Source organism: Chitinophaga sp. H8 (assembly GCF_040567655.1).
GTDB lineage: Bacteria > Bacteroidota > Bacteroidia > Chitinophagales > Chitinophagaceae > Chitinophaga > Chitinophaga defluvii.
The window spans coordinates 1,845,487-2,076,172 of the sequence record NZ_JBEXAC010000002.1 but is presented as its reverse complement, the minus strand read 5'-3'; the positions used below and the strand labels follow the sequence as shown (position 1 = coordinate 2,076,172).

The window sequence follows — 230,686 nt, the reverse complement described above, 5'->3', positions numbered from 1 at the left end:
TCGGCTTCCCGGATCGCGAGATAAAACAGCAGCCTTTTATCGTCGTAACGGCGGGCTATTTCATGTGCTTTGGTTACCGCCCATTTGATGGAATCGCGTTTGGTACTGTCATTACGGTAGATAAAATCATAGTTGGCCAATACCTGGCCATAAACAGAGTCCTTTTTCAGGGTAGCCCCCAGCGCCATTGCAGTACGAAAGGCTGTTACGGCCCGGTCGTGCGCCGAATCCTGTTCATAATACACCGCCTGGTTCATCACTACCGGCACCAGGTGGGCAGTATCTCCCATGGCTTCATAAAGTACCCGGGCATCCCGGCAAAAACGGTAGGCAAGATATTTATTGGAAGTGAAAGCATAATAGTTACCGAGTATTTTATACGTAGCCGCCTTGCCCGCTGTATACTGCTGGCGGGTAGCCATCTCCAGGGCGCTGTCTGCATAGCGGTAACAGCTGTCCAGCTGCTTCAGCTGATAACTTATCGCCACCTGGTTCAGGTGATCTACCACCCAGGCACTATCCCTGACCAAACCAAAGGGCGACTGTAACAACCTTACCCGCCCTTCCTGGGCATAGGATAACCTGGCACTACACAATAACCAGCCGCAGATAAATAATAGAAAACTCCACCACTGCTGCTTTTTAAAAAGGGGCCTGCAGCAGGAATAAGCAGGGGCTTTCAGGAAATTCATTGACGCAGTTTTATATGCTACTTGCAATCAACACATTACGCCTTCACAGGAGCTGGTTTAAGGATCTTTTCAATAGGTACTCCACGTATAATGGTATGTCGAAAATAGTTAAAAAAAGGGGTAATCCGTGGTCCATTTCATTCATTTTCTCCCTTAAGCCTGGTTTGAAAGAGGAATGAAGGAGAGATATAGTACCTATATAGTATCCCTTATAGGGGGTACTATATAGGTACTTCAAGGGTACCTTAAGGGTACTTTAAGGGTACTTTAACCTGGGCTTTGGTAAGAAGATGATGTATACTGTAACTAAGAGAAAGCGATGGATTCCAGGTATGAGCGCTTAAAAAAAGGGCCTCACTGTGTATTAGACAGCAAGACCCTGTTATCTTTAATCCAATGTTTCTCTTAATTAAGCACTGGCTTTCTTTTTACTACCATTTACTGCGGGCAATCTATGATCTGCTCTATAGCCCGTCCACATTTCTATCTTATCTAAATCAGCCTCTATTCTTACCAAACGGCCTTCGATAGCATCAAATCTTTTTTCAAATTTGGTCTCCATTACTTCAAACTTGATCTCCAGTGAATCAAATCTTTTCTCCATCACTTCAAATCTGTTGTCCATCACTTCAAACCTTTTCTCCATCACTTCAAACCTGTTGTCCATCACTTCAAATCTTTTCTCCATCACTTCAAACCTTTTTTCAAATTTGGTCTCCATTACTTCGAACTTGATCTCCAGTGAATCAAATCTTTTCTCCATCGCTTCAAACCTATTGTCCACAGCTTCAAATCTGTGCTCAAATTTGGTCTCCATTGATCGTAATGCTGATAAAATTGAGTCAACTTGTTGTTCAGACATGATTGGTTAATTTAGGGGGGTTAACGTTAAAAATTTTGAAATTGCACTAAGGTAATTATCTTTTAGTGATTCGCCAAAAAAACACACCGCTATACTACGATTACTTCACTGCTAAAATTTTGGCACATCCTACGCCTGCTGCTTTTATATAGGCATTACTAACAGGCATGCCCATTTCAATACCGGCAGCTACTACCAACATATGAGCTGACGTAAGTAGTTCGGGATGGGAAAGTTGTAATATAAAATTTTGGGCAGGAAACGGCTGCTGTACATGCTGCCATTCTGTATAGATGGATTGGGTAAAAAAATGTGGGGAATCGGCTACCTCTTTATAATCTATTCCATTAAAAGTACGGTCTGAGATCACGCCCAATGAAAAGATCAGCCGGAAGCAGGGCTGTATCCAGGGTGATAGTAAATTCATGCCGGGTAAAAGATTGGGCACTATTACTGCTGCCATACCGGCACTACGATCGATCGTTATCTCCAGCGGGTGCCTTATGACGCTGTCAAAAGTGTGATGCTGATTTAAATGAAATCCCTCCAGCAGATAAGCATACTGAGAAAGTAAAACACTGCGCTCCCCTCTTTTATTTGCCTTATCCAGCAGTTGTATCTTTTTATTCAGGGCAGTTAAAGTACCAGTAAATCCATAGTCGGCCAAATGCTTGACCGGGAATATGGCCTGCCTGATATTGGCAGTAGCTTTGGCACATCCTCCTAATTCCCTTGCATTCTGCCGGGTCAATTCAAATTCCGGTGCTGTTTTTACTCTTGCCCTGGAAGGCCCGCCTTTTGTGCGTAAGATAATGTCATTGGAGCCTTTTGCTGTATAAGCTATCATGCCATCAATACGTCCTGTAAAACCAGGTCCTCCCTTGAGAATTGCCATAGGATAAAAAATTTATGCAATTAGTAAAACACTTCTATAAACATTTCTAATGTACTAAAAAAATTAGTACGGCAGCATGCGGTTTCATCTATGTTTTTTATCGATAACATTTGATTAACGAAAGGGGTCATTAGGCTCATCCGGGGGCCAAATCCAACAATATTATGATATTGTGGGATTCAAATCCAACAATATTATGATAATTCGGGATTACAATCCAACAATATTATGTAATTTAGGGATTATAATCCAGAAATATGATAAAACGTGCTTTGGAAACTGTTATCCAGCAAAAGCTTTTCAAAGGGAAAGCCATCTTACTGTTTGGTCCCCGGCAATCTGGCAAATCAACATTGATAGAGACGGTTTTAAAGAGGCAGGATAAACCATTTCTGTATATGAACGGTGACGAAGCAGACGTGCGTGAAATACTGACCGAAACAACATCTACCAAGCTAAAAGCGCTAACAGGCAATAAAGAAATTGTCTTTATTGATGAGGCTCAACGAATAGCCAATATAGGCCTTACACTAAAACTGTTTACTGACCAGATTAAAAACGTTCAGGTAATTGCAACAGGTTCTTCTGCCTTTGAGTTGTCCAGCCAGGTGAATGAGCCACTTACTGGACGTAAATATGAATACCAGCTCTATCCACTGAGTTTTTCTGAAATGGTACAATATCACGGATTATTACTGGAAAAGCGATCAATCGAGCACCGGTTGATCTATGGTTATTACCCGGAAATTGTGACAAATAAAGGTGAAGAAAGGGAGTTACTGAAATTGTTGGCAAACAGTTATCTCTACAAGGATTTATTGATGCTGGACCAGATCAAAAAACCGTTGCTGCTGGAAAAATTGCTTAAAGCACTGGCATTGCAGGTAGGTAGTGAAATCAATTATCATGAAATTGCCCAGACTATTGGCAGTGATAGCAAAACAGTAGATAAATATATAGATCTGCTGGAAAAAACTTTTGTAGTGTTTCGCCTTCCGGCCTTTAGCCGCAATGTCCGCAATGAAATCAAAAAAGGGAAAAAAGTCTATTTTTATGATTGTGGTATCCGCAATGCCATTATCAACAATTTTAAGTCTACCAGCACCCGCACAGATATAGGTGCATTATGGGAAAACTTTGTAATTGCGGAACGCATGAAACATTTGCGTTATCACGATATAGATGCTACGCATTATTTCTGGCGCACCACCCAACAACAGGAAATTGATCTGATTGAAGAACAAGGAGATAACCTCTTAGCTTTTGAATTTAAATGGAGCCGGACAGAAAAGGCAAGGTTCCCACAGACATTTACCGCTAACTATCCTCAAGCAGAGACTAAAGTAATTTCCCCTGAAAATGTAGAAGATTTTATTGGAGTATCCTAAAAGGAATCTACGGTATAATAACCAGTTCCCGGCAGTTTAAACAAAAGACAAATTGTAACCTTGACACTTCCAATTGCTTACTGTATGTTTACTATCCCTTAGGCCTTCCAAAAAACAATACATACCCATCCGCATCTGACACTTCAAATCCACGCAGCCCATCGTCATCGTCCTGGATGGATTGGTGGAAGGTGACACCACGTGCCTTGTATTCCTCAAATAGAGCGTCTACATCAGCGGCATGAATAAATGCATCCCAGCGGGCCCATATATGCCGGGTATGATTGGGCACCGGCTTTACGTCATCCGCAATGGCCTTCAACATGATGGAGATATTATCGCGGCCTGCAATAGCAAAAAAAGGTGCATTTTCCGGGCCTATATACCGTACTTCAAATCCGAGTTTATTTACGTAGAACGATACCGAATCCTTTAGACTTACAACAATAAAAAAGGGCGAAATGCTGGTAAGGTTTGACATGGGTTACGTTTTGATGGTGAACGTATTTTCTACAATATACCTTAAAATGCCAACATATGATTTTAATTGCCCAGGTTGGCTAAATGCTGCTTCCAGCTTCAGAATAACCTCTCCTGAAACATCAGCAATCGGATATGATACCGATACATGGGCCTGTTTCAACGCGAGCAATAACAAATCCATTGTATCAACCTTAGCAAACACCCTCTCTAACACAGCTTTCTTATCTTCTGCTAATAATAAAGCCACCATAAACAAAAACAGCGACCTTTTTTGGATCGCTGTTTTCTAATATATATACGATTGTTATTTGGAAAGTTCCTGGTACCAGGCGCCGATTTGTTCATCGGTAGGAAATGTTCCTTTATCCAGTGATGCCACAATTTTTTCAGCTACACCGCTATATTTAGCTGATTTAGGATTTGCTTTCATGGCTTCCCCGCATTGGCTCATCACCTTTTTGGCGGCGGTTTGATCTTTATCCCACAGCCCTGTGGCAACTGTCAGGGCTACTCCAAAGTTGTCGGGTGTTTTAGCCAGCGTTTGCTGGCCGGCTTTCAGTATTTCGGCAGCCGTTTCGGGACCAGGTTTCACATCCGGTACATACCTGTCTATTAACGCCAGTGTACTTACGGACTTATCGTCAACAGTTGCCACCGCGGTACGAATGAGGTCTGCACCGCCCTTATCATCATTTTGGGCTACGAATGCTTTGTACCGGGTTAAAATGGTAGCAACATCACCCGGTTTTTCCTGCAGGTCCGCAGCTGTCAGCTTCAGCAGCAATTTGTAATCTTTTGCCTTGTTCAGCGCGTCGTAATAATATGACTTACCTTCTTTAGGATCTTTTTCATACAGCGATTTGGCATATGCAAGTGCTTCTTCCTGCTTCCCCTGTTTTTGGAGTAGTAAAAGCTGGTAGTAATGTATCTCGCTGTTCTTCGGGTCAATCTGCCTGATGTTCGTGATTTTGGCGGTGGCCTCCTCATACTTGCCGTCCTTGATCAGTTTATCCAGCTCCCTGAACTTCTCCTGCGGGCTGGCCGCCTTGGCCGCTTCAATAGTAAACCTGCCATCTACCAGCATTTGCAAAGCGGCATCGCTCAGGTCAATCGGGTGCGTCATCCAAACTACTTTGTTGTGCTGGATCACGATGGATTCCGGAATACCCCGGATGTTAGCAGGCTTGAGCCATTTTTTTTCGATATCGCTCCCTTCATTGCCGCCAAAAGCTACCCGGTAGCTCATGTCGTCCCCTTTTTCCTTCACGAATTTTTCTACGGCTTCCTTATCATCTTCAAACACGCCCTGCCCAATGACAATCACTTTGCCGTCGAATTTTTTACTTAGTTCGTTCAGGTGCGGAATGGCTGCTTTACAAGGGCCACACCAGGTAGCCCATAGCTCCACAATGTAGATCTTGTCTTTGTCGAATTTGGTGATGGGTTCCCCTTTCACCCAGTCTACCTTTGGATAATCAGATACTTCGGAGCCAACGCCAAAGGCGGGTGCTGCTTGGGGCGGGTTAGCATCTTGTGCCATAACGGCTGCATTGATGAATAGAAGGCCCGATAAGGCCACGATGTGTAGTGCGCTCATTTTTTCTAAGGTTGGTTTACCGAAATATAAGGAAAAAGCGATCATCCCGCCTAACCAGCATGATAAGTGGTTAACAGCATATCTGGCTGGCATTAACATGATATGATGAAGCGGAAAGTTATGCTGTCACTGTATTCCTCTTGTGCCTACTGCCGCTTCGTTGTATTTAACTTTGCATATTCTCTTTTATAACCTAGATTTGGCCTGCATTTTGTTCCTACAAAATCCAAACTGAATATTAACCCGAACATTGTTAAACCTGGTAGTTGTTATGACAGAAACGATCACGCTGGCGGATGCCCTGAAGAGAAACCAACTGGATGAAGCGAGAAAAAAACTGGAGCAGCACGAAAAACTTCCGAAAGACCTTCCCTCTCACGAGCAAAGAAGCATTTATGACCAACTGGTGCAGGCGAAAGCATTTGATATCATTACGCAACTGGTGCAACACCATAGTATAGAGACGGACCTGTATGAATATAAACAGCTGGATGGGTCCATCTTTGAAAGCATTTTCAGATATCTTGGAAAAGCGCAGGCGGATCAGGAGTTCCTGGCTGCCTTCCTGGAAAAAGTAGATAATATCAATGATGCTGTTAATAATAAAACCTTGCTACAGCTCGCATTTAACCGCTCGGTGCCTGTTGAGCTGATCCAGGTACTGGCAGATGCTGGTTGTGATGTGCATTATAAAGACAACTACGAAGAAGGTTATCTTCATAAGATCATACAGGAATATGATATAAAGGAAGCTACTGGTTTAGTGTACTTTGAATACCTGCTGGAACAAGGACTTGATCTCAATGCCGGTAATATCGTGCGCACTACTCCGCTGCACGTGGCGCTGGACAGGAATAAAAGACAGTATGTTGATTTTCTGCTGCAGCAGGGGGCAGATCCTAACTTACCTGGAAAGGACGGGGAAACGGCTTTCTATATGGCTGTTGTACACCAGGTGTGTGATGCCGCCCTGTATGAAAAGCTGGCACAGTATGCGCCTGCAGATTTTAATGTGATCAATAAAAACGGGGAAACACTGCTGGGTGGTGCATTACGGATGCGCAACGCGTCAGAGCGGGATATCCAGCTGATAAAGGCGCTGGTAAGGGATGGTGCAGATGTATACCAGACCTCCGTGTATTACAGCCAGGATAAAGCAGCGATGGACTGGGTAAGCGAAAAAAATGGGGATCTGCTGGAAGCCTTGCTGGAAATGGGGGTGGTAGACCTGGACCACAGGGATAACAGCGGTAATACCCTGCTGCATAAAGTATGTGCGTATAACGTGAACTATGACCAGGAGGCGGCGCGGCAGTTATACCGGAAAGCCAAAATGCTCCTCGCGCAGGGTGCTGATGTGAACGCGCTGAACGACCAGGATCAAAGTCCGATGGACCTAGCAGCGCAGGACAACCTGAAAGCCAAAACAGTGGAGTTACTTTTAAAACATAAAGCATAGCACTATGTCAATGTCGTTCCTGATTGCCTGTGAGAGTGGCAAGCGTAAGATAGCCGAAACATTGCTGGCCAATAACGAAGTGGATGTAAAATATACAGATGAGAAAGGGAGAACCGCCTTACACTATGCAGCCCACCACGGCTACCTCGACCTGGTAAAACTGTTGATAGCTGCCGGCGCTGACCTGGACCACGAAGATCATAACGGGGAAACACCCTTGTATTTTGCCTGTCTGCAAAAACAGAAACAGGTGGCGCACTTTCTCCTGGAGCAAGGTGCCAGGGCAGACATCAATGATCTGCAGGGCAATAGCCTGATACACCTTACCGCCCAAACCGGTCAGCAAGAAGTCATGGAGGCTCTGCTGCAAAAAGGCATACCAGCCAACCAGGAAAACAACCAGGCCGAAACACCGCTGCTGATTGCTGCTGCCTGGCGTAATAAAGACATTGCCCAATTGCTGATAGATAATGGCGCTGATGTAAACACCACTAATAAGTCGGGGGATAGCCCCCTGATAATAGCCGTACGGGCCAAGAATCCTGTTATGGTGACCTGCCTGCTCAGCAATCATGCGGATGTAAACCATACGAACCATGCTGGTGAAACCTCCCTGCTGATTGCCTGTTACGATGCCAACAGGGCACTCACCAACCTGCTGGTAGCACAGGGCGCCGATGTGCTGATCACCTCCCGGGAAGGCTTGTCCCCCATATGGTATGCTTGTGCCTACAACCAGAAAGAAATGGTGGCCATGTTCCTCGACAAAGGAGTGGATGTGAATTTCAGTCAGCCGCTATCCCACAACACCGTGAGCATGAACAGTTACCTGGATTGGGTGGAGAGCGCCAACAGCCTCTCTATTTCAAGTGCATTCAGCTTTAACCACAGTTATAGCTATGGCGGAGAAAGCATGTTGCACGTAGCAGCAAAGAACGGCCATCTCAGCATGGTAAAGCTGCTGCTGGAACGCGGCGCCAATATTAACATACAAGACGAATCCGGTAACACAGTGTTACACTACTCCGCTGCTGCCGGAAAAAAAGATATCGTGAAATACCTGCTGGAACAACAGGCGGATGTATCCGTGGTGAACACGAAAGAACAAAAAGCAATAGATTACGCCACGATAAAAGGATACAACGAGATCACTACCCTGTTGCTGAGTTACAAATCAGAGGCAGCTACCACCGCTCTCCAACCTGCTTCCACCACACCAAAAGAAGGTCAGGATATTTCCGCCAAGAAAAAAGCACTACTGGATCTGAAAGAACTGCTCGATGCCGGGATATTGTCGCAGGAAGAATTTAATGCAGAGAAAGCTAAAGTGTTGAACGCGGGATAAGCGTTATGCTTATGTGTTATCGCAGACAGCGTTGTATGCGGGATAAACGTTATGCCGGCGCAAGGCCTCTCACCCAGCGCCGGCAGGATACACACCACTTAGAAAAAGATCAGTTCAAAAACAATATAGTGTGGAATGCCTAATTTTTCTCCCCATGCCCTGACATCTTCCCCGCTATTGTCCACATTGCAATACGACAGCCAGCCTGGCTTACCGGGCATTGGTATCGGCAAAATATAAGCCATCAGATAGAAAGGTTCTTTCAACACAACCGGCTGTTTACGCTCTTTAGCGATCATTCGCAAACTATACAACTCTGCCTGTGCAGGAATTGTTTTAAATGCCTTGCGAACCATTGCCTCTGGCATATGCAGGTGCAGGCGGATGTTTTTCTGTTCATCGATCTTAGAAATAACCCGCACTTCAAAGGTGCTGTCTTTGATAGGTTTATTCCTGGCAGAGGTTTCCAATACCGCAGAATCCTTCACTTCGCCTTTCCAGATTTCCAGCGCACGGATTGAAAAGCGCTTGCCCTTCAACAACGGTGAACTGAATTTTATTTTTTGATATTCCAGGCCTTCGAAGTTCAGCAGGTCCTTAAATTCACTGATCTCAGACCAACCGGATGTTATCCGGATAGTTGTATCTGCTGTCTGGGCCTTGGAGAGGGCCGGTAATAATGCGGTGCCAATGATAAGCACTAACCATGTAAACTGCTTCATCGTTCTTGTTGTTTTCCGTTTATAATATTTAAAATTCCTTCATTCTCAATGATCATCATTCCCTGACGATCGGAGGTGATGCCTGGTGTGAGCCGGTAGGTGTACCGTGGTCTGGCACCGTCCATGACGGTGGGCAGATAACTGAATACGGTGTTGGCTGTCCGTGCGCTGAGCGCCTCACCTACTTCGATGATATGCGTGGACACGACAAACAAGCATTCGCGATAACCGGCAAACGCCTCCATCACCGCCAGTGTAGCATCATAGGCATCCTGTACGTTGGTGCCCTTAAACAGTTCGTCAAACAATACCAGCAGCCGCTTCCCTGCCTGCACGTCTACGGCCACCTCTTTTACGCGGAGCACCTCTGCATAAAAGTGACTATAGCCTTTGCCGATATTGTCCGGCACATTGATCGACGAGTAGATGCCTTCCATCACCGAAAATTCGAAAGTAGTTGCCGCCACAGGAAAGCCAAGATGGGCCAGGTATAAGTTTACCCCGATGGTCTTCATCCAGGTGGATTTCCCAGCCATGTTTGCGCCTGTCAGGAACAGCAGATTATGTTGTTTATCCAGCGCCAGTGGGTTGCCCACCGCGTTGTTCAGCGCAGGATGCCGCAGGCCTGTTGCCGACAGGCTGGTAGCGGCAGCAGGTATTGCCGTAGCATAGCCCAGGCCCCGCTCGCGGGCTACCGCAGCGATTGCCAGGTTGCAATCCAGCTCATATATCATCTCCAGCAACTCCCGCAAGGGCTGCCGGAACCGGCCCGAAAAAAATGCATGTAAACGAATAAGCCGGCTCATTGGTAGCGAAGCAGTGCCCTGCCCTTCCAGGCAGGAGGCCAGCCCGGGGCTGTCCAGTAAAGCGGTGGCCCGCTCCCATTGCTGCTGGTAGGGGCCCGCTTTCCCATCAAATGCCTGTAAAAAGGCTTTGAAATCACGCAGTACGTTTATCGTTCCCATAATACCCAGCTCCAATGTTTCAAACTGGTTGGACCGGACCAGCACCTGTGCCAGCTTTTTGCGGCATATGCCAATGCAGGCGGCCAATAAACCACCACCGCTATGGATCGAGTATTTTTCGACCCATTGCAGCTCATCCGGATGAAACAAAAACGTCAGGTCCAGCGACTGGAAATAACGAAACAACCGGCTCCGCTCATTGATCTGCTTTTCGCATTGCAAGGGTTTTCCAAACATCGCTTCCAGCAGTTTTCCACCTCCTTCGGTCTTCACCTGGTTAAAGAGGCTGTACACCGAACCTGGCCGGTATTTCCCCAACAGGTTCAGGTCGTCCAGGCTTTGTTTATCCACAATAAAACTCATAGTGTATCTGCAGTTTTGTTTCGGTTTAATAGGTCCAGTATCCCCGCATTCCGTACAATCACCATCCCGTGACGGTCGGCGGTGATACCATTTCGCAACCGGTAAGTATAAACCGGCTTGTTGCCATCCATTTCCGTGGGCAGGTACACAAACTGGATATTATCTACGGTTTGCTGCAGCACTGCTCCTGCCTCCATGATATGGGTAGACACCACGAACATACAGTTGGGTTTTGCAGCAAAGGCAGTAGTAAGCACTACGGTAGCCTCATGGGCATCCTTTACATTGGTGCCGCGAAACAATTCATCCATCATGGTAAAGAGATATTTACCGGCTCCCAGTTCACGGGCTACCTTCTTCACCCGCAACACCTCCGCATAGAAATGGCTGATGCCCCTGCTCAGATTATCCGGCACATTAATGCTGGTATAAATCCCTTCCCTTACGGCAAAGCACATACGTTTTGCCGGTACAGGAAAACCCATCTGGGCCAGGTACATGGTGATACCCAGTGCTTTCATCAAAGTAGATTTCCCGGCCATATTAGCGCCTGTCAGCAATACAATATTTCCTGCAGGATGGATATGGATCGTATTGGCAACAGCGCCTGGTACATGAGGGTGATAAAAATCTTCCATCACCACTTCCCCCTGTTCCTTTGAAAACGCCTGCGGATAGCAGAAACCACGCTCCCGGGCCACCTTCGCTACAGCAAGACAGGCATCCAGCTGGTAGATCACAGTCAATACCTTTTTGATGGCTTCCCGTTTTTTAAAGCGGAATAAACTATCGCGTTCCGCCAATTCGGGTGGGGTGAGATTTTTTTTCACCGGCGCCGCTGCTATCCGTCCCAGTTCAGCATCTGCCAGCAAATGAGTGATAGGAGCTATCATGCTGGTCAGCAGCGGATGCCTGTTATCCAGCAAGCGATTGACAAAAGCCGGCAATGCTGCCAGGAGTTCACCGGTAGCTACCGCACCTGCTGCTACCTGTTTCCATTGCGGATCTGTAGCGATCATTGATTTCAGGCGTTCAGACAGGTTCGTTTCACGTACTGCCAAACGTGTCCGTTCATCCGTTTGCTGCAGATAGGCTTCTATGATGTCAAACCATTCGCGGTGGAATGGAAAATCAGTCAGCACTTCTCCCAGGTACCGGATAAGCGTACACCGGTTGTTAATGGCCTCCGGATCGGCCAGGGGATACCGGAACAGTGCTTCGATGCACCTGGCGCCCCCCTGTGTTTGCGCCTGGTTAAAAAGCTCATATACCGACTGCGTACCTGGTTTGCCGAAAATCATCAGGTCGTCCAGCGTCTGTTGGTCTGTGGAAAAATGCATGTTTTATTTCCGTTTGCGTCTTATCAGTAAAACAGTACCCATCAGCAACCCGATAGCGGGGATTACGCCCAGCATAATCCACCGGAGTGGCGTTATACTCGTTCCTTTGATTGTTACTGCATTATCAACAGGGGCTGGCCAGGTGGGTTCGATCGGGAATTGCCCATAGGTAAACCAACCGAGGAAGCCCTGGTAAAAATTAGCATTGCCGAATTTGGAATAAGATTTTCCCAGTTCCACATTGCTCAGGAAATCCGCATCGCCGGTTACCAGGATACGCTGTTCCCTGCCGTTGATGTTACGCGTCAATGCCAGCGCTGTAGGGATAGCCTGTTTAACATCACCGGCTGCGGGGTTATACACAATATCTGCCGAGTCCAGCGCCAGCTTGCCGGTTTTGTTCCAGGTCAGTTCTGCATTGGTATGGAGTAGCTCCCTTACGTTGAAGTTGCTGGTACCGGTATAAACCAGCCCGGCTACATTCCGGGTATTTACAGGTACTTCCTCTCGATGCAGCTGGGTTACCTTCCGGCCAAATTCGGTGCCCAACGAAGTCACAAAAGACTTCACTTCATCCGGCGAAAATTCGGTATCGCCCTGTACTACAATGCCATCCATGAGCCGTACACCCAACCCCTGGAGGATGGGATTAAGTATGTCCTGCTTACCTGGCTCTCCCGCCAGCAGGAGGTTGCCGCCTTTGTCGATGTAACGTTGGATTTTTTGCAGTACCTCCGGTGCAAATGCTGCCCGGGGATCAGCAATCACGAGTGCGGTGAGTCCTTCAGGGATCTCCTCCTCGCCTTTCAGATACAGGTCTTTGGAGTCAAACCCCTGATTAAGCAAGGAAGTGCGCACATTTACTTCACTTGTGGCCAGCTTATAATGCCGGTCGCCCAGCCGGTCGATCCGGCGTTCTTCTTCCCCCTGCAAAAAAGCGATAACAGGCAGGGGTACTGTCAGCCGGCGCAGTGCAGCCGTCACTTCCGTTTCTGAAGGCCAGAATTGCATATCTTCAAACGTTCGGAGGAAGGTGCTTTTACCTTTAAATTTCAGGTGCATCACCAGCCGGTTTTTCTCCGGGCGGAGATTAACCAGCTGCTGTATCTCTGCCGGTGTCTTAAAGCGGGCCAGGTCTATCTTATGTGATTTTGAAAACTTCCGGGCCATATCATCCAGCGACAGGCCTTTATTGGATTTATATACATATTCCGTGTAGGTACTATCGTAATAGTACACATAGTTCAGTTGTATATTTGGTTTAAAGCGCAGGTATCGTTCCCAGCGCCGTTTATCTGTATTTCTTCCGGCAGGCCGTCCGGCGTAATAGGTAGGGTCCAGCAGATTCACGTAGGTGGTTACCTCCAGCGGTTCCTTCCCGATCGCTTTCAGCGTTTCCTGTGCATTAACGCTCAGGGTATTCATCCTGGTGCGGGTAGTATCCCAATAGCCGATGTTGCCGGGTGCAGCGGCAAAATAACCGATGACCAGCACTACGACCACCACCAGGCAATATTTACCGATCGCTATCCAGCGGCCCACAGACGCCCGCTCGCCTTGTAACCTGAACCACGCAAAACACAGGAAAAGTGCTGTGATAAGCAGGTAATACAGGATATCCCGGGTATTCAGCAAGCCGAAGATCATGTTTTCCGTGCGCCCTGAGATAGAAAGATATCCCGTGAGGTCCCGCAGGAAATCATAGTCCTGCCAAAGGCCGCCCATGAAATTCAGGAGTGCAAACACCGCAAACGTGGCAATGGCGGCTACCACCTGGTAACTGCTCAGGCACGACATAAAAAGGCCGATGGCTGCATATGCACTCAGCAACAGGAAAATACCAAGCAGTCCGGACAATATCATTCCCCAGTCGAACGCCTCTATATGAAACGAAGCAAAGACGGCCACAATGACCAGTGCCGCCATCATGCACAGGTTAAACACCAGCATGGCCAGGTATTTTCCCAGCACGATATGAGAGAGCTTCACCGGTGAGGAATACAGCAATTTGATAGTACCGCTGCTTACTTCCCGGCTGATGAGTCCCATGGTAATCAGCGGAATGTATAGGTACAGGTTGTTAAGCACTCCTGTGATAAAAATCCCGGACATCGCCGGGTCGGCAAAAACTTTAAAAGTGAGGTTTTGAAGTGCTCTTCCCAGTTCCTGCGAGGTCGCTAAGGTTTCTATCTTTTTCAGGTAGGCGACTGCCACCTGGACAAAGAACAAAATCAGTAAAAACCAGGCAATAGGCGAGTAAAACAGGGCACTCAGCTCCACACGGGCTATCCGCAATATCTTTTTCATATCAATCGTTTATCAGATCTTTTAAGTTGGGTTAGTTGGCACGGCTGGATAGTTGTGCAAATACATCATCCAGCGAGCCTTTATCGAGGTAGATTTCGCGCAGGTACCAGTCGTGCTGTACGCTGGCCCGGATAATCCTGTCGGTGATATCCCTGTCGCCGTCAAAAAAGATACGCAGGCTCCGTTCTGTGAGGCGCTCTACTTTGGTAACGCCTTCTATCTGCAGCAGCGTTTCATTTGTGGGGGGATGATCCAGCTCCACGCGCACACTTTGCGGAGAGATGTAGTTGTTGAATGCCTCCATGGTATCTGCAAAAACCAGCTTCCCCTGTTCAATCATGCGGATATCTTTACAAAGCACCTGTACTTCAGACAGGATGTGGGTAGAAAAAATCACGGCACGTTCTTCGGCAATTTCCCGGATCAGTGACCGTACTTCAATGATCTGGTTGGGATCCAGCCCGTTGGTAGGTTCGTCTAGTACCACCAGTTTTGGTTTGTGGATAATGGCCTGGGCAATGCCTACCCGCTGGCGGTATCCACCAGACAGGTTTTTGATCAGGCGCTTGCTGAAATGTCCAAGTCCGCAGCGTTCCTTCGCCTCTGCCATGGCTTTCGGCACAACTTTTTTATCTATCTGCCGCAGGTAGGCGCAGTGGCGCAGGTATTCATCTACCGTAAGGTCCATATACAGGGGCGCCTGTTGCGGCAGAAATCCGATCTCTCTTTTTGCTTTCTCCGGATGTTCCCGCAGGTTTATGCCATCAATCACCACCTTGCCCGCTGTTTGGTTCAATACCCCGCACATGATATTCATGGTAGTAGATTTGCCGGCGCCATTGGAGCCGAGCAGGCCCAGAATGCCTGTTTTGTCGATCTGGAAGCTGATATCCCGGATGGCCCAGGTACTGGCGTACCGGTGCGACAGGTTCTCAACGGAAATAATAGTTGTATGCATCTGTTTTTTGTTTTAGCGTTTATACTGTTCAGTGGGCTTGATGGCCGTGTATGCGTTTACATATGCAGCCGTTTTCGCGCTAGCGTTTATACTGTTCCGCGAGCTGTATAGCCGTATATGCGTTTACGATACCACCTGTTACACAGCGGCCGGTCAGTCCCTGATATTTCACAGCCGACTTCAGGATAATTTCCCGTACCTGTCTGGCCGTTAGTGCAGGATAGTACGACCGGATGGTAGCAGCCAGTCCTGCCACCACCGGCGCTGCCATGCTTGTACCATCGAGACGTTTATAACCTCCGTCTGGCACTGTAGACCGGATACGAACGCCCGGAGCAAACACATCCACCTGGGTAAGACCATAGTTGGAAAATGGTGCTTTCAGCGTTTCATCATCCGTTTGGTCGGATGCCCCTACGGTGATCCAGGCAGCTGCTTTGTCTCCATCTGAATAGAACGGATTCGGGTAATGCGGTTGCTTATCCAGGTCGCAGCCATCGTTTCCGGCGGCATGAATGAGCAGCACATCGTGGGCCATAGCATACCGCACGGCATCATCCACGAGTGACTTATTGGAAGTGTAATATTTCCCGAAGCTCATGTTGATCACCTTAGCCCCGTTATCCACCGCATAGCGGATAGCGCGGGCTACGTCTTCATCGCGTTCATCGCCATTGGGTATACAGCGCACCGGCATCAGGCGAACGTGACCGGCAATACCCTGTATGCCGGCTGCATTGTCGCGGGAAGCCCCAATAATGCCTGCTACATGTGTACCATGCATGGCATCCGGCCCCTTCACATCGGGATTGCCAGTCCACAACGCGGTGCTGTTATCTGTACTGTCAATGGCGCCATGTGGTACAAATTCCAGGTTATAATGATAGGCGAGCTGCTGCTGCAGCTGTTGCAGTCTTTCCAGGATATCTTCCTGGTAAAACTCCGCATACGTTTTGCGTTTCATTTTAGCGTTGGCCAGTGAGCGTACCTGGTTTTCCTGATCATTGTGCGGTAAAAAATCCCTGAAATCCTGTAATGTGGGCGCTGTCTTACCCAGTTGCTGTACCATCTTGTCCAGGCAGGTTTTCAATTGCTGCAGCTGTTCCAGTTGTTCCCGGGCTTTGCGCCGCGCTTTCTCAAAAGCGGTCAGCTGCACCTGGTAGGCGTCAAATGATGCGCGGTCCCGGATGGGCACTGTTTGTGCGGTAAGCTGTCCGAACCGTTTTTTACCTTGCCTTACCAGGCGTGTCAACGCGGTGTTGTCGAATTTCAGTGAGCTATCCGGTACACCTACAAAGTTCCACCCGTACCTGTCATCGATGTATCCGTTGCCATCATCATCCAGGCCATTGCCGGGTATTTCTTTTTCGTTTATCCATCGTACGGCCATCAGGTCATCATGTCCGGTATCAGTTCCGCCGTCAAGTACCGCCACAATTACCGCTGTGGGCTGCCTGTTCTTCAAAAGTTCATGGTATGTTCGCGTTGTACTGATGCCTAATACCCCATCCTTTTGCGGGTCAAGGTGCTGCCAGTCCGGGTTTTCCGGTGCCTGGCAGCCGCCGTGCAGGAGCAGGGCTACCAGATAAAATAAAATGATGTTTTGCCGTTTCAATTGCTGAATTTTAGCGTAAACATTCCCGTTCCGGGGAGGAGCGTCTATGCAACAGATGCTCCTCCCCGGTGGTCAGGGAAAACAGAAATTTGAGATAGTGTCCGGGATATGGAAATATTAATTATTTATATCCCGCATTTTGTTTCAGAAAGGGATTCAGCAAAATTTCTGATTGAGGAATAGGGAAATACCGGTCAGTAGGCTGCCAGTCTTTGTAAGACAGTGACGAAAAATAAGCATCAGCGCGGCCGGTACGGTTTAAGTCAAACCAACGGTGGCCCAGTTCAAAACAAAGTTCACGTTGGCGTTCTTCCATGACCAGGTCCAGCAGGTGTGCTTTGGTTTTCGTAATATTCATATTTTTAAGCAAGGGGATGCCTGCCCGCTTACGGATAATATCCAGCTGAGTAATGGCCTCCTCCAATTGTTCCTGTTGTGCCAGCGCCTCTGCGAGGATCAGGTGCAGCTCTCCCAGGCGTAAGATCGTGAGGTGTTCAATTTTCTTTTCATTAGGTATGCCATAACGTATCTTATATTTATTGGCCATGTAATATACATCACCGTTAGTCGTTATTTGCTCATGTATCCATGACTTGTTACGGGCATCCTCCTCCTGAAATGCTTTCACTAATAATGAATCCACCGCGTAATATGGTTTCTTCGAGGAAGGTGACACTTCCAGCAACATGCTTGCATCGTAATTATTGGTGCCGCCGGTAATATTTTGGGCCAACTGGAATATCGCCTCCGCATTGCTGTTCAATCCCACTTCATCTACAGACACCAGAGTATAGGCACCGCTGGCGATCACTTCCTGTGCATATTTTCCGGCCTTGCTCCAGTTTCCCTGGTAAAGGTATGTTCTTGCCAGCAAGGCTGCTGCCGCCCATTTATTGGCCCGGATACGCTCAGATGTCAGGTAATCTGGTGTCAGCAGCGCATAAGCATCCTCTAAATCCGCCAACATAAATGTATACACCTCCTCTGGCGTGCGCTGTCCTAAACTTCCGTTTATATGATAATCAGCAGAGGTAATCAGGGGAATATTCCCGTAGGTGTTAACGAGATAAAAATAAAGTAATGCACGGATAAACTTCCCTTCTCCTATCAGCTGGTTCCGTAAAGGCGTTGAAACTGCTTCCGACCGGCTGATCTTTTCTAAAAAGAGATTGACATGGTATACCACTTCGTAAGAAGTGGCCCAGATATTACTCACTCCTCCATTATCGGGCTGTAGGCGGTTTTCCCGGAACTGCAACGCTTGCTCATTGCTGGAGGAAGTGCTATAGATTTCATCCGAAATCATTCCCAGGTCGGATGTATATAATCCGGTAAACGCACCGTAGGCATACTTCACTAATGAGCCATACATCCCCAATCCGGCAGCTCTTGCCGTTTCATCGTTACTAAATACATATGCAGATACCTGCCTGTCTATCGGGCGTTCTACTTCCAGCAATTTTTCGCAGGCCGTTGCACTTCACAACATCAGCATTAGCAAACCCCATTTTATTGATTGTTTCATTGTTCGTTGCCTTAAAAGGTTAATTGAAAACCACCGGTGATGGTACACAGTGATGGTGTGGACAAGTAGCTTTGAATTTCGGGATCACCTACTTTGTATTTTGTGATGGTCCACAAATTCTGGCCTAATATATACACCCGTAAAGTTGAAATGCCTGCCTTACCTGTGATGCGCTCCGGCAGGGTATAAGAGAGTGATGCGTTATTGAGGCGGATGTAAGATGCATTTGAGTAGATGGCATTGGAATACCTTCTGAAATTCTGCACCTCAGTGGTATTAACCGCCAATAGTTTAGGCCGGCTGACGATGTCGCCCGGTTTTTCCCATACCTTATCATCAACAACGGGCCAGTTTACATAATCTCCCTGACCACTTGGCGCAAATCTCAGGTAATTTCCACCCATGGTGTTCCGGAATAAGAAGAAGAAATCCAGCCGGAAGTTTTTATAGGTAAATGTATTCTGGATCCCGCCATAAAATTTGGGGTCCAGGGTTCCGGTAGGCACATAGTCGTCCGTATTCAACAACCCATCTTTGTTAACATCCAGGAACATGGGATCGCCGGTTTCGGGATTGACACCCAAAAAGTCCAGCAGGTATATCACGTTGAGCGGCTTGCCCACCACATAGGTGGTGTAGTAGGATGAATTTTCAATATCCGGAAAGGCTTTTAACTTATTCCGTGGCACGCTGAAATTGACATCCGTATGCCATGAAAAATCTTTGCGTTTAATGTTGTCGCTGCTCAGGGTAAATTCAAAGCCGTCATTGACTACTGTTGCAGGTAAGTTGGCCACCACTTCATTGAAGCCGGTCATCTTTGGCAATTTGTAGTTGACCAGTTGATTAGAGCTGATGTTCCGGAAATACACCGGCGAGAACAATACCCGGTCGTTAAATAGTCCGAATTCCAGCGCCAATTCCGTTTTCCGGGTAGATTCCCAATGGTATGACGGGTTATACAATTTATCTGGGTAGAGAAATTGGTCATTCAGTGAAGGGTACCTGAAATAATTATTTACCGCCCAGGTATCGAGGTATTGATAATCCGGAATCTTATCATTGCCGGTGATCCCCAGACTTCCTCTCAGCTTTCCGAAGCTCAGCCAAGGCAATTTGTCTTTAAGATCAAACTGGTTGGTAAAGATCCATGCCAGTCCTGCTGCACCAAAATTGGAAAATCGTTTGCCCGCCCCGAAGCGGCTGGAGCCATCCCGCCGTGCAGTGAAGTTGGCGATATAGGTATTGTGAAAATTATAATTGACCCGCCCAAAAGCAGCAATATACTTGTATTGGGAAGCCGTTTCATAAACGCTATACGATAATGCATTATTCAACAAGCGCAGTGCTTCGTCGCTGGGAAAATTCTGCGCATCGATGCGGGTGCCTGAAGTGTTGGTAGATTGATAGGTGCCACCAAACAGTATGTTCAGGTCGCCCCCGAATAATTGCCGTCCATAATCCAGCTGCGGTTCAATTGACAAATTCTGGTTTCTGCTGTTACTCAGCACCCGTGATGATTTGAGGGTAGGGCCGGGCTTTAAAGAAGTGAGCGGCACAATAGCATCCTGGTCATTAATGGACAGGTTATAACCGATATTGGCAGAAATTTTCAGGTGTTCATTGAACCGGTAAGAGGGCTGTATATTGCCGTATAGTGTTTTCGATGTGAAGTTGTTCTTTTTCAGCAGCTCGGCAAAGGGATTAAAGACGGTGTAATTATATTCCTCCCAAAGCGGTTTGCCCTGGTCATCCAGCATGCGCATGTTGGGCGCCATGATACGGAAACGGGACATATCCTGGTTGATCATCTCCGTAACACTATTTCCAAAACTGCCGGAAAATAATACATTCAGCTTTTCATTGGTACTCTTCTGATTCAGGGAAAAGGACACATTGATCCGCTCGCTTTTATGGTCGGGATCCATGATGGTGTTTTCACGGTTATAGCCACCGCGCAGGGAGAACTGCGTTAACCGGTTTCCTCCTGTCAATGACAGCTGGGAGCTGTGGGTATTGGCAATATTGTCGGTAAACATCTTCGCATAGTTATAGTTCCTGGTGGTATCCCAAACCAGGATATCCGGTGCATTGGCGGTGGTCATTGCAATACCGCTGTTCTTGAAGGCTTGTTTACGGGCAGCTATATATTGCCGGGTATCCATCATCTTTACATTATCCGGCACAAAGCTGATCCCCTGGTAGGAGTTGATACTGAAGGAAGCTTTACCTGCTTTCCCGCGTTTAGTGCTGATCAGGATAACGCCATTGGCACCACGCGAACCATAGATCGCTGTAGCATCTGCATCTTTCAACACTTCAATACTTTCAATATCCTGTGGGTTGATCCCCTGGAAGGGGCTGATTCCGCCCTTTACCATGCTTTGTATTTGCAGACTTGGTGTGCTTGCTGACCAGTTTCCCATTTCCAGGCTCTTGTTGCCGTTGCTGTAGGGCACACCATCGATCACGAACAGGGGTTGGTCGCTGGTGATGCTTTTATCGATAGCGGTACGGCCACGGATTTCGATATTCACCGCAGCGCCGGGTATTCCGGATGTTTGTGTTACCAGCATGCCGGGCACCCTGCCCTGCAATGCCGCCAGCGGGTTGGCAACGGGTTGTGTCTCGATATCGGCCGCAGAGATCCGGGCAATGTTTCCGGTATTAAAGCGGCGGGTGGTAGTACCATATGCCTGTACTACGGCTTCGTCCAGGGTGCTTGTTGCCTGCTTCAGCACAAACACTACCGGATCTGGAAGGCTGTTTGCCCGCACAGCATAAGGCTTGTATCCCAGGGAAGTGATTTCGATCATCGCATCGGCCGGTACTTTGTACAGAACAAAATATCCCGACTGATCCGTTTTGGTGGCGATTTCAGCGCCTTTCACGCGAATGGTTACACTGGGTAACCCTTTGCCCAGGCTATCCACTACACGTCCGCGGATCTCATCATAAGCTATTGCCGGACTGGTATTATCATCCGGGTTATCAGATAACCGGGGGGTTTTACCCCATACCGTTACCGCCCCATCAGCGATCTCATATGCCAATGGCTGGCCTGCAAATACTTGTCTGAGCGCCTCATTTAACGGTGTTTCATGGATATCCACGGTAACCGGATGCGCATACTTCAGTGAGCTGGCTGCAAAAATAAAATCAACCCCACTTTGGCGGTGTATTTCTTTAAGCACTTCCATCAAAGGCATTTTCTCTCCGGATAAGGAAATGAGCTGCGCATTTGTTTTTGCGCTCAGTTGCAGCAAGCAAAGCAACATAAGAAAAGCGGTAATTCGCATGACCCGCATGAATTGTTGGGAATACCCGCGGAGCACGTCCGTGAGTTTCGTGAAATTTTTATACATTTACTACTGTTTGGTATTATGCAGGGTGCTTTGTTTTCCAGACACCGGCACCTGCAGGTTCAAAAATTCTGTTTTAGGCCATTCCAAACGCCAGCCAGTTTTCGACGCCAATCGGAATCTGGCTTTTTGATTTTAGTTGATTCCTGTTGATTTAAGTTGATTCCTGTTGTAGTGTATTAACGTTTATAGATGTGTATGGTATTTCCTTTTATCATAAACTGCACCGTTTTAGTCTTTTCCAACATTTTCAGTACCTGGCTCAGTTTCTTTTCCCTTGCGATGATTCCATAAAATTTCTCTCCGGCAATGGCATCCTCAAAGACCACGGTTACATCATACCAAGTTGAAATTTTGCGCATGACAGTTTCCAGTGGTTCATTATCAAAAAAGAAGTTGCCATTTTTCCAGGCGGTCACCTGCTCCAGGTTGGCGGTGTGTTTTGATACGTTGTTATCCTGGACAAGCGCCTGCTCTCCCGGTATAATACGGGCAGGTTTTCCTGCATCCGTAGCCGTTACTTCCACCACGCCTTCCACTACGGTGGTTGCTTCAGTAGTTTCTTCTGTATATGCCGTTACATTGAATTGCGTACCCAGCACGCGCACAGTCTGGTGAGCAGTTTTTACCAGGAATGGAATACGTTCATTAGCCGTATTCAGGACCTTTTGCACTTCGAAAAATGCTTCTCCGGTAAGTTCCACTTCGCGGTGATCCGCAGCAAACCGGCTGGGATACCTGAGCGACGATGCTGCATTCAGCCATACCCTGGTACCATCCGGAAGTGTTACCCGGTACCCACCTCCTTTAGGCGTACTCATGGTAATGAGAGCAGACGTTTCCGCTGTTCCTGCTGCACCAGCCACCGGTGTTCCGTCTAAATACGAAACGCCCAGCGAATCTACCGCTATACCACCTTGCTGCTCATTCAGATCAATACGGCGGCCATTGGCCAGTGTCAGAAATGCGCGGCGTTCGCCTGGCGCAACATCTTGTCCTGCGGCCAGCTGTTCCACTGTAATGCCACGATCATGATTAGCCTGGTACATATATGCTCCGATAGCCACCGCAACAAGCACCGCAGCAGCGGCTGCCCAACGCAGCCAACTCCTGCGGGCGGTGCGCTGGATATGTGGCGCCGCGGATTGCCGGATCTCTTCCAGCTGTGCGGGTGACAGCGGAGGCAGGTCCTTTGCCTCATAAGTTAAATACCACATTTCTAAAGTGGCCCGCTCTTCGGCGGAACAATTTCCGGAAAGGTATTTGTCCAGCAATGCCTGAAACGCTTGTTTTTGCATCCTCTTATAGTTCATTCCTATAACAAGACAGCCAAGTGAGGGTCATGGGCTACTGCCCGCAAAAATTTTTAATAAAAAAACAGGTACACCAGTGTATCTAACCGGTTGCGCAATACTTTCAGCGCTTTTTTGATGTGGTTCCTGGAGGTTTGTTCGGAGATGGAAAGTCTTTCAGCGATTTCTTTGTGGCTCAGGTTGCCCTGTCTGCTCAGGAGAAATACTTCGCGCATTTTTTCCGGCAATGCACTGATCTCCCGTTCGATCTGGGCCGCCAGCTCAACGGCCCGCACACTTTCATCGGTGGTGCAGGTCAATTCGCTGTTATATTGTTGATAAGACGTTGCATATTGGGATTTTACGTCATTGTGCGCAAAGATGTTGAATATCCGGTTTCGTATACCACTGTAGAGGTAACCGGCAAAATTACTGGTTTCGGGCAACGCAAGGCGCTTGTCCCATAATGCGGTAAACAGCTCCTGCACGACATCTTTTGCATCTTCAAAGTCGCCCAGTTTCTTATACGCGTGTACATGCAGTATGCCCTTATACCGTTCATAAAGTTCCTGAAAGGCAGTTTCATTGTCCTTTTTCAATAAGACAATCAGATCCTGGTCACTAAGGCTGCTGTAAATCGACATACACGAATTTCGGATGACGAATATAAAAAAAAGTACGAAACAATAGTAATTGTTGAGTGGAGCGTACTATGAGCCACCAGGACAATCTCCTTCCCAAAAATCTATATGACTTCCTGTTGAACCAGCCACGTTAAATAAGCAGGCAGTTGTGTACCCAAATAGTAAGGAAGATTCATTAATAAATAAGACGTTTTATTGGGTGTGATTGCTTTTTCAATAGAGAAGGCTCCCCCGTAAATTCTGATAGCATAGGGATGATCAGCAGCATCTATAAATTGATGAAGTGATCGAAGAGAACCGGTACTACCTGATTTTATTTCTACAGGAATTAAAAATTCACGATGCACCAGCACCAGATCAACTTCCGCATTTGATTGTGATTTCTCTCTTACCCAAAAATTTGGATTATTAGGGGATATTGTTTGTAGTGATATGAGTTCCTGTGTAATCAAATGAGGTATTACAGCGCCCTTATAAGCACTACTTAAATCATTCATACCTAACATCTGCGCCTGAATGGACAACGTATAATTAACAAGCCCCGTATCCAGGATCTGAAATCGCGGCGATTTTTTAAGATCTGCTCTGGGAGGTGGTTGCATATCTGTTGTAGGGTAAATTAAACGAATAATTTTTGCGTCTTCCAGCGTTCTGAATGCCTCGCTTACTTCTCTTGACCGGTAGGAGGAATTACCAAATCCCTGGAATTTAACCCGCTCGTCCAAATAAAGTGGAGCAGTATCCATAATATGTTTAATGATCTTTCTTTCATTGTCACTGGTTGTATATTTCTCTACATCATTTTTATACGTTCCCCATATGCTTTCATATATTCTTGTAAGATCTGCCAGATTGTTTTTATCGATATCTGTTTTAATTATTTCAGGCATTCCGCCAATAATAGCATACCGGTGAAATTGATCCATTAAAACTTGATGAGCAGCTGGTTTTACAGGAACCATTTTTAATTGTTCAATGATAGCCTCCCTTCCTATTGCCTCCAGATACTCCTCGAAATTCATTGGATGGAGATATAAAAATTCCACCCTTCCAACAGGAAAATTTTTTACCCTTTGAATAGCAAATTCTAATAGTGATCCAGCGCTGATAATGTGTAAAGCAGGCATTTCTTCATAAAAGAAACGCAGCAACTGAATAGCTTTCGGACTTTCCTGGATTTCATCAATAAACAACAAAGTGTTGTGTATTTCCAATAAAGGAATATTATAGGTTAAAAACAGCGCTTCACAGATTGTTTTTACATCATCAAAATCCTCAAAATATCTCCTGTCAGTTGCTTTTTCCAGATTAAGCATGATAAAATGAGCATAAGACCTGGCAAAATCCTTTACCAAAGTCGTTTTCCCAACTTGTCTGGCGCCTCTGATAATCAGTGGTTTACGGGAAGGATTAATTTTCCAGTCATGGAGATATGTTTCGACACTTCTTTTAAAAGCCATGATGAAATTGTCTTAAAACAAGGGCAAATATAGGCTAATATTGTAACAAAACAAGCCCATTTTAGTTACTACTCTGTAACAAAACAAGCCCATTTTATAACCATTTGCTTTTAATCTGCTTTCTATGCTTCAACCCAAATTCAATTAAAGCATGAATGACAGGCAGGGTTTCAGTAGCATGGTCAGTAAGTGTATAGGTTACTGTAATAGGTTTTGTGTTGTTCACTGTTCTGGTAAGCAGCAGATTTTCTTCTAATTGCTGCAATTCCTTTGACAACACTTTGGGTGTTATTCCCTTCGCCGTCTCTTGCAGGTCTTTGAACCGCATGGCTCCATTAAGGTATAAACACCGCAGAATAACAATTTTCCATTTGCCACTTAGCAACTCAATGGCATCCATTAAGGCTAGTTGCCTGTCAATAGCAGGTGTTGATTCACATGTAAGTTTCGCCATAGAAGTCACTTTCCTGAAGGTAACGAATAGTAAAAGTTTAGTATTCGTACAATAGTTTTGTCCGATTAAAATTATGAAATAATCAGTGGCATGAAAAATAACAGCATAAGCAGTTTATCAGGTAAAAAAATCATCTTGCTGGGTGGCACATCAGGCATTGGTTTAGAGACAGCAATAGCAGCAGCAGATGAAGGTGCGTCGGTAGTGGTGGTGTCGAGCAGCCAGCAAAAGGTGGAGGAGGCTTTAACTGTTTTACCAGAAAGCAGTAAAGGTTTCACCGCAGATCTTGGGGATGAAAAGCAGGTAGCGCAGCTTTTTAAAAAGACAGGCGAATTTGACCACCTCATTTTTACGGCAGGCGATAGCTTGAAGTTTAGTGAATTGCCTGAATTGGATATTGATGACGCAAAACAAGCTATTCACCTGCGATTTTGGGGGGCAATTATGGCGGCAAAACATGGGGCACCACAGATCAGAGAGGGTGGCTCCATTACGCTCACGACCGGCGCACTTGGGAGAAGGCCAAGGAAAGGGGCACTTGTGATTGCAGGCATGGCGGGCGCTATTGAAGGGCTTACCCGTGCACTTGCTATTGAACTTGCCCCTATAAGAGTGAATGCGGTTTGTGCAGGAACGGTGAGGACCAACCTCCTGGCAGATATGCCGGAAGCAGCGCGGGAAGCTTTTTTCAACAGGGTAGGCAGCAAATTATTAACCGGCAGGGTCGGTAATCCGAAAGAGCTTGCCGAAGCTTACCTCTACCTGATGCGCGGTAGTTTTACCACAGGTCAGATAATCGTGGTTGATGGTGGCAGCTTATTGGTGTAATTGCAATAGCCACATAACTCAAAACAGCTATACAACAACCAATCTATTGCTCAAATACCTGAACAGTTTTCTTTATCTGAAAACGAGGTAAACAATACACCATAACAGTATAATTATCAATATTTTATATAGAAAATTGATTCTAAAACCGAAATTGGATTTGCGCATAAATTTCAGTACATTTACGTGGGAATACCTCAACTTATTCACACCTTTACGCATGACAGATTTAGAATATGAAATAGCGGCACAGGATAAAAAATTTGCAGCCACAATTGATCGATTAAGAAAAAGAAATTTTGGCAATAATCTTCCCTTTTTGATTCTATCAGATCAATTACCCGAAGGACAAGGATTTTATGAATTTGCAGATGGTCGCATTGAGATTCAGGAAGTTTATACAATTGGTGCTGAAATTGAAACCAAGTTTATACGTCGCTTAACTGATAGAGAGGCTAATGTTGTCAGGGAAAAGTTCATGAAAGAGAATGGATTACTCTAAACCCACCCTGCTTGTTATTTCTGGCCCCAATGGAGCAGGCAAGTCTACTCATATTGAATCAATGCTACCCACTCTTTTTGAAGGTGTTCTCCCTTTCGATAGGGATTTAACACGCAGCGGTTTCGAGCGGGAGCTTAAGAATGAAAATCTATCTGTTGAGCAATTAAATATCCGTTCTGCCGAAATGATGGAGAATTTCCTTTTATCCAAAATGGATGAGGCTATTAACTCTAATCAGCACTTCGTTCTGGAAACACCTCTATCTCACCCCGATTACTGGAAATATATAGACCGCTTTGAAAATAGAGGATACCAAATTCAGCTCAATTATTTATGCCTGGACAACGTGAAACACTGTAAGATGCGGGTTAAACAACGAGTGAAAGAAGGCGGACATCCGGTTGATGCCAGGACAATTGAAGGCGTTTATGAAAAAAACTTAGAACATATCAACAATTATAGAAGCACTTTCAAGACGATATGCCTATATGACGGTGAGAAAAGACCTACCATCCTGGTAATGCTGGAAGACAATCAAATAGTAATGGCTACTGATTTAGCGTTAAAAAAAAGGTGGCTTAAAAAAGGGTTGCCTACTATTGCTAAAATGGTTGCTGATTATTTGCTTGTCAAAAAAAACTCCTTTAATAGCAAGCGCGGATGAAACCGTGAAAGAAAACAATAGATAGCCCGATACAGTCCGGATACCGGGTTGATTCCAGTTCATATCAAAGGCTGACCAAAAAGCAATGGTCAGCCCTAATTTATTCGGGTATCTGATGATCGTTTAAGCGACTCCCGAAGCCTTTATTTTACTTTTTGGCCAGCCCTCTCTTATCACAATCCTGACAATCGTACTTTCAGTGGTGCCAGTGCAGGCAATCCGTTTTCCGGTTTGTCCAGGTAGAAGTAGGCGGTAGCCGAATAATCATCCACTCTGTAAAAGTTCACCCATCCGTTTGGGAATGTATTGCTCTCCAAGGAAGGTGGTGCTGGCATCTCCAGCAGTTTTACGATTTCTTTTTCCGTAGATACTGATACGGGCTTCAGCCGGGCACCCGCTTTCAGCAACTGCCTCACCTGGTCGGTAGTACCGCCGCCCATGGGTTGTATGATAACATGGCAATCGGATTGGAAATATACCGGGTCGGGAATATGATAACGGTAAAAGGCATACTGTCTTTTCTCCTTATCGGCGATAGGGCACCCCTGGTACATGTGCGCAAAAACTCCCTGTCCCCAGGCAGTACCGATATAATCCTCCGTGCCGGTGCCTGCCAGCGTGGGAAACTGTGTATCACCGTCCAGGTACATCTTCACCTCTCCTTCTCCAAACCAGGTATCACTGTAAGACTTATCCGTTGTTATGCCAAAGTTGGCGCCCAGGTAACGGCCTTTACCACTCACCTTGGGCAGTACGCTAAAATCCTGTCCCAGCGCAGCGCCCGCATTACTGCTCCAGTACGCGTGGAAGTAAAGAATTTCCTTCGTATGCCGCTTTACGGTGGTAAGGTTCACATCATAAAACAACGCTTGTTTTTCTGTGCCCTCATTGATCAGCACAATCCTGGCCCGCTTATTAAACGGCATGGGAATATTGCAGTTGAAAGAACGCCCCTCCGGATCAGAAAAGAATACATTCTGGAAGGGGAGCCTGCGGCCAAGCCCTACGCCAAAGAAATCGCCCAGCGGCACAGCCACGGCTGGTTTTGTGGCACCGTCCCAGTACATTTCAATACGAATGGAACGTAATGCCGCCGGGCTTCTGTTAGATATCGTAATCCATATCCTGTTGATGATACCTGCTCCCTGTATGTCTGCCAGTATTTTGCTGCCACCGGCATGCAGGGTATCACAGGGATGTCCTTTACCTCCTTTGTTTTCCATCGCCCCCCGTCCTTTGGCCCCGGTGGGGTTTTCAAAAGAGATCCAGCGGGTAGCGGCGCCCTCCGGAATATCGTATAATTCCTGTGCCCTGGACATCAAAGGCAGCAACAGCATTATCAACAATACTTTTTTCATGGTATAAGTTTGTTTAAGTACTTGCAGCAACCTGAACTGACAGTACCGGCTGCCCGATTAGTTATCTTTACAATGTACATAAACTTTAGCGCTTAAGTTCACCGGATTTCAGCTAATCAGCCTACCCTTTTATCCAATAATCTCCCAGCTGCGCCTTTGTTAACAACCACCCCTTAATTCCGTAAAAGGCTCCCTCAACCTCTTTTCACACTCACCTTTCTGGGTTTTAATGGTGCGGGAGGTAAAGGCTGTGGATTAAGTTTGGGCGAGGGCTTTACTTGCGCAGGAGCAGGGGGCAATGGTTGAGGATTAAGTGCGCCTGACGGTTTTTTCACCAGCTTATCTGTAACTTTTTCATCTCCACCGATGACAGGCAACACAGGGTTATGTGCATCGGTAGCAGACAGCGTTGTTTTTGCACTGCGTGCTAAAGTTCCTGCATAACTGTGCGGATGTTTTGCAATAATATTTCCCTGGCGTATATCGGCCATTACGGTTAGTTTTTCATCCCCATCCAGTTTTAACTCATCTAAAAAAGGTTTGCTTTTAAGTACCTGTCCAATAGCCATCAATATAGTAGTATTAAGTACGGCAGCGATATTTACAGATGCCTGATTTAAATCAGGAAAAAAGCCTTCTCCCGCAGTAAAGGAGTTGGAAACATTATCTGCCAGTCCCAGAAATTTATCCATCAACCTCGGTTTATGTATAGCTGTATTGGCGGTTTCTGATCTTGGATTTTTGGGATAAAATGTTGTCACACTATTGATATCTGTAAAAGCAATCACCAACGCCTGATCCCATGTCAGCACAAATTTGGGATCAAAATCCCGGCCCAGGCCACCAAACGGATTGGTAAGGGTAGCATTGGGCGTGGTAACTTTAAATGTTGCACGGCAGCCTTTCAGCCATACTTTTAATGCAAAACCACCAGGTTCGTTTACCGCTTCCAGGGTTACCACATCGGGCAAAGTGATATTTAGTTCCCGAACGTTTTGGTCAACAGCTTGTTTTACATTGGCCACAATATGCTCCTCCACCAAAGCGATCAGCCTGGGCTTGTAATTACTATAAAAACGGCCGGTTGCTTCGGGAATGATGCGGTAGTTTGCCGCCACCACTTTTTGTCCGCTTACCAATTGTATGCCTCCGCTGAAATTTTGCGCAGAGATGCCGGCAATACTACCCGCCAGCAAAGAGATGATCAGGAAAATACTTTTCATAACAAAATAATTTATGGGGTTATTCACATTGGTATTTAAAGGTTCGTATGGTTTCAATAGTACCGCCTTGTATCCGGTCTACCTGCACCACACGCCCCTTTGTATCAAACTTATAGGTATAGTTATTAGTGGTGGTGCCGTCCGTTTCGCTCAGTAGTAATCCCGCACTGCGTTTTGCATATTTATAAGGTCTGTAATCGGTATCGGGTATATTATTGGGGCGGGCAGCATCGTATGTATATCTGAACGATGAGGTGGTCAGGTTTGCAGGCAGCCCGGCTCTGTACAGTTTCTTCCATGCATTTGCCTGTATCAGGTTGCCGTTCTGTACCGTATTGGTATAAACAATGTCCTGAAAAACAGTATAGTTTGACAAATCAGCGGTATTATAAGTATAGGTTTTGGATTTCGTCATAAACCCATTGTTATCATATTCGAAAGTGCCTTTATTGACCTGGTTGTTTTGCGGAGGATATTCCCAATAAATAACCTGGTTATTGTTATTGATTAAATAAATACTTCCGTACGCATCAACGATTTTCTTGCCTTCCTTCTCATAGCGGTAAGTATTTGTACCGGAATTTATCAGTCTTCCTTCGGCATCGTAAGCCAATAGCGTCTTTTCGGGAAAGTCCTCTCTCATCACCGATTGTATTTTCCCGATGGCATTGTATTCATAGCGGAGGTTTTTATTTTCCTTCCATTCTGCGATTACCCGGTCACAGTGCTGTGGAGGCTCGCTCGCATTTTTTTTGCATCCTGCCAATGCAACAGATAATATCATGAAATATTTTACAACGTCTGGATGAAGCATGGTATTAATTTTTAGGGTTAAAAACTCATCTCATTTTCAGGAATAAATTTCCAGCGGTATTCTCCGGTTCTCAGTTGCGCCCCCATTGCCACACGGGTATACGCTGCGGATTGATATTTCTTCACGCATACATAGTTCCCCAACTGAGCGGTAAATGATAAAAGCCATTCATTATTTCCGGCATGAATAATTTTATAAGCCATATCCCTGTTTTCGTTACTCAGGATCATCTGGTCATATCCACCACCGCAGTAACAAACGAGTTGCAGGTGATGCGCCCCAGCCATGGAGATCCGGTATTTGCCCTGCTGTTGCCGGACAGCAAAAACCTGCCGTGCATTTCCTTTTTCCAATTGCTTCAGTCCCATATCCGACTTATCAGACACCGAGCCTTCCAGTGCCAGACCGCTTTTTACATTGACGATATAATAATTACCATTGGGCAGTTGTCCATTCAGTGGGGCGATAAATATTTCGTTGTCTTTTACCGGTCTGGTATTAGGGCCGTTATTGTCCTGGTATACTACCGGGCGGCTACGCGGCACAGTTGTACCTGCATCTGTGGTAACTGGCTGCCAGGACTTGCAGGCAGCAAATAAAAAGAAGATAAAGGCTACATAAATCGGTTTCATAACAATTTGAGATTTGGGGATGTTGAATATTTATTATCCCCCCGAAACTATCGCCATTACCTGCTCAGAAAAACGCTGATTGTATGAATGACTGGTTTTGGTGTATGAGCAGCAGCAAAACGGGGGGCCGGGTTACCGGACAGACCTTATTAAAACAGGGCTTACTCCCATTTATACACCCATTCCTGCAATTGGTACAATGTGGGCTATGATTGCGTTCCGATATTGATTAACTTCAGTAAAGAAAAATCCAAACCCCATGTTCCCCAGATGTTTACTTATCGTATTGTTAGTATGCTGGTCGCAAGCAGCCACAGGGCAAAAGCAGATCGACAGCCTGTTGCATGAGCTTGCAGCCACCCGGTCGGACAGCAGCAAAGTGAAAATATTTATGTCATTGAGCAAATGGAGTAATGAAGCCGGGAAATATGAGGAAGGGATGGGGTATGCCCGTTCAGCCCTTTTGCTGGCAACGCAAATGCAGTGGCAGGAAGAAATTGCCTGGACCTTGTTTGATATAGCCGGTCAGTTTGATGCGCGGGCATTGGCTGATTCTGCCATTATATTCAATAACCGGGCACTGGAGATCTTTAAACAGCGGCATAACAAAAAAGGGATCGCCGCCTGCCTGGGCAACCTGGCCATCATTTATCAGCAGCAGGGCAAGTATCAGCAGGCGCTGGATTACCAGCTGCAATCACTGAAACAATATGAAGCTGATGGAGCGCAGAGAAATATTGGTATTGCGCTGTTTCATATCAGCATCAATTATCAAAGTATGAGTAATTATGCCAAAGCGCAGGAATACAACTTCAAAACATTAAGGCAGTTCGAGAAAATACAGGATAAATACGGCATGGCTGCTGCCCTGAATAATGTGGCCAACACTTATTTTGCACAGGAAGGATCCGCCAATAATGATATGGCGCTGGAATACTATTTAAAAAGTCTCGCCATTGCCAAAGAGATTGATAACCTGGAATTAATTGCCCTTAATAATGGGAATATCGCCAATATCCTTTTTGACAAGAAACGTTATCCGGAGGCCCTGAGCAGCTATCAGCAAGCGCTGGCTATCTACCAGGAGATGGACGACAAAACAGGGGTGGCACGAAATACTGGTAATATAGGGAATGTGTACAAAATGCAGGGCAACTATACCGCTGCTTTAGAATGGTATAACAGGGGATTGGAACAAAGCAAGGCAGCAGGGCAGGTTACATTGGAAGTAGATAATCTCCAGAACATAGGCTGGGTCTATCTTGACAATGCCAAAAATGACAGTATCCGGCCTTCGGCCGGTAATCCGGTTGTAAAAAGCAAAGCAGCGTATCTGAAGCTGGCCATCAGCAACTTTTCCCGGTCTTTGGCACTATCCAGGGAGATCCATCAACCGGAAAGTATCAAAGACAACCTCAGGTTACTGTCGGAAGCATTGGCATTATCGGGAGATTACAGTACCGCCCTGTTAAGATACCAGGAGTATGTATTGGTACGGGACAGTATCCAGAATGACCAGACGAAGCAGGAGCTGATGCGGCAGGCTATGCAGTATGGTTACGACAAAAAAGCGGATTCTTTAAAATACATCAACCAACTTGGCAAGGCCAAACTGCAACAGCAATGGCTATACAGTCTTGCCGGCTTATTGCTGCTGGCAGGTATCGGCGGCTTTTTCTTTTACAGGAACAAAGTGCAGCAAGCCAGGCTGAAAGCAGAACTGGCAAAGGAAAAGGCAGAACAGGAGCGTACCGCTGCTGCATTTCAAAGTAAGATGAGCGATGCCGCATTAAGTTCGTTACGTTCACAAATGAACCCACACTTCATTTTTAATTGCCTTAATTCCATACGCCTGTATGCCGCCAAAAACGATAGTGCTTCCGCCACTGAATACCTCTCCAAATTCTCCCGGCTGATGCGCCTGGTGCTGGAAAACTCCAAAAGTGAGCGCATCACTTTGCAACAGGAGCTGGAATCGTTAGGACTGTATATGGATATGGAAGCCATGCGCTTTAAAGATAAGCTGCGCTATGAAATTGTAGTAGATAACAGCATTGATATCGATTATATCGAGCTGCCCCCTATGCTGATCCAGCCTTATATTGAAAACGCCATATGGCATGGGTTAATGCACAAGGAAGAAGGCGGGAAGATAGAAATACACCTTTCGGAAAAGGAGGAGGTATTGATTGCATCGATCAAAGATAACGGTGTGGGGCGTATTAAAGCTGCTGAGCTCAAGAGCAAATCGGCGGTGATCCATAAATCCTTTGGCATGAACATCACCAACGAACGCCTGGAACTTATCAACCAGAAATATAACATTACTACATCCGTCACCATTATCGACCTGTATCATAATGGCACCCCGGCTGGCACGGAGGTTATCATTAAAATACCTGTATAAAAACAACACCATGAATACCATTCGCACCGTGCTGATAGATGATGAAACAGACAGCATAGAAAGCATGAAATTAATGCTACAAGCATATGACCAGGTAGTAGTGGTGGGCACCTTTACCAGTCCGGTCAAGGCATTAGCAGAGATCGCACAGCTTCAGCCCGACTTATTATTTCTTGACATTGAAATGCCCCGGATGAATGGGTTTGAATTACTGGAAAAAATACCGCATCCCGATTTCCAGGTAGTATTTGCCACGGCATATAATCAATTTGCAATCAAGGCATTCCGTTTTAGTGCATTGGATTACCTGGTAAAGCCGGTAAACAAAGAGGAGCTGGACGCTGTAATTGTGCGGGCAGCAAAACAACATCGCCTGCAAAGTGGCCAATTGCAAAACCTTAAGCAGCAGCTTCGCCAGGGTCATATTACCAAGATCGCCATACCAGGCCAATACAACGTCACCTTTATTGATATCAAGGATATTGTGTTTGCAGAAGCATCCGGTAATTACTCCAACCTGGTATTGCATGACGGCAGCAAAATGCTGATCACCCGTAAACTGAAAGATATCCAGGAGGTATTGGAAGAACAATATTTCCTGCGCATCCACCGGCAATATATCATCAACCTCAATCTGGTCAGGTCCTTTAACCGGAACGAAAATATGCTGACCATGATCACCGGCGACCAGATGCCTGTATCGCGCAGTCAAAAAGACCGGCTGATTGAAAAATATGGCTGGTTATAAGTATACTCAACTATTTCTATTTCTTTTGTCCCTAAATGCCTGATTCGTTTGTCATGTAGGCAAACCATCATTTTTAACAGATAATTGTAGGCTATGAAAGAATTTTTAATGCTGATCCGGGAAAATGCGGATTATGGCACCATGACACCTCAGGAAATGCAGGAAGACATTGAAAGACATATTCAATGGGTAGAAGCACTGGTCAACAGCGGTCATTTCAGCAGCAGTAATCCGTTGATGCAGGAAGGTACGGTGATCAAAGGAAAGGATAAGATCGTTACAGACGGGCCTTTTGTGGAGAGCAAGGAATGCATCAGTGGGTATTACTTTTTACGGGCCACATCGCTGGCAGCAGCTACGGAGATTGCCAAAGGCTGCCCGGCTTTGATGGCGGGCGCTACTTTGGAGATCAGGGAAATAATGCCGGTAGATGATGCACCCGGGCAATAACGATCCTGACCAGCACCTTCACCAGCTCACGGCCCATCTTTTCCGGGAAAACTCGGGAAAGATGGCCGCCGTGCTGTCGCGCATGTTTGGCTTGCACCAGATAGACCTGGTGCTGGACGTGATACAGGATACCTTTGAAACAGCACTTATCAGATGGCGTTTTGCCGGTATTCCGGACAACCCTTCCGGATGGCTGATGCAGGTAGCCAAAAATAAAGCCATCAACACTTTTAAAAGAGCGCATAAAACGCAGGGATTACCACCGGGGTATGAAGCCACGGCGGATGAGCATATAGAGGATCCTGATCTGTCGGACCACGCCATTCAGGACAGCCAGTTCAAGCTGCTGGTAGCCTGCTGCCAGCCGGGCTTTTCTGTCCGGAACAACATCCTCCTCACCCTGCATATCCTCTGCGGATTTGGGGTGCCGGAGCTGGCCAATGCCCTGTTGATGAAGGCCGAAGCTGTAAAAAAAGCGCTGACCCGCTGCAAGCTCTCCCTGAAGGGCCTGGGTCATGTTTTGCAGGAGCCAGGCAGTTATCAGTCGGCCAAACAGCTCAGCACCCTACATACCATCCTTTACCTCACCTTTAACGAAGGTTATAAAACTACGCGGGGCAAAGCGGGGATCAATAACGACCTGTGTTATGAAGCCATCCGGCTGGCCAAGCTGCTACTGCATGCAAACAATACTACGCCACACGAAACACATGCCCTGCTGGCCCTCCTGTTTTTTAACCTCTCCCGGTTTCCGGCACGCCTGAGCCAGGACGGCGAGTGGCTTACGCTGGAAGAACAGGACCGCAGCCAGTGGCATCAGGTGTTTATCGCAGAAGGGTTTTATTATCTCAGTAATGCTACGGCATCGGATACACTCAGCCGTTTTCACCTGGAAGCGATGATCTCCTCCCTGCATTGCACCGCCGCTACTTTTGCGGCTACCGACTGGAAAAAAATCGTGTTCCTGTACCAGCAGCTGGAAGTGCTGGAGCCTGATTCTCCCTATATCGCGCTGAACCGTATCATTGCGGAAAGCTACCTTCAAAATACGACGGCGGGCATCAAAAAAATTGAGTTACTGGAAAAAAGGGCGGCATTGGAAAAAGCGTTTCTTTTCCCCGCTGCCAAGGGGGATCTGTATAGAAGAATGGGGCTGTTTGACAAAGCGAGGAGTGCCTATCAGCTTGCACTGGAGCTGGCCGTAGCACCGCTCGATAAAAAGTTCCTGCAAAAAATGGTAACCCGGTGTGGGGCCTCCTGAACGGGGGTTATTCCTGACTTGTCAGCGGATGATTTTGGGCGCAAAGTTACCCGGTATGAGGCCTGCTGCACTCAGGTATGCATCCGGGTGATCGCAATAATCGCCCCTACAGGGTCCTGGATAAGCGCATAAGCGGTGATCCCGTCTTCATTCTTTGATTCTTTCAATACTTTTCCACCCAGTTGCTGGCATTTTTCTATGCTCTGCAATACATCGGCTACATTTACATACACGATCCACTGCGGCGGCAGATCGCTGTTGCCCCCTCTGGCATGGCATACCCCACCTACCCAGTTGCCCGCCGTGTCTTTCATAATAAAATCGGCATAGTCGCCCGTTTCATCTTTCATGGGCATGTTTTCTGTTTGCCACCCGATCACCTGGGTATAAAAATCTTTCAGGGCACCGGCATCCGGCACCGTAATATCCGCAGATACGATGGAGCCGGGGAAGAATTGTTTTTCCATATAATTGATTTTAAATAATCGTATAACAGGCCGGGCGCGGCTTCATTTTCCCTTTTCACCAATGCAGTTGTCTTTACGCCGGGTATCGATGATATACTGCACTTTCCAGCCCGTGTCTAACCTTACCAGCTGAAAGGAGTTGACCCCACAATGAGAAAATTTCCCTCTATAATAAAAAAGGTAAGGTGTCCATACAGTAGCCAGGGGCACATCTATTTTTATCATATCATACTGGATCCGCTCATCTCCCGCCCCTTTGGGCAGATTACCCACCATAGACACAAAAGACGCCACACCAACGGAATGTACATTCAGGTTGCCTTCCTTATCCTTCACGATCGTCTGTAAGATCGCATCGGGTGTAAAACACGCCATCAATGCGGCACTATCGGAGGCACGCACCGCGGCAAACAGGTTGTCGATCGTCATTTTAATAGAGTCCCCAGCGGTTTGTGCGCGCATCGTCAAACAGGAAAAGGCCAGCACAAGGCCACAAAATAAGGTTCGCATGCAGTATTTTTTATACCATACAATTTAACACTTATACCGCTATTATTCCAACCGTCCAAAAATTTGCAGTTTCCTTCGATATTTTATTATTTTCCTCACCAGGTTCAATAATATAAGGATATGATCAACTTAAATCTCAACGCAAAAGACGCGAACACGTTTGATGCCATCGTTATCGGCTCAGGTATCAGTGGTGGATGGGCAGCGAAAGAGCTGTGCGAAAAAGGACTGAAAGTATTGATGCTGGACCGGGGCCGGCAGCTGGAACATATTAAGGACTACGAGCATGCCACCAAAGCTCCCTGGGAAGTACCACACCGTGGCGCCACTACGCCCGAACAGAAAAAAGAACATCCTTTCGTATTACGTACAGGGGTATACTCCGAGTTTAATGAAAGCTACTGGATGAAAGATACCGACAGTCCTTATACAGAAGTCAAACGGTTTGACTGGGCACGGCCGGATATTGTAGGTGGGCGTTCCATCATGTGGGGCCGGGGCTCCCTGCGCTGGAGCGATCTTGACTTTGAAGCCAATCTCAAAGATGGCAAAGGCATAGACTGGCCCATCCGGTACAAAGACCTGGCTCCCTGGTACTCGCACGTGGAGGCTTTTGCAGGCATCAGCGGACAGGCAGAGGGCATCCCTCACCTCCCCGATGGCGTATTCCAGCCACCGATGGAAATGAACTGCTTTGAAAAAGCGGTGAAAGGCAGGATAGAAACCACTTTCCCCGGCAGGAAGATGACCATTTTCCGTACGGCCAATCTTACGCAACCTATCGGCGACCGGGGCAAATGCCAGAACCGGGACCGCTGCAGCCGTGGCTGCCCGTTTGGCGCCTACTTCAGCACCCAGTCGTCTACCCTTCCCGCTGCTGTAAAAACAGGTAATCTCTCCCTCCGCCCGGATTCTATTGTCAACTCCATCATTTATGATGAAAGTAAAGGCAAGGCCACCGGCGTAAGGGTGATAGATAAGCATACCAAAGAAATGGTGGAATATTATGCCCGCATCATATTCGTTAACGCCTCTGCCCTGTGGAGCACATTTGTACTGATGAACTCTACGTCCAACCGCTTTCCGCAAGGCCTGGGCAATGACCATGGTATCCTGGGACACTACCTGATGGACCACCATTTCCATGCAGGCGCCAGCGGTACTTCCGACGAATTCGCGGATAAATACTACTATGGACAACGACCCGCCGGGTTCTATATTCCGCGCTTCAGAAATGTTCACGGAGATAAACGGCCCTACCTGCGTGGCTTTGGCTACACCGGCTACAGCAACCGTTCCGGATGGGCAAGAGGTATTGCCGAGCTGGGCATAGGACAGGCTTATAAAGATTACCTGACAGAACCCGGCCCGTGGCAGATGGGACTGATGGGCTTCGGAGAATGCCTGCCCTACTTTGAAAACCAGGTAACACTGGACAACAGCGTAAAAGATGCCTGGGGACAACCCGTGCTGAAAATAGACTGTGAGTTCAAGGAAAATGAACGCCTCATGCGAAAAGACATGAACGAAGATGCAGCCAATATGCTGGAAGCAGCCGGGCTGAAAAATGTTCGTCCCTTCAACCGCGAGATCTATCCTGGTGCTGCGATCCACGAAATGGGTACGGCACGTATGGGCCGCGATCCGCGTACCTCCATGCTCAATGAATGGAACCAGGTACACAACGTGAAAAATGTATTCGTTACCGATGGTGCCTGTATGACTTCCTCTGCCTGCCAGAACCCATCGCTCACCTACATGGCGCTTACTGCCCGTGCAGCCGACTACGCTGTAAAAGCTCTGAAACGCCAGGACCTGTAGTTACTGCAATGCTAAAACATCATAGCAACGTCCCTGATCATTGATATGGTCAGGGACGTTGCCGTTAAAGGGTTACTTTATCAAATAAGGTATTTTTTATTATTATTTAAAATGGTCTTATTTTTATTCTATAAGTGGCTAAAAGAGGCTTAGCTGATGTTTGTAACCTCATTTCTCTCTCTAAAATTCCTGGATGAGAAATAGAAAACCCCGTTTTATGTATTTTGATTTGTTGTCAGTGTTATTCCTTATTCTCCACAACTTTGAATCACCTCATGTGGTATAAGAGAAGTATTTGATAGTCAACAGATAAGGGACTTTTACAAACTATCAGAACAGTTATTCTGATCAAAAATCACTTATAAGTGAATTTATTGCTGTAACTTTGTAAACGTTCTCATAGATGAAATCTAAATTGGTTTATTTGACGAAATTATCCGGAGATAAGGCTTCCATTTATAGCATAGTTACCGCAGCAAGTAAAGCGCCATTTTTGGATCATTTTATTCAAGAACACCAGGAAGCTTTCACGCAGGACTTGCTCAGCATAATAGGCAGGCTTCGGAGCATGAGTAACACTGTAGGCGCTTTAGAAATTTATTTTAAGCTGGATGAAGGATTAGAATGGAATGATCTGGTTTGTGCGCTATACGATATTCCGGATAAACATCTAAGACTTTATTGTATCCGGCTGAGCGAACAAATTGTAGTGGTCGGAAATGGAGGACCTAAAAACGTGCGGGCCTGGCAAGAAGATCCCAAGCTAAGCCGGGAAGTGTCGGAAATGATGCACTATTCCAGGATCATCCGGAAAAAGTTGGAAGATAATTCTTTAAGAGTATCAAAAGATGGTTTAAAGTTTGAAGGTGATTTAATACTTACACGTTAAACTTATTATGATGACAAACATTGATGCGATAAATACAAATTATTCCAGTGATCTGATAGATCAGATGTTGGATAATATTAAGCCTGAGGAGCAGGAACAAACAGATTACAAAATGAAGCTGGCCGCAAAAATCTATGCAGGACTTAAATCCAAAGGTTGGAAAAGCCTCGATCTGGCTAAGGCATTAAATTTAAAAAGCCCTTCACTTGTTTCCAAATGGTTAAGCGGGACCCATAATTTTACCATCGATACACTGGTTGACATTCAACGTGCGCTGAATATAAGGTTACTGGATGTTGAATTATTACCGGCCCCACCAACGCTAAACATGAATTTCACTGTTGCTGTAGCACCTGCTTCATTGCGTGAAGATATTTACGAGCCCCTGCAAAAAGTAATTGATGAGGCAGGGGGCTTACAATCAACAAAGGTTGCTGTCGTTTATTGAGTAAATTGGCAAACATGGACGAAATCAGACAGGAAAAAGCATTTAAAATACAGGGGATTGAATTAGTATCTTTTTCCATTCAGCCTCAACAAGCTACAGCATTTCATAAAGATGCACTTGAGTTCAATATACAGCAGGAGCAAAAAACCAATGCAGAGAAACGCTTGTTAATTGTTTTTACAACTGTCACTATAAAAGAGGCGGGGAAAAATTCATTTCTTGCCAACCTGCAAGTAGCCTGCGGTTTCGGGGTACCATCCTTCGAAAGTCTTATCAAAAGTGATAAGAAAGGGAATTTTATACTTCCTCACGACCTGAATATTGCTATCAGCGGCATTGCAATAGCTACGACCAGAGGAATTTTATATGCTCAACTACGGGGTTCATATTTGCAAAACTTAATACTTCCTCTATTGCCTATTGAATAGTAGTGATAACCATTTCAAATAATTGTTGGGTTATCAGATAATCCTATTTATCTGTTTTATGAGTGCTTCTTTATAACTTCTTCCAATCGGTATATGATGGTCATTTATAATGATCTTGTTTTTTTCAATATGCTTTACTTTGTTTTTCGAAACAATAAAAGACTTATGTACCCGTATAAATAAATGCGCAGGAAACAGTTCTTCCATAAATTTAATGGAACCCTTTGTTACAATTTTCCCCGACGCTGCATGTATAATCGCATAATCTTTTAGTCCCTGAATATGGGTCACCTCGGCAAAAAAAAGCTTTATCTTTTTTACGCCACTCTTTACAAAAATGAACTCCGGTCTCTGGTTACTTAATTCAAGCGCAGCATTCGCTGCTTTCAGCGACAGAAAATCTTTTATTTTTTCGACCGACACCTGGAAACGTGCTTTTGATATGGGTTTTAATAAAAAGTCAATCACACCCAGCTCAAAACCTTCAAAAGCATAATCCCGGAATGCCGTAGTAAACACCGTGATGGGCGGCTGTTCCAATGATTTTAAAAAATCAATCCCGTTCATCTCCGGCATCTGGATATCCAGCAATAGTATATCTGCTGTATGATGCTGCAGATATTCGAGGGCATCAAAAGCGTTATTGAAACTTGCCAGGAGCTGTAACTCATCCAGTGTGGCTATGTAACCAGCCAATACCTCGCGGGCAAGTGGTTCATCATCGATAATTAAACAACTTAACATAAGCGGTCTATTTTCAGGATGACTTCATGTTGAATGGCACCATTCATAATATCCAATGTATGTGCGGCAGGATATAAAAGGTCCAGTCTTTTTTTCAGATTTGCCAGGCCAATCCCGCCACTCTCCTCCGCTTGTTGAACATTAAGTTTATTGTTAAGCACCTTTACGGTAAGCACCTCCGTTATCTCAATCGTAATATGAAGGTAAGCGTGATGTACTATTTTACTGATGCCATGTTTAAATGCATTTTCCACAATTGGCAATATCAGAAAAGGAGGGATGCGGCAATCCTCCGTATTTCCGTTCACCGTGAGCCGGATGTCGGCGCCATTGCCCTGCCGGATTTTTTCCAGCTCCAGGTAATTGTGTAAATAATTGATCTCTTTTTCCAGCGGCACCTCATCAGCATTGCTTTCATAAAGCATGTATTCCATCAGCTCAGACAGCTTTAACACCATGTCCGGCGCCTGGTCCGATTTTTTGATAGTGAGTGCATACAGGTTATTCAGGGCATTGAAAAGAAAGTGCGGGTTTACCTGCGACCTCAGGAAATTTACTTCCGTTTGCAGTTGCGCCATTTTTATTTCCTGCAACAGTTTCTTTTGTTCATACCAGTCTATACTGAATTTCAGTGCCACCGTCAATAACAAATAAAGCGAAGTATGTGTGAAGTTATATAGCAGTGATGCGGATAACAGCCCGCCTCTGTTGGGGCCAATGATAAAGCCGTACAAATAATAATCGTATACACTCTGGATAACCAGATACCCTGCAATAAGCAGCAATACCCATACAAAATAAAGGATGTACCGCTTCCGGAAAAGATAACGCGGAATCAGGATATTTAAATTAATCCAGGCAAGTCCGATAAGTAGTGCTATGCGAACAGCAGCGCAAATAAGAAAAAACGGCAAACCGGCTTTTGTAATAAGATACCTGGTATCATAAAGAAAAATGACTGTCACCAAAACCCAAAAAACCGTATAAATCCATTTGCTGCTGTTCAATTTTCCAGGTATCATCGCTTTTGAATTTTCATACACTGGCAATTAAAACAAACAAACTATGATGTACCAAATCTTGTAGAGCAACTACCTCAAAAGTAGAGGAAATTAACGAATGAGGTATTAACCATGTCCCCCCTGGTGTATATAGCGCCAATTCATTTAATCCAATTCCCGCCACGTACATTTCTGTACAACCCTTGTATTAAAACCGGACATTTTACACATTTCAACATATATAAACATCTGAATAAATTCACTTTCTACATCTGGCACTATTGTAGGGTGAGTGATTTATCCTTAAAAACAATTGCTGTGTTCAAAAACTATTTCAAAACTGCCTGGAGAAATCTGCTGAAGAACAAAGGTTATTCAGTTATTAATATTGCAGGCCTGGCGATGGGGATAGCAGTAGCCCTGCTGATTGGGTTGTGGATATGGGATGAATTATCATACGATACTTTTCATCAGCATTACCACCGGACCGCGCAGGTATTGCAGCAGCAAACCTTTAACGGGAAAGCGGAAACAAGGAACGGGATTCCTATTCCACTGGCCAATGAACTCCGCACGAATTATGGCAGCGACTTCAAATATGTAGCGTTATCCACTTATACTAAAAATCATATTTTATCCTCCGGTGATAAACAACTGATACAATCCGGCAACTTTATGGAGCCGGATGCCCCTGACATGTTCAGCCTGAAAATGCTGAAGGGCACGCGGAACGGATTGAAAGACCCTGCATCTATTTTATTGTCTGAAAAGGTGGCGGTTTCTTTATTTGGCAACATTGATCCGGTGGGTACACTGATCCGGTTGGATGATAGCGTAAACGTGAAGGTAGCAGGAGTTTATGAAAATCTACCTTATAACAGTACACTCCGGGAAGTTACTTTTATAGCCCCCTGGAGTCTGTATGCTTCTTTAGAGGAAAGTGTCAGGAACTCCGAAAACAGATGGAATAATAATGGGTGGCAACTGTATGTACAACTGGCAGATCATGCAGATATGGAGCAGGTATCTGCTAAGATTCAGTCCGTGAAACTGCAACGGACAGATGCCTCAGACGCCGCTTTTAAACCCGCCCTTTCTCTTCATCCGATGTCGAAGTGGCATCTGTATGCGTTTGCCAGGAATAGCAGGGATGTCACCGGCAAGGTCCAGTATCTGTGGATGTTTGGCAGTATAGGGGTATTTGTGTTGCTGCTGGCCTGTATCAACTTTATGAATCTGAGCACGGCACAGAGTGAAAAAAGAGCAAAAGAAGTAGGAGTAAGAAAAGCAGTGGGGTCGTTGCGCGGACAACTTATCTGGCAGTTTCTTATTGAATCTGTATTAATTTCAGTAATAGCACTGCTGGTATCGCTCGTGCTGGTACTGGTAGCACTACCGGTATTTAATACGCTGGCCGGCAAACAGATAATCCTGCCCTGGGACAACATCTATTGCTGGCCGCTCCTGCTGGGCATTACGGTATTTACAGGACTGATGGCGGGTAGTTATCCAGCCCTTTATCTCTCGGGTTTCGGAGTGGTGAAAGTACTGAAGGGCACCTATAAAGCGGGCCGCCCGGCCACACTCCCACGTAAGGTATTGGTAGTATTGCAGTTCTCCATTGCCGTGATCCTATTCATCGGCACGATTACTGTTTTCCGGCAGATCCATCATACAAAAGACCGTCCGGTAGGCTATAGCCGCGAGGGCCTCATCACTGTAGAAACTATTACGCCCGCTATACATAGCCACTTTGCCGCGGTGCGGAATGACCTGTTGAATACCGGTATGGTAGCAGAAGCCGCTACTTCTTACAGCCCGGCAACAGAATTGCGGAATGAACAATCCAATTTTGACTGGAAAGGTAAAACACCCGGAGGCACTTACGTTTTTGGCACCATGGGCGTATCCCAGGAATATGGAAAAACGGTAGGCTGGCAAATAGCAGATGGCCGGGATTTTTCCCGTTCCTTCACCACAGACGCTATGGGGTTTGTGATCAACGAATCAGCTAAAAAATATATGGGGCTGAAAAATCCTATAGGCGAAACCGTGCATTGGATGGGTTATCAGTTTACCATCATCGGTGTGGTAAAAGATATGGTGATCCAATCTCCTTATGAGGCTGTAAAACCAATGATCTTTTATATTGCTCCCTGGCAGCTGAATGTGATCAACATCCGTATCAAGCCGGGAGCAAGCCCCCATGCCGCAGTGGAAAAAATAGCCGGTGTATTCAAAAAATATAATCCCGAAGAACCCTTTAACTACAAGTTTGTAGATGAAACATATGCGGTAAAATTCTCCGATGAAGAGCGTATAGGCCGGCTCACTACCATTTTTACGATACTGGCGATGCTTATCTCCTGCATGGGCTTATTTGGCCTTGCCTCCTATATTACCCAACAGCGGACTAAAGAAATCGGTGTACGGAAAATCCTCGGCGCCTCTGTATTCAACCTGTGGCGCTTGCTGGCAAAAGACTTTATTGTACTGGTGCTGATTGCGCTGCTGATTGCTTTCCCGGTTGCTTACTATTGTATGCAGGCCTGGCTGCAACATTATACCTATCATGCCACTGTACCCTGGTGGGTATTTCCCTTGGTAGGGATCAGCGTATTGTTTATCACCCTGCTTACCGTAAGTTATCAGGGCATCAAAACTGCGTTGGTAAATCCGGTAAAAAGTTTGAAAATGGAATAAGCGAAAAAATGGCTTAAATAGCCCCTGAGAATTACACAAACAGCCCCCTTCTTTCATAAACTGATAGTCTACCTTTGAGTGGTATAAAAAGAAAAGCTATTACTCATAAAAACACACGTTTATGAACACAAAAAAGATCTGGGCCAATTTCGGGGTTCAGGATTTAGCACGAACCACTAAATTCTATAAAGACCTCGGATTTAAACCTAACGGCGCATCGGAGCAGCTGACCAGCTTCTTCTTTGGCGATGACAACTTTATTATTCATTTCTTCCTGAGAGATATACTGACCCCCGCGATGAAGGGCCCTATTGCTGATGTCAAAGCCGGGAATGAAATTATTTTCACGCTTGCTGCCGGTAGTAAGGAAGAAGTAAATAACTGGGAGAAAGAGATCCGGCAAGCCGGCGGCACAATAATTTCCAGGCCGGAAGCGTTTGGAGAGGGATATTACGGTTTTGTATTTGCTGATCCTGACGGGCATAAGTTCAATGTATTTCATATGTAGTATCACGATAGTCCTTCCGCCATTCTTATCCAACAAAAAAGGCTCGCATTACTGCGAACCTTTTTTTGTTTTATTGCTCATGTTCCGGCACATAAGGTTGTACCGGAAGAGGATGTTACTTACTTCACTGCGATAAAATCGGCCATCAGCGGTAAATGATCTGAGGCATATTTTTCTTCTATGGTCCGGTAGTTTTCCACTTTAAAACGTTTGGCAGCTACCTTATTGGTGAGCAGATAGTCGATCGTCATCCGGGGGTTTGTTTCCGGGAAAGTGAGCGGGCAATCGGTGCAGTTCATAAAGTATTTGCTTTTGATCACCTCCATCACTTTATTGCTGGCCTCCATGTTGAGGTCGGCTCCCAGGATGATGGGCAGCTTTTTATATTTCTCCGAGATCTCCAGCACCTTTTGTGCCTGAAAGCGCCGGTCATCATCCGACTTATGATCCAGGTGCGTACAAAGGAATCCTACTTTCTGTTTATTACCAAAAGGTTTTACCACGATAAAAGCAAGTCCGCGTACTTCCCCCTCAGAGCCTGGCACCGGAGGGAGGCGGTAAGCATGGCTTTCTTCTATCGGATAACGGGATAATACCGCTACCCCATAATCTCCGCCGGAGCGGTCTACTGCTTTGGCAAAGAAATAATGCATGCCGGTCATCTCCCCCAATTCTTTAGCCTGATCAGATGATTTGCCGGAACGTTCAGTAAAAGCATCCACCTCCTGTAATGCTACCAGGTCGGGTTTATTAGCGTTGATCACTTTAGCGATAGCTGCCAGATCAGTACCACCCCAATTGGTAGACGGAGGGCTGGCTATACGAATATTATAGCTCATCACCCGGATCGTCTTTTGCTGTTGTTGCGCTCCTGCTGCCTGTTGTGCATTACACCACCTCACACTGGTAAACAGGCAGAGGGCTGATAGTATCATCGTTTTCATCCCGTAATAATAGCAATTAAAATTATTTCCTCATACCGTTATGTGGTTGTGTATCGTATTCCAGTATATCATTGGTCACGATATCATAACCTTCTGTTGGGTTCAGGATCCTGATTTCCACTTCATGCTTTCCTTTAGGCAGCTGGTATCTCCAGAACAGGTCGGCACGGCTTAAGGAGTAATCTGTAGGTAAGTTCACTTTTTCTATTTCCTTACCATCGATATACATGGCAGCCTGAATCACATGATGTGGGGTATTTTCGCTCTTTCTGCGTGCATATCCGCGCAATACAAAACCGATGCCATCAAAGGTGAAGGAGGTTTTATCTGTGATCACTACACCCAACGGCTTACGTCCTTTCGGAAAATGACCGCTGAAGTTTTCTTCAAACTTCACTGTTTTAGTAGCTGTATAAGGGATCTCTACATAGTCGCCATCTACTTTACCGTTATACTTACTGATGTTTTCCACGGCATGTTTAAAGCCGGTAGCGTATACCTTTTCCAGTGAGTAGTCGGTATAGCTGAAATTGCGTTGTTCTGCTTTTTGCAATGGTCCCATCCAGTATGCAGGGATTTTGCTATAGCCCATGATGGTGCCCAGGATACCACCTGCAGAAGCAGGGTTACAGTCGGAGTCCTGTCCTACGCGGGTAGCGATTTCCATTGTTTTGGTGAAGTCGCCGCCACCATACAGCAGTCCCATCGCTACATATGCAGAGTTGAGTTTAGCATCGATATTCAACGGATGGAACACCATGCTGGGACATCCGATATCTTCCGCCCATTTAGACTGTAATTCAAACCAGGTTTGTTTCCAGTTGTTCGGATATTTTGCATGCCATTTGATTACATCAGACACACACTGATAGAATTTACTTTGGGTGGGGATGGTTTTCAGTGCTTCCCGAACGATGAAAGGAATATCATCGCTTACAAAAGCCAGCGCATACATGTTGGCGATGAATACCCCGCCATACCAGCCGTCGCCGGAGTTCATGATACGTCCTACGCGGTCGCAGATCTCTGTAGCTGCATTCGGCATACCCGGACTCATCAGGCCGGCAAAATCCGCTTCGATCTGAAAATCGATATCATCCGCATGCGGGTTATTGAGCCAGTGGCCGGATTGTGTAGCAGGAATGCCCTGTTGCAGGTTATAACGGCCCGCCAGGTTGGCATGCCATAACATATATTTAGCCCCGGCAAATGCATTACCAAAATCGGCAGGAGTAGCATTCATTCCTTTCTTTTCGAATACATCCACAAAGGTGAGATCTACATATACATCATCATACAATCCCGGGAAAGTGGTCATGGCCTCATTCACATAATCTTCTCTCCAGGGGATTGTTTCATAATCCTGGATGAAAGTTCCCTGGTATTGGAACTCTGTAGGCCAGCCAAAAGTAACCCCGATGGTTTGTCCTGCCCATCCACCTTTTACCTTGTCTTTCAACTGCTCTTTAGACATCCTGATCTTCGCAGGCAATTTCTTACCTGCCTGTGTGGAGCTCTTTACCTGCGCTATAGCAGTACCGCAGCATAGCAGCATTCCTAATCCCAAGGAATAAATAGTCTTTTTCATAATGGAACTATTGTTTATAATTCGTGATGTGTTTTAAATTGACCGTACGTGTATCCCAAAAATATCCTTTACCGCATTGCTATTCTTGCCCTTTTATTGTTGTAGTATGAATCATAAAACATCCATTTTTCAATTAAAAAACATACAAGATATTGAATTACAATTAATTATTCAACATAAAGAGGCAGGTAATCTCGGAATCTAAAGCGAAACTGAGGGGGGAGAGGGAAGGGATAGCTCTATGGCACGATTTACATAACTGCCAGATCACGACCATCGCTCCGCTTATTCCCCCATCCCCAGCCCAGCTTTTGGAGATCCGCAGAATATAGTTTTATTTACAGTTGTTTAATTACAAGATCATGGAATTAGGTATCAGTACATTTGGAGAAGTGCAGCCGGAAGGTGTATCCGGTGAAGCCAGGCAGTCATATTTGCGGATGCAGGAGCTGATAGCAGAAGCGAAGCAGGCAGATGAAGTAGGGCTGGATGTATTTGCATTGGGAGAGCATCATCGTCCGGACTTTATTATTTCCGCGCCCGAGGTAGCACTGGCAGCAGTAGCAGCAGTGACTAAACGTATCCGGTTATCCAGTGCGGTAACGGTGCTCAGCTCTGCTGACCCGGTACGGGTATTCCAAAATTTTGCTACGCTGGACCTGATTTCCGGCGGACGGGCAGAGATCATGGCGGGCAGGGGTTCTTTTACCGAATCATTTCCTTTGTTTGGCTATAGTTTGAATGACTACAATGAACTGTTTATAGAGAAGCTGGAATTACTAACGTTATTGAATACACAGGAAGTGGTATCCTGGAAGGGAAAGCACCGTGCACCATTTATCCAGCGGGGTATTTACCCAAGGCCGTATCAGCCGGCTATCCCTATCTGGCTGGCCGTAGGCGGCACACCGGCATCTGCCGTAAGAGCAGGTAAGATGAATATGCCCATGACGCTGGCTATCCTGGGTGGAAGGCCCAGCCAGTATGTCCCTTTTATCAACCTGTACCGGCAGTCGGCACAGGAAGCAGGGCACGATCCGGCATCCCTGCAACTGGGCATTAACGCCCACTGCTACATTGCTGATGATCCTGATCAGGCGGCAGATGAGTTCTTCCCGTCTTATGAAAAGCTGATGAACCGGGTAGGGAAAGAAAGGGGCTGGTCGCCCATTACACGGGAACAGTTTGATTACATGTGTATGCCCGAAGGACCATTGCTGGTGGGTAGCCCGCAACAGGTAGCCGACAAGATCATCTATCAGCACGGGCTGTTTAAGCATACCCGCTTTCTCGCACAATTAGTAAAAGGATATATTGATCACGAAAAAGTGATGAAAGCGATCACGCTGTTTGGCACCAAAGTAGCGCCGATCGTGAAAGAGGCGTTGGGATAATACTTACGGCAACTTTGCCACTTCAATGCTTTCCACCCATTTAACATGGCGGGGGCCGGTAATCTTATCATTCGTACATACCATCACAAACTGCCCGTCCTTTTGTACAGGCTGGTCATTCACGGAGAAAACGAGGAATACATGATCGCCGGTGGGATTATTGTAGATATCATTCCAGCTGTATAGCACGGTATATCCATCGCTGGCTTTGATGGTGATATAATACTTGCCTTTTTCTTTAGGGTTGGGCATATCCACGCCAGCACTGTCCAGTATATTTTTAAGACTTACCCCTTTAAAGGAACGGAACACCTTTTTGATTTCACCTTTGGCCCCTACAATGTTTAGGTTAGTATGTGTTTCCGGTTTGAGGAGATGTACATTTTTCAGGGTGCAGGCAAATGGATGTTTCACCAATCCTTTTACCTGTACCTGGGTGGTGATAGGTGCGCTAGTATCTGCAGAAGAGGCATATGCCGTCATTATCAACAGGCAGGTGCAGGCCATCAGGAAAAATCTTAAACGCATAGCAGGGGTATTTAGCTTACGATCAAATATACATTATTCCGGGAGAGGGTTACGGGACTGGTATTTATCGAACAACTCCTTCGCCACCATTTGCCAGGCCGTTACTTTAAATGGCGGGATAGCATTACCATCCAGTATGATGGCCAGAAAATCCAGGTATCCATGCCATCCTACCATCACTTCGCGCAGGAAAGCCGGTAAAGGATGTTGTTCTGTAAAGCTGGACGTGAAGGTAAGATTACAGCTCTGGTAGCCGGTTTTTTCCAGTTCCCAGCGGATGAGGCTGCCCCCTTCAAAAGATATTTCCAGCAGCTGACCTTTTTGCAGGGCAGAGATATGTCCGGGGATCAGGGCCATCATAAATTGCAGCTGTACTGCTCCACCAGGGCGAAGATCGATCGCAGTTGTTTTTTCGGGATGATTGGGGCTGAGCCATTCGGCAATCCTGTCTGGTTCAGTAATAGCCGCCCATACCTTTTCCACTGTATGTCCCAGTATCCGCTTAAAGATAAGCAGGCAGGTATCTCCTTCCCATTGGATACTGCCATATTGATCTGAAAAGCTAATTCTATCTGTCATGGTATCACTATTAAGATCAGGAGGATACCCGCCAAATTAATAAAAATGAAAGAGTTATAATAATACTTCCTGCCGGAAAGGTAATTTCGGGGAATATTGTGGTAAAAATAGTACTGATCTGCCTGCCATATTGTATTTTTGCCTCTATTCAGGTTATACGTAGTACGCCACCTTATATACCCGTCACGATAACCCTATACCAAAATTGTTCGTCATGTCAGATCCACTGAATTTTGCTATTCAGCATTGTTTGAGCCTTGTTTCGTGCAGCCGCGTGCCTCGTAGCTTGTTTTTCCTGGTCTGTTTATTGTTTACGGGCATCACTACCCATGGACAAATGCGGGAAATATACCGGGACAGCGATGAAGAGACTGCTGTGACAAAAATATGTTTCTACACTCCTACAGAAGGCTATGTAGCTTTTAACAGATGGATTGGTTATACTACAGATGGAGGCAAGACCTTCACCAAAAAGATGATTACCTTAAGTAATGTTGATTTCGGTGGATATGAAGTAAATATTACTTTTGGATTTGGTGTTCAAGGCATCAAAGCTTTCAATAAAAACCAGCTTGTAGTATACGGAAATTATGGGCTTGTGCCGGCAATTCTTTATTCCAGTAATGGGGGGAATAATTTCAAGCTGGTTTTCCATTCACAATACCGGGCAGACGAGATTCGTACGGGGATTACCGATATGTTATTTCCTGAGAATAACGAAATAGGTTATGCTATTGATGCAGACCGTATTCTTAAAACTATGGACAAAGGCGCCAGCTGGTTTGTAGCTGCGGAATATCATAACGCGTATTTTTCCAATCTGACAGGGAGTAATAATACTCATGTATTTGCCAATAATAAATCGGCTACTTCACCAAAGCTGGTGAAGACCACAGATGGCCATACTTTTCAGCTTGTACCGCTACCAGAGGAGATACAGATAACCGATGCATTTTTTCTTACTGATAGTAAAGGCTGGATCCTTAGCAGGGAATATGGCGGGAACCGGTTGTATTACACTTCTAATGGAGGAGCCAGCTGGCGTCAGAAAAATGATCCGTCGGCTGGTACCCTGCAATACTTCAAAGTAAAATTCCTCAATGATAATATTGGCTATGCATTAGGTGAAAGTTTTACGATGGGAAAAACGACTGATGGAGGGAGTACCTGGGAGCGGGTACAAAGGGATAAAAACTTTACCTATCTGGGCTACACCCATACTGATCTGCAATTAATGGGTGAGCAGCAATTATGGGCCGGAGGGCATTATGGATTGCTGGAAGCCAGCAATAATGCCGGAGGGCCGACTATTCCTGCTGCTGCTTTTAAAGTAGACAAAAGCCAGTTACTCCAAACACATGAAGTGCAACTGATCAATCTGGGAAAACCAGCCTACAGCTATACCTGGTATAAAAATGGTACTGTTATCAGCACTGCCTTTCATACCTCTTATCAGCATGAGGTGTCAAAGTTGCGGGATACAATCAAACTGGTGGTCACTAATGGTGGGGTTACCAATACTGTGGAGCAGTACATTGACTTTCCCGCGCCGGTCATCCTTTCTGCTTTTACACCTGCAACAGCAGGCATGTATGATACCGTGACCATAACAGGAACAGATCTTTCCAACATAACAGCTGTGAGCTTCGGAGGGGTACCTGCCCTTTCATTTAAACAGGTATCTGGCACTACCCTCCAGGCAGTAGTAGGCAATGGTGCCTCCGGAGATATAACCGTTATCATCAATGACAGATATGGGCTTTTACCCGGTTTTTCTTTTATGCCTCCACCGGCCATCACCAGCTATAGTCCTGACAGAGGCAGGCCTGGAGATGTGATCACCATCACTGGTAATAATTTCAACGGAGTAAAAGACGTTAGTTTCGGAGGTATGCCAGCAGCTTCTTTTACGGTAGTATCCCCTACGTTGATCACGGCAGTATTAGGTACAGGGAATACCGGTAACATTCAGGTAACCGCAGCAGGAGGAAAAGCTACCAGCACTGGCTTCCAGGTAATCCCTGAAGTCAAGTCTTACTTCCCTTCCAGCGGAACTTATGGCACCAGGCTCACCATCAAAGGCAGCGGTTTTACCGGTACCCATGCCGTAAGAATAGGCGAAGTTCCTGTCCTGTCTTTCACCGTTCATTCCAGCGAACTGATCACTGCCATTGTAGGCAAAGGTGCTACTGGAGAAGTAAAAATCGGCAATGGTAATTTTAATAGTTATCTGCCGGGGTTTACTTATTACAATGCACCTGTTATCAATTATGTGAAACTCCGTAATACCCCTGTTGGGGATAGTGTTTTAATCGGAGGCGTATATTTTAACACAGACCCCGCCGCCAATACCGTATATTTTGGTGCTGTAAAAGGGACTGTCACTGCTTCCACGGGCACTAAACTAACAGTGACCGTACCCGTGGGCGCAACTTTTAGTCCTGTTTCGGTTACCAGCAACCATCTTACGGCTTATTCCGATTACATGTTTTCTGCCGCCTTTTCCGGAGGAGGCACTATCAACCAACAGTCACTAACAGGCAGCACGTCTTTTCTGGAAGGTACTGCGTTACAAAATCCACGGCAAACGGTGCTGGCAGATTTGGATGGAGATGGCAAAGCAGAGATGATCACTACCGGTCAGCACGGCTTCCTCGTTGCTTATAATACCAGCATACCCGGACAACCATCCTTCGGGAAGAATTTCAGCTACAAGTTAGGTGTTAACGGAGCAGATAAAATAATAGCACACGACCTGGATGGAGATGGCAAACTGGACCTCATTGTCAACAACAGCGATAAGCAAATGATTTCCATCTTCAGGAATACTACGGCTGGAAACAATATCTCCTTTGCAGCACAGATAGATGTAGCAGGAGCGCTGTTGGGGATAGGAGATCTTAACAATGATGGCAAACCCGATATCGTTGTGTTCAAGGGTACTGAATTCAACAACGAGCTTATCCTGCTGAAAAGCTTTAGCGAACCAGCCATGCTTGTATTTGAAGCGGTTGAAAAGATCCTTCTTCCTGATATCAAAAGGATCAATGGCGGCATGGTTCAGGACGTTATCAGTTCCGGAAAGCCAGATCTGATATTTTATGATACCGAGGGCAATACGATAGGTATTCTGCGCAATATCAGCACTATTGATAAGTTCATTTTTGATAACCTGAGAAAAGTATCTACCTCCTCGCCTGTTAGTGTAGCGGTGGGCAACCTGGATGAAGGTGGCCTCGCTGATATGGTGGTCGCAAATGCTGAAGCCAAAACTATTACTGTATTTAAAAATGTAAGTAATGGGCAGGATTACTTTGCACCAACGCAAACACTCAGGCTGGGGGATGTTTCACATGTAGCGTTAAGTGATATAGATGGAGATGGGAAACCCGATATCGTTGCTGCTTCCGGCAATTATCAGGGAGCAACTGTCTTCAAAAACATCAGCATTTTAGATGAGAATAACATGGGCATTATCAAGATTGGGGCCGCTGTTAAATTTAATGGAGTGGGGCCCTTTTCCGGTATAACGCCCGGAGACATAGACAATGATGGAAAACCTGATCTCGTTGCCCCGAATGCCTCCAGACACGCTGTATCCATCTTGCGGAATACCGTTACCGCACAACCTTATATCATTTCCTTTTCCCCTACCATATGCGAAACCGGTACCACGGTGACGCTAAAAGGTGCTTTGTTTACCGGCACCACTGCCGTGTCTTTTGGTGGGGTGCCTGCAACATCCTTTACCGTTGAGGGAGATAGTACGATTACTGCTGTAGTGGGCGCAGGTGCATCAGGAGATGTAAAGGTGACCAATGCTTATGGCTCCACTGCACTCGATGGTTTTTCATTTGGATTACCACCGGTGATCACCGCTATTTCACCTTTAAGCGGACCTGTTGGCACCACGGTAACTATTAAGGGGAAACGTTTTAGTCCGGTAGCAACAGAAAACATTGTTTCTTTTGGTGGTGTGCAAGCCAAAGTAAATGCTGCTACTGCCAATAGTCTGACCGTCACCGTACCGGTAGGATCCCAGTATAAACCGCTTACGGTCACTACGCATCAACTCACTACCAGTTCATCCGACATCTTTGTCACCACCTATCCCAATAGGGATAAAAAATTGACTGCCGGAGCGTTTGCAGATAAAAAAGAAATACCAGGTTCCAATAGCGGAGATATTGCCGACATTGATGGTGATGGAAAGCTGGACCTGATCACGCCACTCGCCAATGAACTCGGTGTCTATAGAAATACCAGTGTTCCGGGTAAAGTTACTTTTGCAGAAGTTATAAAAATACCTGTGAATGCTGCATCAGGACCAGCGCTGGGTGACCTTAACGGAGATGGCAAGCCAGACCTGGTAGTACTGGAAGTCAGTAACAGCAGCATTTCTATACTAAAAAACATCAGCAGCCAGGGCAACATCGCATTTACACTACAAGCTACTTACACGGCTATCCGAAGATCAGACGTACCTTCCAGAATACTGATCATGGACCTTGATGGCGACGGAAAACCCGACCTGATAACAGGGAATCACAGGTCACCTTATCTTGTATTGTTCAGAAATAACAGTACCGCTGGTAAGATTTCCTTTGAGGAGGGTGTTTTTCTGAATAATCCACCTGACATACTGAGCATTACGTGCGGTGATTATAACCAGGACGGGAAACCAGACCTTGCCCTTTCGCAGGAAACAATGCCTGTTCCTATTATCTTACAGAATAACAGCACTCCTGGCCAGCTTTCCTTCAACACACTGGCTCCTGCCGTTACTCCTGAAAGTTTATGGGGACCTATTGCAACCGGAGATCTGGATGGAGATGGAAAACCGGATATTGTAAAAGGTACTCACAGTAGCCTTTCCTTATTCCGTAATACCAGCATGGCAGACAGTATTATCTTCAGCGCCCCAAAAGAACCTACACACAGTAATCCATCCATTGATGCAGTGCTGGGGGATCTGAACGGGGATGGTAAACCGGATATTTTCACTATAGATCAGGTGGAAGCGAAAGCACATCTGTTTCTAAACAACAGCAGCCCGGGTACTATTTCGGTACAACATGATATCCAATGTCCCATTCCGTATCCGAGTAAGATGGGAAATATTGCCGATATGGATGGTGATGGAAAACCTGACCTTATCAGCTATGCTGAGAAGTATCCAACAGTGATACATAGAAACATGACGGGTGAGTTCAAAGCAGTAAGTGTTTGTTCCGAGACAGACACCAGTTTTACAACGAGTGTAAAGGGTAACAAGTATCAATGGCAAAAGTATACCGGCAGTGTATTTGAAGATCTCAGTGACGATCAATTTATCACCGGCACCGCCAGTGCCAAGCTGATGTTCGGGAAGGTTCCCATTCAGTTCAATGGTATTTTATACCGTTGTATGGTAGATAATGTCCCCAGTGATAGTATATCGTTAGAAGTAATTCCTGTTACCAGTCCATATTTAACTGTCAGTGCTGATGCTGATAACATATGCCCTTCTTCCCCTGTCAACTTTACCGCTTCCATTCAGGATGGTGGTACGCTACTTTCCTATCAATGGTTCATAGATGATCAGCCTGTTGGTACCAACAGCCCTACTTATAGTATCGACACTGCCACACAAAGCCATCGGATAAAATTGCTTGTTACCAGTAATCTGGCTTGCAGCAATCCTGGTACAGGTAGTGTCATGTTGAATGTACTGGAAAGCCCTCCTCCAAGTGTAAACATTACCTCATCGGCTACGGTTATCTGTGATGGTTATACGGTTACATTTACCGCTGAGCCCCAAAATATCAATAGCTCCTATTCTTTCAGGTGGGAGGTAAATGGAGCAGAAGTGGCCAACAACAATGTCAGCACTTTTACACGGGCTTTTAATCCAGATGACAAGATACGTGTTAAAATGTATACCGCTGCAAGCGCTTGCTGGCCAGCAGGAATGCATACCAGTGAATACATTACCTTACAACAAGGTACTACTGCCACCATACAGGCAACAATCACGGCTCCAGCCAGTGTGTGTTATGAAGGTTATTACGAACTTACCTTTAATAGCAACAATGCTCCGGAGGGTGCCAGTGTAACGTTATGGGAAAGTGAAACCAATAATCCTGGCACATTCTCAATGGTGGGAACAAAACAATGGTTAGGTGCGCCAATGCAATTTGGGCTAATAGTACCACGTGGTGCCAGTACAAGAAAACATTATTTCACTGTCAGACCATCCGAAGGAAATACCTGTATGCTGGAAGGCCGCAGTGAAACGGTTACCATAAGTATGGAAGGAGCAGTTCCTCCAATCATTGCACTTCAGAGCAATAAGCTGGTGATCACCAACCCTAATAATTCACAAGGCTATAGCTGGCAAGTGGAACAACCCAACGGCGAATACGGATATGTAGTTCCGGCAGCTAACGGTACCAGCTATGCTCCGGGCGCTCCGGGTTATTACAGGGTAAAAAGTGTGCAAGGCAGTTGCGTTAGCTATTCACCTCCCATCGCATTTGTAATTACCGGCATCAATTCCCCTGATCCCAATATTCCGAAAATACAAACCTATCCCAATCCCGTACGTGATGTATTGACTCTGGAAGGCCTTCGGATTAGTGACAAGTGGGAAACACTGGACATCACGGGAATGGATGGTAGCTTGCAGCGCACTATAAATATTAAAGGCAAAACAAAAGTAACTATTGCCACGGGGCATTTACCACAAGGCATGTATATGGGAGTATTACGCAGGAATAATGCTGCACCGGCGCTCATACGGTTTGTGAAACAATAGTGCCGGTAGCACTTATTTTTTCTGCAGCCATTTTACGATCAAGGGTAAGGTTAATCCCTGCCCTATCAGGGTAAACAGCACCACTACCACCGAGATGAATATGATCGCGTCCCGCATGGGAAAAGGGCTGCCATCTTTTAAAGTTAGTGGCAGGCCAATAGCAATAGCCAGGGAAACGATTCCCCGCATGCCGGACCAGCTGATGATGAGGCTGGTTTTAAAATCCAGCAGGGCATGTTCCGTGACCCGATGTCTTTTACTTTGGAAGGCCCTGTCCAGATTCACCTGTTGCAAAAACACCCTGGCCATGCGCAGTACCAGCGTGACGATGGTGATCAGGAAAGCATATCCGATGTAGGGCCAGAGTTGGTTATCCGGAATATTTTTGGTCACGTAGGGCAATTGTAAACCGATGAGGATAAAGATCAGTCCGTTGAGTAAAAAGATGATCACTTCCCAGATGGAGCGGGATTGTTGTTTTAAATCATCCCGGAAGATGCGGTTGCTGAAGCGGGCAATGCCGAGCCCGAGTATTACTACGGCTATCACGCCGGATACATGTAGTTCTTCTGCCAGCAGGTAGGTTACAAAAGGCATGAGCAGCATAAAGCTGATGGTAACCATGGCATTCTTGCGTACCCGGAAGAGGACCAGCCCTAGTATTTTGCTCATCACAAATCCGATCAGGAATCCGCCGGCCATCAGCAGGACAAACTCCAGGGAAGCCTTCCAGAATACAAAGGCAGTACCTGTTACCGCAGCCACGGCAAAGCGATAAGCTACCAGTGCAGAAGCGTCATTTACCAGACTTTCGCCCTCCAGGATGGTTACTGTTTTGTGCGACAGCCCCAGGCCTTTGGTGATGCTCATCGCCGCCACGGCATCCGTAGCAGAGAGGATAGCCCCCAGTACAAAAGCCAGTGGCCAGGTAATTCCCGGCATCAGCAGCCAGGCAGTAACCGCAATACCTGAAGCAGTGATAAATACCAGCGATATCGCCAGTGTATTGATCGTATTCAGGTGGGTCCTGAACTCCTGGAAGGAAATATTAAAAGCCGCATCATAAAGTAACGGCGGCAAAAATATCAGGAACACGATATCATGATTAAGTACTACCGCAGGCATGGCCGGGATAAATCCCAATCCGATACCGGCTACAATCAGCAAAACAGGATAAGGTAATTTTACTTTATCGGCCATTGCAGAAAGGCCGATCATAATGGCCATAATAAAGATGATGATGGTATAATTCTCCATGTACCTGTTTTGCGTGCTTTTATTTTGATAAAGGACCGTTGCTCACCAGCTGTCCTGCTTTATATACGGCGATGATTTTCCGGGTATTTTTGATATCCTGTTCGGGATTGGCCGAGAGAATGATCAGGTCGGCAGTTTTACCTTTGGCCAGCGTGCCTGACTTAGCACTGATCTGCAGGGCCCGTGCTGCATTTTTAGTAGCGGCGGTGATCGCCTGCAAAGGGGTAAGCCCCGCCTGTACCAGCAGTTCCAGCTCCAGGTGTTCCGAAAAGCCCTGCGTACGTACCGGAGAAGCACCGGAATCAGTACCCAATGCGATAATAATACCCGCATCGTGGATCTTTTTCACATTGCGTAATGCCGTTTCAAAAGCCGCCACATTTTTGTCGTACGCCGGAGCATTCTTCAGCTTTTGCTGATAGTCGGTGGACGTCACCATTTCATATACCCCGGGTTCCAGGGAAGCCTTGAAAAAGTCGTCATTGATCCAGTCGGGCTGACGGGCATAAATGTAGGCAAACTCGTCGAGCGAGAGTGTAGGAATATAGATCACGCCTTTTTTCTTCATCTCGCTGAGGAGGCTTTGATCCACTTCTTTATCGCGTATGCTGTGGGCGATGATATCCAGTCCACCGGCCACCAGTTTATGTGCATCTTCGAGATAATACAGATGTGCCGCTGCGCGGAGGTGATGCCGGTGTGCCTGATCGATGATTGCCTTGCATATAGCGGGGTCCATTTTTTTTGCGCTGCCACCAAAGTCATCCACCCACATTTTGACTACTGCCGGATGTACTTTTGCCAGCGCATCCATTTGCGGCCCTACCGCCGCCGCAGTAGCCGGGCGATAAAGGAGATCCATCCAGAAGTCGGGCGGCATGCTGGCCATCGGTGTATTAAAGCCATAACCACTTGCATGATATCGCGCACCGGGCAGCAGTCCGGCGAGGGAAGAGTCCCGGATACCCGTTTCAAATATCAGCGGGCGATCGGTACCCATTGTGAGCACATGGCTTACTCCATAGTCTTCATATTTACGGAGCTGGCGGATAATATTTTCGCGGGTATAATTGCTCGCAGCAGTGCCCGTACCTTTGAGCACCCCTACGTGCACATGTGCGCTGATCAGTGCAGGCATGACCGTTTTACCACTGAGGTCGGTCACCACAGCACCGGGGTGCTGTAATCCTTTTCCTATGGCAGCGATGGTATCTGCCAGTATCAGGATGTCGGTGTGCTGCTGTGGGGTTTTTCCATTACCATCAATCACCGTAGCATTTTTCAATAAGACAGCTTGTGCAAATACCGGTAAAGCAGCCAAACAAGATGCTATGATCAGGGTGATGAGCTTTGTTTTTATCATAACTGCAGTTTTAACGGGTGATGTACTACAAATTACATAAACACCCGTTAAAATGGTGCCATTATCTGTATTTATCCATTTGCACCTGCCGTATAGGGGCCAAAAACACCTTTTACCTGCTGGCCCCGCCGGAAGGAGTCCAGCACGATGATGTGATATGTTTTGCCATCGGGGTCTACCCGCACGACAATATGCCCGGAGCTGCTTTTAAAAGCATTTTCCAGTGCGGGACCTATCACCAGCTTGTTGGCCTCCAGCATATTGGTAGCAAAGAGATCATGGGGAAAAGGGTTGGTGGCAGGAGCAGTAAGGCGGATCAGTGTTTCATGACCGGGGTGATCACTGGACCATACCTGTTGTATCCATACGCGGGGGCGCAAGGTCTGGATATAATTGATGTTGAGTGCATTCCTGTTGCCATGATGACTGGTAGTAGCTACATCCACAGGCCCTACCACTGGTGCTACAGCACTTTCCATGTCATCTGCAGCGGGATCGCCATAATTCACAATTCCCTGGATATCTGCGCCAAAGAACATGCGGAAGCTACCATACTGTACCCGTATGCCACAGCCCGCATTGTTTTCATCGGGCAGCAGGCCACCTGTATTGGCGAAGTGGTTGAACGTTTCTTCTCCTTTCCCATTCCAGATAAAACCATTGGACATGATATTGCGGATATGAAATGCGGGATAGGCCGCCAGATCTTTACGCATCACAAACTGGTCTTTGCTGCCGGTTTTGAAGCGGGCGGCGATCATGCCGCTATGCGCAGTATGATAGTTGATAAACGCAATATAATTCTTCAGCTGCATCAGCTCCCCATCATTTGCAGCTGCCGGTTCCTCCATCTTTTGCAGGAGGTTTACCGGATAATTGTACGTTGGATATCCCCGGTCTACCAACATATGAATAGGGATCCTGTCGCCCACCCCGGTGATGCCAGTCAAACAGTATTTTCCTGCCTGCGAGCGTATAGCCGTTTTATACATACCTCCGAAATGGTCATCATGAAAATGGGTTACCAGCGCATAGTCGATCCCCGGAGTGGGACTCACCGCTTTCACGTAATCAGCTATCCACGCATAGGCCGGTTGGGTAGTATCGGGTTGCAAGGGGGCTGTTCTGGGAGAAAGCGTACGGGCATCGGTAGGGTTCAGCTCACCCGCATCGATCATCATCGTGGTACCATCCGGCATGATCATAAAAGCACATTCTCCCCGGCCGGTGTTAATAAAATGAATGTCGAGGTATCCTTTTTTCCAGGGTTGCAGCGATTGTGCGCTTGCATGCTGTACGGTAAAAACGAAACATATCAGAGATAACAGTCTGGACAAGTAGCTCATGGCGCGTGTGGTATTTGTGCGCTCAAAACTACACTGCTCCATGGTTCGGGGAGATTATGAAATCATTATCATTTGAGGAGGGATTGTGTGTACCTTTGCCGACCAATGCCTTATATAAAAAGGCCAAAATTACGCATAAGTAATGGACCCTTTAAATGACGAACTGATTGGGTTCTGGAAACTCAGAGAAGAAGATAATAGCAGACATAGTCAATAATTATACTTCAGAGCTGGTGACCCCGAATTTCTGTTTAAAGGAATAATAAAAATGCGACAGATTTTCAAAACCTAAATCCAGATAAATTTCAGCAGCTTTTTCCTTTTTGTGTTTGATCAGATAATAAGCCTCTTCGAGGCGTTTATCCCGCAACCATTGTTTGGGGGTAGTATTGAAGATCCTGGTAAAATCCCTTTTAAACGCAGAGAGGCTACGTCCTGTCAGTTTTGCAAAAGAAGTAACGGGTACATTAAACATATAGTTTTGCCGCATAAATTCTTCCAGATCAATTTTGTACGGTGCATTGAAATCAAACAGCAGGTTTTTGAAATCAGGGTTCCATTGCAGCAGCAATTCTATGGCTTCCCTGATTTTCAGGTCTGCCAGTCTGGGAGTAGCTTCTTTGGTTTTATCAATATATGGTATCAGTGAAACGAAATACTTTTTCAGAAAATCATCCGGCTCAAAAAAGAGCTTTTGATCATCGGCATATCGTGCTTCTACCACTATTTTATTTTCCAGTGCATATTGTTGCAATGTATCCTGATCAAGAATGATAGACAGGAATTGGTATTTGCCTTCTTTAGAGGGGTATTTGACTGTTCTGATCAGTTGATTTCTCCTGACCAGCAAAACATTATTTTCTGAAATGACCGTATTTCCCTGGGAATGGAAAGCATGTGTTTCCCCGGCGATCTGGAATCCTATAAAGTGCTCCGGAATAAATTGTTCCAGGCCTCTGTATTTTTCAAAAGCGCAGGAATATACCAGTTTATCAAACAATATTTCGGTAGTTGCTTCCATAGATCAAATATCCTAAATTTAGCAAAGCGTAGTAGCACCCGCAAAAGCAATCTCCTTATCCTGTTCCGGTGTTCCACCAGAGGAGGCTATTGCGCCAATGACTTTCCCGTTTTTATTTTTTATCACCACCCCTCCGGCAATAGTCAGCAAGCCTTCATTGGCATTTAGCATGCCATATCCGTGCATATCTGCGCCTGCAATAATAGCCCCCATTACATCGCTGTCTACACCAAACATGACTGCCGTTCTTGCTTTTTTCACTGCAAAATCAATCACCCCAAAAACGCTGTCCACTCTTGCAAAAGACATCAGATGCCCACCGGTATCTACCACGACGATGCTTACGGGGATATTTAACTCATTGGATTTTGCTATAGCTGCATTTAAAGCCTGTACGGCTTCTTTATAGGAAATGCTCATCTTATTCAGATTTGAATGATAGAAAAAGGAATGCACAAATTATTCATTCATGCATTCGCAAGGTTAACATCAGCTTTTTACAGCCCAGGCTTCTACTTGTAATTGTTTCACAAAATCTTCTGTTTCTTTAGGATGGAGATTTCTAAAGTTGGAGTTATCGTCCAACGCTACCTTTACGATTACCTCCGCCATGGATTGAGGGTCTAATTGATGCGCCAGTGATTCAGCAACACCATCAAAAGCTGAAGATGGAGTAAAATTAATAGCAGGATCATACCAGCGGGAGATCGTATCTACACCACGGTCATTAAACCCTGTTCCAAATACACCCGGATTGCAGGTGGCGATTTTAATATTGAAAGGAGCCAATTCTGTTTTGAGGCCTTCCGCCAGCGATTCCAAGGCATGCTTAGAGGCACAGTAAGCTGCCACATAAGGCACCGTCCATAAACCGCCCATAGAAGAGGTAAACACGATCTTCCCTGCTTTTTTCGCCACAAATTTTTGGATAAAATGCTGGGCTAATGCCAAGGCCCCAAACACATTCACTTCAAACATAGACCGGATCAACTCCAAAGGTTGCTCTGCAACAGGGCCACCTTCCATAATACCGGCATTGCTGATCAGTATATCAATGTCATACTTCTTGGATGCGTAAGCAATATCACGCGGGTTGGTTACATCGAGTTTGTCAACAATCAACTCAACTCCTTTTTCTTTCGCCTCCCTCAGTAAGTCGCTCATTTGTGGATATACCTGTGTAGTAGCTATTACTTTATATCCTCTTGTTGCCAGTTCAAATGCTGCTATTTTACCAAAACCGCTCGCAGCACCGGTAATTAAGATAGTCTTGCTCATTTTTACGCTTTTTAAAATGTTAAACTATGCAGCAAAAATGAGCTAAACCATCATAGTTTTTGTTGTTGGAAAGTTCAAAGGTGTGTTGTTGGGTGGTTCAGGCGGAGTAGTTGCTAATGCGCTTAACAGAAAAAGCACCTGAAAATATCGTTTCATGCATCAATTCCTATTACTTCCCATTTGTATAAAGGAGTAAATAAAATCAGGAGAATTTTTGCTGGGTCTGATTAGTTAGTCTAAAATCAATGTTCTTCTGACGCCATACTTCAAAAATAGCACGTAGAAAAAGTACATCACCATCTTGTAACAAAAACATGAACTCCTTTTTTGCACCTTCATATTCAAATTTAAAAAAGTTATACATTCCTTGCTTTGTTGTAACTGCTTTTCCTCCATTAAATTCTCCTGCAATTTCAAGCAAATAAACTTTCAAATGTTTTATAGTATCAAGCCCAAAAGTGAATTTCTCATTTAATGTTTCCACCATAATTTCATCGGGGGTAAGACTAATATGACCAATAACTTCATAGTTCTTGATAATATAGGTTATACCTGACATCACGACTCCTGTAATCAATAAAATAACCGTTACTGCTCCAGACCATCGGGATAAGCTAAATATGGTAAGGCAAAAAACCACAATAGCACCCCATACCAAGAACCGTAATAGAAGTGATTGTCTTACTGTAACCAATGGCATAGTATGCTTAATCGAACTCACGTATTATATTTCATTTGTGCGAAATCGCTTGTAAGTTAAATTGCTTATCGCAAATTCAATACCGTTCTTCTTCCACTCCTCAAAAACAGCAAGTAACAAGTCAACCTGCGGTTCCTCCAGGAGGAATTGGAACACTTTCTCTTCTTCGTGATAATTGAACCTGATATAGTTATTAGATCCCTGCTTAAAAGCAATTGTCCTTATTGGATAAGCTTCACCTTTTACGCCTGCGAGAAAAATTTTAATGTCCTTTAGGTCCAAGATATTGTATAATTGCAGGTTTTCTCCCGCTTTCACTGATATCTTATTCAAATTCAGATGGATGATCCCCTCCGTATTATAATCCTTGAACAAGGTACCAATCCATAAAAATATTATCCCCCCAAAAAAGAAAATCATTCTTATGTAATGTACCTCCCAAAAAAAACTCATTAGAAACATTCCTAAAAGTAATAGCCCTCCCAGCATAAATAATTTTATCTTCAAAGAGCGCTTGGTTGTTATTAAAGGAAGCTTTATACTATAGGTATCCATCTGAATATAAGCTAAGATTACATCTGTGTGAAAGAGTAAATAAAATCAGGAAAATTCCTGCTGGGTCTGATTAGTTAGTCTAAAATCAATGTTCTTCTGACGCCATGCTTCAAAAATAGTACGTAGAAAAGGGACATCTGCATCTTGTAATAAAAGCATGAATTCTTTTTTTGTACCCTGATATTCAAATCTAATATAATTATACATTCCTTGCTTGATTGTAATTGCTTTTGGCCCATAAAATTCGCCCGAAATTCCACGTAATAGAATCTCCAGATGCTTTATGTCACTAAGACCAAAAAAGAATTCCCCATCTGTTATTTCCACTATAATCTCATCACTGGTCAACTTAATACGGCCAATAATTTCATAATTTCTGATAATATTTACCATACCAGACATCACTACTCCTATAATCAAGAAAGTACCTGTTGTTGGCCCAGACCACTTAAACAAACTAAAAATAGTAAGACCAAAAAACACAATAGCTCCCCATCGTAAAAATTGCAATAAAAATAGCTTTCTTTCAGTAACCAATGGCATTGTATGCTTAATCAAACTCATTTTTATAAATTAAATATTTTGCTATTGAAGTATGTCTGTTAAGCAGATGCTTATATGCCTTAATCAATTGCAGAGGTATGGTAATTAACACTACCCATGTCAAAACGCTGAATATGGGGTGTCTTTTTAAACCTTATCAAAGGAACTGTAAGCATTATCTGAAAGTCCATCCTATTTTATTTCTTATACCTGTAAAGATATTTTTTTATTCCTCATTCGCCGACTGACTTTTGATTCCGTCCAGTGCACCAGCATCGTTTTAAAAACCAACGCTGGTAGCAACCTCCAAATCCGGATTATTCCTCCTTGTCGCATTTCCCCCTATGATTGTCGCATACACACTGCAAGCTATATTTCATTGTTCCCGAAATTTGTATCATAACAAAAACAGCATGCTATATGAACAGGTATATGCTTTCTCTTATCAGTGTTATGATGGCAATAGTATCCTGCCAACAGGGGCCTAAAGAAGGGCAGCACACTACGGCTACACCGAAGGACACGACCGCTGGTCAACAGTTAAAGCCCGCAGAAAGCGGTTATGCAGATGTAAACGGATTAAAAATGTATTATGAGGTGTATGGAAACGGAAAGCCCATTGTGCTGATACATGGCTCATATATGAATATCCCGTTGAACTGGTCACATATCATTCCGATGCTGGCCAAGGACCGGAAAGTGATCGTAGCAGAAATGCAGGGACATGGCCGCACCAAAGATATTCCCCGCGAATTTAGTTATGAAGGGATGGCAGATGATGTATCCGGCCTGCTTAAGCATCTCAAAACAGATAGTGCCGACATATTGGGTTATAGTATGGGCGGTGGCGTAGCTTTTCAGATGGCTATACGTCATCCGGAGCAGGTGCGCAGGTTGGTGGTATTATCCGGTGCTTATAAGCATGACGGCTGGTGGCCCGATGTAGAAGCGATGTATAGCACGATCAACGCGGATATGTTCAAAGGCTCTCCTATACAGAAACAGTATGATAGTCTGGGCAATGATCCCGCCCATTTTGACGAATACGTAAAGAAAGTGATCAGCATAGACCTGAAGCCTTATGATTGGACCAAAGCAGTAAAGAACATACCGGCCCCGATATTCATGGCTATTGGTGATGCCGATGGCATACGATATGAACACGCACTGGAATTGTTCCGTGCCAAAGGGGGTGGTAAGATGGGAGATATACATGGGTTGCCAAAATCGCGGCTGGCCATTCTGCCCGGCACAACCCATATCGGTATGATGATGCGGGCAGATTGGTGGATACCGATGGTCACTGATTTTCTGGATGCCGACCTGAATGCGCCGCCACCTACGTTTTAACAGCTCATCACTAAAACAGCAGAGATCCGGTAAGTAGCCGCTGGATCTCTGCTGTTTTTATACCGCCGGTTACTGGTCCAGCCCCAGCCAATTGGCCACAGCCTGATAGTTATTCAGATCTACATTCGCACTTCGTGCACCTGCGAGGATCTGCCCGGATACCACGATGATTTTCACTTTTGTATCCGGTAGCGGGAAAGTAGCAAGTGTGGGAGTGGTAGCGGCAGCACCTATCTTACCAAAAAAGAAATGCAGGGTTACTTTCCCGATGGCGGTAGCATATGCATAATTGTAAGTGAATGTTCCATTATTGTTATCAAGAAAACTGAAAGGCATGGGACTCCATACAATAGGATCATAGCTGCTGGCCGAAGTAAAATAAACCAGTACCATTCCTTTAGTAAGGATATCTGCATTTACGCTGGGAATATTACGTGCATAATAGCGGGTAACATATCCCTGCGAAGTGGATCCACCTGTCGAGAACCAGTAAATAGAGCTATAAAGCCATTGGGCACTTCTAACCGTAAAAGTGTCCACTTTCACATTGGCATTCCCCATCGGGCCTTGCGGACCGGTTGGGCCGGTGGGACCTTTCGGACCAGCAGGCCCCTGAGGGCCGGTAGCGCCATTCGTGCCATTGGTACCGTTAGTCCCTGCAGTACCCGCAGTTCCCTGCGGACCGGCGGGGCCTTCTTTGGTACAGGCCGCAACAGCCAGTATGCATGCGCATAACAGTACAGTGAGGTTAAATCGAAAATGTTTCATGGAGTTTGATAGTTTTAGTTGATATATAGATAGCTTACAGTCAATTAACAGGGCGGGTAACAAAACCTGGTTGCTGCTGTAAAAATAACGGCTGCCGCACGTCTTTGGGAAGCCAACTAGCCAATGGCGTAAACCATTTATCGGGAGGTCGAATTCCGCCCTTTTCCGGAACAGGGGTTTGTCGTAAATCACCCTTTAATTTGTCGCTAATACACCGCAAAAAAATCTGCAAAGCAGGTGATCTTTGTGGCATATCACAAAACCCGATTTTCTATTTTAAAATCCAGTATTATGAAAAAGCTCACTTTCCACATTACCATTGATGCCCCCCGTGAAAAAGTATGGAATACCCTTTGGGATGATACTACTTACCGTATATGGACAGTACCTTTCAACCCTTCTTCCAGAGCGGAAACAGATTGGCAAAAAGGCAGCAAAGTGTTATTTCTGGGCGACACTGATGAAGGCATGCTCTCTACTATCGCAGACAATATCCCCAACCAATTCATGTCTATCAAACATCTTGGCGTTGTCAATAAAGGGGGCATAGAAGATATGACCAGTGCACATGCACAGCAATGGCACGGCGCTATGGAAAATTACACGCTTAAAACGGTGGATGGCAAAACGACCCTCGATGTTGAAACAGATACCACCGAGGAGTTTTATGATTACTTTCAGGAAACCTGGCCCAAGGCTATGGATAAAATAAAAGAGTTGTCAGAACAACAAAACTAAACACTACCTGGTTTTTGCTTATTCATAAGTGAACATGCCGTGTATTAAAAGCGGACAAACAAACGCTACAAGACAGCTCCAACTATCTGATTTTCAATATCAGGTAAATATGGCATTGCTTTAGCGGGAGATCGAAAAACGAGTCATGATCCGCAACTACCTCAAAACCGCTTTCAGGAGCTTATGGCGTAATAAAGGCTATACATTTATCAATGTTGCCGGACTGACAACAGGCATCACTGTGTGCCTGATCATTTTTATTGTGATCCGTTTTGAACTAAGCTTTGATGCCTTTCATCCAAAGAAAGACCGGATATACCGGGTGATGCTTAAAAATGGAAAGGGGGAAACTGCTTCCAGCATCCCCGCTCCCATGCCTGCCGCATTGAAAAGCGATGTCCCTTCCCTCGAAGTAGCCCCGCTTTTTGCCCTGTCAGACATTCAGATAGCTGTACCCGGTACAAACGGAGAGGTCAGTAAAAGATTCAAAGAAGATAAAGGGGTGGTATATACTTCGCCTTCCTTCTTCGAGATGTTTAACTTTCCCTGGCTGGCTGGCAATCCGGCTACAGCCCTGAAAGAGCCGAATAGTACCGTCATTACCCAGGCAATAGCAGAGAAGTATTTCGGCAACTGGAAAAATGCCATGGGCAAATCCCTGAATATTGAAAATGGGTTGATCGTAACGGTAACAGGCATACTTGCCAATATCCCAACTAACACCGACTTTCAGTTCAGGATGGTACTGCCCTATCATCGTACAGGCTTATCTGCATCAAAAGACTGGATCAGTATCAATAGCGCGCATACCTGTTATGTGATGTTGCCAGGCAATACAACCGCCGCTGCCATAGATAAACAGCTGGATGTTTTTGCTAAAAAATACCGTCCTGCGGATAATCTCTATAGCTATGCGCTCCAATCACTGGGGGATGTACACTTTGACAGTACCACGCTCAATTTCAGTGAGCGAAGCATTTCGCATGAACGGATCCGCACATTATGGTTGATTGCCGCTTTTATCCTGGGTATTGCATGTGTAAATTTCATTAACCTGTCTACCGCACAGGCAGTCAACAGATCCAAGGAAATAGGTGTAAGAAAAGTATTAGGTTCCAACAAGGGACAGATACACCTGCAATTCCTGATGGAAACTTTTATGCTGGTACTGATAGCGGTAGTAATGGCAGTAGGCATTGCTGGTATGGTGCTAAAACCAGTGGGTAATATGCTGGGGATCACCTTATCCCTTCATTTGCTGTTCACCCCTGTCATCCTGCTCTTCCTCCTGATAACTACCCTGATCGTTACTTTTTTAGCCGGATTTTATCCTGCATTAGTGCTCTCCGGATTCAATCCGTTGGCTGCCTTAAAAAGCAGGTTTGCTGCCAAAAACACCACAGGAATTTCTCTTCGCAGAGGATTAGTAATATTTCAGTTTATCATTGCACAGGTGCTCATTATTGGTACCCTTCTGCTGATCAAACAGCTGGACTATTTCACTAAAACGCCTATGGGATTTAATAGTACAGCCGTGGTAAATGTACCTTTCCGCAATGATAGCGCTAATATCAGCAAGCTGAACTATCTGCGCAATCAGCTACTACAGGTAAAAGAAGTAAGCCAGGTGAGTTTTAATTCCGCGCCTCCTGCCAGTATTGGCAACTGGTGGACCGGAATCCGCTTCAACCATGCCGTTAAAGAAACTGATTTTTCTATCATCAGTAAATGGGTGGATACAGATTATCTCAGCATCTACCAGATCCAATTACTGGCAGGCAGAAATATTACCACGACAGATTCCATCAAAGAATTTCTGATCAACGAAACCCTGGTAAAAAAACTGGGATATCATGATCCCGGGGAAGTACTGCACAAGGAAATCGATCTCTGGGATGGCTTTATAAAAGGTACGGTTGTGGGAGTTGTAAAAGATTTCCATTCTGAATCACTTAAAGAAGCAATTGCACCATTATTCATTGCCAGCAGGAAAGAAGTATATAACCAGGCGGCTATCAGGATTTCTACGGCTCAGCTGCCCGCTGCTATCAAAAACATTGAAAAACTTTGGGCTGCCACTTTTCCCAATCTTATTTTTGAATATCAGTTTACGGATGATCAGATTGCCAACTTTTACCAGGAAGAAAACCAATTATCACAACTCTATAAAACATTTTCCCTCATCGCGATATTTCTGAGCTGCCTGGGATTATACGGACTGGTTTCCTTTATGACCACACAACGTATTAAGGAAGTGGGAATCCGCAAAGTACTGGGCGCCAGCGCCGGCAGCATTGTTTACCTGTTTTCAAAAGAATTTGTTATACTCATTATTATTGCCTTCTTTATGGCTGCTCCTATTGCCTGGTACATTATGCATCAGTGGCTCCAGCATTTTGTGTACCATATTGATATCAGCTGGTGGATATTTGTGGCAGGCGGAGCAGGGTCTGTCATCATCGCCCTCACCACGATTAGCTTTAAAGCACTGAAAGCAGCATTTACCAATCCGGTAGATAGCTTACGGTCGGAGTAATCTGGAAGAAAATCCTTATTTTTAGCGCACGTCAGCGTGAGATGCAATAAGGGAGCTTCCATCGTACAGGCCAAACAGTGAATTACCGATGCACCAGCCCGTATATTACAGGCATACAACCACCGTTATCAGTACGGTTATTTTAATAGGGATGATTTGTCTTGCCAGTTGCCGGTCAGCTCCGGCGCCTGCGCAGCAAGGGAAAGTATTTATAAAAAAGACCGATAACAAGTATACCCTCTACCGGAATGGGGCGCCTTATATCATCAAAGGCGCCGCAGGATCTGAACACCTGCAGCAGTTGCAGGAAGCGGGAGGTAATACGATCCGCACCTGGGACACTTTAAACCTGGGGCATATCCTGGACGATGCACAGGCGCATGGTATTGCGGTGATAGCAGGGTTTCCGATGCCGGTGAGCAATATTGAAGCCTATTATGAAGATGAGACCAAGGTAGCGGCACAATATGCGGCCTTTCAACAAATCGTGCTCAAATACAAATCCCACCCGGCATTGTTAATGTGGTGTCTGGGTAATGAGCTGGACTTTCCCTACAAGCTCCGTTTTAATGCGTTTTACACGGTATACAACCGGTTGCTGAAGATGATCCATACAGCAGATCCCGACCATCCGGTAACGACAGCGCTGACTAATTTCGAGCGAAGATCTATTTATAATATCCGCCTGAAAGTACGGGGACTGGACCTCATTTCCTTTAATACATTTGGCATGCTGCGTACGTTGCAGGCCGACCTTGATAAATTTTCCTGGTTCTGGGATGGTCCTTTCCTGCTTACCGAATGGGGCATCAACGGTCCCTGGGAAGCAACGTACACGGCATGGGGCGCACCTGTTGAGAACACCAGCACCAAAAACGCTTCCCATTACATGCAGCTTTACCAGGAAAATATGCCGGTCAATAATCCCCGGTTTCTGGGCGCCTGTATCTTTTACTGGGGACAGAAACAGGAAGGCACCCCTACCTGGTTCAGCTTGTTTGACAGGAATGGTGCCGCTTCGGAAACAGTAAATGTGATGCAGTATCTGTGGACCGGGCAATGGCCTTTACACAAACCTCCGTCCCTAAAGTACATGCTGGTAGATGGTAAGGGCGGACAGGACAATGTGATGCTGCTCCCCAACCAGGAGCAAAGTGCCACACTGGTATTCCAGGATAGTGCCCGCAGTACCTACCGGGTACATTGGGAAATACAGGAAGAAGACTGGTATACCCAGCACAGGTATGAAGTAACAGGACAACCACCGGCGGTATTCGACAGTTTGCTGATCAACTGTAATACATATGGGGCCACTTTCCGTACACCGGCAAAGGAAGGCCCTTACCGGATATTTGCAACAGTATTCGATAAAAACGGATATTTTGCTTCAACGAATACACCTTTTTACGTAGTGGGCCAATGATGAAGCCATTAGATCCGGTATCTCCCCCCTCGCGGTGGGAACTGCTTACCCTGCGATTGATGATCCTGCTGGGCGTGTGCAGTATGGGTTATTTACTATATTGTCTGTTCCTGCGGACACAGATCGGCTATGCCCCCTTTTACTGGGTGCTGATGTTTGCCATCACCTTCAACTGCCTCCGCATACTGCATGAATGGTATCACTACTTTTCCATTTCCATTCCCAAAGCTCCTCCCGAACAACACCCTTTCACCGTAGACATCCTGACTACTTTTTGCCCCGGGGAGCCTTATGAAATGATTGTAAATACCCTGACGGCCATACAGCGGATCAGGTATCCACATACTACTTACCTCTGTGATGAAGCCAATGACCCTTACCTGATAAGTGTGTGCGAGCAGCTGGGCGTGCGTCATGTAACCCGCAACAACCGCAAAGATGCCAAAGCCGGTAATATCAATAATGCGCTGCAATATGCCACCGGGGAGCTATGTGTGGTGCTGGATCCCGATCATGTACCTGCACCTGATTTTCTGGACCCCATAGTGGCTTATTTCAACAACCCGAAAGTAGGGTTTGTACAGATCGTGCAGGCTTACAGTAATCTGGGAGACGGGCTGATCGCCAAGGGTGCCGCCCAGCAAACCTTCCAGTTTTACGGGCCTATCATGATGACGATGAACAGCTATGGTACCGTGCTGGCCATCGGTGCCAACTGCACCTTCCGGAGGGCGGCGCTGGATAGTATCGGTGGTCATGCTGCCGGACTATCAGAAGATATGCACACCGCCATGCAGCTGCACGCCAAAGGATGGACCTCTGTATATGTGCCTGCCGTAATGGCCAGAGGACTGGTGCCTTCCACCATGTCGGCTTATTACTCCCAGCAGCTGAAATGGGCCCGTGGTACTTTTGAACTACTGGTTACCACCTACCCCAAGTTATTTAAACATTTTACCTGGCGGCAACGATTGCATTACGGAACGATCCCCTTCCATTACTTTTCCGGGGTGATCTTCCTGATCAACTTCCTCATCCCCATCCTTTCCCTTTCACTGGGATTGATCCCCTTCCGGGTAGACCTGGTCAACTTTGCCCTGCTGGGATTGCCCATGCTGACGGCTACAGTGCTGATCCGCCATTTTGTACAACGATGGGTAATGGAAGAAGAAGAAAGGGGATTTCATGTGGTGGGTGGCCTGCTATTGATCGGCACCTGGTGGATCTATATCCTGGGATTGGTATACACGATCATCCGTAAGAAAGTACCTTATATCCCAACACCTAAAGATGATAATACCCCCGACAGCTGGACGCTGGGCCTTCCCAATATCATCATGGTGATGGCTACCATCGGTGCCATCATCTATGGTTTATGGTACGACTGGAACCCGTATGCCTGGGTGATGGCCGGGATAGCGGGTGTTAACTGCTTTATCCTGTTGTTCAATATTGTGGTGAGCTACCGGAAGAGCCTCCGGCGCATACAGGAACGCTCCGGCATCGTACAGGCATTACTTAAATATCCGTTGATACTGAAAAGGCAGTTCTGGGTTTTCAGGCACCTGCATATCTATGCCGGCATTCGCAAGCTGGGGCTTCCCCTCCTGCTCATGATGGTGTTTATCACCTGGTATTTCCTGGGCACCAATGCTGAAATGCCTACTGTATTTACACAAAAACCCGTGAAAGGAGAACAGGTGTTTTATACCGGAATTTACAGTCCCGGTACCACAGACGGCATTCCTTCCATGGAAGAGATAAAAAGTTATCAGCAGCAACATCACACCCATTTCAATATTATCTCCCTGTATATTCCCTGGGGAGATGAACAGAGATGCCAGGTACCGGATTCACTGGTGCAGGACATCTACCGGAACGGATCATTCCCTATGATCACCTGGGAGCCATGGGCGGCGCTGTTTAAAAATACGGCAGGCAATAAAGCACTGGAACAGGAACAAAAGATCTTTGCACATATCAGTGCCGGTTTTTTTGATCATTACCTGCAACAGTTTTCCGACCAGGTAAAAGCGCTACGCCGGCCGGTATACCTCCGTTTTGCCCATGAAGCTGATAATCCAGCCTATCCCTGGTCGGCCACAGGGCATAATACCCCGGAAGAATTTAAGGCGGCCTGGCAATATGTATACAATTATTTCCTGCGCAATGGTGTGAGCAACGTTATCTGGGTATGGAACCCGTGGAGTGCGGAAGCCGTGGCCAGCTATTTCCCCGGCAAAAGTTATGTGGACTGGATAGGTATTACCGGCCTTAATTACGGCCCACAAAGGGCAGACAGCCAATGGCGCGCTTTCAGTACCTTGTATGCTCCTTTCCGGAAACAGCCAGCATTACGTTCAGGGATTCCTGTGATGATCGCAGAAATGGGATCACTGACCATGGCAGGGCGGCAGGAACAATGGCTGGAAGATGCTCTCCGGGATATCAATGGCTACAAGGAAATACATGCTTTTGTATTGTTCAACAGCGACCAGGACCAGAACATCCTCCGGCCGGTGGCCAACAATGTGCTGGACTGGAAAGTGCAGTCACCACAGGCGTTATTTGATGCGCAACAAAAATATACCCGCATCCGTAACGGTGGCAGTACAGCACCACCTCCCTATCCTGCTGTCCTTACTACCGCAGCCAGACATACCCCCGCACTTCCCCTCGCCTTACCTGGCGATACGTTAAGGGGGCTCAACTATCATAAAGCAGAAGACTGGTACCGGAACCTCCACTCCCTGACCCGCCTGGAAATCACAGATGATTTTAAAGGCATGAAAAAATTAGGCGTGAATACCATACGCCGTTTCGGGCCTGGGGTATACGACCGTAACATCCTCACCGTAGCCAAAGAACAGGATATGCGGATCAACTATGGTTTCTGGGTACCGGAAATAAAAGATATGCAGGCGGATAAAAAAATGCTGGCCAAACTGGAAAATACCATCCTGCACCGGGTGTCGGCATTAAAAGATCAGCGGCAGATAACCGCCTGGAATATCGGGAATACCAACTGGCAGCAACTGGGCAACAAATACTTTAAACCGGCCCTGTTCTATCAGCAACAGGCCTACCTGAGCTGGCTGGAACAGCTGCTCACCAAAATGAAGGCGATAGATTCCTCCCGCCCCATCACCGTTGAAGTATACCTGACAGATAATATCGCACCTACCCTGCAATGGCTGCACACCGCAGTGCCGCAGGCAGATGCCTTTGGCATTATAACAGGTACAGACTCTACGGGATTATCACAGCTAGACAGTATCCGGGTGCCTTACTATATCAGTCAGATCCCGGTAGAACATTATATCACCCGGCTCCCTCCCCACCTGCCTGTATTCATCACTACCTGGCAGGACCTGCAAACCAGGGATTTTGTCACCTTTGACGGCCTGTCTGATCAGTGGGACCGGTTCAAACCTGCTTACTTCCAGCTGGGCAGTTATTGGCATACCCTCCCTCCGCAGCCACTGCTGCCGGAGATCCGGATATTACGCCCGGCCAAACCTACTTTTGCCCACAGCCAGCTTACCTACCATGCCCTTATTTACCAGCAACAGGGCTGGCAACTGGCAGACTCTGTTGCCCATCAGCTAAAGTTTGAATGGCATCTGATCAAAACGGACAACTATGGTAATGACATGTTCCTGAAAAGCATTGGCACAGGTCCTTCCATTACAATAGACATTCCCGAAAATGCCAATCAATACCGGCTGTACCTGGAGGCGGTAAACGGCAACCAGGTAAGAGGTACACAAACCCCTTTGAACACGCCCTTGTTTCATTCACTTACGAAAGAGAAAACCACTATTCCATAACCATAATTTTAACCCACTATGCAAAATTTATCAGATGCATCATACGTGAATATACTTTCCTTTGGTGCAGTAGGAGATGATAGTACAGACTGCACAACCGCCATCGCTACGGCACTGGATACAATCGGCCAATCAGATGGAGGCGTGATTTATTTCCCTCCCGGAATCTATATCGTCAGTGAAAGTATCAAGATACTGTTTGACAACATCAAATTAGTGGGGGATGACAAACACACCACCATCATAAAATATACCTATCAACAGGTGATAAGAGATGCCAACTATGTAAGTGAAAAAAACAATAGCTTGTTTGTAACAGCTGACAATGGGTATATTAATAATTTCAGCATCGTCAATATATCCCTACAATATGCCGGTGACTATGACATTAAAAATCCGGATGCTTATTATTCACACGGATACGGGGCTATTTGCGGCATCTTTATCAAACGGGTCAATAATTTATTGTTAGATAACATTCAGGTATCCGGTTTTAACAGATCGGGACTGCTATTTGATGAAATAAATATGCCTCCCAACTATGGTGATTCTACAAATGTTAAAATCACCGGTTCAATATTCAGAGATTGTCATTATGCCAATGTTGAAGTCAGGAACGTAGATGGCTTTCTGTTCAACAACAACTTTGTATATAACGCGGGCAGCAACTTACCGGAAAACATGCTGGGAGTAACCGGCTACGGTTTAACTTTTGAAACATATAATCTTAACTACTCCAGGAATATTGTTATTACGAATAACAAGTTTTACCGGAATTCGAGAAAAGGAGTGGACAGCCACGGGGCCGATAATATCATTGTGGATGCAAATATTTTCAGTGAGAACGGATCTGTAGACATTGGCTTGTATATCAAAACAGGCAGCGTTGTTATTTCAAATAACATCCTGGAAAAACATGGCATTATCCCCATTATTTCCGGCAAGCCCACTACTTTATTTGCAGCAATTGAATTATCCCACAATTCAGATACTGTTACAGACAGCAGCGTTAGTTATAACATCAAGGTTGCGAATAACATCATTAAAGATATTGACGTAAAATCAGGTCTTCCCTTTAACGCGATCGTTTGTTTTGCTGATGTCAAAAAACTGCACCTTAATCTGACCAATAATACTATTGCTGCAAAGAACCTGGATAGGGTTGTCCAGATAAAGAAAAGCACCCCAGACACCGGAGATAATTATGAAAACACATTATTAATCGATGGTAATATCATTACGGTAGAAGAATACTGCAGAATAGCCGGTTTTGAAATACAGGGGATAGAAAAGGCCACCATACTGAATAATGCCGTCCACATCAACAAGCAGGGCGTCCGGTTGGACGGGCAGACATCTCCCGGCAATAATCCGTTTCTGTTCCTTGATATCAACTCCAATGGGGTCAAACAGCTGATCTTTAATGCCAACAATGTAAAAGGGAATAGCTGGAATGGCCAACCATTTGCGACCGTTCCTGATGCTGTTTTTGTTCCTGTCACTGATTTATCCAATGGCACAACGCTGGTCAAGGATCAAAAAATGATCATAGATACGAACTGGTTAAATACGGATAAAAGAGCTGTCATCACCAGTACCGAATCTTATGGCCTCACAGGAAATGCTTATCAGAATAATGTATTCCGGGTATTAAATCCGCCTACAGGAACCATCAGGTATACCGCAGCAGCTGTTCCGGGAGCAATTGCTATAAGGCTACCTAATCCTATCCTGAATGCAGGATTAACGGATGATAAGTTTATACAAATACAGTTTAGTGTATTTAATAATTCCGGAGATGCCAATTATGCCAATAATGGAATGACCGTTAAAGTTTCCGGAAGGCTGTTCAAAAATACGGGAACAGACCCTGATTGGCGTTCTCCGCAAGTTGCGATTGTAGACCAATCAAGAGATTTTATAAAAAGAACCATACGGTTTGCATATGATACAAACGGATATCCATATATACTTTTAGGCAATGATACAGACTCATGGAATGCCCCATTTATTTCGATTGACAGTGTATCGCTAACATTAGGCACCGAGCAGGCCGCTATTTATAAAACCGGGTATGTAGTTACTATCCTGAGTAACACGACAGCGCTTCTCATAAAGAGAACGGTAGAAGTGATGCCTAATCAAAAAGTGCTGTCAGGAACAACTGCACAAAGACCTTCGGCAGGTGCACTCCTTCCGGGAGTAATATACTTTGATACCGATTTGGGCAAATCTATTGTTTGGAATGGCGCCACCTGGAATATTCCGGAAAGTAGTCCTCAGCAGATTATTAACAACAATGCAATCCCTGACGTATCAACGCTTACCAGCTCGTATTTAAATACCAGCTATCCGGATGCGGTTATTCAAAGCAGTGTGTTGTTTACAAATATTACCGGCACGCCTGGCAGCGTTGCGGTATGTACCAAGTTTAATACAACCACCTGGTATCTGTCTTTCTGCAACAAAATATAAAATACGCCGCTATTGGCTCAAAAAAAAGGGCTGGCCATCAGGCCAGCCCTTTCAGGGGCTATTTTTTTACCGGCACCAGCCGCACATTTCTGAGATTCATCACACCCAGACCAGGTTTTGTTAAAGCATTTATCTGTATTGACTGTGGCCCTTTGGCAGGTAAATTGACCACACCTATTTCCCAATCTTTAAAAGCGCCCCAGCTGTCGTCCGTGCTTTTTACGGTTCCTTTCAACGTAGTCTTACCAGCTACTACCTGGATCGCTGATCCGGCAGATTCATTGGTACAGGCATATTGCAGGATCACTTTGTATTTGCCGGGTTGTTTTACATTCATATTCCATTGCACGGCGCTCTCCTGTTTCATCCAGCTATGGAGGTAGGCTTTAGGACCTGCAGAGAGGGCAATACCATCTTTCAGGTTAGCATCCCCTGCTGCAAGGGTAAAGGTACCATCATCCTCCTGGAAGGTGCCCAGTGATGATAATGATTTGCCGGTAGTTTCCAGTACGATCACTGTGCTATGATCATCCTTAAACTGTTGATTGCGCACATCAATATAAATACCCCGTTCGTTTATTTCCACGGGCAGCAATGTACGGCCAGTATCTGCCAGGAACCAGGCACGGGGCTTTGATCCCGCCTCCGGTGCAAAAGGTACCAGCAGGCGGTTATTTTCCGGCCAGTCAAAAATATGCAGGAAGAACTGATCCGGTTTGGTAGTGATCCGTCCCCAGGCTACTTTTCCGATCGCATTAGCGCGGGAGCCATAGATAGATGCTCCGTTTATGCGCATCCAGTTGCCCACGCTATGCATCAGCTCCACACTCTTTTCAGGGATGGTACCGTCGAACATAGGTCCTACGTTCAGCAGGTAGTTGCCCCCCTTGGACACAATATCCACCATGTTGCGCACCAGTTCCTGCGACGTATGCCAGTTGTGGTTATTACGGCTGTAGCCCCAGGTACCATTGAGGGTCATACAGGACTCCCAGTCCATTCCTTTGAAGCCCGTTTCCGGGATAAACTGTTCCGGCGTTACCAGGTCGCCATGCGCCCGGGTGTACTCGGTGTTATGTTCAAAAGCGTAGAGGCGGTTGTTCATGATAATATTGGGGTGATGTTTTTTCACCATCGCCACCAGGTCGCGGGCACCCCATTTCTCCCCCTGTATTTCGGTAGAGCTGTAATCCCACCATACGATATCGATAGGGCCGTAGTTGGAGAACATTTCTTCCGCCTGATCATGCATGTACTTTACGTATTTTGCATTATCACGACCTGCATTTTTTACGCCAGCCGGAGCAGGCATACCATGTTCCACATAAGCATCCGGATGGTGCCAGTCGATCATAGAAAAGTACACCCCTACCCGTAGTCCCTGTTCATGCAGTGCTGTTACAATTTCCTTAAACAGGTCCCTGCCGGTAAAATCCATGCCATCAAAGGTGGTGGTTTTACTATCATGCAAAGCAAAACCTTCGTGGTGCCTGCTGGTAAAGATTACATAGCGGCAGCCAGCATCCTTAGCGGTTTTAGCCCATTCTCTGGCAAAACCCTTTTTGGGTTTGAACAATGGTTTCAGGCGGGCTTCATATACATCAGCCGGCACGTTGGCCATATTCTGTATCCATTCTACGCAGCCATCATAATTTTTTCCATCCCAAACTCCTTCTGCCGCACTATATAACCCCCAGTGTACGAACATCCCAAAGTGGGCATCGCGGAACCATTCCATACGGGCATCCCGCAGCGCTTCCGGCTCCTGTGCATTAGTAATAAGTCCACCCGCTTCCTGTGCACTGATTTTTCCTGCCGCAGCAGACAGTAACAAGGTCAGCGCCCATCTGTTCATTATATGCTTATACTTCATGATCTGATCTTTTCTACAATTATTCAATAATTACTTTTCTGATCCGGCGGTTGTTTCTGTCGGTTACATAGAGGTTTCCTACTTTATCCAGGGCTAGTTGCGCGGGGTAGTTAAACCTTGCATTGATATCTTCCCCGTCTTGATAGCCGGATTCACTGCTGCCTGCCAGTGTGCTCACTTCGTTGGTAGCAGCATCAATAAAGCGGATACAATGATTACTTCTGTCGGCGATATAAACATTGTCGTTGCGGTCTATAACAATACCGGTAGCACCGTTGAACTCAGCACTCCCCCCAGCACCATTTACCAACCCATATTTACCACGTGTACCTGCCAGCGTCGTTTTTTGCCAGGTACCCGCGGTGATCTTTTCAATCGTAGAAGCGCCATAATCCACCACGAGCAGGTTACCATGACTATCCACTGCCACGTCCACAGGTGTATCAAACGTAACGGGTATTTGCAGCAGGGAGCCATCCGGTTTTATCTGGTACAGGTTTTTATATCCCGGGCAGGCTGCATAAATATTCCCTGTTTTTTTGTCTACCCCCACTCCCGTAGGGTCACCTATTGCAGCCAGTGTAGATACGGTACCATCCGGTGCAATTTTACGGATGGCGGAGTTCCAGCGGTCAGCTACGTACATGTTGCCCGCCTCATCGCGGTCAATATCTGTAGGCAGGTTAAAGCGTACTTCGGCCCCTTTGCCGTTTACGTATCCGCCACTGCTTTTAGTACCGGAAGAGGTAGTAGTGACGCCCTGTGCACTCACCTTGCGGATAATATGATTCCCATCATCCGTAACGAAGAGATTACCGTCTGCATCTACCGTTAATCCCGGCTGATCATAAAAGTAAAATTTCGATGCCAGCGAGTCGGGGCTGTCCTGGTAGCCCAGGTCGCCGGAGCCCGCCAGCGTGATCACCCTTTTAGAAGAGATATATCTGAAGGAAGCCTCACTGGCTACCTTCTTATCGCTAATCGTTACAGCTATTGGCCCGGAGCCTGCTTTCGCCGGTATTTTGATAAGGATACTGGTGGCATTGGCGCCTACTACTTCACAGGCCACGCCATTCAGTGTAACCGTAATCGTTGTTTTGTCTTCGCTGAAGTTGGTACCGGAAATCAGCACATCCGTACCCTTGCCGCCTGTTTCCGGTAATATCCGGGTAATGGTAATGGGAGCACCGGCATTGTGCTGGAAGGCGTTGTCCTTTTTACAGGCGGTTACAGCGCACAAAAGTATAAAGCATGCCAGGATAACCCGGCTATAAAAGTGAGTGATCATGAATTACGTTTTAGTGGTTTTAAATACCGGTGACTTACCAGCCTGGATTTTGTACCATGTTGGGATTGGATGTCATTTCCAACAATGGGATAGGCCACAGGTAGTCCCTTTCAGGATTAAATCTTCTTACCTCCACCACGATGGGTTTGCCGGTAATCGGAGATACGGCGCCTTCTGCAGGGCCATTCATCACCTTTTCTGCAATTTTCCAGCGGCGGATATCGAAGAGGCGTTGTCCTTCAAAAGACAGTTCCACCAGCCTTTCCCGGCGTACCAGCTCCCGCAGTTTTTCTTTGGAATTATAGACAGCGGTATTTACATCCGGCATGCCTGCACGGGCACGGATTTCGTTCAGGTAGTGTACTACATCAGCATTCTGCCAGCGGTCTGTTTCTATCAGGCTTTCTACATAGTCGAGCAGTATCTCTGCATAACGGATAATGATAAAGTTCATCCCACCACCGTCCGTGTTGCCCTGATCGAGGGGGTCTACATATTTCTTGATCCAGAAGCCGGTGTGGGTAGACTGTCCTTTTCCGATGGCATCCGGGCCATCCTCTTTCCAGGGCTCCAGTTTCATGCCGATAAAAGTTTCGCCAGGAATGGCGATAGATGCTTTAAGGCGGGGATCACGGTTATTTTTATAAACCGGGTCGGCCGCATAAATAGCCATACTATCCTTGCCCAGTTCCTGAATCGTTTTGCCTTGCAGGGTTTCGTAGGCATTGACCATCGCAGCGGTAGGACTGTTGCACGACTGCCCATTGAGGCTTTTAGGTGCGCTGCGGAAAAAGCCCCCTCTTTGTCCCTGGCCTCTGAAAAGGATCACTTCATTAGATCCAACGCCATTGTAGGAAAACAGCTGCGCATAATTATTCGCCGCGGGATCACTGCTATGATGGAGGGTATATACCTGCAGGTCGATCACTTTCTTAGCTGCAATAGCAGCATTGGCATAATCGCCTGCATTGATATAGAGGCTTGCCTGTATGGCATAACAGGCGCCTTTGGTAATACGGAACTGGTCGCCCTGTGAGTATTTATCCGGTAGTCCTGCCGCCGCCAGCTCCAGTTCATCCGCAATAAATTTGATGACTTCTGCTGCGGTATTTCTTTTTACAAATTGTTCATTAACATCTATTGTTTTAGACACAATAGGAATGGGACCGTACAGCTGGAACAGCTCCAGGTGATACCAGGCGCGCAAAGCGCGGGCTTCGCTGGCAAACCGTTCTTTCTTTTCCAGATTGGCCACATAGGCCTTTTTATAATGTTCAAGAAAACGGCAGGCATTGCGGATATAAAGGAATTTCCGCTGGTAGATCTCCTGAGCACTACCTTGCTGTACCGTAGCGGTACCGGCGCCGTAATCCTGCCAATCGCCGAAGTTGGCACGGAATACACTTTCGTCTGTAGCACCGGAAGTATGCATGCGGGCATTGGTCCAGAAACCATAATCCCCCAGGGTACCACAAGGCAGGCCGCTATACAGGTCGCCCAGCGCAGTGTTCAGATCACTTTCCAGGTTCCACCATTTTTCGTCAGTAGTAGCGGTAGGATTATCGCGGACAAGAAAATCTTTATTACACCCTGCCATCCCCAGTAGGGTAAGCAGTAAAAAAGGATATATTTTCAGTTGCATGATATGATCGTTTTGTAATTAGAAAGTAACATTTACACCACCGATATAGGTACGCATGATGGGGTAAGTGGTTTCATTGCCTTTGCTTTCCGGGTCCAGCGCTTTCATCCTGGAGAAGGTAAAGGGATTTTGTGCATTCACATACACCCTTAACTTTTTAATGATCCCACCAGGAGCAAGTGGGATATTGTAACCGGCAGAGATATACCTGATCCGGAGGAAGGCCGCATTTTCCGACCAGAAGCTGGAGGTGTACACATTATGCTCGGGCGTAGGCCGCAGGCGGGGAAAACGGGCGCCGGTATTTTGCGGTGTCCAGTAATCCATATGCATCAGTTGCGGTGTTCCTCCTTCTACCCCATTATTGAAAGGGATAGCAATACGACCGGAATAGATGCCGGTAACAGTACCTACACCGGTTACCAATGCTTCGATATCAAAATTCCACAGATATAAAGAGAGGTTACTGAAATAGGTGAGACGAGGATCGGTATTACCCAGCACGGTTTTATCGGCATCCGTGATGAAGCCATCTTTATTCATATCCACGTATCCGATATCGCCTGGTTTTTGCCCTTGCAGCAAAGGCACCTTATTATCAATATCCTTTTGCTGTAATAACCCGTTGCTCTTATAACCATAGAACTCACCCATTTCTCCTCCTTCGCGATAGATGTAATCGCCTTCAATCATAGTACCCTTGGCCAGTTTGAGGATCCTGGATTTATTGTAAGACATACCCACATTAGCGGTAAATGCAATCCTTGGTGCGATGGTACCATTGTATCCCACCAATACTTCCCAGCCTTTATTGACCATACTGCCAATATTTACCGGTCCGGATTTCAGTCCTGAAACCAGGGAGGGTTGGGGATTCAGGATCATATCCGTTGTTTTCCGGTTGTACCAGTCGATGGTGATATCCAGTTTACTTTTAAACAGGCTGATATTGGCCCCCAGGTCGGTGATCCCCATTGTTTCCCAGCTGATGTTGGGATTACCGTTGGAAATTTCCGCGCCATTGCCTGACTGTATGGTAGACTGATACAGGTAGGGCGCAATATTATTATTACCCAGCGTACCATAGGAAGCCCTTAATTTCAGCTGGTTGAGGAAAGCGAACTGTTTCATGAATTTTTCTTCCGCCAGGTTCCAGCCTACTGCCACAGAGGGGAAGTTGCCCCATTTATGACCATCCCCGAAGAGGGAAGAACCATCGCGACGTATGCTGGCTTCGAGCAGGTATTTATTATCATAGCTATAGTATGCTTTAACAAAACCGGAGCGGAGGGCAATTTCTTTAAAAGCATCCGCATTGTTCAGTTCCTGGGAATATCCTGCCAGCGCGTTCAGGCGGTGTTTACCAAACGTTTTGGTATAGTCGAAGTTACCGCCCAGGTAATAATAGCTGCTGCGGTTTGCTGCGCTGGCGCTTTTATCATCACTAAAGTTGCGGCCTATCTGGTAGTCGGTAAAATAATCATAGAACACATAGGCATCGCGGTTACGTTTATCCACCCCCGTAGATACGCGGTAGCTGAACTGTCCTTTAAAATCCAGTCCGGGGATAACCGTCCATTTGGGGCGGAGGTTCAGCAGCGCTTCATCCCGCAGGCTTTGGCGGTATCCGCCTTTGTCCAGGTTGGCCACGGGGTTCCAGGTTTCCCCGATATCACCATAGTAGGTATATCCGGGGCGACCTTCTTTCTGCGGGAATCTGGCCACCACATTCGGCGCAGCCGTATATACCCAGCTAAAAATCTGGTTATTGCCGGAATAAGGTTCTTTTTGCTGGTTACGGTTAATGAACATATCTGCGAACACCACGATGTTTTTACGCAGGTCCACACTGGTATTAGCGCGGAGGGAGGCCCTGCTGAAGCTGGTATTTTGCAGCATGCCTTCCTGTGAGAGATAGTTGCCCGTAATGGCAAAACGGGCGGTGCTGTTACCACCGGCTACAGACAGGAAATGCTGGTGGATAGAAGATACGTTGCGGATAGAAAGATCTGCCCAGCGGGTATCCGGATAGTTGACCGGATCAAGCCCGGACCTCGTGATCTCGATCCTGCTTTGGCTGAAAGGCATTGCCTTGTTTTCGTTGAAACTAGCTTCGTTCACCATGCGCATATAGGTAGCCGCATCCACAAATTCGGGCATATAGGTAGGCACCTGTGCACCTGCATACGCATTATATTGTACTACCGGCTTACCGGCCACCCCTCTTTTAGTAGTGATGAGGATTACGCCATTACCCGCCCTGGCACCATAGATAGAAGCAGCAGCAGCATCTTTCAGAACAGAAATACTTTCTACGGTATTAGGGTCCAGCAGGTTCATATCAAAAGGCACCCCATCCACCAGTACCAGCGGATCGGACCCCATAAAGGAGCCTACCCCTCTGATCTTGATAGCTGCCGCATCGCCACCAGGCAATCCAGAGCGCTGATTTACGAATACGCCCGTAGCACCCCCTTGCAGGGCTTGCGACAACTGGGTAACGGGTTTGTTATTCACATTGTTCATGTTGACCGTGCTGATAGAACTGGCCAGGTGTTTCACCTTTTGCTGGGAGAACCCCGTTACAACTACCTCATTCAGCGCACTTACATCCTCCGCCAGGGAAATGGTGAGGTTACGCTGTTCATTGCTTACACTGTATTCCTGAGGTTTGTATCCTATAAAACTGAATACCAGCACATCATTGCGGTGGGCTATTATTTCAAAGAAACCATCTGCATCGGTAGTAAGACCATTCGTAGTACCTTTCACCGCCACCGTTACACCTGGCAATGGCACGGGAGGTTCCGTGCGGTTGAGCACGCGGCCGCGTACACGGATCGTATCTGCGAAGCGGGTATTATAGATAATGATATTTTTCCCTTTTTCTTTCCAGGCATAGTGCTTGGCGAGCAGCAGCTGGTTCAGTGCATCGTCTAATGGAAAATCGTTAAAGTCCACACTTACCGGCAGGTCGCCGTTTACCTGAGCTGCGTTGTATACAAAGCGGAAAGTGGTAGCCCCTTCAATTTTACGTAATACGCGGATCAGCGCCTCGTCCTTCGCCTGTAAGGACAGTTTCATCTCTTTCACTTTCTGGCCCGATGCATGATCTGCTTTTAAAGCAGAAGCGGTGGTGACCATCATAGCTAATAACAACGACGAGATTCTCATAATTGGAATTGCGTTTTGGTTGACGGCGCGCCATATGGCCCTGTGCAGGGCATAGTATGCCCGCGCCTTTTCATTTACATGAAATTGCATAGATTTGTGTGGGTTTTAGATTACTCAATTAGAAACTCAACATTGACCGTCTTGTCTGATACACAGGACGGTTTTTTATTTCATATTATTTACTGGAATTTTTACAGTTTATTGGTTGCATCCGGTCCCATCTATCCACACTTCTTTACTAACACTATCTATCCGGCAATTCATATTGTTCACATCGCATAAAAGATTCACCTGCTCTGCCAGTGGTGCAGTGCGGTCCAGTGTTCCGGTGTATATACATTGTTCCAGTTCCGCGTGGTGAAATACAAAAGTATAGCCATGCCATTTGCCCAGGATGGTGGTAATTTCTTTCAGTGTTTGTTTTTCAAATTCCAGCTGGCCGCTGTCCCACGCGTGGGTGGCGAGGCTGTCTACCTCATCCCTGGCTGCGTTGCCGGTAGTGGTCTGGAATAATAAACGTTCTCTTTTGGTAAGTGTAGCCATAGTAACCGCCTCATCATTCACCTGCACTTTGCCTTGCAGCACGGTTACCATGATGGTATCCATGTTCTTATAAGCCTTTACGCTGAAAGCGGTGCCCAGCACGCGGGTGATTAGTTTTCCGGAGCGTACCAGGAAAGGTTGTTTTTCATTTTCCACCACATCGAAGTAAGCTTCTCCTTCCAGCAGTACCGCCCTTTCCCTGCCGCTGAAACCTTTGGCATATTCCAGTTTGCTGCCGGTATTTAACCATACGGTAGACCCATCCGGCAATGCGATATACCGGGGTTTACCTACTGCTGTGATGACCATATTGCCTGCCCCGGCAGATAACCACCAGTAAAGCAGCGTGGTAGTAACCAGCAATAATATCGCTGCAGCCACCCCTGATATGATGCGGATACGGCGCCGGCGCAGCTGGAATACCTGTTGGTTGACCGCATCGAGCTGCCGGATGCCGCCCAGTTTTTCTTTCAGCGTACTTTTCAGCTGTTCCCGCGTTTCTGCTGCCGCCGCCGATCCTTCAGGCAGCCATTCGTCTTCCTGTTCAAAGGTATGATACCAGTTTTCCACCCATCGCTGTTCCGCCGGAGTAGCTTCTCCATCCAGGTATTCTTCAATAAGGATCAGTAACTGGTCTTTATTCATGTACTTGCTTTATATACTTAACGGATCAGCAAGCCGTTACCGCCATCCCCTTTTAAAAAAAACAAGATCGCGTCATATTGGGTGAATTTAGTACGCACCACTTCTCCCGAAACCCACTATATTTGGCCGTATAAAATCCGCGTTACATCATCAAAACGAACCAATACACTTCCGAAGAACTGTTCCAGTTACTCTTACAAGGCAAGGAATGGGCTTTTGACGCCATCTACGATACGTATGCGATACCGTTGTTAAATGCAGCCCACAAGCGGTTAAAATCCCAGGAAGCAGCGAAGGAAGTAGTACAGGAAGTGTTTATCACCCTCTTTCTCAAAAAGGCGGAAATAAAACATACGGAAAATATTGCGGGCTATCTTTTTACGACCCTGCGTCATAAGATCCTGGATATTATCCGGGCCGACCTGCTGCATGCTACCCATCATGATAACATAGGACGGCAGCAGGAGCGTTTTGATTCTATCGACAATATGCTGGAAGGCAAAGAGCTGGAGGCGGTGCTATACCGCTCTATCCAGGCACTGCCAGACAAATGCCGGGAAGCATTTATCCTGAGCCGGTATGAGCAGCTTCCATATAAAACCATTGCAGCCAGGCTGAATATCTCCGTAAATACGGTAGAGAAACATATCGGCAAAGCGCTGCGCCTGCTGCGCATACAGCTGGGAGAAAAAGACCTCCTGCTCATTTTACTGGTATTGGCGCTGAGTTAATGCTACCTTATTTTTTTGCTTTCGTAAAAGAAAGTCCCTTCTCCTGGAAAGCCGCTTTGATCAGTACAATCGCCGTTGGCCCTACGCCATGTAACCTCGCCACTTCACTTTCACTTACTTTACTTAAACTGGCAAGCGTAGTATAACCCGCGAGATGCAATGCCCGGATAGCCGGCTGTGATAATTTAGGAGGCAGATCATTTCCTGCCGGAATCTTTTTCATGGTGATGATATCATTTATCCATTACAAAAATGAGAAAGATAACCGAATCCGGCACTGGTGAAATACGACAAATAAAATGGTGAAATGCGACAAAACTGAATGCTCACGGCCCTGGGCTGGGATAAAACTAAAACATATTTACTAATTTAGCCTCATATGTCGCAGGAGGAAGATAACAGGGTTTATTGGGAACAAATCAGACAAGATGATAAGCAGGCTTTGTTTGCCCTGTATAACAACACCTATTTTCATCTGATCAGGTTTGGCTTAAAAATATGCGGCGATGACGAACTCGTAAAAGATGGGGTAAACCAGCTTTTTTTACAACTGTGGGAAAAACGGGCGCAGCTGCAACCGGTAACCCAGGTACGCGCATATTTGTTTACTGCACTGCGCAACCACATACAAGACCAATTCAACTACCGCTCCAGGATAGATACCGCAGTGCATCATATGGCACATGAAGGCGACCTCAGTGAACTATCCTATGAAGAGATCATCATTCGGGTGCAGCATAATGAAGAACTAAAAACCAAACTACGCCTGGCCATGCAGCAGCTAACACCCCGGCAAACGGAGCTGATCCGGCTCAAGTTTTTTGAAGGACTTACCTATGAGCAGATCGCTGCACAAACCTCCCAAACGGTAAAAACCGCTTATAATACTGTTTACGATGCGATTAAAGTGTTACGTAAAATGTTGAAATGATGGCGGTGCCCCCTCACCCCCGCTGCAACAATCTTTTAAGGGAGTACTTAAACTGGTGAAACATGCCCATCATGATCCTTCTGCCTCTTTTAAAGCAGGTGAAATACACCACCGCAAAAATCCCCCAGACAGAATAAATGAAAGACATAATAGTGGAGCCCCAGGAAGGGAGCCGTAGATCAAAGGCAGATACTAACAACAACGGAATCAACATCAGGTAAAAGAACATACCAAAACCCATAAAGGTGCTGTCAAACAGCTCCTGTGGCGTATTCACGTATTCCTTTATCTTCACTTCTGCAATCTTTCCCCGCATTTTAATATGGATCCCTCCTTTAGGGAAGTAATGCTCGTCTATTTCGGCAATAATTTTAAATTCCAGCTCATCTCCATCATCAATGAAATCAAAATCAACCGTTATGATATTATCGCCTGTTTTGGTAATAGTGCCCCATCCATTGCCTGCCGGCGTCATTTTGAACGTTACAATCCTTACCATGTTCAACAATTCTATCGTTACTTTCTCCTTTACGTAAGACTTTTCAATACGGCTACCGCTGTTATTATGCAGTTTCATCCGGAACAGGCAGGCTTTATGCAGCACCTCATTTTCTACTGTGATAGGGGTAGAGCCGCTATCAGCCGGATCATCAAAAATGATAACGGAATCCACCAGTTCCCGGTAATGTAATATCTTCTTTTTTCTGCTGATCACGTAAGACACATATACGCTGATAGCAGTCACCACCAGCGCTGCCAGGAAGGTGAACAAGGGATCCTGGAACCACCATTTGATCCTTTCCCACCACTTCCCATCCGGGTTATAGGGAAATGTTTCAACCCGTATGTTATATTTATACTGTGCATTTTCATACTTGGTTTTTTCATCCCGGTATACTTTGATTCCTATCTTAGCGATGCTATCCTTTTTGCTCACCAGCAAGGTGGAAGTATATTCATCTTTCAATCCTTTGTCCCTGATGATGATCTGATCCTTCCCGTTCAACCCTACAATAACAGGTACAAAATCGGCAGATACCCGGATCCTTACATAGTTATTATGATCGCTTAAGCTGGAAATATCAAACATGGCATATTTCATGCCTTCATAGCTAACCGCCTTTTCATCATACAGGTATAAATCCCGGGTGGTTTCTTCTGTTATTTTTGTTGGCTGAAGATAATTGACCCTTCCCGGTTCATTTTCGCAAAAAGAAACATCCGCTTTGACGTGAGATCGGTTTTTTTCTTCTTTAAACAACACGAGGTAATAGTCCTTGCTGTCCTCCATCTCAGCCGTCAACCGGCTTAAATATTCCCGCTTTTCTCCATATTCCGGGATCATCATGGTATCTGCAGCAACCACTAAAAAATTGACCGGCACACTGTCGCACAAAACATTAATAGCATAAGTGGCCTTTTTGGTGATGTCCAGTTTGAAGATGGAATAGTTCTTGGTCAGCCCCATCAGGAAGAAGGCATTATTAATCACAAACGGATACCTTTGATCACTGATCTCTAATGGCATAGGGTCGCAGTTGGGATGTAGTATCCCCTTGTAATTAAGGTTCCTTCTTAAATCCGGAATTTGCCCCGACACTTTGCCTGCATACATCCAAACCACCAGTATCATTAAAAGGGGGTAACATTTTCTAGCCATAGAGATCTGCATTTATTCAGTTTTCATAACGCTATTGTCATCACTTGCACACCCGGGCCGCCCGGTAATGTGCTTATACTTTAAAAAACATTTTGGTATTGCATCCGCCGGTCTCTGGGCCAACAGCCATCAGAGGACAGATTTGCAGGTATTTTTGGGATATGGTTGATGATATTATTACTTAAACCAGCTGCATCTGGTGCACTTAAAAATAAGCATTCTCCTATTAAATGACAAATAATTCAATATGAGAAAACACCTGTGCAAACAGGTATATATCCCTCCCCGAAAAAAAGTTTTCCGTTTTCTTAGGAAATCCTGCTGTTTTCGCCGTCTGTATATAAAAGCACCTGTAATATGGATTTCCGCGATTACGGCACAGCAGAATTGGTATGTGATGAAACCTTCCAGCGTTATTGCCTGGGAGATCATCCGGCAGACGTATTGTTCTGGGAGAACTGGCTGTTGCAGCATCCGGAAAAGGCCGCTATTGCAGAAGAGGCCAGGCAATTATTTTTCATACTCAATGCCAACCAGGGCAACCGGCTGAAGCAGTTACAACAATTACGGGAAGGCATGCATGGCGCTGCCTTTCTACGTCAACATCTTCCCTCAGCGAGTACTCCCGCGGCAGCTCATTCCCGTTCACTATCCGTTTCTGATTCCCTTGTTAATGCCGATAGCGGGCCACAGGCGCCTGCTATCCCGCCACGCCGCCTGGTGGCTCCTGTGCTTAAATATGCTGCCGGTATAGCCGCTGCTGTGCTTGTGGCTGTAACAGCCTACCTGGGTGTATACCGCTTCCGGCAGCCGGCAGCGCAAAACAGTGCTGCCGTTACTGGCAATACCATTTACCAGGCAGGCAACCATGCCCGCAAAACACTGGTACTTGCAGACGGGTCGGTGATCACCTTACGGGAAAACAGTGCACTGACCGTTCCGCCCAACTTTAATACCACTACACGGGAAGTAACCCTCAGCGGAGAAGCTTTCTTTGATGTAAAACACCAGCAACAACAACCTTTTATCGTACATACCCCCGCCATAGACATTACCGTACTGGGCACCGTATTTAATGTCAGCGCCTATAAAAATAACCCGCAAACAGAAACCGCACTGTTTCGCGGAAAAGTAGAAGTAGCACTGAAAGACCAGCCCACACAGAAGATCACCCTATACCCCAACCAAAAGATTGTGATCAGCAATATATCACCTGACCAGCAGCCGGCTCTCCCTTTTAAGGTGATCCCGCTGGCACAGGATCCGGTGAACCATAAGGCCAAAGAAATTGCCTGGGTACGCAACCGCCTGGAGATAGAGAACGAATCCCTGGAACAGATCGCGGTAAAACTGGAAAAGTGGTATGGCATCCCGGTAACTTTTACAGGGGAAGAAGTGAGGAAATACCGGTATTCCGGCACTTTTGAGAGTGAAACCATCGTAAAAGCGCTGGAAGCATTGCAGCTATCCTATCCTTTTAATTTCAGGGTAGATCAGGACGTTATTATTATCAGTAAATAAACAGCTTTCTTCTCACGAAGGAAGCTATCAACCAAAAGAAAGGGGAAGTGCTGAGAACACCTCCCCCCGATTCAGGTTAGTCATGAGTGCTTATTATTCATTCCTAAACCCAGCCAAAATTATGCGAAAAAATGCGTTTTTAGGCCGAGAGGTTCGTTCCCTCGTGGCCCGTCAACTACTACGTACCATGAAATTAACGACGCTATTGCTATTTGTAGCCTGTATGCAGGTGTTTGCCACCGGGCATGCCCAGGAAAAAATCAGCCTGCAATTACGGGAAACCAGTATAAAGCAGCTGCTGAAGGTAGTGGAAAAACAAACGGATTTCCGTTTTGTATACCATACCGGCACCTTACCCGAAGATAAAAAGGTAACGGTGATGGCTACTGCTGCGCCCCTGAATGAGGTGCTGAACCAGGCATTGGCGGGTACAGGACTGGCATGGTCGCTCAAGGAAAACGGACTGGTAGTGATCTATGCTGCTACTCCCGGTGAACAACCCGTGGCGGCAGTAGTGAAGGGCCGTGTTATCGGGGCCGACAACCTCCCCTTGCCAGGGGTTACGGTGAGAGCTACCGGCACTACCGCAGGGACCCTCACTGATGCTAATGGCAACTACTCCTTCCAGGTGCCTGATGGGGCTACTACGCTGGACTTCACCCTGGTAGGGTATACCAAACAGCAGATAGCAATCGGCAACAGGTCCGTGATCAATATCACCATGGAACTGGATGTGAAAACACTGAACAGCGTGACCGTAACCGGCTATACGAACTATTCCCGGAATAAATCTACCAGCGCCACCACCGTAGTGGGTGCTGATAAAATCAACCAGGTGCCGATGGCTACCTTCGACCAGGTGCTGCAGGGCCGCGTGCCCGGACTGGTAGTGTCCAGCGGCTCCGGACAACCAGGTACCAGCGCCCGTGTTACGCTTCGCGGTACTGGTACCATCAACGGCAACTCCGAACTGCTGTACATCGTAGACGGGGTACCGGTAGAACCTAATTACCTGCAGGCCATCAACCCTTCCGATATTGAATCCGTAACCGTATTGAAAGACGCTTCCTCCAAAGCCTTGTATGGCTCCCGGGGCGCTAATGGCGTACTGGTAGTGACCACCAAAAAAGGAAAAGCAGGTAAACTCAGCGTGGAGTATAAGTCGCAATACGGTTTCTCCAATATGACCACGCCCAGATTCAACATGATGAACACCGCAGAACGCCTGCGCTTTGAAGAAGAATATGGGCTGGCTACCGGCTCCAGCATAGGACCCGGCTGGGACCTCTCCAAAAAGAACCCGGAATATGCAACCAAAACGCCGGCAGAACAACAGCAGGCCGACCATTGGCTGGACAGCCTCCGGGGCGTAAATACCAACTGGCGCAAAATATTGCTGCAGCAAGGGAAATTCATGGAGCAACAGGTGAGTGCCAGCGGTGGTAATGAAGCCGTACGCTTCTACAGCTCCATCAACTACTATAAACAGGATGGGATCGTACGGCGGTCCGGCCTGGAACGCTACACCCTGAAAAATAACCTGGACTTCACCGCCGGTAAATTAACGGCCAACATAAACATGGGACTGGGCTACGCTTCCTCTTCCTTTATTGAAAGAGAAGGCTCCAGCCGGGCTACCAACCCGGTGGCGGCTACCTTCTATGCACTGCCGTATGAATATCCGTATGCGCCCGATGGTACCCTGGTATCTTCCGGCAACGAAGACGACTACCCGGTATTTGATCAGCGCGAAGGCAGCAATGCCCTGGAAGCACTGCTAAATACCACCAAAAAATCCAGCCAGGTAAAAGGCATCATCAGTGCTTCCTTAAACTATGCCATTGCGAATGGACTGGTAGCGAGAACAAGGCTCGGCATCGATTACCGCGACGTAACAGACGAACGTTATATAAATCCCGACTCCTATTCCGGTACCAAGGTAGATGGGGAAAAAGGCAGCTTCGGAGAAGGTACCAGCAGGAATACCACCATCATCAGCACTTCGGGATTAACGTACAATAAACTGATCGCACAACGCCATGATATTGAAGTATCAGGTTACTTCGAGTTCACCAAAAGCAACTACCGCGCTTTCAACTATGAAGGTTATGGTATCAACGACCGCTTGCCCGAAACGCCTGCCGGTATTACACCTGGTGCATCAGACAACCCTTTCATTGCAGTGCTGGGCGGCTCCCGCGAAAAACGTGCGCTCGCTTCCTATATCGGCGTAGGCCGTTATACCCTGGATGAAAAGTATACCGTAAATGCCAGCTTCCGTTATGATGGTTCCTCTACCGTGCCTCCTAAAAACCGCTGGCATGGATTCTATTCTGTAGGGCTGGGCTGGGAAGCTAAAAAAGAACACTTCCTCGAAAATGTGGACCTGATCAACACCCTGCGTTTCCGCGCCAGCTACGGTACTACCGCCAGTCCGTTTTCACAGGCATTTGGTTATGCCGCCACTTTCGGACCGGCTTCCTATGGAGGTATAGGCGGTATTGCTCCTGGCAAACCAGGGTATGCCGACTATGACTGGGAATATGCCAAAGAGTCCAACTTCGGTTTTGACCTGGCATTATGGAATAGCCGTATCCGTTTGGTAACAGATATTTACAACAAAGAAACATTTAACCTGTTCCTGCAACAGCCCTTGTCCATGACCTCCGGGTTTTCCTCCCTGCTGCTCAATACCGGTACTATGCGCAACCGGGGTATAGAAATGGATGTACAGGTGGATGTAGTGAAATCAAAAACGCTTACCTGGACTGTAGGGACCAACTTTTCCTATAATAAAAACACGATTACCAGCCTGGGCGGATCGGATGAATTTGAACAGAATACCACCGAAATTGTACGGGTAGGATTACCATATGGCTCTCACTATGCGCCAAAGTTTGCCGGTGTGGACCCCGACAATGGTAAACCACTTTATTACAAGCGGGATGGCACTACCACCAGCACCTACAACTTCAGTACGCTGAGTGTAGCTGATTTTGGCACCTACATTGCCCCTTTTACCGGCGGTATCAATACCAGTGTAAACTGGAAAGGGTTTTATGCCAACGTGTTATTCACCTTTGCCGATAAAACCTACCGTTATAACAACGAAGACTATTACAATGAGAACACCAGCTTCCTGAGCAGCAATCAGTCTACCCGTATGCTGTACGATACCTGGAAGAAGAAGAACGACAGGGCCTTGTTGCCCGGCCTGGAAGAACAGCGCAACTTCTCTTCCCTGGACATCCAGGATGCTTCTTTTCTCCGTTTGAGAAATGTGAATATTGGTTACAATGTGCCTAAACAGCTGATCGAAAGAATAAAATGTGTGAAAGGCATCCATGTATTTGTACAGGCGCAGAACCTGTATACCTGGACAAAATGGAAAGGACTGGACCCGGAGGATGACAACGGCGAAGGCATGTTTGATTATCCCAGCACGCGGACGTATACCCTGGGCTTGAATGTTAACTTTTAATCGCTGCAATTATGACTGTACAATATCTGAAAAAGAGGCTTACTTATCTCGTACTATCACTGCCGTTATTGATGGCAGCTTGTAATAAATCGCTCGACCTGCACCCTTCCGATAATATTGACGCCAGCAAGGCTTACCGCAAGGTATCTGATCTGAATGAAGGGTTGATAGGCGCTTATGGTAGCCTGGGTTATTCCAGCATCCATAACGTATCGCTGGAATCTGATGAATGCACCTTGCCCAATGATAATACGGTGGGCCGGAATGTATCTACCTACCGCTGGCAGCTGGACCCCAGCAATACAACCATTACCACCCCCTGGCAGGATAATTACATCACAATTGACCGGGTAAACAGGGTACTGGCTGCAGTAGATGTAGTAGCTTCCAAGCCTTCAGAGAGCACACTGAAAGCACAGTATAAAGGAGAACTGCTGGCATTACGCGCCTATGCACATATGGAACTGCTGCGCAACTTTGCCGAGAAATATGAGCCTGCTGCAATGGGCATTCCTTACATGGAAGAATCGAAGATCAGCAGTCCTGCCCGCGACCAGGTAAGTGTAGTAATGGATAAGATCAATGCCGACCTGGAAGCTGCAAAAAAATTGCTGCCCGATGATTTTACCGACAAAACCCGTGTAACCAAACCTGCCATAAGCGCTATGCAGGCACGGGTAGCCTTATATGAAAAAAACTGGGCGCAGGCCGCCAGTTTTGCCAAAGAAGCGATTGATGCAATACCACTGGCCAGCAGAACAGAATTTGCCAATATCTGGACAGATGCGGGAGATGCAGAAGTATTCTGGAAGCTGAAGAAAACAGCGGCAGAAGGCATCCTGGTGGGTGATATCTATTATGACACCCGCAAAATACTGCTCTATACGCCTTCCTATGAGCTGGTTAACCAATTTGATAAGGTAAAGGATGTACGTTTTGCTGCTTACATATTGAAAGTAGATAATCCCAATACTGGCAACTCACCCTGGCGGGTAAACAAATACCTGAGCAAAGATGGCTATATCAACCTGGCAGATATCAAATTATTCCGCACCGGAGAAATGTACCTGATTCTGGCAGAGGCATTGGCAGAAAGCAATAACCTGCCTGATGCGGCAGATGCGCTCAACGACTTACGGGCTGCACGTATTGATGGATATGTACGGCAGAACTTTGCCGGCAAACAGGCCCTCATAGATGCCATCTATGCAGAACGGTTTAAAGAGCTGGCTTTTGAAGGACATCGCTTTTTTGACCTGCGCAGAAGGGACTTGCCCGTAACCCGTGAACCGGCAGATGCCATCAATGCCATTGGGGCGGTATTATTAAAACCTACCGACCGCCAATATGTATTTCCTATCCCGGATGCAGAGATCCGGGCCAACAAAAACATGAAACAGAATCCAAATTATTAATCGTTTCCCAGGTGCTGGTGCATCGCACTTCCGGCAAATGCACCGGCACCCTCCCGCAATATTTAGTTACACGGAAACCATCTTATCTTTTTTTATGCGTATGAAACGTTCTACTTTCCTTTTATTCGCCGCTGGCATATTCACCACTTCGCACCTCTATGCGCAAAAGATAGCAGGACGCCCTGCTTCTATTGGCATTATCGGCGATACGGCGGATGTAAAAACACCTGTAAAAGCAGGTGTTGCCCTGATTGGCGGCACCGATATAGATGCTGCCTTTAAATGGCTGCTGAAAAGAAGTGGCGGCGGTGATGTGGTGGTGCTGCGGGCTACCGGTACCGATGCCTATAATGAATACATCGATAAATTAGGCACGTCCAACTCCGTAGAAACATTGCTGATCGACAGTCGTGCGGTAGCCAACAACGACAGTGTAGCCCGTATTATCCGGAATGCAGAGCTGTTATTTATTGCCGGCGGAGATCAGTCCAACTACATGCGTTACTGGCGCAATACCAAAACAAATGATGCCATCAACTACCTGCTGCGCACCAAAAAAGTACCGGTAGGCGGTACCAGTGCCGGCTGCGCCATACTTGGCAGTATGTATTACAGTGGTGAAGGCGGCAGCGTTACTGCCGAACAGGCTTTGGCCAATCCTTATGATGCCCTGATCAAGGTATACACCAACGATTTCCTGCAGGCGCCATACCTGGACAATGTGATCACCGACCAGCATTACCTGGCACGGCACCGGGAAGGGCGCCATGTAGCATTTATGGCACGTATCATCCAGGATAAAAAGCTGTATCCCAAAGGCATCGCCCCGGATGAAAGCACCGCTGTATGTATTGATGAAAAAGGTAACGCTACCGTAGTAGGCAACAGCAAAGCCTATTTCATTGCTACCGACAAAAAGAAAGGACCGGAACAGGTAGTATTTGGTAGCCCGCTGCAATGGATGGCAGGCCAGCAGGCATTAAAGGTATATGAGATCCAGGGTACGGAAGAGGGCAACGGTAGCTTTAATGTCGCTAACTTTACCTCACCACAGGCCCAGGGAGGCACCTGGTACTGGTGGTGGGTAGAAAATGGTATACTCAATAAAAAACAAGCACTATGATACGGAAGATAAGTTATTGGCTAAGTGTGTGGATAGTATTCCTTTCGCTGCAGGCAGCGGCACAATCCGCCAAAAGTTATGTAATGGTGATACACGGGGGTGCAGGCACTATCCTCAAAAAGACGATGACACCGGAAAAAGAAGCAGCTTACCGGGCAGCCTTACAACAGGCGCTGGAAGCGGGATATAAGGCTTTACATTCCGGCAGGAGCAGCCTGGACGCTGTAGAGGCTGCTATTCATGTGATGGAAGACAGCCCTTTATTTAATGCAGGCAAAGGTGCGGTATTTACCCATGACGGACGCAATGAACTGGATGCTTCCATTATGAACGGAAAAACACTGGAAGCAGGCGCCGTAGGTGGTGTAACCACTATCCGTAACCCGATCAGCGCTGCCAGAGCAGTGATGGAAAAATCGGAGCATGTGATGCTGGTAGGCCCTGGTGCTGAGAAATTTGCACAGGAAGCCGGGCTGGAAATAGTAGATCCCTCCTATTTCTACACGCAGGACCGCTGGGAAGGACTACAGAGAGCGCTGAAAGAAGATTCAGCTAAAAGCAAGCTGGACCATAGCTACAACAAATCCGGCCGACTGGGAATAGAAAATATTGATAATAAATTCGGTACCGTTGGGGCAGTGGCGTTAGACAAACAGGGCAACCTGGCAGCAGGTACCTCTACCGGTGGGATGACCAACAAAAAGTATGGCCGCGTAGGCGATTCTCCTATCATCGGTGCAGGTACCTATGCCAATAATAAAACCGCTGCTATCTCCTGCACAGGATGGGGGGAGTTTTATATCCGCAATGTAGTGGCACATGACCTCTCTGCATTGATGGAATACAAAGGGCTTTCTGTAAAGGAAGCCGGCAAAACCGTAATTGACAAAGTAGGTGCCATGGGTGGTGATGGTGGTTTGATTGCCCTGGATAAAAAAGGGAACATCGCCATGCCTTTTAATACAGCAGGGATGTACAGAGGGGCGGTTACCAAAGACGGAAAAATTGAAATCCATATCTATAAAGATTAACCCTGCTTGCCTACACCAGTTACTCACACGGCGGCTAACCTGATGGTTGGCCGCTGTTTATCCCACCTACCACAATTGGTTATTGCGATTCCTTTGGTGGCGGAAGCGTTAGCTTTGGTATCTGGCTTTCGTCCGGACAAACAAAGTTTATCACTGGGTTGTCAATAACCTGAATAGCTGTCCGGCTCCTTTTTGGTGTGAGTTTTTCAACAGTTCCGTTCTTTATATACAGCGCTTTCCGGAAAACTTTAATCTGATCCTGGTTGAGTTGCTCCAATTGTGTTCCCAGTATTTGTGCAAGAAGTCCGGGGCTTGTTGCTTGTTTTTCAAGTTCGATATTACCAACCATATAGTGCCCGTTCTTATATTCGATGCTCAGATTCCGGCCATCAGGAAAGGCATTGCTATTTACAACGGCATATATTTCATCATACTTTTCGGGGATAGCGTAGGTATATACAAAAGCAGTGGTATCCTTATGTTGTCCGGGTAGTTTTACGGCGATCGCTATTTCGCTGCATTCCTTTCTGTTAACATTGATATAGGTATAATATTCGTAGGGGCATTGGGGTTCCTCTCTGTATACCGGGCGGAATGCTGCGCCTGCATGATCACTTTTCCCAATACGCACAAACGCTTTCCGGTCGCCAAAACCCCGGAAACATATCTGATCCGGATGTTTGTTTCCGCTGGATACAAAAAGATCTACCAGGTCCATTGTCCCGGATACAAAGTTGACTTTATTTTTGTTAACCGCTTTCCATTCCCCATTCAGGTATCTGCCTTCGTTGAAAATATGGAAGCGGCCGTTTTCTTCCAGAATGAAGTGTACCTTTTCTTCATTGCCTTCAATAGGTCCGGCAATATAATAGCCCGCAAACTGCGCGGAAGAAGATAGGTTTAAAAGCAAAAGAATAAATAATACAAGCCGGTTTTTCATACAAACAAAATAATTAAAAAAAAATACATGCCCTATTTTCTGTTTTTATCCATTACCTTTGCCCCATCATGAAGTAATTATCTCTCCATACAAACACGGTATTCTACCGTAACACGGCCTCACAGGTACGTGTATTTCAACAATCACTTTATTACATCGCAAATCCGGCTATCCCGGTCATTATTAACCTGTTAATACGTCCATCACCATGTAAAATAGCTGTTAGCCGTTAGCCATTATGATATGTTATAATAATAGTGAAAATAGCATTGCTTGCTCCTGCTCCCCCGGCCCCTTAAAGGGCGTTTAACCTACAGTTGATGCATAGTTCAGCTATAGTTGAAGCATAGTTAAAGCATAGTTAAAGCATAGATAGAGTATAAAAAGGCTATAAAAGGCTGTAAAAAAGGGTATTCTAAAAAGGCATTCTGGTACAATATTAACACACAGGAGTCAAATCAAATTACAATGATTATATAAACCATCCGCTGCATTAGGTTAAAAGCTAATAGCTAAGCTAATAGCTATTTACAAATCGCTGCATTAAGCTAATAGCTAATGGCTAATAGCTAACAGCTAACACTCAAAATCCATGCTTATTATCGCACAAAATATCAGTTATACCCTTCCTTCCCGCCAGGTATTATTCCAGCATATCCATTTCACCCTGAACAAGGGCGACAAGGCCGCTATTGTGGGCAATAATGGTACCGGCAAATCTACGCTGCTGAAAATACTGGCAGGGCAGTTATCTGCAACCACGGGTACTATCAGCAAGAGCAATACGCTGTATTATGTACCGCAGCATTTTGGGCAATACAATGCGCTAACGGTAGCGCAGGCATTAGGCGTAGACCATAAAATGGCTGCTTTAACGGCTATCCTCAGCGGAGATACCAGTGAACATTATTTCGGGATCCTGGAAGATGACTGGGACATTGCCGAACGGTGTGAACAGGCGTTACAGCAATGGGAATTAGCGCATATTTCCCTGGAGCAGCCCTTTGCCCGGCTAAGTGGCGGGGAAAAGACCAAGTTATTCCTGGCAGGCATCAGCATATTCCAGCCGGCGGTTATCCTGCTGGATGAGCCTACCAACCACCTGGACGCCTATACCCGGCGGCGGCTGTATGAATGGGTAGCCACGACCAACAGTACGCTGTTGGTGGTAAGCCATGACCGGCAGTTGCTGCAACTATGTGAGCCTATATGGGAACTGACACCAGCGGGTATTCATGCATACGGTGGCAATTATGCCTTTTATGAGCAGCAGAAAGCCCAGGAAGCCGTGGCCCTGCAACAGCGCATTACACACGATGAAAAGGCGTTGAAAGAAGCACGTAAAAAACAGCAACAGGTAATGGAACGGAAGCAGCGGGAGCAATCGCAGGCACAAAAGCGTAGTGCCAATGGGGGCATCCCCAAAATCCTGCTGAATGGCCGCAAGAACCAGTCGGCCAATACCATGGCTAAATTGAAAGACGTGCATATGGAAAAGGTAAGCGATCTGAAAAGCCAGCTGGACCAATCCAGCGCGGCGGAACAGGTAAGCCGGCTGATGAAGGGGCATTTTGAAGATGCCGCCCTGCACAATGGGAAAATCCTCGTCAAAGCTACCGGGGTCAACTTCGCCTATCCAGGTGCCACCCCTATGTGGCCGGAGCCGCTCAATTTTGTGATTAACAGTGGCAGCAGACTGGCTATCACCGGTAGCAATGGCAGCGGGAAATCCACGTTGATCAAACTGATCATGGGCAAGCTCACTCCTACCAAAGGGGAGCTTTATACCGCTCCCGCCCACCGGCTACTGCTGGACCAGGACTATTCCCTGGTAGACCGCCACAAAACCGTGCTGGAACAAGTGAGCGCTTTTAACGAGGCATTAATGGAAGATCATCAGCTTAAAACAGCCCTGGTACGCTTTCTTTTTGATAAAGACAGCTGGGATAAACCATGCGCCGCATTAAGTGGCGGGGAAACCCTCCGGCTGGCCCTGTGCTGTCTGACTCTCCAGAACAAAGCCCCGGATATGATCATCCTGGACGAGCCTGCCAACAACCTGGACCTGGCCAATATTAAAATGCTCACACAGATCTTTTCCGATTATAGAGGTACCCTGATCGTGGTGTCGCATGACACGGATTTCCTTCAGGAAGTAAGGGTAAATGACTTCCTCCTGCTAAGCTGAGAAAGCGGAAAAATCAATGCAAAGTGCTCCTATCATACGCCGAAAGGGGAGAAAGGGTTTTCATACTTTGAACACCCTTTCTTTCCATTCATTTTAATAAAATATTTCTATTTATGTAGTCAACTACGTATTTTTGCACATAAATACCAAAACCATGACAAAGGCGTTTATTATTGACAGCGTGCGGAATACAGACAGTGCCCAGGTGATTAACCTCATCCTGCCTATCCAGCAAATAGAAAATAATGTGCCGGTGAAGCTGGAAGACCAGCCCGACCTCCTGGATATAGAAGGGGTATATCAGGCAAGTGGGGGTGGATTCTGGGCAGCCCGCCATGACGGGGAAATAATAGGTACCATCGCATTAATTGCCATCGATAATCATGGTGGCACCATCCGGAAAATGTTTGTCAAAAAGGAATTCCGGGGGAAAGAATATGCTATTGCCCAGCAGTTGCTGGAAAAGCTGATAGACTATTCCAGGTCCGTTGGGATCACTGACCTCTACCTGGGCACTTTTCATACTTTAAAAGCCGCGATCCGCTTTTATGAGCGGAATGGCTTTGAACAGGTAGCGAAGAAAGATTTACCCCCTTCTTTTCCTGTTATGCAGGTAGATGATGTATTTTGTCATCTTGACCTCACCCGTTAAACCACCTCTTATGACAAATGTAATTGATCAGTCGGGCATCCTGGCAATTTCCACCAGGCTACAAAGGTTAAGCGATGAGATCCGTAAAGACGGACTGCGGATCTATCAGGCCTACGGAATAGATTTTGAACCCAAGTGGTTTCCGGTGATCTATACCCTGCACCATAAATCACTACTCAGCGTGGTAGAGATCGCCACAGAAATAGGTTACTCCCACCCTTCTACCATCAGCCTGCTGAAAGAACTGGAAAAACTCAAAATCATCCAGTCTAAAAAAGATAAACAGGATGAACGTAAAAGATTGATCCGCCTCACCGAAAAAGGTAAGGAACTGGTGGCCCACATCTCTCCCATATGGGAAGTGATGGTAACAGCATTAACCGCTCTGACAGATACCACCAACAACCTGCTGAAAGCTATTGATGAAGTGGAAAACAATATGAAACAACAGGGGTTCTACAACAGGGCAGAGCAGCTCCGGCAAAATCAGTAGCCACCTGCTAATTATATAAACCATTTCCTGAATTGTATAATCCCCCTTTCCCGCTGGCTGCCTACTTTAGCAGTAAATTCGGAGGTCATGGATAAACATAACAAACTGTTTATAAAAGGGATGGTGTGCAACCGCTGTATTTCATTGCTCAACAAAGAATTATCCCGCCTGGGATTACAGGTACAAAGCATCACTTTAGGAGAAGTAACGCTGGCAGAAAATCAACCTGCTATTAATGATACGCTGCTCAAAACCATGCTACAGGAAAATGGTTTTGACCTGTTGCGCGATAAAAATGAACTGCTCACCCTACAGATCAAACAACTGGTAGAGGAAGGGATCAAAACACAAGCCGAAACAGGGACTCCCGTGAAGTTCTCCAAACTGATCAGTCAGGGACTCAATAAAAGCTACGATTCCCTGAGTACCTTTTTCTCCTATTCGGCCGGCGTAACCCTGGAAAAATATATCATCCTGCGGAGAATAGATAAGGTAAAAGAACTGCTGGTATATACCGATAAAACCCTCACCGATATTGCGTATGAACTAGGATACAGTAGCATCGCCCATCTTTCCCGCCAACTGAAAGAAGTAAGCGGATTCAATGCAACACATTACAAGAAGATCAGGAAAGAGAAACTGGCAGCTGCGGCTAATAATGGAGATATTGCTCTCTGAATAGCATACTCCTAATATGCTCTAACACTTTCCAATTCATCCTTAACAACATTGATGCTTTCCATTCCAGTACTTCACCCTGGTATCCATATGCCTTCCATTCTCCATCAGGAATCCCATTTTTAAAATGACCTGGTCCACAGTTTATTATACATTCTCTCGATTTTGGCCGAAGTATGAAAAAAAGCATACCGCAGTTAACAATGGTATTATAATAGTATAAATATAAATCACTTTTCTTCCTGGTCTTTTTTATTGTCAGTTACTTTTGTTTTTGCGCAAAACAAACAGACCACTTTATTTATTTTACGGTAAGCCAGCCATTGCTGCTCATCCAATGGATACAACGGCCAAACCATTCTTCAAAAGCAGGCTCTTTCAGAAAGCCATGTTCTCCCCGCTGATAAATATGCATAGCAGCAGGTATCTTATGCCTTTTTAATGCGGTGAAGAAGCTGAGGGTATTTTCCACCGGTACTACGGTATCATCTTCCGCATGTACCAGGAAAGTAGTAGGCGTGCTGTCATCTACCTGCAACTCATTGGAGAACAACTCCGTCTGGGCATGATCGGGAGAGGCGCCCAGGAGATTATTACGGGAGCCGATATGTCCGATACTATCCGTAAAGCTGATCACAGGATTTACCAGGACCATAAAATCGGGCCGTACACTGATACCTGCCGGAACAGCTATCAGCGGCTGTTTAAAATGGGTGCCTGCTGTAGAAGCCAGGTGACCGCCTGCCGAAAAGCCCATAATCCCGATCCTTTCCGGTGATATCTTCCATATGGCAGCCCGCTGCCTCACTACACTGATGGCCTGCTGAGCATCCTGCAAAGGGCCGATAGCAGGGTTTACGAGGAACTGTTTATTAGGCAGCCGGTATTTCAGTACAAAGGCAGTAACGCCCTGTTTATTAAACGCCCTGGCTACATCATTTCCTTCGCGGTTAATGAGCAGCGTACCATATCCGCCACCTGGGCAAATGATCACCGCAGTACCGTTGGATTTCCCTGCCGGGGGCAGAAATACCGTTAAGGTAGGGCGCGATACATTGCCTGCCAATAACCCTACTACATCATCCGTCCGCCTGGTTTCCGCATCCGGTGCTGCCACTGCATTGGGAATAGCACCAGGGTAGAGCGGAATTTCCTTTTGTGCCACACAAGTAAAAGTGCTGCCAGCCAGCAAGCATAATAAAACAATTCTTTTCATCATCCTGTTTTTTGCCGGGCTGCTCAGAGCCGGTATATGTTAACTGCGTTATCGTAAAAGATCTTTTGCAAATCCGATGCGGTGCATCCTGCCAGCCCCTCTTCCAAGGCGGCCAGCCATTGCGCCCAGGTGCCTGACAGCAATACCACGGGCCAGTCGCCACCAAATAATAGCCGGTCTGTCCCAAAACAGGCCACCGCATGTTGAATATATGGTACCAGTTCGGCAGGTGTCCAGTTATGCCAGTTGGCTTCTGTGATCAACCCAGACAACTTGGCCACCACATTCGGGAACTTTGCCATGGCTGCTATCTGTGCTTTATATACTTCCAGTCCGCCGCCTTTAATATCCGGCTTGCCCAGGTGGTCCAGGATAAACAGGGTATCGGGTACTGCTGCCATCATCCGGATCGTATCTGGAATAGCAGCAGGTTTTACGCTGATATCAAAAGAGAATCCATATTCACCCAACAAATGTACACCTTCCAGAAATGCAGGACTGCAACATAATGCCGGATTATCATCATACATCCTGCGCACGCCTTTTACAAGTGGATAGTCTTTTAATATATCCAGTACCGTTACCAGCTGTTTTCCCGTTTCTACCGGCGCATAAGCTACGATTCCCCGGATGCGTGTATCTTTTGCGGCCTGTGCGGTTACAAAACGTACTTCTTCTAGGTATTGCTCCGGCAGGCATTCCGCCTGTACAAACACCATCTGCGCTACCTGGTAGTCCTGCACCGCCTGCTGATAGTCAGGCAGCAGAAAAGACCGGTGGATAGCCGGTACACTTTCCAGCCACGGATAGTGCAGCAGGCTGGTATCCCACAAATGTAAATGGGTATCTATAATGGGTATATTACGTAATGCTGTTGACATGAAATATTGCGTTTACACAGGGATCAATGTACCCCCGTTATCGCTGGAAGCATAAGCGGCTTCTACTACCTGCATGGTCCGGTGAGCACTGTCTACATGATTGATCAATACATCCGTGGAACCTTCTGCATAACACATCAGGTTAGCCATTGATCCGATAAAGGCATCCGGAAACCAGGTACCTTCCAATGGCACGGTGATCCACTCCGGAGGTTTATTGTCTTCCAGCACCACATACTCAAACGTATCCGGTACGCCGCTGGGATAGTCCAGGTTCATCCCCAGGGTAGTTCTGATAGCCCCTTTGGTGCCTTCAAATTTAATAAATGAGTCCTGGTATTTCAGGCCAAATTCATGTCCGTGGTTGGTATTCACAAAAGCCCGGATAATATCATCATACTCCATGAGAATGACGGACCGGGTAGATGCCAGCTGCATCATCTTGGGATGTTTCAGTGTTTTGGCATAGATCTTCTTCGGCTCGCCAAAAAAGTACCGGATCATATCCATGTAGTGGATGCTGTGGTACAGCATTTCCATCCGGGGGATCCCGAACAGGAACTGCCACAGGTGCCAGGGATGGTAGATGTTCATGCGGATTTCCATGTCATGCAGTTCCCCTATTACACCACGGTCTATCAGGTCTTTCGCGATCTGTACCGCCGGGATGAGGCGCATCTGGAAATTCATAGCAGCAGTAAATTCTTTTTCCCGACAGATACGCAGGATCTCATCTGCCGCCTGTATATGTTCTCCCATAGGCTTTTGCATGAGCACTACCGCTTTTTGCGGCAACTGCAATAATACGTCCGCCAGCGCGGAAGCCGGTACTGCGATATCAAAAACAGCATTTTCCAGTACACCCGCTACCAATTGCGGAATATCATCATATACTTTTGCAATATTAAATTTTGTGGCCAGTGCCACTGCCCGCTCCCGTGCCGGGTCGCAGATGCCTGCTACCTCCCATCCGGCCTTTTCATAAGCCGGCAAATGTGCATCATGCACAATACCTCCGGCGCCGATAATAGCAATGGGACGGGGATGTAATGGCATTTGTACTTTATAACTAATCGCTGGTGATGCACTCATATGCTAATCTTTTTTTGGTCGATTTAATTCAAATTTATCCAGTAATCCTACTGTTAACCCACACTTTGCTAAACTTTACCTATACTATTTTGATCTTTTAATACATCTTACCCGGATAATCTTGTATATTAGTGTTACGTCAACCATCATGCGCTATTTAATATTAAAATAAGCGCCGTTTAATATAACCAATTCCGCGTTGTGAACATGAAAGCAATTCTACAAAAAGTACCTGTATTTACGGATGCCTCTTTTGCAGTGCAGGAGTTTAGTTCGGCCTACTTTGATACTCCCTGGCACTTTCATCCGGAACTGGAGCTTGTATTGATCGTACAAGGTACCGGCAAAAGATTTGTGGGCGATCATATCAGTGATTTCGGTCCGGGCGACCTGGTACTGCTGGGTCCCAGCCTTCCGCACTGGTACAGAAATGATGCGGCCTACTACGAACATCATCCCAACCTGAAAGCAGCATCCATTGTGGTACAGTTTACCAAAGGATTCCTGGGAGATGCTTTTTTTAATGTTCCCGAAACTTCCGGTATCCGGAAAATACTGGACAAGTCGGCTATGGGCATTGAAATTGGTGGCAGCGCCAGAAAAAAGATCACCCAGATGATGCACGATATACGTCATCTTACAGGCATGGAAAGATTGATGCAATTGCTGGCGATACTGAACACCATTGCCAACACCGGCAATTATGAAATCTTATCCAACCAGGGTGCTACGGGCATTAATATCAAAGATTCCGAAAGGCTCAACAAGATCTTTGAATATATCATGCGCAATTTCACCAATCCTATTTACCTGCATGAAATAGCCAGTATCGTAAACATGTGCCCCTCTACTTTTTGCCGGTATTTCAGGAACAGGACACGTAAGAACTTTACCTTTTTCCTGAATGAAATAAGAATAGGACATGCCTGCAAAATGCTGATAGAAGAAGATCTCAGCATTACAGAAATATGTTTCATGAGCGGCTATGATAATGTGGCCTACTTTAACCGGCAATTCAAAGCGATTAAACAAAAAACACCAAAGGAATTTAAGCAGGAATATCACAACAGGCGCTAACACCGTTTGATAGTGATCTAACTACCAGTTAAAAGCTGTCCCTAAAACTGTTCACATAAAAATGCCCCCAAAAAGCAACTGACTTTTTGGGGGCATTTCCATTAACGGCACATCCGTTTTATTTTTGGCACCTGCCGCTCTTATTGCTTATATACAGCTGCAAAGTCATAATTCCCCGAGCCGGTTTCAATCACAGCATAGCCGTTTTCCTGCCGGAGCAACTTAATATCTTTTACATCTTCCACACGTTTTCCACCTTCTTTTATGCTGCCGCCTGTAGTTACAGGGAGCCATATCTCCGCACGGGTGTTAGCAGGAATCGTTACTTTCAAATGGAATTGTCCATCCCGGATGGCCCAGTCGCTCCCAATTTTACCATGCACAGAATTATAGCTGCCTTTTGCATAGGTGAGGTCGCCGGCAGGCTGTGGTTTGATAATGATCTTTTTAAATCCTGGTGCCCCTGCATTGATCCCCAGCAGGGAACGGTAAAACCATTCGCTCACAGAGCCAAACATCGGATGATTCTTGGAATAGGTATTATCGGATTCCTTCCAGGTTTCCCACAAGGTAGTAGCGCCCTTTTCAATCATATGGCCCCACCCCGGGAAGGAACGCTGGTTGGCAATACGGTAAGCCATTTCATTCTGCTCTCTTTCCCGCAGTACATCAAACAGCATTTTTGTAGCAAAGATACCGGTAGACAGGTGCCAGTCGCGCTGTTCAAACGCAGCTACCAGCGCATCAAATACTTTGGCATCATCCCCCGCTTTGATCAGCCTGGCCCATAAGGCATACAGCTGTGCAGATTGTGTACCTTTCTCAAACTTACCGGTGCTTTTATCCTCAAACTTGTTCACGATAGCCTGCCGGATCTTACCTGCAAGAGCAGTGTAGGTGGTTTGGTCCGCAGTACGGTCCAGTACACCTGCCAGCTCCGACATCACTTCCGCATGCAGCATATAAAATACAGAGGCCGCCAGGGGAATGGCTTTTTCATCCAGCGATTCATGATCTCCCAGGTCTTTATCAAACAGATAATCTTTCGTGCTGGCCGACAGGAAATTCATTTGTTTGGTAAGTGCGGCATAGTTTTCTTCAATCACCCTTTTATCTCCGTAAAATTCATACATCCTTTTCACCATATAAGGAAATACCGCCTGGAACCCCAAAGGACCAGACTTATCACCAGGGCCTGCATCTGCAATCCCTACAAAGGGAGCTGTTTCTGTAATCCCCCCTAATGGCCGCTGATCATTCGCATGGTCCCGAATGGTCTTCGCATAAAATCCCGGCATGTGATAATGATACATAAAGGCTTCTGTGGTGCAGAAGATATCCCCGCCGTAGGCAAGTTTTTCGCGCGCCGGGCAATCAGATTGCACACTGAATGCATTGCTGAGGAAAGTCCATTGCGTGTTTTTATCCAGTTGGTTGAACATGCCATTAGAGCTGGAGAAGGTACCATCTGTTTGCAGGTCTGCATTCATACGCAGGCCTTCTATGTCTGCCAGTGTGGGCTTACCAGGCCATCCGGTTACTTCCACAAAGCGGAAACCATGGAATACAAAACGGGGTGCCCACATTTCTACGCCTGTTCCTTTCAGGGTATAGCTATCTTCCTGCCAGGCTATCTGTGGGGCGCCCGGACCACCATTCCCGCCTTTTATCTGTCCGGCTACACCGGTCATTACATTCAGGCTCCCATCAGGATATTTATCTTCTCCATAACGCATGGTAACCCGTGTACCTGCCGGGCCTTTCACCCGCATTCTGGCCACGCCGGCAAAGTTTTGCCCCATATCAAACAGGTATACTCCCGGCTTGATTTCATGCACACTGATGGGCTTAACGGTTTTGGTTACACGTATAGGTGGCTGCATTTGCGGTGTCAGTATTCCTGCCGGGCCTGTTACGGACACAGCAGGTTTCCAGCCGGTAGTGGCAGCGGCTGTGCTCCACCCGGCTACTTCCAGACGGGCATCATAATGTTCGCCCAGGTAAATATTATTCCGTACAACCGGGCCGGGCGCTGTTTGCCAGCTTTCATCTGTAGCGATCACTTCCGAAGTACCATTATCATATACTACCCGTATCATGGCTTTTACACAAGGGCGGCCAGTAGTCAAAGCATTCCTCATATTAATACTTCCCCAGAAACGTAAAGGGAAAGCATTATACCAGCCATTGCCCAGCATAATACCTGCCGCATTTACCCCACTGCGGATATCGCGGGTGATATCATATACGGTGTACAATACCTGTTGCTGATAGGCAGTCCATCCCGGATCCAGCATATGATCGCCTACTTTCTTCCCGTTGAGATAAGCTTCATAGTATCCCAATCCGCTGATATATAACCTTGCAGTGGCGATCTTTCTTTTAGGAGTGAATGTTTTACGGAACAGAGGCATGCGGTCGTCCTTGTAGAAGTCCTCGTCGCGCTCCGGCAATGTGCTGCCATCCCCAATCCATTTTGCCTGCCAGTCGGATGCAGCGAGTGCGGCCGTTTCAAACCACTGTGGGGCACTCCATCCGGAAGCGATGCCTTTATCGTTATACACTCTTACCCGCCAGTAATACCTGGTAAAAGGTTGCAAGGGTTGTCCTTCATACGTAATGTGCAGGCTCTGGTCAGACATCACCTTACCGGTGGTCCACATATTACCTTTCCCGCTTTTGATAGCGGCTTCATGATCACTTACGAGCAGTTCATAAGCGGTTTGTTGCTGATTACGCCCGTCCCCTGCCAGGGTCCAGCTAAGGCGGGGATGCGTAATATCTATACCCAATGGGTTCACGATATATTCACAGGTGAGTGTTCCCGGTTTTAATACGGGAGCAGCCACACTAAACTGCAGCATACCTAATAATGCAATAAAAACAACAACAATTTTCTTTAATGATCCCATCATCGGTACTGTTATAAATAATCTAATCAGGTTTATTTTAATATAGTCAGTTGGCCTTGCTCATCTTTCACTTCATATATTTTCAGGCGTTCCTGCGGCGTGTTATTCGGCGCATGGTAAGAGATCCGCAGCTTACCTGCAAGATCATAGAACAACATGGCATGACCACCGTTATCATCATTGAGGGTGGCAGCATCATGTATCCAGGGACCGGTGATGTCGCCACTTTCAGAGCGGACTACGCCGATGGCGTATTGCCCGTTCTTATCAAAGCTGGACCACAGCATCAGCAGCTGCCCGTTTTTAGTACGGTAAGGAAAGGGAGCATCAGTAACGTAACCGGTTACACCCTGCCCGCTGATTGCTTTCACCCAGGGTGCCTGGGCAGCTGTAAACAATTCTACCGGTGCACCGATAGTTGTTTTAAGATCGGCCGACAGCCGTTGAGCCAGCACCCTGCCATCCTTAGCTTCCAGCCATTCATGAGCATAGATGATCCAGGGCTTTTTATGTTTGTCTATATACAGGGTGCCATCCAGACACATCATATCAGCCGGTGTAACCGGGCCATTGACCAAAGGCAGGAAAGGCCCGGCAGGACTATCTCCCACAAGGATAGAAGTCCCCCGCTTTTTACCCGGTGCACTGAAAGTGGCCAGCATATAATATTTCCCTTTATAAGCATATACATCCGGCGCCCAGAAATCAGATTTACCCCAGAAGTCATTGGCAGCGGTAAAACATGATCCTCCATCCTGCCAGTTCTTGAGGTCTTTGCTTTTATATACCTTAAAATGCGGGTTTTGATTAGCATGTGTATAATAACATTTATTGCGGCGGTCTACCACAATAAAAGGGTCCCTGATCCGGATATTGTCTACCGGCAGGTTATAAGCAGTATTGGCTTGTGCCATAGCTGCATACCCTGTTATACAAAGTAATACAGCGCCCGCTATGGAGCGCTGATAAAAAGTATTTAATAATCTTCCGTACATCATCCTGTTTTTCGTTGTATTACATAGACCGGAACACGATAAACGGCAAGCTCACCGTAGTCAGGTACACTGGTCCGCGGGTATAACCCGATGGGTGAAAACATTCATACGGTCCGCTAAAACTGCTGCCTTTACGGAAATCATGTTCTCTCAGTTCAGTGACATATTCTTTCACCAGCTTTCTGGCGGCTGTCGGGTTCACCTTGGCGATGGCATAACCTACCCATCCCGTAGGTGTGCCCCAGTAAGCACCATTCTGATAGGTATCTTTAGGTACAATAGCCGTTTCCCATGCTGTTTGTTCGCTAAAATCCGTTCCTTTCACTACATGCCGTATACTGCCACGGTAAGCCAGGTTGCCCTGTTCGTAGGCGGTAGCCAGGTATCTGCAGGCTTTTTCCTGCTGATCACCTTCCAGTAATCCCAGGTAGATCGCCAAAGCAGTACCCCATACATCTGCCTGACTGCTTCTGGCGGTAGATGCTTTCAGCATCCCGTTTTCATCCAGGAATACACCAGGTAATGCTGTTTTGATCTGCCTGGCAATAGCCTTATAGGCAGCTGCCTTATCCGGACGTTTCAGCCGGGTAAACAGGGAAGCCATTTGTTCTGCAGCTACATATTTCAGGATAGAAGTAAAACTCAGATCGCCTGTGATCGCAATGGCATCACGGAATCCAAAGTCTACTCCGCGGAAGGTATCATTCGTATATACGATCCCATTATCCAGCCGGGAAGGCGGCACTTTAAAAGCGATCTCCAGCCGGTCTATCAGCCGGGTGCCATTGATTTCTTTAGACAGCAGACTGATGTCACCACCGGTTTTTATGTAATAGTCCGCCATGTGGATAAAGTAAAACTGGTCGCAGTAAGCGGGTGTCATCCCAAACTCTTTGGCGCCTTGCGCTTCATAATCATAGGTACCCGGATAATAAATCGGTTTGTTATCATCTACCCGGATATGATCTGCGATGGAACCATAGGGCACCATAGTGCCTGCTTTGGTGATCCACGTCTGATCACATTGGGTAGCAGCGGTAAGCAACAACATGTGTTTTTGCTCTGCTTTGGTAACAAAGCCGCTCTCTAATGACATCGCGTAATCGCGGATCCAGAAGGAAGGATAGGTTTCCCTTCCGCCTGGTCGGATCAGGGTGCCTTTGGTATTATTCTTTCCAAATGGTGCCACCAGTGCCTGTCCGGGCAGGATACGCGAACTGTCCATTACAGCTTTGGTCATTCCTTCCAGGAATACCAGATCGGTCATATCAATGATCCGCTGTTGTGCAAACACAACAGCGGAAAATGACAGGTTACAAAATAGTAAAAAAAAGTACCGCTTCATATCGATAGCATTACTGAAAAATAGGTTTACTTAAAATCGGCTGTTACCACAGGTGGTACGGGGTTTGCCGGTGCCCGTAATATTTTAAACTCATCTGTTACACACCCTTCGGAAGCAGAGCTTACAGTAAGGCTGTATTTGTACAAGATACCCTTTTTATACCGGGGTTCCGGCATTTGCCAGGCGGCTGTTCTCCGCTGGATCTCTTCTTCATCCAGGTGCGCTTCAATGGTATTATTCACGGCATCGATAGTGATCAGGTCACCATTTTGGAGCATCGCAATCAGTCCGCCATCAAAGGCTTCCGGCGTAATATGTCCTATTACAAATCCATGTGTGCCTCCGGAGAAACGGCCATCGGTGATCACCGCTACAGAGTTGCCCAGTCCCGCGCCCATAATAGCTGCGGTGAGTTTCAGCATTTCTGGCATACCTGGTCCTCCTTTAGGCCCTTCATACCGGATCACGATCACATCACCCGCTACAATTTCATGGTGCTGGATAGCGTGTATCGCCGCAAACTCGTTGTCATATACTTTTGCCGGACCTTCAAACCGTTCTCCTTCCTTACCGGTGATCTTGGCTACAGCACCACCCGAGGCAAGGTTGCCGTACAGGATCTGTAAATGCCCGGTTGCTTTTAACGGGTTATCCAGTGGGCGCAGGATCTTATATTCTTCTTTTAAATCAGGTACGTCTGCCAGGTTCTCTGCCAGCGTTTTACCTGTTACGGTCATACAACTGCCATCCAGATAACCCGCTTCCAGCAATAGTTTCATAATAGCCGGGGTGCCACCAGCCTCATGCACATTATACATCATGAATTTGCCGCTGGGTTTCAGATCAGCGAGCAGGGGTACCCGGTCGCTGATGCGCTGGAAATCGTCCAGGCCCAGCTCAATATCTATGGCTTTGGCAATGGCAATCAGATGTAATACGGCATTGGTAGATCCTCCCAGTGCCATCGTCAGCACGATCGCATTCTCGAAAGATTTTTTTGTCAGGATATCTTTTGGTTTCAGGTCCTTTACCAACAGCTGATGGATGTATTTTCCCACCTGCAAACATTCTTCTTCTTTCTCTTTACTCACGGCAGGATTGGAAGAGCTATACGGCAAACTCAGCCCCAATGCTTCTATTGCCGCCGCCATCGTATTGGCGGTATACATGCCACCGCAGGCGCCTGCACCCGGACAGGCATTGTGAATGATCCCTTTAAAATCTTCTTCTGATAATTTTCCTGCCAGCTTTTCGCCATAGGCTTCGAGGGTAGACAGGATATTGATCTCTTTTCCTTTGTAATGGCCGGAATGGATAGTACCCCCATATACCATCAGGGAAGGACGGTTCAACCGGCACATGGCCATCACGGCGCCGGGCATATTTTTATCACACCCCATCACCGGTATCACGGCATCATACCATTGTGCGCTCACCACCGTTTCTATAGAATCGGCAATAATATCCCGCGAGGGCAGCGAGTAACGCATCCCCGTAGTACCCATCGACAAGGCATCACTGACTCCTATGGTATTAAAAATCAATCCCATCATACCACTTGCTGCTATCCCCTGCTTGATCAGCAGGGCCAGACTGTTCAGGTGCATATTGCACGGGTTCCCTTCAAAGCCGGAACTGGCTATGCCCACCTGGGCCTTCTCTAAATCGGCATCTGTAAATCCTACCCCATGTAACATGGCTTGTGAAGATGGTTGGCTTTCCTCTGCTGTAATTACGCGACTGTACTTGTTTATGCTGCTCATGTGTCTATGGATTCAGCGCCCTGGTTTCCTTACTATCGGGTGCTGTTATGAAACAATAAATGAATTCTGAAGGAACAATGTCTGTATGATCAGTGCGGTTACTTATTCCAATAAAAACAGCTTTCCCTCTCCTGGTAAAAAAGAAGCGGAGAAACTACCTTTCTTTCGTTTGTAATCCGTGGGTTGCATTTTACCGGTAACAGCCACCTGTAAAATCTTCTTAGCAGGTTTTGATATCCGGAAGTTTACTGCTGCGGTTTTGGTAAATGACTTATTTACCACCATCACATAGTCTTTGCCGTTATCCCTGTTTACCATGTGCGACACAATCAGGTCCTGTGTGGTATCCTGGGGTTGCAGGAAAAAGTTTTCCGGCAGCCTTAAAATGCCGGTGCCTTCCTGTGAACCGCTATGGTACACCTCTGTAGCATCCAGCTTGATCAGCGTTACGCCCAGTTGTTTGAGATCTTTATTGAGCTGTTGGAATGGTTCGTAGAGATCTGTTTTAAGACCGGTACTGTCAATGATGGCACTGGTGAATTTTTCTACCGGCTGATTCACCGGTGTGCAATAGGTAAACCATACTGCATTTTTAATACCATATGACAACGCAGAATAAGCGCTGTATCGCAGTTCCGCCACCGTAGGGCGACGGTATGCACCCAGGATCCCCATAGACTGGAGGTAGCAGGAGGTTTTTACGCCATACTTTAATCCTGCCCGCCGGATGATCTCCAGATTGTTAAAATAAGTACCCCCGAAAGAACCATCTGCACGAAGCGGATAGTTATCAAACGACAGGTATTGTAAGTTTTCAGGCCCTGCTTTTTCCACCCATTTCTCCACATATCCTTTTTCATAATTGGGCACTGCCCAGTCGGGCAACAGATTTACATAAGGTACTTTGCCGGGAGCAAGGGCCAGGATCTTTTTATAAGTATCCGCCGGCCAGTCGAGCGCTTCGGGACCTGGTTCATCCTGGATCACAAAACCTGCTGTAGCGGGATGGTCCTTATAGTCGTTCACCATAGCCACCACTTCTGCTGCAGTACCTCTTACCCGCTTATCCGATGGATAATAATACAAGCCTGCCCGGTGAGATAAATCCAGGATCTCCCTGTTCCTTTGAATGCCTTCCTGTCCCGGGCGGTCGGCATCGCCTATATACTGGATATAGTCAACGTGTGCCGCTTTAATATCGCGGAACTGTGCCTCCGTCGTGATGCTTTTCAAAGGACCGTAAAAGATCCCGATCAGTAATTCATTCGGATTCAGGCTGTCTATGGCCACCCTGTCTGTCACGGTATTGGCGCTTACCGGATTACTTCCTGCAGTGAGCAGCTGCATTAAACACCATGCGCCAATTACCTTACCTGCAAATCTGTTGTTTATCATCATCTTTTAAACTTTTATACAACGGGATCATCCTGCTTTATAACGCGCCGGGGCGCTCTCTGGTAGTTATTGCAAAGAGCCCCAGAATGTCATTTCCATCATATGTGTGCTGAGTGAACCGGACCACTTTTCCAGGATCTTCACCCTGATATAACGTACTGGTATCGTACCTCCTTCAAATTTAAACAGCTCCCCTGCGGCCGCATAGTCTATATCCTGCTGGGTGTTGGTACCCACGGGACTACCGGAAGGTTTCACACAGATACATTCTTTCAGCTTCACCCAGCCGGTATAACTTCCATCTGCCGCAGGATTGTTACTGCCCCAGATCTCAAATTTGCTGGGATTACCAGCGGTATAAAGGGTGGTAGGATCCTGCCGCTGCCACCATTTCATTTCGCTTAAACTAGCCGTTACGCCCAGATCAAAATTAAAGTGGTGCGGTACTGGCAGTTCGGGGGTATGATAACCACGCCCTTCTGCAATGCTGCCATCCCAGAGGTAGTTCAGCTGCCAGCCCCAGGCAGAACCTGCATCACCAGGTAATGGATATTCGCGGAACAGAGATTTATCCAGCAGCGCTGCTGGTGCAAGAACGGTGATAGCAGCACTCTGAAAAGTATCGATAGCACCTTTTACGGGCATAAATAAAGTAACATAAGAGAAATCCGTACCGGACTTATAATCCATTACCTTGCTGGTATCTTTACCAGCGGGAAAGATTACGGTACGTAAATGATTGCTATTGTCTGTATACGTCAATTTCACGCCTACTTCCGTGCTATCTCCCGGCGCCCACATCAGCTCTGCATATTCCTTCCCTGCAACAACTACCACTTGCTTCAAACCTCTGCCCAGTAGAGTGCTTTCATAGTTCCCGCCATATACAGCATCTTCTACGGTTGTTTTAACTGATCTGTTGCCATCACTGTCATAGCTATAGATATTGAAGATATAATTCGCTTCATCAAGCGGGTGAATAATCACCTTCATGCTATCGGCATCATTACCGGCACCATTCCTGACCACAGGTACTTCCAGAGAATCACTGCCACCGTTCCAGAATATCCGGTACTTTTTGATGCGTCCGTCTGTAGTTACCCAGGCCAGCTGCAGCCGGTTCTTACCAGGGGAGGAGATTACAGAATCTGCCTTGGCAGGATATAGGATCTCTCCGTTTTTTGAATATTTTTTATAGTCATCCGATTTTGTACAGGCAGAAAGTATAAATCCCAATACTGCCACACAGATATACCATTTATGCTGACTTTTCATAACTGTTTAGTATAAGTCGTGATTGTTATCATTGCTACCGCAACGGTTTATTCTTCTGCTCCCCAGAAGGCTACCTGCATAATAAAGAAAGCATCATCGCCACTCCATGTTTCCAGAACTTTGATACGGATAAATTTAACCGCAGGCGTACCAGGAGGGAATACAAATTCTTCTCCGGCACCAATGAGGGCGAGATCTTCGGCGGTATTCGTACCCATCGGCAACCCGGAAGGTTTTACCGATTCCCCTTCCAGCAATTTGGTCCAGCTGTCCCAGCTGCCATCCGGGTTAGGATTATTACTTCCGTATATTTCAAACTTCTTCACATTCCTGTCGCTAAATGACACCCAGGATCCCCGCTGCCAGTAACGGAACCGGCTCAACTTAGCCTTAACGCCTATACTGAACGAAAACCATTGTGGCCATTTGCCATTAGCTGTATGAAATCCTGGCTTATCTACATTGGTATTATTCACGATGATACCATCCCACAAATAGGGCATCCACCAATTCCAGGCAGCTTTTTCATCAGTAGGTAGCGGATATTCATAAAACTTCAGCCGGTCCAGCTGCTTTTCGTACACAGGCACCAGTTCTTTTTCCAGGGTATCCGACCGGTTATCCCAGCGGTCTTTTATATATACTGCAAACTTGCGGGCAACAGTATCATATCCTCTTACCGAGAAATAGCCACTGCGTTTTTTGGTATAGGCCACATCAGACGTTACCCAATCGCCATTACTATCCGTAGTCAGCATAACGATATTTATATCAGCTTCTGATGGATTATCGAACTTAACGGTGGCTCCTCCAAAATCCCGGTCCAGCTGCAGCGATGCAAAAGTTTCCTGTACCGGAGGCCATAAAGGTCTTACCTTAATCAATACTGGTTCAGAAGTTCTTTCGGCGGCATTCACAGAATATACTTTCAACACTTTTTCCGTAGTATCGCCAAATCCTTTTAGTTCCAGGTAATTCTGGTAGAGGGAAGATTTAGCCTCCCTGATTTGTCCGTTTATTTCGCAGGTGACCTTTACGTATTGCAGGTTTTTATCATCGGGCAACCGGTATTTCAGTTTTACACCTCCCGCCAACCGCTCTACAGTAATATTTGTAACCTGTGCCGGAGCTGGTGCGCCGTTATCTACAGGCGCTATAGGCTTCTCTTTACAACCACCTATCAGCAGATAACTGATCAGCAGCGCTGGTATATAATATTTTGATAAGTTCATTGTCATCATTTTTAAAGGTGGAGATTACCATCCCAGGTTTTGCACCAGGTTTTTGTTTACAATGAGATTGTACTCCTTAATAGGCCAGAAATATTCTTTGCTGCCGAACTTCTTGGGAAAGAGTGTTTTTACCCGGTAATACAGCTTGGCATCATCCTGTTGGATATCCCATCCCTGGATATTGGTATTAAAGATTTCCCTCCCTTTTTTCCAGCGCCGCACATCCCAGTAACGCTGTCCTTCAAATGCCAGCTCTATCATCCGCTCCTGCTGGATAATACTTCTAAATCCTTCTTTAGTGGTGTATTTGGTACTTAACCTGGAATAGGTGGACCAGGAGGCTTCTACTGATTGCAGTCCGGCTCTGGCTCTTACTTCGTTGATCCAATGGTAAGCATCCCCGGAAGGGCCGTTATATTCATTCAGCGCTTCTGCGTATAACAGGTACAGGTTAGCCAGTCGCATTACCGGCCAGGGGTATTGTACAACAGTATACGGACCACCATCACCGGCCTCTATTACATTTTGAAAATGTACCAGCTTTTTAGGCCAGTAACCGGTGACAGAATACAGGGATAATCCTGACTTACCCGCATGTTGTTTGGTTTTTGCTTTTACAGTCCAGGTATTCTTATCATCAAATTTCCCCTGTCCGTACCATACGCCGCCGTCAAAAGCGAGGTCTGCATAAAACCGGTTCTCTCTGTCAAAATGCAGGCCTGCGGTTTCGTAGTTCTCTATCAGGTTAAATTTGTCATCGGCAGTGGTGGTTTTAACGTTGTATCTGCCAGCATAGTCCCAGTTCACATCCTCTTCAATAGGCACCCCATTTTTGGTATAGAACAGCTCTGCCATTTTTAAGGTAGGTGCCAGTAATGACCTTACACCAAGGTTATTGGGACGGGAGGGATCAATCCTCGCTTGTGACAACCTTTGTATTTCATCCGCGATGCTGTTGGTATTGGCCCATATCACTTCACTGTTCCACTTTTCTGTAATACTGTTGCGGATGCCCATTTGCAATATGGTGCGGGAAGATAATTCGTTTGTTATCACTTTAGGTTCATACTTGTACAATTTCAGCCCGGCTGCATGACAAGCCTCTACTGCAGCCTTACAGGCAGCTACGGCCTTACCCCATTTTTCTTTATCTGCCGTCTGGTTAAAAAGCTGTTCTCCATCCTTATTCCGCAATGCAGCCATATCTGTATTGCCGTTAAATAACGGGCTGGCTGCTTCCACCAGGATATTAGCTTTTATAGCCAGCATACCACTCCGGGTAATTCTTCCGGCTTCATTGTTTTCATTCTGAATCATCGCCGGCAGGTCTTCCCCTGTTTCATCCAGCAGCTGTATGATATAATTAAAACAGGAGTCAACCGGAGAACGTTTTACCTGCACCGCTTCTACGCCGGCAGAAACGTCCATATTCGTTTTAATAAGTGGTATAGGCCCATACATCCTTACCAGCCAGTAGTGATAATAAGCCTTCAGGAATTTCACCTCTGCTACCCATCTTCTCCTTTCCACCTCCTGGATGCCAGGCACACTGGGAATATTTTCCAAAAAAATGTTACAATCCCGTAATGCCTGGAACAATGATTTTATTTTAACCTGTGGATCTGCATCACCATCCCAGTAATTAAGTGTTGGATTGATAACACTCTGGTTCCCCATCGCTATATTCTCAAATACCATATTGGAATAAAACTGTGGTATCTGCGGGTAGGGTAGCCAGAATTCATCCCCAGCCAGAAATCCTGATGTTTTGGGATTGGCATGAGAAGGCATATAGGAATAGCAGGTAAAAAGGAATTTCTCCGCTGTAGTCCTGCTGGTAAATGCATTTTCAATAGTGGCCACATTATCCGGAATAACATCCAGGAACTTCCCACAGGATCCTATTGTACCGGTAAAAAATATTATTATAAATATCCTGATCAGCTTCATGATATATTGGAATTAGAGTGTGATAAAAAGCCCTGCATTCACTACGCGTTGCACCGGATAGCCGAGCCCGTATCCGCCCATTTCCACATCCCAGAGTTTGAACTTGCTTAAAGAGAACAGATTGATACCACTCAGGTAAACCCTGGCATTGGAAAGCCATACCATGCTTTTTGTTCTTTTAGGCAAGGTGTATCCTATCTCTAATGTCTTCATCCTTAAAAAATCACCATCACGCATGAACCAACTACTTTGTTGTATGTTATTGTTATTCTCCGTGGAACTCAACCGGGGCCATAATGCATAACTGTTCCGGTTATCCTCCGACCAATAACTATCGGCATAAGCTTTCAGCAATTGTGTTTCATTAATAAACGGCGCGGTATTTTTAGCATCAATCCAGAAAGAGGAACGGGCCGATCCCTGGAAAAATACAGACAGGTCAAAGTTTTTATACCCCATTGAAAACCCAAAGCCGTAAATAATTTCAGGATCGGTAGGATATCCCAGCGGCACTTTATCCAGGTCTGTAATCTGACCATCTCCGTTTACATCCCGGTACTTCAGATCTCCTCCTGCATATACACCAAAATTCTGCCGGGGAGAATTGAGTACTTCTGCATCATCGAGAAACATACGTTCTGCGATATATCCCCATTGCTGTGATAAAGAATGGCCTACATGCAGTTTGTAACCTTCTGCATACTGTGGTTCTTCATATACTTTGAAAGCGCTGGTGGCAAAAGTAAAATTGGCCCTTGCTTTAATCCAGAAGTTCTTTCCAAAAAAGTCTGAATACACAATGGATCCGTCAACTCCTTTTGATACCGCTTCTCCTACATTGGCCCTTACTGGGGCAGAAAGCCCCATGGTAGTAGGAATAGAAGCCCGGTCCATCAGGATATTGGTACGGTTTTCATGAAAATAATCTGCTTCAATAGTCAGCTTATCCTTCAAAGTTGCTTCAAAACCAATATTGGTTTTACGCGATTTTTCCCAGGTAATATCTGTATTGGAATATCTGGAAACAGTAACACCACTCCTTCCATAACCGTTGTTGGTGCCAAAATAGGCGCCCTTGTTCCAGTCATCCATATTTACGTTCGATAAATAGAAAAACCGGTCATTATCTCTTCCTATCGCATCATTCCCTACAAGCCCATAAGTGGCTCTGAATTTCAGATTTGAAACAACAGGATGTATGGGTTTCCAGAAATCTTCATTAGAGATATTCCAGGCAATACCGGCAGAAGGGAAAAACCCAAAACGTTCTGTTTTATAGAAACGTTCAGAGCCATTGTATCCGAAATTAAATTCTGCATAATACCTGCTGCGGTAAGAATAGGTAGCTCTTCCTGAAATTCCCGCATTTCTGAATGGCAGGGAGCTTTGCAGATCACCGGCATTTCCGATAATACTGTTACGCATGATGGATACCAGCGTACCGCTCAGGTCATGAACCTGGTTGATCGTGGTTTGATAATTGATACTTGCTTCCAGATAAGTGGTTGAACGCACATCTTTGGCCCCCTGATCAAAGTCGAGATATTCTTTCCCGGTAGTTTCATTCAGTGGCATTAACTGATAAACATCCGTTTTACGATCGTACGAACCTATCGCATAATAAAACGGGGTATAATAACGGCTCACATCATAAAAAGTATACCGCGAAGTATTGAACAACACCCGTGCGGTAAGCCCTTTAGTCCAGAAGGAAAGATCTTGTTTCAGCTCAAACTGTGCGTCCATTTTGGAGCTGGCATACTCTTTATATCCTTTTACCAGATTGGCATATGGGTTCAGATAGGTACCTGTGCCATAGTTACCGAACAGGATATGTTTTACATGAGCGTTTGCTTCATCAGGCTCAAAGTAGGCAGGAAACAATACCGGGTTACTATGCATCCCCTGGTTGTATATAGCAGACCCTCCGTCAATCGGACCTTTATAATCATCGAAAGTACCCGACAAACGCGCGATTACCTCTGTAGTGGGGGTCATGTTAATATTAATATTAGACCGCAGGGAGTATGTTTTCAGGTTTACATTACTGTTAAAATTATTTCTGCCATCTACGCGCAGTACCCCATTGTCCTGATTAAAAGTACCGGCAAGATAGTAGCGGGCTACTTTTCCACCACCACTTCCGTTCAGGTTCACCCGCTGGTTCATCGTATACCTTTTAAACAGTGCTTTCTGCCAGTCGGTGGTAGGGTATACTGCCGGATTTCCACCCGCGATCGTGTTATCTATTTTGCTTTGTGCATATGGAGGTATGCCCAGTGGATTCCTGGTCAATACTGCTTCATTCCCCAATTTCATATAGGTGATAGGGTCAGCAAGTTCTACATTCCTCGTAGGTGCAGAAAGGGAATTCTCCACTCTTATAGAAACGCTCAGCTTTCCTTCCTTACCTTCTTTGGTGGTAATCAGGATTACTCCGTTTGCGCCGCGGGCACCGTATAAAGAGGTAGCGGTAGCATCTTTCAGAATGGAAAAGCTGGCCACGTCATCAGGTTGTAAACGTGCCAGGTCTTTGCTACTCACTTCAATACCATCTATCAGGATCAGCGGGTCTTTTTTATATCCGAAAGTGGTGACCCCCCGGATGAAAAAGTCGGCGTTATCAGCGCCTGGCTCACCACTCCGCTGATAAGCGATCATACCGGCTATCTGCCCGGCAAGTGCAGTGGTAAGATTGCTGGAAGGCGTTTTCAGATCGGCAACATTCACAGAAGTCACTGCACCAATCATATCCTGCTTCTTTTGCTTTCCAAAAGCTACCACCACTACTTCACCCAATGCGGCGGCATCAGATTTCAACACGATGTCAATTTGTTTCCTGCCAGCTACCGGTACTTCCTGTGGTACGTATCCCATCATTTTAAGGGTCAGTACCCCCACCTTGTTAGGGATTACCAATAAATACTTTCCATTCGGGTCTACTACGGTACCCACTTTAGGGTTACCTTTCAACATAATAGTAACACCAGGTATTGGATTACCCAATGTATCTGTTACCATACCCCGTATTTCAATACCAGTGGTATCGGCGGCATTATTGCCAGCCTGCGGGATACGCGTTCCTGCCATTGCTTTCCCGTTACCAGCATAAATCATACAGTACAGGCAAAGGGGCATGGAGAAAAAAAGCAACTTCCAGGCGGGAATTTTAAGTAATCTTTTTCTCATAATGTTGTCATTAAAAACTTTTAGCGTTAAAAAACGGCAAGCCATACCGTATCATATCCCATGGCGGGATACGCGGCTTGAATTAAAATAAACGTAAGGTGCTGTCAGCGGTAATACCGGCTGTTGTTACCGCCCGTGTTGTTCACATCCGTTAATTTGCATCCGTGGAATTTTTTACTACGATGTTGGTTGATATTGTTCCTGTCAGGTGACTACACTATTGATCACTAGCATAGCACGTACCATAATTTATCCAAAAGTATAGCAATTCATCACGGAGAGCCTACACTTATTTGGAGGATACCAACACAATTTTGACCTATCTTAAAATCCTCCGGCTCCCCGGGATTTGCTAAATTCGTATCATCATAAAACAGTATCACTTTGGGAAAACCCGGTACACACCAAGGCTATAGCAGCAAAAGCATCCCTGTTCCCCCAGGTTGGGAAGCGGCATTTTCCCCTTTTTATTATGCGGCCAACCGGCAGCAAAAAACTGTCATTAAAAGACTATTGCCCACTTTTCAAACCATCCTCGTATTCAGCTTCGGGCATACCACCTACATCCATCCTGCCGGGGCACAGCTACTGACAATTGAAAATAGTATGGTCATAGGCCCCCTGAAAAAAACACTGGAATACCACCTGCCGCCAGGCAGTGAAATACTGGTGGCTAACTTCAAGGCGGATGCTTTTTACCGTTTCTTTGGTAAAGCGTTAAAGCCTTACCGAGAACTGCTGCTCCATCCGGATGAACTAACGCCGGCACATTGTTTTGCTACACTATGGCAGGAACTTAAAACACTACCTGTTGTTGAACAACGGGTGGCAAAATTACTGGACTTTGCCGGCACTTATCTGCGGGAACGGGAAATAGCTGCGGAATATATTATCAATAGCAAAGTGCCGGAAAGCCTGAACCCGGTGAAACTGATTGCACACCAAAACCAACAAAGTGCAAGAACCATTCAGCTGCAATATCAAAAATACCTGGGCTACAGTGCTAAGGAAATAAACCGGCACCAAAGGTTCGAAAAGGCTGTTACGCTTATCCAACAGCAGATAACGACCAATACAATCGACTGGTTTGAGGTGATACACCAATGCGGCTATTATGATCAAAGTCACCTGATACACGACTTCAATTTTTATATGGGCATTTCACCGGTACAATTCCTCAAACTGCAGGAAGATATCTGCATAGCCGCCGGGTAATACCCCTTTTCGTTTTCTTACAATACCACGCTGACCACCTGTTTTAAGTTTGCATGATAAAAATGTAATGCTATGAACCATTTAATTATCTATGCACATCCCAACACAGCAAGTATCAATTACCAGCTGAAAGAAACCGTTATCAGCGTTACGGAAAATGCCGGTCATATAGTAAGGGTACGCGACTTATATGCCCTGGATTTTAACCCGGTACTGTCATTAAAAGATCTGCAGGACCAGCGGGCAGGCCAACCCGATGCAATGATTACCGAAGAACAACGCCACATACAATGGGCAGATATGATCACCTTCATATATCCCGTATGGTGGACCGGTATGCCTGCCATTATGAAAGGATATATAGACCGCGTAATGACCTACGGATTTGCTTATCGTTATACCAACGGCATACAACAGGGATTATTAAAAGGTAAAACAGCTTTTGTAATCAATACACAGGGCAAATCGCACCGGGAATACCAGGCGATCGGCATGGATCGGGCACTAAAGCTCACCTCTGATACCGGTGTATATACTTACTGCGGATTTGAGGTAAAACAACACCTCTTTCTGGAGCAGGCCGACCGTGCCACGGGCGATGTGATCAGCAACTGGCTGCAACAGGTGACCAGCGCTTATGAAGCAATCGCATAAATTACGTATTTCCCGCAGTAACATTTTATATTTATCAGCCGTTTAGCAGGGAGTTAAAAACACCCCAAAAACAATAAATATGAAAAGTTATCTGTTCCTGATTGCCAGCTGCTTGCTACTGCAGTCCTGCTTTAATGATCCACCTCCCGAACCGGTGAATTATACCTATAAATCATTGCGGGATACTACCTCCTCTTATCTGCATCCCTTTGAGCTGCATATGTTTGCCGATACTTCGGCCGACTTCTACTTTACAGTGGGGCTTACGCATGATACACGTGGTACACATGCCAATTTCTTTATGCTTCCGCTGAAATCAAACCGGGTACAGGTAAAAGGGGAAGGGGATATTCCGGTATTTGCAAATGGTGATGCTATATCAGGTACACTGGCTACTCCTTACCGGTGGGATAAAATAACGGGCAAATTCTGCGAGCTGATCGTTAAAGATCCTCCCCCTATTGATTCTACCTGGGAAGGTGCCTGGAGCGGTGCTGTTAAAAAATATATTCCGGTACAGTTACATGACCATAACAAAGTGTATAATGGCTGGATCTCCATGAGTATTGATACCGTAGCACGTAAGATGATACTGCATGAATTTGGCTGGAACAAAATAGCAGGAGAAAACGCCGTGGCAGGCAGGCGTTAATCCTGCTCCCAATATACCACGGCCTGCTAAACACACACCGGATTTTAGCCATTTGCACTACTGATCTTTCCGTAAATTGCGGTCTTTAACGAACTTTTTTGCTATGAGATTCAGTGTAAAGTATGGCCGCATCCTCGCGGCACTGGGAGTTGTGCTGGCAAGTTATCCGGTTACAGCGCAGGACAAACAACCTGCTACAATTCAAAACAAAACAGCAGCTACACCGCTCGCTTATGTAGATCCCTACATTGGCTCCGGTGGACATGGTCACGTATTTGTTGGCGCCAGTGTTCCGTTTGGTGCCGTACAGGCCGGACCTACCAATATTGTAAAGGGATGGGACTGGTGTTCTGGTTATCACTATTCCGATAGTGTGATGATAGGCTTTACCCAAACCCACCTCAGCGGTACCGGTATCGGCGATCTGGGGGATGTACTGATCATGCCCTACACCGGTAAAGTGAAAACCAACCGGGGCACGCAGGAAGATCCAACCTCCGGCTATGCTTCCCGCTATTCACATGCGCATGAAACCGCTAAACCCGGTTACTATGCCGTATTGCTGGAAGATTATGATGTAAAAGCAGAACTGACCGCCTCTGAGAGAGTGGCTTTTCATAAATATACTTTTCCTGCCAATCAACCTGCACATATCATCATCGACCTGAAAGAAGGTATCGGATGGGATGGGGCTACCGACACCTACCTCCGCCAGCTGGATGATCATACCCTGGTAGGATACCGCTTTTCAAAAGGATGGGCGGAAGATCAACGCCTTTGGTTTGCGATCACCAGCTCCGTACCTGTTCAGCAACTGGCACTGTATGATGATAATACCCCCAGGGAAGGCAAGGAGTTAAAAGCAAAATATACAAAAGGTGTTATCTCTTTTGCACAAACACCTGCCGCTCCTGTGATGCTGAAAGTGGGCATCTCCCCGGTAAGCAGCGAAAATGCCCTGGCTAATATCCAGGCAGAAATCCCGGGATGGGATTTTACCAAAGTGGTACACACTGCGCAGGAAAAATGGAATAAAGAGCTGTCAAAAATAAAGGTGGAAACAACAGATGAAGTACAAAAACGGGTATTTTATACCGCTATGTATCATACGATGATCGCGCCTGCGCTCTTCAATGATCACAATGGTGATTATCGCGGTACCGATAAAAAAGTATATACCCATCCCGGATTTGATAACTACTCCATCTTTTCCCTGTGGGATATCTACCGCTCTGCTGCTCCGTTAAATACCATCCTGCATCCGGATAAAATAAACAGCTTCGTGAATTCTATGCTGGCTATTCACCGGCAACAAGGCAAATTGCCGATATGGCCCCTCATGGGTAGCGAAACGAATTGCATGGTAGGCTATCATGCCGTACCGCTGATCGTGGATGCCTACCTGAAAGGATATAAAGGGTTTAATGCTACCGAGGCTTTTGAAGCCATGAAAGCCTCCTCTACCCGGGATGATTTTGGCATGAAGTACATCAAGGAAAAAGGATATATCCCGGCAGATAAGGAATATGAATCTGTATCCAAAGCATTGGAATATGCAATTGATGACTGGTGTATTGCTGCTATGGCAAAGAAAATGGGTAAAAAAGCAGATTACGAATGGTATACCAAACGTGCGGCTTACTATAAAAACTACTTTGACAGCAACATCAAATTTGTTCGTCCTAAAATGGATGATGGCAGCTGGAAAACACCTTACGATCCTTTCTTCTCCAAACATGAAAAAGGCGACTTCACAGAAGGCAATGGCTGGCAATATACCTGGCTGGTGCCACAGGATGTTTATGGCCTGATTAACCTGATAGGTGGTGATGCCGCATTTACCCACAAACTGGACAGCCTCTTCACGGCTTCCGGTGATATGGGTGCAGAAGCGTCCAGTGATATCTCCGGTCTCATCGGCATGTATGCGCATGGTAATGAACCCAGTCATCATGTCACCTACATGTATGCTTTTGCAGGTGAGCAATGGAAAACTGCAGAGAAAGTAAGACAGGTGATGAAGGATTTCTATACAGATCAGCCGGAAGGCCTGGCAGGGAACGAAGATTGCGGGGCCATGTCTTCCTGGTATATCTTATCTTCTCTGGGATTTTACCCGGTAAATCCTGCCAATGGCGTGTATGTACTGGGCAGCCCATTGTTCAACAAAGCAAGTATCCAGGTGCCCAACGGGAAAACATTTACCATAGAAACGGTGAATAACAGCGCAGAGAATATCTATATCCAAAGTATCACTTTAAATGGTAAACCATATACGCATAGTTACCTTAAACATGCAGACATTGTAAAGGGCGGAATAATAAAATTTACGATGGGGAATAAACCAAACCATAATTTTGGTAACTTGCAGTCAAGCAGGCCGCCGGCTATGCTTAATTAATCAGATACTTACTAACCCATTATTAAAAGTGGCGTCTCATCAATAGTTGAGGCGCCCTTTTTTTTGTGCTACATACTATGCATGCAAAAGCTCTATCAGCGCAGGTTACAGATTATTTTCCGTCGCAAATTTTATCAGCTCCGCAGTAGATTTTAATCCCAGTTTATGAATAATATTTTTCCGGTGAGTATTGACGGTGTATTCTGCAATAAATAATTGCTGGGCAATGCGGGGGGTGGTTTGTCCATCCCGGATCAGTTTGGCTACTTCTTTTTCTCTGGGCGAAAGGGTGGAAAGTTTAATAAAGGCATCATCCGTCAGCTCCGCTGCATGCCCACGCTTTTCCTGTTCAAAAGCAGTGCCGCCGGCATGTATTTCCCGCACAGCAGCTATCAGCAAAGCTGTTTCTGCGCCTTTATACAAAAAGCCCTGCGCGCCTGCTTTTTGTACACGCCGGATAATCTCTGCAGAGGTATACATACTTAGCACCAGTACTTTTATATCCGGGAAGCCAGATACGATCATGGGTAATGCCGTCAGCCCATCCAGTTCGGGCATATTGATATCCAGGATCACCACATCGACGGCTGCGGCATGTTCGCGCAAACTGGCCATCAATGTTTTTCCGTTGGAACAAACTGCTGTAACAGCCATGTCTGTTTCTTCAGCAATTAATAATGCCAGCCCGTTAGCCAACATACAGTGATCATCAGCAATCACAATATTTATTTCAGCTGCCATATTTATTAGGGATATTAATAATGATCGTAGTGCCGGTGCCTGCTACATTGGTATCTATATACATGGTGCCGGAAAGATATTCCACCCTTGATTTTGTATTCTTTAAACCTATTCCGGGTGGCCGCAGCGTCCCGGAATTGAACCCGTTCCCATTATCTTCCGCAATCAGCTGTATGTTTTTTTCATCTATCAATGCCTGTATCATGGCTTCCGTAGCACCCGAATGCCGGATGATATTATTGACCAGTTCGGTCAGGATACGGAACAGGATCAGTTGTACTTCCAATGGCAGCTGGTCCAGCGGTGCTTCTATATAAGTACGTACCACTACGCCAGGAGAAAGATTGATATTGGTGGCCAGTTCTTCTACGGATTCTTTTAACCGCTTCTCTGCAAAATCCGGGGGCATCAGCTCATGACTGATATTGCGCAACTCCTCAGCTACTCCTTTCAATCCATTTTCCAGCTCGGCTCCCAGTGTTTTTAATTCCTCATTTTCCTGCAGCAATGTCCGGGCGCTCTTACGTTGCAATAACAAACGAATAGCCGTTAGCTTAGCGCCGATACCATCATGCAGGTCGGCCGCCAGCCGTTTTCTTTCTTCATCCTGCGCCAGGATCAACTGTGTGGACAATGCTGCCTGTGCCTTAAATTCCTGTAATTGCAAACTGCTGATCTTCTCCAGGGTATACCTGAACCTTCCGGTAAGTAATGCAGACAGGGTAAGCAGCTCAAAGAAAAGACCCCATGCGAGTGCATTGGGTTTCATCAGGTTAAAGTTGGTAATCCCGGTATGATTCAACAGAAAAAGCGCACAGCCTGCCAGGAAGAAAAAGAAAGTAATGCTATAATACCGGCACTGCAGGCTTCCTTTTATCACGCCCTTCACCAATGAATACAACACAAAACAAAGGGTCACTACAATCAGGGCATCACCGGTTTTTTGCAACCCGTGTATCAGCTCATAATGATCCGGTTTTGAAAACCAGGCTATCAGGGATACCTGTACGATTACAAACAGGGTATTGAAAATTATCAGGTAATTCCCCAGCCTGTTCAGCTGCGGATTAAACCGGCGTTGTGAAATGAACAGCTGCATGATCTTAATCCCGGTACTGCAGCTCAGCAACATCATATTATACTGCCCTGTTATCCAGCAGGCGCTATACAGCCACTGCGGAAACACCATGGCATCGATGCCATCTTCCATCAGGAGAAATACCGCATTCAGCAGCACATACAAACAATACCACAAATATATCCGGTCTCTGAGGAAGGCAAAGAGGATGAGGCTGAACAACATGCTAAAAGCATAAAAACCAATCAGCCAGGCCCAGTTTTGCTGGAACAGAAATGTTTGCTCCCATTGCAAAAAATCTTCTGTGGTGGTAATATCAGTAGGGAAATAGATATTGCCTGTCAGATTACCAATGCACAGATACAATACCGCATGCTCTCCTGGCTGCAACCAGAATGGCATACTCATTGCACGGGCAGGAAACAGGCGTTTGCCGGCAATATGCCAGGAAGAACCTTCACTTACCTTTTCCGGTTTCCCGTTTATCTCCCGGTACAACACCACCGTATCTGCAAAATTATAAATGCTCCATAACAGCCGGACAGGATAAACAGTAGCGCCTTTTACTTCCACCCTTAACCATACAAATTTGGTAGCATACCCCAGGCTCAGGGTTTTATTAAGATGCCAATGGCGGAAAGCACCTGCCTGGTAAGCATTGTTTGCTGACACTATATCGGGTACGGTACGGGAAGGTTGCAACCAGTAGGTATAATATGCCGACAGATGATCGTCATTCTGTTCATGAATGGTGAGTACCGGCTGGTAAGATTGTGCCACTGTTTTTGCAGCGGACAATATTCCGGTAAGCATCAGCATGAACAACCCGGTATAAAGCAGGTATGGGGGAGAATGCTTCATGTATTCACAAAATGCACATTGCAGTACAGAATAAAAATACCTAGATCTTGGTATAATGTCCGGGAATAAAGGTAATTATATTTGCGGCATAATATCATGTGACAGCCACCGGCTACTGCCGGCGGTTATAACCATCCTCCCATAATCATCATATGCTATGAAACAGTTCAGATTTATCTCCATCCTGGCATTATTGTGCCTTATCAGTTTCTATTGTAAAAAAAGCAGTTCCGGCGGCGATACCCAGCCTGCCACCCAGGGCTCCCTCCAGGTTATCAGCAATGCTTCGCTGGCCAATAAAACGAATGCCCTGCAGGCTGTTTATACCAGTGAAGACCTGAAGCTAAAAACACATTGTTATGGTACTTTTGATGCAACAGGCAATCCCGACAAGATCACTGAAATGGTGATCAACGACGCTGCCAATGCAGACACTGCCATCAACCTTATTTTTGATAACCAGATGCGGGTTACCACACTTTTCCGCACCAAAGGCGGCAAGAAGGTAAATGGGATGCTCACCTTTGATTATGACACCATAGGCAAAACGATCGTGAATGTGCTCTACTACGACTTTTCCACGGATAGCTCCAAACTGCTGGAGCGGTATGTGGTAGACAACAAACCTGAGTTTAAGGTATCCGACCGCACCAGTTATGCTGCAATGGGAGCAGGGGTAGGACACCTGCTGTCCTTGTTGTTTATCCAGTCTACCGCTTCCAATGTGGATGCCTATACGGTAAAATTTGTAGCTGCCGTAGCCGGGCTGGTGGGTGTGAATGGGGCCATATTTGCGGTGACTACCGCCGCTGGCTGCCTGCTGGGTGCTACCACCCTCAACCCTGCCGGGGTAGCCATGGGATGTAAAATAGGCGCTACGGTAGGTGCGATGATGGCCTTATCAAATACCAACGCACATGCGGCAGATGTATCTGCGCCACCTGCAGGCAGTCCTTTAAGCCCCTCAGAACAACTGGAAGGCAGCCCGCTCAAAAAAACAGCTCATTACCTGGGTACCAGGGGCACCTCCGGCGTGATCGCATTTGGTGGCAAACCCTATTGCAACTACACCGTTACCTATACTTATTATGCACTTGAGGTAACACTGGACAAACAGACACAAACCATCACGGCGGCCAACCTTGGGGCAACCATGACAGAAACCATAGAAAAAGGCTGTCTGCCAGGCGATCCTGTTGCGGCTAAACAACGGCACCTTTATTTTTTAAAGAATGCTACCGTAAATGGCCCCACGATTACCATCAACTTCACACAGGATGCTGCTGGCTTCCCCAGGAACAACGCTGTTTTTGTAGGAGGTATTAACGGCAACAATATCAGCGGTACCCTGACTTTTACCAGAACACCGCTATCGCTGCCCTGTGTGGTATCCGTTTCGATGAATGCCAAACTGATCTATTAACCCATAATGATTAAGCCTGAAATATATGCACCCGAAAAAACACCTGTACCTGTTCTGCTGTCTGGCACTTGGATATACTGCCTGTAAGAAAAGCGATTCCAGCCCCCCGGAAAAGCCCATGGCTGGTTTTACGTATAATATTCAACAGGCAGGATTCCTGCCTGCCAAAGTAATATTCACCAGTAATTCAAAAAACGCCAGCTCCCTGCAATGGTATTTTGGTGATGGGCAAACTACTGCAGGCATTGCCGTTGAACACACTTTTACCAAAGCAGGTACCTACCAGGTAAAATTAGTAGTCAGCAATGCGGGTGGAAAAGACAGCACTACCCAGGCAGTGACAATCGTCCAGAATAAACCTAAAGCAGGATTTGATTTTACCCTCGTGAATGAAGGCCAATTCCCCTGCCAGGTAAATTTTACTAATACCTCCGAAGGGGCGGATACTTATCAATGGTTCCTGGAAAACGGACAAACAGCCACCACCCTTCATACACAATACAGCTATCCATTGAATAAAATCTACCAGGTAAAACTGGTCGTTTCCAATGATGCGGGAAAAGACAGTATCACCAAACCGGTGATGATCAGCCCGATTGACAAATCCGTAGTGGTGTACCTGATTACACCCAGGGACCAGCCGTATAATCCGAAATATTATAATATCCTCAAAGCCTGTGTGCAAAACCTGCATACCTGGTACAAAACACAGCTGGGCAATAAAACGTTTACCTTAAATCCATTGATAGTAGATACCCTGAGAGGACAACATGATAAAGTCTGGTACAATAGCCACAACGGAGATTTTAGTGGATCAGATCCCCGGTTTTATGGCTATTCCAATACGCTTTATGAAATGCAGGCTTTATTGGGTAATGCGTTCAATACTACCAGGTACACCTACTTTGTTTATGTAGCCGCGCCGGGCGGCGGGGCCGGTGCAACAGGCTTTTGTGCCATGGGCGATCAGGACCTGGATGGATTGCTGGGGATCAACCCGGAAAACCTGGATCCTAATCGCTGGATTGGTGGGGGTGGTCATGAGCTGGGTCATGCATTTGGCCTACCTCATCCGGATAATCAGAATCCACAGGCCATCATGTGGACAGGCTATACAATTTACCCTAACTGTATCCTGCAACAAGAAGATAAAAATATCCTACAGGCAAGCCCTTTTTTCAAGTAAAATGAAAAGAGGGCACCTCTTTTTTGAGATGCCCTCTTTTCTTATCCCGCCTTTACTGGCTAATTCATCCGGGTCCATTTTTCGATGCGGCCCAATAGGGAAACCCCGATATAACCTCTTAGTTTCAGTGTATTTTTCCCATCCAGCGATATATTGCAACTGTACGTTTTACCGCTTTCCGGATCGTAAATAGTGCCATCTTTCCAGGCATCATCTCCGTTAAACTTTGCATCTTTCAGGATCACCATACCGATTACTTTCCGGCTTCTGGCAGCTATATCCGGGTTCTTTTCGTCAGTTGCCTCCTTCCCATCTTTCTGCGGATCCTGTAACCAGATGATTTTTCCAAAGTACTTATCTCCCTGCTTATATACCTGTACCCGGGCAGGGTTTTTACTCTTGGTGAGCCAGGTACCGGTGAGTGCATCAGCTTGCTGGGCAAAAGCGCCAAGGGATAACAGGAGTGGCATAGCGGCTGTAAAAAAAAGCTTGTTCATGATAAAAGATTTATAAATGATGATTTATAAACGATAACTTGGTAATGCTTCTCTTTACAACAATCCCTACTCCTCCTCACCGGCTTCCATCCGCTCCCATTTGTCGCCGGCAAACCTGCGGACCGCAATTTCTCCCATGGGCAGATTAAACAACTCATTCAAAGTAGGATCCAGCTGCACCATTTCTTCCAGAGATACCATCATAATATCTTCCTCTGCCACGGCTGTACCAGGCAAAAACTGCCAGGCGCCGTCCTCCTCATCATGATATACGTATAATACCGGCTGTTTGTCTTTCACTATCTGGCGGGAAGTAAAGGTGGCCACATGACGGGGCTCAAAAAACTTAAAGTCCAGCTTTTGATCCAGCAAAGGCTGGCTGAAGGCAATGGCCTCATCACAGGCTTTATCCCAGGGATAATGCTGCGCACCATCTGTCCAGAAAAGCTGTACGGCCGGAAATGATTTGCCATTATAATACCGTTGGGCATATCCCATATAGTCTTCCACATTATCTGCATACACAGTACGGAACCTTACCGGCAGTTCTTCCAGAATATCATAATCATCCTGGTCCAACACCAGGGGATGCCCCTCTTTTACTTTGGCAGCCGCTGCATTTAAAATTTCCTGAATCACCTCTACCGGCAGGCCAAATGTAATGATCTCCGGGTGTTTATATTTTTCCCATAGTCCGATGGTATAACCAAAAGACGGCGTAGCGGTATCCGCATCAAAAAAACCTACGAACCAGCCATACTTGTTAACAATGTCCCGGATCTCAGCCATCTCCTGCTTATCCTGCTCTTTCTGTGTCATGTAACGAATTTGAGATACAAAGATACGGTAGTACCCGCGTTTAAACGCTATGCCTCATGCAATAGTAATAAGGGTACATTGGTTTGATACGCCAGCTTTTTGGTAGTACTGCTGCGGAATAACCCCTCAAAAAAACCATAGTTCTTAGGAATGGTAATGATCAGGGAAGCATCTTCCTGCCGGGCAAATTCCATGATCCCGGTAGCTGCATCAGCATTGTCGGTATAGTTAAATTCCGCGCCGTAACCTTCCAGCGCTTCATATAGCTCTTTCAGCTCAATGGCGGTTTCCGGACGGAAATTCTTTTCCTTATGGTCTACATTTAATACCAGCACCTTGGCATGAAAAGCATCCAATACCTTTTTAAGACGGGGTATAGCAGTTGTCCCGGCAATCTTTTTCAGGTCGCAGGCAAATACGATACGCTGTACATTTTCCAACGCGGCGGAGGGTGGTACAATGATTACCGGGAAATTACTTTCCTTCGCTACGTGAATGGCATTACTCCCTATCAGCTGCTGCTCGATCTTGCTTTTGCCGGTAATCCCCATTACAATAAGATCAACACCCAGCCGCTCTGCCATGGCATTAAAAGAAAGTGGTACTCCGGCTTCTTCTGCCAGGTAAGAGATCTCAGTCTGAGAATCTGCCAGCGGCTTTAGTAAATGATACAGCTTCAACAGCTCCGCTTCACTGTTCTGACGCAATTCATCTCCATTCAGTGGAATCGCTCCCGGTACATCTGCAATACTTACCAGCGTCTGGTACGCATGAAACAAAATCAACCGTTTGGCACCAAACTGACGCGTAAGCATACAGGCATATTCTGCAGCATGATATGCCGTATCCGAAAAATCTGTAGGTAATAAGATCGTTTTCATAAAAAAAATGATTTACTGGATGTAACAACTAAAATACGGGAATGCAGTTTCACAAAACATGACATTTATCCTGTTCATCAATATTTAATCCAGATTTATCATTCAGCCATTGAAAACGATAATCGTACCTTTATGCCGGCTTTCAGCAGCCACATAAAAAAACAATATGGTAACAATAGGCACATATAATAGCTTAAGGGTAAAGAAAGAAATGGATTTTGGTGTATACCTTGCCGGGGATGGTGATCAGGAAATACTGCTGCCATCGCGGTTTGTGCCCAAAGGAACCAAAATAGGCGATGAACTGAACGTGTTCCTTTACCATGACTCCGAAAACCGTATCATCGCTACCACACAACGGCCTGCCGGTATCGTGGGGGATATCGTGAACCTTAAAGTGGTGAGTGTGACCCCACAGGGCGCGTTTATGGACTGGGGCCTGATGAAAGACCTCTTTGTACCACTGTCCCAGCAACAGATGAAAATGCGCCCGGGACAGGACTATCTGGTGAAGATCTATATTGATGAACAAACCGGCCGTATCGCTGCTACAGAAAAACTGGACAGGTTCCTCAGCAATGAAACCCTTACCGTAAAAGAAATGGACCTGGTAAACCTTATCATCTACCGTCGTTCAGACATTGGGTTTATTGTGATCATCAATCAGCAACATACCGGCGTATTACACTATGGAGAAATATTTCGTACCATAGATATTGGGGATACCATGAAAGGGTTTATTAAAAAGATCCGGGAGGATAATAAAATAGATGTGGTATTAGGACAGCCAGGCTATAAGAAAGTGGAAGATGAAAGTGAAAAAATCATCCGCCTCCTCCAGGAAAATAATGGTTACTTACCCTACCATGATAAATCAGCCCCAGAAGAAATTGCAGACTTTTTTGGGATGAGCAAAAAAACATTCAAAATGACAACCGGTACTTTATACAAGCAAAAAAAGATCGTTTTCACACAAACCGGCATCAAGCTGGTGGAAGAAGACGCCTGATATAACTTACCTGCTGGCAGCAACTTCCCTTCACACCGGAAATTTTCCTGCCAGCACTTTTCTACCTCACTTATTATCAATCACTTACCCAGCCTCGTATTTTATTTTATTTTACGTGAAAATATAGCACAAAAGTGTTATCTTTAGTACTTACTATCCGATGATATTTAACTATACTATCATGAGAAAAGCCGCTATTTTCACCGCTTTAGCTGGTGTATTGCTTGCACTGGTTACCTATATCGCTAGTGAGATAGGGTTAATGGATGTCAGAACCTTTTTCAAACTAGGCTTTATCGGGCTGGCGATGATGATTTTGGCTGCTGCTTACTTCCTTTTCTCCTCCCTGAGAGAGATGACCCGGGAAACAGATTTTTTCAGACGTATCCTCTAAATAAATACCTCCTCCCACTCCTTACAATCTGAGTAATTTATTCTACAAAATGCCCACAGGTAAACGCTTTTTCGTGTTTGCACTTATTGTGATACATCAAAAGTAATGGTAAACACGGTACCGTTTCCTACCACACTTTCTACTTCTATGCTCCCTTTATGGTTGAGGATAATATTCTGGGTGGAGGTTAATCCCAGACCGGTGCCTTTTGTTTTATTAGTAAAAAAAGGCTCAAAGAGCTTGCTCTTATTCTCTTCAGAAATACCACTACCGTTATCGCCTATGTGAATAACCGCCTTATTATCCTGCAGGAAGGTGCGGATGGTTAATACCCCCTTGTCCGGCTGCATGGCTTCTATACCATTAATGATAATATTCAGCAGGGCAATGATCATTTTTTCTTCATCTGCCTGCAGCATTACATCTGGTTCCATATAAGACGCTTCCAGCCGCATATTATTTAACTGTAGCCGGTCGGCTGCCAGTGTCATCGCTTTCTTTACCAGTTCGTTCACCCCATGCGCACTGATATGCAATTCCATCATACGGGTAGACTCCAGCAATTGGGTAACCAGCTGATTGATACGATGGCAGTTGCGTTCCATAATATCCAGGTACAATTCACTGTCGGGGATGTCATCCAGTTTTTCTTCCTTCAGCTGGCTGATAGACAACAGGATGTTGGTCAGCGGATTCCTCACCTCATGCGCTATTAACCGCGCAATACGCCCGGTGATCACAAACTTCTCCTGCTGTTGTTTTTCTTTTGCCTTTTTCTTCTGCTCAGTAATATCCTGTACGATACAGAGAAAGATCTGTTTCTTTTCATCCAGGAGCGTGGCATTGACCACTACATCCAGTTTTTGGCCCGCCTTATTCCGGAAAACATATTCCTGCTGCACTACACCGGATTCGTCACATAGCTGGCTGAGAAAGTCTTTAATCTGCTCATCCAGCGCAAAGAGATACATCAGGTCATGCTCATAAAGCGACTCCGCATCATGTTGCAATACCCTTAATGCGGCAGGATTGGCTGCAATGATTTTTTTGTCACAATTTGCCAGCAGGATAATATCATTTGATTTCTCGAAGATGCTGAAATAACGGCGTTCACTGTTTGCAATGGCGGTGAGATGGGAAAATTTATCCAGGGTATAACGGATCGCTCTTTCCAGCATGGCTGCGGTAATTTCCCCTTTTACCAGGTAATCTGATGCCCCCGCCTCCATGGCTTCCTTATCGATCTTGTAATCCCCCTTTCCGGTCAGTAAGATCACCGGGTCATTATATCCCTGCTGCTGGAAATAATGCAGCATATCAATACCGGTATATTGCCCCAGACGATAGTCTACCAGATACAGGTCGTGCGACCTGGACTCAATAGCCAATACCCCCTTCTCGTAAGTAGAGGCCCATTGTATAATGTACTGCTCCGGGGAGATGTCGTCCAGTAAACTACTGACAAGGAAAAAATCATCCTCATCATCATCAATCATCAAAATCCGGATCTTGTCTGTTACCATCGTCATAATACCTTCAATTCAACAATAATAAATCAATAATTATGCAAATTTCATTTTCCCCCTCTTTTTTACGCGGGAAAGGTCATTGCCATTCTGTGGAACGGTGTATGTGTGACGGGTCTGGTATGCGGGAAAATAATTACCATCCTATGAAACAGTGTATGTATGGCTGGTCAGGTATGTACATGGGTAGTATCTGCGGTAGGTACTTCATTTTTCCGGGGCATAAAAAATGCCGGTATCAGGGTAACCAGTAGGATAAAAAGAGAAATACGGAAGCCTGTTTGCAGGGAAATATGATGCGCAATGGGTGCACTCACCCCATGTTCCAGTTGGGTATTCAGGGTAGATTGACTGATAATGGCCAGGATAGCGATCCCTAAAGCGCCGCCTACCTGCTGCATCAGGCTGCTGATAGAAGAGGCCATCGTTACCTGCGAAGGACGTACCGCACTGATCGTTGCGGCATTCAGTGGGGCTATCAGCAAGCCCATCCCAAATCCACGTATGGCCATGGTAGTAATGATCAGCCATACCGGACTGCCTACGTCCAGTATCGAAAAGAAATACATGGATACTGCCAGTAAAAAAAGCCCCATCATCGAAATATTCCGGGAACCATGCTTGTCAGACCATTTCCCAGCAAACGGCATCATCGCGGCCATCATGATCGAGTTAGGCAAGATCAGCAACCCCGACATCGACTCTGAATACCCCATCAGCCCCTGCAATAAAAACGGTAGCAGGAAAAGCCCTCCGAATAAAGCTGCCGCCCGCGAAATAGTAACCAGGATACAACTTACAAATGCATAGTTGTTAAACAACGTGAGATCTATCAATGGATTTTTGTTCCGCCGCTCCAATACAATAAATACCACCAGCGCTACGATGGCAACACCTAACGTGATCGCTATCTGCGGAGATAATAAACCTATCCGCTCCGCTTTTGCAATCCCGTATTGTAACGTAACGAGGAAAATAGTTAAGGTCACAAAACCCGCCAGGTCAAAGGGTATTTTTACAAAGGTTTGCTTGCGCAATACTCCCAGGTATTTAAAGGCCAGGGCTATCGTGATCAGCCCGATAGGAAGGTTGATATAAAAGATAGAAGGCCAGCCGTACAACTGTGTTAAAAAGCCGCCCAGGGTAGGTCCTATGGCAGGCCCCATAATATTGCCCAGCCCCCACCATCCCAGTACGGTGCCCCGCACCCTGGCAGGGAATACATAAGACACAATAGCCATAGAAGTGGGTGCCAGCGCTCCTCCTCCCAGGGCCTGAATAATACGCGCTACCAATAGGGAGGAGAGGTCGGTCGATAAGGCACACATCAAAGATCCCAGGGTAAAAACGCTGATGGCAGCAATATATAAATTGAAGAAGCCCAGTTTGCTTTTCAGCCAGTTGGTCAACGGCATCAGAATAGAAAAGCTGAGCATGTATACAGTGATCACCCACTCAATATCATCCAGGCTGCATTGAAACTGCCGGCTCATCACAGGAAGGGATATATTTACAATACTGGAGTCAATACCGGCCATGGTAGTGCCCAGTACCATTACAAACAAAATCCCGCCCCTGTTTTGATCTCTCATGCCTGGCTATTTTTCCATTTGAGCCAACTGCTCAAACAGGGCCTTTTCTTTATCAGAAAGCTGTGTGGGAATATGCACGATGGCTTTCAGGTAAAGATCGCCATGTTCGGATGGCTTACTATGATGTGGCATTCCTTTTCCTTTTAAACGGAATACCTTACCACTATCGGTACCTGCGGGCACTTTCATGCTGAGTGATCCTCCCGGTGTCTGTACCGTTACTTTACCTCCTAATATTGCCGTGTATAAAGGCAGGGACAAATCGGTGTAAATATCCTGTCCTTTCAGTTCAAATTGCGGGTGGGCAGACAACCGGATGCTGATCAGTAAATCTCCGGGTTCCCCACCTTTTCTGCCCGGCCCTCCTTTTCCTTTCAGGCGGATCACCTGTCCTTCGTACAGGCCGGCTTTCAGTTTTATATTCAGGCGGGCACCATTTACCTCAACCTGTTTGGTACCACCGGTATACGCATCTTCCAGCGACACTTCCATGGAGGCCTGGATATCCCGCCCCCTGGCCGACCGCTGTTGTTGCTGTCCCCGGCCAAAACCACTGCCAAATAATTGCTCAAAGAAGTCGGAGAAATCACCGGAGCCGCCAAACATATCTTCTGCACTACTGCCACCATAACTCCGCGACTGTCCGCCACGGCGGCCACCACCAAACTGTGACCAGTCAAAATCTTCTGCCCGGCCCCCATGCTGCTCGTAATGCTTCCAGTTTTCACCAAACTGATCGTATTTCTTCCGCTTGGCCTCATCTCCCAGCACTTCATAGGCTTCATTGATTTCCTTGAACTTATCTTCCGCCACTTTATCTCCGGGATTTTTATCCGGATGATATTTTACGGCCAGTTTGCGGTATGCTTTTTTCACCTGGTCGGCAGTAGCGGATTTATCTATACCAAGTATCTTGTAGTAATCTTTTACATCCATGGGTGTTGAACATAATACGGTTAAACATGCTGCTGTGTATTGTAAATAAAAACAATAAACATACCACAAAGATAACGGTTAACCGGCGAAAAGGCGCTGCCAGTATAAGGGGTATAACAGCGGGAAGAAGTATAAAGTTCAGGGAGTATTACAATTTATCCCCGTTCACCGGGGGCACGGTAGCCTCCAGGATCTGATAGGCTTCCAACAAGGCACTGGCCTCCAGCAGCATCCGGGTAAGGCGGTTTATTTCAACGGCGGTAAGTACCAGCATTACATTTTCATCCGGCAATGGCAGGCTCATCACTTTCTCATGGGCATCACACGGATCAGCTTCCTGATAACCGCTATGCAGCAACATGCGCACAAAACAATGGAACTCATTCAGGGAAAAACTGATGGCAGTAGTGCCAAAGGCTACCTGCATGCGCTGGCAGCTTAAACAACGGATCACGTAACCGCTGCCGCTATGATAAAGTGTTTGATAAGTACACATGGGCCGGATTGTGCCTCTGGCGGCTGCAGGATACAGCCGCCATAAGGTCTTTTTTTATCATCACTCAAAAGTATCTTGCTATTTCATCACCGTATTACCGTTGTTATAGCATACTGGTAGCGAAATTAGGGAACAACCGGGGCTTGCATTGCTCACATCAGGAAATCAGTTTACGAAAAAGGGAAAAAGTTATGGGTCTACTTTAAATGCTACCCAGCGGGTATTAATGCCTGCTACTACGCCATGTCCGTTTTCCACATTGGAATATACAAATACAGGTTCCGTAATAATGCTGCCGCCATCCTGCTGTTGCAGGGTAAGTGTTTTCAGGTATTTAAATGCCGTAACGCTGAGCGCACTGATTTCTACTACCAGATAGGGGGTGGTGATGGCCTGCTGTGCTTCCAGCACAAATACCAGTTCACGGCCATTAAAACGTTCATCTTCCAGCACCAGGGTATTATAATAAGAGTCTACCGCCCTGTCTAAAAAATTATTGCTGAACACGGGGTCCAGCCGGTAAGGTATAATGGCTTGCGGTACCGCTTCTTTTCCGGCAGGGGGTTCACTGGCCGAGTACACCCGTATGCGGTAATAGTTTTTAATACTGCCAGGATCTTTCAGGGTAAAACGTATCTTTTTAATGCCTTGCTGCGCATGCCCCCGGTAAGCTAGCGGCTGCCGGGGTAAACTATCAGTGGCTTCCACACTTTTAAACCCTGTCATAGCTGCCTGTACCGTATATTGGCGGTCTGCCCTGACAGGAGCAGCAGAAACAAAATAACCACGTCCGTTGATCACCTTCCAGGTAAACGGTGCCATAGGTACGTTATCTTCCAGCAAACGTACCTGTGCCTGTGGCAGCTCGGGAAAGTTAAACGAATCACTCACACCGATCTGCACACTTTTAGTAACCCGCAGATACATCAGTGAATCCGGCTGCATAAAGCTGGTCAGCACTATTTTATCTCCTTCATATGGGAAGGCTATTTCCTCTTTACTTTCACAGCCTGTACTCATTACGAATAACAGTATAGCGCCTACGAAATAATTTTTCATATCCGTTCATTTAAAACTTGATAGCATACGAAACACTGGGAATAATAGGAATACTGATACGCGACAGATAGCGGGTTTGTGTATCCGCACTCTTTCTCATATAATAATAAAATGGATTCTTCTGATTATAGGCATTGTAAAAGCTGAAGTTCCAGCTTTTGGTCCACCATTTCTTTTGTTTGGTATAAGTAAAGCTGAGATCCAGCCGGTGCGAGTTGCCTGCCCGGAAACCATTCCGCTCACCGATATGATCCACCCTGTTGTAATAATCCGGCCCCGGGAAAAACGGGGATACTTCCGTATTACCTTCATAACTGGAAGTAGCCAGCGTTAAAGCATTGCCGGTATTAAACTCCCAGCTGGCAGACACTTCCCAATGCTTGCCCAGTTGCTGTATCACTACCAGCTCTATATCATGACGGCGATCGTACTTATACGGGAAGGCCCGGCCGCCATTTACTTCGGGAAACTGACGGGTAGACCATGCCAGTGTATAGCCCAGCCATCCCCGGGTAGTTCCTTTCTTTTTTTCCAGCAAAAATTCCATACCATAACTCCAGCCTTTCCCGATCGCTACTTTGGTATCCCACCGTGTAGTAGCCGAATTGATAAAAGAAGCATTTTCTTTATACTCGATGATGTTATCCATGGTTTTATGATAGGCTTCCAGGGAGATCTCATACTTCCGGTTGTTGCTCGTTTTAGCGATACCAGCAGTGGCCTGTCTGGAAAGCATCGGTGGTACCAGCTGTGTGGAAGGTACCCACAGGTCTGTAGGCAAAGCTGTTCCATTATTGGTGAGCAGGTGAATATACTGGTTCATGTAGGTATAGGCCCCTTTCACCGCCCAGTTGTAAGGCAGCATCCAGCGAACCCCCAAACGGGGTTGCAGGGATACATATGCCCGCCTTTCCACCAGGAAAGCAGCAGCGCGCATGCCCAGATTAATATGAAGGGATTTAAGTACTTCCCAGTCATCTTCTCCATACAGCGCAAACTCCCATCCAGGTATGCTGGTTTTGTTGGTCACCGTATCCATGGGTACTGCATCGCTGCTTTTATCTTCATACACGGAAATACCCGGCTTAAAAATATGTTCGGTCACTTCTCCGCCAAACTTCACGGCATGTTTGGGATTGGGCCGGTAATCAAAGTCCATCTTCAAACTCCCGTTCTGCATCCGGGAATAATACTTGCCGTATTGGCTGCGCTGTTCATCCGTACCAGGTACCTCGTATTTATACCGGTAGTCAGTAAAGAAATAATATTGGGAGTAGTTCAGCGTAAGATTGGAAAACAGCTGAGGCGTATAAATATGGTTCCAGCGCAGGGAGCCTATCCCATTGCCCCATCCAATCTGGAAACGGGAATTTTCTATATAGGGCGTTTGTCCGCTGGTGTTATTGGTATTATCCCGTCCTGCTTTTATCAGAAAATTATCCTGTCCGAAGTAACCGCTTGCATAAATCCGGTCTTTAGGGGAAAAGATATGGTTCACCTTTACATTCACATCATAAAACAAAGGGGAGAAATAAGCTGTTTGCCCTTTACCATCTGTCAGGTTGGCCCCATTGGTGAGCACATCCAGGTAAGACCTGCGGGCAGATACTACAAAAGAGGTTTTATCTTTTACAATAGGTCCTTCTACTTTAAATTTAGCTGCCAGCAAACCGATCGCTACATCTCCATGTACCTTACGCATGTCGCCGTCTTTCAGGGAAATATCGATCACAGACGACAGGCGCCCGCCAAACCTGGCCGGGAAAGCACCTTTATAGAGGTCGGCTGTTTTCATCACATCCGGATTAAAGATGGAGAACAATCCCAGGAGGTGGGAGGAGCTGAATACCGGCGTACCATCTACCAGAATCAGGTTCTGGTCCGGGCTGCCTCCTCTTACATGCAATCCGCTGGCGCCTTCCATGCCGCCAGATACGCCTGGCAGGGCCTGTAGTGCGCGTATCAGGTCGGCCTCTCCCAATAGTTTGGGCATCGCCTTTACTTCAGCGGCATTTACATTGATCCGGCTCATCTGGGTTTGTTCCTGCAATTTTTGCTGGGTAGATTCTGTGATCACTACTTCCGGCAGATTGCTCAATGGCTGCAGACCTACGATCAGCTGGGGGGAACCTGTTGCCGGCAATGGCTGGCGCAAAGGAGTATATCCCACGTAAGATACTACCAGGCTGCCGGTATCTTTGGGGATAGTTAAACTGAAAAAGCCATATTGATTGGTAACCGTACCTGCCTGCCGGGATGGAGAAAAAACAGTGGCGCCAATAAGTCTTTCCTTTGTCACCCCGTCTTCTATATAACCGCTGATAGTGCGGGTCATACTTTTTTTGATGGTCAGCACCACCTGGTCACCGATGCGGGTAAATTCAATATCATAGGGCGTAAACAATTCATCCAGCACTTTTTTCAGTGGCCGGTTTTGTGCATGAATAGAAACGGGGGCAGAGAGGTCAACAATATCACGGCTATATGAAAAATGAATACCATAATTCTTTTCCAGCAGCTCACAGGCAGCACGCAATGGCTGCTTGTTTAGTATGACAGTTACTTTTGTGTTCCAGTCCCATGCTATCGCCCTAAAAGGGAATAACAACAAGAGCATCCCTACCAGTAATACCCTGGTCAATGACATCATATAGATTTATTAAACGACGCAACAGGCCGCCAGCAATAGTTCTTTAAGAACTTACTGCTGGCGGCCCCTCGCTCCGGTAGCTACCTTACTTTACAATATATTGCTGCGCTCCTGTTTTCTCCCACTTTGAATTGGTCATAAAAGACAGGGAGGCTAATACATTATCTATAGGCTCATTTGTGAAAGTAGCAGTAACGGGTGTTTTCAGTAAGGTCACATCCGCCACAGATACCTTTACGTTATATACAGTACATACCGTCAATAGTACTTCTTCTAACGGAGCATCATGGAAAACCAATGCTTTTTTATTGATATCAGCTACATGCGTAGCCACTTTAAATATCTCCTGTTCCTTGGCCCTTTTCAACAGCATACCATCCGTCAGCACCACACTATCCCCCTTTACATGATCTATCACCATTACCTTACCTGTGCTCACGTGCACCATTAATCCGGCTTGTTCCGGCTGATAGTCGATGGTGAACCGGGTACCCAGCACCCGCACTTCTGTGCTGCCTGCTGTAACTATAAACGGACGTTGCTCATCTTTAGTTACATCAAACATGGCTTTTCCATGCAAGGATACTTTCCGGTCTTTTTTGCCAAAGTTTTTACTCAGGCTTACGGTGCCCAGGGTATCTACCTGTACACTGCTGCCATCTTCCAGCATAGCCGCTACCGGTCCGGTATACCGTTGCTGCCCGGCAGTATTGCCACCTAACCACCACCAGCCGGCACCCAACAAGATAACCAGTACTGCTGCTACCTTCCACCAGCCAAAGCTGCGGCGCTCCGGCATAGGATATACTTTCGGTTCCGGTACTGCCGGCACCGCTTCCTGTGCGGCTATTTTGCCCGACAACTGCGCCCAGGAGGTATTCGTTTGCTCCTGATGCACCACCACCAGCGGCGAAGTAGCTGTCCCTATGATCTTGCCCAGGGAAGTCAGCAAGGCTGCATTACCGCTACTATCTGCTTTCCACGCTTCCACCCAGGCACGCTCCTCCGCATCTGCTTCCTCCAGCAGATACTTACATAGTAAGGTATACAGTGCTTCATCCTGGTAAGATGTACTCATTGAACAGTTGTATGCTTTTATAACTGACGCATGTGGAAACCACTTTCCCCCATGGCATAAATATTTTTCTTCTACCTGATAGGATGCTCAGCAATACTACTGATAACCAATCATTTAATTATAACAAAAATCCGGTCAGCAAAGGCAGGTATTCCTTCAGCTCCTCATGCAGGATCTTCAGCGCCTTCCCCATCTGGTTCTCCACCGTTTTTACAGAAATATTCATCGTTTCCGCAATTTCCGCATATTTCAGGTTTTGCTGACGGCTCAGGACAAATACTTCCCGGCACCGTTCCGGCAAGCTCAATAAAGCCTGCTGATACAATGCTTCCAGCTCCCGCACCTCACTATGCACCGGGGTAGCCGTATCCTGAGTAGTACTGAAAAAGGTTTCTTTTTCCGAGCGCACCGATTTTTTACGCCACTGGCTGATCGCCGTATTCCGGATCGCAGAAAACAAATAGGCCCTCACCTGGCCGGTAATCACAATGGTATCCCGCTTTTCCCACAATTTCAGGAATACCTGCTGCACGATCTCCTCACCTTCATGGGCATCTCCCGTGTAGTGCGTTGCAAAAGCCAGGCAATGTGCATGGTTTTCCTTAAATATTTCTTCAAATGCTTGGAGTTCCAATATATTGCTATTGCGGCAAAATTAATGGCTTCCCTGCACAGAACAAAGAGCCGGAAAATAATTAAAAGTTACTTGATGGGTTTTTAAGTATTTATTAACAGATCAGGGGATACAAAAGAAAAACCCCGCCTGGATGGGTAGGGCTTAACATATAAAATAACTTAAACAGGCTACAGCGTCTTTAATGAAGCCATCAAAGCATCTGCCTGCTCTTTTGTTTTAATGATTTGATGTAAGGATGACCTGCGGCGTGCAGAAGACTTAATTTTAACAGTTTTTCCAGTTACACGGGCTTTATCAATTAATCCCAATACCCTTTCTTCAACTTTTTTGTCTTTTTCCATTATAGTGTAATTGACAATTGAACCCTGCCACCAAGTCCTACTTCTACAATTTCCTTCAAAGTTGAAATTCTAACTTCCTTAATATCATTCTCAATCTTTGATATGTAGGATTTTGTTTTCCCTACTTTATAAGCAAGTTCTTCCTGTGTCAACCCTTTTGCTAATCTGGCTTCGTGCAATAATGCACCAATCTTAAAATTTTGATACCCTTCTTCCAGCTCTTCACGCTTTGTAGTTCCGCGCTTACCAAAGTGTTTATCTTTAAACTGGTCAAGTGTTGTAATATTATTTTTTATCTTTTTCATATGTATGCTTAATTTTCAACGCTTTCTCAATTTCATGCTTAGGTGTTTTCTGGGTTTTCTTTTGAAAACCGTTCATTAACACTACTAACTGGCCTTCATCAAAGAAGCAAAAGATGCGAAAAATATCATTGCCTAACTGAATGCGAATCTCATAAAGTGCATCTGTGTTCTCAAGATGCTTTAGATAAGTTTCAGGAATTTTTTCTATCTCCTCAATTAAGTTTAAAGTCCAAACCACTTTTCTCTTCACTTTGTCTTGCTGCTTCTCAAAAAATTCTTCAAAATAATTCTTATAAAAAACAACTGTTCTATGCTTCATTTTTATGCTGATATAAAGATACGAAAAGTTTCACTAAAGGACAACAAATTATTAAAGTTATAACACATGAACTTAGCCTCACACACTAACACATTGTATTTCATTCATTCGAAAAGCTTCCAGCAAACAAACCTCATATACATTACAAACCATACAAACACAATTAGAGGATACTGAAATGATGGATTAATGATGCACTTGATCATTTTAATCTTTACCGCTATTGCCATTGGAATTTGGGGGTTAACATATTTTGGGAATTAACTACTATATCCTCTAATTTACGTTTTTCCAATCACCTTGACTAAAAATCCCCGCTATACCAGCAACTATTTTTCAACTCATCTCATCTACGCCAGAGAACTCTTCGGCTGAACCATTATCTTTGCACCGATGTATACGCTTATTAAAAAACTGCTCTTTAGTTTTCCGCCGGAGAACATTCACCACAGCGTTATGCGTGGATTAAAAGTGATTTATAGTTTGCCGCTGGGCAAAACAATCTTAAACGCATGTTGCGGGGTAAAAACCAACAGACTGGAACGTGAGTTATGGGGACTGCGGTTTAAAAACCCTGTAGGACTGGCCGCTGGCTTTGATAAAGATGCAAAATACATCGATGAACTGGCCTGCCTGGGGTTTGGCTTTGTGGAGATCGGTACGGTTACCCCGCTGCCACAGCCTGGTAATGACCAGCCCCGCTTATTCCGCTTACCGGCAGATAAAGCGCTGATCAACCGGATGGGCTTCAACAACGAAGGTGCCGTGGCTGCTGCCAGAAGATTACAGCAACGCCGGTCCAATATTATCATTGGTGGCAATATTGGTAAAAACAAAGCGACGCCTAATGAAGAAGCGGTGAATGACTATGAAAAATGCTTTCATGCATTGTACAGCTATGTGGATTACTTTGTGGTAAATGTAAGCTCTCCCAATACGCCCAACCTGCGGGCCCTGCAGGAAAAAGAACCGTTGAAACAATTACTGCATCACCTGCAGGTATTGAATATGCAGCAAACGAAAGCCAAACCTGTTTTGCTAAAGATCGCGCCCGATCTGACCAACGAACAACTGGATGATATCATCGAAATTGTACAGGACACTAAGCTGGCAGGGATTGTAGCTACCAATACGACCATTGATCGTTCCGGTCTGCAAACACCGGCAGCAGATGTGAACGCTATAGGAGCTGGCGGATTGAGTGGGCTGCCGGTAAAACAGCGCGCTACAGAAGTGATCCGCTACATTCACAAAAATAGTAACGGACAAATTCCTATCATCGCAGTAGGTGGTATTTTTACCGCAGCAGATGCACAGGAAAAACTGGATGCAGGCGCTTCCCTGGTACAGGTATATACCGGCTTCATCTATGAAGGACCCACCATTGTTAAAAAGATCTGCGCCGGACTGAAATAATAAGGAGTACGATATTTAAACAGGGCTGACCAAAAACAATGGTCAGTCCTGATTTATTCCGCTAATTGATAAACAAGTCAGCATTCAAGCATGGCGCTGGTCGGCTTACTTCCTGCTACTATCCCGCCACGTTTGCACATTTGCACATGGTAGCAGCTACCATGCCCGCTGTTTCTGTACGCAGCCGGGTATCTCCCAATGATACTGCCTGAAATCCCTGCTCCAGCGCCAGGGCTATTTCTGCGGGCGTAAAATCGCCTTCCGGTCCTATTAACACTAAAGTATCTTTTCCTGGCTGCATGGCCTGCCACAGATGCGTTTTACTTTCCGGCAAACAGTGGGCAATAAACCGTTGGCTGTCTTTACTTTGCTTTACCACTTTATCAAAAGCTACGGGGGCTTCCAGCACCGGCAAATAATATTGCTGGGATTGCATCATCGCAGATACCAGGATGTTCTGCAACCGCTCTGCCTTAAACTTCTCTGTTTCCGAACGATGGCTCAGCACCGGAATGATCTCCTGTATGCCTATCTCTGTGGCCTTTTCCAGAAACCATTCTATGCGGGAAGCATTCTTCGTAAAACAGATGGCTATACGAATAGCCGGCGTTGGTGCCGGTACATTTTCACAGGCAGTTACCTGCAACACACATTTCTTCCGGTTATCATCTGCTATCACCGCAGTAAACTTATTACCCCGTCCGTCGGCCAGCAGCACCTGCTCGCCTTTTTGTTTGCGCAGCACCATGATACAATGTTTGGACGTAGGCTCATCCATTGTATAAGTTGCCGTACCAGGCGCTATATCCTTTGCGTAAAAAAGTGGTAAATCCATGATGCGCAAAATTAGTAAAAAGAAAACCTATATATTTTTAAATGCCCCTGCTTCCAGCTGTTTGGTTTTATAATGAAAACGTACAAACAACAATACGGAGGCGGTCAACAAACCTATCAACAGGCCATACCAGATACCTTCCACGCCCCAGCCCAGGTGTATCCCAAACCAGTACGCGATAGGCATCCCCATCCCCCAATACGCCAGCATGGTGATGATAGTAGGCAGTCTTACATCTCCCAGGCCGCGGAGGATCCCCAACCCTACTACCTGTGTGCCGTCAAATAACTGGAAGAACGCAGCAATGATCAGCAGATGCGCAGCGATAGCAATAACGGTAGGATCCTGTATATACATCCTGGGCAATAGCTGATTACCAAACATAAACAACAACGCCGCAGCGCCCATCAGCATCAGCACCATATGATAGCTGGCTATAGCAGACATCCGCAATTCCTTGAAATCCTTCCGCCCCATGTTATTGCCGCTTTTGATACCTGCTGCTGCAGATACACCGCTGGCCATCATATAAGTCATCGCCGCCAGACTGAGGGCAATCTGATGCGCCGCCAGCTCGCCGGCGCCTATCCAGCCTACCATGATCGCAGCGCCACTGAAAGCGCTTACTTCAAACAGGTATTGCAGGGCTACCGGCGTACCGATGCCCAACACCTTTTTAATGGTAGCCCAGCTGATATGCTGAAAACCGAACGACTGCAGGTACACCTTAAATCTGGGGGCCCGCAATACATACCAGGCCATAGTAATGGCCATTACCAGCCGGTCGGTGAAAGTGGCGATCCCCACCCCTATTACCCCCATCCGTGGCAAGCCAAAGAATCCATACACCAGCGTTACGCCAATTACAATATTCAGTGCATTGCCAATAATACTGATGTTCATGGCCTGACGGGTAAAACCCAGTCCTTCCGCAAATTGTTTAAAGGTTAAAAACACCATCAGGGGCAAAAAAGAAAATCCCAGGAAACGCAGGAAGGGCCTGGCCTGTGCCAGCACATCCGCTTCCTGTCCGAGGTAGCCCATATAGTTACTCCCGAAAAATATAACTGCAAAGAGCAGGATCCCTACGGCTACATTGATGATAAGACTGTGACTGAGCAGATGTCCGATGCTTCGCCGGTTGCCCCGTCCGTTTTCCTGCGCAATCAATGGGGTAAGTCCGTAAGACATCCCTATACCGGCTACCATAAAAATGGTAAACAGGCTATTCCCCAATGATACCGCCGCCAAAGGCACCTTACCGGTATGACCAATGATCAGACTATCAGAAAATCCCACGAGGGTATGCCCCAGCTGGGATATAATAACGGGAAAGGCTAAACTGAAATTATCTTTGTAATGGAACTTGTATTTTTTATATAGCTGTTTCATGAAAAACCAGACATTGTAAAGGTGTAAACGTGCAAAACAAAAAAGGGTTACAACAGCGGTCTGCTTTTCTGTCTGCACAGTATTTAAAAGCGTAACAAAAAAAGCCAGCATCCGGTAAGATGCTGGCTTTAAAACAAAATTTATTGTCTAAAATGGAGCATCTTCCATATCATCAAATTCCATATCATTCATCTTGGAGCCTTTTTGGATATACAGCTTGGCTTCATCACTGCCACCACCACCAGGGCGCATCCCTGCAAACGCATTACCACCGCCGGAAGGTACCGGATTTTCGATACTGCCATCATCTTCAAAACGCTGGTATTCCAGTACTGCACGAAGTTTGATGGTATCCAACTGACCATTACGGTGTTTGGCGATACGCACGTGGGTTTCTCCTTTATTGGATTCGCCCATTTCATTGGCGGTGATCTCGTAGTATTCAGGACGGTACAGGAACATTACCATATCCGCATCCTGTTCGATAGCACCCGATTCACGCAAGTCACTCAGCTGCGGCATCTTGTTGCCGTCTTTACGTTTTTCCACATCACGACTCAACTGCGACAGGGCGATAACCGGCACCTGCAACTCTTTTGCCAACCCTTTCAGGTCACGGGAGATCTTACTGATTTCCTGCTCACGGCTGCTGTTGCGGCCATCAGCATTACCACTCATCAGCTGCAGGTAGTCGATGATGATAACGCCTACACCATTGTTATGTACCAGCCTGCGGCACTTGGCACGCAGCTCGAAGATATTCAATGCCGGGGTATCATCGATGAAAATAGGTGCTTTGGCCAACCGCTCTATACCGTGCGTCATCAGCTTCTTCATCTCATATTCTTCCAGCTTACCACGGGATATTTTCTCCAGCTTGATCTCTGCTTCTGCCGACAAGATCCTTTGTACGATCTGGCCGGACGACATTTCCAGGGAGAATATCGCCGCGCCTTTAGGGAATCTGGGATGTAAAGCCGCATTCCGCGCCAGGTTCAGCGCAAAGGCTGTTTTACCCACGGAAGGACGGGCAGCGATAATGATCAGATCGGTCGACTGCCAGCCATATGTTACCCTGTCGAGCGACGGGAAGCCGGAAGGTACCCCGGTAATATCGTCCCCTTTATTCCGAAGGTCCTCAATCCGCTTCATGGTATTCACCAATACACGGTCTATCGAATCGTAGTTCTTACGTAAGTGGTTATTGGTAATTTCAAACAGCTTTGATTCCGCACTGTCCAACAAGTCAAATACATCGGCCGTATCTTCATAAGATTCGCTGAGTATTTCGCCGGAGATACGGATCAGTTCCCGCTGTATGAATTTTTGCAGGATGATACGGGCATGTGCCTCTATATTAGCAGAAGACACCACCGCATTGGTTAGCTTGGTAACAAAAAATGGTCCGCCTACTTGTTCCAGCTCTCCCATTGACCGCAGTTCTTCTACTACGGTGAGGATATCCACCGGCATAGATTTGGCCGCCAGTTTAGTCATGGAAGAAAAAATCTTCTGGTGTGCTTCTACATAAAAACACTCCTTTTTCAATATTTCTACAACGGAATCAAAAGCGCCTTTTTCCAGCATGATGGCTCCCAACACAGCCTCTTCCAACTCTTTTGCCTGTGGTGGTATCTTGCCATACACCAAGGTAGACACATCAATGGACGGTTTTCTGCGCACATTGCTGCGGTCTTTCTTAAGATTGAGATCCATTTATTGTCAGTGTATTAAAAAATGTTATGAAAATGGTTACTGTAACCGGTCTCTTAGTTTCCTCTGTACAATTTTTTCTCTGCCACTATGTTAACGGTACTTTAACAAATTGTAAATTTTTTGGGAGCCGTAAAAACTAAGGTAAAGGCATTTTTCCATTTATTCCCTTACCCCAAGTCATTAAATTTATTAAGCTCCACGCACATGTTATACACTAGCAAAATGTCAGTTATCCACTGACTACACCCCAGTTATCCACCAAAACTCATAAAAACCGATAAGCAAAGGTCTGATTATTCACACAACTTTGTGCAAAAAGATTTTCCACATCTTCTTTGAATTTTCAATTTAAAGGGTTTGGACGCTGTTTCGTAATTTAACAAAAGCCGCAAGCAGCAATAAAGCTGTTAGCTGTTAGCAGTTAGCCTTTAGCTCTCCTGCATTATTTGATAAACCAGGGCTGTAATAAAGCTGTTAGCTGTTATTTAAACAGTAATAGCACTTCTAACGTCCAATAGCTACCTCCGTGGCTCGTGGCTCGTGGCTCGCAGCTCAAAGCTCGCAGCTCCTACTAAATAGCGCTGCACGCCCCGCTAACAGCTAATAGCCAACAGCTAAAAGCTAACTTCAAAGTTTTTCTCTTAACTTTACGCGTTGCCAGAAGAGGGGTACTAACGCCTTCAAAGACACACAAGCAATTCATTTACAAACAATTATATACCTCTTTATTTCAAGGTAGAGGCAAATTCAAGCTGACAAATGACGATTTCGTACAACTGGTTATGTGATTATTTACCGGTAAAGCCCACTCCGGAAGAACTGTCTGTTATTTTAACACGTATAGGCCTGGAGGTAGAAAGCCTGGAAAAATTTGAAGCGGTAAAGGGCAGTCTGGCTGGATTAGTAGTAGGAGAAGTACTGACCGCGGAAAAGCATCCTAATGCAGATAAATTAAAACTGACGACCGTTAACATAGGTAATGGCGAACCCCTGCATATTGTATGCGGTGCTCCCAATGTTGCCGTAGGACAAAAAGTGGTGGTAGCCCCCGTAGGTACTACCATTTATCCATCCAGCGGAGAACCGCTGACCATGAAACGGGCTAAAATACGCGGAGAGGAAAGCCTGGGCATGATCTGTGCAGAAGATGAAATAGGACTGGGCAGCAGCCATGAGGGTATCCTGGTTCTGGATGCAGCATTACAACCCGGTACCCTGGCCAGTGAGCTGTTTAAACCTGCGCAGGACTGGATATACGAAATAGGACTCACCCCTAACCGTATGGATGCGATGAGCCATATCGGCGTGGCCCGCGATGTTTGTGCTTACCTGAATAATGCTGAAAACACCCAGCAATACCGGGTACAACTGCCAGAAATAAAGGCGCTGCCTAAGGCAGACACCCCGCTGGCCATCAGCGTAACAATCGAAAATACAGATGCCTGTCCGCGTTATGCCGGCATCAGCATTACCGGCGTACAAACAGCACCTTCCCCGGCCTGGTTAAAAGACCGGCTTACCGCCATCGGTGTTCGCCCTATCAATAATATTGTAGATATCACCAATTATATATTACATGAAACGGGGCAGCCCCTGCATGCTTTTGATGCCAATGCTATCAAAGGCAATGCGGTAGTGGTAAGAAACCTGCCCCAGGATACGGTGTTTACCACCCTGGATGAAAAAGAAAGAAAACTGGATGCGGCCGACCTCATGATCTGCAATGGTGCGGGCGAAGGCATGTGCATAGCCGGGGTATTCGGGGGCTTACACTCCGGTGTTACCGACGCTACCCACAGCATCTTCCTGGAAAGCGCATTTTTCAGCGCCGGCAGTGTACGCGCTACCTCTTTCCGCCATGGCCTGCGCACGGATGCGGCTACCCGCTTTGAAAAAGGTGTCGATATCTCCAATACCGTATTCGTACTGCAAAGGGCAGCTTCCCTGATCTGCGAACTGGCTGGAGGCAAGGCTGCCAGCGAGGTGATTGATGTATATCCGCAACCGTTGCCTAAAACCAAGGTAGACGTTTCCTATGCTTATATACACAAGCTGAGCGGCAAACAATACGAACCGGCCAAAATAAAGAATATCCTGACCAGCCTCGGCTTTGAAGTAATCAAAGAGGCGCCGGAAGGGATACAGGTAACCGTACCTTACAGCAAACCGGACATTTCCCTGCCCTGCGATATCGTAGAGGAAGTAATGCGGGTAGACGGGCTCGATAATATTGAGATCCCCACCCATATTGTCATGGCGCCTGCGATTACTGCGCAGCCCGATAAGGAAAGGGTACGCGAAAAAGTGTCCAACTACCTGGCGGCAAATGGCTTCCATGAAATTTTTACCAACTCTATCACCAACAGCAAATACTTTACACCGGAGGTACTGGAGCATACCGTAAAAATGATCAACAGCCTCAGCGCCGACCTCGACGCGATGCGCCCTTCCATGCTGGAAAGCGGGCTGGAATCTATCGCACATAACTTAAACCGTAAAAATGAAAATCTCCTGTTCTTCGAATTTGGCAAAACCTATAAAGTGGCTGCCAAAGGATATCAGGAAGATGATCATATCTGTTTATACCTCACCGGACAACAGACTGCCGAAACATGGATCCACAAATCCAGCCCGGTAGATTTCTACTTCCTGAAAGGGTTTGTTATTAATGTACTGGCACAGCTCGGCTTCTCCCAACTGCAATGGGCAGAAAGCGAGTCTGCCAGCCTGCAGCCTGCGTGGGAAATCAAAGTAAAAAACCAGCCGGTAGTAACACTGGGCGGAGTGGCAGCACAAAAGCTGAAACAGTTTGATATCAAACAGGCCGTATGGTTTGCCGATTTCAACTGGAATAATATCCTGGCATTACTGCAAAAAAATGATAACTTTTACAAGGAAATTCCAAAATTCCCGGCAGTACGCAGGGACCTGGCCCTGGTGCTGGACAAACAAGTGAAGTTTGCAGCAGTGGAAGCCGCTACCCGCGCAGTGAAATCGCCTCTGTTACAACATATTAACTTATTCGACGTTTTTGAAAGTGAGAAACTGGGTGTCAATAAAAAATCCTACGCGGTGAGCTTTACCTTCCAGGATCCGCAAAAGACCCTCACCGACAAGGAAATTGATGGTGTAATGGATAAGCTGATCAAAACATTTGAGACCCAGCTGCAGGCAGGGATCAGAAAATAATATGGTACTTGACCAATACATACAACGGATTGAAGACAAACTGCACCTGTTGCTCAAAAAAATGCAACTGGTGCAGTCTGAAAATGTATTGCTGAAAGAGGAAGTAAATACCCAACGCAAAGAAATTGCTACGCAGCAACAGGCGCTGGCTTCCCTGGAAGACCGCCTCCGGCTGATGAAAATTGCCGATGCCGCCCAGGGTGCTCCTGCTTCCATATCAGAAGACGATGCTTTTAAAAAAGAGATCCGCGGCAAAATCAATGACTACATCAAAGAGATTGACCGCTGCATTGCCATGCTGAACGGATAACAACAGTACATATTTTACACCTTCATCATAATGGCGCACTTATTTGCCATTATTAATTGACCATTTTATGGATAATCTCATTCCTGTCAACATTGTGGTTGCCGACCGTTCTTACCGGATCAAGATCAAACCGGAAGAAGAGGAAGAAGTACGCCGTATCATGAAAGAGGTGAACGATAAGATCGTTGAATTTAAAACCGCCTATGCCGGCAAGGACCTCCAGGACTATATCGCTATGGCCCTGATCATGTATGCCACCCATCCAGTAACCAGCGGTGGCAAAGCCCAGGCAGGTAATGCTCCCTTTCTCCAGGAAAAACTGCAACGCCTGGAAGAACTACTGAACGAAAATCTGAAATAAAGGGAAGGCGCCATGCACGGCACTGCGCTGCGTTTGGGAGAACAAACATAAAAGGTTATATTTGCTAAAAGTATTATTTATGGAAGAGTTGATTTTTATGGTGGAAGAAAGCCCGGAAGGTGGTTATATCGCTAAAGGATTAGGGATATCTATTTTCACTCAGGCAGAAACAATCGAAGCCTTGAAAGTAGCCGTAATTGATGCTGTTCATTGTCATTTTGATGATGGTATAAAAAGAATTATCCGATTACATATTGTACGGGAGGAAGTAATAGCCGCATGAGAATCCCCCGCGATATTACCGGACATGATCTGATTAAATACCTAAAGCCCTACGGATATACTATAACCAGGCAAACCGGCAGTCATATCAGGCTGACCACCGATTCTCCCGGACAGCACCATATCACCGTTCCCAATCATGACCCTTTAAAAATTGGAACTTTATCCGCCATCCTCACTGATGTAGCTTCCCATCTTGATAAAACCAAGGATGAATTAATGCAGGAACTTTTTGGATGACTCCCCCAATCCCCCTCCCACAGTACTGCCACTAGTGATTACCCCTTCATAATCAGCCCTTAATATGCTTTACTTTCACTAAATTATTCATTATCATAACTCCCCTGCTGCTTTGCAGCTATTTTTTTGTATTTTCGCGGGTCTATTCTCCCCCCAACCTACAACCTACAACCAAGGAATGGGTCTGCGGAACAGGGAATGCAACATAAATAAAGTTTAAAATTTTTGTATGGATGTCTCTCTTATTACGACAATAGCCGCGGTGGTGGCATTGATCATAGGTATTGTGTTAGGTAAGGTGATTTTTGCCAAAAATACACAGCAAAAGATACAGGAAGCCGAGTTACAAGCGCAGAAACTTATTGCAGATGCACAGATTAGTGCCGAGAACCTGAAAAAGGACAAGTTGCTGGAAGCCAAAGAAAAATATCTGCAGATGAAGAGTGAGCATGATAAAGAAGTGCTGCAACGCAATCAGAAGCTGGTAGACTCAGAAAACCGTATCAAGCAAAAAGAACAAGCCCTTAACCAAAAAAATGAACAGGTACAGAAACAGGTGAATGAGAATGATGCCATTAAGGAAACCCTCAATCGCCAGATGGAATTAGTCACCATCAAACGTACCGAACTGGAAAAACATCAGGAAGAGCATATCCGCCGCCTGGAAAAAGTAGCCGCCCTTACCGCCGAGGAAGCAAGGCACCAGTTAATTGAAAGTCTGAAAGAAGAAGCCCGCTCTCAGGCGCTTTCCCACATTCAGGAGATTATTGAAGATGCAAAGGCCAAAGCTAATAAAGAGGCCAAAAAGATCATTATCCAATCTATTCAGCGTACTGCTGCTGAACAAACGATCGAAAATACCATTACTGTATTTACCCTGGAAAGTGATGAGATCAAAGGTCAGATCATTGGCCGTGAAGGTCGTAATATCCGCGCTATTGAGGCGGCTACCGGTGTAGACCTGATTGTAGATGATACCCCTGAAGCAATCGTATTATCTTCTTTTGACCCGTTACGCCGTGAAGTTGCCCGCCTGTCTTTACAGCGCCTGGTACAGGATGGCCGTATCCACCCTGCCCGTATTGAGGAAGTAGTGGAGAAAACCAAGAAACAACTGGAAGAACAGGTAATGGATATCGGGGAAAGAACCGTTATCGAGCTGGGTATACATGGTTTACATAAAGAACTGGTACGCCTGGTAGGTAAAATGCGTTTCCGTTCTTCTTATGGACAAAACCTGCTGATGCACTCCAAAGAAACCGCCAACCTCTGTGCGGTAATGGCGGCAGAACTGGGCTTAAACCCCAAACTGGCCAAACGTGCAGGCTTACTGCATGACATTGGTAAAGTACCGGATGAAGAAACTGAACTGAGCCACGCCCTGCTGGGTGCCAAACTGGCCGAAAAATATGGTGAGCATGCTGCTGTAGTGAACGCGATCGGCGCCCACCATGATGAAATGGAAATGCAATATGTGATTTCCCCTATCGTGCAGGCTTGTGATGCCATCAGCGGTGCCCGTCCCGGCGCCCGCCGCGAAATCATGCAAAGCTACCTGCAAAGGATTAAAGACCTGGAAAACCTCGCTTTGGCACATGAAGGGGTGGAAAAAGCCTATGCTATCCAGGCAGGTCGTGAACTGCGCGTAATTGTGGAAAGTGATAAAGTAACTGATGAGGATGCAGACCGCCTGTCATTTGAAATCGCTACCAAGATCCAAACAGAGATGCAATATCCCGGTCAGATCAAAGTAACAGTCATCCGTGAAAAGAGAGCTGTGAACATCGCCAGATAATCTTACAGAAAAATACCGAAGGGGCTAACCAAAGCAACATGCTTTCCGGTTAGCCCCTTTTTAATAGCATAATCCCCCTATTCCCCAGGCAACTGCTGACTCCTGCTGAACAAACAAGTTAAAATATTGCTAAAACAGTACCCCACCAGCTATAAAAAAAGAAAATATCTTTCTATCTTTCTCCACTCCAAAGCAAACAACTGAAATAATCAACTATATGAAAAAATTGACTTTAAAGGCATGGATACTAGGAGCTGGACTGTTACTCGCCAGCACAGCTACTTTTGCGCAAAAAGCACAGTCCATGTTCAATGGTAAGAACCTGGATGGCTGGAAAATTCACGGTACTGAAAAATGGTATGTGGAAAAAGGTTTACTGATCTGCGAAAGCGGCCCGGACAAAGAATACGGCTACCTGGCTTCCGACAAGCAGTATAAAGATTTTGAACTGACCCTGGAATTTAAACAGGAAGCAGATGGTAATAGTGGGGTATTTTTCCACTCTTCCCTCGATGGTACCAAAATAGCAGGCTGGCAGGCAGAAGTAGCTCCTCCAGGCAACAATACCGGTGGTATCTACGAGTCTTATGGCCGTGGCTGGTTGATCCAACCAGATAAAGAAAAAGACAAGTTCCTGAAAATGGGCCAGTGGAATACCATGAAGATCCGGGTAGTAGGTAATGAAGTAACGACCTGGTTAAATGGTCAGGAAATGATTAAGCTGGACGATGAAAAAATCGGTGCTATCAGCGGACAAATCGCTTTACAGATCCATTCCGGTGGTGGTATTAAAGTATTATGGAGAAACATTAACATCCGTTCATTAAAATCATAAAACCCGCAGGAGTAACCTGTTTTGCAAGTACCTTTATGCTTGTCAACAGCTTGTCCTGCAGCAAGCCTCTAAAAATGGCTGATGGATTTTAATAATAAAGTTATACTTATCACAGGCGCCAGTTCCGGCATAGGCAGGGAACTGGCGCTGTCGTTTGCTGCCTGCCAGGCCAGGCTTATCCTGGCGGGGCGTAATATCACTGCCCTGGAGGCAGTACAGCAGCTTTGCCTGGCGCACACCCCACATTGCCAGGTATTGCCCATGGATATGACCAATACGCCACAGGTAATTACGCAGGCTGCTACCGCCCGCTCCTTTTACAACCGGATAGATATCCTCATCAATAATGCAGGCGTCACCCAGCGCTCAAAAATCATCGATACGCCCCTGGCTATCGATCGCCTGATCATGGAAACCAATTTCTTTGGCCCGGTAGCACTCACCAAAGCATTATTACCCCAGTTTCAATTACAGCAAAGCGGACATATTGTGGTGATCAGCAGTATGGCAGGATTATACGGTTATCCCCAGCGATCGGCCTATGCTGCCTCCAAGCATGCCCTGCAAGGTTTCTTTGAAACCCTGCAAACAGAACAACCTATACCGCATTTATACACCACGCTGATTTGTCCGGGTAGAATACATACACCTTTATCCCTTGCGGCCATCACCGCTACCGGTGCGCCGCACGGACAAATGGATAAAGGCCAGCTCAACGGTATCCCGGTAGCTACCTGCGCCCGGAAAATCATACGGGCTATCCGGCGCCGGAAAAAAAGCGTATTGATTGCGGGAGAAGAAAAGTGGTTACTGTGGATCAAACGCATCCTTCCTCCTTTGTTCTATCGCATTGCCCGTAAAGGAAATTAACCCTTTCCGTCATGCATCCTGCATGGTTTAGTTTTATCTTGCGGCAAAATTATCACCCGCATGGATATATTATTACAACAAATAGCCGAAGCCCGTACGTACCTCGAACAGTTCAATTTTCATCATGCCAGGGTAGGCATTGTGCTGGGCACTGGTCTCGGACAGCTGGTACAGCATATTCAGGTTGAAAAAAGTATTGCTTACCAGGACATTCCCCATTTTCCGGAAGCTACTGTAGAATCCCATAAAGGTCATCTTATTTTTGGACGGGTCAACAACGTACCGGTAATTGCCATGCAGGGGCGTTTTCATTATTACGAAGGTTATAGCATGCAGCAGATCACCTTCCCTATCCGGGTGATGAAAGCACTGGGTATACAGCAACTGCTGCTCAGCAATGCTGCCGGTGGTATGCATCCCGACTTTAAAAAAGGCGATCTCATCCTGCTGGACGATCATATCAACCTGCAACCGGAAAACCCGCTGAGAGGGCTTCATTCGCCAGCTTTTGGCCCCCGTTTCCCGGATATGAGCTGTCCGTACGATAAAACATTGGGCAGCCTGTTACAGCAAGCGGCGCTTCAACACGGGGTGTCTCTCAAAAAAGGAACCTACGCTGCTGTTATGGGACCCAACCTGGAAACCAGGGCAGAATACCGCTTTTTACGCACCATAGGTGCCGACCTGGTGGGGATGAGCACCGTACCGGAAGTAATTGTAGCCAACCAGATACAGCTTCCCTGTGCTACCGTTTCTGTCATCACCGATGAGTGTGACCCGGATCATCTTCAGCCCGTTTCTATCGAAGAAATTATTGCCGTTGCCGGCAAAGCAGACAAAAAGCTGAGTGCCATTTTCGCAGCGGTGATCGGGGGACTGTAAATCGTACGCCACCTGGTAAAATACCATCAGTATATTCCAGGTGAAGGCTATTTTACCATAGGGCAAAGCCTACCTTTCGCCCAGGTTAAAGTACCCTTAAAGTATCCTTAAAGCACCCTTGAAGTACCCATATAGTACCCCTTATAAGGGATACTATATGGATACTTCATAGATGGGGTATTCCTTTTTTAACCTGGGGACTAAGGAGAGGTTAAGCTGTGTTTGAGTAAAATGACTAAGGGAGTAGTTGTAAAGTCCCCCCACCCATATTCACTTTCTTAAAACAATCGCTGCAATATCTTTTCCATCAGCATATTCCCACTTTTTGTCATGGAGCTGGCCTGGAGGATGGTTTGTTTGTCCTGGATGAAAGGCCCGCTTTGTAATTCATGCTCACAATGTGTTACCAGGTCTGCAAGCCCTTGCGGGGTCATTTCGGGGTGAAACTGCAGACCTAATACCTGTTCATTGAAAATAAACGCCTGATGGCTGTTGGCCGCAGAGGAGAGCAGGTCATATGCCCCGTATGGGATATCAAATTTATCGCCATGCCAGTGGAATACCACCGGGTTTTCCCGGAACAGTTCATTAAACCAGGGCACATGGCAGCATTCCGCTGTGGGGCTCACCGGGAACCAGCCTATTTCTTTATTCAGTGCGGTAGGCACAAAAGCCCCCAGGCAAACTGCAATGAGTTGTGCGCCCAGGCATATGCCCAATACCTTTTTGCCTGCCTGGATCGTATCTTCAATAAATGCTTTTTCTTTTATCAGCCAGGGGTATATATGTTCGTCATACACGCTCATCGGCCCACCCATGATAACAAGTGCATCTATGTTATCCAGCGCAGGCAGTACATACCCTGCTTCATAAAAACGGGTATAGCTGATGGGATGTCCATTTGCTGCCGCCCATTGTGCGATATATCCCGGCCCTTCAAAAGGTACATGTTGAAAAATATGAATATGCATGCTGTCAGGCCGTTTGTTCATTCCAGTAATAACTATCAGGGTAGCTACGTTTTCCAAAAATAGCGGTTCCCACCCGTACGATGGTGGCCCCTTCTGCAATAGCCGTTTCCAGATCACCACTCATTCCCATGGACAGTTCCCGGCATTGTGCTGCCGGCAATAAGCCATTGTTCACTATCTCATCGCGGAGCGTACGAAGCAGCCTGAACGAAGGACGTACTTTTTCAGGATCTGCATCAAACAGGCCGATGGTCATCAGGCCGGTGATGTGTAGCAGTGGGAATTGCTTCATTGCTTCTACAAAGTGCAGTACCTGATCCGGGTGGAGGCCAAATTTACTTTCTTCAAAAGAGGTATTGACCTGAATCATGATGTCCAGCTGCCGGGATTCCAGCTCCAGCCGCTTTTGTAATGCTTCCGCAATAGCCAGGCGGTCGACCGACTGTATACAGCTTGCATATCTTAATACATCCTTTACTTTATTGGACTGCAGATGGCCGATAAAATGCCTTTCCAGCTTTAATCCTGCCAATGCCGCATCTTTTTCTTTCAGTTCCTGGATCTTGTTTTCTCCTATTAACGTTTCACCGTTTGCGATAGCGATCTTTATCTTTTCGGGCGGAACGGTTTTGGTGGCCAGCAGCAATTTTACAGCAGTGATCTCCCGTTCGCTGGCAGCGCAGGCGGCTGCTATCCGCCGGTGAATAAATGCCAGATTCTCCCGGATCAACTGTTCACTATTGTCGTTGTCAGACTGCATAAAACTCCTGTTTCGTTTTCAAACTGTTTTGACACTGCAAAATTTAACTATTTCCGGGTAACATCACTCCTCCAGTTTTAAATAAAACTACTGGTCCAGATAGGCATTGGGATTATAAGTAAAGGGGATACAACAAGCATCTAACGGTCAGGCATAAAAAAAACTGGCCGAAGCCAGTTTCAATATTCACTAACAGATAGCAGCCAACAGCAGCACCTGTTATTTATCCGCTTTTTAACGGTCTTCTTTTTCTTTATCATCATCTTCCTCTTCGTCGTCTTCCTCCTCCTCATCATCATCTTCTTCTTCATCCTCCTCTTCGTCTTCATCGTCTTCGCCATCGTCTTCTCCATCGTCTTCTCCATCGTCTTCTCCATCATCTTCCTCTTCATCATCTTCATCATCGTCCTCATCGTCCTCATCTTCATCCTCTTCATCATCTTCTTCATCGTCGTCCTCCTCGTACTCTTCTTCCTGCTCACCTTCTGGCGCAGCTTCGGTCATGGTCTTTTCTTTTGTTTCCCCATTTCCTTCCGGTATTTCTTCTGCCTCTTCTTCCTCCATAGCCTCTTCCAGTCTTCTTTCGTTAATATCATCCACCTCTTCTTCTTCATGGGAGACCGGATGTACTTCTTCAAGAGTTGCTTCCTCATCGGCCCTTGCAGTATCCTCATCTACGCGTCCTCCGATTTCTTCCGCAGCAACAGTAGTTTCCATCAGCGGCGCGGTATCACCGGGTTCGTCCGGTTGATGTTCTTCCGGATGCACCGGGGGAATTTCCAGATTTTCATCTGCTTCCAGGCTATCCTCATCCTGTTCAATCAGTTCGCCGTCTTCAGATATAACCATCGCGCCATTGATCCTGTCTGCTGTTGCCATATCGTCGCGGCCTATAGTAGCCGTATCCTCATTGATCAGGGTGGGCTGGATCGCTTCTTCATCAAACAGTTCCTTCAGTTTGGGCAAATCGGCGGTGGAGTTGAGGCCAAAGTAGTCCATAAACACCTTGGAAGTAGCATACAGCAGTGGTTTGCCCGGCAAGTCTTCGCTACGTCCGGAGATCACGATCAGTTCTTTTTCCAGCAGCTTTTGAATGGAGTAATCTGTACTTACCCCGCGAATATGTTCTATTTCCCCTTTGGAGATGGGCTGTCGGTAGGCAATGATAGCCAGTGTTTCCAAAGCGGCAGTAGACAGGCGTTTGAGGAATTTATCCCCATTCAGCTGGGCTACCGTCTGATAATAATCCTTTTTGGTGAGGAACTGGTATCCGCCACCACTGGCTCTTACTTCAAAAGCGTAGAATTCCGAACCATATTTTTCCTGGATGGCTTCCATGGCTGCTTCTACCTGGTCAAGTGTAGCACGGTCTTCCAGGAAGGCCAGTGCATTATTCAGCAAATCCACTATTTCCAGCATGGGCAGGGGCCGGTCGGCAGCAAAAATCAATGCTTCAACATGTGGAATGATCTGTGATATTTCCATAATTCAATGACAGGTTTGCGATGGCAGCCATAGCAGCGGTTGCATAGGCCATAACCAGCGATCATAAAAAAAGGTCAAAGACCGAAAATACAGTCTTTGACCCTATTGATAAAATCTAAATATTTGTCTGTTGATTTCATGTGAATAAGTTGAATAGCAGCTATTCCAATCATACACATGCTGGTTATTTATCAACCATTTAATGCAGCCGCACCGCTCACGATTTCGGTCAGCTCTGTGGTAATAGCAGCCTGACGGGCACGGTTGTAAGAGATCTTCAGGGTACGCAGCAGTTCGCTGGCGTTTTCAGAAGCCTTATCCATTGCCGTCATACGTGCACCGTGCTCAGATGCGTGTGCATCCAGCATCGCCTTGAAGAACTGGGTATTCAGGATTTTAGGCATCAGCTCCGCTATCAGCACTTCTTTTTCCGGCTCAAATATAAAGTCGGCCTTGATCCCTTTATTTTCTGTATTTTCTACTTTGGCAATAGGTAAAAACTGCTCTGATACGAAGATCTGGGTAGCAGCGTTCCGGAACTCACTGTATACAATTTCCACAGCATCATAGGTACCTTTCACAAAACCTTCCATCGCGATAGCAGCCGCTGCTTTCACATTTTCAAAAGTCAGGTGCTGGAATAACTGCCAGTACTTATCATTTACTTTATAACCATTGATCGTGAAGTTCTCATAACCTTTTTTACCAATTGGCATGATCTCCACCTGTCCTTTAGCAAACTGCTCCACGTATTTTTCACGGATGATCTGCTTGGCCAGCTTGATAATATTGGAATTATATGCGCCACACAAGCCTCTGTCGGAAGTAATGACCACCATCAATACCTTTTCTACCGGCCGCTCTGCTGCCAGGGACATATCAATACCACCTTCGGTATTGGATACGATGTTCTGCAACATTTCCTGCAACTTTACTGCATAAGGACGCATGAGCAAAATAGCATCCTGCGCACGCCTTAACTTGGCAGCACTCACCATTTTCATGGCTTTAGTGATCTGCTGGCTGGATTGTATCGACTTAATACGGTTACGAACTTCTTTCAGCTGTCCGGACATATACTTAATTAGTAATTATCAATGATGAATGCAACCGGGAACCCCCGTTTAATTTCGGCTGCAAAGGTAAAAAAATAATCGTTAAGAATGAATAATTGTTAAGAGAGCTATTAGCTGTTAGCCTTTAGCTGATGGAAGCGGAGCTCGCGGAAGCAGTGCATTATTGACCGGTAGCTTAGTTATTAGCTTCCTGGAGGGTGGCCTGTGGCTCCAAATACGCTCCCGGCTGAAGAAAGGACAGCGGCAATCCTCTTCCGGCAGCTATTTCCTTTAACCTGGGTACCACATTGGGATATTCTTCATAAACACCTGGCAGATTAAATCCGTAATGGATGGGAATCAATACTTTAGCTCCTAATATCACCGCCGCTCCAATCGCTTGTTCAGGGGTTAAAGTGGCAGGTCCCCCGCTTTCAGGCTTCTTAAAATGCATCAGCACCCCATTGACCGGCAAAAATACCGCGTCAAATCCCTGGTACTGCGCGCCTATCTTCCAGAATTGATTATGCCAGATAGTATCCCCGCCATGTAAAATACGGTGGGTACTGTCTTCTATTACCCAGGACACCTGCTGATCGCCAAAGCCATCCATCGCAAATACAGGGGTAAATTGTACCGCTCCGGCATCAAATACCTCCTCCCATGAAAGCACCACCAGGTTATCAAACCCATCAGCCCGCAGCTGGTCGGAAAATAATGAGGAACAGACCAGTTTACCTTCCGGTTTCAGACATTTACGGATCAGCCCTGCATCATAATGATCTGTATGCAAGTGGGTGATGACGGCATAATCTGCCTGGGTATCATCGCTGAACGTGTAGTCAGCATCTTTTGTATCAATCACAAAGAACCTGCTTGCTGCATAGTGCTCTACCGCATCTACCAGGATGGTGAGGCCACCGGTTTCAATTTTAATGCCGGCCCAGCCTAATCTTTGAATTTTCATATCGGATGTTTTTTATGACCACAATATTAGGCCAGGGTTCATTATGATAAAAATGATTTAATTTTACCGTAATAATGAATTTTACTCATGATTACAATTCAGCATCTTCAGATCATAGACAAGGTGATCAGCGAAGGGTCGGTAACGAAAGCTGCGGCGCGACTTCACCTCACACAATCTGCCCTCAGCCACCAGATCAAAGACCTGGAAACGGCACTGGGGCTGAAGCTGTTTCTTCGTAGCGGTAAAAAAATGATTCTCACCGAGGCTGGCCGGAAAGTAGTGGAGAGCGCCCAGGTGATCCTGCCCCGCCTGCAATACCTGCAGGAAGAATTAGGTCACCTGAAAGCGGGCAAATCTCGCCAATTGCGGATCAGCACGGAATGTTATACCTGCTATAACTGGCTGCCAGCTGCCCTGCAACAAATTCAGCAGCAGCATGCACAGGTAAATGTGGAGATCATCGTGGAAGCCACCCAAAAACCTTTGCAATACCTGGAACAAGGCAAGCTGGACCTGGCCATCGTGAGCAAACGCCTCCCCGACAGCCCGCTGCAATACAAACACCTCTTTGATGATAACCTGGTAGTAGTGGCCCCCGCAGCGCACCGCCTGGCTAAACTGAAAAAGCCACTGCAGCCCTCCCAGCTGGAAGGAGAAACCCTGTTGTTATATCAATTCAGTAAAGACGGCCTCTCCTACGCCTTTCTCGAAGGAGTACACTTTAAACAGCTGATTAAAATGCCCCTCACCGAAACCATCCTGGAAATGGTAAAAGCAGGCATGGGCATTACTATCATGGCCAACTGGGCAGCTAAAAGCTACGCCACCAATCATGCCCTGGCACTAATTCCGCTGGACCATACACTTTCCAGCCGCAGCTGGTACGCCTGTTTTCATAAAGATGCAGATGACGCGGTGAGAGGAATGGCGGAAGAAATAACAAACGCGGTGAGCAACGAAAAAAATGTTCCGAAATTAGCATCTTAAAAAACACCGGATATTACCCAACCTATAGCAGAAGATAAAGTATGAAGGACAACAAGGATTTGACACAACGGAAAGGAGCTGTTAAGGCCGCGCATATCCCTCCCACAGTAATGGATGCACTGAATCGTGGCAGCATTCCCTCCGTCAATTTAACAGAATGGCTGGCGGTAGATCACCGTCAGTTATTGATGCATGTATTTGCTGATAAGCCACTTTACCTGAAACCGCTCCAGGATAATATGGCCTCCCTGCATCAAAAAAGTGTGAGAAGTACGATCATGGCGATCGGGGAATTTTTATTGCAGGAAAGTAAAAACAGCAGCGATCAGCAACTACTTCCTTTTTTGTCGGCCCATGTTTCAGACAGTGTGCGATGCTGGGCTTGTTATATGATAGGGACCGACCCGGAACTGAGCATCCTGCAAAAGCTGCATGCTATCCAACCTTTTGCTGCTGACGCACATTTTGGTGTCAGGGAAATTGCCTGGATGGCGGTCAGGAATGAAGTAAGCCTTCATTTGAATGAAAGTATTACCCTCCTTTCAAAATGGGTATCTCACCCGGATGAAAACATCCGCCGGTTTGCCGTAGAAGTAACACGCCCCTGCGGTGTTTGGTGCAAGCATATTGACCAGCTCAAAACCACGCCTGCCATAGCCTTGCCTATACTGGAACCGCTAAAGGCAGATACGGCAGTGTATGTTCAAAACTCCGTAGGCAACTGGCTGAATGATGCAGGGAAAAGTCAGCCGCAATGGGTAAAACAATTGTGTGAACAATGGGCTGTTGCTGCCAACAGCGCCACGACGAAGATCATTAAACGGGCAAGCAGGAATATCTGAAGAAGCTGTTAGCTGTTGGCTATTAGCTGTTAGCCAAGGTGGCACAAACTATCCGATAAAAACAAACCGCTATAAAACAGCGGACTGTATTATAGCGGTCAGGTGATGATACAAATGCTAACAGCTAAAGGCTAAAAGCTAATAGCTCTAAACTACAATTCAATCTTCGTGCCCAGTACTTGCAGGAATGCAGCGATCCATTGCGGATGTGCAGGCCATGCAGGTGCGGTCACCAGCTTACCGTCTACCACTGCTTCGTATACATTTACGGCAACATATTTTCCACCGGCAATTGTTACTTCGGGCCCTACCGCAGGATAGGCGGTGAGTTTTCTGCCGCGTACCAGGTCGGCTGCTGTCAGGATCTGGATACCATGACAAATAGCTGCTACCGGTTTGTCGGCCATGAAGAAATGTTTGACGAGTTCAATAACATTTTTGTTAAGACGCAGGTATTCAGGGGCACGTCCACCGGCAATAACAAGCGCATCATAATCCGCTGCTACTACATCCGCAAAGGTGGCATTCAATACAAAGTAGTGTCCCCGTTTTTCGCTGTAGGTCTGTTCTCCTTCAAAGTCATGAATAGCAGTAATCACCTTATCGCCCGCCGCTTTGTCGGGGCATACTGCATGTACTTCATGTCCCACCATCTGCAACATCTGGAAAGGGACCATTGTTTCATAATCTTCTGCGTAGTCGCCTGTTAAAAACAGTATTTTTTTCTGTGCCATTGGTTAAATATTTTTTAGGGTGATGACGCGATGAAGCCGCCCTATGAAGATAACCAAAATGCGGCTTATTCTGATCTTAACGCGCGCACCGGATTCATCAGTGCGGCCTTTAATGCCTGGCCTCCTACGGTGAGCAATGCGATCATGACGGCCACCATACCGGCAAATGCAAATACCCACCATTGTATATCGATATGATAAGCAAAATCATTTAACCATTTGTTCATCCCCCACCAGGCTACCGGGGTAGCTATCAGGATGGCCAGCAATACCAGTTTTACAAACTCGGTGGATAAGAGGGTGGTGATATTGGTTACGGAAGCACCCAATACTTTCCGTATCCCGATTTCCTTTACCCGCTGCTCCGTAGCGTAAGTAGCCAGGCCAAATAATCCCAGGCAGGCAATGAAGATGGTGAGCCCGGCAAACAGGCCGAAGATCTTGCCAAAGCGCTGGTCCTGCTGGTATTGCAGCTGAAAGGACTCATCCAGGAAGCTATACAGGAAGGGGTGATGCGGCACCAGTGCTGCCCATGATTTTTCCACTGCTGCTATCGTTTGCGCCACATGATCGGGTTTGATATGCAGGGATATTTTGTTGAACCCATCCGGGTAAGCGATACGCAGCACCAGCGGTTCTACTTTCTTATGGAGGGATTGATAGTTAAAATCTTTCAGTACGCCTACTACATTCCCTTTACGCCCCCATTGCTCAAAACGCTTGCCGACGATATCTTCCGGATTAGCATAACCATATAGCTTTGCTGTCGCTTCATTAACCATAAGGGATTGTTCTGCATCAGCAGGGAAATCCCGGGAGTAAGCGCGACCAGCTGCTAGTTTGAGATCATACACCGGGATAAAGTCAAAGTCAATTTCGTATATCGTAGGTGCATACGACTGCATAGCGCCGTTATTCATTTCAATATTCGTCCCTGCATTAGGAATAAAATCTCCTGGTACAGAACGGGAAGCCGAAACGGATAATACACCAGGATCTCTTGCAAGTGCCGTCTTAATCACTTCCATCTGCTTGTTGACCACGTTATCCCCACCATAGTCGATCACCAGCATCTGATCTTGTTTAAAGCCTTTCTTGTAAGTCCGGAGGTGCTCCAGCTGGAAAAATACGATCAGGGTACTTGCAATCAGAGCAATAGACAGGCTGAACTGCAACACCACCAATCCTTTTCTCAGCATTACTGCATTGCCGGAAGACCTGAACTTTCCTTTCAGCACTTCTGCCGGACGGAAGCGGGATAATACCCAGGCCGGATAACTACCCGCCAGGATACCTACTACAAAAGGGATCAGTATAAACAGCGCGATGATAGTACGGGATTGGAAAGCAGCCACCGGAAATGGCTTACCGGATATTTCCCGTAGCAGGGGTAATGATATGAAAGAGAGTACAATCGCCAACACTACGGCGATCAGCGATATGACCACCGACTCCGTTAAAAACTGGTAGATCAGTCCATCCTGGAAAGCGCCTACCGCTTTACGTACGCCTACTTCCTTTGCCCTTTCCAGGGAGCGGGCGGTAGACAGGTTCATGAAATTGATACAGGCAATCAGCAGGATAAATACGGCGATCACGGAAAAGATATATACATTGGATAGGCTACCTATTGCACCCGGCTGGCGGCCAGCCACCGAATGGAGGTAAGCAGCCGTTAACGGCTCCAGTGCAATAGCATAACCGTTATCCATATTCTCCGGTTGATGACGGTCGATAAAGCTGGCCAGCTTGCCCTCCATGTTTTTAACATTGGTGTGGTTGGCTAGCAGGAGATAGGTATAAAAATCCACATATCCCCAACTTTGAAAGATCCCGGGCTCAATCCGCTGAAATGTACTCATAGAGATCAGCCCGCTGAAGGTGAAATGAGAATTGGCAGGCACATCTTCCATAACGCCAGTCACCGTCAATGCATCTTTTTCCCCTACCTGGATGATCTGTCCCACAGGATTACTGTTACCAAAATACTTCTGTGCCATCGTTTCCGTAAGCACAATGCTGTTAGTTGCTTTCAATGCACTACCTGGATTACCTGCCAGCATTTTCCAGCTAAATACATCAAATACCGTAGAATCCATGAATAACAGGTCGTTCTCCTGAAAACTCTTTTCCTGGTACTTCAGCAACAAGTGAACCGGGCTGGTGAATTGTACCACCTTTTTTATTTCGGGAAAATCGGCTGCCAGCGCTGGCCCTACCGGCGCATTGCCCCATACCTGGAACTCGGTAGCACTGGGTGTGGGTAGTTTCTCCCCTGCTTTCGTATGGCGGTAAGCATGCAGTACCCGGTATATGTGGTCCACATTTTTATGGTAACGGTCGTACGACAGCTCTCCTTTCACATAGATGGTGATCAGTACACAGCAGGCAATGCCTACTGCCAGTCCGGCAATGTTGATGATGGAGTAAGTTTTATTTTTCAGCAGGCTGCGCCATGCGATCTTAAAATAATTCTTTAGCATAAAAAGATATTATAAGGGCATCAGGGAAAATACAAACAGGGGTGCACAAAATAACGGCCATTTATGCAAAGTGCCGGGTAGCAAGGATTTCATTTTTTTATCCTGTGTTCAGATGTTCGGATACGGACGTTGGGCCCCTAAAAACGGACGGTTTCCGGATTTGGAATAATAACTGCTCTTTCGGTAGCTGGGCATCATTGCCACCCAAATGCAATCGGTTGTAATTTTAGACCCCACCTGGCTTACCATTGGTGTATTATTTTTTGCAATCGGTTGTAAAAAAGATTTTCATTGCTTAATTTGGACGTTATATTTGTTATTTTGGAGTCCCATCAAGGAAAGGTTATGAAAAAGACAATACTACTCTGCGGCAGCTTACTTTGCATGTACGGCGCCGTGTTTGCACAATCTGCCAAATCCGGCAAGTGGCAGTCACTTTTTAACGGAAAAGACCTGAAAGGCTGGAAACAGCTGGGCGGCGTTGCTCATTATAATGCGCAGAACGGAGAAATAGTTGGTACTACGGTATTAAAAACGCCTAACTCTTTTCTTGCTACTGAAAAGGAATATGGAGATTTCATCCTGGAGCTGGAATATAAGCTGGATGCACCGTTTAATTCCGGGATCCAGTTTCGCAGCCAGAGCCGTCCGGATTATGAAAACGGGCGGGTATTTGGTTATCAGATGGAGATAGATCCTTCTGAAAGAGCCTGGAGTGGTGGTATATATGAAGAAGGCCGCAGGGGCTGGCAATATCCGCTGGACCTGAACCCGGTAGCGCAAAAAGCCTTTAAGCACGATGGCTGGAATAAGTACCGCATTGAATGCCGGGGACCGGAAATGCGTACCTGGATCAATGGCGTACCCGCTGCCCATCTCGTAGATACTGCCTTGCCAAAGGGTTTTATCGCCTTGCAAGTGCATGGTATTGGCGGCAAAACAGCAGATGAAGGCAAAAACATCCGCTGGCGTAATATCCGTATCATAGAAAATCCCGCTGCTTCGCAATATTCAAAATATGATCAGGTATATGTGGTCAATAATATTGACAACAACATTTCCGGCCAGGAGAAACAAAATGGTTATACGTTGTTATGGGATGGCGTAAGCTCCAAGGGATGGAGAGGCGTAAATAAGGATAAATTCCCGGACAAAGGATGGGTGATCAACAATGGTATACTCACCATACAGCATTCCACCGGTGATGAAGAAGGCAGTGGCGGGGATATTATTACTGACAAAGAATACGGTGCCTTTGAAATGGACTTTGAATTTAAGCTGACAGAAGGGGCCAACAGCGGGGTTAAGTACTTTGTAAAGGAATCTTATGACACCAAAGGTAAATCAGCTATAGGACTGGAATACCAGGTACTGGACGATGCGAAGCATCCGGATGCCAAGCTGGGTAATGGTCATAACAGAACACTGGCATCCCTGTATGATCTGATAGCCCGTAAGGATGTGAAATCAGCTTTACGTCCTATTGGAGAGTGGAATAAGGGCCGCATCATCGTATTCCCGAATAATCATGTAGAGCACTGGCTCAACGGATTTAAAGTAATTGAATATGAAAGAGGCTCACAGGCATTCAAAGACCTGGTAGCTATCAGCAAGTATAAAAACTGGAAGAACTTCGGATTATGGCCGGAAGGGCATCTGCTGCTACAAGACCATGGCAACGAAGTGTCTTTTAAAAGCATTAAGATCAAACAGTTGAAATAAGGTGATATATCATCAGTTATTATAAGCGTTTTCATTGTTCACTGTTCTAGATAAAACATTCCGATTCTTCGGAATGTTTTTTTTTGCCATATGATTTGGTCTTCCGCTATTGAAAATCAGCTATGATACCGGGCCTGTCCTCCCTGTTGGGGACCATGCGCAGGTGCCACTAGATTAGTTTTTACCATATATTTTAATAGCTTTATGGCCTGAAAGGTGAATCATTACCTCCGTTTTTCATGTCATGTTAAAGGGAAATACAACAGAAAACAGTGATGAGGATTTATGGGAACACTTGTTACAGAGCGATCAGGATGCTTTATACCAACTTTACACACGATTTTACCAACCGTTGCTTTCTTTTGGATTAAAGTATAATACAGACGCCGATTTTGTAAAAGATGCCATCAACCAGCTTTTTCTTTATTTATGGGAAAAGCGGGATGGTTTACAGGCGGCCCGCAATGTCAGGAACTACCTCTATACTTCTTTACGCAGGCAACTGGCCAGGCAGGCATTACAACACAGTTATGTGTCGACCGACCTGCTGGATGATGCCGGCCAACCTTTTGTGCCTTCCCGGGAAGATAGCTGGATAGCCGAGCAGGAAGTAGCCGAGCGCTCCCAGCTGATGGCCACTGCGATCAACAAACTACCTGCCCGCCAGCGGCAATTACTGTTTATGAAATATTATGAAATGCTCAGCTATGAAGAAATGGCGGACAAAACCGGTTTAACCGTACGGAGCATTTATAATAAAGTACATGAAGCCATTGTGAGGTTAAGGCAAGACCTGGAGCCTTCCAGCCCTGCCTCCGGAAAACCACTCCTATACAGCATCCTGCTATTACTCCCCTGGCTATTTTAAATTTTTGTTAAAATATTTTCAAAACGGCAGGTAAATAATGCCGGGCTACCGCTCTATCATAAAAAAACCTGGATGGAGCCTGTTAATTCTATAGCGGATTTGCTGTCAAATGAGTCATTTCTAAACTTTTGCCAGCAGCGGAACAAAGCTGATATAGCCTATTGGGAAGCCTATATACAGCAACATCCGGAACAGGCGCCTATGATCAGGCAGGCACAACAGGAGTGGAAATACCTGGTGCAGGGTATCCGGCAGGCAGATATGCAGGCGCAGCTGAAAGTGCTGCAACAGCAGGTAGCGCAGACAACGGCAGCACCCATGCAGGTAGCCGCAGTCAATAAAAAGCACTGGCTGACACCCATGAGAAAATATGCGGCCGCAGCTGTGATCGCCGCAGGGGTACTGGGTACCCTGATATGGGCTTTACAGCCTTCCCAACAGCAGCTGCCCCAGGTAACGCTCAGTTATCCGGACAGCTATAACAATAAAGCCGGAGAGCGCCAGCATATGCAGTTGCCCGATGGCTCGGAGGTAGTACTGAATGCTGCCAGCAAACTGACGCTGGGAGCGGAGTTTAAGGATGGTAAACGGGATGTATACCTGGAAGGAGAAGCCTACTTTGATGTGATACATGATGCCAACCGTCCTTTCACAGTATACATGAAGGAGGCCACCATCAAGGTATTGGGCACTTCGTTCAATGCACGGGCTTATAACGGAGAGGATTATACTGAAACCACCCTTATCAAAGGTTCGGTAGAGGTTACTTTAAAAAGAGAAAACCGGGTGATCCGCCTGCTGCCCCGGGAGAAGCTGCATTACAGGGCCGTTCCTCCGGACAGTATTGCCAGTAAGGCCGTATTATCCGGCAAAACATATCTGACGGTTTCGCCTGTCAGGATGGATCCTGTTGACAGTTTGACTACAGAAACTGCCTGGACAGAAAACAAGCTGGTATTCTTTAATGAACCGCTGGAAGAGCTGGTAAAAAGACTGGAAAGATGGTATGGGATCCATATTACCATAGCCGATGAAGAGATGAAACAGTTAAGGTTCAGTGGAGACTTTAAGCAGGAAGATCTCCCGAGGGTACTTGAAATATTGCAATTAACAATGCCTTTCCGCTACCGGCAAGCATCGGACAGCAGTATTGTAATATATAAATAAAAATAGGGGGAATGCGGCAACATCCCCCCTGTTAAAGCTCAGAAACAGCCAACGGATTAGGTTACCGCTGTTTCAATTATTAAACTTTAAACTAAAGTAAAGGTATGCAAAAAAACCAACCACCGAGGGGGCGGCGACTACGTCCCCTATCAGCCAAATTATTATTGTTTATGAAACTGACAACCGTTTTATTAGTGGTGGGATTTTTACAGGTATCGGCCACTGGCTTATCGCAGGACACCAAGGTATCCCTGCGCATGAAAAATGCCAGCATTGCAGAGGTACTACAGGAGATAGGAAAGAAAACGTCCTATCGTTTTGCCTTCAATAATAATACATTGCCAGCGGGTAAGGAAATTAACCTGAATGTGAAACAGCAACCGGTGTCAGCGGTGCTGGATGAGGTATTGGCCAACACTGGTTTACATTATCAGCTGCTCGATGAGCAGCTCATTGTTGTTTCCGCTTATTCAAAGAATCAGCAAACACGTATCAGCGGAAAAGTAACTGATCAGACCGGCACCCCGCTGTTAGGCGTAAGTATCCGGGTAAAGCATACCAATACAGGTACTGTTACCAATGAATATGGCCGTTTCTCTTTGGTAGTGCCCAACAACGCTGTATTAATAGTAAGTTATGTAGGCTTTCAGCAGCAGGAAGTTAATCTGAATGGCCGCCGGGAAATAAACATTGTGCTGGATGGTATCCGGGAGCTGGAAAGCGTGGTAGTAGTAGGTTATGGTGTACAGCAGAAATCAACGCTTACCGGTTCGGTAGGTGTGGTAGGCAGCAAAGTACTTACACAATCTCCTGCCATCAATGCTTCAGATGCATTGATAGGACGTGTACCCGGGCTGATGGCTATAAAGGGCAGTGGTGGCCCTGGTTCCAGTTCCAAACTATATGTAAGGGGGATCAGTGGATTGGGATCGGAAATAGGCGGCACAACAAGTGGCCGTACTTTGGACAACCTGGATCCCCTGACCGTAATAGATGGTATTCCCGGCCGTAAGCTGGATGACCTGGATCCGAATGAAATAGAAAGCATTTCTGTATTAAAAGACGCATCTGCCGTAGCTGTATATGGTGCCCGTGGCGCCAATGGGGTTATCCTGGTCACCACTAAAAAAGGGAGTAAAGGTAAGACCACGCTCAACTTCACCTCCAATACCACTATGCAGCGGCCTACCCGTTTGTACAAGGTGCTGGACTCCTACAATTACGCGATGCTACAGAATGAAGCCTATAAAAATGAAGGCAACTATAATCCTGCTGCCGGCAGAGGTTATACAGATGCAGAGCTGACAAAGTTTAAAGATGGCTCTGATCCTGACCGTTATGCCAATACAGACTGGTATAATGAAATGCTTTCTGCATATGCCATGCAAACACAGTACAACCTTTCTGCCAGCGGTGGTAATGATAAAACTACATTCTTCGTTTCCGCAGGATATGCCTCCGAAGGCGGCTTGTTTGATGTGGTAAAATACAGCCGTTATAATGCCAGGGTGAACGTGGAATCCCAGCTCACCAAAAGGCTAACGCTCAATGTGCAAACTGCCGCCAACCTTTCCAAGAAGCGGGATATTGCTACGTTTGATGCAGACTATGTGATTAAATATGCGTTGCAAAGTCCGCGTATATTACCCAACCAGTTCAGTAATGGTTTGTACAACCAGATCCCGTCCGCCAGAGGTAATATGTACCTGGTATCCCGTGGTGCCAATGGTACTTACAACAATACCGGTAATATGTTTAATGGCAATATGTCTTTACAGTATGAAGTACCCTATATTAAAGGGTTATTTGTAAAAGGCATGGTAGGATATGATAAAACTTCTGCTATAGGTAAAACTTTCAGCACCCCATATGAAACCTATATCCTGGATGCCAATGGTAACTATACAAAATCTACTACCGCCAATACCAAAGCAAGGCTTTCGCAAACCTACAATGATATGCAGCTGCTGACAGCAGAAATGTCTGCTTCCTATAAGCGGAACTGGAACAAACACCATGTCAACGGGTTGCTGCTGTATAATATGACAGATATGCGTACCGATGCAATGGGCGCAGTTCGTAGTAACTTCCAGTCAGCTTCCCTTCCGGAATTAAGCCTGGGAGATCCTACACAGGCCTCCAATAGCGGTACGGAAACACAAAGAGGCCGGATGGCCCTGGTGGGTCGCTTTGGGTATGACTTTGACAGCCGTTATATGTTTGAATTCAACTTCCGTTATGATGGGTCCAACATATTTCCGAAAGGCAAACAGTTTGGATTTTTCCCTTCTGTAGCTTTGGGCTGGAGAATTTCAGAAGAACAATTCTTCCGGGATAATATCAAACTCATCAACAACCTGAAAGTAAGAGGCTCTTATGGCCTGGCAGGTAATGACGGGGTAAATCCTTATCAGTTCCTGTCTACTTATGATGTATTACAAGGTGCTGATGGCGGTTATTCTTTTGGTGGTGCAAATCCACAATACATTCCCGGTTTAAAGGAAAGTGTGCTGAGCAATCCCAGCTTTACCTGGGAAAAAGCCCGTATGCTGAACCTGGGATTAGAAATGGGCATTCTGAAAAACCGGTTGACCCTGGAAGCGGATTATTTCCGGAAAAACACAACAGATATCCTGATGCCACGGACAGCAATAGTAGGCGCCCCATTAGGTATTCCGCTGCCCAGTGAAAATATGGCTCAGACATTAAGCTATGGTGTGGAAGTACAGCTGGGCTATAACGGGCAGGCCGGCAAGGTCAATTATTTTGTACGGCCCAACCTTACCTGGATGAAAAATAAAATAGTACGGTATGACCAGGCCTCTTCTGTACCGGCATGGCAACGGCTGGAAGGAAAACGTATCAGCCTGGGCCGTCCTACCATAGGATATGTGGCAGACGGGCTGTATCAATCTGAAGAAGAAATTAAAAATGGTCCTAAACCGCTGTACGATAATGTAAAGCCTGGTGACATCCGGTATGTGGATATTGACGGAGATGGTAAAATCACCCCTAATGATATGCAGCTCATTAACAAAGGCAGCTATCCTGATGTGATTTACGGACTGTATACCGGCGCAGGCTACAAAGGCATTGAATTAAACATCCTGGTACAAGGAGCCGCGGATGTACAAACCCTTTTCACCGGTACTACTGCCTTTCCTTTTGCAGCAGATGGCGTACCGGTAGCTCATCATCTGGATCGCTGGACACCGGAAAATCCGAATGCAGCTTTTCCCAGAATGTGGATCAACAATCAGAACAATAGTCAGACATCTACCTATTGGTTAAGGAATACAGCTTACGTGCGGGTGAAGAATGTGGAACTATCGTATACGCTTCCCCGTAACTGGATGAAAGCTGCTGGCATGAGCAATGTAAAAGTATATGTAAGCGGTATGAACCTGCTTACTTTCTCTGCCTATAAATATGCTGACCCGGAAGCTTCAGGAGCAGTAGCTTATCCGCTGATGCGCTTTTATAATGCAGGTATCAACGTGCAATTTTAGGCTGGAATGTGTAACCAAAAAAACAACTACATGAAAAAAATAGCGATATATATAAGTGTTCTCCTGGTGCTGGGGGCATGTAACAAGAACATCCTTGACCGGGGGCCGCTGGATAAGTACAGTGATCAGAATGTGTGGAAGGACATGGCATTGATCAATATGTTTGTAGCAAACATTTATGCCAATATGAAAACCACCTATGATGAGGCGAAAGGGGGCAGCTGGATGATGGCCAACATTACAGATGAAGCTATTTCTTCCCGTACTTTCCATAGTGCGCGGCAGATAAATACCTTGCAGTATAATGAATCGGACGACCTTTATGCAGATGTGTGGACAAATGGGTTCCGTAATATCCGTAAATGCAACCTGCTGCTTTCCAAAATACCGGAGATCAGCGCTACTGCCGAGGTAAAAAGGCAGCTGAAAGGAGAAGGGCATTTTCTACGTGCCTTTACTTACCTGGATATTTATATGCACTTCGGGCGTTTTCCGATTACAGATAAAGTACTGACGCTGGAAGATGAAACGGCGATCCCCCGTGGCACGGAAGCTGACTGTATCAAATTTATACTGGCAGACCTGGACAGTGCGGGCGTATTGCTGCCGGAAAAATATGGTCCTACGGATATAGGCCGTGCTACCAGCTGGGCTGCATTGGCCATCAAAAGCCGTTTTTTGCTGAACCTGGAAAGATACCAGGAAGCAGCGGATTCCTCCCTGGCGGTCATCAATTCAAAAAAGTATGCGTTGTTCCCGGATTATCAAACCCTGTTTAACCCGGAGAATGATAACAATAGTGAAATCATTTTTGACAAACAATATGGCAGTGCTATCAGTAAGCAGATCCATGATGTGGATACTTACGAAAGCTCTACTTTCTTTACCGGTTTTTCCAGTGCCATTACCTGCCCTACGCAGAACCTGGTAGATGCTTTTGAGATGAAAGACGGAAAGCCCTGGGATAAATCTGCAGATTACAATCCCGAAAAACCTTACGAGAACCGGGATCCCCGTTTTTATGCTACGGTGATGTATGACGGGATAAGCTGGATGGGAGAAAAGGTGGATATGAAAAAAGGAAGCAAGTTTAACCGCGCTACCGGTTCCGGTTCCTCTCCAACCGGTTATTTCCTGCGTAAGTTCCTGAATCCTAAATATGATCATAAGAATACCAACAGTATTCCCAACTATCAGAACTGCGCTATTATCCGCCTGGCAGAAGTATACCTGATTTATGCAGAAGCGCAGTTTAAGCTGGGTCATGCGGAAGAAGCCAGGAAGTATGTGAACCTGGTGCGGCAGCGGGTAAATATGCCGGATATCGAGATGACCAATTTTTCATTCAACAGCATCATGCATGAGCGGCAGGTAGAGCTGGCTATGGAAGGACAGCGCTGGTATGATATCCGCCGTTGGAAGAAAGGACAGGAGCTGATCGGTGCAAAAATCTACGGCGTAGATATACAAGACGATGCCAATGGCCGCAATTATGTGCGGATGGAAGTAGAGCAACGCAAGTTTGAGGACAAGATGTACTGGTTCCCGGTACCTTTGTCTGAACGGCAGAAATACCCTGCCAGCAATCCGCTGGAACAAAACCAGGGTTGGTAATCATTGATCATTAAAACCAAACCATGCATCATATGAAATATAATGTAAGCACTTTATTGTTGCTGTTGGCCGGCACTGCCGCCACGGCACAGGATAAGGTTACTTTTAACGGCATTGCCGATACAGCCTATAACGGGTATAAAGTATACCTCTATAATAATGTTACCAAAGAGAATGATTCGGCCACTATAGAAAACGGGCATTTCCAGATCGTGCGTCCGTTTACCGGAGCCACCCGGCATATGTTCAGCAGCGGATATGAAGCCAAACAGCATGGTGGATACGCCCCTTTTGGCATCCTGGTAGACAGGCCCGGCGAGATCACCATCGAAGCCAATATGGACCGGTTTTATCAGTCCACTATCAAGGGAGCACCGGCACATGCTATTTATGATGCTTTCCAGCAAAAAATGGAAAGCTACGGCAAAGTATCCGAGCAAAAACTGGCGGCACAATTTGGTGCAGAAAAAGTGGCTAATCCCCGGAAATACAAGGATGATCCGTCCTTTGAAGCGATGATGGAAGCGATGGAAAAAGCCAATGAAGAAGATGGTGTAAAGGCTGCCAGAGAAATAGCAGCTAAATATCCCAACTCTGTGGCATCACCGTTTATCCTGGACCGTTATGGCCGGAAGATGCCGGTAAAAATGAAGGAACAGCTGTATGCTAAAATGACGAAGGCCGTAAAGGAATCTTACTTTGGAAAACGTTTGGCCACCGATATTGAAGGTAGCAAAAGTTCTACCCTGGGCAGCACGGTAAAAGACTTTACCCTGAAAGGTGCGGATGGTAAACCCTTCCGTTTCAGCTCCCTGAAAGGCAAGTATGTACTGATCGATTTCTGGGCCAGCTGGTGCGGTCCGTGCCGGGAAGAGTTCAAGCACATGCGTCCGTTGTATGAAAAATACAAAGGCGGGCAGTTTGAGATACTGGGCATCTCTACGGATGCTACAGCAAAAGCCTGGGAAACAGCCATGGAGCAGGAAAAATTGCCATGGGTACAAGTCCATGACCTGAAAGGCGATCAAAGTGTATCTGAAAAACAGTTTGCCGTAAAGGTACTGCCTACCATGTACCTCATTGATCCTAACGGAAAAATAATAGCGAAAGATCTGCGCGGAGAAGCTTTGGAAAAAAAGCTGGCAGAGCTGTTCCCTAAATAGGTATTTGTTTTTATAAAAAGCGATGCGGCAGGACTTCCCCGGAAGGTCTGCCGCATCGCTTTTTATATTTATAACCGTGATAATAAGGTGGTTTATTATTAGCTTTAATAGTATCAGATGCAGGGGAAGCCACCTGTTTACAAGATAAAATGCTTTTTAACATGACTGAATTCTGGGAATCAAGCTTTATTGAAAAACAAACCATGTGGGGGTTTGAGCCTGCCGATGCGGCCATTGTAACCAAAGACCTGTTCCTTGAAAAAGGCATACAGGACATTTTAATTCCGGGGATCGGATACGGGAGGAATGCAAAAGTATTTCTGGACCATGGGATTGCTGTAACGGGCATAGAGATCTCCCAAACAGCGATTGAACTGGCCAGGACACATTACGGGAATAGTATCCCCATCTACCACGGTTCTGTAACAGACATGCCGTTTGACCATAAACTTTACGACGGCATCTTTTGTTTTGCCCTCATTCATTTATTATCTCTCAGGGAAAGAAGGCAACTCATCAAAGACTGTTACCAACAGCTACAACCAGGTGGATATATGACTTTTTCGGTGATCTCAAAAAAAGCCCCCACTTTCGGACAGGGCCAGCCAATCAGCAAAGACCGTTTTAAAACAATGCATGGTGTCAACCTGTTCTTTTACGATGAAACATCCATCAAACAGGAATTCGGGAAATACGGGCTGACCACCATCACCGCTATTGATGAACCTGTGAAAAACTTTAAAGATAAGGCCCCCATCCCCTTTTGGCTGATCACCTGCCGGAAGGAAGGGTAATCCAACAGGATGTCCTCTAAAAACTGTATTTTCATTATCGCTAAACCTGCTTCACTATGATTACCATTTCATCGGTAGCCACGCCATTTTTCAGAGTGCTCAGGAATACCGGCTTATGCGGTGTTCTTTTTATAGCCGCCTGTAAGCCGGGGGGAGGAACAGCTGACAATAAAGCCATGCAGGATTCCCTGCAACATACAGTAGCCAGCTATTATGATGGCCGTATGGAGCTGTTCCCGCTGGATGCCACGATGAATGGAGAATCGCAGTATAATAACCTGTTGCCCGTAGATATCAGCGTAGGTTACCGCCAGCGGCTGGATAGTTTTTTTACCCATTACCAGCAGATATTGCAAACGATAGATACCGGTGCACTTAACAGCAATGACCGCATCAGCTATGATGTATTGCAAAGAGAGCTGGAAATAGGAAAAACCGGGTTACAGTTTCACGATTACCTGATGCCGGTACAGCAGTTTACGGCATTAACCCTTACGTTACCGCAATTTGGTTCCGGTAATGGGCCACAGCCGTTTAAAACGGCCGCAGACTATGACAACTTCATACAGCGCATGCAATCATTTGCTATGTGGGCAGATACCGCCATTGCCAATATGCGCCAGGGAATGGCCACCGGCTATGTATTACCCAAAGCCCTGGTCATAAAAACCATTCCCCAGCTGGCCGACTTGTCTAAAAATGATACCGGCAATGTGTTTTACAGCCCGCTGAAAAGCCTGCCAGCGGATCTGGACAGCACAGCCCGCACGCATTTAACAGACACCTACAAAACAGCTATTACCACCTATCTCCTCCCCGCTTATGCCAGGCTGCATCAGTTTATGCAAACGGAATACCTGCCTAAAGCACGTAGCAGCAGCGGGATAGCTGCACTGCCGGATGGAAAAGCCTACTATAACTACCTGATCCGCTACTGGACCACCACTGATAAAACACCGGAGGAGATCTATGCCATAGGAGAAAAAGAAGTAGCCCGCATACGTGGTGAGATGGAAGCTGTAAAAACGGCTACCGGCTTTAAAGGAGATCTGCCTGCTTTTTTCAATTTTGTACGTAATGATGCGCAATTCCATATTTTCAGCACACCTGCCGCCATACTGGATTCTTTCCGGGCCATTGAAGCGAAGATTATGCCTCAGGTAAAAAAGATGTACGGACACTTACCCAAGACAGGTTTCCAGATAAAACAAACGGAGGCTTTCCGGGCAGCCTCTGCCAGCGCAGAGTATGTGCAGGGCAGTGCCGATGGCAGCAGGCCCGGCACGTTTTACGTACCTATTCTTGACGCCAGGAAATTCAGTTATACCGGTATGGAATGCCTGTTTTTGCATGAAGCGATTCCCGGTCATCATTTTCAGATATCGATCCAACAGGAAAATGAATCCCTGCCTAAGTTCCGGCGTTTCAGCTGGGTGGGCGCCTATGGAGAAGGCTATGCGTTGTATTGCGAAAGCCTGGGAAAAGAGCTGGGGGTATATACCAATCCCTACATGTATTTTGGGCGGCTTTCTGATGAAATACACCGGGCTATCCGTTTAGTAGTGGATGTAGGTCTGCACACCAAAGGATGGACCCGTGAGCAGGCCATCAAATACATGATGGATAATGAGCCGGTATCTGATCAGGAAGCAACAGCAGAGATAGAGCGGTATATGGCTATTCCCGCGCAGGCATTATCTTATAAAATCGGGGAATTAAAGATCCGGGAGTTGCGGGAGCAGTATACCCGTCAGCTGGGAGATAAATTCAGTTTGTCCGCCTTTCATGATGAGCTGCTGAAAGATGGTTGTCTGCCCCTGTCTGTATTAGCACAGAAGATGAACCGGTGGGCAGCAGGCTTTTAATTTTAATTAACAATTTTATTAAATGCCGTAGTAAAAAGATGCGTAAATTTATAGTACTGGAAACTACTATTGAGAGAGTATGCAAATTGACCATTCCCAAAGGGTTGCTTGCGTTTTGAAGGTACTTTATTTTTCACCTGTTAAAGCGATGGTATATGTTTGACCTTACGCTTAATTACTGCCTTTCATTTCCCGCTGTTGTAGCGGAGGAAAAACGGGATCATGAAATCCGCTTTTCTGTAGGGGATAAGCTGTTTTGTATGTTGTCCAGCCGTGCCCCGCACACTATTGCCTTTAAATGTACAATGGACCAGTTCCATTCCCTGATTTGCCGGGCGGGTATTGTCCCTGCGCCATCTTTATCCCGGTATCACTGGGTACAGGTGCGTAATCTGGATACCCTTCCGCTCAGTGAGTTGCAGGCGTTGATACAGGCATCTTACGAAATGATTGTAAGCACCTTACCACCGGAACCGCAGCAAGGTGCAAATATGGCGGCAAAAAAATAAGTGCGGTTTAGGTTTTGTTTTAATGGCCCAAAGCGGTAAAAATAATATCGTATAGTCCAAACAGGATCAATGTACCTGCAAACAGCTTTTCGAGCAAGGGAGATTTCATTTTTATCGCTGTTTTAGCCCCCAGGTAAGAAGAGGGTAAAGCAGTGATTGACAGAAGGAGTGCGATATTCCAGTCGATATGCCCCAGCCACCAATGGGCCAGCGCTCCCGGTATAGATAAGATCGCAGACAATACAATAGAGCAAGCCAGCGCCTTTTTAATAGGCATCCCCAATCTTTTTATAAAAAAGGAACTGAATAGTACCCCGCCTGCGTTGGCCAGCAAACCAGACAGGAACCCGATTCCCAGTGCTGCAATCGTAATTTTCCGGTCTATTCCTTCCGCGGAAGGTTCCGGTAGTTCTTCCAGGTCATTTTTCTTTTTCAGAAAGGCATACATGAGGGAAAATCCCAGGGTTACAATGAATACAGCGGTCATCATCATCAGGGCTTTGCCAGGCAGGAAGCGACTGATCCAGGCCCCTGCAATCGTAGCAGGCACCCCAAATATGCCGCCCAGCAGGATCACTCTTTTATCAAACAGCTTTTCCTTCCGGTATACACTGCTGGCGGAGATAGTACTGGTGATAGCAGCAGGTAATGGCGAAGCCAGGGCAAAAAACGGGTTTACACCGGCAAAGATCTGTAAAGCAGGTGTGCTTACTGCACTGCCTCCCTTACCTAACAAACCAGATAGATAACCGACAACTAAGCCTATCAGCAATACTGACAGATACTGGGTTTGGTGTAATAATTCCATAACTAAAAGTGGCCTACAGGCTATTACGTATACTGTGTACGGGCGTACACAATAACGATGGTTGGTTTATAAATACCGGTCATGATTACAGGGCCATGCCGTAGCAGCGCTTCAATTTAATATTAATGGATTGGTTTACAGGAATTGCTGCTAAAGCAAAAGTAAACAGATGCGCCTCCGCCAGCAAAAAAAGGGGGTTAAATGATCCTTAAAATGCATAACAATAAGTTATGGTTCATAACTTATTGTTATGCGAACCAATCGGGATCCCGTACGGCTTTTATGCCCAGCTTAACAAAGCGGCGCTGCCAGTGGAGATTTGCCCGTGTTATTCCAGGAGTTAAAACGTGTACTGCAACGACATGTTGCCGGGAGCCAGCGACACCTGTAACCCGTTAAACCGGTTAAACAGCGCTTTACCATGTTTGTGGTGGAGGGAGATATTGACCACATCATAGAGGAGTAAAAAGCCTCCCTGGAAGATAATGGAGCTGCCGTAACCTTTCCAGCGATCCTGTTCCTTGCCAGGCGATTGATTTTTACCATATTCGCGTGCATAGAGCCCTCCCAGGATATAAGCCAAGTCCAGCGCACCATTTACCAGGTAGATCTTTTCTATTTTGTTTTGTTCTTTGATACTGGCAGGCCAGTTATAGGAAGCAGGATTCAGTTTACGATTGCCCAGGTAGCCCATGGTGGCAATACCCAGATTGACCACATTCCAGATAGCGTTCATCTGGTGGAAGTATCTGGCCTCTCCTGTTGTTTGCCCCATGGCGATCAGTCCGGTAGCAATATTGGCCACCGCCCATCCTCCCAGCACCACCATCGCTTTTTGGGTAGTCTGTATACGTTGCTGATCAAAAGATGTCAGGAAAGCGGTATCCTGTGCCGGCACAAGGTGGCAGCACAACAAAATGACCAATAGCAGCAAGGAACGTTTCATACGCGGATATTATACCGGCAGGCACCTGTTATTCACCGTTCAGGGTCTGCCATATCTTAGTATAAACGTCTGTTGCCAGCAATTGTTCTTTCCCGGAAGGTTTGTTGGAAATAAGAACAGGATGAAAATCGCGGTTTTGTTCTATCCTGCCGTGAGAACCTTTAATAAGCGTAGCATCCAGCGGGATAACGTTCATGAGATAACGGAATCCTAATTTCTTCTTGAGTAGTTTTGCGGCCGCTTTAAGTTTGATCAGCGGATCAGCAGGGTTCATAAACATTTCTACCGGATCGTACCCTGGTTTACGGTGGATATCCACGATACGTGCAAAGTCGGGAGCTTTCTGATCATCCAGCCAGTAGTAGTAGGTAAACCAGCTATTGGCATCTGCTACCGCGATCAGGTCGCCACTGCGGGCATGATGCATATGATGGGCGCGTTTGCCTTCCCTGTCCAGCAGCAGTTCCACCCCTGGTACTTTTTCCAGCAGGGTACGCACCTGTTTGTAGCAGGAAGGATCATTGATATAGATATGTGCCAGCTGATGATCTGCCACCGCAAATGCGTGGGAAGCTCCAGGGTCCAGCAGTTCCAGTCCTCTTTCCACCCTGATACCGAGCAGTCCGGCTTCGCGCAGCACGCGGTTGATATGCACAGGGTGGTTCACGTTAGTGATGCCATATTCTGACAACAGGATTACCTCGCAACCTTCTTTTTCGTAGTAGGTAACCAGTTGTTTACAAACGCCATCTATTTCGTTCAGTTCTTTACTGATGGTATCTGCATGTTGTCCGCGTTTCTGCAGGCAATAATCCAGGTGAGGCAGGTAGATAAAAGTCAGGGTGGGGTGATACAATCCATCCGTTACGATAGACGCATCCGCGATCCACTGCGAAGATTTGATGCTGGCAGTAGGTCCCCAGTAATTAAACAGCGGGAACTGCCCCAGTTCTTTCTGCAGGTGATCGCGCAGATCAGCGGGATGCGTATAACAATCCGGTATTTTACGGCCATCCGACAGGTAGTTGGGCCTGGGCGTAAGCGAATAGTCTACATCTGCATACATGTTATACCACCAGCACATCTGGGAGCAGGTAAATTCCGGGTTAAGGCGGCGGGCTTTGTCCCAGATCTTGGGCGCATCCACCAGTTTGTTGGATTGTTTCCAGAATTTGATTTCACAATCTTCACGATCATACCAGCCATTGCCTACAATACCATGTTCGCTGGGCCATTCGCCGGTGAGGTAGGTACTCTGTACCGCAGTAGTTACACCGGGTAACATAGGCATTACCGTTTCCAGGTGATGCTGTTGCACATAAGCCTGCAAAAAAGGTGTATGCTTGCCTATCAAAGAGGCGGAAAGCCCCACCACATCAATTACTACTGTTTTTCTCATGTATGGTCGCCGTTACAAATCCGGTTCAAAGCTATAACCCTATTATGATAATTCCAACTGTTGCAGGATCCATCCCAGTTCTCTGGATATAGATTGTGCAATATCCTGCTTTAAAGCAGGGGGTAATACATCCCAGGTATACGTTTCTACTTCCAGGTGAGCAGTAAAGGGCTGGCTCTTTTGCCGGGTCAGCGCCTGTACGATATCTTCCCTGGTGGAGGTAAGTACGCCAAAATCAGCTATAAATACGGGCACATGAAAATGGGAGCGCCATTCTGCCACCTGTGGGTTATCAGCATCTGCCAATGCTTCCGGTAAGTCGGGATAATGTTCAAAGCTGCCGTTTTCCTTGCGGGCTATTACCTGGTGCAGGTATATAGGTTCATTAAAAGTGCGGAAGGCGGCTATCACTTTTTCACGGGCCGGCCCTACAGGCGGCATCAATGCTTTTAAGGCAGCGCTGATCTGCAGGCGGCCTACTTTCAGCCCATAATGCTGCAGGCGCTCCAGCACCCGTTGCGGCGTTTCATATACCAGTGCAAAGTGGCATACATCATAACACAGCTGTACGTGTGTTTTGATCAGGGCAGCCGCTTCGGTTTCCGTTACGTCAAATTTTTCCATTATAAAAGGCACGCCAGCCGCCAGGAGGTATTGAAAATACCAATCGATATATTCCTTGGTATTTTCCAGCATGCCATCCGGCTCCGGTTCTACATCGAGGTGCAGTAACGGACCGCCACTACGGTGTATCCGTATCAGTTGTTCCACTACCAGCAGCATATTAAAAGTAGCCCCTTCCATGATGGAGCCTCTTTCTTCTTCGCAGCGCGTATGCCAGTATTTATAAGACAGTGGCGGTGTGGATACGCCGCCTTCCATACCTTCCGGCAGCAGGGCTGCCATGAGGCGGAACAGGCGTATGGTATAAGCTACCCTGTCGGCGGTAGTCCAGTCGGGAGTATGTACCTGATCTTTTACCACGACCCCATGAAACCCGCCGTAGGGAAATCCATTCATGGTAAATACATAACAGTCCTGTGCTTTCAGCCAGGCCTTAAATTCCAGCAGGGCCTCTTCCTTACTCAGTTCCAGGCTGGCCAGGTTAGCCAGCCGGAGCCCTATTCCAAAAGGTTTGTGAGGAGATACCTGTGCTTTGATGGCTGGTATATGTTTCTTTAGCTCTGCAAAATGATCCCCCCAGCTTTCACCGGAGTGGATATTGGTGCAATAGGTAAGATGTCCATAAGCTGTTTGCATAGTATATATTTTCGGGAAATGTAAGACAGTACCGGTCGGGGACCAGCATTGACATTGGTGTTGTCCGTTCTTTTACATGTCCTTTATTATGAAGCTGTTGTATTCCATTGCGCACAGGTTGCTACTGCCTGTTGTAATAAATCCAGGTCCATTTCGTGCACTTCCTCTCCTTTTCCGATGGCACGTAACAGGGAGATGGTTAACCGTCCGCCCAGGTGCTCCCGGAATTCTTCCAGCCCGGCGATAACAGGAGAAATTTTTCCATCCTGCATTTCCAGGAGGGGGTGATAGATGGGCAGCTGCAATTGCACTAATAATGTAACAATGCGTGTCATCGCCGCTTCATCGATCCAGCCCAACAGATAAGAGTATACGCTGTCTACCGCAATACCGATGCTCACAGCTTCGCCATGGCGCAGGGAGAAATGGGTAAGTTGTTCCAGCTTATGTGCGCTCCAGTGTCCAAAATCCAGCGGGCGGGAGGAGCCGCTTTCAAAGGGGTCTCCGGCACCGCCTATATGTGCCATGTGCAGGGCTGCACAACGGTATATCAGTTCCTGCATAACGGGCATATTCCCTGCCACCAATGCAGCCGCGTTGGTTTCCAGCCAGCTAAAAAAGGAAGCATCTTTGATCAGTGCCACCTTTACTGCTTCGGATATGCCTGCACGCCAATCCCGCGGGTCCAGCGTAGTCAGCAATTCCGCATCATTAAACACTGCCACCGGTGGGGCAAATGTGCCGAGGAAATTCTTTTTGCCTTTATAGTTGATACCATTTTTCACACCTACCCCTGAATCATTCTGGGATAGTACGGTAGTGGGTATACGAATGTGTTTGATACCCCGGTGAGATACTGCTGCTACGTATCCTACCAGATCCAGCACGGAGCCGCCGCCTATACCGATTACAAAGGAGTGGCGGTCAATACCATGATGATCAATAGCATCCACCAGTTTGTAAAACAGTGGTTCGTCATTTTTCACGGCTTCCCCTCCGGCAATAACAATGATTTCCGGTATCAGCTGAAAACCTTTTACCGCCTGAAAATAGGTAGTAATCTGTTGTTCCAGCTGCGGGTGATGTTTCAGCACACCACCATCCAGTATGATCAGTAATTTCTTGGTAATATCCTTATCTGCCCTGGAATCCAGGAAAGCAGCAATCGTAAGATTGGACGGGTCAAATATGTGATTTGTAAAAAAGACCTTATACGCAAACTTTACCTCAAATGATTGTTCGATATACTCCATGACTTTATCCAGCTAACGCCTTTCTTCTTAAAATAAATTAAAAATATAGCCTTTAAAAGTACAAAAATTACAAATAATCAAGGTAAAGATATTACCACCGGCAGGGATAAAAATAAGGCTTGCAGATGCAAGCCTTCTGTTTGACCTTCATGTTTGGCCTTCTATCTATATGCAGTTCTTAAGTCATATCAGGGCAGGCAGGTGCCTGTGGAGACGTTCAGGGATAGTAGCGGGTTATTAACCCGCTATTTTACCTGGACATACAATTTAATTTTCTCCAACATGTATTAATTTTGCTAATACAATGATTTTTTGGGGCTAAACAAACAATATTCAAAGCAGTGCGCTGAATATCTTTGTTTAGGAAGATTATAGTGCAAATTAATGCTGCTTTTTCGACCAGTTTTACGGTAGATTTCACCATTTATCAAATTACGTACTTATACGTAAGCGGGAGCTTTCACTTTAAAACCCAATACAGCAGGGCATCTCCCTTCAACAACCCGTTAAAAAGCCGCTTTTGAGCCCATTAATTCTTCCTGCGGATTATTGCGTTTTTTAACAGAAATGCAGACCTTTGCCATAGAATGCATCCTGCCCATACAGCAGGCCCCGCTTATCGGGAGATTTATCCGGCATATGCAGGGATCATGTTTGGCAAGCATTGTTTGTCTCCTGGGTCTGATGATGCAACCACCAGATTTTTTGTTAACCCTGTAACGAAAAAGTTGTTTAATACACCCTTTTGTTGCACTTCCTGAGCTAAATCGTGGGCACTAAATACGTTGTTGGCGGTATGCCACTGACAGTTACATAGCAGGTAGCATGCCCGCTATGGAGGAAATTTCCTGCTGTTGGTTGCAACTACACAACAACACGGAACTGATCACATGTACTGCTGGTTCAACCCTGGCAGGACGCTATGAAATATTTAAAAACATGGCAGCTTCACACCTGCCTGGTGCAATGATTGATGATATGTATAAAGGGATTTTAACTACGTTATGCCTCCTCGTGGGCTGTTGCTTTCTGGCAGCAGGTAAAACGGCTGCTGATAAGGACAGTCTGTACCGGGTAATACAACAAACCCCGGCAGATACCGGTACCGTGGAAGCTATGCTGCTTTATGGAGAAACCCTTTTCCATGAAAATCCTGATGCTGCCGCAAAGCTGTACAATGAAGCCCTGACGCTCTCTAAAAAGCTACGTTATCACAGGGGAGTAGCTCTTTTTACCATTTACTTCATTGATATCCTCAACAGAAGAGGGCAGTATGCCGAGGCACTGGCTATGCTGGAACAGGCAGATATCATTTTCCGGCAGCTCAAAGACACTTCCAGTATTGTTTGTATTTACAATAATATCGGCAACGAGCACCAGTATCTGGGCAATTATAGCGCTGCGGCCACTGCCTACCTCACAGGGCTGACCCTGGCGGAAAAAAGCGGGATAAAAAAGTATGAGGTGAAGATGTACAATAACCTCGCGGCGGTATTTATTTCCCTGGAAGATTATCCCAAAGTTATTAAATATGCCACGAAGGGATACAAACTGGCCACACAGCGTCAGGAGGTCTCCGGTATGGCCTCTACCCTGGTAAACCTGGCCGCCGCTTTAAGTAAAACGGGCCGGTATGATGATGCCATTGACTATTACCAACAAGTGATAACACTGGGCAGGCAGCTGGGCGACAGCTCCTATGTGCTGGATGGTACCATTAACTCCGGCAGCCTTTATTTTGAGCAACAAAAAAATGATAAAGCCATGCAGGCTTTTTCGCAAGCCCTGGCTATCGCCAGCGCCTATCACTATCCGGAATACCTGCAATATATTTATATGGGCTTTGCGGAAGGATTGTATAAAAACAAACAATATCAGCTGGCAGATGAATATATTACCAAGGCTATTCAGGTGAGTGAAAGCCTGCAGGCAAAAGATGAGCAACGCCAGTCTTATCTGAATGCCGCCAATATCAAGGAAGCACTTTTGCAACCTGCTATGGCACTGCAATACCGCAAAAAATATGAGGCACTGAACGATTCCCTGCTGAGCGATAATACCCGTAAACATGTACAGCAACTGGAAATACAGTTCCAGACCGAAAAGAAAGACAAAGAACTCACGGAAAAGAAACTGCTGCTCACTCAAAAAGACCTGCTGCTACAGCAAAAGAACAGCTGGCTCATTGCCTTCTTACTTGGTATTACCCTCCTGGTGATCACCGTATTTATCATCTGGATGAAGTTCCAGCACCGGCAGCGGCTGCACGAACAAAAACTGCAGGTACTTGAAAAAGAAAAGACCGTACACCTGCTGGAAGCTATCATGCATGGAGAAGAGAAAGAAAGAACCCGGTTGTCCAAAGACCTGCATGATGGAGTAGGCGGCCTGCTATCGGCGGTAAAAATGCATTTCAGTGCGCTCAAACATGATCATCCCTCCCTGCAGGAAAGCCAGCCCTTTACACATGCGCTGGCACTCCTGGACGACGCCATCGGGGATGTGCGTAAAACAGCGCACAACCTGATGCCGGAAATGCTGTCCCGGCTGGGATTAAAAGAAGCGCTGCAGCTGTATTGCCGGAACATCAGCCATTCCCGCGAATTACAAATTACCTTTCATACTTCCGGGACACTCCACCGCTATAAATCAAATTTTGAACTGTCCGTTTATCGTATTATACAGGAGCTGGTCAACAATATTGTGAAACACGCCCACGCTACAGAAGCATTGGTGCAGCTAAGCCAGCATAACCATTTACTGGCCATTACCGTAGAAGATAACGGGATAGGATTTAATCAACAGGCAATGCAGCAAAACGGCATGGGACTTAAAAGCCTTCAATCCAGGATCAAAGCACTTAATGGCAATATAGAAATTGACGCCGCATCCGGGCAGGGCACTACTGCGTATATTGAGTTTGATGTAAGTGTGCTGAAACAGGAAACACAGCTGGCAGCTGTTTAATCATTTATTTTTTCATTGCAGATACTGATCATTTTTAATTATTACCTATATGCAAATTAAACTGGCAATAACAGATGATCACCTGATGGTGATTAATGGTTTAAAAACCATGCTGGCGCCTTACCCCCACATTTCAGTAGTGTATGATACTACTTGTGCAGGCAATCTTTTGCAGGCATTATCCCAGGTACAACCCGATGTGCTCCTGCTGGATATCCAGATGCCGGATATGGATGGTATGGAACTGTGCAAGCAGGTAAGAAAATCCTACCCTGCCATACGCATCATCGCACTTACCAATTTCATGGAATCACATTACATCAAACAAATGCTGCGCAACGGAGCGATGGGCTACCTCCTTAAAAATACAGACCAGGCCACCCTGCTGACCGCTATCGAAAAAGTATATGCCGGCGAACAATACCTGGATGCCACGCTGCAACGCAACATGCTGACGGAAATGATCACAGGACAAAAACGTACGGCATATGATATCCCGCTTACCAGACGGGAAAAGGAAATCCTGAAACTGATTGCGGAAGAACATTCCAACCAGGAAATTGCGGATATGCTTTATATCAGCCTCCGCACGGTAGAAACACACCGGCTGAACCTTACCCAGAAACTGGCGGTGAAAAATACCGCCGGGTTGGTAAAAGAAGCAATTAAAAGAGGGCTGGCAGATTAATACCAGGCAATATGATACCACAAGCAGGCGCCTATTGCCTGCTCACGTTACGGCAAACATTCTGGAGATCAGTATGGAGATCGGTAGTAAAAGTAATACCAGCAATGCATAAGGCAGGCTGGCAAAAGCTGCAGCCCAGGCAGCATTCATGGCGATCAGGGCAATTATCCCACCTTTTACTGCTTTACCGATATTAGGCCCACTGGGGTCTTTCATGGCCCTCAGCAGGGGGCGGTTAATCATAAAAGCAAACAGGACGATAAAGGGCAGCGCGATCCAGATATGGTGCTGTAAAAAGGCCAGTACGCCCATGGTAATATATACTCCCGCATAACAAACAGCGGTGATACGCAGTCGTTTAACACTTCCACCGTGCACTTCATCCCGGCTGATATTGGTAACCGCAGCAATATAGATAATGGGAATAAAAGCCATCCACCAGTAATCCATCAGTGCAGGAACAACAATACTGATCCCCAGGAGCAGGTTTAATCCCCGGCAAAGGCCCATATTAAACGGCCCTAAAAAGGCGTGGTGTTTCCCCCATTTATCGTATACCAGTGCAGTGATCGTAATACCCACCGCCAGCCAGCCGGAGATACGGCCTACTGTAAAAGCCGCCAGGATGCCTACTACCAGCAGGTAGCCTCCCAGCACAATGGCCTGTGTTCTGGATATTACACCGCTGGGGATAGGTCTTTCCGGCCGTTCCTCTTTATCCAGGTCTGCATCCATCACGTCATTAAACACCACTCCTCCCCCATATAATCCCATGGTAGCCAGGCATAAACATGCGATCGGCAGTATATCCAGACTATCTATATATACTTCCGTCAAAAAGCCTGAAATAGCCACTCCTGCCAATATATCTGCAATAGCAGTAATAATATTGGCAGGCCTCATCAGGCGTAAATATCCTATCAGTTTACTGGTTATGTAACTCACCGTATAATTTGGTTTTCACAGGGTTTAACCCTTACTGCCTGCAGCTTACAGGCTACGGACTTTAACGGATGATGGTATTGTTTTTATCTGTGCGTGGCTGCTGTCCTCCACGCAAAACGGTGCTGCCATTGTATTTTAAACTTTGGTCCACTGTTTGTGTTGCTTCAAAATCAGCTTCATTGATCTGACCACTTTGTGCAAAAGCTTTTATTGCATTGGCGTAAGTTACCAAATGAATACTATTCAAGTCAATACCACTTTCGTGCATGAGGGCTGCTGTTTTGGGTACTGCCAGCGGATCGCTGATCCCCCAGTCGGCAGCTGAGTTGATCATAATACGCTCACTACCATATTGTTTTACCACTTCTACCATCCTTTCATTCCCCATTTTGGTAAAAGGATAGATGGTAAATGCCGCCCAGAATCCGCGGTCCAGCACTTCTTTTACGGTTTCTTCATTATTATGGTCAATGATCACCATGCCTGGTTCCAGTCCATGTTCCAGTGCAATATCCATACTGCGTTGTGTACCTTTTTTCTTATCCCGGTGAGGGGTATGTACCTGTACCGGTAAATTGGCTTCCTTGGCCAGTTCCAGTTGTGCACGATAATACTTTTCTTCTGCCGGTGTCTGATCATCAAAGCCTATTTCGCCCACCCCTACTACTCCTTCTTTATACAGGAACAGGGGCAGGATTTCCATCACTGCTTCCGCCAGCTTTTCATTATTTGCCTCTTTGGAGTTGAGGCCGATGGTGCAATAATGTTTGATTCCAAACTGGGAAGAGCGGAACCGTTCCCATCCTATCAGGCTGTTAAAATAATCCCGGAAGGTATCCACACCGGTACGTGGCTGTCCGAGCCAGAAAGCAGGCTCTATAATTGCTACCACACCGGCATCCGCCATGGCCTGATAATCATCTGTAGTACGGGAAGTCATATGTACATGCGGGTCAAAAAAACGCATGCCTTTTATTTTTTCCAGGTAGTTGGGGCTATATGATATAGGTAATAAATCTTTTTCTTTTAACTGATGGCTGCAACACATAAGATCAACAATTTTAATAGTAATACTATAGTTATAAAATGAATAACGGCGCGGGTAGCGGGTTATTTAGCTAACCGGCACAGCCGCCGCCATTCTACCGGCGATGGTATCCCAGCTGAGCTTTCCGGCGGCAATTTCGTCGCGTAATACGGTAGCCTGCTGCAATAATGCCTGGGCAGGCGGATAATTGCTTTTAGCACATACCAGGGCGGCCGCTTCTTTTTCAATATTATTTTCCGAATGCCACAAACGTTCTATATCCGGAAAATTATCTGCATTGATAAAGGGAGCTATCAGGCGCCACTGCATTGGATTTACCGGTCGTCCGGCGGCCTGGCGTTCGTGTGCGAAGTCAAAAAGTATATTCGCCAGCGTAACGTTGGCGCGGGCATCTAATCCGATGATAAACTGTACCGGCTTGTCTGTAAAGAATGCTTTCATAATCAGCTGATTCCATGCAGGTTCTTCCAGGTATTTGGCCGGGTAAGGGTTATGCAGCATGATGGCACTCAATACTATCCCGATGTTGGAACGGATCCCTTCCGCCGTACGGAGTTGCCACATTTCCGGCCAGGCCAGTAATGGCAGTGCATTATACAATGCTACCAGCTCATTCATTTCGGCCGCATTGAATAATCCTTCAATCGCCTGTTCGTACGCCTGCTGGCTGGTTACAGGCAATTGCAATAACCACCAGGCCCTGGTCAGCGCATCTAACGTCCAGCCGTAAACGGTAAATCCTGGTATCGCCGCTTCCAGTATAGCCAGCTCTTCTTCCGTAACACGAATGATATTTTTGCCTGTAAAACGTGGAATAGCCGTAAAAGTCAGATTAAACTGTTGCAGTGCTCCTGTTTCCTGTGTTACCTGCAGGCGCTGGGTTATCCAATCGTTGGCCTTGCTGGTACTGTTTTCCTTAATGATGGCATATAGTAAAGCGCTCACGCTGCCGTAATCATATGCATATCCCATTGCGCATATTTTATTATAAAAAACAATTATATAGCGGCTAAAGTTAAACGAATATGTCTTAAAGAAGTATTAAAATTGATGGGAGGGGGGTAAAATAAAAGAGAGGCATTTGACTGCCTCTCCTTCCGCCATTCTAAAACCTGATTAAGTTTTAACCAGGATTATTTAAAACACCTGTTACAGGCAGGTGAAATGAGCTTACTTTACTTCCGTTTGCAATATAAGCATAATAACTATTTTCTTCAAATAAAAGCGGGGGTTTTACACCCGCCCCCTGGATAGGTTTACCGCCCTTTATTCCGTTTATTTTCCAGTATCAGCAAGGGCTGCGCATAATTCCAGTCTTTTTCCAAGTTATCCTGATTTATAAACCCCAGGGAGTAGTTACCCAGTACAATATCCGGGTCTCCATCGTGGTCAAAATCATTGACATCCATACAGATCCACCGACCTTCTTTTTGTATGGGAATAGCATACGGTATAAAGTGCAGCATACTATCCTGTTGGAAATAAAGGAACTTTTCTGAGGGATGGTCTTTCAGATCCGCAAAAAAAGCGATGGCAGCAATATCCAGTTTCCCATCTCCATTAAAATCTGCGGCCATTGCCTTCGTGCATCCATTTACGGGATAGTGCCAGGCTGCTTTATACTTAAAATCACCCTGATTGATAAATACATATACCCCGTGATAAGGTTTCAGTATCTTGGAATAATCTGCATTATCTCCGCAGGTATAAAGGATATCCGGTTGCCCATCCTGGTTAAAATCAACAAGTTGAAAGCTGGTAGATCCATATACGGGAGGAAAACGTAAAAGGTTGCTTGCTTTAAAACCTCCCTGATGGTCATTCAGAAAAAGCCAGATCCCTTCATCATCATAAGCAAAGAGGGCCATTACATCTATCCATCCATCATGGTTAAAATCACCCGTTACCGCATGAATAGCGCCAGGTACTTCCCTGATCACATGCTGTTCGTACTTATGATCAGGGGTTTGCTGCATATAGTACAATCCCCCTTTATAATGCCCAAAACTGCATACGACCCAATCAGTGAGTCCATCATTATTAAGATCTGCTTCCAGCGCCTGTACCGGCCTTTTCAGGAAAGCAGCCTGTACTTTTGGCGTTGCTTTGGGTTGTTCCAGGTGGAGGTTTAGTAATAATCCTTTAGGTTCATCCACTGCCTGCATAAAACCGATGCAGGTAACCCAGGCATTTTTGCCACTGTCTGTCAGCTGCAGGTCTACCGGTGCGGAGGGAAAAGACCAGCTGTTGCTTGTTTTACCGTTTTTATCCCACTCGTATAATAACCGTTTGCCTGCATCTCCGGAAAAGATCCGGCCACGAAAAGTGTCTATTGCTACCATGGTGGTAGTAGCGATGGTACCGGTGTCTTGTCCTGCGGGCTTTATTATTTCAAAAACGGCCCAGTCGTCCCGGGGTGTTTCAGGGGCTTTTACGGGCTGTAATGCTTCCGGTGCCATTGCCTTGTAAAATGCCACCAGGTCCATCCATTCCGGATAGGAGATGATAGAGGGGTGGCGTTTACTCTGGGAGGGATAGTACTGGTCCTCCCCCCATACCTGTATTCCCAGCTTGGGTGCCATAGCAGGCAGCACATGCTTTAGCCAGGTTGTTTTATCCAGCAGTGTCGGGTCGGGATAAAGATGGCAGCTGGCACAATATTTTTCAGAAAGTTGTTTCCCTTTTGCCGTTTGTTTTGCCGCTTCCGTTTGCGGATTGGTCTGACAACCACCTGCTAAAATAATACTGCATACCATCGCCAGTAGTACAGGACGTATATAGCTGTTTAAGTACAAAGTAGCTGAAAACATAACCTCCGCTTGCTGATGGTGATTGTTGATAACACTGCTATGATGCAAAAAGAGGTAGTGCAAACACTACCTCTTCTTACTTAAATATACGGATTTTAATAACCCTGATTTTGTTCCAGGGTGGGTGTTCCGCCTTTCAGGCTCAAATCAATCTGGCGTTGCGGAATAGGATAATATTCATTCCTGCCTTTTTTGAAGCTGGCCCCGCCGAGGTCGGAGGTGAGCTTGGATTCATAGGCAAAGAATGCATTGATTACCTGATCTGCTATTCCCCAGCGTACCAGGTCGAAATAGCGTTGGCCTTCCATAGCCAGTTCCAATTTACGTTCAAAGTAAATGGCTTTTAATGCAAAGTCTTTTCCTTTGGCAGCAAACGTACCGGCAGGGTAAGGCGCTACATTATATTTTGCAGCAGGTGTGTTGGTAAATCCACCCATTGGCGCAGACGGATTTACGTAAGTATATACCGCTGTTTGTGGTTTTCCGGCTCTTTCGCGTACCAGCTTCACATAGCCTTCGGCTTTGGCCAGGCTACCATTATTGGCTTCTGCTTCGGCAGCCTGCAACAATACATCGGAAAAGCGGATCAGTACCACATTGATAGCAGAACCCGGCGCCCAGGAGTTGGCATCTTTGTATTTATCCTGGTTGTACTGCCAGTATACATTTTTCTTGGGTGCATAAGGGCCGCCATAAGACTGCAGCCTTACCCATGCAGCACCGGGATGGTTACCCCAGTCCAGGTAGGGAATACCACGGCGGCCTACGGTCCAGTCCAACCGGGGATCCAGATTACCGGCATCTGGGGTAAAGGCAGCAGCAGGGCTTACACCTAGATCACTCTTTACTGCATTAGCAGGTAAATTATACACATCCATCATAGGTAATCCGGCAGCATCTGTACGATAAGAGTTCACCAGTTCCTGGGTAGGCTGATAGAATCCGCAGCACCCGAAAGGACTGTTATAGGGGAAGTTCAGCATTTCACCCTGATTAGAACTGGAGATCTGGTTGGTACCATTATTGGCTGTCATCTGGATCGCAAACACAGATTCTTTATTGTTTTTGGTAACCGGGTCAAAATTATCTTCAAAACGATCTGTCAGGCCATATTTTAATCCATTGGAAGTAACCCCGCTGGTGATCACATCAGTGTAAATAGGAATAGCTTCCCCAAACTTTTTCTGATAGAGGTAGGCTTTAGCCAGGTAGGCTGCAGCAGCCCATTTATTGGCCCGGCCCACTTCGGTTTGTGTAGGAGGCAGATTGTCCATCGCAAACTTAAAATCGGCTGTTATATTGGGCCATACATCTGTTGTATTGACCGCTTTAGGGTCGGTGGTAGTTTCATCTATCCAGGGTATTTTGTCGAACATTTTCTTCAGTTCAAAATAATAATGCCCTCTCAGAAAACGTGCCTGTCCTTCTATGTCTTTCTTTTCTGCGTCAGACAGTTCCTTCACATTTTTCAGCACACTTAATACAGCATTTGTACGTGCTACCCCATCGTACAGTGCTTTCCATTTGGTATTAAAGAAACCATTGCTTGGATCCAGCTTACCGGTAGCGATCAGGCTGATTGGCGGCTGATCCACCGCATCACTACCCTTGTGGGCATCTCCTGCAGCAACACTACCATAGATCCAGTTAGTAGGAGCAGCTTCCCATGGGCCACCACCACCCAGTGCAGCTACATCCTGCTGTTGTCCATCCAGCGCCCCATAAGCAGCTACCAGCAATCCATTTACCCCATCGCGTGTAGCCATTAGCTCCGGCGTTAAAATACCGATGGGATCTCTCTCTAAAAAACTTTTACTACAGGAGTCCAATAGTAAGCCCCCGGCTACTATGGAAAGCGTAATGATATATTTATACTTTTTCATTTTCTGCTTTTTTAAATTAAGAAACGGTTCATCAGAACGATACATTCACCCCTATCAGATACTGGCGTACATTAGGATAGGCCCCTTCATCTACCCCAAAAGCGGTAGAGCTGTAACCGGTAGCACTAGAGTTGGTTACTTCCGGATCAAGACCGGAATATTTGGTAATGGTGAACAAGTTGGATGCCTGTATGTACACTCGGAATTTTTCAATACCTATCCTTGACAGGGTTTCTTTGGGCAGGGTATATCCCAGCACCATCGTTTTTGCACGCAGATAGGAGCCATTTTCCACGAAGTAAGAATTAGGTACGGAGTTGCTGCTGAAGTTACCTTCGTTTTCCTGAATAGGTGCAACTGCGTTATGGTTATCTTTTGTCCAGGAATTATACAGGGCGGTTTTGCTTTTTGCCCCTGCAAATGAGGAATAGAAATCTGTCCACCATTTCACGTTATTCCAGATCTTGTTACCCTGTGTACCATAAAAGAAGGCACTGAAATCAAAGTTTTTGTATTTCAGTTCCAGGTTCAGGCCATAAGTAAATTTAGGATTGGCACTACCCAGGAAAGTTCTGTCGTTGGCAGTGATCTGTCCGTTGCCATCTGTATCTGCATAACGGAAACGGCCTTCTCCTGCCTGTGCCTGGTATTCTGCAGTAGGGTCGCCGGTAGCCGTCTGTGCGCCTTTATTAGCAGCATCTATTTCGGCCTGGCTGTTCCAGAAGCCTACAATCTGGTATCCGTAGAAAGAAGAAATGGAATGTCCTACGGCATTACGGATCAGTGTACTACCATTAAAACGGCGTCCTTCCTGATCAAAATAAGGCGCATCATCAGATACTTTTACAATTTCATTTTTATAAGTCGTGAGTGTACCGGTAGCTATCAGTGTCAGATCTTTACCCAGGTTTACATTACCTACCACGAGCAGATCCAGCCCGCTGTTTTTCATTTGCGCGATATTTACATCCGGCGCAGTAGCACGGCCTAAGGTAGCTACTACTTCAGGTTTATAGATCAGGTCCGTGATATCTTTCCGGTAGTAATCCGCAGATATTTCCAGTTTACCTTTAAACAGGGTTGCATCCAGACCTATATTCGTATTGATATTGTTTTCCCATTTTGCGTCCGGGTTGCCGATATAACTTTGGGTGTATCCTGTGAGCAGTGTATTGGAAGTACCGCGAAGGTCGTAGAAAGAAGACCCCCTGTTAGGGCCGAAAGCGGTAAACTGATTAGCAGCGCCCACATTCAGCTGACTACCCATAATACCATAACCACCACGGATTTTCAAATCGGTGATCCAGTTGGATCCTTTCAGGAAACCTTCTTCAGATAAGCGCCATCCAGCACTTACTGCCGGGAACCAGCCGTACCGGTTATTTGCACCGAACTTGGAAGAACCATCCCGGCGTATTACCGCGCCTATCAGGTATTTATCCATCAGTGAATAGTCCACCCGGCCAATCAGGGAAAACAGTCCATCAGAATACCTGGCACTTCCGTTAGTAGGTGTTCCTGTACCGGTAGTCAGCGTGGTAAAGTTGGGATCAAAAGTAAAATACCCCTGGGTAGTACCCTGCAGATTACGGCCTTTATTATCATAAGCCTCTGTACCTACCAATACTTTCAGGTTATGGATGCTGTTAAAGATCTGCTGAAAAGTAAGGGTGTTGGTCCATGTCCAGTTATACCCATAGGCGGATGTTTCCGTATAGGCATTTACTTTATTATTTTCTGAATTTTCATATTCCGGATAAGCAAATGAGTGGGTGCTGGCAGAAAATATTTCACCACCAAAGCTGGTACGTACTGTAAAGTGTTTCAGAAAATCTACTTCTGCAAATACATTACCTAACAGGCGGTTACCATTCCCTCTGTTGTTGCGGGTACGGTCCATGATAGCCACGGGATTACGGGCGTTCCCCAATTGGGCCTCATTGGTACTGAATGACCCTGCAAAATTGCCCATGATATCACGCACGGGAATAATAGGTTGCTCACGGAATGACATCCCGATTGCACTACCTTCTGTAAGCGGATCGATACGTGGGTTATCTATAATAGAGTACTCCAGGTTCTGCCCCAGGCGGATGTGTTCACCTGCATTAAACTGGGTATTGACACGCAATGTATACCTTTTCATATAGGTATTCATCAGGGTACCTTGCTGGTTAAAATAGTTGAATGACATGTAGTAATTCGCCTGATCGGTGCTACCACCCACAGAAATATTCTGGCTGGTGATAGGAGCAGCCCCAAATATTTCATGGAACCAGTCGGTACCCTGTTTATTGGCTTTGGTGATCCTGTAAAAACCATCCAGTTCTGCGGCATTGGTATAGTTAGGATTCACTTTATACAGCGAAGGATTTACCAGCGGATCGCCTTCTTTCAATCCACCCGGCGCGATATAGTCCGGCAGTACAGGTGTAGCACCAGAACCATACAGCCCATCTTTATACACTACATTGGGATTGGTATTTTTCAGCGCCATCCACTTCAGGTCGGCCATTTCCTGTGAGTTCAGGAGATCAAATACATTACCGCCTTTCACCCGTTGTGTACCATAATACGCATCATAGTTCACCTTTACCTTACCCTTCCCTTTTTTGGTGGTAATGATGATCACGCCATTGGCTGCACGCGCACCATAGATGGAAGCCGCACCAGCATCTTTCAATACCTGCATAGATTCCACATCATTAGGGTTTACGGTGAGAATGTTCTGCGTAGGCACCCCATCAATTACGTATAGCGGATCATTATTACCAAATGAGTTAATACCGCGTACACGTACCTGTGGTTCTTGTCCTGGCTGTCCGGAGCCCAGTACCGTTACCCCCGATACCCGGCCCTGCAGCTGGTTACTGATCTGTGCAGTAGGCTGTGTGGTAAGCTGTTGAATATTTACCACCGCCACTGCACCGGTAAGGTCTTTCTTACGTTGGCTGGCATAACCCGTTACTACTACTTCTTCCAGTGATCCCACTTTTTCTTTCATTACGGCATTGATCTCACTGGCATCTCCCACCTGGATTTCCAATGTAGCATATCCTACGAAAGAAAAAACCAGGATGCTTCCTTTGGGAGCCTGTAAGGAATAATTGCCCGATGGATCCGCAGCTGTGCCTTTTGCGGTTCCCTTAATGGCTATCGTTGCGCCGGGAATAGGATTGCCCGAAGCTTCGTCGGTCACTTTCCCGGAAATCTTACTCTGTGCCAGTGCTTGGCTGAACGGAATCAGCAATAGCAAGGCACAACAGCACATCAAATGTGCGAGGTACATTTTTGTTTTCATAACGAGGATTTAATGAAGAAATAAATGTGTTTTCTTAAATGCCTATCTGCTCATTTAAAAAGTGAATAATGAATAACAAGTGCTTTACATCGAATAACAAGCATTCGAAAAAAGAATAACAAGTGAATCTGAAAATCGAATAACAACTGGTTTTAAAAGGTGAAAGAATAACAAGTGAATTTGAAACTGAAATAACAAGCATCACAATCAACTATATCTCAAAAAGAATTAGTTCAGATTTTGGTCATCTTCTCCAGATTTTGGTCTATCATATCTTCCACAGGGCATCAGGATAAATAGCGTTGTTCAAATTTTGGTTGTTTATATTTTTCAGCACCTGCGTGCTAGTAATTTTCATTCTGTTTAAGTCCGGCGATCTTCACATCTTCATCCGGGATGGGCAGCACTTCGTGCGTTCCTTTTCTGAATCCCAGCGGGCCCAGTTCCTGTTCCGCACGTCCCCATCTGACCAGATCGAGAAAACGGTATCCTTCATACGCCAGTTCCAGTTGCCGTTCTTTCACAATAGCTTCAAACAGTGCATTACCGGATGCGGATACCGGCGATAATCCCGCCCGTATTCTGACCTTTTTCAGTTCCGCTCTTGCACGGTCTTCATCATTACTGCGATAGTATGCTTCTGCAGCCATCAGCAATACATCTGAATAGCGGAGCAGGCGCCAGTTGGTGCCGTAGTTCAGCTCTGCAATAGCGCCTGTTTCTGTAGTGGTTTCGCTTACAAAGGAACCATACTTACGCTGAAAAAAACCTTCATATTCGTAGCTGCTGCCACCTGTCCATTCACCACCGGCTGCTGTCAGCTCGGCTTCTGTCATGATCGTATATTTCCGTCGCTTTACATCACCCGCCTGTACAAAAGCATTGTACATTTTTTTGGTCGGTGTATTAAAGCCCCATCCTCCCAGCAAAGAATCCGAAGGGGCTTTTTTATAATAATCGGATCTTGGTCCCATCAGCTGGATATTGATATTACTTTCCAGCTTGCGGCCATTATTCCAGGGAAAATTATTCCAGTCGTACTTTCCTTTGTCGGAGTAGTTCACTTCCATCAGTGATTCCATTCCAAACTTTCCAACCCTGGCAAAAGCAGTTCCAAAGTCGGGTTCCAGTTCATACTGCCCTGACTTAATTACCGCATCCAGCTGCGTGGCGGCATCTGCCCACTTTTCCTGGTACAAGTAAGCCCTTCCCAGCAAGGCTTGTGCAGTACCTTTAGCTACCCTGAACCGGTCGCCACCGGTGTATGCTTTTTTTACCGGCAGATCAGGGATGGCTTCGTTCAGATCTTTTGCTATCTGTGCATATACTTCCGCCTTGGGTGTGCGGGACATTTTGTTATACACTTCCTTAGGCACATCTCCCAATACCAGCGGCACATCTCCCCACAGGGATACCAGGTCCAGGTAAGCATAGGCACGTAACACTTTACATTCTGCAATCAGCCGTTTACGTAATGCCGTTTCCGGTTTTACATAAGTGATCACTTTATTGGCGCGGTAGATACCATAGTAGCACATTCTCCATGCACCCAATACTGCCGCGTTCTGTGAATCAAAATTGTATTTGTCCAGCCCCTGATAGGCGGGCTGGTCACCCGCCCCGCTACCCCCTGCATTACTTTCATCAGACAGCAATATTTTCACCAGCAGTATGCTGGACCATCCCCAGTTGTAATGCGCCTGCAACAGATCATAGGCCGCCGTAGTAGCCAGTGTGGCATCTGCATCTGTTTTATAAAAATCTTCCTGGGATGCTTTACCAGGTATCTCCTGGTCCAGAAAACTTTTGGAACATCCCCCTGCTAAAAAAAGTATAGTTACGCCAATACTAATATGTTTAAAGATGAAACACTTCATAATCACGCACTTTTAGATTTAAAAGCTGAATGACAGTCCCCCCAGTACTTTCCGGGGGATAGGGTATACCCCTCTGTCTATTCCCAGGCTGTTGTTATTGATACTGCCAGCTTCCGGGTCCATGCCCGGATATCTGGTGAAGGTAAAAAAGTCGTCCAGCGACACATATACCCTGGCATTTTTTATCTTCAGTTTTTTGATTAACTCATCCGGCAAAGTATATCCCAGTTGTAACTGACGTATACGGGCATACGAACCATTAAACAACATCATATCGCTATTATAGATAAACGGGCTGTTGGTATTAGGTGCAAACCATTTGTTGGTACTGCCTGGCCCGGTCCATTGTTTATCGTAGAAGAAAGCCGGTTTATTTCCCGTAGCCCTGTCTACCCGGTTAAGCCCCATTAAAATATCATTTCCACTTTGGCCCTGAATAAATACAATCAAATCAAATCCTTTATAGGCAAGGTTTATGCGGCCACCATATATCAGTTTAGGGTATGGGCTTCCGATGTAGGTCTGGTCGTCCGGAGAAATTTTACCGTCCTTATTTACATCTACCACAATAGGTTCTCCTGGCTTGGGCGTATATCCGGTGATACCGCCTTTGCCGATATACTCCTCAATCTGCGCCTGGTCCTGGAAGATACCGGCTGTTTTATATCCCCGGAAATACCAGATGGGCTGGTCTTTTTCAAAAAAGGTAGCCGTCCATCCGGTACCTACCATCGCACCGCTGATGCGGTTGATATTAGGCGTCAGGAAAGTCACCTTATTTTTCACAGTGGCCAGGTTGCCGGTGATTTCGTATTTAAAGGCACGTTCATCATTTCTATACGATAGTTCTACTTCTATGCCACGGTTTTCTACATTACCCCCATTCACAAAACGGAGCGGGTTGCCCACCGGATTAGGCGCAGTACCAGGCGTGATCAGGTCCCTGGTAGTTTTACGGTAATAATCCAGTGTGAGGTTCAGTTTATTTTCCAATAGCGCCAGGTCCAGACCTACGTCTATTTGTTCGCTGCTTTCCCATTTCAGGTCTGGATTAGCGATCCCATCCGGTTCTGCAGCTACCAGGAAATTACCGTTGGCATCGGGATAACGCAGCCCTTGTGTGGTCACCAGTGAAGCCCATTGTCCGATAGCCAGGTTAGATAAACTTCCGTTGAGTCCCCAGCTGGCTCTTAGCTTCAGATAATCCAGCGGCATATCATAGAAGAAGGATTCATTGGAGATCACCCAACCGGCAGACACGGAGGGGAATGTAGCCCATTGGTTGTGCGGTGGCAGGATGGATGCCCCGTCACGCCTTACCGTAATATTCAGTAGGTATCTGTCCTGATAGGCATAAGCTAATCTCCCATAGTAAGATACCAGTGTAGTAGCATTTTGTATCCCGCCGATCAGGTCGTTTTCGTCCTGGGTAAAATCGCTGAAGCCGAATTTATCTTCTTCTTTCAGCATTCCGGAAGACGTACCATTTAAGCGGTTGTACATATGTTTGATGGAGGACATGCCTATCAATGCAGTGAGATCATGTGTACCAATGTTTCTGTGATAGGTAGCAAAGTTTTCCCATTGCCAGTTCATGAAATTTTCGTTCAGATCAAATACACCTGCAACAGTATTCAGTCTTTCGCTGGAGAACCAGAAGGAAGGGTTCCAGCCGTGGTTGCGCTGAAAGGCAGCATCAATCCCAAAGCGGGTAGTTACTTTAACATCCGGTACCGGTTCTATTTCTGCATATATATTTCCTACTACTTTATTCTGGGTAGTGTTGTTGTGTGTAATTGCCATTTGCGCCAACGGGTTGCCTATTTCTCCAAATACATATTTGGAGATCCCGTAGTATTGTCCAGCGCTGTTGCGTACCAGCGGATGACCTTTTTCCAGTGCATCGGTAACATGCTTGGGTAGTGTACCGGTATAAACGGGCGGGGTGAGCGGATCAAACAGGATGGCATTGCTGATAACGCCACCAAATTCGGAATCTTCCGTCACCCCTTTCCGCGCAAAATGCGCATAGGATAAGCGGTTGCCAATTGTGAGCCAGGACCTCATTTTGTGATCGGTATTGATCCGGACGGTATATCTGTCAAAGCGGGCTTTATCGCCACCAATTATCCCATTCTGGGAAAAAAGCGTACCCCCAATCAGGTAAGAAGATTTTTCTGTACCTCCGGTAAAGGTCAATGCATGCCTTTGCATGGGAGCCGTTTGCAGGATTTGTTCCATCCAGTTGGTACCGCTGCCTGCCGCTGCGATCTCTTCATCCGTAGGCCGATTGTCAGTATTGGCAGCTTTCAGATAACTGCCGTATTGCTGTACATTCATCAGCGGCATTGGATTTTTAATGGATTGCCGGCCCATCTGCATACTGTAGGTGATTTCCGAACTACCATCCCTGCGTCCTGTTTTGGTTGTCACCATCACTACGCCATTTGCACCTTCTGCACCATAAATAGCCGCGGAAGCTGCATCCTTGAGCACCTCTATTGCAGCAATTTCAGAAGGATCTAAGTATTCAATACCACCAGCCCGCATACCATCCACGATATATAAAGGCTCCGCAGCGCCATTGGAGCCGGTACCTCTTATTCTCACCCGCATGGCACTTCCCGGCGATCCGGAAGCAGGCAATACGTTTACGCCGGCGGTACGTCCCTGCAAAGCCTGTTCTATCCTGCCGGAAGAAACGGAGGCAATTTCGGCAGCCTTCACGGAAGAGATGGCCGTGGTAACCTGACTCTTGCGCTGTGTGCCATATCCTACTACTACTATTTCGCTCAGGGCTTTATTGCTGGCAGTGAGCACTACATCCTGGAGCCAGTCTGCAGTAACCCGTATTTCTTTTGTATCATATCCTATCAGGGATATCACCAATGTTTTGCCCATGCTGGTTTCCAGAGAAAAGGAGCCGTCACCCGCAGCATAAGTACCTTTGTTTTCTCCTTTAATCAGGATATTGGTACCGGGGAGTCCCTCATTTGTTTCATCCACTATACGTCCGCGTATCTTCATCACCCGCATGGAATCGCCATATCCTGAAAACGTTATGTTGCCCGCTTTGGATAATGCCATCAGCTGGGCGGCTGTTTTATGTTCTTCTTCTTTTCCGGCTTCATGTCTATTGTTTCTTGCGGACTTATCCTCTATGGGTACAATTGCCCAGGTATTAGGCTGCACACTTTGTGCATCCAGACCCAGAGGAGCCAGCAATGCTTTGAGCATTTCATCTATCTTCCTGTATTGTGCCGGATTAAAATTCACTTTAACGTTAGGTAGTTTTTTGGCCTCATACAAGAGGTCTATTTTATAGGTCTTATGTATTTCTTTAAGCAGCTGCAGGAGTGTTTTTTCCTTGCCCTTATCGCTCCCCTGCCGGTCCTGCGTTTGGGGAACGTCCTGCCACACGCCGGCCCATGTGTATTGGCTTACACACAGCAAAATAACAAGCATCCATCTTCGTCGACATCGTAGAAGTCGTTCTCTCATACTGTGGAATTTGAAGCGTTAACGAACGGTCTATTTCTTCGATCTGAAAATCAGCTGCTGGCCTTTCTTCTCTATCTGAAGCTTCATCGTAATAGAAAGCGCTTTCGTAAACTGGTCAATATCACCGGCATATAAATCTCCGGTAATACTTCTGCTGTTGAGGGAAGTATCACTAATGACAACTTCGTATCCGTACTTATTGCGAATCAGCTCCGTGATTTCAGCAAGGGAAGTACCTTCAAAATGGTAACGGTTATTACGCCAGCCGGCTATCAGATCTACGTTAGTACATGCTTTTACAAAAGATGTTTTCCTGCCGATCTGTGCTTCATCACCAGGGTTCAATGTGATGACCTGCTGTCCTTCCGGCACGTCTTCTTTTGCAGTTAACTGTACCTTGCCTTCTTTCAGCGATACCGTTGTTTTATTGGTTGAAATATTTACATTAAACTTTGTGCCGAGTACCACCACATCCAGTTGATCGGTGTGTACGATAAACTGATTTTGCGGACGTCCTGGTTGTTTGCTGATCTCAAAATAGGCTTCTCCTTCCAGCCACACTTTCCTCGCGCCATCCGCTGTCCATTGCTCCGGCATCCGCAGTACAGAATTAGCATTCATATATACTACCGAACTATCGGGCAATTGCACTTCCCGGATTTCTCCGTAAGTGGTCCTGATCTCCACCATTTTTTCAGACAGTCCCATCAGCCATACCATCCATCCTCCTGCTATCAGTACGGTAAAAACGGTAAGCGCTACCAACCATTTCCGCTCCCGTCCAGGCCTGCCCGGCGTATGTTGCTGCATACCAGTAGTTATCTGGCGCCAGCTTGCTGCCGTCTGCTCCTTTGATACGGATTTAGGCCTGAACCGGAAAGGTAAGCCGTCTTCCTGCCGCGATGATAAATGGTCCGTCATGCGCTTTTTTTATGTAAGACACCAGCATATTACTTTATATACTCGTTTTAGAAAAACTTTTTTTGGAGGGGAAAAAGATGTAGCCTTTTTAAGGCTAATTATCAATAAAAATATTTACATTGCATATGTACCGATTAACCCTGTTGCACAATAATTATTGTTGAAATACCATTGTTATTAAACCATTGTACAATGCCCCCTGAAAAGCTGAAAGCCCTTATTAAGCAAGGAGAAGGTTACCATCCCGAAAGTACGATTGTCAGTGAAAGCATCCCATCCCAGAACCATACACCACTTAAACATATATTATATGAACAGCTTTATTATTTCTTCTAATTGGCAAAAGAGCGGCATTAAAGATCCTGATAAGATGATTTCAAAAGTTTTCACGCATTACCCCCTATCATCCTACAGGATGTTTATCAGAGACGTAGTACAATATGTTTTATCCTTCCAAAAGATTGATTATCACAAAAAGGATTTATTACATCTGTTTAAAATGCAGGAAGCTGCTATCATTGCTGCATCATTGATAAACATGGAAGCGCGGAAAAATCCGGTTATTATTAAAGCTGTGCATTTGACTCAGCTGGATCATTTTACTATTCAGGAAGAAGAACAGGCACAATGGGACGATATACCCCGCACACTTTCATCAGATGAAGTACTTAACCCTTACATCACCTTGAAATATTTTTTCAAACACCATAATTTAAAAACCTGGCAGATGATATTGAAAAAACTGTTTCATTATTCCAAAACCAAAAAATTTGCTTTCCAAGATTCTTTACTTATCAATCCTATTGCTACCTGCGATTATTTACTAAAACTAACAGAAGCATTACACCTGATCTACGTAAGGGAAATATTCCCTGCAGCAAACATCCGACCCCAGTGCCGGGCTATCCTCAAAACCGAACAGCCGCCTGTAACGAAACCGGACACATTTATATAAAAAACATATATAAGCTACTATTTAGACAACCAATAGAAAAATGGCATTCTGTTAGTGTTATTCCTCTCACACAGTGTATTTTTACAAACATTGATTATGTTCAAAAGCTACTTTAAGATTGCCTTTCGTAACCTGTGGAAGAATAAAGCATTCTCCGCCATTAATATATTTGGCTTGTCCATCGGGATCGGTACCTGTCTGATCATTCTGTTATTTGTACAGCATGAACTTAGCTATGACCGTTTTAATAAAAAGGCCGACCGTATTGTGCGGGTAGTATTTGGCGGTCATGTGAAGGGGGAACAGATGAAAGAAGCCAATGTATTTCCTCCGGTAGCGCAGGCCTTACTCAATGATTATCCGGAAGTACAGGAAGCTACGCGCATTTGTCCGGGTGGTGCACCCCAGGTCACTTATAACGAGAAAACATTCCAGGAAAATTCCTTCGCCTATGCAGATGCCAGTCTGTTCAGCGTGTTTACCCTGCCTCTTTTGGCCGGGGATCCAGCTACCGCACTGGCAGCACCTAATACCATGGTGATCACCAAAGCAATCGCGCAAAAGTATTTTGGAAATGAAAATCCTATTGGTAAAATACTCAGCTTTAAAAGTTGGAATACGGCTTATAAAATAACCGGTGTGATTGACAAGGTGCCGGAAAATTCACATTTTCATTTTGATATGTTTGCGGCCATGTCCAGCCTGCCGGATGCAGCCTCCAACAGCTGGATGACTTCCAACTACTATACTTACCTGGTATTGCCGGAAGGGTATGATTACAAAAAACTGGAAGCCAAGCTCCCCAAGACGGTAGAGAAATATATGGGGCCTCAAATACAGCAGGCCATGGGACTAAGCCTGGCACAGTTCAGAGCAGGCGGTAATGATGTAGGGATCTACCTGCAACCACTCACAGATATTCATTTACATTCTGATTTTACCAATGGCCTGGAGCCTGGCGGAGATATCCGTTATGTATATATTTTCAGCGCCATTGCCTTGTTCATGCTGCTGATTGCCTGTATCAACTTTATGAACCTCTCTACCGCTACGGCCAGTACACGTGCCAAAGAAGTAGGTATCAGAAAAGTAATGGGTTCTCTGAAAGGACAACTCATGGGACAGTTCCTCATGGAATCTGTGCTGCTAACCGCTTTTGCCCTGGTGCTGGCGGTTACTTTTGTGCTGTTGGCACTGCCGGTATTTAATGACCTGGCAGGCAAAAACCTGAACCTGCAATTGTCTTCCCACCCCTGGTTCCTACCCGGGCTATTACTGTTGGGATTGCTTACCAGCCTGCTGGCAGGTAGCTATCCGGCATTTTTTCTCTCCTCCTTCAAACCAATAGCTGTACTGAAAGGAAAGGCTACCTCCGGAAAAAGAAGTATCGGGTTGCGCAGCTCCCTCGTTGTTTTCCAGTTCTTCGTTTCTATTACGCTTATGGTGGGGACCGGGGTAGTGTATAACCAGCTTTCCTTTATTCAAAATAAAAAGCTGGGCTATGAAAAAGAACAGGTGATGTTGCTGCCGGACTCCTGGATGCTGGGAGACAAAGCCAAAGCATTACGCACACAACTGGAGCAGGATCCTAACGTAGTAAGTGTCAGCTCATCCGGCTACCTGCCGGCCGGCCCCAGTTATAACAACAACTTTTTCATTTACGAAAATGATATTGCTGCACAGATAAAAACTATCCGGTATGATGTGGATGACCACTACATCCCCACGCTGGGTATGCAACTGGCAGCAGGCAGAAATTTCTCCAAAGAATTTGCCGGCGATTCATCCGGTATCATCATCAATGAAACCACGGCCAGGTTGCTGGGCTGGGGCAGCCATGCGCTGGACAAAACCCTTTCCCATGCAGATAACAGTGGTACTAAAACCACCTACCATGTCATTGGGATAGTAAAAGATTTTCATTTCAGATCATTACATGAACGTATTGCTCCACTTGTGATGACGCTGGGGAATTATAACAGTACCCTGATCATAAAAACCCGCGCCGGGGATATTGCAGCATTTATCAGCAGTACACAAAAGAAATGGGAAGCGCTGGGCACCGGTAATGCTTTCAGTTATGCATTCCTCGATGAGCGTTTTAACAACACGTACCGGGCAGAGCAAACCACCGGCCAGCTACTGGGTATTTTTGCGGGACTCACTATTTTTGTGGCTTGCCTTGGGCTCTTTGGTCTGGCCACTTTCACTGCCCGGCAGCGTCATAAAGAAATAGGTATCCGGAAAGTGCTGGGGGCCAGCGTTGCAGGTATTGTGTCCTTGTTATCAAGAGATTTTCTGAAGCTGGTGGGGATCGCATTTATTATTGCAGCGCCGATTGCCTGGTATATTATGGACCAATGGCTGCAAGGCTTTGCATACCGTATCAACATCTCCTGGTGGACTTTTATCCTGGCAGCAATAGCAGCAGGTATTATTACTATTGCGACGATCAGTTTTCAGGCCATAAAGGCTGCTTTTGCCAACCCGGCTGATAGCTTGAAAACTGAATAAACAGCATCGTTATTACCTGACAAACCAACCCGATACCAACGATATCAGTACAGAAATATATCCCATTAAACGGCGTAACTGCAGCATCCCTTTGTGCGACAGATTAATCACCGACTGATAATTGATGCCCATTACGGTAGCTACTTCCTGATAAGACAATTCCTCGTAATACCGCAGATAGATCACCTCCCGTTGCCGCTTAGGCAGGGAGGCCAGGTACTGCACGATCTTATCCCGCCTGGCGCTTTCCTGCTCTTCTTCGATGATAATATCTTCCGGGGAAAATACGATGTCAGGTGCACCGGGAACAATGATCTGGAGATGGCGCAGGCTGCGTAACTGATTGAGCGCCTGCCGGCGGAGGGCAGTGAAGAAAAAGGCACGTACGTGCTCTAATGGCCCTATACGCTCTTTTTTAAACCATAATTTGATAAACAAGTCCTGAATTACATCGGCTGCCAGCTCCTCATCATTCAGCATCGCACTGGCATACCGGTATAACACCGGATGTAACAGCTCATGCACCTGCGCATAAGCGCGGGCATCTCCCTGCAATACTTCCTCCCAGTACCTGCGCAAAAGTTCGTCCTGATTAAGGGTTGCTGACATTCATGGATTTTACATAACAAATTTAAGCTAACTCACAACTAACGTAAAATAAGGCTTATTTCCCGCTCCTCCTCACAAAAACACTCCCCTTTATCACATTTTGTGTATGTTTATCGCTAATATATAAAACTATCTAACAAATCTGTTTTACAATGAAAGTGTTCAACATCTTTTTTTGTGTAGTATTTGTAATATTTGCGGGGTTACAATACAATGATCCGGACCCGTATATCTGGATACCCATTTACGGGTATAGTGCGGTATTATGTGCGATGGCTGCCAGGGGGCATTTTCACAGGCGCGCCTACGTTATCGGTATCCTGGTATACCTGGTTTATGCGGTGTACCTGTTCTTTACCAAAGATGGGGTAATAGACTGGGTTACACAGCATGATGCTGCCAACATCGCCGAAACCATGAAAGCGGAAAAGCCATGGATTGAAGACACCCGCGAATTCTTCGGATTATTTATTCTCATCGTAGTGTTAGGCATTAATTATTTCTATGCCGGCAAACGGAAATAACGGATAAACAAAAGAGGCTGTCTGTACGACAGCCTCTTTATGTTTATCGCTGTTAAAAGCGTTGTTACTTAGCGTTCAACTGGAATGCATCTATTCCCAATTGCACTTTCTCATTGGCATCTGCCGCCTTGTACCGTATGTACAGGGTATGAGGTTTGCCATCTATAACAGGTGCAAAGGAAATCACCGCCTGATTTATCTGGTCCTTTTTAGCACCAGGTCCGATCGTCACTTCTCCCAGCTTAGTACCTTCTGCACCATCCAGCAGCACTTCTACAACATAACCATATTGTAATGCTTCTTGTGCACCATATAATACCGTAATACCGGTTACATCCGTAAGATCGATATTCTTGTAAGTGCTCCAGCTTTGTGCAGATGGGATGATCAGTTTCATGCCATTTACCTCTAAGGAAGACAACCCATCGGCCTTACTATAGTCCTCTGCCTGTATCTTGGAATTACGCAGTTCTGCTACTGCAGTACCGGTAATTGGTTTAATACCCGCGCCGCCTTTATCTGTGTAGCTGGCCAGCAGGTATAAGATCCCTTTGTCTTTCAGCTCTTTACCGGCAGTAGGGTCTATCGTTCCGGTCAATGGCAGGGAACTTGCTTTCGCGGCGCCACCACCCATAGAGAAGATATACTCCACAATCTGTTTGGCTTCTCCTGTACTGATCGTAGGATGGGCAGCCATCGCTGTTTCTCCCCAAACACCACCACCACCGGAAATGATCTTTTTAGCCAGGTATTCCGGAGATGCAGGATCATCCTTGTATTTCGCAGCTACCTCTTTAAAGGATGGCCCGATGGACTTTTCATCCAGTTTATGACAGGTTTTACAATCGCTGGATTCCATGATATTCTTACCTGCAATCGCACCGGAAATGATCTGATGGCCCTGTGGCAATCCTGCTTTATCCTTTCCTTCCATATAATCTGCCTTGATATAAGCATTGCTTACATCCAGTTTACCATCTGCAGAATTACCGTCTTCCTTGTCGGTAATAGTTACCGCATAGCTTACTTTTTTACCAGGGAAATAGAACATCTTGTTGCCAATGATATCTATTTTCACCTGTGGCGTTTCATTACCTGCATACAATGCGATTTCACGGCTGCGGGTACGGGCACCTTTATCATCCACTACCTCTACAGATACCGGATACTCTCCACCAGTGGTGTAGGTAAAGGTAGCTTCCGGTTCAGTAGTTTCTTTTTTACTGCCATTTCCAAAATACCAGAGATAAGTCAGTTTATCACCATCCGGATCTACGGATCCTTTCGCACTCAGCTTCACGGTAAATGGTAAGCCACCAGTGAGCTTATCCACTTCCAGTTCTGCTTTAGGAGCACGGTTACCTCCATTGTAATCTATACGTGCCAAACCGGCGTCTGCATTTTTACTGAACCAGCCATTACCGTATTCCAGTACATACAGGCGTCCATCCGGACCCATTTCCATATCAATAGGTGCATTGAACTTGGTATCAGGCATAAAGCGCTCCATCTTGGAATAATCCCCGTTTTTATCCATGGTAACAGCCATGATCCAGCCCCTTATCCAGTCGTAGATAAACAGCTTGCCATTATAGTAATCCGGGAAACGGGTTTCTTTTGGATAGAACTCGCTGTAGTATACAGGTCCGGCTTCTGCATTACGGCCACCGCTACCCACCTGCGGGAAGTCGGGCGACTTATCATAAGGATACCAGATAAATGCCGGTTGTGCCGGTGGTAATTCTTTTAAACCGGTATTATTACGTGAATTGTTGATCGGTTTAGCCGGATCAAAAGGAGGGCCACTTTCGCCGGTTTCGTAGTTATATGCGCGGTATGCATAGTTATTACCTACAAACATAGGATAACCAAAGTTGCCCGGCTTTTTAGCCTGGTTTACTTCATCATAACCACGAGGACCACGTTCCGGATCATCATGGTTGGCATCCGGACCTACCTCACCCCAATACAGGTAGCCCGTTTTACGGTCTACAGATATACGGTAAGGGTTACGGGTACCCATGGCATAGATCTCTGGTCTGGTACCTTCCGTACCTTTCTTAAAGAGGTTGCCATCAGGGATGGAGTAAGAACCATCTTCGGCTATTTTGATACGCAGGATCTTTCCGCGCAGGTCATTGGTATTGCCGGAGCTACGGCGGCCATCATATTGCAGGTGACCAGGGCGGTCGTCCTGCGGGCCAAAACCATTGCTCACATATTTTTGCCCGGGCTCATTAAATGGTGTGGTATTATCCCCAGTAGATAAATACAACAGGCCATTAGCATCAAATGTAAGGGAACCACCGGTATGACAGCAGATATTACGCTGGGAATAAAGCTCCAGGATGATTTTTTCTGATTTAAGGTCCAGCTGGTTGTTTTCAAACTTAAAGCGGGACAACCGGTTTACTGAAGTATCTGCCGGAGAATAATAGGCATAGATGTAGTGATTGTCCTTGAACTTGGGATCAGCAGTAAGACCCATAAAACCTTCTTCTGCGTTTACATTAGGCACAGTGGTTTTATGATATACATTCAGGAATCCCACCTGTGTCAATGCTTTGGTAGCCTGATTGTAGTACATCAGCTCACCACGGCGCTGCGCGATCAGAATGCTCAGGTCTGGCAGGATAGCCATCTCCGTTGGTTCAAAGAATTGTCCGGTTGTCAACACATTTTTGGTAAAGCGGTCGGCATCCGGTACGCGTAAAGCAGTTACACGGGAATAATCCAGTACCTGGTTTTTACCGATAGCATATTTAATACCACCAAGTATGTGTTGCAGGAAGTTAGGTTCTGTATATGTTTCGGCGGTATGACCCAGTTCTGTATAAAAAGCACGGCCACCATCAAAATCATGGTACCAGCTGATGGGATGATCTGCGCCCATCTTACCACCTTCATAGGTTTTCTCATCTACACTCATCAGCACGGTGGTTGATTTGTTCAACTTCTTGAAGTTGTACCATTCGTCTGTATGTTCCCATTGTTCAGGCAGGCTGGTAGTAGCCGGAAAACTTTTATCCTTTACTGTCAGCATTGCTTTGTGTACACCAGGGGGATGGCTTTCAAAATAGCCACCTACCAGTTGTCCGTACCAGCCCCAGTCGTATTCCGTGTCTGTGGCGGCATGGATACCTACAAAACCGCCACCGGCCTGTATGTATCTTTCAAAATCGGCCTCCTGGTAGTTGTTCAGTACATCACCGGTAGTGTTCAGGAAGATGACTGCTGCATACATTTGCAGGGAATCTTCATTAAAGCGGTCCGCATTTTCCGTAGTATCTACTTCAAATCCGTTTTCAGCGCCGAGTTGCTGTATCGCTTTAATACCGGCAGGGATAGCATCATGCCGGAAGCCCATGGTTTTGGTAAATACCAATACCCGTGGTTTTCCCGGCCTTGTTTTCTGGCAGCCGGACATACCTGCGCCCAGCCCCAGTAATAACAGAAATACAATGATTGACCTCATTTAGAATAATTGGATGATTAAGTATTATTTCTTTTTGCCCATAGCATATTTGATCCCGCCCAGTAAATGTTGCAGGAAAAGCGGTTCTTCATAAGACTCTTTGATATGCCCCAGTTCTGTATAAAAAGCGCGGCCTCCATCATACTCGTGGTACCAGGCCATCGGGTGGTTGTCACCATTTTTACCACCTTCATAGGTTGTTTCATCAATTTTGATCAGTACATGTACATCAGGGTTCATATTCTTGAAGTTGTACCATTCATCTTTGCGCTTCCACTCATCGGGTAAATGTTTGGTAGAAATATGATGATGGTCTACTACGTGGAGGGTAGCTACCTGCTGGTGTGGATGGCTTAAAAAATAAGCCCCTACCAGTTTGTTATACCATGGCCAGTCATATTCTGTATCAGTAGCCGCATGAATACCTGCAAACCCACCACCATGATGGATATAATTTTCCATGGCTTCCTGTTGTGCATTATCCAGCACATCACCGGTAGTGCAGGAAAAAACCACCGCCTTATATTTTTTCAGGTTTTCGGTGGTAAATACGCTGGCATCTTCCGTGGTATCTACCACAAAGCCATTGTCATTACCCAGTTTTATCAGTGCCAGTTTAGCAGCGGGGATACAATCGTGCCGGAAACCCATTGTTTTTGAAAACACCAGTACTCTTGGTTTGGGTTTGGCATAGGTGTGGGAAGATACCAATACAGCCAGCAGTAGTGTTAACAGACCTGTGGCATACTTTTTTACAGGAACATGCATGGACGTGAAATTTGAGCTTTTATTAAAAAAGAAAGCACCGGTAGTTATTGCCGGTGCTTTTTTATAATTACTTACAGCAAACGGATCTTTATATTGCGATACCATACTTTATTGCCGTGGTCCTGTAATGCGATGCGGCCTTTTGGATATTTAGCAAATCCTTCCCAGTCTTTGAATTTGCTATCTGCCAGCATTTCGTTCCACTCTGCCGAGCCAATGGTAGTTTCTACTGTTTTCACTCCATTGAGCCACAGGGTAAGCTGACCATCTTTTTTTACAATTTTGGCCACGTTCCACTCACCTACCGGCTTGGCAGCACGTTTTACTGATTTTTTCAGGTCGTACAGGTCGCCTGCATTATGTTTTACGATTTTCCCATCGGAGTGCTTATCATCATCCAGCACCTGCATTTCAGGACCGGTGAGGAAGGTAGCACTGTACTTAGGATCTTCGTGTACGCTGAAGATAATACCGCTGTTACCTCCTTCGGAGATTTTCCAGTCTATCGACAGCTCATAATTTTCATATTCATCGTTGGTAACCAGGTCTCCACCGGGTGCACCATTTTTCTTTACTTCCGGATCAAATTCCAGTGCGCCATCGGTTGCTTTCCATGCCGGGCTTACTTTGCTGCTCAGGTAAGTATGCCAGCCGTTGGTGGTTTTACCATCAAACAGCAGCATCCAGCCATTTTTCTTTTCTTTGGCTGATAAGGTATTTGCTTTTTGTGCCATTACTGCAGAAGTGCTGAATAATGCACCCATGATCATTGCAGAGAATATTACACGTTTCATAATTCCGATTATTTTAAGGTTGTTAATTCCTGCTGTATATTAAAATATTTCCGCAATAACACTCCTTTCTCCGTTTGTATTTGTTATCAAACGGCAGCATGGTCCATACGTTGCTCCGGTTTTTCAGGCCGGAGATGATGATTACTTAACTGATAAAATGTATTTCACCATTTCTTTGGCATCTTCCACTTTCACGTCAGGGTGAGGCAGCATCGCAATTTCGCCCCAGTTGCCGGAACCACCGTGGATGATTTTTTCCGCCAGTTTGGTTTCATTCTCCGCGTTATCCGGATATTTGGCGGCTATTTCTTTAAAAGATGGGCCAATCAGTTTTACATCTTCCTTATGACAGGTTTTGCAATCCAGTTGTGCCATCAGTTGTTTTCCTCTTGGTTCTGCATTTGCAGAAGGTTTGATCATGGAACTATCTACTGCGCCCCCTTCCTGGCTGCCAGCGCTGGTATTGGCTTGTTGATCACCACTGTTACTGTTACTGCTTCCGCCACAAGCTGCGAAGAATAATGCACTCAATACAAACGGCGCCAAAAGTCTCTTTCTCATAATTTGATAATTGTTAGTCGTTATTGTTTTATTTGTTTCGTGAAAGGCCTGTCTTTCCTGCCGGGTGTAATACACCCTATGGAATTACAGGCGGATTAATCGTTTTAGTAAAACAGGCCGTTAATTTAACCATTTATCATTAAACAAGTGCTCCTTATATTTTAGATGGTTAAAGTAACGGATAAAGGCTGCGCAGGCAGCATTATGCCCGGATGGCGGGAGCTTATCCCAATCCCAGTACTTTTTTATTAAATACTTCATCAGAACCTGTACCGGCAAAGTCGTCAAAAGCTCTTTCGGTAACGCGGATGATATGGTCTTTGATGAAAGGCGCACCTTCGCGGGCACCATCTTCCGGATGTTTCATACAGCATTCCCACTCCAATACTGCCCAGCCGTCAAATCCGTATTGGGTCAGCTTGCTGAATACGCTTTTAAAATCTACCTGCCCATCGCCCAGGGAGCGGAATCTGCCGGGGCGTTCTAACCAGCCCTGGTACCCGCCATAAACGCCGGAGCGTCCGGTGGGATTAAATTCTGCATCCTTTACGTGGAAGGCTCTGATCTTTTCATGGTAGATATCTATATACTCCAGGTAGTTCATACACTGCAGCACAAAATGACTTGGATCATACAGCAGGCAGGCACGGGCATGATTACCGGTAGCTTCCAGGAATCTTTCATAGCTGGCACCATCATGCAGGTCTTCCCCAGGATGGATCTCGTAGCACAGGTCGATTCCGTTGGCATCACACTCGTTCAGCAGCGGCAGCCAGCGTTTGGCCAGCTCTTTAAAGCCGGTTTCTACCAGTCCTGCCGGACGTTGCGGCCAGGGATATACGGTTTGCCACAGCAAAGCACCACTGAAGGTACCCATGGCTTTCAGCCCCAGGTTCTTGCTGGCGCGGGCGCCGTATCTGATCTGGTTCTCTGCCCACTTCGTACGTGCAGCAGTGTTACCTCTTACCTGCTCCGGTGCAAAGCCTTCAAACAATTCATTATACGCCGGATGTACTGCTACCAGCTGTCCTTGCAGATGCGTGGACAACTCCGTAATTTCCAGACCAGCTGCATTCACAATACCCTTTATCTCATCTGCATACGTCTGGCTCTCCGCCGCCTTTTGCAGGTCTATCAAACGGGTATCCCAGGAAGGGATTTGCACACCTTTAAAACCTAATCCGGCTGCCCATTCACAAATAGACTTCAACCCATTAAATGGTGCTGTATCTCCCATGAACTGCGCCAGAAATATACCAGGACCTTTGATTGTTTTCATATTCTTTAGCTTTTAGCTGTTAGCTGTTAGCTACCAGCGGTTATTTTTTTAAGCTATTAGCTGTTAGCCATTAGCTGAAGAACTTGCATTACAAAAGCTAAAGGCTAACAGCTAACAGCTAATAGCTACACCTCAAATACCGTCCACTTCTGATCGCTGTTAGACGATTTCACGACGTTGTCGATGAAAGCCATGCCACGTACCCCATCATCCACGCTGGGGAAATCCAGCGCTTCAGGAGATGGTTGCTGGCCATTCAGCTTGGCGGTGAGTGTAAGCGCAAAGTTGCGGTACAGGTTGCCGAAAGCTTCCAGGTATCCTTCCGGATGTCCACCCGGTGTACGGCAGTTGTGCAGTGCATAGCTAGACAGATGTCCGGTGTATCCACCGCCGGCGCGGTATATTTCGGCAGGTTTGTCCAGCCATTTTACCAGCAGGGTATTAGGCTCATGTTGTGCCCATTCCAGCCCGCCTTTTTCGCCATATACGCGTATTTTCAAAGCATTTTCTTCACCGGCAGCCACCTGTGATGCCTGTAGTACACCGGCAGCACCATTATCAAAGCGCAACAGTACACCACCATCATCATCCAGCGCACGGCCAGGAACCTGAATGGTCAGGTCGGCACACAGCTTTTCAATTTTGGCACCGGAAATATATTCAGCAAGATTAGCTGCATGGGTACCAATATCTCCCATACAACCACTTTTACCAGAACGTTTAGGATCTGTTCTCCAGGCGGCCTGTGCATTTCCTTCTCTTTCACTCATTTTGCTCAGCCATCCCTGCGGGTATTCTACCCATACTTTCCGCACCTTGCCCAGTGCACCTTCCTTGATCATCTGACGGGCCTGTTTTACCAGCGGATAGCCGGTATAGGTATGTGTCAGCAATAAGGTAAGACCGGTTTGTTCTACCTTGGCTTTCAGCTGCTTCGCCTCATCCAGGGTGAAGGTGATCGGTTTTTCGATTACCACGTTAAAACCTTTGTCCAGCGCCATCATAGCAGGTTCAAAGTGCGCAAAGTTGGGAGTAACGATCGTTACAAAATCCAACCTTTTATCAGCAGGCATGGCTGCTTCTTTTTCCAGCATGGTTTTAAAGTCGGTATAGATCCGGTCGTCTTCCAGGAAAAGGGATTTTCCGGAATCCTGTGCTATTTCAGGATTAATACTCAACGCACCAGCTTTTAATTCTATCAGCCCGTCCATATTGGCGGCTATACGGTGGATGGCACCAATGAAAGCGTCTTTACCGCCTCCAATCATACCCATTCTTAACTTACGGTTCATATATCGGTCTTTTTATTACGCTGTTTGTAATGGCTGGCTTTTCTTCGTGCGTGTGTAGAAGAAAAGTCCGGCAAAAATGACGATCAGTATAATAGGAATAATTAATGTTACCCTTAATATTTCAGGTCCGGCTACTGACTCTGCCTGCGCATAGGCGGCGGCTTCAGCGGTACCTGCTGCTGCCGAGCGGAAGGCATCCAGTGTAGCACCGGCAGGCAATTGCGAACTGATAATACGATCATAAAATCCACCCATAAAGAAGGTGTAGATAGATACGGCAAACATACCTGCACCTCCCATCAGGTTCATCCCCAAGGCGCCGGAAGCAGGAATATTCTCCGATACAAACCCGAGCATACATGGCCAAAAATACGTAACTCCCAGCCCAAATATAAAGGCCGCCACAAAAATCATATTACCAGATACAGTACTTAACATATATAAGCCTAATGCCGACAGGATCGCTGACAATAATAATACGCCTGTAGGTGATATCTTATGTACCACCGGACCAGCTACTGCCCTGCCCAGGGTTTGTACACCTGCTGTGAGGGCCAGGATCAGGATCGCATTGCCGGTTACATTTTTCAGCAATACGCCTACCCATTGCCCGGTAAACAGTTCTGTGATAGCAGTACCAAACATGCAGATGAACATAAAGATAAACAGCGGACTACCCACGGCTTTATACATGTCTTTGTTGGAAACACCCTGTGAAACCCTTTCTGTAACCGGGAAATCCAGCTTTAAAAACAGGTAACCATAAATCAATGTAGGAATAATCATGCTGGCAACCTGTATTTTCCAGCCAATGCCTGCCATATCCAGAAAGAATACAATCAGTGTACCGACTACGATACCGCCGGGGAACCAAAGGTGAAAATGGTTCAGCTTGGTGGTTTTGTCGTTCGGGAAGATCGTTGCTACCAAAGGATTACACGCTGCTTCCACCGTTCCATTGGCCAGGCCGATAAACAGCGTGGAAATAAACAGGGACCAGAAGCCCGAAGCAAATACGGTGAGTACAATACCAATGAGATGTAAGAAGAATGCTGCTACCAGCAACCTTTTCATACCAATGGCATCCACGATAAACCCGCCAAATACTACCGCCAGCGGGAAACCCCACATAGCCGTTCCGGCTACAATAGCCAGCTGCTCAACGCTCAGATGATACTCTACTCCCAGCCGTCCCAATATACCGGCACGAATACCGAAAGAAAGGGAAGTGACCAATAACGCCAGACAACTGGCAACAAATAATTTCTGCGGCTGGATCGCCTTTTCCATAAAACGTGAATTTTAGTTGAAATCTTAAAGTGTGTATAAAACCTTTAAATTTATAAAAAGTATTTTCATATTTCCATCTTTTATTGATGGCTAAAAGTATTTTTATTGGAAATTTTCATTTACGAGAACGCTACCCGGTAAATTTATCGTTAAAATACAGATTATCAGCCATTTACTTCACCAACTTATCTTTCTTTGCATTCGTTTGCAAAAGCAACAATAATCCCCTAATTTACAGTGATCGCTTTATACCTGTGCCACCTGGCTTGCTGTAACCCAATTAACCCTTTTTCTTATTTCAATGAATACCCAAATCCACACCTTTTATGAAGACACACCATTCATTTCGCCGGAATCCAGGCATCCTGGTCATGCTTATCCTTGTTTTATACGGTCTTACTTTTTCCAGCTGCCGCCGCAATATGCTGGAAAAAGATGCCCTGCGCCATGAGCAGGACAATAACAAAAGCCTGCTGTCTGGCAGGGAGTTTACCCTTGTTCCGGACGCCAACGGCCGTTTATTTGTTGACAATGCCAGCAATTACTATCAACCGGGGGATATCCTCAATTTAACCGGGAGTTTCTCCGGTATCTATTTTTCCAATCTCAGCGGCTCTCTGTCGGATCCTATTATTATACGGAATGGTTCCGGCGCGGCCACTACCATCGGCAATCCCAGCTGGAATGGCGGATCATGGGCAGAAGGGCTGGTATTTACCAATTGCCATCATATCAAACTGGGCGGACGCAGCAGTCAATCCGATTTTGTGATCAACGGCTCTACACAACCTGCGCGACAAGCCTACTTCAACCTGGTACTGCGCCAGCATACGGATAATTTTGAAATCACCCTCCTTACTATCAACAACGGCGGTACCGGCATCTGGGCTAAAACAGATCCTGCACTTACGGACACTGCCAGCTGGTATCCCAATACACAGATGAATAACCTGAAGATCCATGACATCACTGTAAACGGGACCTACAATGAAGCCATGTATATTGGTCATACTGCCACGTACTGGGATCTTACCAACAACACTCCCAAGTACGATACACTTTTTACACCTGGCCATTTTTACGTACAACCCATCAAATGGTATAACGTGAAAATATACAACAACCTCGTAACAGGTTCCGGTGCTGATGGTATACAAACCTCTGCCATTGATGTACTGGAAATTTATAACAACGAAGTAACCAACTGGGCTACACAACAAAACTACTCCCATAACGGTGGCATTCTGATTGGTGGCCGCACCACGAATACCAACACGCACGATAATTATGTGCATGACGGCTGGGGGGAAATGTGCCAGTTCTATGGCTCGGGAGAAAATGCCAGCACCCATATTATTCATAATAACCTGTTCCGGGATAACCAGGCACAAAACAGTGGCATCAGTATGAGAGGTTCCCATAATGCCATTGTACAGATCACCAACAATACCATTTCAAAACCAGGAGGGGTATGTTTAAGGATCAACGGGCAAACGGGACAAACAGGCGCCCAGATCGTGAATGCCAATGCCTTCATACAACCCAGAACCGGAGGTGGGGTTATTTATCCTACCGCTTATATCTATACGGAAAATGGGGGTATCGCTACGGAAGGTGCCGGCACCAATGTAAATACCAGGTTCCTCACCGTGGCCGCTGCCAATGTAGATGTTAACAATTATTACCTGCCTAATACCGGCTCTCCGATGGGCGCTTCGGGGTATAGAAAAATACCCTGATCATAACTTACAGAAGTCTGGCAGGCACAGGTAAAGCAACAACCTGCTTAGTAACAAAATACCGGGGCTGACCAAAAATGGTCAGCCCCGGTTATATATGACAGCGTGTTTTATGCTTTTGCTGCTATCACTGCTTCATGATTATTTCAGCAACCACATCTGGGTATTCATATCATCTCCCCCCTGGCGCTGTACGGCAGCTTCCCTTTGTTTGGTGTTCAGGGATTGTTCAGATTGAGGATAGATATACCGGATAGGTACTTTATTATTATTCAGGTTGGCAGGACCGGGAATAACTGCCGGCATGTTTGTTCTCCGCCAGTCGAACCAGCCCTCCAGTCCGTTAAAGTAAAGCGATACCCATTTCTGCAGGGCGATCTTGGCCAGCTTTTCATTGTCGGTACCGGTGAGGGCCACTGCCGGCTGTGTCAGGTAATTGGCAGGCATGGTGATATCCAGTCCGTATGCCGCAGGCACTACTGCTTGCCAATAAGCGAAATTGGCCTTGATACCATTGGTATAGTACGTAGCTGCGTCGCCGGTAGTGATCCATCCTTTCTGCCTTGCTTCCGCGAGGATAAATTGCAGTTCGGCATAAGTCATCAGCATACCGCGGGCTGCATCCGGCTGTGGGGCAGCCTGGTTATTATCATTGCATACCAGACAGGCAAAAGTGTATCCTACCCTTGAAACGCCTTGTACTCCGCCATTGTAAGCCAGTGCATCCACATCGCTCAGTCCGTTGGGAGATCCCAGGATTACCGGGGTACCCGCGGCCACAGAAGCCTGTGTAGGCCGGCCAAATACTTTCAGACGGGGATCGCCCAGGGCGGTCATTCTGTCGGACAGTGTTTTGCTCACCCTGAATTCATCAAATGAGCCTACCCGGTTGCCATACAGCGGCCATTGATTAGGCGCTGCCGCCAGGTATTCCAGTTCGGCATTATCAGCATTGCCTTCAAAAATGGGGTATTTGGCAGGATCACTGATGATGGCCTGCATCTCTGCCTTTACATCTTTCTTTTTAGAGATCCGCATCAGATAACGCAATTGCAGGGAATTGGCCAGCTTCCGCCATTTGATCATGGCACCGGCGCCACCGCCATACAATATATCTCCTGCAAAAACATCTCCCTTGGCAGTAGCCAGTACTTCATTCGCTTTTTTCAGATCAGCCAGGATACCGGTATAGATATCTTCCTGCTTATCATAGGCAGGTTGATACACCCCACCGATCTTCGCTTTACCGGCTTCGCTGTAAGGCACATCTCCATAGGCATCTGTTGCCATGGAAAACATCCAGGATTTAAGGATCAGCCCTACCCCGTAATACGGACTGGTGGGATCGTCTTTAATGATCAGGAAGATGTTCTGCAGATTGCGGTAGTTACCATATACCGTGTTCCAGATATCATTCCGTTCATTCCATCC

Annotated in this window: 180 protein-coding genes (2 of these 180 running past the window's edge); 71 read left to right on the top strand and 109 right to left on the bottom strand. The window is 46.2% G+C overall.

Annotated elements, in window-relative coordinates:
* From ABR189_RS22270 to ABR189_RS22260, 3 genes are all read right to left on the bottom strand, one after another.
* Positions 1–692, bottom strand: the 5' portion of a protein-coding gene (locus ABR189_RS22270) for a sensor histidine kinase (protein ID WP_354662693.1). Its footprint begins 1,288 nt before the window's first position; 692 of the gene's 1,980 nt are visible here — the first part of the coding sequence; the start codon lies at positions 690–692; the stop codon falls past the left edge of the window.
* 409 nt (positions 693–1,101) lie between these two features.
* Positions 1,102–1,509: a hypothetical protein gene (locus ABR189_RS22265; RefSeq protein WP_354662692.1), complete on the bottom strand. Its 408-nt coding sequence runs from the start codon at positions 1,507–1,509 to the stop codon at positions 1,102–1,104.
* Positions 1,510–1,654: 145 nt separating this feature from the next.
* Positions 1,655–2,449: a hypothetical protein gene (locus ABR189_RS22260; RefSeq protein WP_354662691.1), complete on the bottom strand. Its 795-nt coding sequence runs from the start codon at positions 2,447–2,449 to the stop codon at positions 1,655–1,657.
* A gap of 257 nt (positions 2,450–2,706) precedes the next feature.
* Here ABR189_RS22260 and ABR189_RS22255 point away from each other — a divergent pair, with 257 nt between their 5' ends.
* Positions 2,707–3,837 (top strand): ATP-binding protein, encoded by a 1,131-nt coding sequence (locus ABR189_RS22255; protein ID WP_354662690.1) that lies wholly within the window; start codon positions 2,707–2,709, stop codon positions 3,835–3,837.
* A gap of 91 nt (positions 3,838–3,928) precedes the next feature.
* Here ABR189_RS22255 and ABR189_RS22250 read toward each other — a convergent pair whose 3' ends face one another.
* Genes ABR189_RS22250 through ABR189_RS22240 form a run of 3 tightly spaced genes read right to left on the bottom strand, consistent with a single transcriptional unit; the run spans position 3,929 to position 5,917 of the window.
* Entirely contained in the window at positions 3,929–4,318 is a 390-nt protein-coding gene (locus ABR189_RS22250) for a VOC family protein (RefSeq protein WP_354662689.1), read from the bottom strand.
* A 3-nt stretch (positions 4,319–4,321) separates the two neighbouring features.
* Entirely contained in the window at positions 4,322–4,576 is a 255-nt protein-coding gene (locus tag ABR189_RS22245; protein ID WP_354662688.1) for a hypothetical protein, read from the bottom strand.
* A gap of 48 nt (positions 4,577–4,624) precedes the next feature.
* Positions 4,625–5,917, bottom strand: a complete 1,293-nt coding sequence (locus ABR189_RS22240; protein WP_354662687.1) for a thioredoxin domain-containing protein — start codon at positions 5,915–5,917, stop codon at positions 4,625–4,627.
* A gap of 271 nt (positions 5,918–6,188) precedes the next feature.
* Here ABR189_RS22240 and ABR189_RS22235 point away from each other — a divergent pair, with 271 nt between their 5' ends.
* A complete protein-coding gene (locus ABR189_RS22235; RefSeq protein WP_354662686.1) occupies positions 6,189–7,376 on the top strand; it encodes an ankyrin repeat domain-containing protein in 1,188 nt (395 codons plus the stop codon).
* Positions 7,377–7,380: 4 nt separating this feature from the next.
* Positions 7,381–8,721: an ankyrin repeat domain-containing protein gene (locus ABR189_RS22230; protein WP_354662685.1), complete on the top strand. Its 1,341-nt coding sequence runs from the start codon at positions 7,381–7,383 to the stop codon at positions 8,719–8,721.
* Between the two features lie 98 nt (positions 8,722–8,819).
* On the opposite strand, the gene ABR189_RS22225 is transcribed toward ABR189_RS22230, so the two are convergent.
* The 12 genes from ABR189_RS22225 to ABR189_RS22170 form a co-directional block, all read right to left on the bottom strand.
* Positions 8,820–9,443: a hypothetical protein gene (locus tag ABR189_RS22225; RefSeq protein ID WP_354662684.1), complete on the bottom strand. Its 624-nt coding sequence runs from the start codon at positions 9,441–9,443 to the stop codon at positions 8,820–8,822.
* Positions 9,440–10,771, bottom strand: a complete 1,332-nt coding sequence (locus ABR189_RS22220) for a MutS-related protein (protein WP_354662683.1) — start codon at positions 10,769–10,771, stop codon at positions 9,440–9,442. Before ABR189_RS22220 ends, ABR189_RS22225 begins: the two co-directional genes overlap by 4 nt.
* Entirely contained in the window at positions 10,768–12,111 is a 1,344-nt protein-coding gene (locus ABR189_RS22215; protein WP_354662682.1) for a MutS-related protein, read from the bottom strand. Before ABR189_RS22215 ends, ABR189_RS22220 begins: the two co-directional genes overlap by 4 nt.
* Positions 12,112–12,114: 3 nt before the next feature.
* The gene (locus ABR189_RS22210) at positions 12,115–14,418 is read right to left on the bottom strand and encodes a Gldg family protein (RefSeq protein ID WP_354662681.1); all 2,304 of its coding nucleotides are present in this window, start codon (positions 14,416–14,418) and stop codon (positions 12,115–12,117) included.
* Between the two features lie 31 nt (positions 14,419–14,449).
* On the bottom strand, positions 14,450–15,376 hold the full coding sequence (locus tag ABR189_RS22205) for an ABC transporter ATP-binding protein (RefSeq protein WP_354662680.1): 927 nt from the start codon (positions 15,374–15,376) through the stop codon (positions 14,450–14,452).
* A 79-nt stretch (positions 15,377–15,455) separates the two neighbouring features.
* A complete protein-coding gene (locus tag ABR189_RS22200) occupies positions 15,456–16,991 on the bottom strand; it encodes a S8 family peptidase (protein ID WP_354662679.1) in 1,536 nt (511 codons plus the stop codon).
* Positions 16,992–17,112: 121 nt separating this feature from the next.
* Positions 17,113–18,450, bottom strand: a complete 1,338-nt coding sequence (locus ABR189_RS22195) for a RagB/SusD family nutrient uptake outer membrane protein (RefSeq protein ID WP_354662678.1) — start codon at positions 18,448–18,450, stop codon at positions 17,113–17,115.
* A 77-nt stretch (positions 18,451–18,527) separates the two neighbouring features.
* Positions 18,528–21,881 (bottom strand): SusC/RagA family TonB-linked outer membrane protein, encoded by a 3,354-nt coding sequence (locus ABR189_RS22190; protein WP_354662677.1) that lies wholly within the window; start codon positions 21,879–21,881, stop codon positions 18,528–18,530.
* Positions 21,882–22,057: 176 nt separating this feature from the next.
* Positions 22,058–23,176, bottom strand: a complete 1,119-nt coding sequence (locus ABR189_RS22185) for a FecR family protein (protein WP_354662676.1) — start codon at positions 23,174–23,176, stop codon at positions 22,058–22,060.
* Positions 23,177–23,244: 68 nt separating this feature from the next.
* Positions 23,245–23,814, bottom strand: coding sequence for an RNA polymerase sigma factor (locus ABR189_RS22180; protein WP_354662675.1), 570 nt, complete (start codon positions 23,812–23,814; stop codon positions 23,245–23,247).
* A 101-nt stretch (positions 23,815–23,915) separates the two neighbouring features.
* Positions 23,916–25,274, bottom strand: coding sequence for an ATP-binding protein (locus ABR189_RS22175; protein ID WP_354662674.1), 1,359 nt, complete (start codon positions 25,272–25,274; stop codon positions 23,916–23,918).
* Between the two features lie 94 nt (positions 25,275–25,368).
* On the bottom strand, positions 25,369–25,728 hold the full coding sequence (locus ABR189_RS22170) for a winged helix-turn-helix transcriptional regulator (protein ID WP_354662673.1): 360 nt from the start codon (positions 25,726–25,728) through the stop codon (positions 25,369–25,371).
* A 90-nt stretch (positions 25,729–25,818) separates the two neighbouring features.
* On the opposite strand from ABR189_RS22170, the gene ABR189_RS22165 reads away from it, so the two are divergent.
* From ABR189_RS22165 to ABR189_RS22155, 3 genes are all read left to right on the top strand, one after another.
* Entirely contained in the window at positions 25,819–26,556 is a 738-nt protein-coding gene (locus ABR189_RS22165) for an SDR family oxidoreductase (protein ID WP_354662672.1), read from the top strand.
* A 220-nt stretch (positions 26,557–26,776) separates the two neighbouring features.
* Positions 26,777–27,058, top strand: a complete 282-nt coding sequence (locus tag ABR189_RS22160; RefSeq protein ID WP_354662671.1) for a hypothetical protein — start codon at positions 26,777–26,779, stop codon at positions 27,056–27,058.
* Positions 27,045–27,722, top strand: a complete 678-nt coding sequence (locus ABR189_RS22155; RefSeq protein WP_354662670.1) for an ATPase — start codon at positions 27,045–27,047, stop codon at positions 27,720–27,722. Before ABR189_RS22160 ends, ABR189_RS22155 begins: the two co-directional genes overlap by 14 nt.
* 173 nt (positions 27,723–27,895) lie before the next feature.
* On the opposite strand, the gene ABR189_RS22150 is transcribed toward ABR189_RS22155, so the two are convergent.
* The 4 genes from ABR189_RS22150 to ABR189_RS22135 form a co-directional block, all read right to left on the bottom strand.
* Positions 27,896–29,080, bottom strand: coding sequence for a glycoside hydrolase family 172 protein (locus tag ABR189_RS22150; RefSeq protein ID WP_354662669.1), 1,185 nt, complete (start codon positions 29,078–29,080; stop codon positions 27,896–27,898).
* Positions 29,081–29,274: 194 nt separating this feature from the next.
* Positions 29,275–30,303: a hypothetical protein gene (locus ABR189_RS22145; protein WP_354662668.1), complete on the bottom strand. Its 1,029-nt coding sequence runs from the start codon at positions 30,301–30,303 to the stop codon at positions 29,275–29,277.
* A 19-nt stretch (positions 30,304–30,322) separates the two neighbouring features.
* A complete protein-coding gene (locus tag ABR189_RS22140) occupies positions 30,323–31,117 on the bottom strand; it encodes a hypothetical protein (protein WP_354662667.1) in 795 nt (264 codons plus the stop codon).
* Between the two features lie 17 nt (positions 31,118–31,134).
* Positions 31,135–31,749 (bottom strand): hypothetical protein, encoded by a 615-nt coding sequence (locus ABR189_RS22135; RefSeq protein WP_354662666.1) that lies wholly within the window; start codon positions 31,747–31,749, stop codon positions 31,135–31,137.
* 259 nt (positions 31,750–32,008) lie between these two features.
* Here ABR189_RS22135 and ABR189_RS22130 point away from each other — a divergent pair, with 259 nt between their 5' ends.
* From ABR189_RS22130 to ABR189_RS22115, 4 genes are all read left to right on the top strand, one after another.
* Complete coding sequence (locus ABR189_RS22130; RefSeq protein WP_354662665.1) at positions 32,009–34,156, top strand: tetratricopeptide repeat-containing sensor histidine kinase; 2,148 nt, start codon at positions 32,009–32,011, stop codon at positions 34,154–34,156.
* Positions 34,157–34,166: 10 nt separating this feature from the next.
* Positions 34,167–34,904 (top strand): LytR/AlgR family response regulator transcription factor, encoded by a 738-nt coding sequence (locus ABR189_RS22125; protein WP_354662664.1) that lies wholly within the window; start codon positions 34,167–34,169, stop codon positions 34,902–34,904.
* Between the two features lie 93 nt (positions 34,905–34,997).
* The gene (locus ABR189_RS22120) at positions 34,998–35,354 is read left to right on the top strand and encodes a YciI family protein (RefSeq protein WP_354662663.1); all 357 of its coding nucleotides are present in this window, start codon (positions 34,998–35,000) and stop codon (positions 35,352–35,354) included.
* Complete coding sequence (locus ABR189_RS22115) at positions 35,335–36,615, top strand: RNA polymerase sigma factor (protein ID WP_354662662.1); 1,281 nt, start codon at positions 35,335–35,337, stop codon at positions 36,613–36,615. The genes ABR189_RS22120 and ABR189_RS22115 overlap by 20 nt, the downstream gene beginning before the upstream one ends.
* 71 nt (positions 36,616–36,686) lie before the next feature.
* Here ABR189_RS22115 and ABR189_RS22110 read toward each other — a convergent pair whose 3' ends face one another.
* Together ABR189_RS22110 and ABR189_RS22105 are read right to left on the bottom strand one after the other, a co-directional pair.
* Entirely contained in the window at positions 36,687–37,082 is a 396-nt protein-coding gene (locus ABR189_RS22110) for a VOC family protein (protein ID WP_354662661.1), read from the bottom strand.
* 42 nt (positions 37,083–37,124) lie between these two features.
* Positions 37,125–37,592, bottom strand: coding sequence for a Cif family virulence factor (locus tag ABR189_RS22105; protein WP_354662660.1), 468 nt, complete (start codon positions 37,590–37,592; stop codon positions 37,125–37,127).
* A gap of 120 nt (positions 37,593–37,712) precedes the next feature.
* On the opposite strand from ABR189_RS22105, the gene ABR189_RS22100 reads away from it, so the two are divergent.
* The 4 genes from ABR189_RS22100 to ABR189_RS22085 all read left to right on the top strand — a co-directional run bounded on the left by ABR189_RS22100 (position 37,713) and on the right by ABR189_RS22085 (position 41,178).
* Positions 37,713–39,413, top strand: a complete 1,701-nt coding sequence (locus tag ABR189_RS22100) for a GMC oxidoreductase (protein ID WP_354662659.1) — start codon at positions 37,713–37,715, stop codon at positions 39,411–39,413.
* 403 nt (positions 39,414–39,816) lie between these two features.
* On the top strand, positions 39,817–40,302 hold the full coding sequence (locus ABR189_RS22095) for a hypothetical protein (RefSeq protein ID WP_354662658.1): 486 nt from the start codon (positions 39,817–39,819) through the stop codon (positions 40,300–40,302).
* A gap of 7 nt (positions 40,303–40,309) precedes the next feature.
* On the top strand, positions 40,310–40,750 hold the full coding sequence (locus tag ABR189_RS22090; protein ID WP_354662657.1) for a helix-turn-helix domain-containing protein: 441 nt from the start codon (positions 40,310–40,312) through the stop codon (positions 40,748–40,750).
* Positions 40,751–40,764: 14 nt separating this feature from the next.
* Positions 40,765–41,178, top strand: a complete 414-nt coding sequence (locus ABR189_RS22085) for a hypothetical protein (RefSeq protein WP_354662656.1) — start codon at positions 40,765–40,767, stop codon at positions 41,176–41,178.
* Between the two features lie 33 nt (positions 41,179–41,211).
* Here ABR189_RS22085 and ABR189_RS22080 read toward each other — a convergent pair whose 3' ends face one another.
* Positions 41,212–41,922, bottom strand: a complete 711-nt coding sequence (locus ABR189_RS22080) for a LytR/AlgR family response regulator transcription factor (protein ID WP_354662655.1) — start codon at positions 41,920–41,922, stop codon at positions 41,212–41,214.
* Positions 41,916–42,944 (bottom strand): sensor histidine kinase, encoded by a 1,029-nt coding sequence (locus tag ABR189_RS22075; RefSeq protein ID WP_354662654.1) that lies wholly within the window; start codon positions 42,942–42,944, stop codon positions 41,916–41,918. Before ABR189_RS22075 ends, ABR189_RS22080 begins: the two co-directional genes overlap by 7 nt.
* A 297-nt stretch (positions 42,945–43,241) precedes the next feature.
* On the opposite strand from ABR189_RS22075, the gene ABR189_RS22070 reads away from it, so the two are divergent.
* Both ABR189_RS22070 and ABR189_RS22065 read left to right on the top strand, forming a co-directional pair.
* Positions 43,242–45,626 carry an ABC transporter permease gene (locus ABR189_RS22070; RefSeq protein WP_354662653.1) on the top strand — a complete coding sequence of 795 codons (2,385 nt, stop codon included), beginning with the start codon at positions 43,242–43,244 and terminating at the stop codon, positions 45,624–45,626.
* A gap of 121 nt (positions 45,627–45,747) precedes the next feature.
* Positions 45,748–46,134: a VOC family protein gene (locus tag ABR189_RS22065; protein ID WP_354662652.1), complete on the top strand. Its 387-nt coding sequence runs from the start codon at positions 45,748–45,750 to the stop codon at positions 46,132–46,134.
* A 119-nt stretch (positions 46,135–46,253) separates the two neighbouring features.
* On the opposite strand, the gene ABR189_RS22060 is transcribed toward ABR189_RS22065, so the two are convergent.
* On the bottom strand, positions 46,254–47,078 hold the full coding sequence (locus ABR189_RS22060) for an endonuclease/exonuclease/phosphatase family protein (RefSeq protein ID WP_354662651.1): 825 nt from the start codon (positions 47,076–47,078) through the stop codon (positions 46,254–46,256).
* Positions 47,079–47,100: 22 nt separating this feature from the next.
* A complete protein-coding gene (locus ABR189_RS22055; RefSeq protein ID WP_354662650.1) occupies positions 47,101–48,666 on the bottom strand; it encodes an ADP-ribosylglycohydrolase family protein in 1,566 nt (521 codons plus the stop codon).
* Positions 48,667–49,028: 362 nt separating this feature from the next.
* Here ABR189_RS22055 and ABR189_RS22050 point away from each other — a divergent pair, with 362 nt between their 5' ends.
* Positions 49,029–50,060 (top strand): LLM class flavin-dependent oxidoreductase, encoded by a 1,032-nt coding sequence (locus ABR189_RS22050; protein WP_354662649.1) that lies wholly within the window; start codon positions 49,029–49,031, stop codon positions 50,058–50,060.
* 3 nt (positions 50,061–50,063) lie between these two features.
* On the opposite strand, the gene ABR189_RS22045 is transcribed toward ABR189_RS22050, so the two are convergent.
* Both ABR189_RS22045 and ABR189_RS22040 read right to left on the bottom strand, forming a co-directional pair.
* Positions 50,064–50,588, bottom strand: coding sequence for a molybdopterin-dependent oxidoreductase (locus tag ABR189_RS22045; RefSeq protein WP_354662648.1), 525 nt, complete (start codon positions 50,586–50,588; stop codon positions 50,064–50,066).
* Positions 50,589–50,621: 33 nt separating this feature from the next.
* Entirely contained in the window at positions 50,622–51,167 is a 546-nt protein-coding gene (locus tag ABR189_RS22040; RefSeq protein WP_354662647.1) for an SRPBCC domain-containing protein, read from the bottom strand.
* 214 nt (positions 51,168–51,381) lie between these two features.
* Here ABR189_RS22040 and ABR189_RS22035 point away from each other — a divergent pair, with 214 nt between their 5' ends.
* On the top strand, positions 51,382–57,963 hold the full coding sequence (locus ABR189_RS22035) for an FG-GAP-like repeat-containing protein (RefSeq protein ID WP_354662646.1): 6,582 nt from the start codon (positions 51,382–51,384) through the stop codon (positions 57,961–57,963).
* A gap of 12 nt (positions 57,964–57,975) precedes the next feature.
* Here ABR189_RS22035 and ABR189_RS22030 read toward each other — a convergent pair whose 3' ends face one another.
* The 9 genes from ABR189_RS22030 to ABR189_RS21990 form a co-directional block, all read right to left on the bottom strand.
* A complete protein-coding gene (locus ABR189_RS22030) occupies positions 57,976–59,220 on the bottom strand; it encodes a Na+/H+ antiporter (RefSeq protein ID WP_354662645.1) in 1,245 nt (414 codons plus the stop codon).
* Positions 59,221–59,239: 19 nt separating this feature from the next.
* Positions 59,240–60,583, bottom strand: a complete 1,344-nt coding sequence (locus ABR189_RS22025; protein WP_354662644.1) for an amidohydrolase family protein — start codon at positions 60,581–60,583, stop codon at positions 59,240–59,242.
* A 71-nt stretch (positions 60,584–60,654) separates the two neighbouring features.
* Positions 60,655–61,971 carry a ComEC/Rec2 family competence protein gene (locus ABR189_RS22020; protein ID WP_354662643.1) on the bottom strand — a complete coding sequence of 439 codons (1,317 nt, stop codon included), beginning with the start codon at positions 61,969–61,971 and terminating at the stop codon, positions 60,655–60,657.
* 175 nt (positions 61,972–62,146) lie between these two features.
* The gene (locus ABR189_RS22015; RefSeq protein ID WP_354662642.1) at positions 62,147–62,950 is read right to left on the bottom strand and encodes a helix-turn-helix domain-containing protein; all 804 of its coding nucleotides are present in this window, start codon (positions 62,948–62,950) and stop codon (positions 62,147–62,149) included.
* A gap of 18 nt (positions 62,951–62,968) precedes the next feature.
* On the bottom strand, positions 62,969–63,370 hold the full coding sequence (locus ABR189_RS22010; RefSeq protein WP_354662641.1) for a GlcG/HbpS family heme-binding protein: 402 nt from the start codon (positions 63,368–63,370) through the stop codon (positions 62,969–62,971).
* A gap of 69 nt (positions 63,371–63,439) precedes the next feature.
* Positions 63,440–64,228, bottom strand: a complete 789-nt coding sequence (locus ABR189_RS22005; RefSeq protein ID WP_354662640.1) for an SDR family oxidoreductase — start codon at positions 64,226–64,228, stop codon at positions 63,440–63,442.
* A 202-nt stretch (positions 64,229–64,430) separates the two neighbouring features.
* A complete protein-coding gene (locus ABR189_RS22000) occupies positions 64,431–64,949 on the bottom strand; it encodes a hypothetical protein (RefSeq protein WP_354662639.1) in 519 nt (172 codons plus the stop codon).
* A 3-nt stretch (positions 64,950–64,952) separates the two neighbouring features.
* Positions 64,953–65,483 (bottom strand): hypothetical protein, encoded by a 531-nt coding sequence (locus ABR189_RS21995; protein ID WP_354662638.1) that lies wholly within the window; start codon positions 65,481–65,483, stop codon positions 64,953–64,955.
* A gap of 45 nt (positions 65,484–65,528) precedes the next feature.
* A complete protein-coding gene (locus ABR189_RS21990; RefSeq protein WP_354662637.1) occupies positions 65,529–66,047 on the bottom strand; it encodes a hypothetical protein in 519 nt (172 codons plus the stop codon).
* A 399-nt stretch (positions 66,048–66,446) separates the two neighbouring features.
* Between ABR189_RS21990 and ABR189_RS21985 the strand changes: the two genes are divergently transcribed.
* Positions 66,447–67,376, top strand: a complete 930-nt coding sequence (locus ABR189_RS21985; protein ID WP_354662636.1) for an alpha/beta fold hydrolase — start codon at positions 66,447–66,449, stop codon at positions 67,374–67,376.
* 69 nt (positions 67,377–67,445) lie between these two features.
* Here the strand turns inward: ABR189_RS21985 and ABR189_RS21980 are convergent, their stop codons facing one another.
* Positions 67,446–68,144 (bottom strand): hypothetical protein, encoded by a 699-nt coding sequence (locus ABR189_RS21980; protein WP_354662635.1) that lies wholly within the window; start codon positions 68,142–68,144, stop codon positions 67,446–67,448.
* 291 nt (positions 68,145–68,435) lie between these two features.
* On the opposite strand from ABR189_RS21980, the gene ABR189_RS21975 reads away from it, so the two are divergent.
* The 5 genes from ABR189_RS21975 to ABR189_RS21955 all read left to right on the top strand — a co-directional run bounded on the left by ABR189_RS21975 (position 68,436) and on the right by ABR189_RS21955 (position 79,146).
* A complete protein-coding gene (locus ABR189_RS21975; protein WP_354662634.1) occupies positions 68,436–68,882 on the top strand; it encodes an SRPBCC family protein in 447 nt (148 codons plus the stop codon).
* A gap of 145 nt (positions 68,883–69,027) precedes the next feature.
* Complete coding sequence (locus ABR189_RS21970; RefSeq protein ID WP_354662633.1) at positions 69,028–71,418, top strand: ABC transporter permease; 2,391 nt, start codon at positions 69,028–69,030, stop codon at positions 71,416–71,418.
* Between the two features lie 88 nt (positions 71,419–71,506).
* Positions 71,507–72,841 carry a glycoside hydrolase family 2 TIM barrel-domain containing protein gene (locus tag ABR189_RS21965; protein ID WP_354662632.1) on the top strand — a complete coding sequence of 445 codons (1,335 nt, stop codon included), beginning with the start codon at positions 71,507–71,509 and terminating at the stop codon, positions 72,839–72,841.
* A complete protein-coding gene (locus tag ABR189_RS21960; RefSeq protein ID WP_354662631.1) occupies positions 72,838–76,671 on the top strand; it encodes a glycosyltransferase in 3,834 nt (1,277 codons plus the stop codon). Before ABR189_RS21965 ends, ABR189_RS21960 begins: the two co-directional genes overlap by 4 nt.
* An 18-nt stretch (positions 76,672–76,689) precedes the next feature.
* On the top strand, positions 76,690–79,146 hold the full coding sequence (locus tag ABR189_RS21955) for a glycosyl hydrolase family 28-related protein (RefSeq protein ID WP_354662630.1): 2,457 nt from the start codon (positions 76,690–76,692) through the stop codon (positions 79,144–79,146).
* A gap of 58 nt (positions 79,147–79,204) precedes the next feature.
* On the opposite strand, the gene ABR189_RS21950 is transcribed toward ABR189_RS21955, so the two are convergent.
* The 5 genes from ABR189_RS21950 to ABR189_RS21930 form a co-directional block, all read right to left on the bottom strand.
* Positions 79,205–81,019 carry an alpha-L-fucosidase gene (locus ABR189_RS21950; protein WP_354662629.1) on the bottom strand — a complete coding sequence of 605 codons (1,815 nt, stop codon included), beginning with the start codon at positions 81,017–81,019 and terminating at the stop codon, positions 79,205–79,207.
* Between the two features lie 19 nt (positions 81,020–81,038).
* Positions 81,039–82,307, bottom strand: coding sequence for an IPT/TIG domain-containing protein (locus tag ABR189_RS21945; protein ID WP_354662628.1), 1,269 nt, complete (start codon positions 82,305–82,307; stop codon positions 81,039–81,041).
* A 34-nt stretch (positions 82,308–82,341) separates the two neighbouring features.
* Positions 82,342–83,949, bottom strand: coding sequence for a RagB/SusD family nutrient uptake outer membrane protein (locus ABR189_RS21940; protein WP_354662627.1), 1,608 nt, complete (start codon positions 83,947–83,949; stop codon positions 82,342–82,344).
* A gap of 18 nt (positions 83,950–83,967) precedes the next feature.
* The gene (locus tag ABR189_RS21935; protein ID WP_354662626.1) at positions 83,968–87,123 is read right to left on the bottom strand and encodes a TonB-dependent receptor; all 3,156 of its coding nucleotides are present in this window, start codon (positions 87,121–87,123) and stop codon (positions 83,968–83,970) included.
* 198 nt (positions 87,124–87,321) lie between these two features.
* Positions 87,322–88,311 carry a FecR family protein gene (locus ABR189_RS21930; RefSeq protein ID WP_354662625.1) on the bottom strand — a complete coding sequence of 330 codons (990 nt, stop codon included), beginning with the start codon at positions 88,309–88,311 and terminating at the stop codon, positions 87,322–87,324.
* 146 nt (positions 88,312–88,457) lie between these two features.
* Here ABR189_RS21930 and ABR189_RS21925 point away from each other — a divergent pair, with 146 nt between their 5' ends.
* Positions 88,458–89,042, top strand: a complete 585-nt coding sequence (locus tag ABR189_RS21925) for an RNA polymerase sigma-70 factor (RefSeq protein WP_354663607.1) — start codon at positions 88,458–88,460, stop codon at positions 89,040–89,042.
* Positions 89,043–89,049: 7 nt separating this feature from the next.
* Here the strand turns inward: ABR189_RS21925 and ABR189_RS21920 are convergent, their stop codons facing one another.
* Positions 89,050–89,265: a helix-hairpin-helix domain-containing protein gene (locus ABR189_RS21920; RefSeq protein WP_354662624.1), complete on the bottom strand. Its 216-nt coding sequence runs from the start codon at positions 89,263–89,265 to the stop codon at positions 89,050–89,052.
* Between the two features lie 156 nt (positions 89,266–89,421).
* Between ABR189_RS21920 and ABR189_RS21915 the strand changes: the two genes are divergently transcribed.
* Entirely contained in the window at positions 89,422–89,973 is a 552-nt protein-coding gene (locus tag ABR189_RS21915) for an RNA polymerase sigma factor (protein ID WP_354662623.1), read from the top strand.
* A gap of 13 nt (positions 89,974–89,986) precedes the next feature.
* Here ABR189_RS21915 and ABR189_RS21910 read toward each other — a convergent pair whose 3' ends face one another.
* On the bottom strand, positions 89,987–91,633 hold the full coding sequence (locus tag ABR189_RS21910; RefSeq protein ID WP_354662622.1) for a hypothetical protein: 1,647 nt from the start codon (positions 91,631–91,633) through the stop codon (positions 89,987–89,989).
* A 357-nt stretch (positions 91,634–91,990) separates the two neighbouring features.
* Between ABR189_RS21910 and ABR189_RS21905 the strand changes: the two genes are divergently transcribed.
* The 5 genes from ABR189_RS21905 (at position 91,991) to ABR189_RS21885 (ending at position 100,204) form a co-directional block, all read left to right on the top strand.
* Positions 91,991–93,154 (top strand): FecR family protein, encoded by a 1,164-nt coding sequence (locus tag ABR189_RS21905; protein ID WP_354662621.1) that lies wholly within the window; start codon positions 91,991–91,993, stop codon positions 93,152–93,154.
* Between the two features lie 121 nt (positions 93,155–93,275).
* The gene (locus ABR189_RS21900; RefSeq protein ID WP_354662620.1) at positions 93,276–96,635 is read left to right on the top strand and encodes a SusC/RagA family TonB-linked outer membrane protein; all 3,360 of its coding nucleotides are present in this window, start codon (positions 93,276–93,278) and stop codon (positions 96,633–96,635) included.
* Between the two features lie 11 nt (positions 96,636–96,646).
* Entirely contained in the window at positions 96,647–98,050 is a 1,404-nt protein-coding gene (locus tag ABR189_RS21895; protein ID WP_354662619.1) for a RagB/SusD family nutrient uptake outer membrane protein, read from the top strand.
* A 94-nt stretch (positions 98,051–98,144) separates the two neighbouring features.
* Entirely contained in the window at positions 98,145–99,173 is a 1,029-nt protein-coding gene (locus ABR189_RS21890) for a cyanophycinase (protein ID WP_354662618.1), read from the top strand.
* Positions 99,170–100,204 carry an isoaspartyl peptidase/L-asparaginase family protein gene (locus ABR189_RS21885; RefSeq protein ID WP_354662617.1) on the top strand — a complete coding sequence of 345 codons (1,035 nt, stop codon included), beginning with the start codon at positions 99,170–99,172 and terminating at the stop codon, positions 100,202–100,204. The genes ABR189_RS21890 and ABR189_RS21885 overlap by 4 nt, the downstream gene beginning before the upstream one ends.
* Before the next feature lie 79 nt (positions 100,205–100,283).
* Here the strand turns inward: ABR189_RS21885 and ABR189_RS21880 are convergent, their stop codons facing one another.
* The gene (locus ABR189_RS21880) at positions 100,284–101,144 is read right to left on the bottom strand and encodes a hypothetical protein (RefSeq protein WP_354662616.1); all 861 of its coding nucleotides are present in this window, start codon (positions 101,142–101,144) and stop codon (positions 100,284–100,286) included.
* 592 nt (positions 101,145–101,736) lie between these two features.
* Here ABR189_RS21880 and ABR189_RS21875 point away from each other — a divergent pair.
* From ABR189_RS21875 to ABR189_RS21860, 4 genes are all read left to right on the top strand, one after another.
* Entirely contained in the window at positions 101,737–103,332 is a 1,596-nt protein-coding gene (locus ABR189_RS21875; RefSeq protein WP_354662615.1) for an ABC-F family ATP-binding cassette domain-containing protein, read from the top strand.
* A gap of 154 nt (positions 103,333–103,486) precedes the next feature.
* On the top strand, positions 103,487–103,984 hold the full coding sequence (locus ABR189_RS21870; protein WP_354662614.1) for a GNAT family N-acetyltransferase: 498 nt from the start codon (positions 103,487–103,489) through the stop codon (positions 103,982–103,984).
* A 10-nt stretch (positions 103,985–103,994) separates the two neighbouring features.
* The gene (locus ABR189_RS21865; protein WP_354662613.1) at positions 103,995–104,477 is read left to right on the top strand and encodes a MarR family winged helix-turn-helix transcriptional regulator; all 483 of its coding nucleotides are present in this window, start codon (positions 103,995–103,997) and stop codon (positions 104,475–104,477) included.
* An 87-nt stretch (positions 104,478–104,564) separates the two neighbouring features.
* Positions 104,565–105,155 carry a helix-turn-helix domain-containing protein gene (locus tag ABR189_RS21860; RefSeq protein WP_354662612.1) on the top strand — a complete coding sequence of 197 codons (591 nt, stop codon included), beginning with the start codon at positions 104,565–104,567 and terminating at the stop codon, positions 105,153–105,155.
* 301 nt (positions 105,156–105,456) lie between these two features.
* Here ABR189_RS21860 and ABR189_RS21855 read toward each other — a convergent pair whose 3' ends face one another.
* The 3 genes from ABR189_RS21855 to ABR189_RS21845 are packed head-to-tail and all read right to left on the bottom strand — an operon-like array spanning position 105,457 to position 108,344.
* Positions 105,457–106,371 (bottom strand): alpha/beta hydrolase, encoded by a 915-nt coding sequence (locus ABR189_RS21855; RefSeq protein WP_354662611.1) that lies wholly within the window; start codon positions 106,369–106,371, stop codon positions 105,457–105,459.
* A gap of 23 nt (positions 106,372–106,394) precedes the next feature.
* Positions 106,395–107,252: an amidohydrolase family protein gene (locus ABR189_RS21850; RefSeq protein ID WP_354662610.1), complete on the bottom strand. Its 858-nt coding sequence runs from the start codon at positions 107,250–107,252 to the stop codon at positions 106,395–106,397.
* A gap of 12 nt (positions 107,253–107,264) precedes the next feature.
* A complete protein-coding gene (locus ABR189_RS21845; RefSeq protein WP_354662609.1) occupies positions 107,265–108,344 on the bottom strand; it encodes a Gfo/Idh/MocA family protein in 1,080 nt (359 codons plus the stop codon).
* A gap of 207 nt (positions 108,345–108,551) precedes the next feature.
* Here ABR189_RS21845 and ABR189_RS21840 point away from each other — a divergent pair, with 207 nt between their 5' ends.
* Complete coding sequence (locus ABR189_RS21840) at positions 108,552–109,421, top strand: AraC family transcriptional regulator (protein WP_354662608.1); 870 nt, start codon at positions 108,552–108,554, stop codon at positions 109,419–109,421.
* Between the two features lie 140 nt (positions 109,422–109,561).
* Here the strand turns inward: ABR189_RS21840 and ABR189_RS21835 are convergent, their stop codons facing one another.
* From ABR189_RS21835 to ABR189_RS21795, 9 genes are all read right to left on the bottom strand, one after another.
* The gene (locus ABR189_RS21835) at positions 109,562–112,336 is read right to left on the bottom strand and encodes a family 78 glycoside hydrolase catalytic domain (protein WP_354662607.1); all 2,775 of its coding nucleotides are present in this window, start codon (positions 112,334–112,336) and stop codon (positions 109,562–109,564) included.
* Positions 112,337–112,365: 29 nt separating this feature from the next.
* Positions 112,366–113,331, bottom strand: a complete 966-nt coding sequence (locus ABR189_RS21830; RefSeq protein WP_354662606.1) for a glycoside hydrolase family 43 protein — start codon at positions 113,329–113,331, stop codon at positions 112,366–112,368.
* A 16-nt stretch (positions 113,332–113,347) separates the two neighbouring features.
* Positions 113,348–114,673, bottom strand: coding sequence for a hypothetical protein (locus ABR189_RS21825; RefSeq protein WP_354662605.1), 1,326 nt, complete (start codon positions 114,671–114,673; stop codon positions 113,348–113,350).
* A gap of 26 nt (positions 114,674–114,699) precedes the next feature.
* Positions 114,700–116,436 (bottom strand): dihydroxy-acid dehydratase, encoded by a 1,737-nt coding sequence (ilvD, locus tag ABR189_RS21820; RefSeq protein ID WP_354662604.1) that lies wholly within the window; start codon positions 116,434–116,436, stop codon positions 114,700–114,702.
* Between the two features lie 102 nt (positions 116,437–116,538).
* The gene (locus tag ABR189_RS21815) at positions 116,539–117,834 is read right to left on the bottom strand and encodes a hypothetical protein (RefSeq protein ID WP_354662603.1); all 1,296 of its coding nucleotides are present in this window, start codon (positions 117,832–117,834) and stop codon (positions 116,539–116,541) included.
* 63 nt (positions 117,835–117,897) lie between these two features.
* Complete coding sequence (locus ABR189_RS21810) at positions 117,898–119,106, bottom strand: DUF4998 domain-containing protein (RefSeq protein ID WP_354662602.1); 1,209 nt, start codon at positions 119,104–119,106, stop codon at positions 117,898–117,900.
* A gap of 47 nt (positions 119,107–119,153) precedes the next feature.
* Positions 119,154–120,338, bottom strand: a complete 1,185-nt coding sequence (locus ABR189_RS21805; RefSeq protein ID WP_354662601.1) for a DUF5000 domain-containing lipoprotein — start codon at positions 120,336–120,338, stop codon at positions 119,154–119,156.
* 24 nt (positions 120,339–120,362) lie between these two features.
* The gene (locus tag ABR189_RS21800) at positions 120,363–122,288 is read right to left on the bottom strand and encodes a RagB/SusD family nutrient uptake outer membrane protein (RefSeq protein ID WP_354662600.1); all 1,926 of its coding nucleotides are present in this window, start codon (positions 122,286–122,288) and stop codon (positions 120,363–120,365) included.
* A 12-nt stretch (positions 122,289–122,300) separates the two neighbouring features.
* Complete coding sequence (locus ABR189_RS21795; RefSeq protein ID WP_354662599.1) at positions 122,301–125,477, bottom strand: SusC/RagA family TonB-linked outer membrane protein; 3,177 nt, start codon at positions 125,475–125,477, stop codon at positions 122,301–122,303.
* A 384-nt stretch (positions 125,478–125,861) separates the two neighbouring features.
* On the opposite strand from ABR189_RS21795, the gene ABR189_RS21790 reads away from it, so the two are divergent.
* From ABR189_RS21790 to ABR189_RS21775, 4 genes are all read left to right on the top strand, one after another.
* Positions 125,862–126,692: a helix-turn-helix transcriptional regulator gene (locus ABR189_RS21790; RefSeq protein ID WP_354662598.1), complete on the top strand. Its 831-nt coding sequence runs from the start codon at positions 125,862–125,864 to the stop codon at positions 126,690–126,692.
* A 72-nt stretch (positions 126,693–126,764) separates the two neighbouring features.
* A complete protein-coding gene (locus ABR189_RS21785; RefSeq protein WP_354662597.1) occupies positions 126,765–127,346 on the top strand; it encodes an NAD(P)H-dependent oxidoreductase in 582 nt (193 codons plus the stop codon).
* Positions 127,347–127,425: 79 nt separating this feature from the next.
* Complete coding sequence (locus ABR189_RS21780) at positions 127,426–127,998, top strand: hypothetical protein (RefSeq protein ID WP_354662596.1); 573 nt, start codon at positions 127,426–127,428, stop codon at positions 127,996–127,998.
* A gap of 103 nt (positions 127,999–128,101) precedes the next feature.
* A complete protein-coding gene (locus ABR189_RS21775) occupies positions 128,102–130,399 on the top strand; it encodes a GH92 family glycosyl hydrolase (protein WP_354662595.1) in 2,298 nt (765 codons plus the stop codon).
* A 105-nt stretch (positions 130,400–130,504) separates the two neighbouring features.
* Here the strand turns inward: ABR189_RS21775 and ABR189_RS21770 are convergent, their stop codons facing one another.
* Together ABR189_RS21770 and ABR189_RS21765 are read right to left on the bottom strand one after the other, a co-directional pair.
* On the bottom strand, positions 130,505–131,140 hold the full coding sequence (locus tag ABR189_RS21770; protein WP_354662594.1) for a response regulator: 636 nt from the start codon (positions 131,138–131,140) through the stop codon (positions 130,505–130,507).
* The gene (locus tag ABR189_RS21765; protein WP_354662593.1) at positions 131,130–133,079 is read right to left on the bottom strand and encodes a 7TM diverse intracellular signaling domain-containing protein; all 1,950 of its coding nucleotides are present in this window, start codon (positions 133,077–133,079) and stop codon (positions 131,130–131,132) included. Before ABR189_RS21765 ends, ABR189_RS21770 begins: the two co-directional genes overlap by 11 nt.
* A 157-nt stretch (positions 133,080–133,236) precedes the next feature.
* Between ABR189_RS21765 and ABR189_RS21760 the strand changes: the two genes are divergently transcribed.
* A complete protein-coding gene (locus ABR189_RS21760; RefSeq protein WP_354662592.1) occupies positions 133,237–134,502 on the top strand; it encodes a hypothetical protein in 1,266 nt (421 codons plus the stop codon).
* 25 nt (positions 134,503–134,527) lie between these two features.
* Positions 134,528–135,688: a PKD domain-containing protein gene (locus tag ABR189_RS21755; protein ID WP_354662591.1), complete on the top strand. Its 1,161-nt coding sequence runs from the start codon at positions 134,528–134,530 to the stop codon at positions 135,686–135,688.
* 59 nt (positions 135,689–135,747) lie between these two features.
* Here ABR189_RS21755 and ABR189_RS21750 read toward each other — a convergent pair whose 3' ends face one another.
* From ABR189_RS21750 to ABR189_RS21740, 3 genes are all read right to left on the bottom strand, one after another.
* Positions 135,748–136,185, bottom strand: coding sequence for a DUF2147 domain-containing protein (locus ABR189_RS21750; protein WP_354662590.1), 438 nt, complete (start codon positions 136,183–136,185; stop codon positions 135,748–135,750).
* A gap of 66 nt (positions 136,186–136,251) precedes the next feature.
* Complete coding sequence (locus tag ABR189_RS21745; RefSeq protein ID WP_354662589.1) at positions 136,252–137,004, bottom strand: DUF4262 domain-containing protein; 753 nt, start codon at positions 137,002–137,004, stop codon at positions 136,252–136,254.
* A 47-nt stretch (positions 137,005–137,051) separates the two neighbouring features.
* Positions 137,052–137,885: a universal stress protein gene (locus tag ABR189_RS21740; RefSeq protein WP_354662588.1), complete on the bottom strand. Its 834-nt coding sequence runs from the start codon at positions 137,883–137,885 to the stop codon at positions 137,052–137,054.
* A 166-nt stretch (positions 137,886–138,051) separates the two neighbouring features.
* Here ABR189_RS21740 and ABR189_RS21735 point away from each other — a divergent pair, with 166 nt between their 5' ends.
* On the top strand, positions 138,052–138,894 hold the full coding sequence (locus ABR189_RS21735) for a CvfB family protein (RefSeq protein WP_354662587.1): 843 nt from the start codon (positions 138,052–138,054) through the stop codon (positions 138,892–138,894).
* Positions 138,895–139,075: 181 nt separating this feature from the next.
* Entirely contained in the window at positions 139,076–139,288 is a 213-nt protein-coding gene (locus ABR189_RS21730; protein ID WP_354662586.1) for a hypothetical protein, read from the top strand.
* 83 nt (positions 139,289–139,371) lie between these two features.
* Here ABR189_RS21730 and ABR189_RS21725 read toward each other — a convergent pair whose 3' ends face one another.
* From ABR189_RS21725 to ABR189_RS21675, 11 genes are all read right to left on the bottom strand, one after another.
* Positions 139,372–140,817, bottom strand: coding sequence for a hybrid sensor histidine kinase/response regulator (locus tag ABR189_RS21725; RefSeq protein WP_354662585.1), 1,446 nt, complete (start codon positions 140,815–140,817; stop codon positions 139,372–139,374).
* Between the two features lie 167 nt (positions 140,818–140,984).
* The gene (locus tag ABR189_RS21720) at positions 140,985–142,406 is read right to left on the bottom strand and encodes a DHA2 family efflux MFS transporter permease subunit (protein ID WP_354662584.1); all 1,422 of its coding nucleotides are present in this window, start codon (positions 142,404–142,406) and stop codon (positions 140,985–140,987) included.
* A 6-nt stretch (positions 142,407–142,412) separates the two neighbouring features.
* Positions 142,413–143,342 (bottom strand): DnaJ C-terminal domain-containing protein, encoded by a 930-nt coding sequence (locus tag ABR189_RS21715; protein ID WP_354662583.1) that lies wholly within the window; start codon positions 143,340–143,342, stop codon positions 142,413–142,415.
* A 148-nt stretch (positions 143,343–143,490) separates the two neighbouring features.
* Positions 143,491–143,838, bottom strand: a complete 348-nt coding sequence (locus tag ABR189_RS21710; RefSeq protein ID WP_354662582.1) for a DUF6686 family protein — start codon at positions 143,836–143,838, stop codon at positions 143,491–143,493.
* Between the two features lie 189 nt (positions 143,839–144,027).
* Entirely contained in the window at positions 144,028–144,897 is an 870-nt protein-coding gene (locus ABR189_RS21705; protein ID WP_354662581.1) for a DUF4249 domain-containing protein, read from the bottom strand.
* A gap of 10 nt (positions 144,898–144,907) precedes the next feature.
* The gene (locus ABR189_RS21700; RefSeq protein ID WP_354662580.1) at positions 144,908–147,547 is read right to left on the bottom strand and encodes a carboxypeptidase-like regulatory domain-containing protein; all 2,640 of its coding nucleotides are present in this window, start codon (positions 147,545–147,547) and stop codon (positions 144,908–144,910) included.
* Between the two features lie 85 nt (positions 147,548–147,632).
* Positions 147,633–148,625, bottom strand: a complete 993-nt coding sequence (locus ABR189_RS21695) for a FecR family protein (protein WP_354662579.1) — start codon at positions 148,623–148,625, stop codon at positions 147,633–147,635.
* Between the two features lie 118 nt (positions 148,626–148,743).
* Positions 148,744–149,259 carry an RNA polymerase sigma-70 factor gene (locus tag ABR189_RS21690; RefSeq protein ID WP_354662578.1) on the bottom strand — a complete coding sequence of 172 codons (516 nt, stop codon included), beginning with the start codon at positions 149,257–149,259 and terminating at the stop codon, positions 148,744–148,746.
* Between the two features lie 170 nt (positions 149,260–149,429).
* Positions 149,430–149,603 (bottom strand): hypothetical protein, encoded by a 174-nt coding sequence (locus ABR189_RS21685; protein WP_354662577.1) that lies wholly within the window; start codon positions 149,601–149,603, stop codon positions 149,430–149,432.
* Positions 149,603–149,908 carry a helix-turn-helix domain-containing protein gene (locus ABR189_RS21680; RefSeq protein ID WP_354662576.1) on the bottom strand — a complete coding sequence of 102 codons (306 nt, stop codon included), beginning with the start codon at positions 149,906–149,908 and terminating at the stop codon, positions 149,603–149,605. The genes ABR189_RS21685 and ABR189_RS21680 overlap by 1 nt, the downstream gene beginning before the upstream one ends.
* Positions 149,889–150,227, bottom strand: a complete 339-nt coding sequence (locus ABR189_RS21675; protein ID WP_354662575.1) for a type II toxin-antitoxin system RelE/ParE family toxin — start codon at positions 150,225–150,227, stop codon at positions 149,889–149,891. The genes ABR189_RS21680 and ABR189_RS21675 overlap by 20 nt, the downstream gene beginning before the upstream one ends.
* A gap of 393 nt (positions 150,228–150,620) precedes the next feature.
* Between ABR189_RS21675 and ABR189_RS21670 the strand changes: the two genes are divergently transcribed.
* Complete coding sequence (locus ABR189_RS21670; RefSeq protein WP_354662574.1) at positions 150,621–151,643, top strand: quinone-dependent dihydroorotate dehydrogenase; 1,023 nt, start codon at positions 150,621–150,623, stop codon at positions 151,641–151,643.
* 118 nt (positions 151,644–151,761) lie between these two features.
* On the opposite strand, the gene ABR189_RS21665 is transcribed toward ABR189_RS21670, so the two are convergent.
* The 3 genes from ABR189_RS21665 to dnaB form a co-directional block, all read right to left on the bottom strand.
* The gene (locus tag ABR189_RS21665; protein WP_354662573.1) at positions 151,762–152,478 is read right to left on the bottom strand and encodes an RsmE family RNA methyltransferase; all 717 of its coding nucleotides are present in this window, start codon (positions 152,476–152,478) and stop codon (positions 151,762–151,764) included.
* 27 nt (positions 152,479–152,505) lie between these two features.
* A complete protein-coding gene (locus tag ABR189_RS21660; protein ID WP_354662572.1) occupies positions 152,506–153,870 on the bottom strand; it encodes an MATE family efflux transporter in 1,365 nt (454 codons plus the stop codon).
* Positions 153,871–154,017: 147 nt separating this feature from the next.
* Positions 154,018–155,586, bottom strand: coding sequence for a replicative DNA helicase (dnaB, locus tag ABR189_RS21655; RefSeq protein ID WP_354662571.1), 1,569 nt, complete (start codon positions 155,584–155,586; stop codon positions 154,018–154,020).
* A 759-nt stretch (positions 155,587–156,345) separates the two neighbouring features.
* Between dnaB and pheT the strand changes: the two genes are divergently transcribed.
* The 9 genes from pheT to ABR189_RS21610 all read left to right on the top strand — a co-directional run bounded on the left by pheT (position 156,346) and on the right by ABR189_RS21610 (position 164,350).
* Positions 156,346–158,775 carry a phenylalanine--tRNA ligase subunit beta gene (pheT, locus tag ABR189_RS21650; protein WP_354662570.1) on the top strand — a complete coding sequence of 810 codons (2,430 nt, stop codon included), beginning with the start codon at positions 156,346–156,348 and terminating at the stop codon, positions 158,773–158,775.
* 1 nt (position 158,776) lies between these two features.
* Positions 158,777–159,085, top strand: a complete 309-nt coding sequence (locus tag ABR189_RS21645; protein ID WP_354662569.1) for a hypothetical protein — start codon at positions 158,777–158,779, stop codon at positions 159,083–159,085.
* A 67-nt stretch (positions 159,086–159,152) separates the two neighbouring features.
* Positions 159,153–159,446 carry a cell division protein ZapA gene (locus ABR189_RS21640; protein WP_354662568.1) on the top strand — a complete coding sequence of 98 codons (294 nt, stop codon included), beginning with the start codon at positions 159,153–159,155 and terminating at the stop codon, positions 159,444–159,446.
* A gap of 79 nt (positions 159,447–159,525) precedes the next feature.
* Positions 159,526–159,729, top strand: coding sequence for a 2-oxoisovalerate dehydrogenase E1 subunit beta (locus tag ABR189_RS21635; protein ID WP_354662567.1), 204 nt, complete (start codon positions 159,526–159,528; stop codon positions 159,727–159,729).
* Entirely contained in the window at positions 159,726–159,968 is a 243-nt protein-coding gene (locus ABR189_RS21630) for a type II toxin-antitoxin system HicA family toxin (RefSeq protein ID WP_354662566.1), read from the top strand. Before ABR189_RS21635 ends, ABR189_RS21630 begins: the two co-directional genes overlap by 4 nt.
* A gap of 229 nt (positions 159,969–160,197) precedes the next feature.
* A complete protein-coding gene (rny, locus tag ABR189_RS21625) occupies positions 160,198–161,763 on the top strand; it encodes a ribonuclease Y (protein WP_354662565.1) in 1,566 nt (521 codons plus the stop codon).
* 217 nt (positions 161,764–161,980) lie between these two features.
* Positions 161,981–162,598, top strand: coding sequence for a 3-keto-disaccharide hydrolase (locus ABR189_RS21620; protein WP_354662564.1), 618 nt, complete (start codon positions 161,981–161,983; stop codon positions 162,596–162,598).
* A gap of 81 nt (positions 162,599–162,679) precedes the next feature.
* The gene (locus ABR189_RS21615; protein WP_354662563.1) at positions 162,680–163,468 is read left to right on the top strand and encodes an SDR family oxidoreductase; all 789 of its coding nucleotides are present in this window, start codon (positions 162,680–162,682) and stop codon (positions 163,466–163,468) included.
* A 60-nt stretch (positions 163,469–163,528) separates the two neighbouring features.
* Positions 163,529–164,350 carry a purine-nucleoside phosphorylase gene (locus tag ABR189_RS21610; protein ID WP_354662562.1) on the top strand — a complete coding sequence of 274 codons (822 nt, stop codon included), beginning with the start codon at positions 163,529–163,531 and terminating at the stop codon, positions 164,348–164,350.
* Positions 164,351–164,628: 278 nt separating this feature from the next.
* On the opposite strand, the gene ABR189_RS21605 is transcribed toward ABR189_RS21610, so the two are convergent.
* The 5 genes from ABR189_RS21605 to ABR189_RS21585 all read right to left on the bottom strand — a co-directional run bounded on the left by ABR189_RS21605 (position 164,629) and on the right by ABR189_RS21585 (position 169,588).
* Complete coding sequence (locus tag ABR189_RS21605) at positions 164,629–165,321, bottom strand: type 1 glutamine amidotransferase (protein ID WP_354662561.1); 693 nt, start codon at positions 165,319–165,321, stop codon at positions 164,629–164,631.
* 4 nt (positions 165,322–165,325) lie between these two features.
* Positions 165,326–166,081, bottom strand: coding sequence for a YggS family pyridoxal phosphate-dependent enzyme (locus tag ABR189_RS21600; protein ID WP_354662560.1), 756 nt, complete (start codon positions 166,079–166,081; stop codon positions 165,326–165,328).
* Positions 166,082–166,315: 234 nt separating this feature from the next.
* Positions 166,316–167,566 (bottom strand): SMC-Scp complex subunit ScpB, encoded by a 1,251-nt coding sequence (gene scpB, locus ABR189_RS21595; RefSeq protein WP_354662559.1) that lies wholly within the window; start codon positions 167,564–167,566, stop codon positions 166,316–166,318.
* 191 nt (positions 167,567–167,757) lie between these two features.
* Positions 167,758–168,642 (bottom strand): ATP synthase F1 subunit gamma, encoded by an 885-nt coding sequence (atpG, locus tag ABR189_RS21590; protein ID WP_354662558.1) that lies wholly within the window; start codon positions 168,640–168,642, stop codon positions 167,758–167,760.
* 175 nt (positions 168,643–168,817) lie between these two features.
* On the bottom strand, positions 168,818–169,588 hold the full coding sequence (locus ABR189_RS21585) for an MBL fold metallo-hydrolase (protein WP_354662557.1): 771 nt from the start codon (positions 169,586–169,588) through the stop codon (positions 168,818–168,820).
* 87 nt (positions 169,589–169,675) lie between these two features.
* Here ABR189_RS21585 and ABR189_RS21580 point away from each other — a divergent pair, with 87 nt between their 5' ends.
* On the top strand, positions 169,676–170,578 hold the full coding sequence (locus ABR189_RS21580; protein WP_354662556.1) for a LysR family transcriptional regulator: 903 nt from the start codon (positions 169,676–169,678) through the stop codon (positions 170,576–170,578).
* A 41-nt stretch (positions 170,579–170,619) separates the two neighbouring features.
* Positions 170,620–171,420, top strand: a complete 801-nt coding sequence (locus tag ABR189_RS21575) for a DNA alkylation repair protein (RefSeq protein ID WP_354662555.1) — start codon at positions 170,620–170,622, stop codon at positions 171,418–171,420.
* Positions 171,421–171,572: 152 nt separating this feature from the next.
* Here ABR189_RS21575 and ABR189_RS21570 read toward each other — a convergent pair whose 3' ends face one another.
* Positions 171,573–172,154, bottom strand: a complete 582-nt coding sequence (locus ABR189_RS21570) for a DJ-1/PfpI family protein (RefSeq protein WP_354662554.1) — start codon at positions 172,152–172,154, stop codon at positions 171,573–171,575.
* 65 nt (positions 172,155–172,219) lie between these two features.
* A complete protein-coding gene (locus ABR189_RS21565) occupies positions 172,220–174,637 on the bottom strand; it encodes an ABC transporter permease (RefSeq protein WP_354662553.1) in 2,418 nt (805 codons plus the stop codon).
* Positions 174,638–174,982: 345 nt separating this feature from the next.
* On the opposite strand from ABR189_RS21565, the gene ABR189_RS21560 reads away from it, so the two are divergent.
* The 9 genes from ABR189_RS21560 (at position 174,983) to ABR189_RS21520 (ending at position 187,848) form a co-directional block, all read left to right on the top strand.
* Positions 174,983–176,359: a 3-keto-disaccharide hydrolase gene (locus ABR189_RS21560; protein WP_354662552.1), complete on the top strand. Its 1,377-nt coding sequence runs from the start codon at positions 174,983–174,985 to the stop codon at positions 176,357–176,359.
* A 244-nt stretch (positions 176,360–176,603) separates the two neighbouring features.
* Entirely contained in the window at positions 176,604–177,227 is a 624-nt protein-coding gene (locus ABR189_RS21555; protein WP_354662551.1) for an RNA polymerase sigma factor, read from the top strand.
* Between the two features lie 72 nt (positions 177,228–177,299).
* A complete protein-coding gene (locus ABR189_RS21550; protein ID WP_354662550.1) occupies positions 177,300–178,394 on the top strand; it encodes a FecR family protein in 1,095 nt (364 codons plus the stop codon).
* A gap of 170 nt (positions 178,395–178,564) precedes the next feature.
* Positions 178,565–181,903, top strand: a complete 3,339-nt coding sequence (locus tag ABR189_RS21545; RefSeq protein WP_354662549.1) for a TonB-dependent receptor — start codon at positions 178,565–178,567, stop codon at positions 181,901–181,903.
* 30 nt (positions 181,904–181,933) lie between these two features.
* The gene (locus ABR189_RS21540) at positions 181,934–183,517 is read left to right on the top strand and encodes a RagB/SusD family nutrient uptake outer membrane protein (RefSeq protein ID WP_354662548.1); all 1,584 of its coding nucleotides are present in this window, start codon (positions 181,934–181,936) and stop codon (positions 183,515–183,517) included.
* 32 nt (positions 183,518–183,549) lie between these two features.
* Positions 183,550–184,680 carry a redoxin domain-containing protein gene (locus ABR189_RS21535; protein ID WP_354662547.1) on the top strand — a complete coding sequence of 377 codons (1,131 nt, stop codon included), beginning with the start codon at positions 183,550–183,552 and terminating at the stop codon, positions 184,678–184,680.
* Between the two features lie 161 nt (positions 184,681–184,841).
* Positions 184,842–185,474, top strand: coding sequence for a class I SAM-dependent methyltransferase (locus ABR189_RS21530; protein WP_354662546.1), 633 nt, complete (start codon positions 184,842–184,844; stop codon positions 185,472–185,474).
* Between the two features lie 56 nt (positions 185,475–185,530).
* Positions 185,531–187,339, top strand: coding sequence for a DUF885 domain-containing protein (locus tag ABR189_RS21525; protein WP_354662545.1), 1,809 nt, complete (start codon positions 185,531–185,533; stop codon positions 187,337–187,339).
* A gap of 155 nt (positions 187,340–187,494) precedes the next feature.
* Positions 187,495–187,848 carry an MmcQ/YjbR family DNA-binding protein gene (locus ABR189_RS21520; protein ID WP_354662544.1) on the top strand — a complete coding sequence of 118 codons (354 nt, stop codon included), beginning with the start codon at positions 187,495–187,497 and terminating at the stop codon, positions 187,846–187,848.
* A 19-nt stretch (positions 187,849–187,867) separates the two neighbouring features.
* Here the strand turns inward: ABR189_RS21520 and ABR189_RS21515 are convergent, their stop codons facing one another.
* From ABR189_RS21515 to ABR189_RS21495, 5 genes are all read right to left on the bottom strand, one after another.
* Positions 187,868–188,656, bottom strand: coding sequence for a sulfite exporter TauE/SafE family protein (locus ABR189_RS21515; RefSeq protein ID WP_354662543.1), 789 nt, complete (start codon positions 188,654–188,656; stop codon positions 187,868–187,870).
* Between the two features lie 340 nt (positions 188,657–188,996).
* Positions 188,997–189,602: a DUF6992 family protein gene (locus ABR189_RS21510; RefSeq protein ID WP_354662542.1), complete on the bottom strand. Its 606-nt coding sequence runs from the start codon at positions 189,600–189,602 to the stop codon at positions 188,997–188,999.
* A 28-nt stretch (positions 189,603–189,630) separates the two neighbouring features.
* On the bottom strand, positions 189,631–191,001 hold the full coding sequence (locus ABR189_RS21505) for an alkaline phosphatase family protein (RefSeq protein ID WP_354662541.1): 1,371 nt from the start codon (positions 190,999–191,001) through the stop codon (positions 189,631–189,633).
* 42 nt (positions 191,002–191,043) lie between these two features.
* On the bottom strand, positions 191,044–192,261 hold the full coding sequence (gene eboE / locus ABR189_RS21500) for a metabolite traffic protein EboE (RefSeq protein ID WP_354662540.1): 1,218 nt from the start codon (positions 192,259–192,261) through the stop codon (positions 191,044–191,046).
* Between the two features lie 86 nt (positions 192,262–192,347).
* On the bottom strand, positions 192,348–193,514 hold the full coding sequence (locus ABR189_RS21495; protein WP_354662539.1) for a 3-dehydroquinate synthase: 1,167 nt from the start codon (positions 193,512–193,514) through the stop codon (positions 192,348–192,350).
* A 939-nt stretch (positions 193,515–194,453) separates the two neighbouring features.
* On the opposite strand from ABR189_RS21495, the gene ABR189_RS21490 reads away from it, so the two are divergent.
* The gene (locus ABR189_RS21490; RefSeq protein ID WP_354662538.1) at positions 194,454–196,481 is read left to right on the top strand and encodes a tetratricopeptide repeat-containing sensor histidine kinase; all 2,028 of its coding nucleotides are present in this window, start codon (positions 194,454–194,456) and stop codon (positions 196,479–196,481) included.
* A gap of 49 nt (positions 196,482–196,530) precedes the next feature.
* The gene (locus tag ABR189_RS21485; RefSeq protein ID WP_354662537.1) at positions 196,531–197,169 is read left to right on the top strand and encodes a response regulator; all 639 of its coding nucleotides are present in this window, start codon (positions 196,531–196,533) and stop codon (positions 197,167–197,169) included.
* 42 nt (positions 197,170–197,211) lie between these two features.
* On the opposite strand, the gene eboC is transcribed toward ABR189_RS21485, so the two are convergent.
* From eboC to ABR189_RS21440, 9 genes are all read right to left on the bottom strand, one after another.
* Positions 197,212–198,114: a UbiA-like protein EboC gene (eboC, locus tag ABR189_RS21480; protein ID WP_354662536.1), complete on the bottom strand. Its 903-nt coding sequence runs from the start codon at positions 198,112–198,114 to the stop codon at positions 197,212–197,214.
* Positions 198,115–198,175: 61 nt separating this feature from the next.
* Positions 198,176–199,162 (bottom strand): TatD family hydrolase, encoded by a 987-nt coding sequence (locus ABR189_RS21475; protein ID WP_354662535.1) that lies wholly within the window; start codon positions 199,160–199,162, stop codon positions 198,176–198,178.
* A 66-nt stretch (positions 199,163–199,228) separates the two neighbouring features.
* On the bottom strand, positions 199,229–200,134 hold the full coding sequence (locus tag ABR189_RS21470; protein ID WP_354662534.1) for an EboA domain-containing protein: 906 nt from the start codon (positions 200,132–200,134) through the stop codon (positions 199,229–199,231).
* Between the two features lie 284 nt (positions 200,135–200,418).
* Complete coding sequence (locus ABR189_RS21465; protein WP_354662533.1) at positions 200,419–201,972, bottom strand: FG-GAP repeat domain-containing protein; 1,554 nt, start codon at positions 201,970–201,972, stop codon at positions 200,419–200,421.
* Positions 201,973–202,067: 95 nt separating this feature from the next.
* Positions 202,068–203,855, bottom strand: a complete 1,788-nt coding sequence (locus tag ABR189_RS21460) for a RagB/SusD family nutrient uptake outer membrane protein (protein WP_354662532.1) — start codon at positions 203,853–203,855, stop codon at positions 202,068–202,070.
* A gap of 31 nt (positions 203,856–203,886) precedes the next feature.
* Positions 203,887–207,156: a SusC/RagA family TonB-linked outer membrane protein gene (locus tag ABR189_RS21455; RefSeq protein WP_354662531.1), complete on the bottom strand. Its 3,270-nt coding sequence runs from the start codon at positions 207,154–207,156 to the stop codon at positions 203,887–203,889.
* Between the two features lie 344 nt (positions 207,157–207,500).
* Positions 207,501–209,033, bottom strand: a complete 1,533-nt coding sequence (locus tag ABR189_RS21450; RefSeq protein ID WP_354662530.1) for a RagB/SusD family nutrient uptake outer membrane protein — start codon at positions 209,031–209,033, stop codon at positions 207,501–207,503.
* Between the two features lie 18 nt (positions 209,034–209,051).
* Positions 209,052–212,534, bottom strand: coding sequence for a SusC/RagA family TonB-linked outer membrane protein (locus ABR189_RS21445; protein ID WP_354662529.1), 3,483 nt, complete (start codon positions 212,532–212,534; stop codon positions 209,052–209,054).
* A gap of 30 nt (positions 212,535–212,564) precedes the next feature.
* Positions 212,565–213,455, bottom strand: coding sequence for a FecR family protein (locus ABR189_RS21440; protein ID WP_354662528.1), 891 nt, complete (start codon positions 213,453–213,455; stop codon positions 212,565–212,567).
* Positions 213,456–213,765: 310 nt separating this feature from the next.
* On the opposite strand from ABR189_RS21440, the gene ABR189_RS21435 reads away from it, so the two are divergent.
* Positions 213,766–214,410: a hypothetical protein gene (locus ABR189_RS21435; RefSeq protein WP_354662527.1), complete on the top strand. Its 645-nt coding sequence runs from the start codon at positions 213,766–213,768 to the stop codon at positions 214,408–214,410.
* A 96-nt stretch (positions 214,411–214,506) separates the two neighbouring features.
* The gene (locus ABR189_RS21430; RefSeq protein ID WP_354662526.1) at positions 214,507–216,924 is read left to right on the top strand and encodes an ABC transporter permease; all 2,418 of its coding nucleotides are present in this window, start codon (positions 214,507–214,509) and stop codon (positions 216,922–216,924) included.
* Positions 216,925–216,936: 12 nt separating this feature from the next.
* Here the strand turns inward: ABR189_RS21430 and ABR189_RS21425 are convergent, their stop codons facing one another.
* Positions 216,937–217,533, bottom strand: coding sequence for an RNA polymerase sigma factor (locus tag ABR189_RS21425; protein ID WP_354662525.1), 597 nt, complete (start codon positions 217,531–217,533; stop codon positions 216,937–216,939).
* A 152-nt stretch (positions 217,534–217,685) separates the two neighbouring features.
* Between ABR189_RS21425 and ABR189_RS21420 the strand changes: the two genes are divergently transcribed.
* On the top strand, positions 217,686–218,057 hold the full coding sequence (locus ABR189_RS21420; protein WP_354662524.1) for a transmembrane 220 family protein: 372 nt from the start codon (positions 217,686–217,688) through the stop codon (positions 218,055–218,057).
* Positions 218,058–218,121: 64 nt separating this feature from the next.
* Here the strand turns inward: ABR189_RS21420 and ABR189_RS21415 are convergent, their stop codons facing one another.
* The 7 genes from ABR189_RS21415 to ABR189_RS21385 form a co-directional block, all read right to left on the bottom strand.
* Positions 218,122–221,532 (bottom strand): ThuA domain-containing protein, encoded by a 3,411-nt coding sequence (locus tag ABR189_RS21415; RefSeq protein ID WP_354662523.1) that lies wholly within the window; start codon positions 221,530–221,532, stop codon positions 218,122–218,124.
* A gap of 24 nt (positions 221,533–221,556) precedes the next feature.
* Positions 221,557–222,300 (bottom strand): ThuA domain-containing protein, encoded by a 744-nt coding sequence (locus ABR189_RS21410; protein WP_354662522.1) that lies wholly within the window; start codon positions 222,298–222,300, stop codon positions 221,557–221,559.
* Between the two features lie 71 nt (positions 222,301–222,371).
* Entirely contained in the window at positions 222,372–223,094 is a 723-nt protein-coding gene (locus ABR189_RS21405; protein ID WP_354662521.1) for a 3-keto-disaccharide hydrolase, read from the bottom strand.
* 141 nt (positions 223,095–223,235) lie between these two features.
* Positions 223,236–223,655: a c-type cytochrome gene (locus ABR189_RS21400; protein WP_354662520.1), complete on the bottom strand. Its 420-nt coding sequence runs from the start codon at positions 223,653–223,655 to the stop codon at positions 223,236–223,238.
* 223 nt (positions 223,656–223,878) lie between these two features.
* Positions 223,879–224,934 (bottom strand): sugar phosphate isomerase/epimerase family protein, encoded by a 1,056-nt coding sequence (locus ABR189_RS21395; protein ID WP_354662519.1) that lies wholly within the window; start codon positions 224,932–224,934, stop codon positions 223,879–223,881.
* 125 nt (positions 224,935–225,059) lie between these two features.
* Positions 225,060–226,226 (bottom strand): Gfo/Idh/MocA family protein, encoded by a 1,167-nt coding sequence (locus ABR189_RS21390; protein ID WP_354662518.1) that lies wholly within the window; start codon positions 226,224–226,226, stop codon positions 225,060–225,062.
* A gap of 15 nt (positions 226,227–226,241) precedes the next feature.
* Positions 226,242–227,516, bottom strand: coding sequence for an MFS transporter (locus ABR189_RS21385; RefSeq protein ID WP_354662517.1), 1,275 nt, complete (start codon positions 227,514–227,516; stop codon positions 226,242–226,244).
* Positions 227,517–227,842: 326 nt separating this feature from the next.
* On the opposite strand from ABR189_RS21385, the gene ABR189_RS21380 reads away from it, so the two are divergent.
* A complete protein-coding gene (locus ABR189_RS21380) occupies positions 227,843–229,255 on the top strand; it encodes a right-handed parallel beta-helix repeat-containing protein (RefSeq protein WP_354662516.1) in 1,413 nt (470 codons plus the stop codon).
* A gap of 141 nt (positions 229,256–229,396) precedes the next feature.
* On the opposite strand, the gene ABR189_RS21375 is transcribed toward ABR189_RS21380, so the two are convergent.
* Positions 229,397–230,686, bottom strand: partial view of a SusD/RagB family nutrient-binding outer membrane lipoprotein gene (locus tag ABR189_RS21375; protein WP_354662515.1) — the 3' portion only. The gene runs 246 nt beyond the window's last position; only the last 1,290 of its 1,536 coding nucleotides appear in the window; its start codon lies off the right edge, out of view; it ends in the stop codon at positions 229,397–229,399.

Excerpts from the sequence above, each read along its gene's own strand:
- ABR189_RS22265 (WP_354662692.1), bottom strand. The coding sequence starts at position 1,509 with ATGGAGACCAAATTTGAGCACAGATTTGAAGCTGTGGACAATAGGTTT.
- ABR189_RS22260 (WP_354662691.1), bottom strand. The coding sequence starts at position 2,449 with ATGGCAATTCTCAAGGGAGGACCTGGTTTTACAGGACGTATTGATGGC.
- ABR189_RS22255 (WP_354662690.1), top strand. The coding sequence starts at position 2,707 with ATGATAAAACGTGCTTTGGAAACTGTTATCCAGCAAAAGCTTTTCAAA.
- ABR189_RS22250 (WP_354662689.1), bottom strand. The coding sequence starts at position 4,318 with ATGTCAAACCTTACCAGCATTTCGCCCTTTTTTATTGTTGTAAGTCTA.
- ABR189_RS22240 (WP_354662687.1), bottom strand. The coding sequence starts at position 5,917 with ATGAGCGCACTACACATCGTGGCCTTATCGGGCCTTCTATTCATCAAT.
- ABR189_RS22235 (WP_354662686.1), top strand. The coding sequence starts at position 6,189 with ATGACAGAAACGATCACGCTGGCGGATGCCCTGAAGAGAAACCAACTG.
- ABR189_RS22230 (WP_354662685.1), top strand. The coding sequence starts at position 7,381 with ATGTCAATGTCGTTCCTGATTGCCTGTGAGAGTGGCAAGCGTAAGATA.
- ABR189_RS22225 (WP_354662684.1), bottom strand. The coding sequence starts at position 9,443 with ATGAAGCAGTTTACATGGTTAGTGCTTATCATTGGCACCGCATTATTA.
- ABR189_RS22220 (WP_354662683.1), bottom strand. The coding sequence starts at position 10,771 with ATGAGTTTTATTGTGGATAAACAAAGCCTGGACGACCTGAACCTGTTG.
- ABR189_RS22215 (WP_354662682.1), bottom strand. The coding sequence starts at position 12,111 with ATGCATTTTTCCACAGACCAACAGACGCTGGACGACCTGATGATTTTC.
- ABR189_RS22210 (WP_354662681.1), bottom strand. The coding sequence starts at position 14,418 with ATGAAAAAGATATTGCGGATAGCCCGTGTGGAGCTGAGTGCCCTGTTT.
- ABR189_RS22205 (WP_354662680.1), bottom strand. The coding sequence starts at position 15,376 with ATGCATACAACTATTATTTCCGTTGAGAACCTGTCGCACCGGTACGCC.
- ABR189_RS22190 (WP_354662677.1), bottom strand. The coding sequence starts at position 21,881 with ATGTATAAAAATTTCACGAAACTCACGGACGTGCTCCGCGGGTATTCC.
- ABR189_RS22185 (WP_354662676.1), bottom strand. The coding sequence starts at position 23,176 with ATGCAAAAACAAGCGTTTCAGGCATTGCTGGACAAATACCTTTCCGGA.
- ABR189_RS22180 (WP_354662675.1), bottom strand. The coding sequence starts at position 23,814 with ATGTCGATTTACAGCAGCCTTAGTGACCAGGATCTGATTGTCTTATTG.
- ABR189_RS22175 (WP_354662674.1), bottom strand. The coding sequence starts at position 25,274 with ATGGCTTTTAAAAGAAGTGTCGAAACATATCTCCATGACTGGAAAATT.
- ABR189_RS22170 (WP_354662673.1), bottom strand. The coding sequence starts at position 25,728 with ATGGCGAAACTTACATGTGAATCAACACCTGCTATTGACAGGCAACTA.
- ABR189_RS22165 (WP_354662672.1), top strand. The coding sequence starts at position 25,819 with ATGAAAAATAACAGCATAAGCAGTTTATCAGGTAAAAAAATCATCTTG.
- ABR189_RS22160 (WP_354662671.1), top strand. The coding sequence starts at position 26,777 with ATGACAGATTTAGAATATGAAATAGCGGCACAGGATAAAAAATTTGCA.
- ABR189_RS22155 (WP_354662670.1), top strand. The coding sequence starts at position 27,045 with ATGGATTACTCTAAACCCACCCTGCTTGTTATTTCTGGCCCCAATGGA.
- ABR189_RS22150 (WP_354662669.1), bottom strand. The coding sequence starts at position 29,080 with ATGAAAAAAGTATTGTTGATAATGCTGTTGCTGCCTTTGATGTCCAGG.
- ABR189_RS22145 (WP_354662668.1), bottom strand. The coding sequence starts at position 30,303 with ATGAAAAGTATTTTCCTGATCATCTCTTTGCTGGCGGGTAGTATTGCC.
- ABR189_RS22140 (WP_354662667.1), bottom strand. The coding sequence starts at position 31,117 with ATGCTTCATCCAGACGTTGTAAAATATTTCATGATATTATCTGTTGCA.
- ABR189_RS22135 (WP_354662666.1), bottom strand. The coding sequence starts at position 31,749 with ATGAAACCGATTTATGTAGCCTTTATCTTCTTTTTATTTGCTGCCTGC.
- ABR189_RS22130 (WP_354662665.1), top strand. The coding sequence starts at position 32,009 with ATGTTCCCCAGATGTTTACTTATCGTATTGTTAGTATGCTGGTCGCAA.
- ABR189_RS22125 (WP_354662664.1), top strand. The coding sequence starts at position 34,167 with ATGAATACCATTCGCACCGTGCTGATAGATGATGAAACAGACAGCATA.
- ABR189_RS22120 (WP_354662663.1), top strand. The coding sequence starts at position 34,998 with ATGAAAGAATTTTTAATGCTGATCCGGGAAAATGCGGATTATGGCACC.
- ABR189_RS22115 (WP_354662662.1), top strand. The coding sequence starts at position 35,335 with ATGATGCACCCGGGCAATAACGATCCTGACCAGCACCTTCACCAGCTC.
- ABR189_RS22110 (WP_354662661.1), bottom strand. The coding sequence starts at position 37,082 with ATGGAAAAACAATTCTTCCCCGGCTCCATCGTATCTGCGGATATTACG.
- ABR189_RS22105 (WP_354662660.1), bottom strand. The coding sequence starts at position 37,592 with ATGCGAACCTTATTTTGTGGCCTTGTGCTGGCCTTTTCCTGTTTGACG.
- ABR189_RS22100 (WP_354662659.1), top strand. The coding sequence starts at position 37,713 with ATGATCAACTTAAATCTCAACGCAAAAGACGCGAACACGTTTGATGCC.
- ABR189_RS22095 (WP_354662658.1), top strand. The coding sequence starts at position 39,817 with ATGAAATCTAAATTGGTTTATTTGACGAAATTATCCGGAGATAAGGCT.
- ABR189_RS22090 (WP_354662657.1), top strand. The coding sequence starts at position 40,310 with ATGATGACAAACATTGATGCGATAAATACAAATTATTCCAGTGATCTG.
- ABR189_RS22085 (WP_354662656.1), top strand. The coding sequence starts at position 40,765 with ATGGACGAAATCAGACAGGAAAAAGCATTTAAAATACAGGGGATTGAA.
- ABR189_RS22080 (WP_354662655.1), bottom strand. The coding sequence starts at position 41,922 with ATGTTAAGTTGTTTAATTATCGATGATGAACCACTTGCCCGCGAGGTA.
- ABR189_RS22075 (WP_354662654.1), bottom strand. The coding sequence starts at position 42,944 with ATGATACCTGGAAAATTGAACAGCAGCAAATGGATTTATACGGTTTTT.
- ABR189_RS22065 (WP_354662652.1), top strand. The coding sequence starts at position 45,748 with ATGAACACAAAAAAGATCTGGGCCAATTTCGGGGTTCAGGATTTAGCA.
- ABR189_RS22060 (WP_354662651.1), bottom strand. The coding sequence starts at position 47,078 with ATGAAAACGATGATACTATCAGCCCTCTGCCTGTTTACCAGTGTGAGG.
- ABR189_RS22055 (WP_354662650.1), bottom strand. The coding sequence starts at position 48,666 with ATGAAAAAGACTATTTATTCCTTGGGATTAGGAATGCTGCTATGCTGC.
- ABR189_RS22050 (WP_354662649.1), top strand. The coding sequence starts at position 49,029 with ATGGAATTAGGTATCAGTACATTTGGAGAAGTGCAGCCGGAAGGTGTA.
- ABR189_RS22045 (WP_354662648.1), bottom strand. The coding sequence starts at position 50,588 with ATGCGTTTAAGATTTTTCCTGATGGCCTGCACCTGCCTGTTGATAATG.
- ABR189_RS22040 (WP_354662647.1), bottom strand. The coding sequence starts at position 51,167 with ATGACAGATAGAATTAGCTTTTCAGATCAATATGGCAGTATCCAATGG.
- ABR189_RS22035 (WP_354662646.1), top strand. The coding sequence starts at position 51,382 with ATGTCAGATCCACTGAATTTTGCTATTCAGCATTGTTTGAGCCTTGTT.
- ABR189_RS22030 (WP_354662645.1), bottom strand. The coding sequence starts at position 59,220 with ATGGAGAATTATACCATCATCATCTTTATTATGGCCATTATGATCGGC.
- ABR189_RS22025 (WP_354662644.1), bottom strand. The coding sequence starts at position 60,583 with ATGATAAAAACAAAGCTCATCACCCTGATCATAGCATCTTGTTTGGCT.
- ABR189_RS22020 (WP_354662643.1), bottom strand. The coding sequence starts at position 61,971 with ATGGAGCAGTGTAGTTTTGAGCGCACAAATACCACACGCGCCATGAGC.
- ABR189_RS22015 (WP_354662642.1), bottom strand. The coding sequence starts at position 62,950 with ATGGAAGCAACTACCGAAATATTGTTTGATAAACTGGTATATTCCTGC.
- ABR189_RS22010 (WP_354662641.1), bottom strand. The coding sequence starts at position 63,370 with ATGAGCATTTCCTATAAAGAAGCCGTACAGGCTTTAAATGCAGCTATA.
- ABR189_RS22005 (WP_354662640.1), bottom strand. The coding sequence starts at position 64,228 with ATGAGCAAGACTATCTTAATTACCGGTGCTGCGAGCGGTTTTGGTAAA.
- ABR189_RS21995 (WP_354662638.1), bottom strand. The coding sequence starts at position 65,483 with ATGGATACCTATAGTATAAAGCTTCCTTTAATAACAACCAAGCGCTCT.
- ABR189_RS21990 (WP_354662637.1), bottom strand. The coding sequence starts at position 66,047 with ATGAGTTTGATTAAGCATACAATGCCATTGGTTACTGAAAGAAAGCTA.
- ABR189_RS21985 (WP_354662636.1), top strand. The coding sequence starts at position 66,447 with ATGAACAGGTATATGCTTTCTCTTATCAGTGTTATGATGGCAATAGTA.
- ABR189_RS21980 (WP_354662635.1), bottom strand. The coding sequence starts at position 68,144 with ATGAAACATTTTCGATTTAACCTCACTGTACTGTTATGCGCATGCATA.
- ABR189_RS21975 (WP_354662634.1), top strand. The coding sequence starts at position 68,436 with ATGAAAAAGCTCACTTTCCACATTACCATTGATGCCCCCCGTGAAAAA.
- ABR189_RS21970 (WP_354662633.1), top strand. The coding sequence starts at position 69,028 with ATGATCCGCAACTACCTCAAAACCGCTTTCAGGAGCTTATGGCGTAAT.
- ABR189_RS21965 (WP_354662632.1), top strand. The coding sequence starts at position 71,507 with ATGCACCAGCCCGTATATTACAGGCATACAACCACCGTTATCAGTACG.
- ABR189_RS21960 (WP_354662631.1), top strand. The coding sequence starts at position 72,838 with ATGATGAAGCCATTAGATCCGGTATCTCCCCCCTCGCGGTGGGAACTG.
- ABR189_RS21955 (WP_354662630.1), top strand. The coding sequence starts at position 76,690 with ATGCAAAATTTATCAGATGCATCATACGTGAATATACTTTCCTTTGGT.
- ABR189_RS21950 (WP_354662629.1), bottom strand. The coding sequence starts at position 81,019 with ATGAAGTATAAGCATATAATGAACAGATGGGCGCTGACCTTGTTACTG.
- ABR189_RS21945 (WP_354662628.1), bottom strand. The coding sequence starts at position 82,307 with ATGATCACTCACTTTTATAGCCGGGTTATCCTGGCATGCTTTATACTT.
- ABR189_RS21940 (WP_354662627.1), bottom strand. The coding sequence starts at position 83,949 with ATGCAACTGAAAATATATCCTTTTTTACTGCTTACCCTACTGGGGATG.
- ABR189_RS21935 (WP_354662626.1), bottom strand. The coding sequence starts at position 87,123 with ATGAGAATCTCGTCGTTGTTATTAGCTATGATGGTCACCACCGCTTCT.
- ABR189_RS21930 (WP_354662625.1), bottom strand. The coding sequence starts at position 88,311 with ATGAATAAAGACCAGTTACTGATCCTTATTGAAGAATACCTGGATGGA.
- ABR189_RS21920 (WP_354662624.1), bottom strand. The coding sequence starts at position 89,265 with ATGAAAAAGATTCCGGCAGGAAATGATCTGCCTCCTAAATTATCACAG.
- ABR189_RS21915 (WP_354662623.1), top strand. The coding sequence starts at position 89,422 with ATGTCGCAGGAGGAAGATAACAGGGTTTATTGGGAACAAATCAGACAA.
- ABR189_RS21910 (WP_354662622.1), bottom strand. The coding sequence starts at position 91,633 with ATGGCTAGAAAATGTTACCCCCTTTTAATGATACTGGTGGTTTGGATG.
- ABR189_RS21905 (WP_354662621.1), top strand. The coding sequence starts at position 91,991 with ATGGATTTCCGCGATTACGGCACAGCAGAATTGGTATGTGATGAAACC.
- ABR189_RS21900 (WP_354662620.1), top strand. The coding sequence starts at position 93,276 with ATGCGAAAAAATGCGTTTTTAGGCCGAGAGGTTCGTTCCCTCGTGGCC.
- ABR189_RS21895 (WP_354662619.1), top strand. The coding sequence starts at position 96,647 with ATGACTGTACAATATCTGAAAAAGAGGCTTACTTATCTCGTACTATCA.
- ABR189_RS21890 (WP_354662618.1), top strand. The coding sequence starts at position 98,145 with ATGCGTATGAAACGTTCTACTTTCCTTTTATTCGCCGCTGGCATATTC.
- ABR189_RS21885 (WP_354662617.1), top strand. The coding sequence starts at position 99,170 with ATGATACGGAAGATAAGTTATTGGCTAAGTGTGTGGATAGTATTCCTT.
- ABR189_RS21880 (WP_354662616.1), bottom strand. The coding sequence starts at position 101,144 with ATGAAAAACCGGCTTGTATTATTTATTCTTTTGCTTTTAAACCTATCT.
- ABR189_RS21875 (WP_354662615.1), top strand. The coding sequence starts at position 101,737 with ATGCTTATTATCGCACAAAATATCAGTTATACCCTTCCTTCCCGCCAG.
- ABR189_RS21870 (WP_354662614.1), top strand. The coding sequence starts at position 103,487 with ATGACAAAGGCGTTTATTATTGACAGCGTGCGGAATACAGACAGTGCC.
- ABR189_RS21865 (WP_354662613.1), top strand. The coding sequence starts at position 103,995 with ATGACAAATGTAATTGATCAGTCGGGCATCCTGGCAATTTCCACCAGG.
- ABR189_RS21860 (WP_354662612.1), top strand. The coding sequence starts at position 104,565 with ATGGATAAACATAACAAACTGTTTATAAAAGGGATGGTGTGCAACCGC.
- ABR189_RS21855 (WP_354662611.1), bottom strand. The coding sequence starts at position 106,371 with ATGAAAAGAATTGTTTTATTATGCTTGCTGGCTGGCAGCACTTTTACT.
- ABR189_RS21850 (WP_354662610.1), bottom strand. The coding sequence starts at position 107,252 with ATGTCAACAGCATTACGTAATATACCCATTATAGATACCCATTTACAT.
- ABR189_RS21845 (WP_354662609.1), bottom strand. The coding sequence starts at position 108,344 with ATGAGTGCATCACCAGCGATTAGTTATAAAGTACAAATGCCATTACAT.
- ABR189_RS21840 (WP_354662608.1), top strand. The coding sequence starts at position 108,552 with ATGAAAGCAATTCTACAAAAAGTACCTGTATTTACGGATGCCTCTTTT.
- ABR189_RS21835 (WP_354662607.1), bottom strand. The coding sequence starts at position 112,336 with ATGATGGGATCATTAAAGAAAATTGTTGTTGTTTTTATTGCATTATTA.
- ABR189_RS21830 (WP_354662606.1), bottom strand. The coding sequence starts at position 113,331 with ATGATGTACGGAAGATTATTAAATACTTTTTATCAGCGCTCCATAGCG.
- ABR189_RS21825 (WP_354662605.1), bottom strand. The coding sequence starts at position 114,673 with ATGAAGCGGTACTTTTTTTTACTATTTTGTAACCTGTCATTTTCCGCT.
- ilvD (WP_354662604.1), bottom strand. The coding sequence starts at position 116,436 with ATGAGCAGCATAAACAAGTACAGTCGCGTAATTACAGCAGAGGAAAGC.
- ABR189_RS21815 (WP_354662603.1), bottom strand. The coding sequence starts at position 117,834 with ATGATGATAAACAACAGATTTGCAGGTAAGGTAATTGGCGCATGGTGT.
- ABR189_RS21810 (WP_354662602.1), bottom strand. The coding sequence starts at position 119,106 with ATGAAAAGTCAGCATAAATGGTATATCTGTGTGGCAGTATTGGGATTT.
- ABR189_RS21805 (WP_354662601.1), bottom strand. The coding sequence starts at position 120,338 with ATGAACTTATCAAAATATTATATACCAGCGCTGCTGATCAGTTATCTG.
- ABR189_RS21800 (WP_354662600.1), bottom strand. The coding sequence starts at position 122,288 with ATGAAGCTGATCAGGATATTTATAATAATATTTTTTACCGGTACAATA.
- ABR189_RS21795 (WP_354662599.1), bottom strand. The coding sequence starts at position 125,477 with ATGAGAAAAAGATTACTTAAAATTCCCGCCTGGAAGTTGCTTTTTTTC.
- ABR189_RS21785 (WP_354662597.1), top strand. The coding sequence starts at position 126,765 with ATGAACCATTTAATTATCTATGCACATCCCAACACAGCAAGTATCAAT.
- ABR189_RS21780 (WP_354662596.1), top strand. The coding sequence starts at position 127,426 with ATGAAAAGTTATCTGTTCCTGATTGCCAGCTGCTTGCTACTGCAGTCC.
- ABR189_RS21775 (WP_354662595.1), top strand. The coding sequence starts at position 128,102 with ATGAGATTCAGTGTAAAGTATGGCCGCATCCTCGCGGCACTGGGAGTT.
- ABR189_RS21770 (WP_354662594.1), bottom strand. The coding sequence starts at position 131,140 with ATGGCAGCTGAAATAAATATTGTGATTGCTGATGATCACTGTATGTTG.
- ABR189_RS21765 (WP_354662593.1), bottom strand. The coding sequence starts at position 133,079 with ATGAAGCATTCTCCCCCATACCTGCTTTATACCGGGTTGTTCATGCTG.
- ABR189_RS21760 (WP_354662592.1), top strand. The coding sequence starts at position 133,237 with ATGAAACAGTTCAGATTTATCTCCATCCTGGCATTATTGTGCCTTATC.
- ABR189_RS21755 (WP_354662591.1), top strand. The coding sequence starts at position 134,528 with ATGCACCCGAAAAAACACCTGTACCTGTTCTGCTGTCTGGCACTTGGA.
- ABR189_RS21750 (WP_354662590.1), bottom strand. The coding sequence starts at position 136,185 with ATGAACAAGCTTTTTTTTACAGCCGCTATGCCACTCCTGTTATCCCTT.
- ABR189_RS21745 (WP_354662589.1), bottom strand. The coding sequence starts at position 137,004 with ATGACACAGAAAGAGCAGGATAAGCAGGAGATGGCTGAGATCCGGGAC.
- ABR189_RS21740 (WP_354662588.1), bottom strand. The coding sequence starts at position 137,885 with ATGAAAACGATCTTATTACCTACAGATTTTTCGGATACGGCATATCAT.
- ABR189_RS21735 (WP_354662587.1), top strand. The coding sequence starts at position 138,052 with ATGGTAACAATAGGCACATATAATAGCTTAAGGGTAAAGAAAGAAATG.
- ABR189_RS21730 (WP_354662586.1), top strand. The coding sequence starts at position 139,076 with ATGAGAAAAGCCGCTATTTTCACCGCTTTAGCTGGTGTATTGCTTGCA.
- ABR189_RS21725 (WP_354662585.1), bottom strand. The coding sequence starts at position 140,817 with ATGACGATGGTAACAGACAAGATCCGGATTTTGATGATTGATGATGAT.
- ABR189_RS21720 (WP_354662584.1), bottom strand. The coding sequence starts at position 142,406 with ATGAGAGATCAAAACAGGGGCGGGATTTTGTTTGTAATGGTACTGGGC.
- ABR189_RS21715 (WP_354662583.1), bottom strand. The coding sequence starts at position 143,342 with ATGGATGTAAAAGATTACTACAAGATACTTGGTATAGATAAATCCGCT.
- ABR189_RS21710 (WP_354662582.1), bottom strand. The coding sequence starts at position 143,838 with ATGTGTACTTATCAAACACTTTATCATAGCGGCAGCGGTTACGTGATC.
- ABR189_RS21705 (WP_354662581.1), bottom strand. The coding sequence starts at position 144,897 with ATGAAAAATTATTTCGTAGGCGCTATACTGTTATTCGTAATGAGTACA.
- ABR189_RS21700 (WP_354662580.1), bottom strand. The coding sequence starts at position 147,547 with ATGATGTCATTGACCAGGGTATTACTGGTAGGGATGCTCTTGTTGTTA.
- ABR189_RS21695 (WP_354662579.1), bottom strand. The coding sequence starts at position 148,625 with ATGAGTACATCTTACCAGGATGAAGCACTGTATACCTTACTATGTAAG.
- ABR189_RS21685 (WP_354662577.1), bottom strand. The coding sequence starts at position 149,603 with ATGGAAAAAGACAAAAAAGTTGAAGAAAGGGTATTGGGATTAATTGAT.
- ABR189_RS21680 (WP_354662576.1), bottom strand. The coding sequence starts at position 149,908 with ATGAAAAAGATAAAAAATAATATTACAACACTTGACCAGTTTAAAGAT.
- ABR189_RS21675 (WP_354662575.1), bottom strand. The coding sequence starts at position 150,227 with ATGAAGCATAGAACAGTTGTTTTTTATAAGAATTATTTTGAAGAATTT.
- ABR189_RS21670 (WP_354662574.1), top strand. The coding sequence starts at position 150,621 with ATGTATACGCTTATTAAAAAACTGCTCTTTAGTTTTCCGCCGGAGAAC.
- ABR189_RS21665 (WP_354662573.1), bottom strand. The coding sequence starts at position 152,478 with ATGGATTTACCACTTTTTTACGCAAAGGATATAGCGCCTGGTACGGCA.
- ABR189_RS21660 (WP_354662572.1), bottom strand. The coding sequence starts at position 153,870 with ATGAAACAGCTATATAAAAAATACAAGTTCCATTACAAAGATAATTTC.
- dnaB (WP_354662571.1), bottom strand. The coding sequence starts at position 155,586 with ATGGATCTCAATCTTAAGAAAGACCGCAGCAATGTGCGCAGAAAACCG.
- pheT (WP_354662570.1), top strand. The coding sequence starts at position 156,346 with ATGACGATTTCGTACAACTGGTTATGTGATTATTTACCGGTAAAGCCC.
- ABR189_RS21645 (WP_354662569.1), top strand. The coding sequence starts at position 158,777 with ATGGTACTTGACCAATACATACAACGGATTGAAGACAAACTGCACCTG.
- ABR189_RS21640 (WP_354662568.1), top strand. The coding sequence starts at position 159,153 with ATGGATAATCTCATTCCTGTCAACATTGTGGTTGCCGACCGTTCTTAC.
- ABR189_RS21635 (WP_354662567.1), top strand. The coding sequence starts at position 159,526 with ATGGAAGAGTTGATTTTTATGGTGGAAGAAAGCCCGGAAGGTGGTTAT.
- ABR189_RS21630 (WP_354662566.1), top strand. The coding sequence starts at position 159,726 with ATGAGAATCCCCCGCGATATTACCGGACATGATCTGATTAAATACCTA.
- rny (WP_354662565.1), top strand. The coding sequence starts at position 160,198 with ATGGATGTCTCTCTTATTACGACAATAGCCGCGGTGGTGGCATTGATC.
- ABR189_RS21620 (WP_354662564.1), top strand. The coding sequence starts at position 161,981 with ATGAAAAAATTGACTTTAAAGGCATGGATACTAGGAGCTGGACTGTTA.
- ABR189_RS21615 (WP_354662563.1), top strand. The coding sequence starts at position 162,680 with ATGGATTTTAATAATAAAGTTATACTTATCACAGGCGCCAGTTCCGGC.
- ABR189_RS21610 (WP_354662562.1), top strand. The coding sequence starts at position 163,529 with ATGGATATATTATTACAACAAATAGCCGAAGCCCGTACGTACCTCGAA.
- ABR189_RS21605 (WP_354662561.1), bottom strand. The coding sequence starts at position 165,321 with ATGCATATTCATATTTTTCAACATGTACCTTTTGAAGGGCCGGGATAT.
- ABR189_RS21600 (WP_354662560.1), bottom strand. The coding sequence starts at position 166,081 with ATGCAGTCTGACAACGACAATAGTGAACAGTTGATCCGGGAGAATCTG.
- scpB (WP_354662559.1), bottom strand. The coding sequence starts at position 167,566 with ATGGAAATATCACAGATCATTCCACATGTTGAAGCATTGATTTTTGCT.
- atpG (WP_354662558.1), bottom strand. The coding sequence starts at position 168,642 with ATGTCCGGACAGCTGAAAGAAGTTCGTAACCGTATTAAGTCGATACAA.
- ABR189_RS21585 (WP_354662557.1), bottom strand. The coding sequence starts at position 169,588 with ATGAAAATTCAAAGATTAGGCTGGGCCGGCATTAAAATTGAAACCGGT.
- ABR189_RS21580 (WP_354662556.1), top strand. The coding sequence starts at position 169,676 with ATGATTACAATTCAGCATCTTCAGATCATAGACAAGGTGATCAGCGAA.
- ABR189_RS21575 (WP_354662555.1), top strand. The coding sequence starts at position 170,620 with ATGAAGGACAACAAGGATTTGACACAACGGAAAGGAGCTGTTAAGGCC.
- ABR189_RS21570 (WP_354662554.1), bottom strand. The coding sequence starts at position 172,154 with ATGGCACAGAAAAAAATACTGTTTTTAACAGGCGACTACGCAGAAGAT.
- ABR189_RS21565 (WP_354662553.1), bottom strand. The coding sequence starts at position 174,637 with ATGCTAAAGAATTATTTTAAGATCGCATGGCGCAGCCTGCTGAAAAAT.
- ABR189_RS21560 (WP_354662552.1), top strand. The coding sequence starts at position 174,983 with ATGAAAAAGACAATACTACTCTGCGGCAGCTTACTTTGCATGTACGGC.
- ABR189_RS21555 (WP_354662551.1), top strand. The coding sequence starts at position 176,604 with ATGTTAAAGGGAAATACAACAGAAAACAGTGATGAGGATTTATGGGAA.
- ABR189_RS21550 (WP_354662550.1), top strand. The coding sequence starts at position 177,300 with ATGGAGCCTGTTAATTCTATAGCGGATTTGCTGTCAAATGAGTCATTT.
- ABR189_RS21545 (WP_354662549.1), top strand. The coding sequence starts at position 178,565 with ATGAAACTGACAACCGTTTTATTAGTGGTGGGATTTTTACAGGTATCG.
- ABR189_RS21540 (WP_354662548.1), top strand. The coding sequence starts at position 181,934 with ATGAAAAAAATAGCGATATATATAAGTGTTCTCCTGGTGCTGGGGGCA.
- ABR189_RS21535 (WP_354662547.1), top strand. The coding sequence starts at position 183,550 with ATGAAATATAATGTAAGCACTTTATTGTTGCTGTTGGCCGGCACTGCC.
- ABR189_RS21530 (WP_354662546.1), top strand. The coding sequence starts at position 184,842 with ATGACTGAATTCTGGGAATCAAGCTTTATTGAAAAACAAACCATGTGG.
- ABR189_RS21525 (WP_354662545.1), top strand. The coding sequence starts at position 185,531 with ATGATTACCATTTCATCGGTAGCCACGCCATTTTTCAGAGTGCTCAGG.
- ABR189_RS21520 (WP_354662544.1), top strand. The coding sequence starts at position 187,495 with ATGTTTGACCTTACGCTTAATTACTGCCTTTCATTTCCCGCTGTTGTA.
- ABR189_RS21515 (WP_354662543.1), bottom strand. The coding sequence starts at position 188,656 with ATGGAATTATTACACCAAACCCAGTATCTGTCAGTATTGCTGATAGGC.
- ABR189_RS21510 (WP_354662542.1), bottom strand. The coding sequence starts at position 189,602 with ATGAAACGTTCCTTGCTGCTATTGGTCATTTTGTTGTGCTGCCACCTT.
- ABR189_RS21505 (WP_354662541.1), bottom strand. The coding sequence starts at position 191,001 with ATGAGAAAAACAGTAGTAATTGATGTGGTGGGGCTTTCCGCCTCTTTG.
- eboE (WP_354662540.1), bottom strand. The coding sequence starts at position 192,261 with ATGCAAACAGCTTATGGACATCTTACCTATTGCACCAATATCCACTCC.
- ABR189_RS21495 (WP_354662539.1), bottom strand. The coding sequence starts at position 193,514 with ATGGAGTATATCGAACAATCATTTGAGGTAAAGTTTGCGTATAAGGTC.
- ABR189_RS21490 (WP_354662538.1), top strand. The coding sequence starts at position 194,454 with ATGGCAGCTTCACACCTGCCTGGTGCAATGATTGATGATATGTATAAA.
- ABR189_RS21485 (WP_354662537.1), top strand. The coding sequence starts at position 196,531 with ATGCAAATTAAACTGGCAATAACAGATGATCACCTGATGGTGATTAAT.
- ABR189_RS21475 (WP_354662535.1), bottom strand. The coding sequence starts at position 199,162 with ATGTGTTGCAGCCATCAGTTAAAAGAAAAAGATTTATTACCTATATCA.
- ABR189_RS21470 (WP_354662534.1), bottom strand. The coding sequence starts at position 200,134 with ATGGGATATGCATATGATTACGGCAGCGTGAGCGCTTTACTATATGCC.
- ABR189_RS21465 (WP_354662533.1), bottom strand. The coding sequence starts at position 201,972 with ATGTTTTCAGCTACTTTGTACTTAAACAGCTATATACGTCCTGTACTA.
- ABR189_RS21460 (WP_354662532.1), bottom strand. The coding sequence starts at position 203,855 with ATGAAAAAGTATAAATATATCATTACGCTTTCCATAGTAGCCGGGGGC.
- ABR189_RS21455 (WP_354662531.1), bottom strand. The coding sequence starts at position 207,156 with ATGAAAACAAAAATGTACCTCGCACATTTGATGTGCTGTTGTGCCTTG.
- ABR189_RS21450 (WP_354662530.1), bottom strand. The coding sequence starts at position 209,033 with ATGAAGTGTTTCATCTTTAAACATATTAGTATTGGCGTAACTATACTT.
- ABR189_RS21445 (WP_354662529.1), bottom strand. The coding sequence starts at position 212,534 with ATGAGAGAACGACTTCTACGATGTCGACGAAGATGGATGCTTGTTATT.
- ABR189_RS21440 (WP_354662528.1), bottom strand. The coding sequence starts at position 213,455 with ATGACGGACCATTTATCATCGCGGCAGGAAGACGGCTTACCTTTCCGG.
- ABR189_RS21435 (WP_354662527.1), top strand. The coding sequence starts at position 213,766 with ATGAACAGCTTTATTATTTCTTCTAATTGGCAAAAGAGCGGCATTAAA.
- ABR189_RS21430 (WP_354662526.1), top strand. The coding sequence starts at position 214,507 with ATGTTCAAAAGCTACTTTAAGATTGCCTTTCGTAACCTGTGGAAGAAT.
- ABR189_RS21425 (WP_354662525.1), bottom strand. The coding sequence starts at position 217,533 with ATGTCAGCAACCCTTAATCAGGACGAACTTTTGCGCAGGTACTGGGAG.
- ABR189_RS21420 (WP_354662524.1), top strand. The coding sequence starts at position 217,686 with ATGAAAGTGTTCAACATCTTTTTTTGTGTAGTATTTGTAATATTTGCG.
- ABR189_RS21415 (WP_354662523.1), bottom strand. The coding sequence starts at position 221,532 with ATGAGGTCAATCATTGTATTTCTGTTATTACTGGGGCTGGGCGCAGGT.
- ABR189_RS21410 (WP_354662522.1), bottom strand. The coding sequence starts at position 222,300 with ATGCATGTTCCTGTAAAAAAGTATGCCACAGGTCTGTTAACACTACTG.
- ABR189_RS21405 (WP_354662521.1), bottom strand. The coding sequence starts at position 223,094 with ATGAAACGTGTAATATTCTCTGCAATGATCATGGGTGCATTATTCAGC.
- ABR189_RS21400 (WP_354662520.1), bottom strand. The coding sequence starts at position 223,655 with ATGAGAAAGAGACTTTTGGCGCCGTTTGTATTGAGTGCATTATTCTTC.
- ABR189_RS21395 (WP_354662519.1), bottom strand. The coding sequence starts at position 224,934 with ATGAAAACAATCAAAGGTCCTGGTATATTTCTGGCGCAGTTCATGGGA.
- ABR189_RS21390 (WP_354662518.1), bottom strand. The coding sequence starts at position 226,226 with ATGAACCGTAAGTTAAGAATGGGTATGATTGGAGGCGGTAAAGACGCT.
- ABR189_RS21385 (WP_354662517.1), bottom strand. The coding sequence starts at position 227,516 with ATGGAAAAGGCGATCCAGCCGCAGAAATTATTTGTTGCCAGTTGTCTG.
- ABR189_RS21380 (WP_354662516.1), top strand. The coding sequence starts at position 227,843 with ATGAAGACACACCATTCATTTCGCCGGAATCCAGGCATCCTGGTCATG.